The sequence below is a fragment of the Nocardioides sp. NBC_00850 genome (genome assembly GCF_045207335.1).
Taxonomy (GTDB): domain Bacteria; phylum Actinomycetota; class Actinomycetes; order Propionibacteriales; family Nocardioidaceae; genus Nocardioides.
The window spans coordinates 2,363,437-2,589,983 of record NZ_CP108845.1; the positions used below are offsets into that span (position 1 = coordinate 2,363,437).

Genomic DNA, 226,547 nt, shown 5'->3' on the forward strand with positions numbered 1-226,547 from the left:
GCCTTCGCCGCCTGGTCCAGTGCGGCGAAGACGGCGACGCCGTCCTTGACCGGCAGCAGGGCGCCGAGCCAGGTCATCGTGTCCGGTGCCGGCCGCAGGCTGACGCGGCGGTCTTTCACTGCGTTCGCGGCCCTGGCGACGACGGATGCCTGGTCGAGGGTGATGGCGAGTTTCTTGGCGGCGTTCTCGAGCTGCCGTAGCCCCATGGCCACCGCACGAGCCGGTTCGCCGTTCAAGCCGGTGGCGCAGAGCTCGTGGTCGATGACCCTGCGGTCCTCCACCGACAGGCAGGCGGTTTCGCGGGCGAGGATGGTGGCCTGCCATTGGGAGAACAGCCCGGCCTTCATCAGGGCGAAGGTGTGCGGCATCTCCGCGGTCAGGATCTTCGCCAGCCCGAGGAGCTTGGCGCCCTTCTCGGGTGAGACCCGCCGCGCCAGCGCGACCTGGGAGGCGACCCCTTCGCCGAGCCTGCGGGCAGGCACCCCAGCCTCTAATTGGCGGGCGCGGACGGCTTCGTCGAGACGTACCGCCGCTTCTGCCTGCACAGCCTCGGCGGTGCACTTCATCGCTTCGAGACCAGCGATCCAGTCCACCAGCTCAGCCTCGGACGCGCCCGGAGGCGGCCCAGCGAGGAGGTGGTCGACGGTCTCGTACATAGGCGTTATTATATGCGATCGGGCACCCTGCCGCGACCTATTTAAGCAGGTCAAACCCAAGTTACGCAGTCAGCGAACAAGCAACGTGAACTCCGCGCCACTCTCTCGCCGCCGCCCCGATACAGGCGAAATCTTTCTCGATCGGGTGCCGAGTCAAGGACCGCGAAGCGGCCGGCGAAGCCGGCGCCCGAAGGGCGTCCTTGACGCGGTGCGCGATCGAGAAACACTCAAAGACCGGGTCGGCGGCGAACCCTGAAACGAAGAACAGTCGCTATGCGAGGTTTCCCGAAGAAGAGAACCGTGTTGGTCTCGACACGCCTCCGCCTAGCGGCTCCGGCGGCTCGACCAGCGGGCGAAGGGCGGCTCGACCAGCGGGCGAAGGGCGGCTCGACCAGCGGGCGAAGGGCGGCTCGACCAGCGGGCGAAGGGCGGCTCGACCAGCGGGCGAAGGGCGGCTCGACCAGCGGGGGCTATGACAAGAGCCGCCGAAAGACCTCGACGATGCGATCCGCATCCGCCTCAGACGTACGCCAGTTGCTGAACGCCAACCGCAGCGCGGGAGTGCCGTGATGAACCGTAGGAGTCACGAAGGTCACGCCAGTATCGGCGACCCGGCGAGCGAGCAAGGCAGGATCGCCAGGAACCTTCAGACAGACGATGTTGAGCCGGACAGGCGCGAGAAGCTCCACCCCGTCGATCTCGTCAAGAAGTCTCCCGACCCGGCGCGCGAGAGCGATGGTGCGCTCGACGATCTCGCGATGGCCTTCGCGGCCGTAGGCGTACAGGGTGAACCAGGCAGGCAGGGCGCGCAGGCGCCGGGAGCTCTCCGGGGTGAGGTGTACGAAGTCGGGGGAAGAGCCGGGGAGGCCGATGTAGGCCGAGGCGTTGCTGAAGACCCGGGCCTGGAGGTCCTGATGGCGGCTGAGCTGGATCGCGGAGTCGTAGGGGACGTTGAGCCACTTGTGCAGGTCGACGCAGATCGAGTCGGCGCGGGAAAGACCGGCGACGAGGTGGGCGTGCGCGGGGGAGAGGGCAGCGAAGGCCCCGAAGGCGCCGTCGACGTGCAGCCAGAACGGGAACTCGTCGCGGAGGTCGGCGATGGCGTCCAGGTCGTCGAAGTCGCCGGTGTTCACGGTGCCGGCGTTGGCGACGACGATCACGGGCCTGCCGTCCTGTTCGCGCAGCGCGGTCCGCAACGCGTCGACGTCGACCGCATCCCGGCCGGGGAGGAGGGCGACAGGATGGAGGCTGTCGCGACCCAGCCCGAGCACGGAGAGCGCCTTGGAGACGGTGGAGTGGGCAGCGCCGGAGAGTACGACGACCCCACCGAGCGCCGCGACGCCCTCGGCCGAGACCGACACTCCGAGCCGGTCGCCGAGCCACTCGCGGGCCAGGGCCAGCCCGGTGAGGTTGGACATGGTCGCGCCGGTGACGAACGCTCCGCTGAAGTCGCCGGGAAGGTTCAGCAGGTCGAGGACCCAGCGCACCGTCTCGCGTTCCAGGTCGCTGGCGGCAGAGTCCTGGACTGTGATGGTGTTCTGGTCGAAGACCGAGGTGAGCCAGTCGCCGGCGACCGCGGCAGGGGTCGCCCCGCCGGTGACGAAGCCCAGGTAGCGGGGGCCGGCGCTCGCCGAGAGGCCCGGCGCCCAGCGGGTCTCGAAGTGGCGCAGAGCGGCCTGGCCGCCGACGCCCCGGGCCGGCAGCCGCTCGACGGAGGGCGGCCGGAACGGAGAGGTCACCGGCCTGCGGTCGAGTCCGGCGATGATCTCTTGTGCGTAGTCCTGGATCGCGCCGAGGAGATCGGTCATCCCGGCGAGGTCTGTGTCGAGCCGTGGGTCCATCCTTCGACGGTAGGCCCTCTCAGGGCTCGATGAGACCTGCTCTGATGGCATATCGCGTGACCTGGGTGCGATCGCGGAGGCCCAGCTTGGCGAGGATGTTCTCGCGGTGCCGCTCGACGGTCTTGTAGGAGATCGTCAGCTCGCGGGCGATCTCCCGGGTCGAATGGCCCTCGGCGATGAGCTTGAGCACCTCGTCCTCGCGCTCGGTCAGCACCGTGCGCGGGAGGCTCTCGCCACGGTTGAGGCGGTCCAGATAGTCGCGGACCAGGGCACTCATCGCCCCGGGATAGACGAAGGCTTGTCCCCGAATAGCGGTGCGGCACGCCTTGACCAGGTCCTCGTCGGCGACCGACTTGAGGACGTACCCGCTGGCGCCGACCTTGAGCGCCTCGAAGAAGTACTGCTCGTTGTCGTGCATCGAGAGCATCAGCATCTTCGGAGGCGTACGCATCCGGGCGATCGTGCGCGCGGCCTGCAGCCCGGTCATGCGGGGCATGGCGACGTCGAGGATCACCAGGTCGACCTCGACGTCGCGCAGCGCCGCGACGGCCTCGGCTCCGTCGGCGGCCTCGGCGACCACCTCGAGGTCCGGTTCGGCGTCGAGGATGAGGCGGACCCCGCGGCGTACGAGGGTGTGGTCGTCGGCCAGCAGGATCCGGATCTTCGCAGGCGTGGGAGTCACAGCGGCACCTCCAGGCGGACAGTCGTGCCGCGGCCGGGGGTGCTGGTCACGCTCAGGTCGGCACCCACGAGCAGCGCCCGCTCCCGCATGCCGCTGATCCCGGCGCCGGCCACGAGGGCGGCGCTGCCGCGGCCATCGTCGGAGACGGTGAGGACGACCTTGTCGCCGATCTTGCACAGGGAGAGTTCGGCGGTGGCGGCGTGGGCGTGGCGTACGACGTTGGTGAGCGCCTCCTGGGCGACCCGGTAGATCACCAGCTCGCGGTCCTGGGGCAGCTCGGGGAGCCCGCGGCCGATGGTGCGGCGTACGGTCGTGCGGCCCAGTGCGCCGACGTCGGTGGCCAGCGAGGCCAGGGCGGCGTGCAGGCCGAGGTCCTCGAGCACGCCCGGCCGCAGCTGGCGGGCCACGCGGCGTACGTCGTCGATGCCGGTGCGCGCGGACTCGCGGACGGCGGCGAGCTCGGGACGCACCTCCTCCGGCACCTGTCGCTCCAGCCCCTTGAGCCCCAGGAGTACGACGGTGAGCGACTGTCCCACCTCGTCGTGGAGCTCCTGGGCGATCCGGTGTCGCTCTGCCTCCTGAGCGGCGAGCGCCTTGGCGTTGCTGGTGCTCCGCTCGGTCTCCAGCCGGTCGAGCATCGCGTTGTAGCTGGCCACCAGACGGGCGCCGGCGCCGTTGCCGGGGGTCGACAGGCGCTGGTCGGGGGAGAGATGGTCGACCGAGTCCATCGTGCGGATCACCCGGTCGATCGGCGCCAGGCTGCGCAACAGCAGGAGCGCGTTGAGCGTCGCCATCACTACCAGCCCGACCGCCAGCACCACCGCCTCCGAGGCCAGGACGCGCTCGGAGACCCGGGCCGGGGACAGCGCCAGGACCAGGGTGCCGACGCAGAAGAGCGTGCCGTTGGTCAGGCAGACCCGCCAGTAGAGCGGTAGATGACTCATGCATTAACCCTGACATGTCCTCTGGTCAGGACTTATGGGTGGCAGCACCCATTCGGATCAGGTCTCCGGTAACGGAGGGTCGATGGCATGGAGCTCAACGCATGATCGTGTACGCAGCGGTGGCCGTCTTCATCGTCACCTACGGCCTCATCGCCACCGAGCGCGTCCACCGCGTCGCCGCCGCCCTGGGTGGCGTCGCCGCGATGGTCGCGCTCGGGATCATCAACGCCGAATCGGCCTTCTTCAGTCATGAGACCGGGGTCGACTGGGACGTCATCTTCCTGCTCTTCGGGATGATGGTGATCGTCGGTGTCCTCAAACAGACGGGCCTGTTCGAGTTCCTCGCGCTGTGGGCGGTCAAGCACTCCGGCGGCCGCCCGGCGCGCCTGGCGACGCTTCTCATCCTGGTCACCGCGGCGCTCTCGCCGATCCTCGACAACGTGACCACGGTGCTGCTCGTCACGCCGGTGACCCTGTCGGTCTGCGAGCGGCTGGGCCTGCGCCCGATGCCGTACCTGATCTCGCTCATCCTGGCCGCCAACGTCGGCGGCACTTCGACCCTGATCGCCGACCCGCCCAACATCATCGTGGCCAGCCGGGCCAACCTGACCTTCGACGACTTCCTGATCCACTCGCTGCCGCTGTGCCTGATCCTGCTGGTCGTCCTGATCGGGCTGGTCCGGCTGCTCTTCCGGCGTGACTTCCGTGGCCGGGTCGACCTGGACGGACTGATCGAGCCGCCCGCCTCGGCGATCCATGACCGCGGGCTGCTCTATCGCTGCCTGGCCGTCCTGGCCCTGGTGATGCTCGCCTTCGGGCTGCACACCGAGCTCCACCTGGACCCGTCGCTGGTCGCCATGCTCGGCGCCGGCGCGATGGTGGTCGTCTCCCAGACGCGGACGGAGGCGTTCCTGGAGGAGGTCGAGTGGTCGACCCTGGCCTTCTTCATGGCGCTGTTCGTGCTGGTCGGCGGGCTGGTCGAGGTCGGTGTGATCGGGTCCCTCGGGACGTACGCCGCCGAGCTGATGGGCGACAACGAGCTCGCCGGGGTGACCGGGCTGATGATCGGTTCGGCGATCGTCGGCGGGTTCGTCGACAACATCCCCTACACCGCCGCGATGGTGCCGATCGTGGAGGAGATGGTCGCCGCGACGCCGTCCTCGGGAGCCGACAGCCCGCTGTGGTGGGCCCTCGTCTTCGGCGCCGACCTCGGTGGCAACACGACCGCGGTCGCCGCCGGTGCCAACGTGGTGGTGCTCGGCCTCGCCGCCAAGGCCGGCCACCCGATCAGCTTCTGGAAGTTCACCAGGTACGGCATCGTGGTCACGATCGTGACCCTTGCCGTCGCCTGGGTCTACGTAGCCCTCCGCTACTTCGTGCTGGCCTGACGTTCGCGATAGGCGGCGACCGCGTTGCGGTTGGTGCAGGTCGGCGAGCAGTAGCGCTTGGAGCGGTTGCGGGAGAGGTCGACGACCACGCCGGCACAGCTCTCGTCGGCGCAGATCGAGAGCCGGGACAGCTCGCCGGCGCGGATGACGTCGACCATGGCCATCGCGGTCTCGACGGCGATCCGCGTGGCCAGCGGGGCGTCGGGCTCGGTGGCGTGGATGTGCCAGTCGTAGTTCGTGTGGCGGACCAGCTGAGGAGTCGCGCTGTGCTCGGCGAGCATCTCGTTGGTCAGCCGCACGGCCTCGTCGCGCTCGGCGGTGAGCAGGTCGCGCAGCCGGACGCGGAGGGCCCGGACCTCGTCGAGCTCGGCGCGGTCACGGTCGTGCCTCCCCGTGTAGTCGTACGTCACGAAGAACTCGTCGAGGGCCGCCACGGTCTCCAGCTCGTCGACCGAGCCGGGGGAGAGGGCGAGGGTGTTCGCCAGTGCCGCGGCTGCCTGGAGGCCTACGTCGGTGTCATGGGTGAAAACCATGTTGACACATTACCGCGTCGGTGGGATTGTCATGTGTCATGACGACTTTGACCAATGACGAGGCGGTGCCGCAGAGCACGCAGAAGACGCCGCTGGTGGCGGCCGGGCTGCTCATGGCGGTCGTCTCGGCGGTCACGTTCAGCCTCTCGGGCCCGCTGGGACGCGGCCTCTTCGACACCGGCTGGTCGACCGGCGGGGTGCTGGTCTTCCGCGTCGGCATCGGCGCGGTGGTGCTGGCCCCCTTCGCGCTTCGCGCGCTCGCCGGTCGGTGGCAGGGTGTCGCCGCGAGCTGGCGGGTCGTGGTGGCGTACGCACTGCTGGCCATCGTGGTGCCGCAGTTCGCCTTCTTCTCGGCGGTGCAGTGGATGGCCGTCGGGCCGGCGCTCCTGCTGGAGTACATGGGGGTGGTGCTCGTCGTCGCCTGGATGTGGCTGCGGCACGGCGAGCGGCCCTCGCGGCTGACGATGGTCGGCGCCCTGGTCGCGATCGTCGGGCTCGTGCTCGTCCTCGACCTGGTCAGCGGGGCGAACGTGCACCCGTTCGGCATCATGTGGGGCTCCGCGGCCGCCGTCGGTCTGGCCGGCTACTACGTGCTCAACGCTCACTCCAGCACCACGCTGCCGCCGCTCGCGCTGGCCTGGCTCGGCCTGACCGGCGCCACTGTCCTGCTCGCGCTGCTCTGCCTGGTCGGAGCCATCCCGTTCGCGATGGAGACCACGCCGGTGGTCCTGGCGGGCCTGGAGATGCCGTGGTGGGGCCCGCTGATCGGCCTCGGCGTGCTGACCTGCTCGGTTGCGTACGCCACCGGCATCGCCGCCACCCGCACCCTCGGTTCGCGGCTCTCGTCTTTCGTGGGGCTTCTCGAGGTCGTCTCGGCCGTCGTCGTCGCCTGGCTGCTGCTCGGCGAGGCCCCCGGGCTGATTCAGCTCGTCGGCGGGCTGGTCGTGCTGGCCGGCATCATCGCGGTCCAGCAGGGAGAGCAGAAGACGACCGCCGCCTGAGAAAGCGAAGCGCCGCACGCATCAGCTGCGTGCGGCGCTTCACAGGTGGTTGGGACTAGCGCTCGTCCTGGGCCCTGACGTAGACCTCACGGATCAGCATCAGGATGGCGGCGGCAGTCGGGATCGCCAGCAGGGCGCCGACGACACCGAGGAGCGAGGCACCGATGAGGGCCGCGATCACCGTGATGACGCCGGGGATGTCGACCGAGCGGGACATGACCCGCGGATAGACGACATAGTTCTCGAACTGCTGGTAGGCGATGTAGAAGATCACCGCGATGAGGCCCGTCTTCAGGTCGGTCGTCGCGAAGGTGATCGCGCAGACGATGATCGCGCCGATGGTGGCCCCGATCATCGGGATCACGTCGGTGATCATGACGACGAAGGCCAGAGCGACCGCGTATTCGCCCATCCCGATGACGAAGAGCAGCACCAGGGTGGACAGACCGGCGCACAGCGCGACGATGAACGCCCCGGAGACATAGCCCCCGATGCCCTCGAAGACCCGGTCACCGAGCTTGCCGACCCGCTCGCGGCGCGAGGCAGGGGCGAGGCGGTAGATCGCGTTCTTCGTCTGGTCGTAGGCGGCGATGAAGTAGAGCGTCAGGACGATGACGATGAAGCCCGTGACGAGCACGTTGATCACCGCCAGGCCCACGCCGAGCGCTCCGCCGAAGGCACTGCTGACGAAGTCGCCGCTGGCGACGTAGTCCTGCACCTTGTCGAGGATCTGGTAGTCCTCGTTGAACTGCTGGATGCGCTGGTTGCGCTGAAGCTCGTCGATCCAGTCGGGAACGTTGGCAGAGATCTTGGCGACCTGGTCGCTGATCACCGGCACCAGCGCCACGAAGAAGAGCGCCAGGGCGCCCAGCACGCCGAGGATGACGGACAGGACCGCCCACGGCCGCGGGAAGCCACGCCTCTGCAGGAACACCACCATCGGGTTGATCCCCGCGGCGATGAAGAGCGAGACCACCACCTGGAGGATCACGCTCCCCATCGTGGTGAGGAGGTTGCTCGCTGCGTAGGCCGTCAGCAGGCCGAGGCCGAGGAGAAGCCCGAACAGGTAGGGCGACCTCCTGTCGAACGGCGGCCCGGGCTTGCCGAACTTCTTGTCGCGCTCGCTCTCGTCAGGCTCCGGCTCCTCGACGTCGATCGCGGCCTCGCTGTCGACCGTCGCGTCGTCGGTGGAGTCGGTCTGGGCAGACGTCGTCTCCGGACCGTCCGCAGGACGGTCGGCAGCGGCCCCGCTCACCGGCTCTCGGTCGCAGTCTCGGGCTCGCGGATAGCGGTCTTCTCGGAGGGCTCGTCGTAGTCGTCGTAGTCGTCGGCGAGGTCGTCGTCCGAGTCGACCAGGGTGACGCTCTCATCGACCACCAGCTCGCCGTCGACGATGTCCTCGTCGTCGGTGATCGGCTTCGGTGCCTCCAGCTCAGCCGGGTCCTCGGTCTTGCCGAACCCGGAGACCAGGTCGGTGAGCGAGGAGAGCTGAGCGGCGATCGCGTCGCGACGCTTGGTGAGACGGTCGACCTCGGCCTTGATGATCGCGTGGCCCTTCTCGGCCTCGACGGTCGCGGTGGAGGCGAGGTGGTCGGCCTCGGCGCGGGCCTTGGACAGGATCGCCTCGGCGTCGCGGCGGGCGCGAGCGATGATCCCCTCGGACTCCTTGGCCAGCTCGGCGCGCTGGTCGGCGACGTGCTGGGCGGCGATCCGGGCCCGCTCCTCGGCGTCCGCGGCGCGGGTCTCGCCCTCGGTCACGATGCGAGTGGTCTCGGCCATCGCCTGGTCGTGGTGGTCGGCGGCCTCGCGGGCGAGACGCTCGCGCTCGACGGCGAGCATCCGCCGGGCCTCCTGGACCTCGCGGTCCGCGCCGGCGCGTGCCTTCTCGACCTCACGCTGGGTCGACGTACGCAGCTGGGTGACCTCCTGCTGCACGGCGAGACGGATCTGGTCGGCCTCGCGCTTGGCGGCGGCGAGCAGCTCGTCGCTCTCGGCCTGCACCATCTTGCGGGCCTGCTGGACCTCCGAGGTCACCTTCTCGCGGTGATCGTCGATCTCCTTGTAGTGCGTCGTACGCAGCGCCTCGATGTCGCGCTGGGCGGAAGCCTTGGTCGCGGCAGCCTCACGCTGGGCGGCCTCGCGGATGACCGCGGCCTCCTTCTCGGCGGACTCCTTGACCGCGGCCGCCTCCTCCTCGGCCAGCCGGAGCATCGCGCTCGCGCGACCACCCAGGGAGGCGTAGGAGGGGGCTTCGTTGCCCTGGGTGGCGGCGGCCTTGAGGTCGGTGACCTTGCGCTCGAGCTCGGCGATGCGTCGCTGGGCGTTGCGCAGCGCCGACTGACCCTGGCCGTTGGCCTGGAGCAGCTGCTGCACCCGCGCGTTCACCGTGCCGGGGTCGTATCCGCCACGCCGCACGACCGGGAAGGCTGGGAGTGAGCCTGGAGCCGGTGGAGCCGAGTTGTGGCCGGAGCTGGGCGATCCGGAAGCGCCAGGAACCCTAGGGAGAACCTGCGTCTCCGTCGAGTCCTGGTCGGGCTTCTTCCGAGGCTCGGAAGCCTCGTTGAAGATGGATAGTCCCTCATTCGTCATTTGTGGCGGATTCCTCACACTTTAGGGGGGTTTGTGTCTTGCCCTCTGCTCCCAAAAGGCAAGACTACGGCCGGTCACCCCTCGCGCAAGGGGAGACCGGCCGTGAATCCAGTCTCAAATGGGCTATTTACCCGGGCTCGACGTCTCAGATTCCGCGGAACAGGTTGATCTTGTCGATGTGAGCCGCGCGCTTCTCCTCGTCGAGGACGCCGAGGCCCTCCTCGGGAGCCAGGCAGAGCACGCCGACCTTGCCCTGGTGCTTGTTGTGGTGGACGTCGAGAGAGGCCTGGCCGACGTCTTCGAGGGTGTAGGTCCGCGACAGGGTCGGGTGGATCTTGCCCTGGGCGATGAGGCGGTTGGCCTCCCACGACTCGCGGTAGTTCGCGAAGTGGCTGGAGATGATCTTCTTGAGGTTCATCCACAGGTAGCGGTTGTCGTACTCGTGCATGTAGCCCGAGGTCGACGCGCAGGTGGTGATGGTGCCGCCCTTGCGGGTGACGAACACGCTCGCGCCGAAGGTCTCGCGGCCCGGGTGCTCGAAGACGATGTCGATGTCCTCGCCGCCGGTGAGGTCGCGGATGGCCTTGCCGAGGCGCTTCCACTCCTTCGGGTTCTGCTGGGTGCCGTCCTCGTTCCAGAACTTGAAGTCCATCTCGGAGCGGTTGATGACCATCTCGGCGCCCATGTTGCGCACGATCTTGGCCTTCTCCTCGTTGGAGACCACGCAGACAGGGTTGGCGCCGCCGTTGAGGGCGTACTGCGTCGCGAAGCCGCCGAGGCCGCCGGAGGCGCCCCAGATCAGGACGTTGTCGCCCTGCTTCATGTTGCCGCCGTTGGCGGAGACGAGCTGGCGGTAGGCGGTGCAGTTGACCAGGCCGGGGGAGGCGGCCTCCTCCCAGGTCAGGTGCTCGGGCTTCGGCATGAGCTGGTTGGCCTTGACCATCGCCACGTCGGCGAGACCACCGAAGTTGGTCTCGAAGCCCCAGATGCGCTGGGAGGGGTCCATCATCGTGTCGTTGTGGCCGTCGGGGGCCTCGAGCTCGACCGAGAGGCAGTGGGCCACGACGCGGTCGCCGGGCTTCCACTTGGTCACGCCGGCGCCCACGGCCAGCACGACGCCGGACAGGTCGGAGCCGACGACGTGGTAGTCGAGGTTGTGGCGGGCGCCGAGCTCGGACTCCTTGCCGTAGCGCTCCAGGAACCCGAAGGTGGAGACCGGCTCGAAGATCGAGGTCCACACGGTGTTGTAGTTGATCGCGGACGCCATGACGGCGACGAAGGCCTCGCCCGGACCGAGCTCAGGCAGGGCGACATCCTCGACGTGGAGGGACTTGCGCGGGTCCTTCTCCTTGGTCGCGACGCCCTCGAACATGTCGACCTCGTCCTTGTGGACGGTTGCGGCGCGGTAGTGGTCGGGGATCTCGAGGTTCGCAAACTCCTCGCCGGGCGTATCGCCGGCGAGAATCGCGTCGAGGATGTGTTGCATGGTCGGCTCCTGCGTCGTCGTAGGGGTCGCGGTTGACTCTAGTTCGCTGGACATTACTGGTGAGTAACCGCAATGGCCAGCCTGATGTGACACATGACTCTTGGATCGTTCACGTGCCGTGGTGGGTCCTCGGGATCAGTGGGCGGCGTCGGCGGCCGGCTCGACGAGCTCGACAAGGACGCCGCCGGCGTCCTTGGGGTGGATGAAGTTGATCCGGGAGTCGGCGGTGCCGCGTCGCGGTGCGTCGTAGAGAAGACGTACGCCGCGCTCCTTGAGGATCGCCGAGACCTGCTCCACGTCGGTGACCCGGTAGGCGAGCTGCTGCATGCCGGGGCCGTTGCGGTCGAGGAACTTGGCGATGGTGCTGTTCTCATTGAGCGGCGCGAGCAGCTGGAGCTTGTTGTCGGAGTCGCCGATCGCGATCATCGCCTCCTCGACACCCTGCTCTTCGTTGGTCTCGCGGTGGGCGAGCTTCATGCCGAAGGTCTTCTCGTAGAAGTCGATCGCCGCATCCAGGTCGGCGACGGCGAGACCGACGTGATCGATCTGGGTGAACAGGTGCGGTGGGATCTCTACCGATGTCATGGGCCTACTCTCCTTGAGGTCGGGGGTAACGGGCACAATGTGTGATGACAGCCACACCGGGCTGCGCTCAACACTCTTCCAACTGAGGTTACTAATTAGTAACCTCGGAGCAGATCAGCACCACCAACATTTGGAGGACCCATGTCCAACGTCATCGTCGCCGGGGCGCGCACGCCGATCGGCCGCCTGCTCGGCGGGCTCAAGAGCCTGTCCGCGGCCGATCTGGGCGGCATCGCCATCAAGGGCGCCCTGGAGAAGGCGGGCGTCTCGCCGGATCAGGTCGACTACCTGATCATGGGCCAGGTCATCCAGGCCGGTGCCGGCCAGAACCCGGCGCGCGCCGCGGGCATCGCCGGCGGGCTGCCGATGAACGTGCCCTCGATCACGATCAACAAGGTCTGCCTCTCCGGCCTCAACACCATCGCCACGGCCGACCAGCTGATCCGCGCCGGTGAGGCGGAGATCATCGTCGCCGGCGGCATGGAGTCGATGACCAACGCGCCGCACCTGCTGCCGAAGTCGCGCGAGGGCTTCAAGTACGGCGACACCACGCTGGTCGACTCGATGGCCTACGACGCGCTCTACGACCAGGCCACCCAGCAGGCGATGGGCGGGCTGACCGAGCAGATCAACTCCGAGGGCGTGAAGCTCACCCGCGAGGAGCAGGACGCATTCGCCGCCACCTCGCATCAGCGCGCCGCCGCGGCCCAGAAGAACGGCGTCTTCGACGACGAGATCGTCCCGGTCTCCATCCCGCAGCGCAAGGGCGACCCGATCGTGATCAGCGCCGACGAGGGCGTACGCGGCGACACCACCACCGAGTCGCTCGGCAAGCTCCGCCCGGCGTTCTCCAAGGAGGGCACCATCACCGCCGGCTCCGCCTCGCAGATCTCCGACGGCGCTGCCGCCGTCGTGGTCATGTCGAAGGAGAAGGCCGAGTCGCTCGGTCTGGAGTGGCTGGCCGAGATCGGCGCCCACGGCATGGTCGCCGGTCCTGACTCCTCGCTGCAGCTGCAGCCGGCCAACGCCACCGCCAAGGCCCTCGAGAAGGAGGGCATCACCGCCGCCGACCTCGACCTCGTCGAGTTCAACGAGGCGTTCGCGGCCGTCGGCATCGAGTCCACCAAGAAGCTCGGCCTCGACCCCGAGATCGTCAACGTCAACGGCGGCGCGATCGCCCTCGGTCACCCGGTCGGCATGTCTGGTACGCGAGTCGTGCTCCACCTGGCCCACGAGCTCAAGCGCCGCGGCGGTGGCACCGGTGCCGCCGCGCTGTGTGGCGGTGGCGGTCAGGGCGACGCCCTGATCGTGCGTGTCCCCAAGGCTTGAGCCATCGCTGATGTGAGCGACCTGGTCGCGCGCGCCCGGGGCGGTGAGCCCCGGGCGGTCGCGCGGCTGGTGTCGTACGTCGAGAACGCCCCGGTCGGCGGGGGAGAGCGGCTCCGCGAGGTGATGGCCGCGCTCGCGCCTCACGGCGGAAACGCCCACATCGTGGGGCTCACCGGCGCGCCCGGGGTCGGGAAGTCGACCACCACCTCCGCGCTGGTCCGCGAGCTGCGCTCCGCGGGCCGCACCGTGGCGGTGCTGGCCGTCGACCCGTCCTCGCCGTTCTCCGGCGGCGCGCTGCTGGGAGACCGGATCCGGATGACCGACCACGCCACCGATCCGGGTGTCTTCATCCGCTCGATGGCTTCCCGAGGGCACCTCGGTGGCCTGGCCTGGTCTGCGCCGCAGGCGATCCGGGTGCTGGACGCAGCCGGGTTCGACGTGGTGCTGGTCGAGACCGTCGGTGTCGGTCAGTCTGAGGTCGAGATCGCCGGGCTCGCCGACACCACCGTGGTCCTGCTAGCGCCCGGGATGGGTGACGGCATCCAGGCGGCGAAGGCCGGGATCCTGGAGATCGGCGACCTCTACGTCGTCAACAAGGCCGATCGAGACGGCGCGACCAAGGTCCAGCGCGACCTGCGCGGGATGCTGCGCCTGACCGACCGCACCGAGGGGGCCTGGACCCCGCCGGTGCTCACCGCCGTCGCTCAGTCCGGCAAGGGTCTGGCCGAGGTCGTCGGCGCGCTCGACCAGCACCGCGAGTGGCTGCGCTCCAGCGGGACGCTGGAGCTGCGGCGTACGCGCCGGGCCCGGGCCGAGGTCGAGGCCATCGCCGTCGAGACCCTGCGGGCGCGATGGTCGAGCGTGGGCTCGGACGGCGACCTCGACGCCCTGGCGGCAGATGTGGTCAAAGGCGCACGTGACCCCTACGCAGCGGCCGACACCCTCCTCGCCGAGAAGTCGGTCTCTGACGCCGAGTAGTCGATTTCCGGCGCCGAGAGGTCAATAACTGACCTTTCGCGGTCAGAAACCGACTTCTCGGGGGAGGTTGTCCCGGCGTACGGCTTGTTTGTCGACTTCCGCACTGTGAGATCACTATCGTTGGCTGCGTGAACCTCTTCGGTGTCGACATCTCCAAGCACCTCCTTCGCGACGAAGGGGAGGTCGTCGTCGACGAGGTCACCCATCACTGGGTCGCCTACCTCCGTCCGGTGGGCGAGGCGATCCTCGGGCTGGCGCTGATGATCGTCGCGGCGACGATCGACATGAACGTCGCCTGGATCATCGTGCTGCTCGCCTTCGCGCTGGTCGGGCACGCGTTCTGGCGGGCGCTGGTGGTCAGCCGGGACCGGTTCGTGGTCACCAACATGCGCATCTTCCGCGTCCACGGTGTGCTCTCGAGCGAGCTGGCGACCATGCCGCTTGCGCGAGTCCTCGACATCACCGTGAAGCAGTCGTTCACCGGCCAGATCTTCAACTACGGCCACTTCGTCTTCGAGTCGGCCGCCCAGGAGCAGGGCCTCAACAACATCTACTTCGTAGGCCGGCCGAACGAGCGAGATCTGACCATCCAGCGCGTCGTCCAGCGCGCCGGTCTCCGCGGCAGCGTGGGATAAACCAGCGTCGGGTGCCCGCCACGCTGGTGCCTGCTCCTAGGATTGACCACATGACGCAGCAGCCGTTCTCCCGTCCCGGAGCCGTCGACCTCTCCGGGCTCGCCAGCACCTCGCCCGCCCAGGACGCCCCCTTCGGCGGTCCGGCCGATGCGGCTCCCGCCCAGGGGCGGAGCGCCGGCTCCTACACCGTCGAGGTCGACGAGCAGATCTTCCAGTCGGTGCTCGAGGCGTCGATGACCGCTCCGGTCGTTCTGGTCTTCTACTCGGCCTCCCGCGCTCCCGAGAGCGTCACCTATGCGGGCGACGTGTCGACGGTCGTGGAGGAGTACGACGGCCGCTTCCTGGTCGGCCTGGTCGACATCGACAAGAACCCGCAGATCGCGCAGGCGCTGCAGGTGCCCCAGGTGCCGCTCCTCTACATCCTGCTCGACGGCCGGCCGGTCACCCAGCCGATCCCGGGCGCGCTCAACCTCGAGGAGCTGCGTACGGTCTTCCAGCAGCTCGGGCAGCAGCTCACCACCCAGGGGATCGGCGGGCGGCACAAGCCCAACGCCCTCGGCGGTGCCGTGGCGACCGAGGACGGGGACGAGCCGGCGATGGATCCGCGCTACGCCCCGGCCCAGGACGCCCTGGAGCGCGGCGACATCGATGCCGCCGTGGCCGAGTACGAGAAGCTGATCGCCTCCAACCCCGCCGACTCCGAGGCAGCGGCCGGGCTGGCGATGGCCAAGGTGCTGCAGCGTACGCAGGGGGTCGACCTCAACGCCGCCCGTGCCGCCGCCGCGGCCGCACCTGACGACGTCGAGGCGCAGACTCTCGTCGCCGACCTTGACCTGCTCGGCGGCCACGTCGAGGACTCCTTCATCCGGCTGGTCGAGCTCGTGCGGCGTACGTCGGGGGATGAGCGCAACAAGGCGCGCGAGCACCTGCTCGGGCTCTTCGCCGCGGTCGGCAACGACGACGAGCGGGTGCTCAAGGGCCGTCAGTCGCTGGCCTCAGCCCTGTTCTGAGCGGCCCTGTTCTGAGCCGCGAGGGCCGTCAGCACGGCGGTGACCGCCGGTGAGGCGGTCATCGTGCGCCGGTGCAGCGCGAGGATCTCGCGCGTGGGGACCGGGTCGACGACGCGTACGGCGACCAGGTCCTCACCCAGCGCCGCCCGCCCCATGCGGGGGATGAGCGCGATCCCGAGCCCGGCTCGCACCAGGGCCAGATGGCTGTCGAACTCCATCGAGACGTGCGCGATCCGCGGCAGATGGCCGGTGCCGGCGTACATCCGGTTCAGCCACTGCCGGCAGATCGTGCCCTCCGGCGTCGCGATCCAGTCCTCGGCGACGAGGTCGTGGGGGGTCACCTTGGCGAGCTGGGCCAGCGGGTGGTCGCGATGGGCGATCACGTCGGCGATGTCGCGGTGGAGCTCGGTGGTGACGAGATGGTCGGGGATGGAGAGCGGCACGTCGCCCCAGGAGTGCACGACGCCGATCTCGCTGTGACCGGTGGCGACCAGGTCGACGGTGTCCCACGGCTCGCGCTCGGAGAGGGTGAGGGCGAGCTCGGGATGGGCGACGCGGAGCTGGCCCGCGACCGGCGCGACCAGTCCGCGCATTGCCGTCGAGAAGGCGGTCAGCCGCAGCCGACCGGCCACGGTGGTCGCCTGCTCGTGCAGCCCGGACTCCAGCGACTCCATGTCGGCGAGCAGCCGCGACCCCTCCTCGACCAGGTGCCGGCCGGCGTGGGTGAGCATGACGCCGCGCCCGATCCGCTCCAGAAGAGGTACGCCGACCTGCCGCTCGAGCCGCTTGACCTGCTGTGACACGGCGCTGGGCGTGAAGCCCAGGGCGTCGGCGGCCGCCACCACCGAGCCGTGGGTGTCGACGGTGCGGAGCGCGACGAGCGAGGCGAGGTCGATCATGAAGAAATGCTACGTCATCGGATGAAGAATCATTCGCTGGTGCTTCATTGTCTTTGTTGTCATCGTTGATGATGTGAACCGCCGTGACTCGCTGCTCGCCGTCCTCGTCGCCGTCCTGTGGGGCTTCAACTTCGTCGTCATCGACTGGGGCCTCGAGGCGCGCGACGGGCATGCGGTGCCGCCGCTGCTCCTGCTCGCGGTGCGCTTCGTCCTGGTCGCCTTCCCGGCGGTGTTCCTGCTCCCCCGGCCGAAGGCTTCGTGGCGGGTGGTGGCGGCGGTCGGGATCTTCATGAGCCTGGGCCAGTTCGGGCTGCTCTACACGAGCATGGCCGCCGGGATGCCGCCTGGGCTCGCCGGGCTTGTGCTCCAGGCGCAGGTCGTGCTCACCATCGTCATCGCGGCCGGTGTCCTGCGCGAGCGGCCGACCCTCTTGCAGGTCGTCGGCGTCGCTGCCGGCGCCCTCGGACTGATCGTGGTGGCGCTCGGGCGAGGCGGTCACGTGCCCGTCGTCGCGCTGGTGCTCTGCCTGCTCGCCGCGCTGTCGTGGGCGATCGGCAACGTGATCTCCAGGGCGGCCAAGGTGCCCGGCGGGCTCTCACTGACGGTCTGGTCGGCCCTGGTGGTTCCGCTCCCGCTGCTGGCGCTCTCGCTGGTTCTCGACGGACCCGAGGGTGTCCGCGAGGGAGTGGCCGCCTTTGGCTGGGAGGCGCTCGTCTCCACGGCCTACACGGTGGTGCTGGCCTCGTTCGTCGGCTACGGGATCTTCAACTCGCTGCTCGCTCGGCACCCGGCGTCGTCGGTGGTGCCGTGGATCCTGCTGGTGCCCCCGGTCGCGATCGGCTCCGCGTGGCTGCTGCTCGGGGAGGTGCCGAGCGCCGGCGAGCTCGCCGGTGGCGCTCTCCTGGTGATCGGGGCGCTCGTCGCCCAGGGAGTCGTGCGCCTGCCCCGGTCCTCCGGGGTCGCTGGGTCGCTCCCGGATCTCGTCGAGACCGGGAAGGGCCGCTGAGCCCTCTCCTGACCTGAGTGACGGACTGGCCACATTCGGCCAGTCCGTCACTGAGCCTCCCGTCATACGTGTGACGTGCGCCATACTGAACCTCCGTTGGAGTTGAATCGTTTCAGGAGGTGCGATGAGAGCCCTGGTCACCCTTGCGTTGGTGGCGTCAGCCGTCGGTCTGATGCCGTCCGCGGCGGTCGCGAGCGACCCGTCCGGCGGGGTTGCCGCCCCGGCGCGACTCAGCGTCGGAGGGGTGAGCGACCCGATCGGCATCGACGACCTCACCCCCGATCTGCAGTGGCGCAACGGCGCCGGCGTCGCCCGGCAGACGGCCTACCAGGTCCGGGTCGCATCCATCCGGAGCCGGCTGGGCGCCCCCGACCTGTGGGACAGCGGCCGCGTCCGCTCGGCCGCGATGGCGACGTCCTACGCGGGCGACCGCCTCGGCTCCCGAGACAAGGCGTCGTGGCAGGTCCGGGTGTGGGATGCGGCCGGCCGGGCGAGCGAGTGGAGCAGACCGGCCTCCTTCGAGATGGGTCTGCTCGACGATTCCGACTGGCAGGGCCGGTGGATCACCGACGAGCGCTGGGCAGCCCCGCTCCACCAGGACGTCGCCATCGGCGCGCAGGAAGCCCGCTATGTACGGCTGACCGTGATCGACCTCGGCCGGCCCGGCGAGCCCCTGGACGACCCGGACTGGAAGCCGCGCCTCGAGCTCGGCGAGATCGAGGTCACCCACGGCACCGACGGGGCCAACCTGGCCGAGGGCGCCACGGTGACGGTCTCCGAGGAGAACTCCGAGCCGGGCGTGTGGGACCCCGCCTACCTGACCGACGGCAAGGTCACCACCGCGGACGACCCGCGTGGCTACCGCAGCGACTACCACCCCGAGACCGACGTCCAGGACCAGCCGATCGTGATCACGATCGACCTGGGGGAGCCGACGGCGATCGACACTGTCCGGCTCTACTCGCTGTGGGACGCGCCCAGCGACTACGGCACCACCCCGAACTTCCCCCGCGACTTCCAGGTCTCGGTCTCCGCGGACGACACGACGTTCACCAAGGTCGGGCCGCGGACCAAGGTCTCCGCGGTCTCCAACCTGCACACCTCTCCGGAGGGGCTGCCGGTGCTGGCCCGGGACTTCACCGCCGATGACGGCATCGCCTCCGCGCGGCTCTACGTCACCGGCGAGGGCGTCTACGACGCCTCGCTCAACGGCGAGCCGGTCTCGCCCGACCTGCTGCAGCCCGGAAACACCGAGCACAGCGTCCGCGTCCCCTACGCGACGTACGACGTGACGAGGCTGCTCCGCAGGGGCAGCAACACCTGGGGGATCGAGCTCGGCAACGGGATCTACAACGTCTTCAACACCCCCGAGATCCCCAAGCGCTACATGAAGGCGGCCGCCGGGCACGGCGCCCCGCGGGCGATGGGGCAGCTCGAGATCACCTACCGCAACGGCCGGCGCCGGACGGTCGCGACCGGCTCCTCGTTCGAGTCGACCCTCGGTGAGGTCACCTTCTCGAACTGGTACGGCGGCGAGGACCACGACGCCCGGCGCGACCTGGGCGCTTGGAACGAACCCGGCGCGGACCGCGACGGCTGGCTCGACGCGGTCGACATCGGCGCCCCGGCCGGCGACCCGGAGCTGGTGGCTCAGCAGAGCCCGCCGATCCGCGAGGTCGACACCTTGGAGACCGTCGCCGTCAAGGAGCCGAAGGCGGGGACGTACGTCTTCGATCTCGGCACCAACTTCGCCGGCTGGCAGCAGCTGACGACCAGCGGTCCGGCCGGGACCACGATCACGATGCGCCCGGCCGAGAAGCTCAAGGCCGACGGCACCGTCGACCAGGGCAGCGTCGGTGGCGACATCCGGGACCGGTTCACCCTGGCCGGCACCGGCGAGGAGATGTTCACGCCGAGGTTCGTCTACCACGGCTTCCGCTACCTCCAGGTCGAGGGCCTGACCACCGCGCCGACCGCCGCGACGGTGAAGGGGCTGGTGCTGCGCGCCACCGACCGGGCGGTCGGCTCGTTCACCACCTCCGACGCTCAGATGACCGGGATCCACCGGATCATCGACCGCTCGGTGCAGTCCAACATGTACTCCGTCTTCACCGACTGCCCGCACCGCGAGAAGCTCGGCTGGCTCGACCAGACCAACCTGGTCTTCGACACCCTCGCCTACGGCTACGACGTCCAGGCGCACTACCGCAAGATGCTGCAGGACGTCGTTGACGCCCAGCAGGACAACGGGCTGATCCCCACCACCGCACCGGAGGACGCCCTCTTCGCCGGGGCCTTCCGGCACGACGCCAACTGGGGCGCGACCCTCGCGGTGTCGTCCTGGCAGATCTACCAGTGGTACGGCGACGACAGCGCCATGCGCGCCCACTGGCCGCAGATGGTGGAGTACGCCGACTACCTGGCCTCGATCGCAACCGGCGGCATCGTCTCCGGTGGCCTCGGTGACTGGATCACCCCGGCCTCACCGGCCACACCTCCGGCGCTGACCCAGACCTGGGCCTACCACCGGATCCTCACCCACATGAGCAGGATCGCGGCCGCCCTCGGTCGCGACGCCGACGCCGCTGCATACGACCAGAAGGCGGCGGAGGTGGCCACGGCCTTCCACGCGACCTTCTACCACCCGGAGACCGGGCTCTACGGCAACGGCGACCAGGCCAGCCAGGCCCTGGCGCTCCAGGAGAACCTCGTCCCGACCGACCTGCGGGCCGGTGTCCTGGACAGGTTCGTCCAGCAGATCCGCGCCGCGGACGACCACATCGTCGTCGGCGAGGTGGGTCTGTACGCAGCCGTCGACCTGCTTTCTCGGGAACGGCTCGACGAGGTGCTCCACGACTGGGTGCAGCGCGACGACGGGGTCAGCTACGGCAAGTTCCTCGCCTCCGGCGCGACCTCGCTGCCGGAGAGCTGGACCAGCTCCGGCGCCTCGCAGAACCACTACATGCTCGGTGCGATCGACTCCTGGTTCACCGGTGGGGTCGCCGGCATCACCCAGGCCGAGGACTCGGTGGCCTGGAAGAAGGTCGTGATCGAGCCCGCGCTCGTCGGTGACGTCGAGTCGGCCGCGTCCTCCTACGAGTCGGTCCGGGGCACGATCTCCAGCTCGTGGGTCCGGACCGACGGACAGGTCCGGCTCACCGCCACGATCCCGCCGAACACCACCGCGACCGTCCGGGTGCCGGCAGCCGAGGGTGTCCGGGTCACCACCCCGACCGGCGCCCGCCGGGTGGCCTCGACGGTCCCCGGGTTCGCCGAGTTCGAGGTCGGGACCGGCACGTACACCTTCATCACCAGGTAGGGAGCAGAACATGATCCGACTCACCGGCCTTCTCGCCGGCACCGTGGCGCTGGCGACGTCGCTCGCGCTCGGCACCGTACCCACCGATCCTGCGGTGGCGACCCCGGCGACGGAGGCGTCGACCGAGGCACGCGGCTTCGATCCGGCGGCCTTCGCCGACCCGCCCCGCGACAGCCGCCCGGCTTTCTATTGGTACTGGACGGGCAACGTGACCCCGGACGTCGTCGACGCGCAGATGGCGGAGATGCGCGACAAGGGCGTCTACGAGGCGGTCCTCTTCCCCTACGGCGGCGACAAGATGCAGCCGGCGTTCTTCACGGAGGCATGGTTCGACATCGTCGAGCACGTCCTGCGGGAGGCGCAGCGCACCGGGATGCGGATCTGGCTGTTCAACGACAGCAACTTCCCCAGCGGCAAGGCGGGCGGCATCATCGCCAACGGCGGCACCGTCGGGGACAAGACGTACGAGCCGAGCCCGGAGCTGCGCCTCAAGGCGCTGCAGCGCTCGACGCGCGTCGTCGAGGGCCCGGCGACGATCGACCCGGCCGAGTCCAGCGGTCTCAGCGTCGAGGGCGGGCGGCTCGTCGTGGACGCGGCCATCCGCGAGGGCGCGCACCCGATCACCCCCGGTGCGACCTGGGGCGACTACACCGCGACCGGGAAGGTCACCCTGACCGCCTCCGGCGCGCAGCTCGTCGTACGCGCCTCCGAGGACGGCAGCCGCGGCTACCTCGTCGATGTCGATGTGAAGGGCAAGGCGAGCGTCTGGCGCCTCGACGGCGGCTCGCGGACCCGGCTGACCACCGGCGTGAACACCCCGGGCTTCTCGCCGCGGCGGGAGCAGACGATCAGCGTCACCGTCACCGGCGACCGGATCCAGCCGGTGATCAACAAGACCGTCCAGCCCGAGGCGGTCGACGCGACGTACGCCACGGGTGCTCCGGCGGTCAGCGCTGAGTTCGGCGGCGTGGGGATCGAGGACGCGGTCGAGGGCCTTCAGCGCGTGCAGTGGAACGACCTGACCGTGACCGACGCGGCCGGGGCTGCGCTGTGGTCGGAGACCTTCGACGACAGCGAGGCGATCGGCGACTTCGGCGGCCCGCTGGTCAAGCTGAAGGACACGGTCGCGGCCGCGGCTCGCCCGACGGGATCGACCGACGGTGGCGACCTGGTCGAGCTCACCCCGAACCTCGAGGACGGCTCCTGGAAGGTGCCGGCAGGGCACTGGCAGGTAGACACCTTCGCCCACACGACCCTGGTCGACGACACCAGCGGCTACCACCGCGGCTACCTCAACCTGCTCGACCCTGACGCGACCGACCGGCTGCTCGAGGTGGTGCAGGGCGAGTACCAGCGCCGTTTCGGCTGGGCGATGGGCTCGGTGGTGCCGGGCTTCTGGGACGACGAGCCCTTCATCTCCTCCGCCGAGCCGTGGCCCTTCAAGCGGCTCGCCTGGTCCGACGGTCTCGCGGACCTGATCGAGGACGCGGGCGGGTCCCCGGGGGTCGCGTTCACTTCCGCCTCCGATCAGCTCGGCCGCACCGGTGAGCAGTACGCCGGAACCTACTGGCGCGCGGTCAACGACGCGTTCGCGACCAACTACTACCAGCGCCAGGCCGCCTGGATGGGCGAGCACGGGCTGCAGCTGATCACCAACCCGCTCCTCGATGAGGAGGGCCCGCAGCAGCGGATGCACAGCACCGGCGACCTGGCCAAGAACAACCAGTACGCCCAGGTCCCGGGCACCGACATGATCACCACCGACTACACCGCGGGCAGGCAGACCACCCTGATGCGCAACGCCGCCTCGGCGGCCCACCAGAGCGGTGCCGAGCGCGCCCTGGTGGAGGTGTTCGGCAACTCCGGCTGGGGCGTCGCGCCGGAGTACATGCACGCCACGATCGGTGCCCTGGCCACCCGGGGAGCCAATTTCACCGCGCTGCACGCGATGTGGACCGACGAGAAGCAGGTCTACTTCGCGCCGCCGTTCGGGCCCGCCAGCACCTACTGGGACGCGATGGGCGACGTCGACGCCTGGATCGGCCGGGTCATGGAGCTCGGCCGGGGCGACTCGCTCGCCCGCACCGCCCTGGTCCAGCCGCAGCGGGCCGCGGAGCAGACCCGCACCACGGACGCCGAGCACCAGCTCGATGATCACCTCAGCGGGGCCGCCTTCGCCCTCGAACGCGGCCAGGTCGACTTCGACCTGCTCAGCGACGGTTCGCTGTCCGGCGATCCGGGCACTCGCTATCAGGCGCGCTCCGACGACGGCGTGCTGAAGGTCGGCGAGGCGAGCTACCGGATGCTCGTGCTGCCGACGACGCCGGTGCTGGACCTGGAGACGGCCCGGACCCTGAAGAAGTTCGTACGCGGCGGCGGGCGTGTGGCAGCCGTCGGGCCGTTGCCCGAGCTGGAGGCCGGCGGCCGGACCGCCGAGCTGGACCGGGAGCTGCGCTCGCTGTTCGGCGGCGCCTCGGCGGGTTGGACCCGGCACGGCGAGGGCCACGTCGCCGTCGTCGCGGACGCGGACGCTCTCGGTGGGCTCGCGGCTTCCGCCGGTGTCTCCGCCGCCGAGCTCAGCCCGGCCGCGCCTGCGGTGCGGGTGCTGCGTACCAGCCGGGACGGGGATGTCGCGTTCCTGGTCAACAACGAGAGCGACCAGGCCGTCATCACCTCGGCGACCCTTCCGGTCGACGGCGTGCCGGAGATCTGGGACCCGCGCGACGGCAGCACCGAGGTCGCCGCGACGTACGACGAGGGCGGGAGCAAGGAGACCACCGTGCCGCTGCGGCTCGATCCCTACGAGACGCTCGCGATCGTCTTCCAGAAGGGCGCCAGGCCAGGCGCGCACCTGGTCGGTGACCAGGTCGCCGAGTCGGTGATCCGGAGCGGGAAGGCACTCGAGGCGACCGTCCTGGTCGACGAGCCCGGGACGAGGACCCTCACCGGCAAGGACGGGCAGCGGACCTACCGCGGCGAGGCCACGACGACCGACCAGCTGCAGCCGATCGCGCTGGACGGGCCGTGGACGGTGAAGCTCGAGCGGGAGGGCGAGTCGGAGCAGACCCGGCCGCTGGGATCGTGGACGACCATCGACCCCCGCTTCTCCGGGAGCGCGACCTACCGCACCTCGGTCGACGTCACCGCCGCCGACCTGGCCGGCCGGCGGATGCTGCTCGACCTCGGCGAGGTGCGCGACATCGCGCAGGTCACGATCAACGGGGTCGTGCTGCCGCGGGCGCTGTGGCGTCCGTACGTCATCGACGCCACCGAGGCGCTACGTGCCGGCGCGAACACGATCGAGGTCCGCGTCACCAACACGCTGCTGAACCAGCGTGGCAAGGCCAACCAGGTCCCGCCGACCTCCGGTCTGCTCGGGCCGGTCAGCCTCCGTCCGCGGGCGGTGGTCGTCGCGGAGCTGACGCCGTCGCGGTGAGGTGGAGACGCGTCAGGGGCGGCCCGACTCGGTGTAGCCGGGGCCGCCCCGCAGCGCGGCGAGGGCGGCCTCGACCCGGCGCGCGGTGAAGTCGGCGGCCCGCTCGCGGACCTCGTCGCGGGTGCAGAACGCCACCGAGCGGATCTCGCGCGGCTGGAGAGTGGTCCGCTCGACGATCGAGGACGGGTGGACGCCGCCGTCGAAGACCAGGCAGACGGCGTCGTCCCAGCCGCCCCACGGCGGCAGCCAGTCGGTGAGCAGCAGGTTTCCGGCCGGGATGACGAGGGCGAGCTCCTCCTCGATCTCGCGGGTGGTGGCGAGCTTCGGCGACTCACCGACCTCCACGATGCCGCCGGGCAGGTCCCAGTCCTTCTTGTAGGTCAGCTGGCACATCAGGACGCGCTCCTCGGCGTCGCGCACCAGCATCTGCCCGATCGCGCGCTTGCGCGGAAGGAACGAGTTGAGCAGCGCCCGGAAGCCCTCGGGCGCCTCCACCGGGGCATCGCTCGCGACCCGGGCATAGATCATCCGGTCCTTGCCGCCCGCCACGCCGCGGAGCAGCCCCTCGCGATGGAGCCCTGACCAGGTCGCGGTGCGCTGTTCGGTCGGGTCCTCCGGGTCGACCAGCGCCTCCACCCGGTGATGGGTGAGCAGCGCGGCGGCCACCTCGCGGCGTACGACATCGACGGCCTCGCCCGCGGCCCACTCGATCCGGGCAACGCCCTCCGCCACCGTCGTCGTCTCTGGCTCGCTCACGGCGACAACCCTAGTGTCACAACCTGATGAGTGCCGGTGTCTGGATGGTGACGAGATGCTCCGCACGACACAGGAGGGCAACGATGCCCAGCACGTTCAGGATCCCGAAGGCAGATCTGACCGGCCTCTACGGCGCCGTGGTGCGGCGGGTGAGCAAGAAGATGTACGGCGAGGTCCCCGATGTCGGCTACGTCTACTTCCACCACAAGCCGCTGCTGCGCGCGGTGATGGGGTTCGAGACCAAGGTGGGGAAGTGGAAGGCGCTCGACCCGACGTACAAGTCGCTGGCCGAGATGGCCGCGGCGAGCACGATCGGGTGCAGCTGGTGCCTGGACTTCGGCTACTACCTCGCCCGCAACGAGGACCTCGACCTCGAGAAGATCAGCCAGGTGCAGGTGTGGCGGACCGCCGACGTCTTCGACGAGACCGAGCGGAAGGTCATCGAGTACGCCGAGGCGATGTCGTCCACGCCGATGACCGTCACCGACGAGATGGTCGCGGCCCTGCTCGCCGAGCTGGGCACCGAGGCGATGGTGGAGCTGACCCAGATGATCGCGCTGGAGAACATGCGCTCGAGGTTCAACTCGGCCGCCGGGCTGCAGAGTCAGGGCTACTCCGACGTCTGCGAGATCCCGCTCGCGCCGGCGGTAGGGTCGCACGCATGAGCCAGCCGACCGGCGACGATGCCGCGACGAAGGTCTTCGTCGCTCACCGCAACCTGCTCTTCACGGTGGCCTACGAGATGCTCGGCTCGGCCGCCGACGCCGAGGACGTGCTCCAGGAGACCTGGCTGCGCTGGGCCGAGGTGCGGCTGGAGGAGGTGCGTGACCACCGCGCCTACCTGGTGCGGATCACGACCAGGCTCGCGCTCAACCGCATCCGGACGCTGTCGCGCCGCAAGGAGACGTACGTCGGTCCGTGGCTGCCCGAGCCGCTGCTGACCGCGCAGGACGTCGCCGAGGACGCCGAGCTCGCCGACTCGCTCTCGACCGCGGTGCTGTTGGTGCTCGAGACGCTCTCGCCGACCGAGCGGGCCGTCTTCGTGCTGCGCGAGGTCTTCGCGCTGGGCTATGACGAGATCGCGGCGGCGGTCGACAAGTCGCCCGCCGCGGTGCGGCAGATCGCCCACCGGGCGCGCGATCACGTCGCCGAGCGGCGACCGCGCGAGTCGGTCTCGGCGGCCGAGGCGCGGCACGCCCTGGAGCGGTTCCGCGACGCCGCGACCGGCGGCGACCTGCAGTCGCTGCTGGACGTGCTCGCCCCCGACGTCGTGCTCTTCTCCGACGGCGGCGGTGTGGTGCAGGCGGCGCGCAAGCCGATCCACGGCGCCGAGAAGGTGCTGCGGTTCTTCGCGGGGCTGGCGACGAAGTACGGCATCCCCAGGTTCGAGCTGACCAGCGTCAACCAGGCCCCCGGGATGCTGATCTACTTCGGCGAGGAGGTCGACGGCGTCGTCACCCTGCACGTCGAGGACGGCATGGTCACCGGCCTCTACTACGTACGCAACCCCTCCAAGCTCAGCGGCGTCGTCGAGCAGGTCCATCTGGAACGCTGAGGCCGACGCCGGCCGTGAGGTGGCACGTGCGAGGGTGACGACCTACGTGCTGCTGCTTGGAGGTTGGCGATGGAGGAGCGGGTCGACGGCCGGCCACTGCTCGCGGTGCTGGTCACGCTCTGCGTGACCGTCACCGCGGCGTACGGCGTCCTCTACTACGCCTTCACCGTCCTGCAGCCGCAGATCGTCGACGCCACCGGGTGGTCGGCGGCCGCGATCACCACTGCCTTCTCCGCGGGCACGCTCGTGGGGGCCGTCGCGGGCATCCCCGTCGGACGGGTCATCCAGCGCTTCGGGCCGCGGTGGGTGATGGCCGGGGCCAGCCTGCTGGGGGCGCTGTCGTTGCTCGTGGTCGCTGCTGCGCCCTCTTACTGGGTGTTCGCGCTGGGCTGGCTGCTGGTCGGGCTCTCGACCGCGGGGACGTTCTACCCGCCGGCCTTCGCGGCGCTGACCCACTGGTTCGGTACGCGGCGGGTCGATGCCATCACGACGCTCACCCTCGCGGGCGGATTCGCCTCGACGATCTTCGCGCCGCTCACCGATGCGCTGGCGGGCTGGGTGGAGTGGCGATGGACGTACGTGATCCTGGCCGGCGCCTTCGTCGTGCTGACGTTCGTGCCGAGCATCGTCGTGCTCGATCTCGCCTGGGAGCCGACGGCCCCGAAGGAGGACGGTCGACCTGTGCGGGACCGGGACGTGCTGCGGAGCAGCCGGTTCGTGCTGCTCACGCTTGCGGGCACGCTGGTCTCGATGGCCGTGTTCGCCTCGATCGTCCACCTGGTGCCGTTCCTCGTCGAGCACGGGCTGAGCGCGACCACCGCCGCCTGGGCCCTCGGGCTCAGTGGCGCCGGCCAGGTCGCGGGGCGGGCGTTCTATCCGATGCTGGCGCGGAGATTCGGTGTCCGCGCCCGGATGATCGGGGGAGTGCTCTGGTTCGCCGCCTCCATCGCGCTGCTTCCGTTGCTGCCCGCGGTCGGCTGGGTGATGATCGTCGCCTCGGTGCTCACCGGGACTGCTCGCGGGCTCTACACGCTCATCGCTGCGACCGTCGTCAGCGACGTGTGGGGGCCGGAGAGGTACGCCGCGCTCAACGGTGTCTACTCGGCTCCTGCTGGGGTAGCTGGTGCGCTTGCTCCTGCTGTGGGGGCTGCGCTCGCTACCGTGCTGGGTGGGTATGACGCGCTCTACTGGGTGCTTGCTGGGATTGTGCTGGTTGCTGCTTTGCTTGCTGGGGTTGCGTTGGGGTCGTTTGGGCGGCGGTGATTCCGCCTCGCGTCTTTTCGGGGTTGGGGTGGGCCGCCGACCCTTCTTGGAGGGTCTTCTCGATCTGGACCGGCGTCAAGGACGCCCTTCGGGCGCCGGCTTCGCCGGCCGCTTCGCGGTCCTGGACTCCGGACCAGATCGAGAAAAGATTTGGCTGGCTATCGGGGCGGCGGCCCGGGTGTGGCGCAGCGGATTCTTGCCTGGGAAAGATGAGGTTGATGGGGCGTGAGGGTGGCCCTTCGGGCCACTTACCGTCCACAGAGACGATGTTGTTCGCTCACCGCGAAAATCGGGTTTGACCTGGGAAAATAGATGGCCAACGAAGGACCGGAGGCGTAGAATCAGACCCATCACAACACCTCTTTGAAGGGGAAGGATGGCGATGAGTCTCGGCCGCGAGATCAACCCGTGGGGCACCGACCCCGGCGACGCGATCGATGCTGCCTTGAAGGCCATCGAGACCGCCCTCCAAGAACTCCTCTCCACCGATCCCGCCTATTGGCGCACCGGGCAGAAGAAGGACCTGCTCGAGCGGTTGGAGAAGCTCCAGGCCCAACAGGCCGCGTTGAAGCTGCGGGTGCTCGCGACGGCTGGTGATATCGCTGAGGAGACTGGCGCGAAGGATGCGTCCGGGTGGATGCGGACCGAGCTGCTGGTCGACAAGGCCGTGGCGCGCTCGCAGGTGAAACTCGCCGCCGGGGTCGCGAAGTACGACCTGGTGGCCGCCGGCTTGGCTGAGGGTGTGGTGTCGCAGGACAAGGCAAGGGTGATCACCCAGGCCCTCGACGCCATCGAGACCGACCCCGCTGCCAGCGCCGAGGACCTGGTCCTGGCCGAGAAGCTCCTGGTCGATCACGCCAGCCGGTTGACGGCGAACGAGTTGAAGATCGTCGGGCGACGGATCCTGGCCGAGATCGACCCGGAGCGGTTCGAGCAAGTTGAGGCGAAGGCTTTGCAGCGGGAAGAGGAGCACGCCCAGCGACGTACCTTCTTTCAGTCCCGCGACAACGGCGATGGCACCATCGACATCCACGCCCGCGTCTCCCGCACTGTCGGGTTGCGGCTGCGGACCCTGCTGGACTCCCTGGCCCAGCCGCGGAAGCTCTCGGCCGAGAACCGCGGCCGCAAGGCGCCGTATGACCGGCTGCTGGGTCAGGCGTTCGCTCGGGTGGTCGAGACCTACGACGTCGACCAGTTGCCCCGCCACGGTGGCCACGGCACCACGGTGTTCGTCACGATGAGCGTGGACGACCTCCGCAAGGACCTCGGCACCGCCGCGTTGGGATTCGACGGCGAGCAGATCACCGCCGCCGAGGCCCGACGGATGGCCTGCAACGCCGACCTCGTCCCGGTCGTCCTCGGCACCGACTCCGAGATCCTCGACTTCGGTCGCACCGCAAGGTTGGCGTATCCGATCCAGCACCGCGCGCTCCGGCTACGCGACAAGTGCTGCCAAGCCGAAGACTGCGACGCACCGGCGGCCTGGACCGAGGCTCATCATTTGAAACCGTGGTCCGAGGGCGGTCGAACCGATCTGGCGAACATGGTCCTGCTCTGCTCGAGCGACCATCGCCGGATCCACGACCCCAACTACACCTATGAGCGACTACCCGACGGACGAATCAGGTTCGCTCGCCGCGCCTAGGCGTTCGAGAGTGGACTAGGGGACGACAACGGCGCGTCCGCGAAGCGTGCCTTCGTGAAGTCGCCGGTACGCCTCCGGTGCCTCGTCCAGGGAGAATCGCTCCGTCTCCACGTGCACGAGCCCGGCGCGGGCGAGGTCGAAGACCTCCATCAGCTCCGAGCGCGAGCCCCAGTACGGAGCCCGGATCACCGCGTCGTACGGCTTGGAGAGTGTGCCGACCTGGGCGCTGGCGGTGTTGACGCCGACGATGACCAGGTCGCTCTCCACACCGATCACGGACGCGGCCAGGTCGACGGTCGGCTGGGCGCCGACGAAGTCGAAGACGGCGGTGACGCCGCGGGCGCCGACCACCTTGCGGATGTTGTCGGCGGCCGTCTTGTCGGACAGGAAGGCGTGGTGGGCGCCGACGTCGGTGGCCAGGGCGAGCTTGTCCTCGCTGAGGTCGAGCGCGATCACGGTCGCGGGGGAGAGGGCCCGCAGCAGCTGGATCGCGACGTGGCCGAGGCCGCCCGCGCCGATCACGACGGCGGTCGAGCCGCCGACCAGCTTGGGCAGGGAGCCCTTGATGGCGTGGTAGGGCGTCAGGCCGGCGTCGGTGAGCGCCACGTTGGCGACAGGGTCGAGGTCACCGAGTGGCAGCAGGTGGCGGGCGTCCGGCACGAGGACGTACTCGGCCATGGTCCCGTCGGTGCCGAGCCCTGGTGGGCTGATGTGGAGCTCGGCGGCGCGCTCGCAGTAGTTCTCCTTGCCCTGCGCGCAGGGATAGCAGCGGCCGCAGCCCTGCGGCCCGTAGATCGCCACCGGCTCACCGGGCTCGATCCCGTGCGCTCCGTCGCCGAGGGCGTCGACGACCCCGACGCCCTCGTGGCCGAGCGTCATCGGCAGCGGGTAGCCGAACGAGTGCCAGGCATCCTCCGGCAGGCCCATCAGGAAGGAGTCGGAGTGGCAGGCGCCGGCCGCGGTGATCCTCACCCGCACCTGGCCCGGCGCCGGCTCCGGCACCGGAACCTCGCTGATCTCCGGCGCAGCGCCGATCGTGACGTACCTCAGAGCCTTCATCGTCGATCTCCAGACCGGCAGGACCCCCGCCCGCCGTTGCGTCCCGTTCTACCCTGGCGTCGGCGGGGACGCCAGGGTAGACGCGGGTCCGGCTACTGCCCGAAGACCTGCAGCTCGGCGGCGTGGACGATGGTGCCGCGGTCGGAGCCGGTCTTGCAGTCGGTCGTGGTGAGCGGGTCGGCATCCTGCTCGCCGGCGTAGCCTGCATAGCCCGTGCACTGGTTCTCCAACGCCACCAGACGGACCGCAGCTGCGGAGGTGTCGGGGACGTCGAAGGTGCGCAGGTTGAGGTTGGGCGCGACCGGCCTCGGGCGCTTTCCGGGGAAGGCGTCGTCGGGCGAGGTGTAGAAGCGCTTCCAGGTCGCGCCGGCCGTGTCGCACGCGGAGACGCACGCCTCCAGGGCGAACTTCCGGAGCGCGGTGAAGCGCGACCCCGAGTCGGCGTCCGTGTCGGTCGCCGGCGACAGGTAGGCGCTGACGTTGACCGTCTTCACCGTGCGGGTCCCGCCGGCCAGGTCCACGGCGATCGAGGGCGTGGTGGTGTCCACGTTGTCCGCGGTCACCCCGCCCCAGTTGGTGCCCTCGGTGCCGTCGATCAGGGCGCCCGGGTTGCGCGAGCCCTCGGTCGAGGTGAGCACCTTGGCGCCGTTGGCGGCTGCGGCCAGGTTGGTCCCGGTCGCGAACGAGACGGTCTTGGTGATCTCCGCGGGGGAGACCGTGACCGTCTTGCGCTGGGCGCCCCCGGTGGCGGAGACGTAGAGGAGCTCGTACGTCCCCGGCACGAAGTGAGCCACCGACCCGAGCGCGGTGTCGGAGAGGGTGTCGGCGATCGGGGTCGCCCGCGCCTCGAAGCGGCCGACGTAGACGTTCCCGGGTGCGGGCGCGGTGAAGGTGACCTTGACGTTGCGCGAGGCCGGCGAGGCGAAGCTCGGGGTCGGCTCGTCGCTGTCGGCGGTCGTGGTGGCGTACTGACCCATGCCGCGCCGGGCGAACGCATCGGCGATCACCTGGCGGTTTGCGCCGCCGAAGCGCATCTGGTCGGCGGCGATGAACGCGTCGCGGGCGTCCAGCATCGAGGTCGCACCCTGCTGGAGCAGGAACGAGTCGAAGACCAGCTGGATCCAGCGGCGGTTGCCGGGGCACTTGTCGGCGGCCAGCGGCGAGGCGGTCGTCGTCCCGACCGAGCAGCGCCGCTGCAGGGCCTTGTCGGCGTAGGGGAAGGCCGCGTCGTACTTGTCGACCAGAGCCTGCCGCACCGACCACATCGTGCCGTTCCAGATCTCGCCGTCGGCGTGGACCTCGGGCCCGGTGCTGTCGAAGCCGTAGTCGGAGAAGTTGAGCGGGTTCTTGTCGATCGCGAAGTCGCGGATCGCGACGTCGGTGTTGCCGGTGGCGTAGGAGCCGACGGCCCACGGGCTGCCGCCGTTGTAGAGGTCGTGGGCGAACATGTGCTCGGCCGCGGCCAGGTCGCTCCAGGACTCACCCATCGCGCCGCCCTGCTCGGAGGTCAGGCCGTCGTCGGGGCCACCGACCATCCGGTTGGAGATGGCGTGGGTGTACTCGTGGCCGACGATCCCGAAGTCCAGTGACCCGTCGGTGCAGGGCGCGTAGAAGGCGCCGGCGGCGGGCTGGAAGAGGTACTGGTTGGTGACGCCCGGAACGCCGTCCATCAGGGTGAGCTGGTTGGCGTTGTTGCGACCGGTCAGCAGCCCGGTCTGCTCGATGATCTGCGAGTCGAGCGCGGCGGCCTGCGCGTTGCCGACCTCGGCGTCGAGGCCACGGCCGCCACGGCCGAGGTTGTCGGTCTGCAGGTTGTAGTTCTCCTCGGTGAAGCCGAGGAAGTAGGACCAGTCGTGCATCCGGTTGTGGCTCGCGAACAGGTTGCCGACGACGTAGTTGACGTCGTTGCCGCCCGGCCCCAGGTTGGTCGGGGCGCACTTGGAGTTGTTCCAGGCGTCGGTGAACGTGCCGGTGTAGTCGCGCACCGGCGAGATCGGCGCCTGCTCGAGGCCACCGGCGGCCAGCGGCGAGAGCCAGCCCTCGTGGGTGTTGGCGTTGTTGCCGATCGTGGTCAGGCTCGGCACCCCGACTGCCGTGTTGAGCAGCGTGTCCCACGGGCCGGCGTTGGCCAGGCTCTTCAGTTCCGGCCCGGTGCACTCGGCCACCTTGGTCCAGCACGCGATCACGTCGTTGGCCGGGACCGCCTCACCGCCGGTCGAGGCGGCGTCGGGAGTGCCGGGGAAGTAGGACCAGCGCGGGTTGCTGCCCGGCAGGTCACCGGTCTCCGCGCCGGCATCGGAGGACGCGACGGTGACCGTGTAGCTGCCGATGAGGAGCGAGTCGTCGAAGGGGCACACCTGGACCGCGTACGTCCCGGGGTCGATCTTCTCGGCGGTGTAGGTCGCGGTCTCGGGGCTGGTGAGCAGGTCACCCTCCACGAGCAGCTTCCCGTCCGGCGCGAAGAGCTTCACGGTGAAGTCGTCGGTCGGCAGCCCGATCGCGACCGCGGCCAGGGTGCGGGTCTTGTCGTCGGAGATCTCGAAGGTGTGCTTCGGGCCGCAGGCCCCGAGCGCGGTGCCGGTGAACGGGCCTTCGACGTCGTTCTCGTGGTCGACGTTGTCGCGACGCAGGAGCACCTCGCCGGTGACCGCGTCGACCAGCACCGTCTGCCCCAGCAGGGTGGCGGCGGCGGAGTCGACGACGGTGGCCTGGAAGACGGGACGTACGCCCTCGCCGGGGACGGGGAGGGCCCGCAGCCGCACCAGCTGGTCGGTCGCCAGGCCGGGGACCGTCAGCTTGGTCCAGTCGGTCAGCTTCGCGGCCGCGTCGGTGACGATCTCGCCGACCTTCGACCCGGAGATCGGGCGCCCGGCCGCGGCCGCCGCCTTCAGCCACGCCTCGGTCGGGGTGAGCTCGGCCTTCGCCGGGGTGCCGGTCACCTTGGACAGCGAGGAGGAGACGTAGGTGATGGCGCCGTCGGCCACGCCCACGGTGACCATCCCCTCGGTGGCGGCGGACAGGCCGTCGTAGGTCTGCCGGAAGAGCACCGCATGACCGCCCCCGCCGGCCAGCTTCTGGTCGCTGACGAGCTCGAGGTCGCCAAGCTGCGCTGCGCTGAGCCCGAAGACCGGCGCGTTGTCGTCGAGGAAGCCCCGGGCAGCGGCGACCGGGTCCGAGGAGCCGGCTGTGGCCAGCACGCCGTCGGAGGAGATCAGCGAGGTCGGAGTCCCATGGGCGTTCCAGCGGATGTCGACGGCGTCCAGGGCCTTGGCCGCGGACTCCTGGGTCGAGGTGGGCAGCACGCGGTCGCGTACGTCCGGGCCGGCATCGGCCTCGTGACCGAGCAGCCCGCCGGAGCGGGCCGCCTCAGCCATGGTGTTGGCAGTGTCATCGGTAGTGGAGAGCGCGGCACCCGAGACCGGCGTCACCAGCACGAGTACGCCGAGGGCGATGCTCAGCGCGGCACCGAGGCTCACCCTGGCGCGGCTGGAACGAATATCGGTCATGTTATTGAAACGTCCCTTTACCGGCTGGGGTTACGCGATACACGCAACGCCTGTACCGCGAACCGGCACACCAGAGATGGAAGGCACCCGATAGTGTTCCGGACACATGTAACCGCCTTCACAGACAGGGGAGCGCCACGATGGGTGACTTCGTCAACCTCACCGTCGAGGACGGCATCGGCACGATCCGGCTCGACAGGCCGAAGATGAACGCGATCAGCTTCCAGGTGCAGGCCGAGCTGCTCGAGGTCGCGACCGAGGCGGCAGCCGACGATGACGTACGCGCGGTCGTGGTCTACGGGGGCGAGAGGCTGTTCGCCGCCGGGAACGACGTCAAGGAGATGGCCGGCCTCTCCTACTCCGAGATGGCCAAGCGGGTCGCGGGCGTGCAGGCCGCGGTGACGGCCGTCGCGGAGATCCCCAAGCCGGTGGTGGCCGCGGTGACCGGCTACGCGCTGGGTGGAGGCTGCGAGCTGGCGCTCGCCGCCGACTTCCGGATCGCCGCCGACGACGCGACCTTCGGTCAGCCGGAGGTCCTGCTCGGCATCATCCCTGGCGCCGGCGGCACCCAGCGGCTGGCACGGCTGGTCGGGCCGTCCAAGGCCAAGGATCTGATCTTCTCGGGCCGCTTCGTCAAGGCAGACGAGGCGCTTGCAATCGGCTTGGCCGACCGGCTCGTACCGGCGGCCTCGGTCTATGAGGAGGCGCTCGCGTGGGCGAGCCAGTTCAAGAAGGCGGCACCGTACGCTCTGGCGGCGGCGAAGAGGGCGATCGACAAGGGGCTCGGGGTGGACCTCGCCACCGGGCTGGCCATCGAGCAGCAGCAGTTCGCCGGCGTGTTCGCGACGAAGGACTCCCAGACCGGGATGGCATCGTTCCTGGAGAACGGCCCCGGCAAAGCCAACTTCGAAGGGAAGTGAATCTCGTGTCCGACACCAAGACGTCCACCGGCCCGGGCATGGTCCACACCATCCGGTCCTACGCCTCCAGGGTGGTCTGGGCGATCGCGCTGCTCGCCGCGCTGGCGCTGGCGATCGGAGCGCTGCTGATCGCGCTCAAGGCGAACCAGGACAACACCCTCGTGGCGTTCATCCTCCACCTCGCCGACATCGCCGATCTCGGCCTGTTCTCGCGGGAGAACGGCATCAAGCAGTTCAGCGGTGAGGACGCCGATATCAAGAACGCGCTCTTCAACTGGGGCATCGGTGCGCTGGCGTGGCTGATCGTCGGCCGCATCGTGGCCGGTGTGATCCGGCCCTGAGCCCATGTGACATTCTCAACGCGTAGGCACCTGTCATCCGTATGTGACTGACGGGTAACATCGCTGGCGAACTACGACCATTCCAGGAGGGGCCGGCAAGGCCGCACCATCATGAACATTGTTGTGCTTGTGAAGTACGTGCCGGACGCGACCGCGGACCGGCAGTTCGAGGACGACTTCACCGTCGACCGCGTGAACGTCGACGGTCTGCTCTCCGAGCTCGATGAGTACGCCGTCGAGCAGTCGTTGCAGATCAAGGAGAAGCGCGAGGGTGAGGAGATCACCGTCACCGCGCTGACCGTTGGTCCGGAGGCCGCCGAGGCCGCCGTGCGCAAGGCGCTGCAGATGGGTGCCGACAAGGGTGTCCACGTCGTCGACGACGCGATCGCCGGCTCGGACTCCATCGCCACCTCGCTGGTGCTGGCCAAGGCGATCGAGAAGCTCGGTCCGGTCGACCTCGTGGTCGGCGGTCTGGCCTCGACCGACGCCGGCATGAGTGTCGTCCCGGCGATGCTGGCCGAGCGCCTCGGTCTGCCGCAGGTCACCCTGGCCTCGGTCGTCGAGACCCAGGGCGACCAGATCCGCATCAAGCGTGACGGCGACGTGGCCACCGAGGTCATCGGCGGCACGCTGCCGCTGGTCCTCTCGGTCACCGACCAGTCCGGCGAGGCCCGCTACCCGTCGTTCAAGGGCATCATGGCGGCCAAGAAGAAGCCGCTGGAGACGTGGTCGCTGGCCGACCTCGGTGTCGACGCCGCCCAGGTCGGTCTGGCTGCCGCCTACACCGCGGTCGAGGAGACGGCGGCCCGCCCGCCGCGCACCGCCGGTGAGATCGTCACCGACGAGGACGGCTCGGGCGCCAAGGCGCTGGCCGAGTTCCTCGCGTCCAAGAAGTTCATCTGAGGCCGGGAAGGATTCTGAATCATGGCTGAAGTTCTCGTTCTCATCGACCACGTTGGTGGTCAGGTCAAGAAGCCGACCTACGAGCTGCTCACCCTGGCCGCCAAGCTCGGCGAGCCCTCCGCTGTCTACATCGGTGGCGCCGACGGCGCCGCTGGTGCCGCGGAGGCCGTGAAGGGCTACGGCGCCGAGAAGGTCTACGTCATCGACGACGCCCAGATCAAGGGCTACCTGGTGGCCCCGAAGGCCGAGGCGCTCGCGCAGCTGGCCGGCTCCGCCTCCCCGGCGGCGATCCTGCTGCCCTCCTCCGCGGAGAACAAGGAGGTCGCCGCCCGTCTGGCGATCAAGCTCGACTCCGGTCTGATCACCGACGCGGTCGACCTCGACGAGTCCGGTGTGGCGACCCAGTCGGTCTTCGCCGGCAACTTCACGGTCAAGGGCAAGGTCACCAAGGGCACCCCGATCATCACGGTCAAGCCCAACTCGGCCGCTCCGGTCGAGAAGGCCGGCGCCGCTGCGGTCACCCCGTTCGAGGTGACCATCTCCGACGCCGCCAAGACCGCCCAGATCGTGGCCTCCCAGCCGCGTAAGGCCTCCGGTCGCCCCGAGCTCACCGAGGCCGCGATCGTGGTCTCCGGTGGTCGTGGCACCGGCGGTGACTTCTCCGCCGTCGAGGGTCTCGCCGACGCGCTCGGTGCCGCTGTCGGTGCCTCGCGTGCCGCGGTCGACTCGGGCTGGATGCCGCACACCTTCCAGGTCGGCCAGACCGGTAAGACGGTCTCCCCGCAGCTCTACGTGGCCAACGGGATCTCCGGTGCGATCCAGCACCGTGCCGGTATGCAGACCTCGAAGACCATCGTCGCGGTCAACAAGGACGAGGAGGCGCCGATCTTCGAGCTCGTCGACTTCGGTGTGGTGGGCGACCTGCACACCGTTCTCCCTGCCGTCACCGAGGCTGTGAAGGCCTCTAAGGGCTGATCAAGGTGTGACGTACGTCCTGAAAACCCGCCTCCGAGCACGGCTCGGAGGCGGGTTTCTTTCGGTTTGGCATCTTGTTCTGGGAATTGTCGTTGCGGGCCATACGTCGCTGGGTATAGTCCGGCCGCATGTGGGTGAATGCGCTGAGGTCGAGGACGACCCGGAAGATCTCGATCGCTTCGGCTGTGGCTGGCTGCGTGGCTGCCCTGGTCGTGGCGACGATGTCCGTGGTTTCGGCGCCGGCGACCGCGGCGACCTGGTCGCCGCCGGCAGGGCCGTTCTTCAACAACCCGACCGGTGACTCGGGGCAGCGCAACTTCATCGTCCACCGGATCAACAACAGCATCCGCTACGCGGCCAAGGGCTCCTACATCCGGTTCGTCACCTACAACCTGGACCGCGCCGACACCGTCGATCACCTCATCGCCGCACACAAGCGTGGCGTACACGTGCAGATCCTGGTCAACCGGAAGATGTGGAGCAGCGGGGAGCGGAAGCTGGCCGGCCGTCTGGGCACCACGCGCTCCCGGCCGAGCTTCATCTACGGCTGCGCCGGCGCCTGCCGCGGCTATGACACGGGCAACCTGCACATCAAGATCCACTCGTTCACCCAGATCGGCACCAAGCGCAACGTCATCATCAACAGCTCCGGCAACCTCGGTGGCGGCGCGGCCGGTTCGCAGTGGAACGACGCCCAGACGATCTACGCCAACGACAGCCTGTGGAAGACCTGGCTGCGGATGTTCAACGAGCTCAAGGCCGACAAGAAGGCCACTCCGCGCTACGTGTCGTGGTCCGGTGGCGGCACCTCCGTCGGCTTCCAGCGTCAGCGGCCGGGCGCGACCAGCGACGAGATCTACGCCCGCGGCACCGGTGACCGGGTGATCGACCGGCTGCGGCTGATCGGCTGCAGCGCGCCGAGCGGATACGGCACCAAGGGCAAGACGATCCTGCGGATCCACATGTACGCGTGGTACGGCCGCCGTGGCGAGCGCATCGCCGACGAGGTCGTCCGGCTGAAGAAGCGCGGCTGTGTGGTCCGGGTGATCGGCTCGGTCACCAACAACGCGGTCTACCGCAAGCTGAGGGCGGTCGGCATCCCCGCGCGCGACGCCGCCTGGGACTGGGGCCAGAAGAAGTCGACCAGCGGCGACAACATCGTCTACGGCTCGCGCTGCTACTCCCACTACAAGTGGATGAGCGTCAACGGCCGCTACGCGGACAGGGGCACCTACAGTGTCTGGACCGGCTCGGAGAACTGGTCGCCGCCGTCGTTCAGCAACGACGAGGTCACCTTCCGGTTCACCTCGAAGAGCTACTACACCGCCTACACCTCCCGGTTCAACAAGATGTGGGACAGCCCGCGGGCCACGCACCGGATCTACCTGGAGCCGAAGACCCGCCCCTGCGCCTGACCGTCGGGCCGCTAACCTCGCCGGGTGAGCTTCGGTGAACTCGGTGGGGGCCTTCGGCCCCTCGACGGCGGCTGGTCGGGCGAGACGTTCCTGGCAGAGGCAGGCGGGGAGAGGTCGGTCGTGCGAGTCTTCGCCGACCCGCGCCACCACCCGCAGGCCGCGGAGGTCCACGAGGCCCTGCACCGTCTGGTGCGGGGCCTCGTCCCGGTCCCGGACGTCCTGGAGGTACGCCGCGCCGACCCGGCCACGGGCACGCCCGGGCTGCTGGTGACCGAGTTCGTCGAGGGCGTACGCGGCGACCTTCTGCTCCCCGACCTGGACGAGGCGCAGCAGGGCAGGCTCGGGCGTTGCCTCGGAGAGGTCGCGGGCACCCTGGCCGGGATGCCGTTCCTGACCGCCGGGACCTTCGCCGACAAGGACCTGCGGGTCGAGGCGTTCGCCCTGGACCTGACCGAGTGGGTCGAGTCGTACGCCGAGCGTCTCGACTGGTCACCGGCCGACCTGGAGGGTCTGCGGGACGTGGCCGCCGACGCCCAGGACCGGCTCGACACGGTCTCCCGGGTGAGCCTGGTGCACAGCGACCTCAACCCCAAGAACGTCATCGTGGACCCGGAGACGCTGAGCGTCCGCGCGGTGCTGGACTGGGAGTTCGCCCACGCCGGCTCACCGTTCGCCGACCTCGGCAACCTGCTGCGGTTCGATCGGGAGGCGGCGTACGTCTCCGGGGTACTGGAGGGCTACGTCGCGGTGCGCGGGGGCAGCGCCGCGGATGCTCTCGAGCTGGCCCGCGCCGCGGACCTGGTCGCACTGGTCGAGCTCGGCGCGCGGCGTACCGCCAATCCGGTGGCCGCCCGGGCGCACGACCTCCTGCTCGAGATCGCACGATCCGGGGATGTCCACACCGCCCCGGAAGGCTCCGATCGCGGCTAGGATCGGAGCGCGCCGGACGGTGCCGGCGCAACCTGGGGGATGGTTGTGGGAGTGAGTGAGTTCGACGGGGCTCGGGGCCCCGCCGGAGGTTGGTGGCGTGGCTGGACGCCCTGGATCTCGGCGCTAGTGCTGTCGGCGCTGTTCGCAGGTGCGACATCGGGGATCGCGTTCGTGCGGAAGTCCTATGAGCCGCCGGTGGACTATCCGGCTATGACCGAGTCCGAGCCGGCGGCGAGCACCTCGTCGTCCGCGCCGGCGAAGCAGGACCGGCGCGAGTCGCCCTCGACGGGACCGACGGGCGCGCCCGCCGACCCGACGCCGGTGAAGGCGCCGCGGAAGGTCCGGCCCTCGGCCTCCGGATCGGGGAGTGGCGAGCCGATGGCGACGCCGGAGCCGTCCGAGAGCCCGTACGACCCGCTCGGGGGTCTCGGCGTCCTGCTGGGGCTGGGCGAGGAGGAGTGACCCTTCGCCGTGCGGTCCGGTCCGTACGGCGAAAGGGGTGGTGGCTGCGTACGCCGGACGGCATAGGCTTTCTGGTATGAGCGCAGAGGCAGTGATCCGTGAGGTGGCGGCGAAGGCACGAGAGGCGAGCTACGAGCTCGCGGTCGCGCCGCGCAGCGTGAAGGACGCGGCGCTGCACGCGATGGCCGACGCGCTCCTGGCGCGGGCCGACGAGGTGCTGGAGGCCAACGCGGCCGACGTCGCCCGTGCCGAGGCCTCGGGCAGCCCGGCCAACATCATCGACCGCCTCACCCTGACCCCGGAGCGTCTCGACGGCATCGCCGCCGCCCTCCGCGAGCTCGCCGCGCTCCCGGACCCCGTAGGAGACGTCGTACGCGGCAGCACCCTCGCCAACGGCCTCGAGCTGCGCCAGGTGCGGGTGCCCTTCGGTGTCGTCGGGATGATCTACGAGGCTCGCCCCAACGTGACCGTGGACGCGGCCGGGATCTGCCTGAAGTCCGGCAACGCGGCGCTGCTGCGCGGCTCCTCCAACATCGCGTCCAGCAACGTGGCGATCGCCGCCGTGCTCCGCGACGCCGTCGTCTCCGTGGGCCTCCCTGCCGACGTGATCCAGGTCGTGCCCGGTGAGGGCCACGACTCGGTCAAGGCGCTGATGCGGGCCCGCGGCCTGGTCGACGTGCTCATCCCGCGCGGTGGCGCCGGGCTGATCCGCAGCGTCGTCGAGGAGTCGACGGTGCCGGTCATCGAGACCGGGGTGGGCAACGTACACGTCTACGTCGACAAGGCCGCCGACCTCGAGAAGGCGGTCTCGATCGTGGTCAACTCCAAGACCCAGCGCACCAGCGTGTGCAACTCCGCCGAGTCGCTGCTCGTGCACGCCGACATCGCCAAGGACTTCCTGCCCATGATCGTCCCCGCCCTGCAGGAGCGTGGGGTGCAGATCCACGGCGACGAGGCCTTCCAGGCGTACGACCTCGTCGAGCCGGCTACCGACGAGGACTACGCGGCCGAGTTCCTGGCGCTGAAGATCAGCGCCGCGGTCGTACCCGACCTCGCCGCCGCCATCGCCCACATCCGGCGCTGGTCGAGCGGTCACACCGAGGCGATCCTGACCGAGGACCTGGGCGCGGCCCGGCGGTTCACCGCCGCCGTCGACTCCGCGGCGGTCATGGTCAACGCCTCGACGCGGTTCACCGACGGCGGCGAGTTCGGCTTCGGCGCGGAGATCGGGATCTCGACCCAGAAGCTGCACGCCCGGGGCCCGATGGGGCTGCCCGAGATGACCTCGACGAAGTATGTGGTCACCGGGGACGGGCACGTGCGCTGACCTGGCACGGGGCAAGGTAATCTGTGCGCCATGTCGAACTCTGTTGTGTCGAGCATCATCACCTCCGCTGAGCACGGGGCCGAGCACGGCACCTCTGGCATCGAGTGGGTCATCGGCGGCGGCGCCCTGGCGATCCTGGTCTTCGCGCTCCTGGTCCTGGTCTGGTTCGCCGGTGGCCGTGAGCACTCCTGAGCGCTGATCAGATGGGCAGCGGGGGAGCGCCCGAGCCAGGTCTGGAGGGCCTGACCGGCAAGCGCCGCGTCGGGGTGATGGGTGGCACCTTCGATCCCATCCACCACGGCCACCTGGTGGCGGCCTCCGAGGTGCAGTCGTTCTTCGACCTCGACGAGGTCGTCTTCGTGCCCACCGGCGACCCGTGGCAGAAGGCCGACCGCGATGTGTCGCCAGCCGAGCACCGCTACCTGATGACGGTCATCGCGACCGCCGCCAACCCGCGCTTCACTGTCAGCCGGGTCGACATCGACAGGGCCGGCCGGACCTACACCATCGACACGCTGCGCGATCTCGCCAAGGCGCTGCCCGAGGCCGAGCTCTACTTCATCACCGGGGCCGACGCGCTCGCCGAGATCTTCACCTGGCGCGACACCGACGAGCTCTTCGAGCTCGCCCAGTTCGTGGGGTGCACGCGCCCGGGCTACAACATGGATCCCGAGGTCATCGCGAAGATCCCCTCCGACCGCATCACCATGCTCGAGATCCCCGCTCTGGCGATCTCCTCCTCCGACTGCCGCGAGCGGCGTCACCGTGGCGAGCCGGTCTGGTATCTCGTCCCCGACGGCGTGGTGCAGTACATCGGCAAGCACGACCTCTACCGGCCCACGGAAACCAGGGCCCCTCAATCCAAGACTCCCCGAAATAAGGACCGCGTATGACCGCGACCGAGCACGCCATCGAGCTCACCATCACCGCCGCCCGGGCGGCCTCGGACAAGAAGGCCGGGCACATCCTGGCCTTCGACGTCAGCGACCAGCTGGCCATCACCGACGCCTTCGTGCTGGCCTCCGCGCCCAACGAGCGGCAGGTGCAGTCGATCGTCGACGAGGTCGAGCTGAAGCTCCGCGACCTCGGCTCCAAGCCGCTGCGCCGTGAGGGGCACAAGGAGGGGCGCTGGGTGCTGCTCGACTACGGCGAGATCGTCGTGCACGTTCAGCACGAGGAGGAGCGCCAGTTCTACGCTCTCGAGCGGCTCTGGCGTGACTGCCCCTCGATCTCGCTGCCCGCCGACATCGTCTCCGAGGGCTGAGGTCCGGTGGTCGAGCCTGCGGAGATCCGTCGCCTCATCCTGCTCCGCCACGGAGTCACCGGCTGGAACGCCGACGGCCGCTACCAGGGCCAGACCGACATCGAGCTGGCCGAGACCGGCCACCAGCAGGCCAAGGCCGCCGCTCGCGCGCTCGGGACGACCTTCGCCGTCACCCGCCTCGTCTCCTCGGACCTGATGCGGGCCCGGCAGACCGCTGCGTACGTCGCCGAGGAGACCGGCCTGGAGGCCGCGTACGACCCACGGCTGCGGGAGGTCTGCGCGGGTGAGGCCGAGGGGATGAACCGCGCCGAGATCTTCGAGCGATTCGGGGAGATGCCGGCCAGCTGGGAGCCCTTCGGCGGCGAGTCCTGGCCCACGGTCGCGGCACGCTTCAGCGGCGCGCTCCACGACGTCGCCGAGACCGTCGCGCCCGGCGAGACCGTCGTGGTCGTCGCTCACGGCGGTGCCATCCGGCAGGGTCTCGCCGCCTTCCTCGGCTGGGATCCGTCCGTCGTCACCACCCTCGCCCCACTGACGAACTGTGCCTGGATCGAGCTCACCGTCCGGGAGTCCGCTCACGGACTCATCCCGTCGGCGCCCTGGCGACTCGCGACGTACGGAATGGGGACCCCGATTTCGTGATCGCGGGAGCATTCCGCTACTGTTCTTCTCGTTGCCCGGGTTGATCACCGGGACAACGCCAAGGGGGTGTGGCGCAGCTGGTAGCGCATCTGCATGGCATGCAGAGGGTCAGGGGTTCGAGTCCCCTCACCTCCACCGAAACACCTGATCAGAGCCGTGTTCTGAACCTTCACCGAAGGTTGAGAACACGGCTTGATCGCTTTTGAGGCACATCTGTTGTTCCGGTTTCGGAACGTCTTCCCGTCGCCATCTTCCGGGCTGGATCTCTGTCTCGAGACAGGTTCGCATCACGTGCTCATGAGCACACCGTCCCGTTGAGATCGCGCCGGTTCGAAGGCCTTACTCGGATAAGGATTTCTCCCGTATGACCGTGGTGATCGCCTTCCTATTCTGAGGCGACATCAGTTGGTCAGCGCCGACCGCTCAGCCGATTACGGGACTGGTGAACGTACGAGCTGGGCGCAAGCATGCCGCCGCCCGGACTCGCAACCTCGAAGGGTGGAACCATGACTGTTCGACGGCCGGGGAGCTCCGGGGGCACGCTGCGCGTGCTCGTCGGGATAGCGTCCCTTTTCGCACTCGGTCTCCAGATCGTCGGGGCAGCGCCCAGCGCTGCCAGCGCCGACACAGCCGCCGGCGGCGCTCGCTGCGAGGAGCTGAGCGAGCTCGCGGTACCTGACACCGAGATCACGGCGAGCGAGCTCGTTCCCGCCGGTGACTACGTGGACGCGGAGGGCACTGTCCATCGCGATCTGCCCGAGTTCTGCCGGGTGGCCGCGACAGTCGCTCCGAGCCTGAAGTTCGAGGTCTGGATCCCGACGGCCACGTGGAACGAGCGGTTCCTCGGAGTGGGTAACGGTGGCTTCGCCGGGAACATCAGCTACAGCGCGATGGCTCCGGCTCTTGCGGAGGGCTACGCGACCGCGTCCACCGACACGGGCCACTCCAGGTCCGACTCGACCAACTCCTGGATCAGCAACCCGACCCAGCTCGAGATGTGGGGACGTACCTCGATCCACCTGATGACGGTGCGTGCCAAGCAGATCCTGAGCGCCTACCACGGGATGGCCGCGAGGTACTCCTACTTCGAAGGCGGCTCCACCGGCGGTCGTCAGGCGATGGATCAGGCGGAGTTCTTCCCCGGCGACTACGACGGCATCGTCTCGCACAGCCCGGGGATGGACTACAGCCACGTCATGATGTCGGTCCTGTGGAACGCGCAGCGCACCGTCGAGAACCCGAACGGCGTGCTCCGAGCCAACGACCGCAAGCTGCTCAATGACGCCGTGCTGGCCGCCTGCGGTGGCCGGGACGGGGTCGCGGGCGACCCGTTCCTCAACGACCCACGAGACTGTCAGTACAACATCAAGCAGTTGGAGTGCCGCTCCGGGGCGAGCGAGAGGTGCCTGAGCGCCGAGCAGGTCAGGACGGTCGAGCACGTCTACGCCGCGGTCACCAACCAGCGCACCGGCGAGCACCTCTACCCGGGCTATGCCTACGGCAGCGAGGCCGAGTGGTCCTTGGCGGCGGAGCGGCCGGACCTCGCCTCCTACCCGCAGCCGCTGTTCGGCAGGGCCGTGTTCGACGACCCCGAGTGGGATTGGCGCAGCTTCGACTGGGACGAGGACGTGGCGCTGGTGGAGGAGAAGCTGAGCCCCAAGATCGATCCCACCAGGACCGACCTCTCCGGTTTCGCCGACCGGGGCGGCAAGCTGATCATGACTCAGGGATGGAACGACCCGATGCAGTCGGGAAGCCTCCCGATCGAGTACTACACGCGAGTCCTCCTCGAGCAGGACGGCTCGACCGTGCGCTCGGTTCTCCGAGACGTACAGGAGTTCTACCGGCTCTTCATGATCCCCGGCGGCGGACACGTCAGAGGTGGCGTGGGCCCCAATTCGTTCGACGCCCTGTCGGCTGTGCGGGCCTGGGTCGAGCAGGGGACCGCTCCGAAGCAGATGGTCGCCACCAAGTACGAGAACGACCGTCCGGAGAACCGGGTCGTGATGACGAGGCCGTTGTGCCCCTACCCCCAGATCGCCGGGTATGTCGGAGCCGGGCCCACCACGGAGGCGAGCAGCTTCCGGTGCGAGAACGACTGGGGCGACTTCGCCGAGGACGTGGCACGCGAGCGGCAGCGCATGCAGGTCCGGGAGCGGAGCAACTGATGGTCAGCGGCCGGTTCGTCGAGGACGGGACTCGAGTGCGGGAGGGATGATGGAAGCCTGGACGCCGCCGTCGATCAGGACGGCGGCGTCCGCTGCCTCGATCTCGACCTGGAGGGCATCGACGCCGTGGAGGTGGGATAGGGGATTGCCTCAGCAACCTGCGGTCATTGCCACTTGAGCGGCTCGGCGGGGCTTCCTAGCGTGGGAGTTCAGCCGCCACAGGCATGGACCCGAGGAGAAGCATGACCAGCACCCCCGACACCGACACGATCGCCGGCACGATCACGGCCCTGCTGCGCCGGGTGGAGGCCCTCGAGTCGGAGGCGGAGATCCGCCGGCTGGAGGCGCGCTACATGTTCCTCTGCGACACGCCCTGCCCGGAGTTCGGTGTCAGCGATGACGCCCAGCGGATCGACCTGATCATGGAGCTCTACACCGAGGACGCGGTCTGGGAGGGCGTCGGGGAGTACTACGACGGTCAGTTCGGGAAGGCCGAGGGAAAGGCCGCGATCCGCGCGCACTTCGAGAGGTTCTGGGGCGAGAAGCAGGACCCGGCCCTGCTGCTCAACGCCCACTACCTGACCTCCGAGCAGATCCACGTCGACGGTGACGAGGCCGAGGGCCAGTGGATCCACATGCAGCCCTGGCTCTTCTCCGACGGCACGGCGATGCTCCGCTCCAGCCGGCTGAACAACGCCTTCCGTCGGGTCGACGGAACCTGGCGGATCAGCCGGACCCGGACCGAGAACGTCTTCATCGCGCCGCTCTCGCCGACCTGGGCGGAGTCCTACCCATCGGCGTCGGTGCTGATGGCGCCCTGAGCAGAGCTCAGACGGTCACCTGGTAGAGGAGCACGTCGCGGACGAGGGTGCCGAGGCTGTCGGAGCAGGTCTTCGCCTTGATCCGGGCTCGGTGGACGTCGACCGTCTTGACGCTGGTGCCGAGCTCCCGGGCGATGTGCTGGCTGGGCAGGCCGTCGATGACCAGGCGCAGGACCTCTAGCTCGCGCGGGGTGAGCTGGTCGACCCGGGTCTGCACCTCGCGGCGTACGGCATCGGCGGCGAACCGCCTGCCCGCCTCGAGGAGCTGCTCCTGGACGACCTCCAGCATCTGCTGGGAGTCGTAGGGCTTCTCCAGGAAGTCGACGGCGCCGTGCTGCATCGCCCGCACCGACATGGGCACATCGCCGTGCGCGGAGCAGAAGATGACCGGGGCCGGGTAGTCCTGCTGGCGCAGCGTCTCCTGCAGCTGGAAGCCGCTGACCCCGGGCATCCGGACGTCGACGATGAGGACCGCCGGTTCGGTCGCGTCGTACTCGTCGAGGAACGTGGTGGCGTCGGGATAGGTCAGTGCCTCGATACCGACGGTCTCCAGCAGGAAGACCAGCGACTGTCGCAGGTCGTGGTCGTCGTCGACGATGTGGACGACCGGAGTGCGCGTGGCGGCGGCGGTGTCCGTCCGGGGGAGTTCAGTGATGCTCATCGGTGTCGCCTTGTTCGTGGGGATGGTCGTCGACGGTACGTCGTCGCTGTTACCCGGCCGTTTCGTCATCGCATTTCACTCATCCCTCGTGGTGTGACCCGGGCCATATGCCCAGGATCAGGACACCAGGCTTTGCTCGACGTTGCACGCTGCGGCCAGGAGGTGGTCCTCACCGAGGCGGTGGCCGACCACCTGGATGCCGAGCGGCATGCCCGCGCCATCCCGTAGCCCAGGGACGGTCACCACGGGGAGCCCGAGCGCCTGCCACGGCCGGCTCAGCACCGGGTCACCGGTCGCGCCGAGCCCTCGGGGAGCGGGGCCAGGGGCTGCGGCACCGACCACGACGTCGTACGCCCCGAGGAGCTCGGCGACCCGCTCGCCACCCCGTGCGATCACGTCGAGGGCCGCCTCGTAGTCGCTCCGGCTGGTCTCGGCACCCGTACGCAGCAGCCCGGCCAACGGCTCGGACAGCTGGTCGGCCGCGGCCAGCTCTGCGGAGCGCTCGCGCGCGGCCTCGTACGCCATGACCACTGGGTGCGCGGCGGCGAGGTCGGCGACCAGCTGCTCCTCCGGGAAGTCGCGAACGACGGCGCCGTTCGCCTCCAGCGCCGCCCGGGTGGTCTCCAGGGCGCCTTGCATCGCCGGGTCCAGAACATCGATCGCGGAGGCCGACCAGAGCAGCGCACGCAGCGGCTCGCCTCGCCCGGGAGTGCCAGGTCGGGCGACGTCGACCCCGCCGCTCAGCGCAGACCAGGCCAGCGCGAGATCACCGGCTGTGGCGGCGTACACGCCGTGGCTGTCGAGGCTCGGGCTCAGCCCGGTGACGCCGTCGACGGGGAAACGACCGTTGGTCATCACCAGGGCAGCGACCCCGCAGTACGCCGCCGGGCGGGTCACCGATCCGGCGGTCTGCGACCCCAGGGCGAGCGGCACCTGCCCGGCGCCGACAGCGGCTGCCGAGCCGCTGGAGGACCCGCCCGGCGTGTGGTCGGTCGCGGCCGGGTTGGCGGTGGGGCCGGGGGAGAAGAAGGCGAACTCGGTGGTCACGGTCTTGCCCACCGGCACAGCACCGGTCCGGCGCCACTCGGTGACGATCGCGGCATCCTTGTCGGCGGGCGGGATGTCCGCGCGGAGCCCGGAGCCGCATCTGGTCGGCAGGCCGGCGACGTCGATGATGTCTTTGACGCCCAGGGGCACACCTGCCAACGGCGCGACGCCGGCTCCGGGATCCGGCTCCTCGCGGACGACCCAGGCGTTGAGCTCGGGCTCGGTCACGGCGATCCGCTCCGCGGAGCGGGCCATCGCCTCGGCCGGCGTGGTGGCGCCTCGGGCGAGGTCGGTGACGAGATCACGCAGCGACCACGGCTGCCACAGCGACGTGCTCATGCCTCCTCCCAGCTGGCGTCGGCGGTCCAGTAGTCCATCCCGCTCGCGGAGACGGCATGGCGCCATTCGGAGGTGCGCCGCAGGGTCGGCTCGACCTCGGAGGTGGCCTCGTCGGCGATCTCGGGGCCGTCGCCGGGGACCTCCCAGTGCACCCAGTTGAGCTCGTGGCCCGAGGCGTCGTGGACGAAGAGGTCCACGTGCTGCCAGCCGTACCCGTGGGTGTCGGTGTAGCACATCAGCGTCATCCGAGCCCCCGCCTCCATCATCATCGCGCTCCTTCGGCTCATGCGGAGAGCTCGGTGGGGTGCAGGGTGTGGAAGCGGCGCTGGAAGTAGACGAGGCCGCCGGTGTCGTCGCGGCTGTTGACGGCGTCGACCTCGACGAAGAGCACCGTGTGCGAGCCGTGCGAACGGTGGTCCGCGACCCGCCCGATGACCGTCGCGACGGCATCGCGCAGCACGGGGACGCCGTGGCTGTCGTGCTCCCATTCCGGCCCGGCGAGCCTGTCACCCATCGAGACGTCGCTCGCCCCGGCGAAGCGCATCGCGATCGGCTCGTGCTCGGCGCCGAGCACGTTGATGGCGACCCGCTTGTTCTCGACGAAGAAGTCGTGGGTGTAGCTGGACCGATTGACACAGACGAGCATGGTCGGGGGACTGTCGGTGACCGAGCACGTCGCGCTCACGGTGATGCCGGCCGGCCCGCGCGGGCCGTCGGTGGTGACGATGTTGACCGCTGCCGACAGATTCGACATCGCGGCACGAAAGGCGCGCTGGGTCGGGGTCAGCTCGGGATGGGTCGTGGTGGACAACCTGGGCCTCCTACCGGGTCGGATACCTCGACCGTAGGCAGTGTCGCCCCGACGCGGAATCGAGAGTTCCTCGACGGAGGATGAGGATTTCCCCTACGCCGGCGCGGCTACGCGCGCGGCAGCGTGAACGCGAATCGGGTGCCGCCGCCCTCGCGTGACTCGGCCCAGATCATGCCGTGCTGCCGGGTGATGATCCGGTAGCTCAGGGCCAGCCCGATCCCGCTCCCGCGTTCCTTGGACGTGAACGACTCGGCGAACGGGTCCTGCGTCAGGCCGCGTCCTCGGTCCTCGACGGTCACCATGCCCGAGGTCTTCCCGTCGTATGTCGCAGTGCCGGTGCTGATCCGGAGCACCCGGCTGCCCGGTCCGCACTGGCTCAGCTCGTCGACGGCGTTGAAGCAGAGGTTGAGCACCACCTGTCCCGTCAGCACGCGTTCGCAGCGTACGGGGACCGGGTCCGAGCAGAGGTCGAGCTCGACCTCGATTCCGGCGGGGTCCGCCCGCAGCCCGACGAAGTAGAGGCACTCCTCGATCACGTCGTTGAGGTCCACGCGGCCCGAGACCTGCTCGAGATGGCCGACATAGGAGCGTACGGAGCTGACGATCGTCGCCGCCCGCTCGATCTGGCGCTCGGCGCCGTCCAGCCCGAAGGCGAGCATCTCGGTGGCGCCCGCTATCTCCGCGCAACCCTCGCGCGTCCGTGCCCGAGCGCGGACGCCGGCCAGGAAGTTGTTCGCCGCGGCCAGGGGCTGGCCCAGCTCGTGGGCGATCGCCATCGCCATGTCACCCATCGCGTTGTAGCGGGCCAGGTAGTTCTCCTGGTCGTACGCCTGCTCGGCTCGCACCCGCTCGGAGATGTCGTAGACGGTCAGCACGAACTCCACGACCCCGGGCTGGTGCATCCGCTCGAGCGTCCCGCCGAGCCAGGCGGACCGGGCGGGCCCGGGTCCGGTGCGGCGGCGCAGCCGCAGCCGGACGGTGGCGATCGGGTCGGCCGCGCCGACCGCCGCCGACCAGCCGGTGCGCTCGCGGTCGCCTCGCCGGTCGATCTGGACCGACGCGACGTCGTCCAGACGGTGCCCCGCCATGTCGGTGCGGGCGACCCCGAACTGGGCGAGCGCCTGGTCGGTCACGTGCTCGACGACGCCTTCCGGGCTCAGCACGACGACCCCTGCGGCGGTGTGCCGGCTCAGCGTCTCGACGTACGCCGTGGTCTGCCGCAGCTCGCGCTCGACCGCCTGCTCGCGCTCGATGTCGCGGAACTGCACCATCACCGCCGGGCCCTGGGCCAGCTCGACGCGGGTCGCGACCGCCTCGGTCGGGACCACCCGGCCGGTGCTCGAGCGGTAGTGCCACTCGATCCTGCTGCGGCCCTTCTCGACCGCCTCCTGCAACCAGGCCCTGCCGATCACGCGGTCGTACTCCTGGGCGGAGCTGCTCATCTCGTCCGCCTTGAGCGGCCGCAGCTCGGTGACGCTCCACTCGAGCAGCTCGCACGCTGCGGGGTTGGCCCAGATGATGTCCTGCGTCTCGGCGTCGTGGATCAGCACGCACAACGAGGTCGCGTTCATCATCGCGAGGAAGTCGGTATGGACCAGCTCGGGCGCCTGTGGGTCGACCTGCATCTGGTCAGGATAGGTCGCCGAATGAGGCGCGGGCGCTGAAGAAATCCCCTACGCGGGGCAGTGAGGCCCCCTCATCCGGGCCGGGCATTCCCAATTCCCGCCGCGCGGGCGGCCTCATAGCGTCGAACCCGGCGGTCGGCACCCGGCCGGTCCGACACATCCGACCCGATTCATCCGATCCAACCCAGAGGAGCCGACATGGCCCAGACCCAGGAGATCCAGCCGGAGACGGCCGCTGCGCCGCTCACCCTGGAGGACGTCCTGTCGGAGCTGACGGCCCGGCGGGGTGAGTTCCACGAGCAGAGCTACGTACCCCGTGACTTCATCGACCGGCTCAAGCAGGTCGGGGTCTACCGGAGCTCGGCCCCGCGGATGTTCGGAGGCGAGCCGATGGCCCCCGCCGACTTCCTCGAGGTCGTCGAGCGGATCTCGGCCGTCGACGGCTCGACCGGATGGGTCGCTGCCTTCGGTTCCGCACTCACCTACCTGGCGGCGCTCCCGCTCGAGACCCAGGCCGAGATCTATGCCGACGGCCCCGATGTCGTCTTCGCTGGCGGACTCTTCCCGGTCCAGCCGGTGACCCCCACCGAGCGGGGCTTCATCGTGGACGGGCGCTGGAAGTTCGCCAGCGGCTGCATGGGAGCCGACATCCTCGGGGTCGGCATCCCCAGCGACGACGCCTCCGGGGGCAAGCCGAGAACCGCTCTGCTGCGACCCGAGCAGGTCGAGATCGTGCAGGACTGGGACGTCGCCGGGATGCGTGCGTCGGGCTCGTTCGACCTGGTCGTCAAGGAGGTCGAGGTCGCCCGCGAGCGGACGTTCGTCCGAGGTGGGGAGCCGGCCGTCGACGAGGCGCTCTTCCGCTACCCCACGATCGGCTACCAGGCGCAGGTGCATGCCGCGGTTGGCCTCGGGGTCGCGCAGGCGGCGCTCGCGTTCGCGCAGGAGGCGGGTTCGCGCACGGGCGTGACCGGCGCACCGCCCCTGGCCGCCCGCGCCTACTACCGCACGTCCTACGCCGAGAGCTACGCCGCGCTGCGCTCGGCGCGCGCCTTCTACTACGAGGTGGCCGAGGAGGTCTGGAGCAGTGTCGTCGCCGGCGACGAGGTCAGCCCCGAGCAGCATGCCCGCATCCGGCTCTCCGCGACGCACCTGGCGTCCACCGCGGCCCGCATCGTCGCCGACCTCTGCACCATCTCGGGAACCGGCACCATCGCGAACCGGCACCCGCTGCAGCGGCTGCGCCGCGACGCCGAGGTCCCGCAGGTGCACGCCTTCCTCGGCCCCTCGATGTATGACGCCGCCGGTGCGGTGCTGCTCGGCCAGGAGCCGACCGTCCCCGGATTCATGTGAGCGGACCCACCAGCCGCCCGTCCCACGACCCCAAGGAGACCCGATGAGTGAGCCAACACCACTCCGCGTCCTGTTCTGCATCGGTATCAACCAGAACTTCTTCGACCTGCCCAGCGCCGGCGTCACCGTCGACGACGTCTGGCGGGCCTTCGTCGAGATGATGGACGGCATCAAGGCGCTGCCGGGCGTCGACTTCATCGGGGACATCGACGACGACGCGCACCTGGTCGGCCCCTCCGACTCCTGGCCGTGGACCTGCTATCTGCTGGCCGACGTCGACACCCAGGAGACCGTCAGGGCCGCCTGCAACCTCTTCCGCACCATCGCGGTGGGGGAGGGCGACTTCAAGCTCTGGAGATACGCCAAGGTCGAGGCGCGGATGGGCAGAGCCCTCACCCCGCGCTCCTACGAGCCCGTGGAGGCGAACTGAGATGACCACCGAGATCACCACCGAGATCACCGCAGCCAACGTGTACGACCTCGCTCCCGCCGACTTGGTCCAGGACGACCGGGTCGCGGGCCGGATGTACACCGACCCCGACATCTTCGAGCAGGAGGTGACCCGGATCTTCGAGCACACCTGGATCTGGGTCGCGCACGAGAGCGAGCTGCCCAAGCCCGGCAGCTTCAAGTCGACGTACGTCGGCCGGCAGCCGGTCATCGTCTCGCGAGACCGCAAGGGCGCGATCCACACCCTCGTCAACCGCTGTCGCCATCGCGGGGCGAGCCTGTGCGAGAAGCGGACCGGCGAGGCCAACGGGTTCACCTGCCCTTACCACGCCTGGTCCTACAGCCTCGACGGCAAGCTGCGCGGCATCCCTTACCCCGAGGGCTACGAGGGTGTCCTCGACAAGAGCGAGCTCTCGCTCAAGCGGCTGCGCACCGAATCGTACGGCGGCATGGTCTTCGCCACCCTCGACGAGGACATCGAGCCGCTCGAGGAGTTCCTCGGCGACGTGAAGGTGTGGATCGACCGGTTCATGAAGCAGGGTGGCGGCTACCCGGTCAAGGTGCTCGGCACCCACCAGTTCACCTTCGGAGGCAACTGGAAGATCCAGCTGGAGAACACCACCGATGGCTACCACTTCCCGATCGTGCACCGCTCCTGGATGGCGTCGGTCGACGCCGAGACCGCCGACATGATGTCGTTCATGACCGACCCCGAGGCGACCACCCACGACCTCGGCAACGGTCACAGCGTCATGCAGATGGTGCCCGAGCACTCCGACCTCGACGCCGACGACGGCACCGAGAAGCTCCAGGACCGGTTCGACGGGCTGATCGCCGACCTGCGTGCGGCCGGCCTGTCCGACTCGGCGATCCGCAAGGTGGTCCTGGCCATGCACGGCACCGGGTTCAACCTCAACCTCTTCCCGAACGTCTCCATGTCCGCCGCGTTCTTCCGGGTCCTGCGGCCCATCTCCGTCGACAAGACGGTCATCGAGCACGTCGCGATCGGCCCCGACGGCCCCGACGAGGTCGTCGGCCCGGTGAACCGCGCCCGGCTGCGGGTGCACGAGCACTTCCAGGGGCCGTTCGGCTTCGGAACCCCCGACGACGCGGAGGGATGGGACCGGGTCCAACGAGGCGCGCAGGGCGCACCCGAGATGCCGATCCTGGTCAACCGCGGTGCGGCTCGGGAGAAGCCGAGCCCCGAAGGCTGGCCGACCTCACATGTCACCGACGAGACCGGGATGCGCGCTGCGTACGCCCAGTGGAAGCAGATGATGAGCGATGACTGAGATCCTCCCCGACACCCGCACCGACACGGCTGCCACGTCGCTGGCGGACCCGCGCGTGCTGCGCGGGATCGAGCTGGCCTGGCGGGAGGCCGACCTGCTCGACCGCAAGGAGTACGACGCGTGGAACGCGCTCTACGCCGAGGACGGGCACTACGTCATCCCGATCGACCCGACCACGACCGACTTCGCCAACACGTTGAACATGGTCTACGACGACGCCCGGATGCGCGCGATGCGCGTCACCCGGATGACCGAGGGGTACGCCCTCGCCGCCGTCGACTCGGCGACGACCACTCGTACCGTCTCCCGGTTCGTACCCGTCGAGGTCTCCGACGCCGAGGTCGTGCTGCGCGCCTCCCAGGTGCTGGTCGCGTTCAAGCGCGGCCGGCATGACCTGTGGGCCGGCGACGTGGAGTACCGGATCCGGCTGGGCTCCGCCCCGGCCGAGGACCTGATCGTGCTCAAGGTCATCCGCCTGGTCGACAGCGAGGCCGCCGTCCCGGCGGCAGGGTTCCTGCTGTGACCTCGCGATCCGAGGACCGGCTGGTCGCGGTCGTCACCGGTGCCGGCAACGGCCTCGGGGCGGTGATCGCCGCTCACCTGCACCGCACCGGTCATCGCGTGGCCGTCGTGGACGTCGACGAAGCCGCGGCGAAGACGGTGGCCGGCGACCTGGACGGCACCGGCGAGACCGCCCGTGCGTACGGCGTCGACGTCACCGACAGGGAGGCGATCGAGGGCCTGCTGGCCGCACTGCTGGAGAGCTGGGGCGACGTACAGGTCCTAGTGAACAACGCTGCCCGGACCCAGTCGACCCCGCTGCTGGAGATCTCGGCCGAGGAACTCGCCTCGGTGATGGCGGTCAACATCGGCGGCACCTTCGCCGCCTGCCAGGTCTTCGGACGGCACATGGTCGCCGCCGGCTACGGCCGGATCGTGAACCTCGGATCCCTCGCCGGCCAGAACGGCGGCACCGCGACCGGCGGCCACTACGCGTCCTCCAAGGGCGCGGTGCTCGCGGCCACGAAGGTGTTCGCCCGTGAGCTCGCGAGCTCCGGAGTGACCGTCAACGCCGTCTCACCCGGGCCCCTCGACCTCCCGGTCGTACGCCGCATCGTCGGCGAGGACAACGTCGACCGGTTCGCCGAGACCATCCCCGTGGGCAGGCTCGGCAGCCCCGAGTTCATCGCCGAGATGGTCGCGCTGCTGGCCTCGCCGGGCGCGGCCTCGGTGACCGGAGCGTGCTGGGACGCCAACGGTGGCCTCTACGTGCGCTGATCACCACCGAGAGGAGCAGATCGATGACCGACATCAAGGTGCGTGTCACTCATATCGGGGTCGAGACCCCGCACATCCGTACGCTGCGGCTCGTCCGTGAGGACGGCCGGAGGTTCGAGCCCTACCGAGCCGGTGCCCACATCGACGTGGTCGGCCCGACCGGTGTGCTGCGCCAGTACTCGCTGTGCAGCCCGCCCGCCGAGAGCGACTCACAGCTGATCGCGGTCAAGCTCGAACCGGACTCGCGCGGCGGCAGCGCGGCGTTGCATCAGGTGGGCGAGGGCGACGTCCTCGCCATCGGGGAGCCACGCAACCTCGTCTCCGTCGTCGAGGGCGCCGACCAGCACCTGCTCGTCGCCGGAGGCGTCGGGATCACCCCGATGCTGAGCCTCGCCTACGAGCTGCACGAAGGTGGCGAGGAGTTCCGGTTGATCTACTTCGCCCGGTCCCGCGAGCATGCCGCCTTCCTGGACCTCCTCGCGAACGCCGACTTCGCTGCCCGCGTCGAGATCCACCTGGGCGTACCTCGTGGCGACCAGAGCACGTTGTTGCGCGACGCGCTCGAGACGATGACCGCGAGCAGCCACGTCTACACCTGCGGGCCGACCGGCTTCATGGAGCAGCTGACCGCGCTGGCAGTGCCCGTGGTCGGCGAGCGCAACGTGCACGTCGAGCACTTCGAGGCTGCCGAGATCGACACCTCGGAGGACGACTCGTTCACGGTCGAGCTCGACACCGGGGAGTCCTTCGAGATCCCGGCCGACCGCTCGATCCTGTCGGTGCTGACCGACAACGGGATCGAGGTGTTCAAGTCCTGCGAGGAGGGGATCTGCGGCTCGTGCGTCTCTGGAGTCCTCGAAGGCGTCCCCGACCATCGGGACAACTGCCTCTCCGCCGCCGACAAGGAAGCCGGCGACCAGATGGCGCTGTGCGTCTCCCGGGCGAAGAGCCCGAAGCTCGTCATCGAGCTGTACTGACGCCATCGCCGGTAGGGGAAACCCTCAACGGGCTGCGGTCAATGCCAATGGAGCCCGGGCGTCAACGTTCCTAGCGTGGAACCACCCCCTCGCGAGGGTCGGAGCACATCCGCAGTCGCACGATGCCGTGCGGTTGAGGGATGATCTGCTCCTCGCGCCTTACCGACAGGACAGTCATGACCACGACATCCCGCGTCGACACCGACGGATCGGATCTGACCTCCACCAAAGGCGGCGTCGCCCGCCTCGCCTTCGCCAGCGGCGTCGGAACCTCTCTGGAGTTCTACGACTTCGCGATCTACGGCACGGCGACCGCACTCGTCTTCACCGACACCTTCTTCCGGACCAACAACCCCTGGTTCAGCACCTTCATGGGCCTGGCGACCTTCGCCATCGGATTCCTGATGGCGCCGGTCGGTGCGGTGCTCTTCGGCTGGGTCGGCGACCGGTACGGCCGCAAGTCCGCGCTGCTGATGACGTTCATCGGTATGGGCGTCGCCACGATGGTCATGGGCATGCTGCCCACCTACGCCCAGATCGGCGTCGCCGCTCCGATCATGCTGGTGCTGCTCCGCATGGTGCACGGCTTGTGCCGGGGCGGGGAGACCGGCGGCGCTGCGGTGCTCGCGATCGAGCACGCCCCCGACGACAAGCGGGCCAGGTACGGCGTCTTCGTGGCGCTCGGGTCGCCGATCGGGTCGATCCTGGCCAACCTCGCCTTCGCGGCGGTGCTGCTCCTCCCCGCTGCCAGCGTGGAGAGCTGGGGCTGGCGGATCCCGTTCCTCATCGGTGGCGTCGTGCTGTTCCTCGGCATCTGGATCCGCCACGGCGTCTCGGAGAGCCCGGTCTTCCAGAAGATGATGCGCGAGGAGGGCGAGACGCTGAAGAAACAGCTCCCGGTCTTCGCCGTCCTCAAGACCAACTGGCGTCGCGTCATGCTGGCGGCCGGCGTCAACATCGGCCTGAACGCGAGCACCTTCGCCCTCGCCACCTTCATGCTCTCGTACGCCACCGCGGCCGCCCCCGAGGGCCTCGGTCTGCCGCGTCAGCCCATCGTCAACGCCAGCATCGCGGCCCTGGTGATGCACGCGGTCGCGAACGTACTGTCCGCGTGGGCCGCCGACCGGCTCGGTCGTCGGCCGGTGATGATGGCCGGCGCAGTCGGCTCGATCGCGTCGGCGTTGGTGATCTTCCACCTCGCCGAGGCGGGCAGCGTGGCCGGTGTGGCCGCCGCGATGATCATCGGCTTCACCACCACCGGGATCCTGTTCGGACCGATGTACACCTTCTTCACCGAGCTCTTCCCGCGCGACCAGCGCCAGTCGGGGATGGGCGTCTCCTTCCACGTCGGCGCGGTGCTGGGTGGCGGCATCTCGCCCCTGATCGCGAACCGGATCATCGCGGGCACCGGCGAGGCGACGTACGTCGGCTACTACCTGGCCGCCATGTGCGCTTTCTCGCTGCTCTGCCTCTGTCTGCTCCCCGAGACCGCACCCCGGGCCCTGGCCCGGGCCAAGCTCCGGACCCAGTTCAGCTGAACCTGATCGGCAACCGTCCGGGCTGTCATGGCGTCGCGATCCGCGTCGTCGTGACAGCCCGGTTTCGGCTCCGGCAAACCCGTGGCCGCGTCGCCGTAGTGGCAGGCCTCAGCTCGAGACGTACGAGCGCAGGTGCGCCATCGTGGCGTCGAGCAGGTCGGGGAGCGAGGCGTCCTCGTCGGCGAGCCAGGCCTGATACGAGGTCAGGGCGAGGGCCAGCGAGACCTGCCCGATGGTCTGGGGAAGAAGGTCGTCGGGACGCCCGTCGGTGCGCTCGGCGACGTACTCGGCGATGACCTCGCGCCAGCTGGCGTAGCGGAGCACCGAGTGGGCCTGGAGGGCCGGGGTGGTCAGGATCAGGCGCATCCGGTCGCGGTGGCTGGGGCTGGCGTCGGTGGGGAAGTCGTTGAAGGCGAGTACGCCGCGGTGGACCGCCTCGTGCAGCGGGAGGTCGGCGGGCATGGAGCGCAGGATCTCGCGGAAGCCGTCGAGGGTGCGGTCGAACTGTCCCCAGGGGATGTCGTTCTTGGAGGGGTAGTAGCGGGTGATGGTGCGCCTGCCGACCCCGATCGCCTCGCCGATGTCGTCGAGGGTGGTGGCCTCGAAGCCCCTGGACACGAAGAGCTGGAAGGCAGCCTGCTCGATCGCCGCGTGCGTGGTCGCGGCGGGGCGTCCGCGGAGCGAGCTGCGCCGCGTCGCGGGAGCGGGGCTGGTCGGCATTCGTCGGAATCTATCAGCCGTCTCAGGCGTGCCGAAGGCAAAAGAGTTCCTGGTTCGAGACAACCTCTATCTTTTTGACCTCCAGTGTCATTAACGTGTTGTGCGTCACTCGAGATGAAGGAGAGCTGTCATGAACCCTGAAGAGAACACCCAGGTCGTGGACGAGGCCCTGACCGAGGAGTCCTTGATCGAGGAGGTCTCGATCGACGGCATGTGCGGCGTCTACTGATGCGCGTCACGCTGGAGAGCGCGTGGGCTCTGTCGCCGTCGGTCGCGCTGCGGCCCGAGCCGTTCGGGGCGCTGGCCTACCACTTCGGGAACCGGAAGCTGACCTTCCTCAAGCGCCCCGAGCTGGTGGCGGTGGTGCGTGCTCTGGGGTCGTACCCGGACGTGCGCGGTGCGCTGGTGGCATCGGGAGTGCCGGAGGGGCAGCACGCTGCGTACGTCGCTGCGCTCTCCGGCCTGGCCCGGACCGACATGATCCGTCCCGTGACGTGAGGAGCCTGTGATGAAGCTGGTGGAGCACTTCGAGCTCGGCCTGGATGCGCCGATCTGCCTGACCTGGGAGCTGACGTATGCGTGCAACCTGGAGTGCGCGCACTGCCTGTCGAGCAGCGGCCGGCGCGACCCGCGCGAGCTGAGCACCGAGCAGTGCGAGGCGGTGATCGACGAGCTGCAGCGGATGCAGGTCTTCTACGTGAACATCGGCGGCGGCGAGCCGACCGTACGCCCTGACTTCTGGCACCTGGTCGAGTACGCCGTCGCCCACGACGTCGGGGTGAAGTTCTCGACCAACGGCGTCCGCCTCACCCCTGAGCGGGCGCGGTGGCTGGCCGCGAGCGACTACGTGGATGTCCAGATCTCGCTGGACGGGGCAACGGCCGAGGTCAACGACCGGGTGCGTGGGACGGGGTCGTACGACACCGCGATCACCGCGCTGCGCAACCTGCACGAGGCCGGATTCCGCGACGCCAAGCTCAGCGTGGTCTGCACCCGCGAGAACATCGGGCAGCTCGACGAGTTCAAGGCGATCGCCGACCGGTTCGGGGCGACGCTGCGGCTGACCCGGCTGCGTCCCTCCGGCCGCGGGGCGGATGTGTGGGACGAGCTCCATCCGCTTCCTGAGCAGCAGCGGGAGCTCTATAAGTGGCTCCTCGCCCACGGTGACGGGGTGCTCACCGGGGACTCCTTCTTCCACCTGGCCGCATTCGGGCCCGAGGACGGCAGCGGTGCGTTGCCTGGTCTGAACCTGTGCGGCGCCGGCCGAGTCGTGTGCCTGATCGACCCCGTCGGGGATGTCTATGCCTGTCCGTTCGCGATCCACGACCAGTTCCTCGCGGGCAACCTGCTCACCGACGGCGGCTTCGACAAGGTGTGGAAGACCTCGGCGCTCTTCCAGGAGCTGCGTGAGCCGCAGACCGGTGGTGCCTGCTCGGGCTGCGCCCACTACGACTCCTGCCGTGGCGGTTGCATGGCCGCGAAGTTCTTCACCGGCCTGCCGTTGGACGGGCCGGACCCGGAGTGTGTCCAGGGGTACGGCGAGACCGCGCTGGCCGGTGCCCGGACCATTCCCGCGGTCGGCCAGGACCACTCCCGAAGCGCCCCCAGCCGCAACGCGCCGGTGCTGCTGACGCTCTCCCGTCGGCGCCCGGACTCCGACCTTGCCGCGCCGGTGAGTGCCTGCGCCGAGTCGCCGCTGGCCGGCTTCGCACCCAACTGAACCCCTGTAGACAGAAGCGAGAACAGACATGGCCTGGAAGAACCCCTGGAAGCAGAACCCGTGGTTCGAGTCCGTCGCGGTGGCGCAGGAGCGTGCCCGCAAGCGGCTGCCGAAGCCGGTGTACGCAGCCTTGCTGGCCGGCTCGGAGCGCGGCCAGACGATCGCGGACAACCAGCAGGCGTTCGCCGACCTCGGGCTGGCGCCGCACGTGGCCGGCCATCACGACAAGCGCGAGCTGTCGACCACGGTCCTGGGCCAGGAGATCGGGTTCCCGGTGATCATCTCGCCCACCGGCGTACAGGCTGTTCATCCTGACGGGGAGGTCGCGGTCGCGCGGGCGGCGGCGGCTCGGGGCACGGTGATGGGGCTGTCCAACTTCGCCTCGAAGTCGGTCGAGGAGGTCGTGGCGGCCAACGCGGCGACGTTCTTCCAGATGTACTGGACCGGTGACCGCGACGTGATGATCCGCCGGATGCGCCGGGCCCACGCGGCCGGGGCGAAGGCGCTGATCGCCACCCTCGACTGGTCCTTCTCCATGGGCCGTGACTGGGGCAGCCCGGAGATCCCGGAGAAGGTCGACCTGTCCGCGATGCTCAGGTTCGCGCCCCAGGTGATGAGCCGGGGGAGTTGGCTGGCGGCGTACGCCCGCAGCGGCGGTATCCCGGACCTGACCGCCCCCAACCTGGCACCGATCGCCGACGACGGCAGCCTGGGGGAGCCGCCCACGTTCTTCGGTGCCTATTACGAGTGGATGACCACGCCGCCGCCGTCGTGGGACGACGTGGCCTGGATGGTGAGCACGTGGAAGGACCTGAGCGAAGGCAAGCCGTTCATGCTCAAGGGCGTGTGCCGGGTCGACGACGCGCTGCGCGCGGTCGACGCGGGCGTGGACGCGATCTCGGTCTCCAACCACGGCGGCAACAACCTCGACGGCACCCCGGCCACCATCCGGGTGCTGCCTCCGATCGCCACCGCGGTGGGCGACCAGATCGAGGTGCTCCTCGACGGTGGCGTACGCCGCGGCTCCGACGTCGCCAAGGCACTCGCCCTGGGCGCACGCGCGGTGATGGTCGGGCGTGCCTACCTGTGGGGTCTGGGTGCCAACGGCCAGGCCGGTGTCGAGAACGTCCTCGACATCCTCCGCAACGGCCTCGACTCCGCGGTCCTGGGCATGGGCAAGGCCTCCATCCACGACCTCACCCCGGCCGACCTGGTGATCCCCGACGGCTTCGAGCTCGCGCTCGGACAACCATCGGGCCGGCCGTGAGCCTGGTCGACCGTCCCTGGCCGGAGATCGTGCCGGGCGGCACGGTCCTGGTGCCGGTCGGGTCCACCGAGCAGCACGGCCCACACCTGCCCCTCGACGTCGACACGGTGATCGCGACCGCGGTGGCCGACGAGCTCGCCCCGCTCATCGGCGCCTCCGTATCTCCGGCGGTGCCGATCGGTGCCAGCGGGGAGCACCAGTCGTTTCCCGGGACGATCTCGATCGGGACCGCGGTGCTGACCTCGGTCCTCGTCGAGCTCGGCCGTTCGCTGACCACCTGGGCCTCCCGGGTTGTCCTGGTCAACGGTCACGGCGGCAACCTGGACGCGGTCACGGCCGCCGTCACGGTCCTTCGCGCCGAGGGGAGAGAGGTCTCCTGGGTGCCCTGTCAGATTCCGGACGCGGATCCGCACGCCGGCCACACCGAGACCTCGCTCATGCTCCATCTGGCCCCCGAACGGGTACGCCTGCGGCAGGCCGTCCCCGGCAACACCCACCCGATCGCCACACTGCTGCCGGTGATGCGGGCGGGCGGCGTCGAAGCCGTCTCGGCCAACGGGGTCCTCGGCGACCCCACCGGGGCGAGCGCTGAGCACGGCAAGCGCATCCTCGAGGCGATGGTCGTCGCTGCCTACGACCGGCTCCGGATCGGAGCGGCCGCACGATGAGTGCCGAGACGACACGGGTCGCGCTGGTGACCGGCGCCGCGCGCGGGATCGGCGCGGCGACGGTGCGTGGTCTGGTGGCCGAGGGCGTACGCGTCGTGGCGCTGGACTGGTGCGCGGGTGAGGACTCTCCGGCCGGCTATCCCCAGGCCACGAAGGCCGACCTGGACGCCCTGGTCGCCTCGCTCCCGGCCGGCTGGGTCGAGCCGGTGGTCGGTGACGTACGGGACCCGGCGGCGCTGACCGCCGCGGTCGATGTCGCGCAACAGGGGTGGGGCCGGCTCGACGTCGCCGTCGCCGGTGCGGCGGTGATCGCCGGCGGGCGCCCGTTGTGGGAGGACACCTCGCTCGACCTGCAGTGGCAGATCGACGTCGCCGGTGTCTGGAACACCGCTGCGGCCGCCGTCCCGGCGATGCTCGCCGGGCCCGATCCCAGCGGCTGCCGGTTCGTCGCGCTCGCCTCCGCCGCGGGCTCGCGCGGGCTGTTCCACCTCGCCGCCTACAACGCCGCGAAGCATGCCGTGGTCGGTCTGGTGAGGGGCCTGGCCGCCGACCTGGCCGGCACGGGCGTGACTGCCTGCGCCGTCTCGCCGGGTTCCACCGACACCGCGATGCTCGCGGCGACAGCCGACCTCTATGCGGTCGGTCCGGACGACCTCGCCGCACACCAGCTCCTGCGCCGCCCGCTCACACCCGACGAGGTCGCCGCCACCGTCGTGCACGCCTGCTCGCGTGCCGGGGCGGTGCTCAACGGCTCGGTCGTCGCCGCCGACGGAGGCTTCGGCGGATGAGGCTGCCGGATGGGTTCACGGTGCGGGTGCGCGATGACGTACGTCTCCTGCCCACGGCGGACGGTGGGTTGTCGCTGGTCGGCGGTTCCCCGTTGCGGTCCATGCGCCTGGCGTCCACGGCTGCCGACCGAGTGGCCGGCAGGCAGGTTCGGGTCCACGATGCCACCTCCGACGTCATCGCTCGCCGCCTGCTCGACGGCAACCTCGCCGATCCCGCGGACCTGACGCCCGCCAACCCTGCTGAGCTCACCATCGTCGTCCCGACCCACGACCGACCCGACCTCCTCGACCGCTGCCTGGCCGCCCTGAGCGGACTCGGTGTCATCGTCGTCGACGACGCCTCCCGCGACCCAGAGGCTGTCGCGGAGGTCGTACGCCGCCACGGCGCCACCCTCCTCGCGCTCACCGAAAACCTGGGGCCCGCCGGCGCCCGCAACGCCGGGCTGGCCCGGGCCGCCACGACCTACGTCGCCTTCGTCGACTCCGATGTCGCCGCCGCCCCGGCGATGCTCGCCCAGCTGGCCGGGCACCTCGCCGACCCTCGGGTCGCGCTGGTGGGGCCACTGGTGCGGGGGCACAGCGACAAGGCGCGGCCGGCGTGGTTCGAACGCCACGACATGGCCGCCTCCTCGCTCTCCCTGGGCACCAGAGCGTGCTCGGTACGTCCCGGCGCGGCGGTCGGCTGGCTGCCGTCGGCCTGCCTGGTCGCCCGCACCACGACCCTGCGAGAGATCGGTGGCTTCGCCGGCGACCTGCGCGTGGGCGAGGACGTCGACCTGGTCTGGCGACTGGTCGAGGCCGGACACGTGGTCCGCTACGCGCCCGACCTCGAGGCCCTGCACGAGGTCCGCGGCACCGTACGCGGCTGGCTCGGCCGCAAGCTCGTCTACGGCACCGGCGGCGCCGAGCTCGGGCGCCGTCACGGCTCGGCGGTCGCCCCGGCCGTACTCTCCCCGGCCATGGCCGCGGCCGGAGCCGTGATCCTCGCCGGCCGCTGGTGGTCGGCGCCCGCGGCGCTCGCCTCGCTGGTCTGGGGCAGCCGCGTCGTCTCGGAGGCTCTCCCCGACGTACCCGGACGCCGTGGCCTCGCCTCCCGCCTCGCCGTGAGAGGACTCGGCTGGTCGCTGCGCCAGGAGTCGGCGCTCCTGCTGCGCCACTGGTGGCCACTCACGCTGGTGGCCTGCCTGTTCAGCCGCACCGTACGCCGGATGGTGCTCGCCGCGCTCGTCGTCGACACCGCTGTCGCCTTCCACGAGACCGACGTCCGGCCCACGACCCTCATCGGCCGCCGCCTCGACGACCTCGCCTACGGCGCCGGACTCTGGCTCGGAGCCGCGAGATCCCGGTCCCTGCAATGCCTCACCCCGCGCCTCGTGCGCCGGGCAGCCCGCTAGTGCCCTGAACTTTCGAAAGAAACTTTCTCACTTTCGCATGGCGAGTTTGGACTATTGACGAGTGCTTCGCTGAAACCGTAAGTTGACGATCGCACAACGTGACACAGGTCACAGTTGCGGCTCACTTGGCTTCACCCTCCCGAAGGAGCACTGATGCGCAACCGTCCCACCCCTGCCGCGAACCACGAGGTTCCGGCTATCGCACGCAAGCTCGGGCTCAACCGTCGGCAGCTGCTGGCGGCCACCACAGGCATGGCCGCGGCGGGAATCGCCCTCGGCGGTATCCCTCTCGGCGGATCCGCCGCAGCCGACGCGCTGCTGATCCCGCGACCGCGGCGCGGAATCATCCTCTACACGGTGCGCGACGCGATCAGTCGCGACCCGGCCACCAGCCCGTACGCCTCGGGGTTCAAGGCGGTCTTCGAGGAGCTGTCGAAGATCGGCTACCGGCAGATCGAGTTCGCTGGCTTCAACCAGAGCGCCAACGCGCCCGGCGGCAACGTCAACAACATCGACGGTGCGCGCCTGCTGCGGACGTGGCTCGATGACAACGGTCTCGAGGCCGAGGGGAACCACGGGTCGGTCCCCTCGACGATCACCGATGCGTCTCTGGCCGCGTTCGACGCGGCGTGCGAGGTCGCGAACATCTTGGGGATGAGGCACATCGGGACCGGAAGCGATCCCACCGGGTCGGCCTACCTGGCCGACTGGCAGGCCGCAGCCGATCGCTGGAACATCCTCGGTGAGCGCGCTGCTCGACACGGGCTCAAGCTCTACACGCACAACCACGACGTCGCGTACAGCTTCCTCCTGGACAGCGGTCCCAGCGACGCGCTGGGCCGCCCGACCCGGTCGTCCGGCGTGCGCCGGCTGGAGTGGTTCCTGGCGAACACGGACCCTGCTCACGTGTGGCTGGAGATGGACATCTACTGGGCGCACGTCGCGCAGTACAAGCACCACACCTACACGGCCCCCGACGGCAGTCTCGTCGAGGACCGCTTCGACCCGCTCGAGGTCGTCAAGTCCGCGCCGATGCGCTTCCCGCTCTTCCACGCCAAGGACGGCAAGAAGGACGAGACGCAGGCCAACGGCTATGTGATGGCGCCGTTCGGGGAGGGCGACATCGACTACCAGGCCTTCTTCGGCGACATGCCGGCAAGGGGCTACCACAACCCGATGTGGGAGCAGGACACCGCTCCCGGCGGTGCGCTGAACCCTGGCCAGTCCCTGGCCTTCGCCAAGCTGAGCTACCAGAACATGGACGAGCTCCGCGGCTGACCGGCCGCCACCTTTCCCTTCGCGAACAGCCGGAGCGCGCCCTCACCGGGTCGCGCTCCGGCCACGGGCGTACTCGCACGCCCTCCTCCGGCTTCTTTCGCCCTCGCTCTCCAAGGAACCGTCATGCCCAAACACAGCTCAGGCGGTGGGGTACCCCGCCGTCGTGCCCGGCGATCACTCTTCGCGGTGACCTCCGGGCTCGCGCTCGCTCTCACCTCCGGGCTCGCACTCGCGACGCCCGCTGCCGCCCACGACGGTGTCGACCATGGCACCGAGCCCGGGGCCGGCCTCGCCCTGGACTGGTCCAACTACGAGAAGGTCACTCTCACCAAGGACACCGGCGAGCCGATCGACATGGCCGTCCTGCCGGACCGGCGCGTGCTCACCACCGCGCGCAACGGCGACATCCGGCTCGTCGACCCTGACGCCGGTACGACCCGCGTGGTCAACACGATCGCGACGTACAACAATTCTGAGGACGGCCTGCAGACGGTCACCCTCGCGCCGGACTTCGAGGAGTCGGGCTGGGTCTACCTCTACTACGCGCCGCGCACCATGACCGGTCCCTACCCGACGACCACGCCGTCCGGCTCGGCGCCCAACACGCTGCCCGCCGGTCAGACCGAGGCGTACTGGGACCAGTGGAAGGGCTACAACCAGCTCACCCGCGTGAAGTGGGACGAGGCCGCCGACAGGCTGGATCTCGCGACCGAGCAGGTGATCCTCAAGGTCGAGGTGCAGCGCGGTCAGTGCTGCCACGTCGCCGGGGACGTCGACTTCGACGACCAGGGCAACCTCTACCTGGCCACGGGTGACAACACCCCGGCAGGAACCCCGGGTGCGAACGGGTTCGCGCCCAACAACGACGCCCCCGGGTTCAACCCCGGCTTCGACTCCCGCCGCGGCGCGGGCAACACGAACGACCTGCGTGGCAAGATCCTGCGGATCGCGGTCCAGGAGGACGGCTCGTACACCATCCCGGAGGGCAACCTCTTCGCCCCTGGCACGGACGGGACGAGACCGGAGATCTTCGCGATGGGTCTGCGCAACCCGTTCCGGATCGATGTCGACGCCGCCACGGGCTCGGTGAGCTGGGGCGACTACGGCCCGGACGCCGGGGCGCCGAGCCCGGAGCGTGGCCCGATGGGGTACGTCGAGTGGCAGACGACCGCGATCGACGAGCCGATCAACGGCGGCTGGCCGTACTGCACCGGCGACCAGTTCAACTACAACGAGTGGGACTTCGAGACGGCGACGCCGGGGGACTTCTTCGACTGCGCCGCTGGTGCGGAGAACAACTCGCGGTGGAACACGGGGCTCTCGACCGTTCCGCCGGCCAAGGCTGCGACCCTCTACTACGGCGACAACAACACCCACCAGCCGTGGCCGGAGCTGACCGACTTCAGCCCGGCCGGCGGCCAGGGGCCCATGGGCGGCCCGGTGTACCACTACGACGCGGACAACCCCTCGCCGACGAAGTTCCCCGAGTACTGGGACGGCAAGGCGTTCTTCGCCGAGTTCTCGCAGGACTACCTGGCGGCGTTCACCGTCGACTGGCCCAGCGGCCCGGTCTCGCACATCGAGCAGTTCCTGCCCAACACCGATCTCGAGACGAACCGGCAGCCGATCACCGACAGCCCGATCGACATCGAGTTCGGGCCGGACGGGTCGCTCTACGTCCTCGACTACGGTGATGGCTTCTTCCGGGCCAACCCGGATGCCGGGCTCTATCGGATCGACTACAGCGTCGGCAACAAGGCACCGCGCGCGGACATCGTCGCCGACCCCATCTCCAGCAGCTCGGCACCGCTGACCGTCGAGTTCGACGGTTCGGGCTCGGTTGACCCGGAAGGCGGTGCGCTCACCTACGAGTGGGACCTGGACGGCGACGGCACCTTCGACGCGACCGGGGCGACCACGTCGCACACGTACGACGAGCTCGGCCGCTACACCGCCCGGCTGCGGGTCACCGACGCCGAGGGGCGTCGCGGTATCACCTCGACCTCGATCAGCGTGGGCAACGTCGCGCCGACGATCGAGGTGACCACGCCGGCCGAGGGAGGCTTCTTCGACTGGGGTCAGGCGGTGCCGTTCGAAGTGACGACCGACGACGCCGAGGACGGGAACGCGACGGTGTGCTCACGGGTGACCTGGACGTTCGGCCTCGGGCACGACGTCCACGCCCATCCGCTCAGCCAGGGGACCGGGTGCCGATTCGCGATCCCGACGCCCGCCGATGCCACCGAGCACGGCGAGACGGAGAACATCTACGGAGTCGTCGTCATCGGCTACACCGACAACGGCGCCAACGGTGTGCCGGCGGCCAGGTCCGAGGTGTCGATGATCCTCAACCCGAAGTCACAGGAGGCCGAGTGGGCCGACGCCTCCGAGGGCGTCGCGATCGCTCCGGACGACACGGCGAGCGGCCTGCGGAAGGTCACCTCGCTCGATGCGGGCGACTGGCTCTCCTGGAAGCCTGTGAACCTCGCCGGCATCACCTCGGCGAAGCTGCGTGCCAGCGGTACCGGCAGCGTGGAGCTGCGATGGGGGTCGGCCGACGCGACGCCGTTCGCCTCGTTCGACGTCGCCAGCGAGGACTGGTCCGAGACGACGTCTGACCTGACCGGAGCACCGTCGGGCAGCGGCGAGCTGTTCGTGACCGCCACCGGCGGCGTCACCCTGGATCGGATCAGGTTCGTCGGCGACGGCTTCGCCGACGTCACGCCTCCGACGGTCTCCGCGACGCTCGACCCGGCACAGCCGACCGGGCAGAACGGCTGGTGGACGGGGAACGTGTCCGTGGCGGTGGCGGCGACCGACAACGGCACCGTCGCCTCACGGCAGCGCTCGACCAACGGCGGTCAGACCTGGGAGAACGCGAACAACCCGCTCACGGTGTCCGCGGAAGGTGTCACGACCGTGCAGTACCGCGCGACCGACAACGGCGGCAACGTCTCCGAGGTCGGGCAGGTCGTGGTGCGGATCGACAAGACCGCTCCGCAGGTCGCGGTCGACGGTGTCATCGACGGCGCCACGGTCGGCAACTCCGGGGATGCATCATGGTCGGCCACCGACGCCACCTCCGGTGTCGGATCCGTGACCGCGACCCTGGACGGTGCCGCGGTCGCCGGTGACGCGCTCGCCCTGTGGCGACTCTCGCTCGGGTCACACACCCTCGCGGTCACCGCGACCGACAAGGCGGGACACGCGACGACGAGGACGGTGACGTTCACGACCGCCACCTCGCTGACCGAGCTCACCGCCCTGACCGAGCGGCTCGCCCGCTCGGGCGATGTCACGCCTGCGGGGGAGAGCGTCCTCGAAAAACGGCTCAAGCAGGCTGCCAAGCATGTCGCAGCCGGGCGCCGCGCCTCCGCGAGGTCGCAGCTGCAGGAGTACGCCGACCTGGCGGCCAGCTCGCTCAACGTCGCCGACCCCGACGCTCGTGCCGCGCTCCAGCGGGACGCCCGGGCGGTGATCAGCCAACTCTGAGGTGACTCTTCCGTGCGGGTCCAAGGGGCATGTCCCTTGGGCCCGCACGTCCGCACCGGTGCGGAGGTCAGTCGGTGAGGAAGTCGGTGGCGACCGGGGCGAACTTCTCGTGGAACTGGAAGATCCCGCCGTGACCGGAGTTGGGGTAGATGATCAGCTGGCTGCCCTTGATGCGGCGATGGAGGTCCTCGGAGAGAGCCGTGGGCACCATCCGGTCGTGGTCGCCGTTGGCGATCAGGGTCGGCATGGTGAGTGCCGACAGATCCGACGGGGCGGAGCGACCGTACTTCTGGATCGCCTTCAGCTGGGTACGCAGCGCCTTGATGCTGGCCGGCCGGTCGCGGTCGATGGTGCGCTCCTGGAGCCGCTTGACGAACGCCTTCGCGGCCGACTTCCCGGTCGCATCGCGGTTGAAGAAGAGGAACTCCTTGGGGTCCGACCTGGTCAGCGTCGCCCGGAGGATGTCCCGGTACGTGACGCCGGCGACCTTCTCGATGTCCTTGCCGCCCCGAGGGCCGGTGCCGGTCAGCACGAGCCTGCGGACCAGGCCGGGATGCTTCAGGATCAGGTCCTGGGCGATGAAGCCGCCCATCGAGAAGGAGAAGATGTCGATCTCCTCGAACCCGAGCGCCGCGATGAGCTCGTAGGCGTGATCGGCGGCTGCCTCGATGGTGTCGGGCACCTCCCCGGTCGAGGCGCCGACGCCGCGCTGGTCGAAGGTGATGACGTGTCGCTTCTCGGCGATGGGATCGACGATGCGCGGGTCCCAGTTGTCCAGTGTCGCGGCGAGGTGCACGAAGAAGACGACGGGTACGCCGCCCTTCGGGCCGAGCTCGCGGTAGGCGTACGTCACGTCGCCGACGGTGACGGAGCGGGTCGGGGCCTGCTCGTAGGAGGTGACGACAGGCTCGCCGGGGGAGGTCATCGGGTCACCACGATCTTGCCGTTGGACTTGCCCTGCTCGACGTACGCCATCGCGTCGATCGTCTCCGCGAAGGGGAAGGTGCGGTCGAGGACCGGCTGGAGGATGCCGTCGTCGTAGAGGGCGGCGAGGGTCTTCAGCTGGGTGCCGTTCGCCTCCATGAAGAGGAACGAGTAGCGCACGCCGAGCTTCATGGCGCGGGACCGGATCTTGCGGCTCAACAGGGCCATGACGGGCTTGAGGAGCGGCTTGCCAAGCTGGTCCGCCATGTGCGGGTCAGGTGGGCCGACCACGCTGATCGCCAGACCGCCCGGCTTCAGGACGGTCAGCGACTTCTCGAGGCTGGCGGTCCCCAGGGAGTCGAGCACGACGTCGTAGCCGGTCAGGACCTCGGCGAAGTCGGTGCTGGTGTAGTCGACGACCTCGTCGGCGCCGAGCGCGCGGACCTTCTCGACGTCCTTGCTGTGAGCGGTGGTCGCGACGTGGGCACCGAGGTGCTTGGCGACCTGGATGACGGTGGAGCCGAGGCCGCCGGCGCCGGCATGGACCAGGACCTTCTGGCCGGGCTTGACGCTGGCCAGGCCGACCAGGGCCTGCCACGCGGCGAGCGCGACCAGGGGTACGGCGGCGGCCTCCTCGAACGACAACGACGTCGGCTTGGGGGAGACGTCGTCTGAGTCGATGGCGATCTGCTCGGCGAAGGTGCCGATGCGCAGATCGCGGGGCCGGGCGTAGATCTCGTCGCCGATCTTGAAGTCGCGGACCTCCGAGCCGACCTGGGTGATCACGCCGGAGACGTCGTGGCCGAGGGTGAAGGGCGGCTTGTACTTCAGCAGCTGCTTGAACTCGCCGTTGCGGACCATCTTGTCGAGCGGGTTGATGCTCGCGGCGCGGACGTCGACGAGGACGTCGCGCGGTCCGACCGTCGGTGCCGGGACATCGGCTGCCTCGAGTCCGTCAGGACCGTAGCGGGTGACGACGAAGGCCTTCATGGTGATGACTCCTGGGTGGATGTTCCCGCGGAACCCGGACGGGCTCCCGCGACGGTCATGGCTTGGGTGTAGGCCGCAGCGAGGATGCGGTCCGAGAGCTCGGCGTCGGTGACGGCGCGAGCCAGCTGCAGGGAGCCGACCAGGAGCGTGAAGATGCCGATCGCACGCTCGTCGGTCTGCTGGGCATCGCCCTCGTCGAGGTGGCGCGAGATCGCCTCGATCATCGAGCGGGCGCCGTCGGTGTAGGCGTCTCGGGTCGTCGCGTCGCAGCGACCGATCTCGTCCAGAAGGGCGGCCGACGGACAGCCCTCGGCGGGATCGTCGCGATGCTCGGCGGAGAGGTACTCGCGGAGGAAGGCCTCGACGGATGCGAGGCCGGCGGGAAGCGCGTCGACGACGGCGACCTGGTCGGCGAGCTGCTGGGTCACGACCGAGGCGACCAGGTCCTCCTTCGAGGTGAAGTGACCGTAGAAGGCTCCGTTGGTCAGTCCGGCGTCGGCGACCAGCGTCGCGATGCCCGAGCCGTCGATGCCGTCGCTCTTGAGTCGGCGGCCGGCGGTCTCGATCATCCGGCGCCGCGTCGCTTCCTTGTGCTCCGGGCTGTATCTCGCCATGAGGTGAATCTCCTTCCAGGGGTTGTCAGTACCTTAGCATTATGACCATACTATTACGAACGTACTGCAATCCACGAACTGGAGCATCCATGGCCTCGCTTGCTGATCCGCTCGACCTTCCGTCCGGCGTACGCCTGCCCAACCGCATCGCCAAGGCAGCGCTGAGCGAGGCTCTGGGCGACGCGGACAACTCGCCCGACGAGCGCATCGTCACGCTCTACCGTCGCTGGGCGCAGGGCGGCTACGGCCTGCTGATCACCGGCAACGTCATGGTCGACCGCCGGCACCTGGGGGAGCCGGGCAACATCGTGATCGAGGACGACCGCGCCCTTCCGCAGCTGACCGCGTGGACCAAGGCCGCGCACGACGGCGGCGCCGCAATCTTCGCTCAGCTCAACCATCCCGGCCGTCAGTCCAACCTGATGGACCTCGGCCACCAGCCGGTCGCGCCGAGCGCCGTGCCACTCGCGCTTCCCGGTGCGGCCGTTCCTCGTGAGCTCACCGGCGCGGAGATCGAGGAGATCATCGAGCGCTTCGCCGTCGCGGCGAAGGTCTGTGAGGACGCCGGCTTCGACGGCGTACAGCTCCACGCGGCGCACGGCTACCTCGCCACCCAGTTCCTCTCGCCGCTGACCAACCTGCGCGAGGACGAGTGGGGCGGCGACGTCGAGCGGCGCATGCGCTTCCTGATCGAGGTCGTACGCCGCGTACGTGGCCGGGTGGGTGCCGGGTTCGCGGTGTCGGTCAAGCTCAACTCCGCCGACTTCCAGCGCGGCGGTTTCACCGAGGACGACTCGCGCGGCGTCGTCGAGGCCCTCGCGCTGGAGGACGTCGACCTGATCGAGGTCAGCGGCGGCAACTACGAGTCGCCGGCCATGTCGGGCACGGCCGCGTCCTCGACCCGGGCACGTGAGGCGTACTTCCTCGACTACGCACGGTCCGTGCGCGAGGCGGCCGGGGATGTGCCGCTGGCGGTGACCGGCGGCTTCCGTTCGCGCTCCGGGATGCAGGACGCGCTCACCGCGGGGGACTGCGACCTCGTCGGCATCGGCCGTCCGACGGTGACGACCACCGACTCCGCCGACGCGATCCTCCGAGGGCACGCAGCCGAGCTGACCACCCACGAGATCGGCGCCGGCATGCGCGGTCTGCTCGGCCGGGTCGCGGATCTGAAGGCGATCGACGGCGTTCTCAACCTCGCCTGGAACACCGACCAGATGCACCGGCTCGCCCGCGGGCAGGAGCCGGATCTCGACCGTGGTGTGCTGCGCACCGCGGTGGCCATGGTGCGCCGCAACGGTCGGGTGTCGTTCGCTCCGCGCCGGGGCCTGAAGTGAGCCGCCACACGTACGATCTCGCCGACAAGGTCGTCCTGGTCACCGGTGGCAGCGGCGGGATCGGTGCCGCCACGGTCCGCACCCTGCTCGAGCGGGGAGCCCGCGTGGCGGTCGCCGACATCGACCCGACGACGCCCGAGCGGGCCGGTGCGCTGCATGCGACCGACACCTTCGGATGCGTCGCCGACGTACGCGACCCCGCCTCGCTCGAGGCGGCGGTCACCCGGACCGTCGACCGGTACGGCCGCCTCGACGTCGTGATCGCCAACGCCGGTCTCCTCGCGAAAGCGGCCACGCTGCGCAACACGCCCACCGCGGACATCGAGGCCACCCTCGCGGTCAACGTGACCGGTGTCGCGAACACGGTCTCGGCCGCGCTGCCCCACGTGATCGCGCAGCGCGGCCAGGTCGTCCTGATCAGCTCCGTGTTCGCCTTCCTCAACGGCATGGGCACGATTCCGTACGCCATGAGCAAGGCAGCCGTCGAGCAGCTCGGGCGCGGACTCCGCGTCGAGCTCGCCGACCACGGAGTCTCGGTCCTGACGGCGTACTTCTCGCTCGTCCAGACCGACATGATCGCCCGCGGCGTCGACGAGGACCCGGTCGTCATGGAGCTGCTCGGCGCGCTGCCCAAGGCGATGCTGAAGCGGATCACACCGGCACAGGCCGCGGCCGGCATCGCCGACGGGCTCGAGGCCCGCGCGGCCCGCGTCGTCCTGCCGAACCTGTGGCGTCCGGTCTCCGCCTGGCGCGGCTTCCTCGGACCCACGCTCGACTCCCGCTTCGCCCGCGACCGCCGCATCCTCGACGTCCTCGCCCGTCTCGACGCCCGTCTTTCCACACCTCCCGTCGCCGTCCCGGCGGCACACTCACGAAGGAACAAGCCATGACCACCACCTGGAAGACCACCCCCAACAAGACGATCGACGTCGGCGGCACCTCGTTCGCCTACCGCGAGCTCGGCAAGCCCGGCGGCGTACCGGTGGTGTTCCTGCACCACTTCACCGCCGTCCTCGACGACTGGGACCCGCGCGTCCTCGACGGCGTCGCCTCCCAGCACCACGTGATCGCCTTCGACAACCGCGGCGTCGGCGCGACCGGCGGCCGGGTGCCGAACGACATCGAGCAGATGGGTGCCGACGCCATCGCCTTCATCCGGACGCTCGGGTATGAGCAGGTCGATCTGATCGGCTTCTCGCTCGGCGGTGCGGTCGCTCAGATGGTCGCCCTCCAGGCGCCCGACCTCGTACGCCGCATGGTGGTCGCCGGCAGCGGCCCGCGCGGTGGCGGCGGCATCTGGAAGATGCCGTTCATCGTCGGTGGTGCCTACACCAAGGCGTTCCTGGCCCGGAAGGACCCGCGCCACTTCCTGTTCTTCCAGCGCACTCCCGAGGGCAAGAAGGCGGCCAACGCCTACTTCGAGCGGCTCGCGGAGCGTACGACGGGTCGGGACAAGCCGATCTCCTCGCAGGCGGGCCTGGCTCAGCTGCGTGCGATCACCAGCGCCGGGATGCATCCCGCCGACGACCTGGAGCAGATCAAGATCCCGGTCTTCGTCGCCAACGGTGACAAGGACCTGATGGTCGCCAGCGAGCACTCCAAGGACATGGCGGCCCGGCTGCCCCACTCCCGCCTGCGGATCTACCCGGCCTCCGGTCACGGCGGCGTGTTCCAGTACCACCACGAGTTCGTCCCCGAGGTCCTGGACTTCCTCGGCCCGAAGACCGAGTCCGCGGCGTCCTGAGCGGGCAGCGATGAGCCGACCGGACTTCCTGACCGTTGACGCCTTCCACCGGCCGCCCGGCGGGCGGATCAGGTGGCGGCGCGACCTCAGGCACACGATCGACGCCGGCATCGACGGCCTCCGCGGCGTGACGGTGAACTACGCCAACAACGGCACGCATTCCCTCGCCCCAAGCATCGTGCCGGGAGGCTGTGCGCTCGTCGCCGCATGGGAGTCGGCGGAGGCGGCCGAGGCCGCCTTCGCCGGTCCGCTGCGGCGTGCCATCGACGGCCCCGGACGGTTCAGCCTCGACAGCGAGATCGTGCGGGTGAGGATCGACCCCGAGTCCGAACACGACCACTGGCACGGCTGGAAGCCCAGTGCCGACGGAGCCGAGCCGCTCGTCGACGGCGAGCCCATGGTTGCCATCGTCCACGGCATCCTCCGGCGTGGCCGGCTCGTCGAGTTCATGCGCAACAACCTGCACGCGGCGAGCCGCGCCGCCCACCACCCCGGGCACCGCGGCAGCATCGACATCTCGGCTCAGCTGCCGTACGAGCACACCTCGATCAGCCTCTGGAAGACCTACGCCCTGGCCCGCGACTTCGCCTACAAGAAGGGCGGCCATGCCAGCGCCATGAGCCATGCTCTGAAGCAGAAGACCCACCGCGTCGGCGTCTTCCTACAGGCCCGGCCGCTGGCCTGCACCGGGACGCTGGGCGTCGACCAGCCGCCCTACCCACAGCTTCCGGAGGCACGGCGCCCCGGCGCATGACCACACTCCAACCAAGGGGTACGCAGACTCGTTGCTGCGTACCCCTTGTGCATTTGCGATGCTGTGACTACTGTCACGGTACAAACGTTTCCTGATTTGTACCCACGTCGAGCCGCACGCCTCCGGGCGGTGCCATGGCGAGACGAGGGCGTCGCCGTTCCAAGGAGTAGTCGTGAGCAAGAATCTTGATGACCGGGTCGGAGAGATTCTCCGCGCATTCGCATCGCCGACCGCCAGTGCGCCCGAGCTGATGTGCGACCGCCATCCGCGCGATGCGGTCGCGTTCAGGTTCATCGATGCGGAGCTGGACGAGGTGTCGTTGACCTTTGGCGAGCTCGCCGACCGGTCGCGGCGGATCGCTTCGGTGCTGAGCGAGCACGGGGTGCGCGCCGGTGACCGGGTGGCGACGCTGATGGGCAAGGACGTCGACCTCCCCGCGGTGGTGTTGGGCATCTGGCGCCTGGGGGCGGTCTACATGCCGCTGTTCACGGCCTTCGCCGCATCAGCGGTCGCCGACCGTCTGGAACAGGGCGGCGTACGCGTGGTGGTCACCGACGGCGACCAGTTCGGCAAGCTGCCCGCGGACCGCGTCAGGCTGGTAGCCGCGCTCGATGCCGGTGCTGAGCCTCCTGCGGGTGGCGTCAACCTGGCGGCCGCGGTGGCGCCCGCACTGCTGTGGAGCGAGCCGGCACCTGCCGGACCCGAGGTGGAACTGACGCACATGTTCACCTCCGGCACGACGGGCAAGCCCAAGACGGTCATCCACCCGCTCGCGTACGTGGCTGGTTGGCAGGCCTATCTCGAGATCGGTCTCGGGGTCGAGGACGGCTCGGTCTACTGGAACGCCGCCGACCCGGGATGGGCCTACGGCCTGTACGCCGGGGTGGTCGCGCCGATGTGCGTGGGTGTTCCGAACATCGTGAGCACGGCGAAGTTCGACGCGGAGACCACCTGGCGGATCCTGGAGAGGTACGAGGTCACCGATCTGGCGGCGGCGCCGACGATCTTCCGGGGTCTGCGGGGAGCGAAGACGCAGCCAGAGCTTCCGGCGTTGAAGCGCCTCTCCAGCGCCGGAGAGCCGCTGACCCCGGATGTGTTCGCCTGGGCGCAGCAGCAGTGGGGCCTGGAGATCCACGACCACTTCGGCCAGACCGAGCTGGGCATGCCCGCCGGCTTCGCCCACCACCCCCACGCCGCTACCCAGGTCGAGCCGGCGGCGATGGGCCGCAGCTTCCCCGGGTGGTCCCTGACCGCGCTCAGGTTGGACGAGGACGTACCTGCCGGGCCTGGCGAGGTCGGGCGACTGGCGGTGCGTATCGCGGAGAGTCCGTTCTTCACCTTCACCGGGTATGGCCAGGATCGTGGTCATCGCGGTGACCGGTTCAGTGCCGATGGTGGGTTCTACCTCAGTGGTGACCTGATCACGATCGATCCCGGTGGTCTGATCCACTTCTCCTCCCGTGACGACGACGTGATCCTGATGGCCGGGTACCGGATCGGCCCGTTCGACGTCGAGAGCGCACTGGGCACGCACCCGGCCGTGGCGGAGTGCGCGGTCGTGGCCGCCCCAGACGAGATGCGCGGCGAGATCATCAAGGCGTACGTCGTCCTCAACCCGGCGGGGGTCGACGGCTCCGATGTGTTGGTGAAGGAGCTCCAGGACTGGGTGAAGAAGGAGTACGCCGCGCACGCCTACCCCCGCCAGATCGAGTTCGTGGCGGAGCTGCCCAAGACACCGAGCGGCAAGGTGCAGCGCGCGGTGCTGCGCAAGCAGCTCGCCGAGGTCGGGGGCGCCCGGTGACCGACGTCCTTCTGGCGAATCGGACCGGTGATGTCGAGACCTGGACGCTGAACCGGCCCGAGTCCCGCAACGCCCTGGACCCGTCGTTGGTGGGCGCGCTGAACCGGCAGCTCTCCCGCGCTGAGAACGACGGCGTCCGGGTCGTGATCCTCACCGGTGCGGGGGCGGGCTTCTGTGCGGGAGCCGACCTCGCGTACCTGCTCGAATGTGCCGAAAGCGGTGAGTCGCCTCGTCCGCATCTGCGCGAGATCTGCGATCTCACGCTCGCCATGGAGGCCAGCCCGATCGTCTTCATCGCCGCGCTCCACGGGTTCGCCGTCGCGGGTGGCCTCGAGATCGCGCTGGCGTGCGACCTGGTGATCGCCGCGGCCGGCACCCGGATCGGTGATGGGCATGTGAAGAACAACCTGATCGCCGGGGGAGGAGCCAGCGTGAGGATGCCCCCGAAGCTCGGTGCCGGCACGGCCGCGTGGCTTGCCCTGACGGGCGAGCTCGTGCCCGCAGAAGACCTCGCGCGCAGGACGGGGTGGCTGCACGAGGTGGTCGCGCCCGACGTACTGCTCGAGTCCGCCCACACCATGGCCACCGTCCTGACGAGCCGGCCCGCCGGCGCCCAGCACCGCTACAAGCGCCTCATCGTCAACGAGCCCACCGCGACCGCGGCGGCGCTGACGCGGGAGCTCGACATGTTCGAGGAGCACTGGAACGGCTCCGACGTGGCCGCTGACCTCATCCGTTTCCTCGGCCGCTCCACACCGCGGTCGACCTCCAAGAAGGAGCGAACCGTTGTCTGACCGGTTCACAGACCAGACCGTCCTCGTCACCGGCGGAGCCCAGGGGCTCGGCCTGGCGATGGTCCACCGATTCGCCGCCGAAGGCGCCCGGGTCCATCTCGCCGACGTCAACGCGGACGCCGTCGAGGAGGCAGCCGGAAAGGTCGCCACGGACGCGCCGATCCCACCGGTGCCGCACGTCGTGGACGTCACCGACCCGGCGGCCGTCACCGCCTGGATCGACGGTGTGGCCGAGGCCGATGGGCGCGTCGACGTCCTCGTCAACAATGCCGGGATCATCCGCGACAACCGCGTCGAGAAGATCTCGGTCGAGGACTGGCACGCGGTCATCGACGTGAGCCTGACCGGCTCCTTCCACTGCATCCAAGCCGCCATGCCGCACATGAAGGACCGGAACTACGGCCGGATCATCTCGTTCTCCTCCATGAGCTGGCGGGGCAACTTCGGCCAGGCCAACTACGTCGCGGCCAAGGCCGGCATCGTCGGACTCACCCGCACGATCGCCCTCGAAGGTGCCCGGCACGGGATCACCGCCAACGCGATCGCACCCGGCCTGATCCAGACCCCGATGCTCGCCTCGATGAACGGCCCCGCGCGTGAGCTGCTGATCGGCAAGGTCCCGGTCAAGCACGCGGGCGAGCCCGAGGACATCGCCGCGGCCGCTGCCTTCCTGGGATCGCCGGAGGCCCGCTACATCACCGGCGTCGTGCTCGACGTCGATGGCGGCATCGGGATCGGATCCTCGATCCGATGAACACTCCCCGAATGTCAACACAGCCGACAGTCATCGTCGCCGGGGCCCGTACGCCGATCGGGAAGCTCCTCGGTGGCCTGCGATCGCTCACCGCCACCGACCTCGGGGGTATCGCCATCAAGGGCGCCCTGGAGAAGGCAGGCGTCGCGCCGGAGCAGGTCGACTACCTGATCATGGGCCACGTCCTCCAGGCCGGTGCCGGCCAGAACCCGGCGCGAACCGCTGGGCTCGAGGCCGGCATCCCGGGCAACGTCCCCTCGATCACCATCAACAAGGTCTGCCTCTCCGGCCTCAACGCCATCGCGACCGCCGACCAGATGATCCGCGCCGGCGAGGCCGAGATCATCGTGGCCGGTGGCATGGAGTCGATGACCAACGCTCCGCGGCTGCTGCCGGGAAGCCGAGAAGTCAGGAAGTACGGCGAAATGACCCTCGTCGACCACATGGCCTACGACGGGCTCTACGACCAGGCCACCGCGCAGGCGATGGGCGCCCTGACCGAGGCCGTCAACGCCGATCGCGAGCTAGCTGTCACCCGCGAGGAACAGGACGCCTTCGCTGCCCGCTCCCATCAGCGCGCCGCGGTGGCACGGAAGAACGGCCTCTTCGACGACGAGATCGTCCCGCTCACGATCCCGCAGCGGACGGGCGACCCGATCCTCATGACCGCCGACGAGGGCGTACGCGAGGACACCACGGCCGAGACGCTCGCCAATCTGCGCCCGTCCTTCTCCAGCACCGGAACGATCACCGCGGGATCCGCCTCGCCGATCTCCGACGGCGCTGCCGCCGTCGTGGTGATGGCCAAGGGCAAGGCCGAGGAGCTGGGTCTGGAGTGGCTGGCCGAGATCGGCGCCCACGGCATGGTCGCCGGTCCTGACTCTTCGCTGCAGCTGCAGCCGGCCAACGCCACCGCCAAGGCCCTCGAGAAGGAGGGCATCACCGCCGCCGACCTCGACCTCGTCGAGTTCAACGAGGCCTTCGCTGCTGTCGGCATCGAGTCCATGCGCGCCCTCGGCCTGCATGAGGAGAAGGTCAACGTCAACGGCGGCGCGATCGCGATCGGCCATCCACTCGGCTGCTCGGGAACCCGCATCGTGCTCCACCTCGCCCTCGAGCTCCGACGCCGCGGCGGCGGCCTCGGAGCGGCCGCACTGTGCGGCGGCGGTGGCCAAGGAGACGCGCTGATCCTGCGGGTGCCTCGAAGGTCCTCGGGCGAATGAACCCCACATCCCGATCCCGAGGAGGCTCCCGTGCGAGCAGCAGTCATCACCGCCCTCAACGGCCCTGACGGTGTCGTGATCCATGACCAGCCCGAACCGGAACCGGCGGCCGGGCAGGTGCGGATCGACGTCCACTCCGCAGGCGTGGTCTTCCCCGACGTCCTGCAGACCCGCGGCGGATATCAGTTGCGTCCGGAGCTGCCGTTCACGCCGGGCTGGGAGGTCGCCGGCGTGGTCCGCGAGGACTCCGGCGGGTTCCGCGCCGGCGACAGGGTCGCTGCGATGCCGGTCATCGGAGGCTTCGCCGAGACCGTCGCGGTGAGCTCGGAGATGGTCTTCTCTCTGCCCGACGACATCGGGTTCGACAAGGGCGCGGCACTGCCGCTGAACTACCTGACCGGCCACTTCGCGCTCATGCGTCGTGCCCGCCTCCTCGCCGGCGAGACCGTCCTGGTGCAAGGAGCCGCCGGTGGCGTGGGTACGGCAGCGTGCCAGCTGGCCGCCGCGTACGGCGCCCGGGTGATCGCGGTCGTCTCGACGCCGGAAAAGGGGGAGGTCGCGCGTGCCGTAGGTGCGCACGAGGTGGTTCTTGCCGCGGGGTTTCGCGACGAGGTCTCACGGCTCACCGATGGCCGAGGCGTCGACGTCGTCGTCGATCCCGTGGGCGGAGACCGTTTCACCGACTCGCTGCGCACGCTCGCGCCCGAGGGACGTCTGATCGTGATCGGCTTCACCGGTCGCGAGATCCCGACCGTCAAGGTGAACCGGCTCCTGCTCACCAACACCACCGTCATGGGCGCGGCCTCCGAGGAGTTCTGGCACTTGAATCCGGGGTACGCCGCCCAGCAGTGGGACGAGCTGATGCCACTGATCCGGTCCGGCGCCATCGACCCGCCGATCGGCGAGGTCTTCAGCCTCGAGGAGACAGCCGCCGCGCTCCGCGCCATGGACGAACGCCGGGCGATCGGCCGACTGATCGTGCGCGTACGAGAACCCGGTCCATCCCTACCCCTCGGGTCACATCAAGTAGTTCGATGAAGTCTCAAAGGAGAGTCCGATGAAGCATGTCTACGAGCGCAACGTCCCCATGAAGACCCGGGACGGAGTGATCCTGAACGCCGACGTCTGGCGACCGCTGGAGGGGCAGGCCCCGACTCTCCTGATGCGTACGCCGTACGACAAGGGAGCCACCTTCCTCGGTGGTGGACCCAACAACCCGATCCCATCCTTGATCGCGTTCCTGAACGCCGGCTACGCGGTGGTCGTGCAGGACACCCGAGGCACCTACACCTCCGAGGGGGCCTTCACCCCCAAGGTGAACGAGATCGAGGACGGTCAGGACGCCGCCGCCTGGATCCTCGAGCAGGGCTGGAGCGACGGGACCATCGGCACCTACGGCGCCTCCTACATGGGCATGACCCAATGGGCCCTGGCCACCACCGACACCCCAGGCCTGAAGGCCATCGCGCCCACCGTGGCCTCGGCGAACTGGTATTCAGGACTCTGGTATTCCCAGGGCGGCGCCCTGTGCCTGAGCTTGGTGACCTGGTGGAACGCCCTCATGTACGCCGCCGATGAGCAGCGGGGGCTGCAACGAGGTGAGACGTCGGACCCCTCGGTGCTGATGCGGCTCGGCGCGGTGCTGATGGACACGCTGCCTCTCAACGACACCACGCCCGTCGCCGACCTGCCGGTGCACGGCAAGGGCCGCTGGTTCGACGACTGGCTCGCTCACCCCGACTTCGACCACTACTGGCAGTCCCAGGACTGGTCGCAGTCGATGTCGTCGGTCACCGTCCCCGTTCTCGCCTCGACAGGGTGGTACGACCTGAAGATGCATGAGCAGGTCGCCGACTTCGTCCGGGTCCGGACTCAGGGTGGCTCGGAGCCGGCCCGTGACGGATCCCGGCTGGTGATCGGCCCGTGGGACCACACCAACCTGACGGGGGAGTACCCCGACCGCTACTTCGGCCCGCTGGCCGTCGCCGACCTGAGCCCGTCGCACATCGAGTTCTTCGACCAGACACTCCGCGGCCGCGCTCCCGAAACCCCGGCGCCCCGCGTACGCCTGTTCGTCATGGGCATCGACCAGTGGCGCGACGAGCAGGACTTCCCGCTGCCCGACACCCAGTACGTCGACTACCACCTGACCAGCGACGGCTCGGCCAACACCAGCAACGGCAACGGCACCCTCACGCACGAGGCACCGACCGCCGAGGGGAGTGACGAGTTCCGATACGACCCGCGCAACCCGGTCCCCACGGCGGGCGGCGCCCTCCTGCCGTCCGTGCCCGGGTTCATCGGCCCGGTCGACCAGAGCGTGGTCGACGGACGCGACGACGTCCTCTGCTACGCCGGTCCCGTTCTGACCGAGCCGGTCGAGGTCACCGGGTTCGTCGAGCTCAAGGTGTTCGTCTCCTCCACCGCGGTCGACACCGACATCACCGCCAAGCTCGTCGACGTCTTCCCCGACGGCCGCGCCATCAACCTGTGCGACGGCATCCTGCGGCTGCGCTACCGCAACAGCCTCTCCCAGCCCGAGGTCATGGAGCCCGGCGAGGTCTACGAGGTGACCGTGCCGATGTCGGTGACCTCCAACGTGTTCCTCCCCGGCCACCGGATCCGACTGGACATCTCCAGCAGCAACTTCCCCCACTACGACCGCAACTCCAACACCGGGGGAGTGATCTCCTCCGAGGCGCTGGAGGACATGGTGGTCGCCGACAACACCGTCCACCACGGTGGCGCCCGCCCCAGCCGCCTGGTGCTGCCGATCATCGAGCGCTGATCTCGGCTCCTGTGCGCCTGCCGTGAGGCAGGCGCACAGGGCTACTCCGACTGGTACTGCAGTCCGTCCAGCAGGATGTCGCCGATCTCGGCGAACGCCTGGCCGGCAGTCAGACCGGTACGCCGCAGCAGACGTCCCGAGCGGACTCCGTCGATCGCGAGCACCACGAGCTCGGAGGCCAGAGCGGCGTCGACGGCGCGGAACTGGCCGGCGCGTACGCCGTCCTCGATCATCTCGTGCACGCGGCGTGCGGCGGCGGCCGAGTTCAAGGCGTAGATGTCGGCCGCCGCGCGGTAGGTGACCATGTCGTCGTAGAACGCGGCCGAGTGCCGCCCCATCTCCCGGCCGACGCCGTGGAGATAGACCTTGATCTTGCGACGGTGGTCGCTCTCGGCCGCGGTCTCCTCCTCGATCCGCGCCGTCGCGGACTCGAAGAACCGCTTGACCACCAACGAGACCAAGTCGTTCTTCGACCCGCCGACGCCGTACAGCGTCGACTTGGAGCAACGCAGCCGCGTGGCCAGCTCGTCCATGCTGAGCTTGGCGAAGCCCTCCTCGAGCAGAATCGCCTCGATCTGCGCCAAGAGATCAGAGCGACGCTGCTCGTCGACCTTGCGCCGACCAGCAGGACGCTCGAGGGCCTCGGGGGGCAGGTAGTCGTGGCTCACACCGCCATTGTGCCGTCAGCCGCGTGCCCAGTCGGGCACAGGCCCAGAAGTTTGGGAATACGATCGTCATCCCATGTGCTATTGTCGTATGAACGTAATCCCAAACGTCAGGAACCCATGATGACAACAACTCCGCAGGTCGCGCTCGTCACGGGCGCATCCTCAGGCATCGGCAAGGCCACCGCGATCGCGCTGGTCGCGGCGGGCTTCCAAGTGATCGGCACCAGCCGCAACACCGCGCGACTCACCGCGCCCGCGGGGGTGACCTACCTCGACCTCGACGTGACCAGCGACGAGTCGGTCGCCTCGGCGGTCGAGCAGGTCATCGAGCGGTTCGGGCGCATCGACGTCCTCGTCAACAACGCCGGAGTCGGGTCGACCGGTGCGGGCGAGGAGTTCTCGATCGGCCAGACGCAGGACATCTTCGACATCAACGTCTACGGCGTCATGCGGATGACCAAGGCGGTCCTGCCGCACATGCGGGCGCAGCGCAGCGGGCGCATCATCAACGTCTCCTCCCTCAGCGGATTCGTCCCCAGCCCGTTCATGACCGTCTACGTGGCGACCAAGCACGCGGTCGAGGGCTACTCCCAGTCGCTGGACCACGAGGTGCGTGAGTACGGCGTCCGGGTCCTGCTCGTCGAGCCCGGCCCGATCAACACCCCGTTCGCGGGCCACAGCGTCGAGGCGGACACCCCCATGCCGCTCTACGCGGCGGGACGGCGCAACTACGACGAGCTGATCACGAAGAACCTCAGCAGCGGCGACGACCCTGCCGTCGTCGCCAAGGTGATCGTCGGGGCGGCCACCGACCGCAACCCGAAGCTGCGGCGTACGGCCGGCTCGGCCGCCCGGACCATCAACGCGGTGCACCGCATCGCCCCGGCGCGCAGCTTCGACCGCGTCATCCGCAGGTACAACCGGATGCCGAGCTGAGACGATGGTGCGCTACACGGAAGAACACAAGCAGGAGACCCGGCAGCGGATCATCGCGACCGCCGGTCGACGGCTCAAGCGTGACGGCATCGACGGCTCCGGGGTCGCGACGCTGATGAAGGACGCGGGCCTGACCAACGGCGCGTTCTACCGCCACTTCGAGTCCAAGGACAGCCTCGTCGCGGAGGCGATCAGCGACCAGCTGCACACGCTGCACGCCAACATCGTCGAGCAGGCGGAGCCTGGCCGGGCCGGCTTGGAGCAGATCGTGCGCTGGTACCTGTCGGCCGAGCATCGGGACAACCCGGTCGACGGCTGCCCCAACGCCGCCCTCCTCGACGAGATCGCGCGCAGTGAGGAGGCGACCAGGCAGGCGTACACCGAAGGCGTGCTTGTCGTCATCGACGGCCTCGCGGCGCGGATGGCACCCGACGACCCGCCCTCGGCCCGCGTGAAGGCGCTCAGTCTCCTCGGCCTGATGGCCGGGACGCTCCAGCTCTCTCGCGCGCTGGCCGACCGGCAGCTCTCCGACGACCTCCTCGAGCAGGGCCTCCGCAATGCGTTGTCCCTGGTGGACGCCGAGGTCGGCCGATGACCCGCGAGCAGACCTTCCATCCGCAGCTGCGGGTCGCGCGGTTCCTTCCGCGCACGATCATCACGGCTCGTACGCTTCCCACGCTCCGTCTCCTCACCAAGGTCACCGCTCGTGCTCGGCGGACCGACGCGCAGGTCGTCGCCGTGGACGACAACGTGTCCGTGCACGTCTTCCGGCCGGCAACGGCTCGGCCCCGCACACCGGCGCTGCTCTGGATCCATGGCGGTGGAATGGTGCTCGGCGACGCGGGGCAGGACCGGGCTTTCTGCCGCCGTGTCGCCGACGAGCTGGGCATCGTGGTCGTCTCGGTCGAATACCGGCTCGCTCCCGAGCACCCGTTCCCGACGCCGTTGGAGGACTGCTACACCGCGCTGCAGTGGCTCGCCCGCCAGCCCGACATCGACCCGGCGCGCATCGCCATCGGCGGGCAGAGCGCCGGCGGCGGCCTGGCCGCCGCGCTGACGCTGCTGGCGCAGGAACGCGGCGAGATCCGTCCGGTCATGCAGCTGATGTCCTACCCGATGCTCGACGACAGGACGACGACCCGCACCGACATCGACCCGCGGCGCCTACGCATCTGGAGCCCGGCCAGCAACCGGTTCGGCTGGAGTGCCTACCTCGGCGCATCGGGCGGCGAGGTCTCCCCGCTGGCCGCGCCGGCCCGCTACGAGGACCTCTCCGGGCTGCCGCCCGCATGGATCGGCGTCGGCACCAACGATCTCTTCCACGACGAGGACGTCGCCTACGCCCGGCGCCTGAAGGAGGCCGGCGTCGACTGCACCCTTCACGTGGTCCCGGGTGCGTACCACAACTTCGACTCCACCGAAGCGAAGGCTCCCGTCTCCCGGGCCTTCGTCAAGGCCCAGATCGCAGCGCTGGACGAAGCGCTCAACGGAGGCTGACGGATCCTGCGGATCAGGGGCCTGGGTGCCAGGCTCGGCCGAGTGCGGTCTCGTGCGAGGCGAGGGCGGCGGCGGGATCGGCTCCGAGGCCGACGCAGAACGTGACGCCCATCGGGACCAGCACCTCGCGCACCGGGTCGGCGAACTCGACGAAGTGGTTGGCCAGGTCGAGGGTGATGTAGCCGTGGACGTAGCTCCACATCGCCCCGGCGGCGGCTCGCGGGTTGTCGATGGTGAGGTCGCCCGTGGTGCTCAGCCGCGTGGCCGCCTCGACCACGTGCGCGTACGCGGAGTTGAACGCGGGGGAGTGTCCGGCTCGCCGCTCGCCCTTGGTCGGGGTGGGCCGGTAGGTCGCCCGGGTGGAGAGGCCGAACATGGCGTCGTACAGGTGTGGGTTCGCCTGGGCGTAGGACAGCGTGGTCAGTGCCATCGTGAAGAGGTCGGCGATGGCGTCCTCGCTGGCACCGATCTGAGCGAACGCCTCGCCCAGCTGGTCGAAGCCGTGGTCCACCACGGCACCGAGCAGCTCCGGGACGCCACCGAAGTAGTTGTAGACGACCATGCTCGACATGCCGGCCTTCGCGGCGACCGTCCTGGCCTTGATGGCCGAGGGGCCCTCCTCGGCGAGCATCGTGACGGCGGCGGCGATGAGTCGCTCCGGGATCCCGTTGGAGGGGCCGTCCGTCACCGTGGAATTCCTCGACATGGCCGTCATCGTCCCAAACCGGCATCGGGGATGTGCGACATGGCGTGCTCGGCCAGAGCCGTGATCGTCAGCGCCGGGTTGACACCCGGGTTGGCCGGAAGGGCGGCGGCGTCGCAGACGACCATGTTCCGATAGCCGAACACCTGCAGTTCGGCGTCGACGACTCCGGTGGCCGGGCTCGTGCCGACCACGGCGCCACCGAGCACGTGGGCGGTCATCGGCCGGTTGCCGAACACCTCGAAGACGCTGCTCTGCGCGACGCCTCCGGTGCGCTGGGCCAGCCACTTCGCGACCCGGTGGCCTGCGTCGATGTACGTCGGCGCGGGCCGTTCGGTGTCGCGCCCGGTAGTGAGCCGATATCCCCTCCCCAGGAGTCGCCTCCGTGCGACGAACCGGATCGCGTTGTCTCGCGGCCGCATGACCAGCATCATCAAGGTGCGTGCCGACCAGCCCGATCGCATCGTCGAGAGCCAGCGGCGGGGGTGGCGCACCACGGTGCGGAGCCAGGCCGACAGGCGCCGTACGCCCCGGCCCTCGCCCACCAGGACCGTGAACATCAGGCGCATGAAGTCGCCTCGCGGCCCATAGGTGAGGAACTCGATCTGGGTGTCGCCGTCGAGGACCACCCGGCTGCTCGCGGTGACGTCGCGCCAGGTGCCGATGTCCTCGGGGAGCAGGACGGAGAGCACGGCCTCGCTGTTCGTACGCGCGAGGTGGCCGAGGCGGTCGCTGAGCGCGGGAAGTGTCCCACGGTGCTTGCAGTCCGCGAGGAGGGCGTTGGTGCCCACCGCGCCGGCGGCGAACACGACCCCGCGCGTGGTGATGCTCGTGCGGCGCCCGCCCCGGCCTCCGGAACCGCGGGTGGTGATCCGATAGCCGTCGCTCCCATCGGCCGCCCCGAGCGGAGTCACGTCGACCACCTCGCGCTCCGCAAAGACCTGGGCGCCGTGCTTCTCGGCGAACCAGAGGTAGTTCTTGGTGAGCCGGTTGGCGGCGCCGATACGGCACCCGGTCATGCACTGCCCACAGCGGGTGCAGCCGGTGCGGTGCGGGCCCTCGCCGCCGAAGTAGGGATCCGGCACGGTGACGCCCGGCTCGCCGAAGAAGACCCCGACCGGCGCCGCCGAGAAGCTGCCGCCGAACCGGTCGGCGACCTCGCGGGTCAGTCCGCTCGTCACCGACTCCCACGGCGTCGTGCTCGCGCCGAGCATCCGCTCCGCGGTGGCGTAATGAGGCTCGAGGACCTCCTTCCAACGGACCGGGCCGGGCCACTGGGAGTCGGCGAAGAAGTCCTCGTGCGGGCGGAACAGGACGCCGCCGTACACGAGGCTGCCGCCACCGACCCCGGTCTGGGTGGAGCTGAACACGTGGCGGAAGAGCACGTTGCGCATGATCCCGTGCAGCCCGACCTTCGGCGCCCAGACGAAGCGGCGGCTGTCGGATGCCGATGCGGGCAGCTCCTCGTCGGCGTACGCGCGGCCGCGCTCGAGGACCGCGACCCGGTGACCCTTCTCGGCCAGTCGCAGGGCGGCGACGCTGCCGCCGAAGCCCGACCCGACGACGACCCAGTCATGGTCCAGCGGGGGATGGGTGGTGCTGTTCAAGGTGGCTCCTCCGGGTTGTGACATCAGGATAACTTCGTTATTGTCGTGTGACAAGCGTCGCACGAACGCCCTCACCGCATCGCAACGGAGACCGGTCATGACAGAAGAAGTACGAGGCAACCTCGAGGTCGAGGACCGCGGCGCGGTACTGGTCGCCCGCATCGACGGCGGTCCGCTGGGGCTGTTCGGCAACGACATCGCCGAGCAGCTCGACACGCTCGTCGACCGCGCGGACGGTGATCCCGCGATCCAGGCCGTCGTGTTCACCGGCACCCACCCGGACCGCTTCGTCTCGCACGCCGAGGTGCGCTGGCTGCAGGAGGGCGGGGCCACGGTCCCGTCGGTCGGCGTCCGGGGCGCCTCTGCCCTCGCCCACACGGCCCGCGGGGTGAACCGGGCCGGCGGGCTGAAGACAGCGTTCGGCAGGACACCGCTGTGGCCGGCGGTCCAGCTGGAGCGGGTGCACCAGACGTTCCTGAAGATGAACCGCAGCGGCGTCGTCTTCGTCGCGGCCCTGAACGGGTCGGCGCTCGGTCTCGGAGCCGAGTTCAGCTGGGCCAACGACCTGCGAGTCATGGCTGAGGGGGACTACGTCATCGGTCAGCCGGAGGTCCTGCTCGGGATCATGCCCGGCGGCGGTGGCAGCCAGCGGCTTCCGCGCCTGGTGGGCAACCACAAGGCGCTGCTGGCGATCCTGTCCGGCGAGCCGTTCACTCCTGCGCAAGCGCTGGAGATCGGCGCGGTCGACGACGTCGTGGCGCCGGACCAGGTGCTCGACCGAGCGATCGAGCTGGCCGAGCACCTGGGTTCGCGACCGAAGACGTCGCGCGCGGCGATCAAGCGATCGGTCTACTTCGGCGGCTCGGCGAGCCTCGAGGAGGGGCTGCACATCGAACGCTCCGAGTTCCTCGCCACCGCGCTCTCCGACATCGGCCAGGAGCTGATGCTCGACTACATGGCCAACACGGAGGCGGCCGGTGAGCTGCCGCTGTACCAGCCCGGAGTCTTCGAGGAAGTGCTCCAGGCGGGCACCACCCGTGGTGCCGGTGCCACGAGTCAGGAGATCCGGCGATGAGCGGCCACACCGTCACCCGCCACGACGTCAGCTTCGACTCGGCCGGCGACACCTGCGCCGCCTGGCTCTTTCTCCCCGACGGCGTCAACAACCCTCCGGTGGTGATCCTCGGACACGGCCTGGGCGCCACCCGGGAGATGCGCCTGGACGCGTTCGCCGAGCGATTCGCCCAGGCCGGGATCGCGGCGCTGGCGTTCACCTATCGCCACTTCGGCGACTCCACCGGCCAGCCCCGTCAGCTGCTGTCGATCAAGCGGCAGCTGGCCGACTGGGACGCCGCCATCGCCCACGTCAAAGGGCGCTCCGACGTCGACGGCACTCGCGTCGCGGTCTGGGGAAGCTCGTTCGGCGGCGGTCATGCCATCGTCGTCGCCTCCCGCCACCCCGAGCTGCGCGCGGCGGTGTCCCAGTGCCCGTTCACCGACGGCCTCGCGTCGGCCCGCGCTCTCGGTCCGGTCGGCACGATGCGGCTGCTGCCCACCGTCGCTCGCGACCTCGTCGTCGCGACCCTGCGGCGGGACCCGGTGCTCATCACGCTCGCTGGGGCGCCGGGGGAGAAGGCGCTGATGACGGCCCCGGACGCCCTGCCCGGCTACCTCGCGCTCGTTCCGGAGGGCTCCGGCTTCGTCAACGAGGTCACCGCCCGCGTCGCCCCCACCATCACCCGGCACCGTCCGGGCAAGGTCGCCAAGGACGTACGGATGCCGATTCTCTTCTGCATCTGCGACCACGACTCCGTCACGCCGCCCGAAGAGACGCTCGCCTACGCGCGCACTGCGCCTCGCGGCGAGATCAAGCGGTACGACGCCGGCCACTTCGACATCTACCTCGGCGACGCGTTCGAGACCGTCGTCGCCGACCAGACCGAGTTCCTCACCCGTCACCTGAAGGCCTGACCCATGACGTTCTCCACCATCATCGACCGGCGCGCCACCGACAACCCGTCCGGTCCGGCCATCGCCGACTCGTCCCAGCGGCTCACCAACGCCGAGCTCCTCGACCTGGTCCGTGCCGGCGCGGCGCATCTCGCCGAGCTCGGCATCGGTGCCGGGGACGTCGTCGCGCTCAAGCTCACCAACCGCGTCGAGTTCGTCGTACTGCTCTTCGCCGCATGGCGACTCGGAGCGACCATCACACCGGTCAACCCGGCCCTGACCGACTCCGAGGTCGCCCGGCAGCTCGACGACTCCGGCGCGAAGCTGCACGTCATCGAAGACGGCGCTCACCCGATCGGCGACGTACCCGCCCTCGCGGTCTCAGACCTGCGCCGGGAGCCCATGCAGGAGGAGGCCGCGCCGCCGGTCGTTGACAGTGCGCTCCTGGCGCTGCTCATCTACACCTCGGGCACCACCGGCGTACCCAAGGGGGTGATGCTCGACCACGCCAACCTGGAGGCCATGACCGCCATGGGGCGCGATGCGCTCGAGGTCGGTCCCGAGGACCGCTGCCTGCTGATCCTGCCGCTCTTCCACGTCAACGGCATCGTCGTCAGCATCCTCACCCCGCTCCTCGTCGGCGCCAGCGTGGTCATCGCGGACCGGTTCAACCCGCACACGTTCTTCGAAACCGTCGAGAAGGAGCGCCCGACGTTCTTCTCCGCGGTGCCCACGATCTACAGCATGCTCGCCGCGCTGCCCGATGACGTACGGCCCGACACGAGCTCGGTCCGGTTCGCGGTCTGCGGTGCTGCCCCGGCGTCGGCCGACCTGCTCGCCCGGTTCGAGGACCGCTTCGGCTTCCCGCTCATCGAGGGCTACGGACTCTCCGAAGCCACCTGTGGCTCGACCATCAACCCGGTCGGCGGCCCGCGCAAGGCGGGAACCGTCGGGCTGCCGTTCCCCGGCCAGGAGCTGCGCATCCTGGGCGCGGACGGCAAGCCGGTGCCGCCCGGCGAGAACGGCGAGGTCAGCGTCCGCGGAGCCAACGTCATGCGCGGATACCTGGGCCGTCCGGACGACACCGCCGCCGTGATCAGCGACGGCTGGCTCTCCACCGGCGACCTCGGCCACGTCGACGAGGACGGCTACCTCACCATCGTCGGCCGGTCGAAGGAGATGATCATCCGAGGTGGCGAGAACATCTACCCGAAGGAGATCGAGGACGTCCTCGCCGGCGACCCGACCGTCCTCGAGGTCGCGGTGATCGGCCTCCCCGACGAGAAGTGGGGCGAGGTCGTGGTCGCCTTCGTCCAGGCCCGCCCGGGCGCGACGGTCGACGTCAGCGCCCTGATGGCGAGGTGCCGGGCGCAGCTCAGCGGCTACAAGCGACCCACCGCGATCCATGTGCTCGGCGCCCTGCCCAAGAACACGGTGGGCAAGCTCGACAAACGGGCCCTTCGCAACCAGCGAGGGAGGGGCGTGCCTGTAGATTCTTCCCTGTGAAGAGGCCTCGAAGTACTTACCGCTCACCTGGATTCATGTCGGATGGTGAGCGGGCCTGATGGACAGCCAGACGTTCCTCAGCCTCGGGCTGGTGCTGGTGTTCGTGCTGGTCGGCGGCGTCTTCGCCGCGACCGAGCTGGCGCTGGTGTCGCTGCGTGAGAGCCAGCTGACCGCGCTCGAGCGCAAGGGCGCACGTGGAGCACGGGTGGCGGAGGTGGCCCGCGACCCCAACCGCTTCCTGGCCGCGGTGCAGATCGGCGTGACCGTCGCCGGCTTCCTCTCCGCGGCCTACGGCGGGTCGGCGATCGCCCCCGACGTCGCGCCCTACCTCGAGCGACTCGGCCTGACCGAGGCGCTCGCCGAGACCACGGCGCTGATCGTGCTGACCCTGTTCATCGCCTATCTCTCCCTGGTGCTGGGCGAGCTGGTGCCCAAGCGACTGGCGCTGCAGAAGGCCGCCGGCATCTCGCTGGCCGTCGCGCCCGTGCTGGACCGGTTCGCCAGCGTGATGCGGCCGGTGATCTGGCTGCTCTCGGTCTCCACTGACGCGGTCGTACGGCTGCTCGGCGGTGACCCCAAGGCCTCGGCCGAGCAGGTCTCGGAGGAGGAGCTGCGCGAGATGGTCTCCACCAACCGGGACCTCGAGGAGGACGAGCGCCGGATCCTGCGTGACGTGTTCGCCACCACCGAGACGACGTTGCGGGAGGTGATGCGTCCGCGCGGCGACGTCACCTTCCTGCCCGCCTCCATGCCGCTTCCTGCGGCAGCCGAGACCGTGCGCGACCTGCCCTACTCCCGCTACCCGGTGACCGGAGAGGGCTTCGACGACATCCTCGGTTTCCTGCACGTACGCGACCTGCTCGGTGTCGTCGCGACGGACGAGCGCACGATCCGGGACATCTGCCGTCCGGTGCTCTCGCTGCCGGGGAGCAAGCGGGTGATCCCGTCGGTCGCCACGATGCGCGAGGGCGGCACCCACCTGGCGATGGTCGTGGACGAGTACGGCGGCACCGACGGCATCGTGACCCTCGAGGATCTCGTCGAGGAGATGATCGGCGACATCCGTGACGAGTACGACCACGGCGAGGCTCGCATCCGCGACCACGGTGACCTGTCCCGGATCGACGGCGCGATGACGATCGAGGACTTCGCCGACACCACCGGCATCGAGCTCGAGGACGGCGCCTACGAGACCGTCGCGGGCTATCTCATCGCGCGGCTGGGGCACATCCCACAGGTCGGGGAGGTGCTGGCCCTTCCGGACGGCACCTTGGAGGTGACCGCCCGGAACGGCAACCGCATCACCGAGATCGCGCTGCGCCCCGAGGAGCGACCTCCGGCACCGGAGTGAGCACGGCTCTGATTCAGTGACGGCCGACGATCGCCTCGAAGGAGTCGAGCAGGACGTCGATGCCGTCGAGGAAGACCTCGCGAGGGGTGAGCACGAGGAGCTCGGGGAGCACTGCGGCGAGCGACGGGTGTCGCACCGGGTCCACCGCTCGTAGGTCGCCCACCCAACTGGTGGGTGGGACGCCCGCCAGCTCCTGCAGTCGCTGTTCGGACAAGGTGGCGGCGGCCGCCAGCACGTAGCTGGAGTAGGCGGCGTAGCAGCGCACGACCTGCTGCTTGTCGAGCCCGGCGCGGGCCAGCTGGTCCAGGATCCAGTCGATCACCGCGAGCTCCCCGGGACCTCCGGTGGAGATGGCAGTGGCCTCGGCGCCGATCTGCGGGTGGGCGCTGAACGTGTCGATGGTGCACACGGCACCGTCGCGCAGCTGGTCGCGCCACGACGCGCCCCGGTCGACGCGGACCATGGATGCCGCGATCAGACCGTCGAGAAGCGCCGCCATCAGCTCGTCCTTGTCGCGGAAGCGTCGATAGATCGCCGTCGGGTCAGCGCCGAGGGCGGTGCCCAGGCTGCGGAACGTGATCGCCTCTCCGTTGGCGGCGAGCTCGGTCGCCGTCGCGAGGATCGCCTCGCGGTCCAGCGCGACGCGCTCCTTCGAGCGGCGGGTGACGGCACTCATCGTGACCTCCTCAAGTCTGGACGATCCTACCCAGTCACAGTGCTGTCAACACCGTTGACAACACTGTTGTCACGGATCTAGCGTACCGACTCGAGTGATCCTGACCACACCGAGGCAGGCCGCGCCCGCTGGAGGAACCCCTTGACGACGTACGCAGATCTTCTGTTCGCCGGTGGCCCCGTCCATCTCGGAAACACCGCCCGCAGCCGTGCGACCGCGGTCGCCGTACGGGGCGAGCGGATCGTCGGGGTCGGGCACGACGAGCTGAGCGAGCTCGTGGGTCCCGCCACCGAGGTCGTCGAACTCCGTGGCCGTATGCTCGTCCCGGGTTTCCAGGACGCCCACGTGCATCCCGTCGGTGCCGGCGTCGAGCTCGGGCAGTGCGACCTCACCGAGACGGTCGATGTCGAGGAGTACCGCAGTCGGATCGCGTCGTATGCCGCCGCGAACCCCGACCGGCCCTGGATCACCGGTGGCGGCTGGTCTATGGAGAGCTTCCCGGGCGGCGCCCCCGACCGAGCCTTCCTCGATGAGATCGTCCCCGACCGTCCGGTCTACCTGGCCAACCGCGACCACCACGGCGGCTTGGCCAACAGCCGTGCGCTCGAGCTCGCCGGCATCGACCCTCGTACCCCCGATCCGGTCGACGGCCGGATCGAGCGCGACGCAGACGGCGTCCCCACCGGCCTGCTGCAGGAGGGCGCGATGCATCTCGTTGCCGCCGTCGTTCCGGAGACCACCCGTGAGGAGAAGCTCGCCGGCCTGCTGCGTGCCCAAGGGGTGCTGCATTCGCTCGGCATCACCGCCTGGCAGGACGCGTTGATCGGCATCAATCCGGTCATCAGCGACACCTCGACGGCGTACGCCGACGCGCTCGACGCCGACCTGCTGACCGCCCGCGTCGTCGGCGCGCTCTGGTGGAGCCGGGACCGCGGTGCCGAGCAGATCGAGGATCTGCTGGCGGCTCGCGAGGCGATGACCCGCGGCGGTTTTCGGGCCACGAGCGTCAAGATCATGCAGGACGGCATCGCTGAGAACCACACGGCCGCGATGATCAGTCCGTACGGCTCGGGCTGCGGCTGCCGCGATGCGGGCGACCACCGCGGACTGTCGTTCGTCGACCCCGAGGCGCTCAAGGAGCACGTCACCGCGCTCGACGCGCACGGCTTCCAGGTCCACTTCCACGCGCTCGGCGACCGCGCTGTCCGCGAGGCGCTCGACGCCATCGAGGTGGCCCGCGACAAGAACGGCTTCACCGACGGCCGGCACCACCTGGCGCACCTGCAGATCGTGCATCCCGAGGATGTCGCCCGCTTTCGTAGGCTCGGCGTGACCGCCAACATCCAGGCGCTGTGGGCCGCCCATGAGCCGCAGATGGACGAGCTCACCATCCCGTTCCTGGGCCCGGAGCGCTCCGCGTGGCAGTACCCGTTCGGTTCGCTGCTGCGTAGTGGCGCCGTGCTCGCCGCCGGCAGCGACTGGCCCGTCAGCAGCGCCGACCCCATCCGCGGCATCCACGTCGCGGTGAACCGGGTCGAGCCCGACACTGACCACCCGGTCTTCTATGCCGAGGAGCGGATCGACCTCGGCAGCGCGTTGGCGGCGTACACCTCCGGCACGGCGTACGTGAACCACCTCGATGACACCGGCACCATCACCGTCGGCAACCTGGCCGACCTGGTAGTGCTCGACCGGGACCCGTTCGACGGTCCGGCCTCGGACATCTGGGACACCCATGTCGAGCAGACCTTCGTGGGTGGGGAGCGGGTGTACGCCCGATGACGGCGAGCCACGTCCGCGACGCTCTCGCGTCCGCGAAGCCGCTCCCATTCTGGCTCGACGACCCGGACCGACCGGCGGCCCGACCGCCACTGGCCGGCGACCAGAGCTGCGATCTGGCGGTCGTCGGTGGCGGCTACTCCGGTCTGTGGACGGCGCTTCGAGCCAAGGAGCGTGACCCCGGACGAGATGTCGTCCTGGTCGAGGCGGACCGGATCGGTGGCGCCGCGAGCGGTCGCAACGGAGGCTTCTGTGAGGCGAGCCTGACCCATGGTGAGGCCAACGGCCGCACCCGTTGGCCCGACCAGGCCGCCCGGCTCGAGGAGCTCGGCCTGGCCAACCTCGACGACATCGAGGTGACCTTGCGGCGCTACGGCATCGACTGCGACTTCCGCCGGACCGGGCAGCTCGCCGTCGCCACCCGACCGCACGAGGTCGAGGACCTCCGGGCCGAGGCCGAGGGCGAGAGCGCGGTCTTCCTCGACGGGGCCGCCGTCCGTGCGGAGGTCGACTCGCCGACGTACCTGGCCGGATTGTGGAGCAAGGACAGCTGCGCGACCGTCGATCCGGCCCGTCTGGTCTGGGGTCTGGCCGCCGCGGCCGAGCGGCTCGGTGTGCGTATCGTCGAAGGCACGCCGGTCGAGCGGATCCGCCGGGCCGGCGGGCAGATCGCAGTACACACCAACCACGGCACGATCCATGCGCAGCAGGTCGCGCTCGGCACCAACGCCTACCGCCCGCTGCTGCGCCGGCTCCGGCTGGCGACGGTCCCGGTCTACGACTACGTCCTCATGACCGAGCCGCTCACCGACGAGCAGCTCGCGTCGATCGGCTGGAGCAACCGGCAGGGCCTCTCCGACTGCGGCAACCAGTTCCACTACTACCGCCTGACCGCGGACAACCGGATCCTCTGGGGCGGCTACGACGCGATCTACCACTACGGGCGGCGGGTCCGGGCGTCGTACGACCAGCGACAGGAGACCTTCGACGTCCTCGCCCGGCAGTTCTTCGAGACCTTCCCCCAGTTGGCCGGCGTCCGCTTCAGCCACCGGTGGGGTGGGGCGATCGACACCTGCACGCGGTTCTGCGCCTTCTTCGGCACCGCGTTCGGCGGCCGCGTCGCCTACGCCCTCGGCTTCACCGGCCTCGGTGTCGGTGCCACCCGGTTCGGTGCCGACGTGATGCTCGACCTGCTGGCTGGGGAGGACACCGAGCGCACTCGGCTCGCCCTCGTTCGGAAGCGGCCGCTGCCGTTCCCGCCGGAGCCGATCGCGTGGATCGGCATCCAGCTGACCCGCTGGTCGCTCGCGCGCGCCGACGCGCGAGCCGGTCACCGCAATGCCTGGCTCCGCCTGCTCGACCGCCTCGGACTGGGGTTCGACTCATGAGCCCGATCTCGGACATCACCCATGCAGCCCCCGCTGACAGCACCGTCCCAAGGAGATCCTTGTGAACCGACGCAACCTCATGCGCATCACCGCGCTGCTCCTCACCTGCACTGCGATCGTCGGTTGTGGGCGATCGGCCGACAACTCGACGTCCTCGACGACCGCGAGCCACCTCCAACCGACGACGACCGCCGCGACCGCTGACGCCGACCCGATCACCTGGGCGGTCTACCGCGACGTCCAGACGATCGATCCCCTCTACGCCTTCGACTACCCGGACAACACCGCGCTCACCCTGATGTGTGAGTCGCTGCTCCGCACCGCGCCGGACGGCACGATCACCGACGGGCTCGCCTCGTTCTCGCGCACGGACGACAAGACGCTGGTCTTCGACATCAACCCGGACGCGAAGTTCTGGGACAACAGCCCGGTCACCGCCGAGGACGTCGTCTACAGCCTCGAGCGTCATCGCGACCCCGAGCTCGGCGGGTTCTACGCCGACTCCCTCGTCCGGGTCGACACGATCGAGGCGACCGGCGACCGCCAGGTCACCATCACGCTGACCCAGCCCGACTACTGGCTCGACGGCGAGCTCGCCTCGCTCCCCGGCATCATCGTGCAGAAGAAGTACGTCGAGGCCAAGGGCGCCGCCTACGGCACCACGACAGGTGGCGCGATGTGCACGGGCGCCTACGAGCTCGACTCCTGGTCGCCGGCGAGCGGGGTGGTCGCGGTACCCAACGACGACTACTGGGGTGAGGCCGATCCGCGGGTCGCGAAGATCACCCTCAAGGGTGTCGTCGACGAAGCGGCTCTTACGTCCTCGCTGATCGCGGGCGAGATCGGTGGGACGTACCCGCCGGCGATCTCGACGCTGCCGGTGCTGGAGGGCAACAAGGCCGTCACCGTCACGCAGGGTCCCGGCTACGCGACCGCCGCGCTGGTGATCAGCGACCTGGACGGCACGCTCGGTGACGTCAAGGTCCGCCAGGCGCTGTCACTTGCTCTCGACCGCAAGGGCATCGTCGAGAACGTGTTCCATGGTGCGGCCGAGGACGCGCGCTGGCTCGTCAACCCGGGCACCTTCGCCTCGGCGAGCGAGACCTACCAGGCGGCGTACAAGGACAGTCCGGTGCTCGAGCAGGACATCGACCAGGCGAAGAAGCTGATCGAGGAGGCCGGGGCGGCGGGCAAGACCGTCACGATCGGCATGTCCTCGGCGATCCCGGACATCGCCTACGAGGCCGGAGCCTTCAAGACGGCGGGCGAGAAGATCGGCCTCGAGGTGGAGTTCAAGTCGGTCTCGGCCGATGCATTCATCAACTTCTTCATCGACCCGAAGGCGCGCGAGGGGGTGGATGCGTTCCCGACGGTGACCTACGGCGACTATGCCGACCCCGCCGCGCTCTCCGCGACGGTCGTCCTGCCCGACGGTGCGCAGAACTACTCGGGCTTCGACGACCCGGAGATCACCTCGCTGATGGAGGAGGCGCGCGGCACCGAGGACGTGGAGGCCCGGGCGAAGCTCGTCATCGAGGCGCAGCAGCGCACCATGGAACTGCTGCCATGGATCCCGACCGCCCAGCCGAACTCGGTGCTCGTGACCAACAGCGAGCTGACCGGAGCAGTGTCGTCGTTCGCCTACATGTCGGCGCCCTGGGCCAACCACCTGGGAGCCCGATGACCATGCGGATCGGATACCTGATGCGCCGACTCGCGATGCTGGGGGTGACACTCCTGGTGGCCAGCTTCGCGATCTTCGCAGCGACGTACGTCGCGCCGGGCAACCCGCTCGCCGCGCTCTCCGGGGGCAAGTCGCTCTCCGCTGAAGCGCAGGCGGTGCTCGAGCGGCGATACCATCTCGACGAGCCGTTCCTCGCGCAGTATTGGCACTGGCTCTCCGGGGCTCTCCGGGGCGACCTGGGCGTGTCGATCCCGCTGCACCAGGACGTCTCCTCCCTCATCGCGGACCGCGCTTGGATCACGCTCAGCCTGGTGCTCTACGCCGCCGTCATCATCGTGGTCCTCGGCATCGGTCTCGGCCTGCTCGCCGGGCTTCGGCCGGGGTGGATCGACTCCTCGGTGCTGGTCATCTCCTCGATGGCCGCCGCCGTGCCGGCCTTCGTCGCGGCCATCGTGCTGATCGCGGTCTTCGCGGTGTCGCTCGGCTGGTTCCCGACGATCGGGGTCGGCGAGGGCTTCCTCGGCCACCTCGAGCACCTCACCCTGCCGGCGGTCGCGCTCGCGCTGTCATCAGTGGCGGTCGTGGCGCGAGTGACCCGCACCGCGATCCGCGAGGAGGTGGAGCGTGAGCACGTCCAGACGGCGATCAGCCGCGGAATCCCGCAGCACCTCGTCGTCACCCGCCACGTGCTGCGCAACGCCGCGATCCCGATCACCACGGTGACCGGCGTGACGATCGCGAGCCTCATCGCGATCTCGTCCGTGGTCGAGACATCCTTCGGCCTCAACGGCCTGGGGCAGTACCTCGTGAAGTCGGCCCAGGGTAAGGACATCGCCGTCGTGCAGGGCATCTCGCTCGTGCTCGTGGTGGCGTTCGTGATCGTCAACGTCGTGGTCGACGCGATGTACGCGGTGCTCGACCCCCGCGTCAAGCTCGGAGCGAGGGCCTCATGAGCGCCGTCGCCACCGCCACCGCCCCCGCCGCCGGCACGACGGCGACCCGTCGCCGTGCCCGTCTCGGCGCGACTGTGTGGGTCTGCGTCGTCGTGGTCGGGCTCGCCGCCATGATCGGCATCATCGGGCCGGTGCTCACGCCACACGACCCGAACCAGGCCGACCTGGCGCAGGCGTGGATCGGTCCGGGGGAGGGGCACCTGCTCGGTCTCGACGTCCAGGGCCGGGACGTGCTGTCCCGGGTCCTGGCCGGCGCGCGGTCCTCGCTGCTCGGGCCGCTGCTCATCGTGGTCCTCTGCATGCTGGTGGGTTCGGTGCTCGGTCTTGCCTCCGCGTGGCGCGGGGGAGCGGTCGACACGACGGTGTCGGCGGGCCTGGATATCCTGTTTGCGTTCCCCGGTGTGCTGCTGGCGGCGCTCACGGCGGCAGTCTTCGGTGCAGGCCTGTGGGCGGCGGTGCTCGCGATGGCGGTGGCGTACACGCCCTTCGTCGCGCGGTTGTTGCGCAGCGCGATGCTCAAGGAGCGCAGCCAGCCCTACATCACCGCCCTCGAGGTGCAAGGTCTGGGCGCGACCGCGATCTGCGTACGGCACCTGCTGCCCAACGTGTTCCCGTTCATGGTGGCGCAGGCGTCGATCCTGTTCGGCTATGCAGTCCTCGACCTGGCGGTCATCTCGTACCTCGGTATCGGCGTCCAGCCGCCGAACCCGGACTGGGGCGTGATGATCTCGGAGAACCAGTCGGGCATCCTTCTCGGCTACCCGATGCCCGCTCTCGTTGCGGGCGTCTGCATCGTCGTGGTCGTCGTGGCCATGAACCTGCTCGGCGAGCGGCTCCTCGAGCGGGCCGGGAAGGAGGGTGGCCGATGAGCGCGACCCATCATGGCCCGCTGTTGGAGGTCGACGGGCTGGGCCTGGACCTGCTCGTGGGAGGCGTCCACCGCTCGGTGCTGCGCGACGTGTCGTTCACGGTGGCTGCCGGGGAGGCGGTCGGCCTCGTGGGAGAGTCGGGCTCGGGCAAGTCGATGACCGTGCGGGCGATCGATCGGCTGTTGCCCGCGGGGGCACGCCGGCGTGGTTCGATCCGGTTCGCAGGCCAGGATGTGGAGGCCCTATCCGGTGCCGCCCTACGCGCCTACCGCGCCGAGGTCTCCGTCGTCTTCCAGGACCCGCGGGTGCACATCAACCCGGTGCGCCAGGTCGGCGACTTCATGACCGAGGTGCTGCGTACGAACCGCGGGGTCAAGCGGCGGGAGGCGGCTCGCCGAGCGGTCGCGATGCTCGCGAAGCTAGGGATCTCGGACGGGGAGAGACGTTTGGAGCAGTATCCGCACGAGCTGTCCGGCGGGCTGCTTCAGCGGGTGATGATCGCCAGCGCGCTGCTCACCGAACCCCGACTGCTGCTCGCCGACGAGCCGACCACTGCGCTGGACGTGACGACGCAGGCCGAGATCATGGGCTTGCTCGACGAGCTACGCCAGGACCTCGGTCTGTCGCTGCTGTTCATCACCCACGACCTGGATCTGGCCGCGGCGGTCTGCGACCGCACCGGGGTCATGTACGCCGGCGAGATCGTCGAGGTCCGCCAGTCGGGAAGGCTTCACGACGACCCGCTCCACCCCTACACCGCCGCCCTCGGCGCGGCGCGGCCGCTGCTGGACCGCGCGATGCTCCGGCTTACGGCGGTCCCGGGGCGTCCGCTGTCGGCGCTCCAGGCGCCGGCCGACGCGTGCGCCTTCGCCGGTCGCTGTCCGCACAAGCACGACGTCTGCGTCTCCTCCGCCCCGGCGTTGGTCGACCTAGACGGCGGTGCCGTGCGGTGCGCACGCGCAGAGGAGCTTCGTGGAGTCCTGGGAGGAAGCACCCATGTCTGAGGCGTACGAGACCACTGAGGCGGAACCGGCCCTGGCAGTCACCGGCCTGCGCAAGGTGTTCGGAGAGGTGGTCGCCGTCGAGGACGTCTCCTTCACGGTACGTCGGGGAGGATCGCTCGGGATCGTCGGCGAGTCCGGATCCGGGAAGACCACGGTCGCGAACATGATCACCGGCCAGGAGCGACCGTCGGCCGGCACGATCCGCGCCTGCGGTCGAGACCGTACGGCGCCGGCGCGCGGTGGCGCCGAGCGCCGCCGGCGCGGCGCCGAGGTGCAGATCGTCTTCCAGGACCCCTACTCCAGCCTGGACCCACGGCAACCGGTCGACCGCGCGATCGAGGAGGTGCTGCGCCTCCACCAGCGCGAGCGGACCTCGTCAGCGCGGGCTGCGCGCGTGGGCGAGCTGATAGAGATGGTGGGTCTCGACGAACGCCAAGGTCGTGCCCTGCCGCGAGTGCTCTCCGGCGGTCAGCGCCAACGGGTGGCGATCGCGCGGGCGCTCGCGGCAGAGCCGGACGTCCTGATCCTCGACGAGTCGGTCGCCGCGCTCGACGTGTCCATCCAGGCGCAGGTGCTCAATCTGCTCAGCGATCTGCGGGAGCGGCTGTCGATCACCTATGTGCTGATCAGCCACGACCTGGCCGTCGTGCGTCAGCTCACCGAGACCGTGGTGGTGATGCAGCACGGCGCCGTCGTCGAACGTGGGACGACGACCGATGTGCTGGATGCGCCGCAGCACGACTACACCCGCCGGCTGCGGGCGAGCGTCCCGACGCCCGGGTGGGACCTGACGGAGGTACGTCGCGCCTTCAGCCCCGCGACACCATGACCGTCAGTTCGACATCTCCGGCACCGGAGTGAGGACGGTGCCGTCGGCGAGCCAGCGGTCGAGGTTGTCGAGGGTCAACTGCTCCATGGCGGCACGCGTCTCGACGGTGCCGCTGGCCAGGTGCGGGAGGAGCACCACGTTGTCGAGGTCCATCAGCTCCGCGGGGACCGCGGGCTCCTCGGTGTAGACGTCGAGGCCGGCGCCGGCGATGCCACCCTCGAGGAGCAGCTCGACCAGCGCGTCCTGGTCGACCACGGAGCCACGCGCGATGTTGATCAGGTAGCCCTCGGGCCCGAGCGCCTCGAGCACCTTGCGGTCGACGAGGTGCTGCGTACCGCTGCCGCCGGAGGTGGCGAGGACCAGGATGTCGACGTCGGCGGCGAGCTGCGCGGGGGAGGCGGCGTAGGCGTACGGGGAGCCGTGGACCTCGCGGCGGGAGTGGTAGGAGATCGGGCAGCCGAACGCCTCGAACCGCGTCGCGATGGCCTGGCCGATCCGGCCCAGCCCCAGGATCCCGACCCGCTTGCCCGAGACCTTACGAGCCAGGGGGTAGGTGACCACCTCTGGCCAGTCGCCGCGGCGTACGAACCGGTCGGCCGCGCTGAGCTGGCGCAGGGTGTCGATGGCGAGGCCGATCGCGGTGTCGGCCACGCAGTCGGTCAGCACGTCGGGGGTGTTGGAGACCAGTACGCCACGTGCGGCCGCGGTCTCGACGTCGGTGGTGTCGTAGCCGACCCCGAAGTTGACGACGGCGCCGAGCGCGGGCAGCTGCGCCATCAGCTCGGCCGGTACGCCGGTGCGCCCGGTGGTCACCACGGCGCCGATCGAGGGCCCGTGCTCGGCGAGGAAGGCGGCGCGGCTGTCGTCGTCGGGCAGCACCAGGGCGTCGTAGCGGTCGGTGAGGGTGGCGGCCAGCGACGGCTTGAGCGGTCCTACCTGGAGGATTCGGCGGGTCACGGTTTCTCCTGTCGATCGGGTCGCCGTCAGATGACGGTCTTGACGAGGGCGGTCAGCTCGGCCAGCTCGTCCTCGGTGAGGTCGGTCAGCGGGGGACGTACGGGGCCGGCCGGACGGCCGGCGGCGGTGAGACCGGCCTTGACGATCGAGACGCCGTAGCCGGCTCCGCGGTCGCGGATCGCGATGTAGGGGACCACGAAGTCGCGGAGCCGGGCGAGCACCTCGTCGCGGTCGCGGTTGCGGACGGCGGTGTAGAACTCGACCGCCCACTGCGGCGCGAAGTTGAAGATCGCCGAGGAGTAGGTGCTGACGCCGAGCTCCAGATAGGGCAGGGCGTACGTCTCGGCGGTCGGCAGGCCCCCGACGTAGAGCAGGCGGTCGCCGAGGCGCGCGTTGAGCGTGGCGAGCAGGTCGATGTCGCAGACGCCGTCCTTGAAGCCGATGAGGTTCGGGAACTCCTCGGCGAGACGGACGATGGTGTCGGCGTCGTAGCGGGCGTTGGCGCGGTGGTAGACGATCACGCCGAGCGAGGTCTCGGAGCAGACGCGGGCGACGTGCTCGTACAGGCCACGACCCGGCAGCTCGGTGAGGTAGGGCGGCAGCAGCAGGATGCCGTCGGCGCCGTCCGCCTCGGCGCGCTGCGCCATCGCGACGGCCTGGGAGGTGCCGTAGCCGGCCGCGCCCATCACCGGGGTGCCGTTCCCGACCTCCTCGACGGTGGCCCGCAGGACCCGGGACACCTCGTCGTGGGTCAGCGAGAAGAACTCACCGGTGCCGCCGGCGGCGAAGAGGCCGGCGACGTCGAAGCCGTCGAGGTGCTGCAGATGGGCGCGGTAGCCGTCCTCGTCGAAGGCGTAGTCGGCGGTCGCATGCGTCACCGGGAACGACAGCAGGCCGGCGCCGAGGGCGTCACGGAGCTCGGTGGGGGAGTAGCGGCCCATGGGGTCTCCTCAAGGGGATCGATGACGTCGGAGATCCCGAGGCTAGGTAGCGGAGGCGATACGCGTCCAACATCGTGACGGCATCGTTCGATGCTCCATGGGCATTGGCCGACGTGCTTGACGTCACACAAAACTCGCTCGTACGGTTCATCCACGAATGACAACGACGTCCACATATGTAGATGTCGCCGATCGACTGGAGGAACAGTCGCATGAACTTTCGTCCCTCGCTGCGGTCCCGCTTCGGACTCGCAAGCGCCTCGCTCATGGCTGTCTCGCTCACCCTCTCGGCGTGTGGCGTCGCCAACTCCGACAGTGCCGGCGCCGCCGGTGACACGGTCCGGATCGTGCTCCCGCAGGAGCCGCCGACCCTCGAACCGTGCGATGCCAACCTGACCGCGACGGGCGTCGTGGTGCGCTCCAACATCACCGAGCCGCTGGTCGAGCGCGACCCCGCCTCCGGCGATCTACAGCCGCTGCTCGCCACGGAGTGGGAGCAGACCGAGCCGACCAAATGGACCTTCACGCTCCGCGAGGGTGTGAAGTTCTCCGACGGCTCCGCCTTCGACGCCGAGGCCGCCGCGCACTCCATCGACCGCGCGGTCAACGGCACCTTCGGCTGCAACGTCGAGGGCTACGTCTTCGGTGACGACGAGCTCCAGGCCAAGGCCGTCGACGCCACCCACCTCGAGGTGACCACCGCCGGGGCCGACCCGATCCTTCCCCTGCGCCTCTCCTTCATCGAGGTCGTGCCCGCCTCGACCAGCGACACCGCCAAGGTGCGCGAGCCGATCGGGACCGGCCCCTACAAGATCGAGGACTGGCAGAACGGCACCAAGCTGACCCTCGCGGTCAACGACACCTACTGGGGCGACGCCCCGGCGTTCAAGAAGGCGGAGTACCAGTGGCGTGAGGAGGGCAGCGTACGCGCCGCCATGATCACCAACAACGAGGCCGACATCGCCACCGGCCTCGCACCCGAGGACCTCTCCGGCGACGCCGCGGTCCGCTACCAGAACAACGAGACCACCGCGCTGCGGTCGACCGGGACCTACGCCCCGCTCGACGACATCCGGGTGCGGCAGGCGATCAACTACGCGATCGACCGCGAGTCCATCGTCGACAGCCTCTTCCAGGGGTACGCCGAGGTCGCCTCCCAGCTGGTGCCTGAGGGCGTCGTGGGCCACAACCCGGACCTCGAGGCGTGGCCGTACGACCAGGAGAAGGCCAAGTCCCTCATCGCCGAGGCGAAGGCCGACGGGGTGCCGACCGACACCAAGATCCGGCTGATCTCGCGCAACGGCATGTTCCCCAAGGTCCGCGAGACCGTCGAGGTCGTGCAGAAGGCGCTCGAGGACATCGGCCTCAACGTCTCCATCGAGATGATGGACACCGCCGCGTCGGTCGAGTATCAGTCCCGCCCGTACCCCGAGAACACCGGGCCGTACATCATGCTGATCCAGCACGGCAACCAGGCCGGTGACGCCCAGTTCTCCGTCGACCAGTACATGCTCAGCGACGGCCTCCAGTCGACGTTCGGTACGCCGGAGTTCGACGCCCAGATCGGGGCCGCCGACAAGGCCCAGGGCGATGACCGCCAGGCCGCGTTCGCGGGCATCTTCGCCGACGAGCCGGAGAAGGTCTCGCAGTTCGCCTACATCGCGCACATGACCGGGATCATCGGCGAGTCCGACAACGTCGAGTACGAGCCCAACTCGGCGACCGGCGACGAGATGCGCGTGACCGAGATGAAGCCGGCCAAGTGACCCCGGCCGCGACTCACCCAGGAGGTCATCGATGGTGACGTTCCTCCGCAAGCGAGCCCTCACCTCGCTGCTGCCGCTCGTCGTGGTGCTGCTCGGAGTGTTCTTCCTGGCCCGCCTCACCGGCGACCCGGCCAGCCTGTACCTGCCGGAGAACGCCACCGAGGCCCAGAAGGAGACCTTCCGCGCAGTCAACGGCCTCGACCTGCCGGTCTGGCAGCAGCTGGTCGACTACCTCCAGGGCATCCTTCGCCTCGACTTCGGCACCTCGCTGAGCACGGGTGAGTCCGCGGCCGCGATGGCGTTGCGGGCCTTCCCCGCGACGCTCCAGCTGGCGATCACCACGATGCTCATCGCGGTCGTCCTCGCCGTCGTGATCGGCTCGTGGGCGGCGTACCGTCCGAACTCGCTGGCCGACCGGTTCGCGTCGTTCCTGTCGATGACGGCGGCGAGCGTCCCCGACTTCTGGCTCGCCATCATGGGGGTCTGGGTCTTCGCGGTGATGCTCGGGGTGCTGCCGACCTCGGGTGTCGATGCCGGGCTGCTCTCCTGGGTCCTGCCGATCGCGACCCTGCTGCTGCGTCCCGTCGGCGTGCTCACCCAGGTGGTGCGGGGCGCGATGGTGGCGGCCCTGTCCGCGCCGTACGTCCGGCTGGCACGCAGCAAGGGTGCCGACAGCCGTCGGGTCGTCGCTCACCACGCCCTGCGCAACGCCGCCGCCCCGGCGCTGACCGTGGCCGGCGACCTGGCGGTCGGGCTGGTCAACGGTGCCGTGGTCGTGGAGTCGATCTTCGGCTGGCCCGGCATCGGCAAGCTGATGATCGACTCGATCACCGGCCGCGACTTCGCCATCTTGCAGGCGGCCGTGCTGCTCACCGCGGTCACGATCTTCCTGCTCAACATCGCCATCGACATCTGCTACGCCCTGCTCGACGCCCGTGTGCGCGACAAGGCGATGGTGTGAGAGAGGAGAACCGATGAGCTCCACCACCACCGACTCCGTTGAGGCCCCGAGCCGCTCCGGCAAGGTGAGCTACTGGCGGATGCTGCTGCGCGACAAGGTCGCGACCGTGGCCGCCGTGATCCTCTGCTTCATCCTGCTCGTGGCGGTCTTCGGGCCGGTCCTGCTCGGCAGCGAGGCCAACGCCCAGGACCTGACCCGAGGCAACAAGGCACCGCTCGAGCTCGACGGCTGGCTCTACGTACTGGGCACCGACTCGCTCGGGCGCAGCATCCTGGCCCGGATCATCGTCGCGACCCGGACGACCCTCGGTGTGGCCATCCCGGCGGTGCTGATCTCGCTGGTCGTGGGCTCGGTGATCGGCATGTGGGCCGGCTACCACCGCGGCTGGCGCGAGACCCTCGTGATGCGGATCGCCGATGTGATCCTGAGCTTCCCGTCGCTGCTGATGGCGGTCGTCGTCCTCTACGTCTACTCGCCCAGTCCGCGCAACATCGTCATCGTGCTGGCGATCACCCGCATCCCGATCTACCTGCGCACCGCGCGGGCGGAGTCGGCCGAGCTGCAGAGCCGGGTCTTCGTCGACGCAGCCCGTACGTTCGGGGCGGGCAGCTTCAGCATCATCCGCCGCCACGTCTTCCCGATCGTGCTGCCGACGCTGCTGACGGTCGCCACGCTCGACTTCTGCTACGTCATGCTCGCCGAGTCGTCGCTGAGCTTCCTCGGCATCGGCATCCAGGCACCCGACGTCAGCTGGGGCCTGATGGTCGCCCAGGGGCAGAACTACCTGCAGACCGCATGGTGGCTCTCGTTCTTCCCGGGCCTGGCCATCGTGATCGCGACGGTGTCCGCCGCCGTGCTCGCCGCCTGGGTGCGGCTGGCCACCGATCCCGCTCAGCGGTGGCGGCTCACCGTCCCGCGGCGGCAGCGTCGCCGCGCCACCCCGACCGTCGCCCAGACCGTCACTCAGACCGCTACGGAGGACGCCCAGTGACCAGCACTCTGACCGAGAAGGCCATCGCCCTCGACGTCGACGGCATGAGCGTCGACATCCGTACGCCCCATGGTGTCGTCCGAGCCGTCGACAAGGTGACCTTCCAGGCGCGCCGGGGCGAGACCCTCGCGCTGCTAGGGGAGTCGGGCTGCGGCAAGTCGATGACCGCCACCGCGGTCGTCGGCCTGCTGGAGCCGGTCGCCGACGTGACCGAGGGTTCCGTCCGCATCACCGGTGATGGTGGCACCACCGATCTGCGGACCGCCTCGGCGAGGCGCCGGCGCGACATCGCCGGCAAGGAGCTGGCGATCGTCTTCCAGGACGCCCTCACCGCGCTCAACCCCGTCTACACCGTGGGTACGCAGCTGGCCGAGCCGTTCCGGATCCACCGTGGCCTGTCCAAGAAGGCCGCCCGCAAGGAGGCCATCGAGCTGATGCGCCGGGTCGGCATCCCCGAGCCTGAGACTCGGATCGACTCCTACCCGCACCAGTTCTCGGGCGGAATGCGGCAGCGGCTGCTGATCGCGATCGGCGTCGCGCTGTCGCCGGCGGTGCTGCTCGCCGACGAGCCGACCACCGCACTCGACGTCACGGTCCAGGCCCAGATCATGAGCCTGCTCAAGGACCTGCGCGAGGAGCGCGACATGGCGGTCGTGCTGATCACGCACGACCTCGCCCTGGTCTTCGAGCAGGCCGACCGGGTCGTGGTGATGTACGCCGGCAACGTGGTCGAGCAGGGCCTGGTCGAGGAGGTCTTCGCCTCCCCGAAGCACCCCTACACCGCCGGCCTGCTGGAGTCGGTGCCCGTGCACGCCGAGCGCGGTGCGGAGCTCAAGTCGATCGGCGGTTCGCCGCCCGAGCTGGCCGCGATCCCGGCCGGCTGCGTCTACCAGGACCGCTGCCCGATCGCGCGTGACCGCTGCCGCGAGGAGCGGCCGGCGGCCCGTGAGGTCGCCCCCGGCCACCTTTCCGCCTGCCACTTCCCCGACGAGGTGAACCGATGACTGAAGCACCGCTTCTCGAGGTCCGCGACCTCACCAAGATCTTCCCGGTACGCCACGCCGGAAAGCGCAAGGAGCTGCGAGCTCTCGACGGCGTCACCCTCGACCTGCACCGCGGCGAGACGCTCGGCCTGGTGGGGGAGTCCGGCTGCGGCAAGTCCACGCTGGCCCGCACGCTGCTCATGCTGGAGACCCCCGACGGCGGCTCCGTACGTTTCGACGGGGTCGACCCGACGACGACCAGGGGCGCCGACCTGCTGACGTTCCGGCGCCGGGTGCAGATGGTGTTCCAGGACCCGTTCGCCTCGCTCAACGCCAGGATGTCGGCGGGCGACATCGTCAGCGAGCCGTGGCGTACCCACACCGGTCTGCACAAGACCTCGCGTGAGCGGGCGGCGCGGGTGCGCGAGCTGCTGGATCTCGTCGGGCTGCGGCCCGGCGACGCCGGGAAGTTTCCGCAGGAGTTCTCCGGCGGCCAGCGCCAGCGTCTCGGCATCGCCCGCGCGCTCGCGCTCAACCCCGACGTGATCGTCTGCGACGAGCCGGTCTCCGCGCTCGACCTGTCGGTGCAGGCGCAGGTGCTGAACCTGCTCAACGACCTGCAGCAGGAGCTCGGGGTGGCGTACCTGTTCATCTCGCACGACCTGTCGGTGGTGCGGCACGTCGCCGACCGGGTCGTGGTGATGTATCTGGGCCGGATCGTCGAGCAGGGCGAGACCGAGTCGACATTCGAGCGGCCCCAGCATCCCTACACCGGGGCGCTCCTGTCGGCTGCGCCCTCGCTCGACCACGAGCGCCGGCGCGAGCAGATCATCCTGTCCGGCGAGATCCCCTCGCCGCTCAACCCGCCGTCCGGCTGCCGGTTCCGGACCCGCTGCTGGAAGGCGACCGACGAGTGCGCCACCGCGCTCCCGCCGCTCGCCATCGACCCGGTCGACGGCGGTCACACCGCTGAGTGCTTCCATCCACTGGGGGCCGACGAACAGGAGCTGGCCGCGGCCCAGGCGGGCTGATGGGGCTCTCGATCGGATCATTCGCGCTCGTCGCCGTCGCCGTCGTCCTGGCCTCGGCGCTCCAGGCCTCCATCGGCTTCGGCATGGGCATGCTCGCCGCCCCGGTCGTCGCCCTGGTCGATCCGGGGCTGCTGCCCGGAACGCTGGTGATGCTCGCCTTCGTGGTCACGGTGATGGTCGTCGTCACCGAACGGCAGCACATCGACCTCGGCGGCACCGGGTGGGCGCTGTTCGGCCGGGTGCCCGGGACGATCGCGGGAGCGCTGCTCGTCGCCGCGCTGCCCGAACGGGGCCTCGCCCTGCTGCTGGCCGGCGTCGTGCTGGTCGGCGTCGCCCTCAACTCGCTGGGCTGGCAGCCGCGGCCGGTACGCCGCAACCTCGTCACCGCGGGCGCGGCCTCGGGGCTGCTCGGCACCGCCACCTCGATCGGCGGCCCGCCGATGGCGCTGGTCTGGCAGCAGAAGCACGGTGCGGTGCTGCGCAGCTCGATGAGCACGTTCTTCCTCGTCGGCTCGGTGCTGTCGTTCCTCGCGCTGGCCGCCACCGGGTCCGTCGACCAGCGCACCCTGCTGGTCACCGCGGCGCTCGTGCCGGCTCCGTTCGTCGGATGGGGGCTGTCGCTGCTGCTCAACCGGGTGATGTCGCCGGTGCGGCTGCGGCGTACGGCGATCGCGGTCTCGATCTTCGGCGCCGTCGTGCTGGTGGTCGACCAGCTCCTGGGCTAGGAACCGGCTTCTACCTGGTCACCGGGTTGCGCAGCGGCCGGCCGTCGGCGAGCGCGTCGACGTTGTCGGTGATGTCCTGCGCGCGGCCGGCGAACACCTCGGCGGTGTGCCCCGACTGGTGCGGGGTCAGCACGACGTTCGGCAGCTTCCTGAAGTCGAGGTGCGAGGGCGGCGGAGCGTCGGGGTCGCGGGGGTTGCGCCACCACACGTCGATGCCGGCCCCGGCGATCGTGCCGGCGGTGAGCGCGTCGTGGAGCGCCTGCTCGTCGACCACGGCGCCGCGGGCGACGTTGACCAGCACCGCGCTCGGGCGCATCGCGGCGAGGGCCGCTGCATCGATGAGCCCACGGGTCGCATCGCTCAACGGCACGGTCACGACGACCACGTCGGAGGCGGCCAGCAGGTCGTGCAGGGCCGAGTCGGGCCCGACCCAGTCCAGGGCAACGCCCTCAGGCAGCGGGGCGTCGGGGTTGCGGCGTACGGCTCGGACCTTCATCCCCATCGCGGACCCGAGCCGGGCGACACTGGAGCCGATCTCGCCGAAGCCGACGATGCCCAGGGTGCGGCCGGCCAGCACGCCGCCGAAGGGGTAGTCGCCGGAGACGATCGCGTTGTTCCACACGCCCTGGCGCATATCGGCCTCGGACCGCAGAACGCCGCGCAGCAGCATCATCGACACCATCATCACGTGCTCGGCGATGGAGCGGCCGTGGTGGTAGGTGTTGGCCAGACGTACGTCGCCGGGCAGCGCCGCGAGCGGGATCCGGTCCACGCCGGCACCGGTCACGTGCACCAGCCGGAGCCGGGGCATCGCGGCCAGCAGCTCCGGCGTCGTCGAGGAGCAGACCAGCACCTCGGCGGTCGCGGTGGCCTCGGCGAGCCGGGGGTCGTCTCCCCAGGCGAACGTCCACTCGTGCGGCGAGGCGCCCTTCCGGGTCAGCACGTCGGTGAACCGGGCCATGATCGGCTCGGTCACCAGCACGTTCAACGGCGTGGTGGGAGAGGTGGAGGGCACGTCCGCGATTGTGTCATGCGTCTACATCCGTGGACAAGGTTCGATATATGAGGTCAGGTCCAGGTGAGAGAGCTGCGGATCGGGCCGACCACACGGACGATCCGGTCCGCCGCCTGACGCAGGGCGGCGATGACCTCGGCCTCCCGTTCCGGGGTGAGCCGGGCGATCGGGATGGAGGCGCTGATGGCGTCGGTGACCGGCTCGTCGTAGTCCAGGGCGACGGCGATGCAGCGCAGTCCGAGGGTGTTCTCCTCGTTGTCGATCGCGTAGCCGCGCCGGCGGGTCGCCTCGAGGTCGGCGGCCAGCGCGCCGCGGTCGGTGAACGTGTGCGGCGTGAGCGGTGCGAGCTCGGCCGGCAGGTGGTCGGCGACCTCGTCCTCGGGCTGCGCGGCCAGGACCGCCTTGCCCAGCGAGGTGGAGTAGGCGGGGAGCCTGCGACCGACCCGGCTGTAGGGGCGGAGGTACTGCGACGACTCGCGGGTGGCGAGGTAGACCACGTCGGTGCCGTCGAGACGCCCGAAGTGGAACGTCTCGTCGAGCTGCTCGCGGAGCTCGACGAGGAACGGGGTCACCTGCGGGAGGTAGGGGTCGGTGTCGAGGTAGCTGGTGCCGGCCAGCAGGGCCCGGATGCCGATGCCGTAGAGCGTGCCGGTCGCGTCGCTGCGTACCCAGCCGTGCTTGGCGAGCGTACGGAGCAGGGCGTGCAGGCTACTGCGGGGAACCCCGAGCGCCTCGCTCAGCTCGCGCAGCCGCACCGGGCGGTTCTGGCGCGCGGCGAGGAACTCGAGGATCTCCACCGTGCGGGCGGCGGACTTCACCTCGCGCACCCCTCCGGCGGTGGCATCAGGCGCGGCAACGTCGTTCATGTCCGCAGAGTAGTGCGCGGGTCAGATGCCCGTCCACGTATGAAGATGGTCTCCCGGTTCGGGGCCGTTGCGCAGCCGCGTCTGCCAACCGTGTTGGTCCCATGTCGCCGCCTCGGTACCGCGGATGAACTGTTCGACCGACATCACGAAGCGCTCGGGGTCGGAGCGGAACGGGAAGTGGCCGGCGCCCTCGAACACCTCGAGCGTGGCCTGCGGCATCGCCGCCTGCGCCTGCGCGGCGTGGCGGAAGGGGATGACGCCGTCGCGGTCGCCCCAGATCATCAGCATCGGGATGTTCGAGGCCAGATAGCAGCGATCGAGCATCGTGACGACCTGGCCGTGCCAGTCGACGACCGCGCGCAGGGTCCGGGCGAACGCCTGGCGGGAGTGACTGTCGGGCGGTGTGTCGACGATCCTGGCCAGATCCAGAGCGTCTACGCCGAGGTCGTGATCGATGCGGCGCAGCAGACCGAGGCCGGCGGACAGCCAGGTCCGCGAGATCGGCAGCTGCAACAGCATGAGCAGCTCCGGCGCCAACGGCAGGGTCGCGAGTCGCAGCCAGGTCGAGACACCGCGCCCCGAGCCTCCGTTCGACACCAGCACGATCCGCTCGACCAGCTGTGGGTACTGGTAGGCCAGTTGCATCGCGATGCCGCCGCCGAGCGAATGGCCGACGAGGGTGACTCGCTCCACGTCCAGCACGGACAGGAGGTCGCGCATACCGTTGGCGAACCCACCGATCGAGTAGTCGGCGCGTGGCTTGTCGGAATCGCCGTGACCGAGGAGGTCGGGAGCGATGACCAGGTGATTCTCGGCGAACATGGGCAGGACGTCGTCCCAGGTCCGTGAGCTGTCGCCGATCCCGTGGATGAACATGATCGCGGAGCCGTCACCGCCGATGCGGTACGCGCGCTTGTACCCGTGGATCACCCGCGACTGCTGCTCGATCACCCGCGTCATGATTGCACGCTAGTCTCCGTGGATTTCGAGCATGTTGCGGCTCGGCCGTGACGGTTGCCTGCGCTCAGCATCTGAGGCTCGCGATGAGCGTCGAGAGCGGTTCGCGGAGCTCTGGGTGATCTCCTCCGTCGACGCGACCCAGGAGTCGGGCGGCAACGTGGAGCATTGCGAACCGGCCGGAGTCGGTGTCGAGGACATCGGCGAAGACGTCGTGGACTCGGCGGGCGACGTCGGGAACGAGAAGGCTGTACGCATACAGGGTGGCTGCGTCGGTGCCGACCGGTCCGCGGCCCCAGAGCTCCCAATCGACCACGCCGAAAGGCACCAGCAGGTTGCCCCAGTGCAGGTCGCCGTGGACCGTCTCCCAGGCAGGTGCCCGCGACTCGGCCTGGCTTCCATAGTGGTCATGCATCCGGGTCGCAAGGCGGGTCGGGCTGATGTTGACGCGGCTCGTTGGCGTGCCGGCGAGCGTCTGGACAGTCCGTCTCAACTGGTTCCACCACGTGTCTGGAAGGTTGAGCGTCGTGTGGAGTACGTCGGTCGGCGAGCACGCTCGGCCCGGAAGCCTGGTCATGAGGTCGGCGCGCTGGCGGCGCCACTCGTCCCACTCCCAGAAGTCGAGAACGCTGGGTTTGGGAAGACCGGTGATCTGGTTGGCGTCGAGGTTGCCCGTCCAGTGGTCTCCATCGGCCCACTGCTGGTCCTCGGAGACGACCCGCAGCCACAGGTCGCCCCCATTCGACGTGACGGGGGCGCTGATGGATCGCTCTCGCCAGCCGTGGTGAGGGTCGCCAACCACATCTACGCCGAAGTGGCCGGCGGCGAGGTGGAGGTTGTCGACCATCCACGCGCGGTACTCGGCGTCGGCTGCGGCGGTGTCATCGCTGGCGTCCATGCGATCGTCTCGTGGTTTCAGGAGTCAGTCGATGACATGTCGGAGGTAGGCCTGCGGGTCCCCGAGGAAGCGACGCCAGTGGAAGACCAGGTCGAGGTCACTCCACTGCGTACGTCGGAAGCCGTGGTCGCCTACTTCGATGATGTCCGCCCCTGGTGTGGCGGCCAGGATTGGCGAGTGGGTGGCACAGACGATCTGGGCGCCGGACTCGGCGAGTTCGTGCATGATCGCGATGAGCCGGACGCAGGAGGTGAAGGACAGTGCTGCCTCCGGCTCGTCCATCAGGTAGAAGCCGGGCTCGGAGAACATGTTGTCGAACACGGTGAGGAACCCCTCGCCGTGACTCATCTCGCTGGTGTCCTCGTCCCAGTAACCACGCATCCCCGAGACCGCGTTCATGAACCCGAAGGCGGTCTCGGCGCGTAGGAAGTAGCCCTTACGGCGCGTACGAGACCCGTGGCGGTGCTGGCCACCTGCTGCGGTGGTGTCGAAGTCGACCACCTCGCCCAGGGGGGTCTTGGGACGGTCATTGACGTACTTGCGGCCCGCCCGGCCGCCGCGGGCGTCGAGACCCCAAGCCTCAGCGAACCCCTCGACCAGCGTCGACTTCCCCGACCCGTTCTCGCCGACAAGGAAGGTGATCGGGGCGGTGAATGCCATGCCCTCCTTCGCGAGCTGTTCGACACAGGGGACATCGAAGGGCCACGGGATCTGGCCGCCGTGCGGCAGGTGGTGGTCCGGAATGTATGCGCGGGTCGCGAGCATGTGTAAGTGGTACCACGGCGTGTAAGTGCTACCTGGAGTGTCAGTGGTACCCCGGCACGCACGCCCCGACCGGACGGCAGTTGTTCGCGGGGCGGCAGGCCGGGCTGCACGAGGGTCCGCATTGGGGGTTGCACATCTTCGGCACGCACGGCATCTCGCGTGGCGAGAACTCCTCGGCGAGTCTCGACGAGGTCTCCCGCATCTCGTCTCCGTGGAGGATCTCGGCAAGGGGCTGCTGCAGGACATTGCCCACCGGCAGCCATCGGGAGAACACGCACGGCCACACAGCGCCGTCCGGTGCAACTGCGGCCACGCCTTCGCCGCAGTTCCCACACAGTTGATCAGTTGTGGGTCGGTCACGTCGGATGCCACGGCCGACCTGCCGCAGGTGGTCCAGGCCGATGTCGGTCACGCCGAGCTCTTCGAGGTCTGCGGTCGCGCCCTGGACATCTTGGTCGGCGTGGACGCCTATGATGCCCACGCGGACCGGGATGCCCCGCCGGGTGGCCTCGGCGAGGTTCGCGCGGGTGCGGGCATGAGTGTTGCGTCGGGTGATCCTGGCGTGCTCGGCGGGATCGGTGGAGTAGTAGGACGTCGCCAGTCGTACGCCGCAAACCTCGATGAGATCCCAGAGCCGTGGCGTGACGCGCACGAGGTTGCTGAATAGCTCGATCTCCAGCCCTGCGTCGAGGGCATGTTGGACCAGGTCGGGGAGATCTGGGTGCAGAGTCGGCTCACCGCCGATGAACTGGACCATGCGTACGCCCATGGCAGCAGCCTCCTCGATGACCCGATGCCAGTCGTTCGTCGTCATCGATCCCGAAGTTCCCTCAGGGCCGGACTCGGCGTAGCAGTGCACGCACTCCAGTTGGCACTTGCCAGTGATCTCCAGCCACATGAACCGCACCGGCGCGGTGCTCGGTGCTGGAGTTGCGGGGATCGCGGTCATCGCAAGGGTCCTCTCGATGTGATGGATTGAAGATCTTCGAAGTCACTACGTAGGTCCGCGGCCGAAACGGCGGCACGCGTGATCCGCTCGGTGCTGGCTCCGCAGATCCGGAGGCACGACCTGGCGATTCCTGCCGGGTCGATCGGAGTCCCGGTCTTCCGGAACACGATCACGGTCTCGACCAGTTCGAGCAGTAGATGCCCGAGACTGCGCGGAGAGGGCTCGCCTCCGGGATAGACGGCCTCGACCTCGCGCCCGAGACGTTCGTATCCGGCGGCCAGCTCCTGGCGGCTGGCGTCGTAGGCGAGGTACGCGTCCGACTTGACCACCTCAGGCAGGCGCGCCAGGAACGCAGTGTTGTGTGGACTGTCGAGCAAGATGTGGATGTCGAGCTCCACCAGCAGATACAGGATCGTGTCGGGTGAGGCAGACAGCTGCTCGAGCCTCGCGATCCTGTCGACAGTCGGACGCACCGTGCGCTCCAGAAGCTCCGCGATGATCCCCTCCTTCCCGGAGGGGAAGTGGTAATAGAGCGACGCCTGCCGAATGCCAACACGCTCGGCAATGTCACGAGTCGAGGTGGCAGCGAAGCCCCGGTCAACGAAGAGGCGACCGGCAACGGCCAGGATCTCTTCGCGTGGAGGAACCGTGGCGACTTGGTTGGTGTGTCGCGGGCGACCCACACGACCCCGGGTGGTTGTAGCGGCGTTCGGCATCCCGACTCCTAAATGATCTAGTGTCGATAGTAGATCATTTACTCCCTGGGTTGTCACGCCTTTCACTGCAGAGGGCCGAAAACGGAAGTGCGCCTGCCCTGTTGGGCAGGCGCACTTCGGTGTTGCGGGCCGCTCAATCCTCGTCGGGAGCGGTGACCCTGTCGAAGCCAGCGTAAGGCGAGGCGTTGTAGGCGGCGGCGTACGCCAGGTCTTCGGGATCCGGCTCCTCGCCAGCATCCTTGGCAGCCAGGATCCGTCGATGCACGGCCTGAGCCTGCTGCACGTTCTTGAGATGTACGGCCTGGATCTCTTCCCAGTCAGTCATGGTCGTGCTCCTCACTCCCACCGGTTGCCGGTGAGCCGTTCGTACAGGGTGATGTATCGGGCGCGGGTCTCCTCGACGACCTCGGCGGGGATCTCCGGGCCCGGCGGAGTCCGGTCCCAGCCGGTGATGGTCTTGGACCAGTCCCGGACGAACTGCTTGTCGAAAGACTTCTGCGGGCCACCCGGTTTCCAGTCCTCGCCACGCCAGTAACGCGAGGAGTCCGAGGTCAGCACCTCGTCGGCCAGCACGATCCGGCCATTGGGGGTGAGTCCGAACTCGAACTTGGTGTCGACCAGGATCACATCCGACTTCGCCGCGAGCTCGGCCGCGCGACCGTAGAGCCGCAGCGTCAGATCCTTGAGCGTGGCAGCGGTCTCGTCGCCAACCAGGGCGGCGACCTCCTCGTAGGTCATCGGCTCGTCATGGCCATCTTCGGGCGCGACCTTACTGGTCGGGGTGAACACTGGCTCAGGGAGCTTGTCCGCCTCGACCAGACCGGCGGGGAGCTCGACCCCGGAGATCGACCCCGTGGCCTGGTAGGACTCCAGGCCCAGCCCGGCCAGATAGCCTCGCGCGATGCACTCGACCTGGATGATGTCGACCCGCTGCACACGAACTGCGCGGCCCGCGAACTCCTCGGGCACGTCGTCGTAGGAGATGACGTGGTTGTCGACGATATCGGCCAGCTCTTCGAACCACCACCGCGACAGCTGGGTCAGGATCTTGCCCTTGCCCTCGACCGGCGTGGGCAGCACGACGTCGTAGACCGAGACTCGGTCGGTCGCCACCAGAACCAGCTCGTCGGGACCATCGGCGTAGACATCGCGGACCTTGCCGCGGTGGATCAGTTCCATGTCAGACATCCTCGCTCATTCCTGTGCCATCGATCCCCACCGGCCCGAAAGCCGGCCAGGCGTATACGACTCTCCGAACTCGATCGGGTCGCCTGCGGCGTCGACCAGCCAGATCCTGCTCGCCACCACCGGCGTACCTGGCTCGATCTGAAGCTGGGCGGCCACGCCCTCATCGGCGGCCATCGCCCACACCTGCTCCTCACCACCGGTGACCTCCCGGCCGGTCAGGCGTGCGACGTACGCAAACGTTCCGGCCCGGATCCGCTCGCGTTCGAGCAGCTTCGGCGCGACTTCGGCCAGCGAAGCCGGAAACCAGCTGACCGAAGCCGCCGACGGCCGGTCGTTCGCGGTGAAACGCACCCGCTTGCGGAAGATCACCTCGTCACCGGTCTCGAGCCCCAGTCCGGCCGCAACCAGTTCGGGGGCCCCGGTGATCCCGGTGTCGGTGATCGTCGCGTACTGACCCTCGGGATAGATCAGCCCGGTCCGCGTGGCTTTGTCGGCATGATCGGCCGCCGACAGCGACCGCTCCTCCTCCGAGGTGACGAAGTTCCCGCCCGACCGACCCGGGCGAGGCGTCAGGTAGCCCTCGGCCTGAAGCACCTTGATCGCGCGATGCGCAGTCGCGTACGCGACCTGGTAGGTCTCCATCACCGCACGCACTGTCGGTGCCTTGTCGCCCGGCTTGAGACGGCCATCGGTGATCTCCTGGCGGATGAACCTGGCCACCTGCCGCGACGGTGACTCCCTCTGGATCTCCGGTGCCATGCGTTGCCTCCCTGCAATGATCTAGCAGGTAGAACAATAACTGAGCGGGCCTCGGCTTGCTTGCGCGAGGCAGGAGTGCGCTCGGTTTCGAGCGCACTCGCGCACACGGTGGATCTGACGCCGCCGGGCTGAGCTCGCTCCTTAGCCCTTACCTGCCCGTTACCCGACCTCAACGGCTCGGTCATCACGGCCCCGGATCATGGACACCGAGGGCCTTCCCCCCACCTGTGCCCGACCATGTGAAGGAGCCGGAGATGACAGCTGAGGTGACACCTCCCGTGGGGGACGTCGACGTCCCGAACAGATTCCACCGTGAGAGCCGCATGGCCCGGTTCATCCGGTGGGCCGACGACTACACGTTGTGGGCGTTCAACCCGCCCGATGTGCTGGCGCCGGGCGGATCCCCGTCCCGCCGGGCCATTGCCGATCTGCCGGACGACCCGGCCGCGACGCTTCGTGATCTCGAGAACCAGCGCTGCCAGGTCGACAGGCATCTCGAGGATCTGCACGACGAGAGCGCGCGGGCCGTACGGCTGTTGCGGCGTCGCGGCTGGTCGTTCGGGCGGATCGCGGCGGAGACCGGGATCAGCAACCAGCGCGTCGCCCAGCTCGCACGTAGCTCGCTGGGCGCCGCCAGGTGACGATCCGGTGGTGACCGCGGCTCAGCGTGCCGCGGTCACCGTCGTGGACTCTTCGGCGCTCTCGGCCTCGGCGGCGCCCCGGCCGAGCAGCGCACGGGAGCACACCAGGGAGATCACGGTGGTCACGACCCCGAAGGCGACGGGCACGGCGATGCTGCCGGAGGTGTCGAGGAGCCACTGCAGGATCATCGGCGTGGTCCCGCACAGCGCACCGGAGAGGCCGTACGTGACCGAGATGCCGGTGTAGCGGACGCGGGCCGGGAAGGCCTGGGCGAGCATGCCCGCCATGACCGCGTAGAACATCACGTCGGGGATCGTGGCCATCACCGCGCCGATCATCGCGAGCGTCCAGTTCCCGGTGCCCATCAGCACGAACATCAGCGCGAGCGCGGGAATCTCGAGGGCGAGCAGGACGGTGACCAGGGTGCGCGGGTTCCAGCGGGTGGCGAGCACCGCGCCGAACGGCTGCACGAAGAACTGCACGACGCTGGCGATCAGGATGATGGTGAGGAAGGAGTCCTTCTCGAAGCCGAGGTGGGTGGTCGCCCAGGAGAGCGCGAAGGTGTCGCGGGCGTAGACGACCACGAAGACGCACAGGATGCCGAAGACGCCGAGGGTCAGCTCACGGGAGTTGCTGCGGAACAGCTCGACCACCGGGACCCGGACGACCTCGTTGCGCTCCTGGAGGTCCTTCATCGCCGGGGACTCCTCGAGGCTGAGCCTGATCACGAGTCCGACCACGACCAGCGCGGCCGACGCCAGGAACGGCAGTCGCCAGGCCCATTCGAGCAGCGCGTCGTCGGGGAGCAGGCCGGTCACGGCGAGGAAGCTGAGGGTGGCCAAGATCCGGCCGGCGGGGGAGCCCTGCTGGGCGAAGGCGCCGAACAGGAAGCCGCGGTCGGGGCGGGTGTGCTCGGTCGCGATCAGCACCGCGCCGCCCCACTCACCACCCACGGCGAGGCCCTGCAGCAGCCGGAGCACGATCAGCAGCACCGGTGCGGCGGCACCGATGGCAGCGTGCGTCGGCAGCAGGCCGACACCGACCGTGGTGACACCCATGAGTAGCAGCGTCAGGATCAAGGAGCGTTTGCGGCCGATCCGGTCACCGAGGTGGCCGAAGACCACGCCGCCGAGCGGCCGGGTCAGGAAGCCCACGGCGAACGTCGCGAAGGAGAGCAGGGTGGCGACCGCGGGCTCGGCGTTGCTGAAGAACAGTGGCCCGAAGACCAGAGCGGACGCGGTGCCGTAGATGTAGAAGTCGTACCACTCGATGGTGGTGCCGACGAACGCGGCGATGCCCGCCTTGCGGGCCATCCGTTCGTCGGGGACGCGCGTTGACTGGGTCATGGGACTTGCTCCTCCGGGGGTTGTGTGTCGTCACGCACCGGAATGCTGTGTGACCGCGTTCACACTAAGAACCCGCGCCATTGCACGTCCAACACCAAATCTAGATGGCATTGATATCACTCTTGAGCCCAATGTTGCTTCGGGCATGCCGAGGCCGCCGATCGTCGACACGGAGGATCGGCGGCACTCGTGCGGCGTCAGGGAAGGACCAGCGTGATGCTCTCCGCGACGCAGACCGGTCGCTCGGCGCCCTCCGCCTCGACCGCCCAGGCGACCAGCACCTGGGTCCCGGCCGGGACCGGCCGGACCTCCTTGATCCGCGGCGTGGCCCGGATCTTCGTGCCGACCTTGACCGGCGCGGGGAACCGCACCTTCTCGAGGCCGTAGTTGAGCCGAGCGGAGCCGGTATCGATGGTGTAGAGCTCGGCGGCGAAGGCCGGCAGCATCGACAGCGTGAGGTAGCCGTGCGCGATGGTGCCGCCGAAGGACGAGGCGGTGGCGCGCTCGACGTCGACGTGGATCCACTGCTGGTCGCCGCTGAGCTCCGCGAAGCGGTCCACGCGCTCCTGGGTGATCTGCACCCAGTCGGTCGTGCCGAGCTCCTCGCCGACAGCGGCCTCGATCGCCGCGATCGAGGTGAACGTACGCATCAGACCACCCGCTCGAAGACGGCGGCGAGGCCCTGGCCGCCGCCGATGCACATGGTCTCGAGGCCGTAGCGGGCCTCGCGGCGGTGCAGCTCGCGGGCGAGCGTGCCGAGCATCCGTACGCCGGTGGCGCCGACCGGGTGGCCGAGGGAGATGCCGGAGCCGTGGACGTTGGTGCGCTCGAGGTCCTCGTCGGTGAACTTCCACTCGCGCATCACCGCCAGCGCCTGGGCGGCGAAGGCCTCGTTGAGCTCGATGACGTCGATGTCGGCCAGAGTCAGGCCTGCCTTGGCGAGGGCCGTCTCCGTGGCGGGGACGGGGCCGATGCCCATCACGTCAGGACGTACGCCGGCGGCGGCCCAGGACACGAGCCGGACCAGCGGCCGCAGGCCGAGGCTCTCGGCGAGGTCGGCGGTCGTGACCAGGCACATGGCGGCGGCGTCGTTCTGGCCGCTGGCGTTGCCGGCAGTCACGGTCGCCTCGGGGTCCGAGGAGCCGAGGATCGGCCGCAGCCTCGCGAGCGACTCGAGCGTGGTGTCGGCGCGGGGGTGCTCGTCGGTGTCGACCACGACATCGCCCTTCCGCGACGGGACGGTGACCGGCACGATCTCCTCGGCGAAGACACCGCTCTGCTGGGCGGCGACGGCGCGCTGGTGGGAGCTGACGGCGAGCCGGTCCTGCTCCTCGCGGCCGATGGCGTACTCCCGGCGCAGGTTCTCCGCGGTCTCGAGCATGCCGCCGGGGACCGGGTAGTGGCGCCCGCCCGGGGTCTGCCGGCCGCGGGTGAGGCCGTCGTGGATCTGCACGCCGGTGCGCGCGCCGCCCCAGCGCATGTCGAGGGAGTAGAAGGCGACGTTGCTCATCGACTCGGCGCCGCCGGCCACCACGATCTCGCTGGCGCCGGAGGCCACCTGCATCACCGCGTTGGCGACGGCCTGGAGCCCGGAGCCGCAGCGACGGTCGACCTGCTGACCGCCGACGGTGACCGGGAGCCCGGCGTCGAGCCCGACCACCCGCCCGATCGCCGGTGCTTCGGCGTTGGGGTAGCAGTGGCCGAGGATGACGTCGTCGATCCGCTCCGGGTCGATGCCGGTGCGGGCGAGCAGCCCCTGCAGCGCGGTGACGCCGAGGTCGACCGGGCTCAGGTCCTTGAAGGCGCCGCCGTAGCGGCCGATCGGGGTGCGTACGGGTTCGCAGATGACCACGTCGCGGGCGGTGTCACTCATGGTTGGTGCCTTTCGGGGTGAGGGTGGCCAGCTCTGCGGTCAGGCCGGCCAGCACGGTGCCGTCGGGGCGCCGCAGCGCGACCTCGACAGAGTCGGGCGCTGTGTCGGGGTTGGGGCGGTCGACCCGGACCTGGGCAGGGTTGCCGCAGAACAGGGGAGCGGTGTTGCGATGCCGCAGGTGGCGTACGACGCGGTCGGGGTGGGCCAGCCGGAGGGCCTCGGCGAGCACCAGGGTCGAGAACGGTCCGTGCACGACGAGCCCGGGATAGCCCTCGACCCGGGTTGCGTAGGGCCAGTCGTAGTGGATCCGGTGCGGGTTGGCGCTCGCCGCGCTGAACCGCATGAGCAGCGTCGAGTCGGTGACGAACCGCCAGCCGTCGTCCTCGGCCACCAGCGGTGGGCCGGCCGGTGCGATCGCCGAGGCGGGCTCGGGGTCCGGGAACGACGTCGGCGCCGGCGCGGCATCGCGGTAGATCAGGTCCTGCCGCTCCTCCACGAGCAGGTCGTCCCGCTCTGCGTCGAGAAGCCGGGTGACCACCGTGACGATCGCCAAGCGGCCGCTGCGGCCCGACTTCTCCTCGACCGAGACGACCTCGGACTCGCGGACGATCTCGGTGCCGACCCGGAGGTCGCCGTGGAACGTTACCTCGCCACCGGCGAACATCCGCCGAGGCAGGTCGATCGGCGGCAGGAAGTCACCGCGGCGCGGGTGGCCGTCGACGCCGATGACCGACGAGGACGGCCAGCGTGGGAGCGCGACCCAGTGCCACAGCGGCGGGAGTACGTCCCCGGCCGAGGGCGCCGGGGCGCCGCTGTCGAGTAGGGCGCCGAGAGCGGCGACCGGACCCGCGTCGAGGGTCTCGACCGACGTCACCCGCCGCGGCCGCCAGCTCACATGAACCTTCCGCCGGTCACCTCGGCGACCGTGCCGGTCATGTAGGAGGAGAGCGAGGAGGCGTAGAAGAGCGCGACGTTGGCGATCTCGGCCGGCTCACCGGCACGACCCATCGGGATCTCGGCCATCTTCTCGTCCCAGATCCGCTGCGGCATCGCCTCGGTCATCGCCGACCGGATCAGCCCCGGCTGGATCGCGTTGACCCGGACCCCGTGGTGGGCCATCTCCTTGGCCGCGGCCTTGGTGAGGCCGACGATGCCGGCCTTCGCGGCCGAGTAGTTGGTCTGACCGACCATGCCGACCTTGCCGGAGATCGAGGAGATGTTCACGATCGCGCCGGACTTCTGCTCGCGCATCCGGGCGGCGGCGAGCCGGGTGCCGTGCCAGCAGCCCTTGAGGTGCACCGCGATGACCTGGTCGAACTGGTCCTCGGTCATCTTCCGCATCGTCGCGTCCCGGGTGATGCCGGCGTTGTTCACGACGATGTCGAGCGAGCCGTACGTCGCGACCGCGGTCTCCAGAGCGCGCTCCACGTCCTCGCCGTTCACCACGTCGCAGGCGACGCCGGTGGCCACGTCCGGGCCGAGCTCCAAGGCCTTGGCCTCGGCAGCGGCGCCGTCGAGATCGGCGAGCACCACCCGTGCCCCCTCCGCGACGAAGCGCTCGGCGACGGCGAGGCCGATGCCCTGCGCGCCCCCGGTGATGACCGCGGTCCGGTTCTCGAGAAGTGCCATGTCAGTTCTTTCCCTTCTGGTCGCGCGCCACCAGCTGGGCGGCGATCACGTTGCGCTGGATCTCGTTGGTGCCCTCGCCGACGATCATCAGTGGGGCGTCGCGGAAGTAGCGCTCCACGTCGTACTCCTTGGAGTAGCCGTAGCCGCCGTGCACCCGCACCGCGTCGAGGGCGACCTGCATGGCCGCCTCCGAGGCGAAGAGCTTGGCCATCCCGGCCTCCATGTCGGCGCGGTCGCCGGCGTCGAGCCGCTCGGCCGCGTCGATCGTCATCAGCCGGGCGGCGCGCATCTTGGTGCCCATCTCGGCGAGCAGGTTGCCGACCGACTGGTGCTTCCAGATCGGCTTACCGAAGCTCTCCCGGGTCTGGGCGTAGGAGAGCGCGTCGTCGAGCGCAGCCTGGCCGACGCCGACGGCGCGCGCCGCCACCTGGATCCGGCCGACCTCGAGGCCGCGCATCATGTGGCCCCAGCCGAGGTGGGGTGTGCCGCCGAGCACCGCGGTCGCGGGCACCCGCATCCTGTCGAACGTGAGCTCGCAGGCCTCGATGCCGCGGTAGCCGAGCTTGGGGATCTTGCCCGAGACCGTGAGCCCGTCGCCGGGCTCGACCAGCACCACGCTCATGCCCTGGTGCGCGGGCGAGGCGGAACGGTCGGTGACACAGAGCAGGCCGATCAGGCCGGCGTGCTGGGCGTTGGAGATCCAGGTCTTGGAGCCGGTGATGACCAGCTCGTCGCCGTCGATGTCGGCGAACGTACGCATGCCCTGCAGGTCGCTGCCGCCGGACGGCTCGGTCAGGGCCATCGTGGCGCGCAGGCTGCCGTCGGCCATCCGGGACAGGTAGGACTCCTGCTGCTCCGGGGTCCCGAAGTGGCGGACCAGATAGCTGATCACCGAGTGCCCGCCGATCGCGCCCGCCAGGCTCATCCAGCCACGGGCGAGCTCCTCGGTGACCCGCGCGAAGCAGGCCGTGCTCACGTCGACGCCGCCGTGCTCGGCGGGCACCAGGAGGCCGAAGAAGCCGAGCTTCTTCATCTCCTCGATGAGCTCCTCGGGGTAGATGTCGTCCGCCTCGAACTCGCGCACCCGGGGGCGTACGCGCTCGTCGACGAAGTCGGCGACGAGCCGGACCATGTCCTGCTCGTCGGGGGTCAGGCTGCTCATCTGGCTGCTCCTGGGGTGGGTCGGTTGAGGGAGACGATGCGGCGGGCGCGGGCGACGACGGGGGCGTCGACCATCCGGCCGTCGACGAGGGCGACGCCGTCCTCGGTCGCGGCGGCCAGGACGCGCTCGGCCCAGGCGACCTCGTCGGGGCTGGGCGCCAGGGCAGCGGCGGCAGGGGCCACCTGGCCGGGGTGGATGCAGAGCTTGCCGGCGAACCCGAGGGCGGCGGCCGCGGTGACGTCGGCGGTCAGCCGCTCGTGATCGCGTGCGTCGCCGGTGACGCCGTCGATCGGGCCGGCCAGGCCGCCGACGGCGGAGGCGAGCACCAGGTTGCCTCGCGCGGGCGCGAGGGCGGGTGCGTGGTCGGGATCGACGCCGAGCTCGGCGGCCAGGTCGTAGCTGCCGAAGGCCAGACGTACGACTCCGGGGGAGCGGGCCAGGTCGATGGCCCGCGCGACGCCGAGCGCGGTCTCGACCAGCGCCACGACGGCGGAGCCGTCGGGGAGCGCGGCCAGGACGGTCTCCACCGTCTCGGGGCTGTCTGCCTTCGGCAGCACCACCAGCGACGGCCCGCCGAGGGCGGCGAGCGCGGCGACGTCGGCGTCGTGCCAGGTGGTGCCGGCGGCGTTGATCCGCACTGCGACGGTGACGCCTGCTCGGGGGAGCCAGTCGATGACGTGGGCGCGGGCCGCGTCCTTGTGTGCCGGGGCGACGGCGTCCTCGAGGTCGACGACCACGATGTCGGGGCCGGCGGCGGCAGCCTTGGCGAACCGCTCCGGCCGGTCCCCGGGGACGAACAGCCAGGTGCGTGCCGCCCCGGCGATCTCGGCGGTGCTCATCGCGCGACCACCTCCCGGGTGCCGATGACACCGCGGGTGAGCAGGTCGTCGAGCCGCTCGGCGGCCAGCCCGAGGGCGCCGGCGAGCACGTCGCCGGTGTCCTGCCCGACGGCGGGTGCGGGCCGGGGCGTGCTTCGGCGGCCGTCGATGGTGATCGGCGCCCCCGGGGCGAGCAGCTCGCCGACGCCGGGCTGGGTGATCGTCGAGAACAGCGGGTGCTCGCGCAGCAGCCGGGCGTCGTCGGCGGCGAGGTCGCGGAAGCTGCGGTAGGGCGACCACAGGATCCGGGTCTTCGACAGTGCCCTCGTGACGTACGCCGCGTCGTGCTGTTCGAACCAGGCGGCGATCAGGCCGCCGAGCACGGTGCGGTGCCGGAACCGCGCGCCCTCGTCGGAGAAGTCGGCATCGAGCGCGCGGGCCAGCGCGGCCACCGCCTCGGCGAGGCCGGTGATGCCCAGCAGGTCCGACCACTGCCGCGGGGTGAGGGCGACCAGCATGAAGCGGTCGCCGTCCGCGGTGGTGAAGTCGCGGCCGAAGGTGCCGTAGACGTGGTTGCCGATCGAGCCGCGTTCGCCTGCCGGCCGCAGCTGCGCCTCGGCGAGATAGCCGAGGTTGCCGGCGGCCGCGAGGGCGACGTCCTCCAGCGCGACCCGCACCTCGGCGCCCTCGCCGGTGACCGCGCGCCGGCGCTCGGCGGCGAGCAGACCGGTCGCGAGGTGGAGCCCGGCCGCGAGGTCCCACGCCGGCACCACGCCGTTCACCGGCGCCGCATGCTCCTCCGGGCCGGTCACGAGCGGGAAGCCGGTGCCGGCCTGCACGGTGTAGTCGACGGCGGTCCCGCCGTCGTGACGGCCGGTGAGGAGCACGTGGATGACGTCGTCGCGGCGGGCGCGCAGCGCGGCGTACCCGAGCTCCGACCAGCGCTCGGCGTTGGTGACCACGATGCCGCCGGAGGGGCCGCCCGAGACGACCAGGTCCGCGACCAGCTGCCGCCCCTCCGGGTGGGTGCAGTCGACGGCGATGGCCTTCTTGCCAGGGTTGAGCCCGTTCCAGTAGAGGCTGGCGCCGTCGTCGCTGAGCGGCCATCGCGTCCGGTCGGGCGCACCCTCGAGCGGCTCGACGCGGATCACCTCCGCGCCGAGCTGCGCCAGGGTGGTGCCGCACAGCGGTGTGGCGACGAAGCTGGACACCTCGACCACCCGCAGGCCGGCGAGCGGTGCGGGAGCGGGGCCCGGAGTTGGGTCAGCGATGGTCATGGAACACCCTTTCTGTGGAGGGCTGTGAGGACGGGGCCGTGGGACCGGCCATCGCCCAGGTCAGGGCGACCGCGGCGACCGGCACGCCGTAGACGAGGGAGAGGTTTCCGGTCGGATAGGCGATCGCGACCCAGGAGTAGCCGACGGCGAGGCCGGTGAAGCGGAGCATGTTGTGGAGCCCGAGCGCGACACCGTCGGCGGCGGCTGGTGAGGTCATCAGACCGAGCGCGGACGTCGCCTGCGCGACGCCGATCGCCGCGCCCGTCAGCACGAGCGCGGCCACGGTGAGCGTGACGATCGTGCCGGGCCCGGAGGCGGTCGCGGCCAGGGGAAGGGCGAGCAGGCCGAGCGCGAGCAGGACCAGGCCGCCGCGCAGCGTGCGCCGGGCGGTGAACCGTTCGGTGACCCGGGAGGAGAGCGGCGCCGCGAGCGTCATCGCCAGGGCCAGCGCGAGCATGGTGATGCCGATGTGTCCCGGGCCCAGGCCGAGGTCGCGGCCCAGGTGCAGGGGTGTGGCGACGATCGCGACGCCGAGGCAGCCCATCACCGTACCGGCGGCCATCGTGCTCGCGACGAACCGCCGCTCGGTGAGGAGGCCGGGCGGGACGAAGGGTCCGGCGCTGGTGCGCCCGAGCTGGGTGTGCACGGCCAGGGCGAGCACACCTACTGCCGCCATCCCCGCGGCCACTGCGATCTCGCCGTGCTGCCCGAGCCAGCTGACGGCGCCGACGAGCGCGCCGATCCCGACCAGGAGCGTCGCCATCCCACTGACGTGGAGCGGAGCGTACGACGCAGGCACGTCGGGCACCACGGTCAGGCACAGCACCAGCAGCACGGCGCTGAGCGAGGCGTGGGTGAGGAACACCCAGCGCCAGCCGAGGGTGTCGGCGACCAGTCCGCCGAGGGGTGGACCGAGCGCCTGCCCGACGCCGATCGCGGCCGCCCAGGCGGCCATCACCCGGGCCCGGTTGCCGGCCCAGTGCCGGCCGAGCACCTGCTGGATCGCCGGCGGCACCGCCGAGCACGCGACCCCCTGCAGAGCACGCATCACGACCAGGAACCCGAGCCCCTGGCTGAACGCCGCGCCCGCCTGCGCGGCCACCATCAGCAGCAGCGACCCGGCGAGGACCCGCCGGGAGCCGAACCGCTGGCACATCCAGCCAGAGATCGGGGCGAAGACGACCATCGCCAGGGTGAAGGCGCTGACCGCGAAGACGATCCCTCGCGGCGAGGCCCCGATCGCGTGGGCGATCACGTTGATCGGCGCGCTGATGATGGTGCTCGACAGGGTGCCGAGCGTGGAGCACGCCAGCAGGGCGACGTACGCCGACCGGCGCGGTTCGTACGTGACGTTGGACGCGCTCATCGGAGGTAGAGCCGCACCGTGTCGATCTCGTCGCGGAGCAGCCGGACCTCCTCGACGGTCGGCCGTGCGGTCTCGCGTACGTCATCGGCGACGGCGATGTCCCAACCGGTCGCGGCGCGGACGTCGTCGACGGTGAGGCCGGGGTGGACCTCGCTGATCTCGAGCTCGCCGAGCTTGTCGGGGCGGCGCAGCACCGCCATCGGGGTGATCACGGTCGAGACCCCGTGGCCGCGAGGCACCATCCGGGGGTCCTCCTCGTACGCGCGCACCGGGCTGGGCGAGGTGCAGAAGTCGAGCTGCGCCGGAAGGGCGCCGGGGTCGTGGCGGCGCAGCACGACGATGCACTCGCCGGCGTTCGGCATGATCTCCGCGGCGCCGCCGGCACCGGGGAGCCGGACGACGGGCTTGTCCCAGTCGCCGATGACGCTGGTGTTGAGGCTGCCCCAGCGGTCGATCTGGGCGGCGCCGAGGAAGCCGACGTCGACATGGCCGCGCTGCAGCACGTAGCCGAAGAGTGCGGGCATGCTCAGCACCGCGGCGGCGCCGGAGACCAGCACCGAGTCGGCGATGCCCTCCGCCAGGCCCTCCGGCTGCGCGCCGCAGACACCGGACTCGTAGACCAGCTCGACGTCCGGGTTCACGGTGCGCCGCGCCAGGTCGACCGCGAGCGTCGGCAGCCCGACACCGGCGAAGACCCGGTGCTTGCCGACGAGCTGCCGGGCGGCGACCGCGGCGAGGAACTCGGTGCTGGACGGAGCCACGTCCGAGAGCGGGATGCTCATGAGACCTCCTGGGCGGCCACCCGGCGGCGGCCGAAGTCGACGGGCTGCGAGGGCCGAGGAGCGACACCGAGCCCGTCCCAGCGTTCCGCTCCGAGCTTGTCGAGGTACGCAGCGCGGTCGGGCACCTGGTGCACCCACTCCTCGAGCCAACCGAGCACCGCCTCGCGGTCGCGGCTGATCGGTGTCCACTCGCGGTAGAAGGCGTTGTCGCGGTCGTAGTGGCCCTGCGTGTATGACGGGTGCGCGCCGCCGGGAACCTCCACCACTGCGGTGACCGCGTGGGACGGCAGCACGGTGCGGTTCGGGTCGGAGCGGACGACGTCCTCCTCGACGATCTCCTCGACGGTCGCGATCACGGTCTCGGCCGCGTACGCCGCCTCCTGCTGGGCCCCGACGATGCCCCACATCTGGACGTTGCCGGAGCGGTCGGCGCGCTGGGCGTGGACGATCGTCACGTCCGGTCGCAGTGGCGGAACGACGTAGATGTCGGGTCCGCCGTAGGGATCGGAGACCTTGCGGATCAGCGGGTTGAGCTTCGGGAGGTCGCTGCCGGCGTAGGAGCGGAGCGGGAAGAACGGCAGCCCGGCGGCGCCGGCCTGGTAGCGGCAGACCATGCCGTAGTGGCTGTACTCCTCCACCTCGAGCGGTCTCGGGTCGGCGTGCTCGACCCGCCGCCGGACCTCGTGCAGGGAGCCGGCCGAACCGCTGGCGAAGAACGACGCCACGAGCTTGGAGACGCAGCCGGCGGCGATCATCTGGTCGGCCAGCAGATCGGGGGTCATCCGGCAGAACGTCAGGTCCCGACGGCCCTGGCGGATGATCTCGTGGCCCGCGGCGAACGGGATCAGGTGGCCGAAGCCCTCGAGCGCGACCGTCATGCCGTCCCGTACGTGGGCGGCCACCGCCGAGCTGAGATCGGTGACCTTGTCGGGCGCGGCCATGGGTGCTCCTCGGGGGCGGACGGGGATTGGTCAGTGGCCCCAGCCTGCCGCCAGCCGCATGCCGAACTCCAATACTTCTTCCGCTGCTCACTGTTGACGGATACGTATGAATAGTTCGAGACAGATATCGAAAGTGATGACAAACGACGGCACAATGAGCCGGGTGGACCCTGCCTCTCCTATCGCTGACGCCCGTGCTGCCGTGACCCTCGACGAGCTGCTCGAGCTGCTCGACCTGAGCTGTGCCGACGACCCGGCCGGCCGCGTCAGCCACTGGGTCGGGAAGCCGCAGAAGCATCCCGCCGGCAGGCTCTTCGGCGGCCTCCTCCTGGCTCAGGCGCTGGTCGCCGCCGGCCGTGGGATCGGGGCCGACCAGCGGATCATCAGCCTGCAGGCCGACTTCGTCGGCGGAGTGCCGACGGACCGGCCGCTGCACTGGGAGGTCACGGTCGTCTCCGACGCGCCGTCGCTGGCGACCCGGCGCAGCCGGTTGCTCGACGACACGGGGCAGGAGCTCTTCGGTGCGGTCACGCGGTGGGCGACGGTCCGTGCCGACCTGCCCTCCTACAGCTCAATCCGGCCGGCGCCGGCTCCCGACCCCGAGACGCTTCCGGACCTGGCCGACCGGTTCGGCTCCGACGAGCGGATCCCGCCCTGGTGGCGGCTCCGGCGACCGGTCCACTTCCGGCACGCGGTGGCCCCGCCGTACTTCACCGTCGCCGAGCCGAACGACCGGCAGACCACCTTCTTTCGGGCGACGGGCCCGCTGCCGGGCGACCCGGTCCTACGGGCGGCGCTGGTCGCCTATGTGAGCGACATGAGCATCCTCGAGGCGTCGTTCCTGGCGCTCGGATCAGCACGGCACAAGCCTGGCGCCCGGATCCTCAGCCTGACCCACGCGCTGACATTCCACGCCGCCTCCGACCTGACCGACTGGCACCAGTTCGACTGCCGGGTGGAGTCGATCGCGCATGGGCGAGCCCACGGCGTCGGGGAGCTGTTCGACGCGGCCGGTCGCCATGTCGCCACCGCTTCACAGGTCGGCCTGGTGAAGGTGGCGACCGACCGCTGACCGGTGGTCAGGCGGGCGGGGTCGACGGCAGCTCCGGTGTCGGCAGCGCCTCCTCCGAGGCGCGCAGCACCGCGTGCAGCGCCGGGCTCCGGTCCTCCTGCCGCCACGCGAGCTGCTGGAACGTGGGGCGGTCGCACTCGCTGATCCGGACCACCTCGATGCCGGTCTGCACCACGTTGGCGATCGCGGTGTCGAGCGTGAACGTGATGCCGACGCCGGCCGCGACCAGCGCGACCGCGGTCCAGCTGTCCGGCGCGGTCTGCACGATGTTGGGCACGAAACCGGCCTGGGACGCCGCCTCGATGAACGCGTCGCGCACGCTGGAGCCCGGGTCGGCGGGCAGCGCCACGAACGCCTCGTCCAGGCACTCCGCCATGCTGACCTCCCCGCGACCGGCGAGCCGGTGGCCGGCGGGTACGGCGAGCACGTAGTGCTCGACCGCGATCACGCGGTGCGCCAGACCCTGCGGCTCGATCCGCCACCGCGCGATGGCCAAGTCGAGCTCGCCGTCCTGCAGCGAGCGCAGCGCCTCGTAGTTGTACGTCGTGCTCTGCAGCATCAGCTCGATCCCGGGATGCTGCTCGCGGACGATCCGACCGAGCTGGCCGACGAGCACGTGGGAGGAAGGCCCCGCGAACCCGATCCGGACCCGGCCGGTCTCGCCGCGGCCGGCCGAGCGGACCGCTCGGCGCGCGGTGCGCAGGCCCTCGAGCACCTCTTGGGCGGGCCGGACCAGTGCCTCGCCGGCCGACGTCAGCCGGACGCTCCGAGTGGTGCGGTCGAACAGCTGGGCGCCGAGGTCGCGCTCGAGCTGCTTGATGGTGCGGCTCAGCGGAGGCTGGGCGATGTGCAGCCGCTCGGCCGCCCGGCCGAAGTGGAGCTCCTCGGCGACGGCCAGGAAGGCCTCGAGATGGTGCAGGTCCATAGGGACAACTCTTGCATCAGTGGGAACAATCCTCCAAGGATTAGGTATTGGACGCGCATAAGAAGTCGCGGGATGCTTTCTGCATGACCACCGACATGGCCATCGACCTGCTGCCGCTGGAGGGCATCACCGTGGTCGCCCTCGAGCAGGCCGTCGCGGCCCCGCTCGCCACCCGTCACCTCGCGGACCTCGGCGCCCGCGTGATCAAGCTGGAGCGCGTGGGCGAGGGTGACTTCGCCCGCAACTACGACCATGCGGTGCACGGCCTCGCGTCGCACTTCGTCTGGCTCAACCGCGGCAAGGAGTCGGTGGCGCTCGACCTCAAGTCGCCCGACGGCGCCGAGCTCGCGCGCCGGCTGGTCGCCCGCGCCGACGTGTTCCTGCAGAACGCCGCGCCCGGAGCCGCCGAGCGGCTCGGGCTCGGCGCCGACGAGCTGGCCGAACGGCACCCGAGGCTCGTCGTCGCCGGCATCTCCGGCTACGGCACCGGCGGCCCGCTGCGCGACCGTAAGGCGTACGACATGCTGATCCAGGCCGAGTCCGGGCTGATCTCGGTCACCGGCACCCCGGAGACGGCGACCAAGACCGGCGTCCCCAGCTCCGACATCGCCGCCGGCCTCTACACGAGCCAGGCGATCGTCGCGGCCCTGTTCCGACGCGAGCGCACCGGCAAGGGCGGCATCGTCGACGTGTCGATGTTCGACGCGACGGTCGAGTGGCTCGGGCACCCGATGTACATGCAGATGTACGGCGGCCGCCAGGTGCCCAGGATGGGGCTCAGCCACGCCTCGATCGCACCGTACGACGCCTACCCGACCGCCGACGGGGAGATCCTGATCGGCGTCCAGAACGACCGCGGCTGGCGGGCGCTGGTGACCGACGTCTTCGACCGGCCCGATCTCGTCGACCATCCCCGGCTGGCCACCAACCCGCTGCGGGTCGCCCACCGCGACGAGTGCGACGCGGTGGTCGCCGAGCACACCCGTGGCTTCGCCACCGCCGACCTCGACGCCCGGCTCGCCGCCGCCGGCGTTCCGGCTGCCCAGATCAACGACATGTCCGGCCTGGTCGAGCACCCGCAGCTCGCCGGCCGCGACCGGTGGCGCGAGGTCGCCACTCCCGCCGGGCCGGTCCGCGGCGTACTGCCTCCGATGACGTTCCGTGACGTCGAGCTGCCGATGGGCGCGATCCCCGAGCTCGGCGCCCACACCGATGCCGTGCTCGCGGAGCTCGGTCTCGACGCCGGCGCGATCGACCGGCTGGCCGCCGGTGGCGTGGTCGGCCGGCCCACCGACGTACCCGTCCCCACCCCTTGATCCCGCCTTGACCCCGCCTTGACCGTCCCGCACGAAGGAGCAGCACCCATGGAGCCCGACGAGTTCACGTCGATCCTCGACGCCGTCCGCGCGTTCGTCCGCAAGGAGGTCGTCACGGCCGAGGACGAGATCGAGGAGACCGACCAGATCCCCGACCGGCTCCGGCAGCAGGCCGCAGCCATGGGGCTGTTCGGCTATGCGATCCCCGAGGAGTACGGCGGTCTCGGCTTCACCATGTCCGAGGAGGTCCGGCTGGCGATGGAGCTCGGTTGGACCACGCCGTCGTTCCGCTCGATGTTCGGCACCAACAACGGCATCGCCGGTCAGGTGCTGGTCAACTGCGGCACCGAGCGGCAGAAGCAGCAGTACCTGCCCCGGCTGGCGAGCGGTGAGCTGGTGGCCTCGTTCGCGCTCACCGAGCCCGAGGCCGGCTCCGACCCGAGCGGCCTGCGCACGCGCGCGGTCCGCGAGGGCGACGAGTACGTCATCAACGGGCAGAAGCGCTTCATCACCAACGCGATCTGGGCCGATCTGCTGATGGTGTTCGCCCGCACCGGCGACCTCGACGAGGGCGCGAAGAACATCTCGGTGTTCGTGGTGCCGACCGACACCCCCGGCGTGACCATCGGTCCGAAGGACCACAAGATGGGTCAGCGCGGGGCGGTGACGTCGGAGATCTTCCTCGACGGCGTCCGGGTGCCCGCCGAGAACCTGGTGGGCGAGGTCGAGGGTGAGGGCTTCTCCGCGGCGATGCGATCGCTGGCCAAGGGCCGGCTGCACATCGCCGCGCTGACGGTCGGCCTCGCGGACCGACTGATCGAGGAGAGCCTGCGCCACGCCACGACCAACAGCCAAGGTGGCCAGAAGCTGGCCGAGTTCCAGCTGATCCAGGCGATGCTCGCCGAGAGCCGGACCGAGGCGTACGCCGGTCGCGCGATGGTCCTCGAGGCTGCCCGCAGCTGGGACGACGGCAGCGACCGGCGGACGGCGCCGTCGCTGTGCAAGCTGTTCTGCACCGAGGCGGTCGATCGGATCGCCGATCGCGCGGTCCAGATCCACGGCGGCCTCGGCTACATGCGTGAGGTGCCGGTCGAACGGTTCTACCGCGACGCGCGGCTGTTCCGGCTCTACGAGGGCACCAGCGAGATCCAGAAGCTGATCATCGCCAAGCAGATGGTGAAGGAGTTCCAGGGGTGAGCGAGGAGCTGCGGACCGGGGCGGTCAGGGTCGAGGACCGTGGTCACGTCCGGATCCTCATCCTCGACCGTCCCGAGCGTCGCAACGCGCTCGACCTCGCCGACCGGCTGGACCTGCTGACGGCGCTCCGGGCTGCCGACCTGGAGGCGCGCGCCGTCGTCCTGACCGGCGCGGGCTCGGTGTTCTCCGCGGGCGGCGACATCCGGTCGATGTCGCAGGACCGCGACGTCGCCCAGCAGCGGCTCGAGGTCGTCAACGCCGTCGTACGTCAGCTGGTCACCGGCGACCGGCCGGTCCTCGCCGCGGTCGAGGGCGGCGCGTACGGGCTCGGGCTCGCGCTGGCAGCCGCCTGCGACCTGGTGGTGGCCGGCCGCTCGGCGACCTTCTCGACGTCCTTCGGGAAGATCGGGCTCGGCCCGGACACCGGGCTCGCCTACACGCTGCCGCGGCGCGTCGGGCAGGGCAGGGCGCGCGAGCTGCTCCTGACCGTACGCACCTTCGACGCGGCCGAGGCCGAGCGGATCGGAGCGGTCGAGACAGTGGTCGACGACGGCACCGCCCTCGACCACGCGGTCGAGCTGGCCTCGCGGCTGGCCGAGCTCTCGGCGCCGATGGTCGCCGGCACCCGGCACATCCTCACCCAGCCCGACCAGAGCCTCGACGGCGTACTCGCGGCCGAGGCCGACCTCCAGGTCGAGCTGCTCGCGGGCCGGCAGTTCGCCGAGGGCCGGTCGGCCTTCCTCGAGCGCCGGAGGCCGGACTTCATCAGCGCCTGAGGCCGGACGGCATGCCGGTTGTACGTCCGGCCGATCCGCGCGAGGCTTCAGGTATGACGTCCCCGCTGGTCCGGGTCCACTCGCTGACGACGCGCGTCGAGGCGCCAGTGGAGGAGGTCTTCGGGTGGCATCGGCGCCCGGGGGCGATCCGCCGGCTGACGCCTCCGTGGACGCCGGGGAAGGTGCGGGTGGAGGCGACCGATCTCGCCGACGGGACGGCGGTTATCTCGCTCGGCCGCGGTGTGGACTGGGTGGCCCGTCATGATCCCGATGGCTACGACGCGCCGCACCTGTTCACCGACCGGCTCGCCTCACTGCGGCCGCTGACGTGGACCCACAGGCACGAGTTCGCCGCCGTCGGCGATGCCACGCTGGTCACCGACCGGGTCGAGACGAACGTGCTGGGGCGGATGGTGGACCGGATGCTCGGCTACCGCCACGATCAGCTGGTCGCCGACCTCGCCGCCCACCACAGGACGTACGCAGCGGGCAAGGCACTCACCATCGCGGTCACCGGCTCGAGCGGGACCGTCGGGCGGGCTCTGGTCCCGTTCCTCACCACCGGCGGCCATCGGGTGGTCCGGCTGGTCCGGCATGCACCTGCCGGTGAGGGCGAGCGCCTCTGGGATCCGTCGGCGCCCGGCCCGGACCTGCTCGACGGCGTGGACGCGGTCGTCCATCTGGCCGGGGCGTCCATCGCGGGCCGCTTCACCGCGGCGCACAAGACGGACATCCGCGACTCCCGGATCGAGCCGACCCGGCTGCTCGCCGAGGCGGCGGCACGCAGCGGCGTACGCACCTTCGTCAGCGCCTCCGCGATCGGGATCTATGGCGCCGACCGGGGCGCCGAGGTCCTCGCCGAGACCTCGGCGCGAGGCACGGGCTTCCTCGCCGACGTGGTCGCCGACTGGGAGGCGGCGAGCCGGGTGGACGGGCCGCGGGTGATCCAGGTGAGGACCGGGATCGTGCAGACGCCCGCCGGTGGAGCGCTGCGGCTTCAGCGACCGCTGTTCGCCGCCGGCCTGGGTGGCCGGCTCGGGAGCGGCGACCAGTGGCTGAGCTGGATCGGCATCGACGACCTGGTCGACGTCTACCACCGCGCCATCCTCGACGAGACGCTCGTCGGCCCGGTCAACGCGGTCGCCCCCGAGCCGGTCACCGGCCGGGTCTACGCGCAGACCCTCGCGCACGTGCTCCACCGGCCCGCGTTCCTGCCCACGCCGACCCTCGGCCCGCGGCTCCTGCTCGGCAAGGAGGGCGCCGAGGAGATGGCGCTGGCGAGCCAGCGCGTCGAACCGGCCGCTCTCGGGAGCCATCACCAGTTCCGTCACCCGACGCTGGAGGCGGCGCTGCGTCACGTACTCGGTCGTTGAGGGTCAGGCCTCGCCGCTGAGCAGCAGCTCCGCGGCCACGGCCGCCCCGTCGACCCGGGCCGCGGCAGCCATCGCGGTCGCCCGCGCTCGGACCTCCGGCGTCAACGCGGCGCCGAGAGCGGCGGTGAGCGATTCGACCGTCGGTGCGGCGCCGTCGTGGGCGACCCCGATGCCGAGCTCGGCCACCCGCCCGGCCCAGTAGGTCTGGTCGCCGGCCTGCGGCACCACCAGTTGCGGCGCGCCGGCCCGGTAGGCCGTCGTCATGGTGCCCGCACCGCCGTGGTGGACGACGGCGGCGACCGGGCCGAAGAGTCGCTGGTGGTTGACCTCGCCGACGACGAAGCAGTCGTCACGACCGTCGATGACGTCCAGCCCAGCCCATCCGCGCCCGATGACCACGCGTCGGCCGTGGGCGCGGATGGCCTCGACCGCGACCCGCACACCCTCCTCGCCGACTGTGCGCATGCTGCCGAACCCGACGTACACGGGCGACTGCCCGGCGTCGAGGAAGCCCAGCAGGTCGGCCGGGAGCGGCCGGTCGTCCTCGAGCATCCAGGCGCCGGTCTGCACGACGTCGAGGCTGGAGGTCCCGTGCCACGGGCCGAGGGTGGGATCGGCCGCGAGGAGGGGACGAGTGGTGAACATGAACTCGGTGACGTCGCTGACCGGCGGCAGCCCGATCGAGAGCCGATGGGCGTCGATCGGTTCCTTGAACAGCTCGTTGAAGCCGCGTCCGTCCAGGCCGTCGACGACGTCCGGGCAGAAGAGGACGTAGTGATAGGGGATCCCCCGCGCCTCGGCGACCGAGGGTGCGACGAACTGCGACATCGCGGTCGCCACGACCACGTCGCAGCCCGCAGCGGCCTCGGCCACCGTGTCGTACTGTGCCGAGATGAAGTCGGTCACCCGCTGGTGACGCTCCTCGGAGGTCGGCGGACGCTCCCAGGACCGCCACGGCTTGAGGAACGGCACGTGCGGCACACCCTCCCGCGCCAGCAGGTCGACGAACTCCTCGTCCGGCGGCGCGCACATTCGCACGTCAGCGCCTCTCCGCCGCAGCTGCACCGCGAGCGCCACCATCGGCTCGACGTCTCCCCGCGACCCGTACGTCGACAACAGCACGCGCATCCATGGCTCCGTTCATTGGACATCGGGCCGCGCCCGAGAACGACGGCAGCATAAGGCTCCCGCGCTGCCGGGTCAGGATGTCGGGAGCGCGGTCCGGGTGAGGCTCTCGGAGATCTCCCACAGCCGGGTGGCGTCCTCGGCGCTGACCAGCGGCGGGTAGAGCGCCTGCTCGGCGGGGGCGCCGCCGAGGTGGCCGGGCCCGCTCGGGCCGTACAGCCGACCACCGGACGCCTCGGGCGAGGTGGCGGCCAGCAGCGCGGGAAGGGCGGCGGTCTCGGGGGTGCCGAGGAGGATGCCGCGGGCCGAGAGCCAGCGGATCATGCGTACGGAGAAGGTGTCCGTCGTGCGGCCGATCTCGGGTCGTGCGGCCAGCAGGTTGGTCGGCGCGACGCCGGGGTGGGAGAGGTTGCTGGTGATGCCCCAGCCGTTGGCCCGGCTGCGCCGGTCCAGCTCGAGCCCGAAGAGACCGACGGCGATCTTGGACTGGCTATAGGCCTTCATGTCCTCATAGCTCTGCTCCCAGTTGGGGTCCTCCCAGTTGACCGCGCCGCGCCTCGCGGCGACGCTGACCTGGGACGTCACCCGGGCCTGTCCGGCTCGCAGCAGCGGGAGGATCCGGGCGACGAGGGCGAAGTGGCCGAGATGGTTGGTGCCGAACTGGAGCTCGAACCCGTCGGCGGTCGTCTGCCGCTCCGGCGGCGTCATCACGCCGGCGTTGTTGATCATCAGGTGGAACGGCTGGTCCTCGCCCAGCAGCGTCTCGGAGAGCGCCGCCACCGACGACAGCGAGGACAGGTCGAGGTCGCGCAGCGAGATCTTGGCCTCCGGCACGTGCCCGCGGATCGTGGCCAGCGCCTTCTCGCCCTTGCTGGCGTTGCGTACGGGCATCACGACCTCGGCGCCGGCCGCCGCCAGGCGGGTGGCCATCACCAGGCCCATGCCGTCGCTGGCCCCGGTGACCAGGGCTCGCTTGCCGGACAGGTCGGGGATCGTGATGTCGATGGGTCGACGTGGCATCGGTCTGCTCCTGGAGAGAGGCTCTTGGGTCGGATCCATCCTCGGTCGCCCACCAGGATCTATCCAGGGTCTGCCGATCCCAGCCTGCGACGGCAGCGCATGGGCCCGGCTCGCGGCGGGTACGTCGACAGGGTGAGCAAACGGGACCGCGACGTGGTGCGGCGTCTGCTGGACGCCGGCGGCACGACGTACGCCGAGGAGGCCGGCATCCGGCTCCGGGACAAGCCGTCTCCGCTCTATCGTCTCCTCGTTCTGGCGATGCTCTCCTCGACCCGGATCTCGACCGACATCGCGGTCGCCGCGGCGCGGGAGCTGTCGGCCGCCGGATGGCGTACGCCGCACCGGCTGCTCGACTCGACCTGGCAGCAGCGGGTGGACGCTCTCGGCCGGGCCCACTACCGCCGCTACGATGAGAGCACCGCGACCAAGCTCGAAGAGCAGGCGCAGTGGCTGCTGGAGACCTGCCGCGGCGACCTGCGCCGGCTCCGCCCGACCTCGCCCGACGGCGCCGACGCCCTGATCGACGCGCTCACCGACTCGCCCCGCATCGGCCCGGTGGGAGCCCGGATCTTCTGCCGCGAGGTGCAGGACGTGTGGCCCGAGCTGTCGCCCTTCCTCGACGGCCCGCTCCTCGACCAGGCTCGTGACCTCGGCCTGCCCGCGGACCCGGACGAGCTCGCGTCGCTGGTCCCCGGCGGCCGCTGTGCCGCGCTCGCGGCGGCGCTCACCCGAGCACGTCACGGACTTCCCGAGCTCGAGGAGACCTGAGGCAGTCCTGCTGTCCGCGGTGATGCCGCTTAGGATCACCGCATGGTCAACGGGGAGTCGAAGAACGCGCCGAGCATGGCAGATGTCGCGGCCCTGGCAGGGGTCTCGCACCAGACCGTGTCCCGCGTCGTCAACGGCTCCGACGCCGTACGCGGCGACACCCGCGACCGGGTGCTGGCGGCGATCGAGGAGCTGGGCTACCGGCGCAACAAGTCGGCGCGGGCTCTGGTGACGCGGAAGTCGGGGCGGCTGGGCCTGCTCTACACCCAGCCGCACCTCTACGGACCGGGCACGCTGGCCGCCTCGGTGCACCAGGCCGGCCAGCGGGCCGGCTACGACATCATCCTGAGCCCGGTGCCGCACCTGGAGGCGACCTCGGCGGAGCGGGCGATCGAGGCGCTCCTCGACGACGCGGTCGAGGCCGTGCTCCTCGGCGTCTCGCACCAGTCGTTCGAGGACCTCGTCGCCCAGCTCACGGAGACGGTCGAGGTCGTGATGATCCACAGCGATCCGCCGGCGGGAGTGCGCTCGGTGGGGATCGACCAGCACGCCGGAGCCGTGCTGGCCACGCAGTATCTGCTGGACATCGGCCACCGCAACATCGCCCACGTGGCCGGTCCGGTCGGCTGGATCGACGCCCGCCAACGCCGGGAGGGGTGGCTGGCCGCGCTCCGGGACAGTGGCGTGCAACCGGGGCCCGAGATCTTCGGTGACTGGTCGAGCAAGAGCGGTTACGAGGCCGGGGCCGAGATCGCCCGGGACCACTCGGTGACCGCGGTCTTCGCGGCCAACGACTCGATGGCGCTCGGGGTGATCCGGGCTCTGCACGAGGCCGGCCGCCGGGTCCCGCAGGACGTGAGCGTCGTCGGCTTCGACGACGTCCCGGACGCCGCGTACCTCTGGCCGCCGCTGACCACCGTTCGGCAGGACTTCGCGTCGCTGGGCGAGCTCGCGGTCGAGGTGGCCATCGAGGCCATCGCCGAGGGGAGCGTCGAGGTGCCGCCGCTGCTGCAGCCCGAGCTGGTCGTGCGGTCCTCGGCCGCGCCGCACCCGCGCCACTAGCACTTTCGCAACGGGCTCTGCGGGGAACACGCCGGTAACCCGCTCGTCATATGTTAGCGTTCACATCGCCTCGAACCCCACCCCGAAGCCGTCGGGCAGAAACGGAGCCGTGATGACGCAGCGAGCAGGCCATCTGCCTGACCTCGGAGAGACCGCGCTCGGCATCGAGCTGGGCTCCACCACCATCAAGGCGTGCCTGATCGGGCCCGACCACGCGACCGTCGCCACCGGGTCCCATCTGTGGGAGAACGAGCTCGTCGACGGCCTCTGGACCTACTCACTCGAGGCGGTCTGGGCGGGCGTACAGGGCGCCGTCGCCGCCCTCGGCGACGAGGTCGAGCGCCGCTACGGCACCCGTCCGGCCACGTTCGGGTCGATCGGGGTCTCGGCGATGATGCACGGCTACCTCGCCTTCGACGAGGCCGGCGAGCTGCTGGTGCCCTTCCGCACGTGGCGCAACACCAACACCGCCGTCGCCGCGGCCGAGCTGTCGGAGATCTTCGGGACCAACATCCCGCTGCGCTGGTCGGTCGCCCACCTCTACCAGGCGATCCTCGACGACGAGCCCCACCTGCCCAAGGTCGCCTTGCTCACCACGCTCGCCGGCTACGTCCACCGGGCGCTGACCGGCAACCACGTGCTCGGTGTCGGCGACGCCTCCGGCGTCTTCCCCATCGACCCGGCCACCGGGACCTACGACCAGCGGATGCTCGAGCAGCTCGATCACCTCGCCGCCGCCAAGCGTCCCGGTCTGCGGGTCGAGGGGCTGCTCCCGCAGGTCCTCCCGGCAGGCGCCGACGCCGGCCGGCTCACCCCCGACGGCGCCGCGCTGCTCGACCCCACCGGCACCCTCCAGCCGGGCATCCCGCTGTGTCCGCCCGAGGGCGACGCCGGCACCGGGATGGTCGCCACCAACTCCGTCGCCAAGCGCACCGGGAATGTCAGCGCCGGCACCTCGATCTTCGCGATGGTCGTCCTCGAGGCGCCGCTGGCCACCGTCCATCACGCCATCGACATCGTCACCACCCCGGCCGGTGACCCGGTCGCGATGGTGCACTGCAACAACGGCGCCAGCGAGCTCGACGCCTGGGCCGGGGTCTTCGGTGAGTTCGCCGCCGCGCTCGGTCACCCCTGTGAGCCCGACGCCGTCTTCGGCGCCCTGCTCACCGCGGCGCTGAAGGGCTCGCCCGACGGCGGCGGCCTGCTGGCCTACAACTACCTGGCAGGCGAGCCGATCACCGGCCTCGACGAGGGCCGTCCGCTGTTCGTACGCACCCCCGGCAGCCGACTCGATCTCGCCGGGTTCGCCCGCGCCCAGGTCTACGGCGTCTTCGGCACCCTCGCCCTCGGCATGCGCGTACTCGCCGACCAGGGTGTCCAGATCGACGCGATGTTCGCCCACGGCGGCCTGTTCCGCACCGCGGGCGTCGCGCAGCGGCTGCTCGCCGCGGCCATCGGCGCCCCGGTCGCGGTCGGCCGCACCGCCGGCGAGGGCGGTGCCTGGGGGATCGCGGTCCTGGCTGCGTACGCCCGGGCCGCCGAGGCCGAGGGCGACCTCAGCCTGAGTGCCTATCTCGCCGAGCGCGTCTTCGGCGACATCGACCTCGAGGTCGTCGAGCCGGACGCCGACGACCTCGCCGGGTTCCGGACCTACCTCGAACGCTACGAGGCCGGCCTGGACATCGAGCGCGCCGCCGTGGCCTCGCTCGCCCCCACCGCAGACACCGCAGACAGCGCACGAGACGCTGAAGAAGGAGACCAGTGATGACGGGCGTCCCCGCCGCTCTTCGCACCGCCGTCGACGCCGCCAAGGAGCGCGTCGCCGCGCTGCACGCCGAGCTGCCCCGCTGGGAGCTGGTCGTGTGGACCGCCGGCAACGTCTCCGAGCGCGTGCCGAACCCCGGCGGTGATGACCTGCTGGTCATCAAGCCCTCCGGGGTCGCCTACGAGGACATCACCGCCGAGGCGATGGTCGTGTGCGACCTGGCCGGCAACCTCGTCGAGGGCGAGCGGTCGCCGTCCTCGGACACGGCCGCCCATGCGTACGTCTATGCCAACATGCCCGAGGTCGGGGGAGTCGTCCACACCCACTCCACCTACGCCACCGCCTGGGCGGCCCGCGGGGAGGAGATCCCCTGCGTGCTCACGATGATGGCCGACGAGTTCGGCGGACCGGTCCCGGTCGGCCCGTTCGCGATCATCGGCGACGACTCGATCGGGCGCGGCATCGTCGAGACGCTGCGGGAGTCGCGCAGCCCGGCAGTGCTGATGCGGAACCACGGTCCCTTCACCATCGGCAAGGACGGCCGCTCTGCGGTCAAGGCCGCGGTGATGTGCGAGGAGGTCGCTCGCACCGTGCACATCGCGCGCCAGCTCGGCCAGCCCCTGCCGATCGACCAGAGCCACATCGACTCGCTCTACGACCGCTACCAGAACGTCTACGGCCAGCACTGAGCTGCCTGCACTGAGAGGAACCCCCACATGAGCAAGCCCTACGCAGACCGCGAGGTCTGGTTCTTCACCGGCAGCCAGGACCTGTACGGCGAGGAGACCCTTCGTCAGGTGGCCGAGCAGTCCCAGGAGGTCGCCCGCGCCCTCGACGGTTCCTCGGACGTACCGGCGAAGGTCGTGTGGAAGCCCGTCCTGAAGGACTCCGCGTCGATCCGCCGCGCGATGCTGGAGGCCAACTCCGACGACAACGTCCTCGGTGTCATCACCTGGATGCACACCTTCAGCCCGGCCAAGATGTGGATCTCCGGTCTGGACGCCCTCCAGAAGCCGCTCCTGCACCTGCACACCCAGGCCAACGTCGAGCTCCCCTGGTCAGAGATCGACATGGACTTCATGAACCTCAACCAGGCCGCCCACGGCGACCGTGAGTACGCCTACATCGCCACCCGCCTCGGCGTCGCCCGCACCACCGTCGTCGGCCACGTCTCGAACCCGGCGGTCACCCGCCGCGTCGGCACCTGGGTCCGCGGCGCCGCCGGCTGGGCTGCCACCCACGGGCTCAATCTGGTTCGCTTCGGCGACAACATGCGCAACGTCGCGGTCACCGAGGGCGACAAGACCGAGGCCGAGCTGCGCTTCGGCGTCTCGGTCAACACCTGGGGCGTCAACGACCTGGTGGCGGCCGTCGAGGCCGTCGACGAGGCCGCCGTGGACGCGCTCGTCGCCGAATACGAGGATCTCTACGACGTGGTCCCCGAGCTCCGCAAGGGCGGCGAGTGCCACGACTCGCTGCGCTACGCCGCTCGCCAGGAGATCGCCATGGAGGCGTTCCTGGTGGAGCGCGACGCGAAGGCGTTCACCACCAACTTCGAGGACCTCGGCGGCCTGCGCCAGCTCCCCGGCATCGCCGTGCAGCGGCTGATGAGCAAGGGCTACGGCTTCGGTGCCGAGGGCGACTGGAAGACCGCCGTGCTCGTGCGGGCCGCGAAGGTGATGGGGGAGGGGCTGCCCGGTGGTGCCTCCCTGATGGAGGACTACACCTATGACCTCACCCCCGGTGCGGAGGTCATCCTCGGTGCCCACATGCTCGAGGTCTGCCCCTCGCTGACCACCTCAACCCCGCGCGTCGAGATCCACCCGCTCGGGATCGGCGACCGCGAGGACCCGGTCCGGATGGTCTTCGACGCCGACCCTGGCGAGGGTGCCGTGGTCGTCTCGCTGGCCGACATGCGCGACCGCTTCCGGCTCACCGCCAACGTGGTCGACGTCGTCCCCCCGACGCAGGCGCTGCCCAACCTGCCGGTCGCGCGCGCCGTCTGGGCGCCGCGCCCCGACTTCGCGACCTCGGCCGAGGCCTGGCTGACCGCCGGCGGCGCGCACCACACGGTGATGTCGACCGCCGCCGGGATTGAGGCCTTCGAGGTCTTCGCCAACATCGCCCGCACCGAGCTGCTGGTCATCGATGAGTCCACCACCCGCCGCGGCTTCGCCGACCAGGTGCGCTGGAACCAGGTGTTCTACCGGGTCGCCCAGGGTCTCTGAGTCACAGCACCTTCCGGGGGTTCATGACCCCGTCGGGGTCGATCGCCTGCTTGACGGCTCGCAGGAGGTCGACCTCGACACCCGTCTTGTACGCAGCGGCCGCATCCCGCTTGAGCGCGCCGATCCCGTGCTCGGCGGAGATGCTGCCGCCGAGCGCCGTGACGGCGTCGTAGACGATCCGGGTCAAGGTGGGGGCGTCCCGCTTCAGCGCCGCGTCGTCGCCGACGGGCGCGGAGATGTTGTAGTGCAGGTTGCCGTCCCCGATGTGTCCGTACGTCACCAGCCGCAGCCCCGGCAGCGCCGCGAGCAGCGCCGGGCCGACCTCGGCGACGAACCGGGACAGGGAGGTGATCGGCAGGGTGACGTCGTGCTTGAGGGTCGCGCCCTCGCTCTTCTGCGCCTCCGAGACGCCTTCTCTCAGCGCCCACAGCGACTCGCGCTGAGTGGGGCTGCCGGCGACCACGGCGTCGAGGAGCAGCCCCTGCTCGGCGGCGGCCGCGAGGGCCTCCTCGAGCCGCTCGTCCACGTCGGCGGACGTGCCGGCGAGCTCGACGAGGCCGTACCACTCGTGCCGGTCCGCGAACGGGTCGCGTACGCCCGGCAGGTGGGCGAGGACCAGGTCGACGGCCTGGCGTCCGAGCAGCTCCCAGGTGGTCAGCTGCCCGCCGCCGTGCTCGCGGAGCAGGGGGAGGAGCGAGGTGGCCGCCTCCACCGACTCGAGCGCCACGAACGCCGTCGCCCGGCGCGGGGTCGCCGGCAGCAGCCGCAGCACCGCCGCGGTGACGACGCCGAGAGTGCCCTCGGAGCCGATGAACAGCTGCTTGAGGTCGTAGCCGGTGTTGTCCTTGCGCAGCGGCCGCAGCCCGTCCCAGACCCGGCCGTCGGGGAGCACGACCTCGAGGCCGAGCACCAGCTCGCGCATCATCCCGTAGCGCAGCACCGCGGTGCCGCCGGCGTTGGTCGCGATCGTGCCGCCGATGGTGCACGATCCCTCCGAGCCGAGGGAGAGCGGGAAGAGCCGCCCGGCGGCCGCGGCGGCCTCTTGGACGGTCGCCAGCGGGGTGCCGGCCTCGACGGTGAGGGTGTCGGCGACCGGGTCCACCTCCCGGACGCGGCGCATCCGGCCGAGCGAGAGCACCACCTGGTCGCCGCCGGAGTCAGGTACGCCGCCACCGACGAGGCCGGTGTTGCCGCCCTGCGGGACGACCCCGACGCCCGCCGCCGCGCACAGCCGGATCGCTGTCGCGACCTGCTCGGTCGAGGCCGGGCGCACCACCGCGAGGGCGGTGCCGGTGAAGCTGCCGGTCCAGTCGGTGACGTACGCCGCCATGTCGGCCGGATCGGTCAGCACGGCGCTCTCGCCGAGGGTGGTGCGCAGGTCGTGAACGAGGTTCATGCCGACCTCAGCCGGACGTGCTCGGGGCCGATCGAGGCGATGTCGGGAGTGCCGAGCAGGCACATCGCCCGCCGCAGCTCCTCGACCAGCAGCGACAGGGTGGCATCGACGCCCTGCTGCCCGGCGACCATCAGGCCGTAGAGGTAGGGCCGGCCGATCACCACGCCGCGGGCGCCGAGACCGAGCGCCGCCGCGATGTCGCCGCCGGAGCGGACGCCGGAGTCGACGTACACCTCGGTCCGGTCGCCGACCGCGTCGACCACCGCCGGCAGCAGCTCCAGCGGCACCGGCGCGCGGTCGAGCTGGCGGCCGCCGTGGTTGGAGAGCACCAGCGCGTCGGCGCCGGCGTCGACGGCGGCCACCGCGTCGGCGACCGAGAGCACGCCCTTGACCACCACCGGGCCGTCCCAGTGCTCCTTGAGCCAGCCGATGTCCGAGGGCCGGATCGCCTGCTCACGCAGCTCGTTGGACATGCCCCAGCGGCCGTGGTGCGACCCCTCGGGGAAGGTCGCGAACCGCAGCGGCTCGGTGGTCAGGATGTTGGCGACCCAGCCGGGATGGCGGGCCATGTCCGCGAACGTACGCAGGCTCAGCTGGGGCGGGATCGCGAACCCGTTGAGCTTGTCCTTGCGCTTCATGCCCGTCACTGTCGTGTCGATGGTCAGCATCAGCGCCTCATAACCCTGCGAGGCCGCCTCGGTGATGTGGTCCAGGGTCACCGCCCGGTCCTTCATCAGGTAGACCTGGAACCAGTTGCGCCCCTGCGGAGCCGCGTCGGCGACGTCGGTGATCGAGGTCGTCGCGTACGTCGAGAGCGTGTAGGGCAGCCCGGCCGCGGCGGCCGCCGCGGCGACCGCCCGCTCCCCGGTGTGGTGGCTGAGCCGGGTGTAGCCCGTCGGGGCCAGCACGATGGGTGCCGCCGCGGGCCGCCCGAGGATCGAGGTACGCACCTCCGGCTCACCCATCTGACCGAAGGCCGTGGGCCGCAGCTCCACGCGGTCGAAGGCCGCCCGGTTCCGGCGCATCGCGTGCTCGCCGTCCGAGCCGCCGTAGACGTAGTCCCAGACCGCCGTCGGCACCCGCCGGCGCGCGGCCCGCTCCAGGTCGTCGACGCTGAGGCAGCGGGCCAGCCGGCGGTCGGCCGCCCGCCAGCGGAACGGCCGCGGTCGCAGGAAGGGCGCGAGATCGCGCCATCGGGGGACCTGCCGGACGACTTGCCGGACAACCTGAGAATCGGCGGCCACGCTCTGGACTCCTCACCACTCATCGGATAAGTTCTGAACTTGTCATACAACTTAGCCCATCGAGGAGCATCCCGCCATGGCCGCCGACCGCATCACCTCACTGACCCTCTCCCACGTCGTCCTCCCGCTCGAGAACCCGGTCAGTGACGCCAAGGTGCTCACCGGGCGGCAGAAGCCGCTCACCGAGACCGTGCTGCTCTTCGTCGAGGTGACCACCGAGCAGGGCTTCGAGGGCATGGGCTTCAGCTACTCCAAGCGCGCCGGTGGCCCGGCGCAGTACGCCCACCTCAAGGAGATCGCCCAGGTAGCCATCGGCCAGGACCCCTCCGACATCGCCAAGATCTACGAGTCGCTGATGTGGGCCGGCGCCTCCGTCGGCCGCAGCGGTGTGGCGACCCAGGCCGTGGCCGCCCTCGACGTGGCGCTCTACGACCTCAAGGCGCGCCGCGCCGGCCTGCCCCTGGCCAAGCTGCTCGGCGCCCACCGTGACTCCTGCCGCGTCTACAACACCTCCGGCGGCTTCCTCCAGGCGAGCGTCGAGGAGATCAAGGAGAAGGCCACCGCCTCGCTCGAGGCCGGCATCGGCGGCATCAAGATCAAGGTCGGCCAGCCCGACTGGGCCGAGGACCTGCGCCGCGTCGCCGCCCTGCGCGAGCACCTGGGCGACACCCCGTTCATGGTCGACGCCAACCAGCAGTGGGACCGTGCCCGCGCCCGCCGGATGTGCCGTGAGCTCGAGCAGTTCGACCTGATCTGGATCGAAGAGCCGCTCGACGCCTGGGACGCGGTCGGCCACGCCGACCTGTCGCGTACGTTCGACACTCCGATCGCCACCGGGGAGATGCTGACCTCGGTGCCCGAGCACATGGCCCTCATCGACGCCGGCTACCGCGGTATCGTGCAGCCCGACGCGCCGCGCATCGGCGGGATCACCCCGTTCCTGAAGTTCGCCACCCTCGCCGCCCACGCCGGTCTGGCGCTCGCGCCGCACTACGCGATGGAGATCCACCTGCACCTGGCCGCGGCCTACCCGACCGAGCCGTGGGTCGAGCACTTCGAGTGGCTCAACCCGCTCTTCGAGGAGCGCATCGACATCCACGACGGCCAGATGTGGGTGCCGGACCGTCCGGGACTCGGCTTCACGCTCAGCGACCAGATGCGCAAGCTCACCGTGGAGAGCGCTAAGTTCTCGGCATGAGCGAGCGCCAGCGAGCGACAATCAGGGTCAGGCCGTCGCGTCCGTATCCTTGCCTCTGTCCAACGGAGGCGACGGCATGACGATAAGCGCCGGCCTCGCCGACCGTGTCGTGTCCGGGATCAAGGACCAGATCCTGGCCGGGGACCTCGCTCCGGGGGCGAAGCTGCCCTCGGAGTCCGACCTCGTCGCCACCTACGGGGTGTCGCGGACGGTGGCGCGCGAGGCGGTCACCCGCCTGCGTGCCGAGGGTCTGGTCGAGACCTTCCAGGGGCGCGGCTCCTTCGTCCTGGCGGTGCCGGAGCCCTCGCCGTTCGCGCTGGAGTCCTCCGCGATCCGTACGCAGCACGACGTGCTCGACATGGTCGACTTCCGGCTCGGCGTGGAGTGTGAGGCGGCGTCCCTGGCCGCCGCCCACCTCGACGAGCAGGGCTCGCGGGCCATCGAGGATGCGCTCGCCGCGCTGGCCACCGTGCATCCCGACGGAGCGGTGGAGGCCGACTTCGCCTTCCATCGCGCCGTCGCGGCCGCGACCGGCAACCGCTTCTACCTCGACCTGATGGACTCGCTGGGCCCGATGATGATCATGCTGCCCCGCACCCGGCTCGGCGACGCCTACTCGCCCAGCGACGCGCTCCACGTCGAGCGGGTGCAGCGCGAGCACGACAACATCGCGTCCGCGATCCTCGCCGGTGACGCCGACACCGCCCGAGCGGCGATGCGGGTGCATCTGGGCAGCACCCGTCGGCGCCTGCTGAGCAGCTGAGCTACCTCTGGTGCTCCCCGAGCGGAGTGAAGCAGAACTTCCCGCCCGCGAGCCGCTCCTCGGGCCCCTGCGGGCCGTCGTCGATCGCATCGCCGAGGAGCTCGGCGGCGTAGATCTCGGAGTCGTCCTGCGGGTGGTAGCCGATCGCCTCACCCTCGGCCAGCGACCACCAGCGCCGGGTGTTGCGGGAGATGCCCCACACCACCCGGAAGCCCGGCTCGGGAGTGGCCAGGCATGCCTCGAGGAGCCGGGCACCGTCGTCGGGCGACATCCACGTCCACAGCGAGCGGCGGTCCCAGGGCTTCTCGAAGCACGAGCCGATCCGCAGCGCGGTCACGTCGATGCCGTAGCGGTCGTGGAAGAGGCTGCCGAGCGCCTCCATCGCGACCTTGCTGACCCCGTAGTAGGTGTCCGGCCGCGGGAAGGCGTCGGCGGCCAGCCCCTCGGCGGGTGCGTCGTCGAGGTCGTAGAAGCCGGCCGCGTGGTTGCTCGAGGCGAGCACCACCCGCGCCACCCCGGCGTCCCGGGCGGCCTCCAGGACCACCCGGGTGCCGTCGATGTTGGCCGAGAGGATGTCGTTCCACGGGGCCTCGACGCTGATGCCGCCGAGATGGATGATCGCCTCCACGCCCTCGGAGGCGGCGCGCATCGCCGCCTCGTCGGTCACCGACGCCTCGATGACCTCGACGGCCTCGCCCTCGGCGGGGTCCTCGGGACGTACGACGTCGAGGAGGCGAAGCACCCGGCCCTCGCGGGCCAGGCGGGTGCGCATCAGCCGCCCCACGCCGCCGTTGGCTCCGGTGATCAGGACAGTCTGGGTCATGCGGTACGCAGCTCCTCGACGGCGGTGATGTACTCACCAAGGTCGGCGCCGTGCTTGTCGATGACGGACTTGGTGGCCTCGCGCCACGGGGCGAGGTCGCTGATCTCGTTGATCGTGACGCCCTCCCCGCGCAGCTTCTCCAGGTCGGCCTCGACCTGGGCGTCCCACTTCTCACGCTGGAACGGGGCGGCCTCGTCGGCGGCCTTCTGGAGCGCCTCCTGGTCCTTGGAGTCGAGCCCGTCCCAGGTGTCCTTGTTGATGAGGAGCACCTCGGCGACGCGCATGTGCCGGTCGAGGGTGTAGTTCTTCGCCACCTCGTAGTGGGAGGCGGAGTAGTAGGACGGCTCGTTGTTCTCGGCACCGTCGAGCAGCCCGCTCTGCAGCGAGCTGTAGACCTCGCCGTAGTCCATCGGGGTGGGGGAGCCGCCGAGAGCCTTGATGAAGTCGATCTGCACCTGCGACTCCTGGACCCGGATCTTGAGTCCCTTGACGTCCGCCGGCGCCTTGACCGGCTTCTTCGAGGTGTAGAAGCTGCGGGCGCCGGGGTCGAAGTAGCCCAGACCCTTGAAGCCGGCACCGTCGGCCTCGCCGAGCAGCTTCTTGCCGCTCTCGCTCTCGAGGAAGCGCCACAGGTGGTCGGCGTCGTCGAAGAGGTACGGCAGGCTGAACAGCCCCATCGCGGGCACGAACTCGCCCATGGGCGCCGAGCTGATCCGGGTCATCTCGATCGAGCCCATCTGTACCTGCTCGATCGCGTCGGACTCCTCGCCGAGCTGGGCGTTGGGGTAGACCTGGATCTTGATCCGGCCGTCGCTGTACTTCTCGGCCAGCTCGGCGAACTTCTTGTCGCCCAGCGTGGTCGGATAGTCGTCGGGATGGGTCTCGGCCAGCTTGAAGGTCAACGAGTCGCCGCCTCCGCCGCCGCTGCCGGCGAGAGACCCGCCGCCGCACGCGCTGAGGGCCAGGCCGCCGGCGACTGCTGCGGCACCGAAGGCGCCTGCCTTGAACAGGGAGCGCCGGGCGACCGGCTTGGGGGATGTGGTGTTCACGGGTAGTTCCTTTCGAGAGAGGGAATCACTGACCGAGCGCATCGGGGAGGGCGAGCGAGAAGAACGGGACGTACGTGATCAGCAGCAGGACGATGAGCATCGGGATGAGGAAGAGGCCGACCATCTTGATGACCTTCTCGATGGACGTACGTCCGATGGCACAGCCGACGAAGAGGACGTTGCCGACCGGCGGCGTGATCAGGCCGATGGCGAGGTTGAAGACGAGCATGATCCCGAACTGGACCGGGTCCATGCCGAGCCCGGTGGCGACCGGCAGCAGGATCGGCGTCATGATCACGATGAGCGGGGCCATGTCCATGATCGCGCCGAGCACGAGCAGCAGCAGGTTGATCAGCAGCAGGACCACGACGATGTTGTCGGAGATGCCGAGGAGGGCGTCGGTGGCCAGCGCCGGCACCTGCAGGAACGCCAGGAAGTAGCCGAAGGCACCCGCCGCCGCGATGATGAACAGCACCACGCCGAGCGTGCGCAGGGCGCTCTGCAGGATCGGGATCATCGCCTTGAGCGGCAGGTCGCGGTAGACGAAGAAGGTCAGGATGAAGGCGTACAGGCAGGCGATCGCCGCCGACTCGGTCGCGGTGAAGATGCCGCTGAGGATGCCGCCCAGGATGATCACCGGCATCAGCAGACTGAGCAGGCCCTCGGCGACGATCTTCGGTACGTCCTTGAGCGGGACCAGCTCCTCCTTCGGGTAGCCGCGCTTGACCGCCACGATGTAGGCCATCACCATCAACGACGCACCGAGCAGCAGGCCGGGGACGACGCCTGCGGTGAACAGGGCGCCGATCGAGACGCCGCCCGCGGCCATCGAGTAGATGATCAGGTTGTGGCTCGGCGGGATCATGACCGCCTGGGTGGCGCCGGAGACGGTGACGGCGACCGCGTAGTCGGTGTCGTAGCCGCGCTTCTTCATCATCGGGATCGTCACCGAACCGATCGCGGAGACGTCCGCGACCGAGGAGCCGGACAGGGCGCCGAAGAAGGTGCTGGCGCCGATGTTGACCATCCCGAGGCCGCCGCGGACCCAGCCGACGAGCAGCCCGGCCAGGGCGATCAGGCGGCGGGAGATGCCGCCCGTGCCCATGATCTCGCCGCCGAGGATGAAGAACGGGATGGCCAGCAGGGCGAAGGTGTCGAGACCGGCGACCATCCGCTGGCCGACGGTGGTCAGCGGGAGGCCGATGTAGAGGGCCTCGAAGATGGCGGCCAGGGCGAGCGCCAGGGCGACCGGGACACGGAGCAGGACGAGGACGGCGAAGCCGCCGAGCAGGATGGCGATGGCAAGCGGATCGATGGGCATGGGGGAGTCCTTCGACTTTCGGCGGCTCAGCCGAGCTCGGCTGCATCGTCAGGCTCGGCGTACCGCTGGGTACTGATGTCGAAGGCCTGGAGGACGGTGTAGAGGATGATCATGACGCCGGCGACCGGCATCATGAGGTAGAGGACGCTGCGGGGGAGCCCGGTGCCGGCCAGGGTCGCCGTCTGGGCGTCGATGACGAACTGGGTTCCCTGGACGGTCAGGAAGAGCCCGAACCCGAGCAGCAGCACCTGGACGAACCGGTCGATCACCGACTGGAGCGTCGCCGGGAACTTGTCCACCAGGAAGGTGACCGCGATGTGGGCGCCCTCGCGGAAGCCGATCGCGGCGCCGAGGAAGCCGATCCAGACCAGCAGGATGCGGGCCGTCTCCTCGCTCCAGCTGGGGGAGTTGTTCAGCAGCTCACGGCTGAACACCTGCCACAGCACGATGAGCAGCGTGGCGACCAGGCACAGGATGCAGAAGGCCTCGAAGACCGTGTCGACCGCGCGCCAGGCGCGTTTGAGCGTTCCGTTCTCGTTGCGGGTGTTCATACCGTCATTCCGTCCTCGTCGCGGCGGTGGTGGGGACCTTGGTCGCCTCGGCGAGCAGGTGCTGCCTGTCCGCACCCGCCAGACCGAGGTGGTAGAGGTGGATCTGGTCGATCCCGGCATCGACCAGCGCCCGCACATGGCCACCGAAGGCGTCCTCGGTGGTGGGCGGGAGAACGGTGACGTACGCAGCGGCCGCTGCCTTTCCGGAGACCGCCTCGACGAGTCGGCGCCCGGTCTCCACCGAGGCCTCGGTGGTCGGCCAGCAGAAGGAGACGACCAGGTCGACGTCGTCGGCCGTGGTCGGGGTCAGGCCCGGGCTGGCTCCGGTGGCCCACGGGTCGGGCTGGGCGTGCAGGGCGATCTCGACGACGTCGGGAGCGGCCTCGCGGACGGCTGCGATCACCCGGTGGCGGAGCTCGTCGGCCGCGGCGTGGCGAGAGGCGAGGATCGTGTCCAGGGTCGTCGCCTCCACCGTCGTGCCGGCAGCGTCGGCACCTGTCGCGGCGCGCAGGGCTGCCACCGTGGCCTCGGCGTCGAGCCCGCGGCCGGCCCAGTCCTCGCGGCAGCCCGCGCAGCAGCAGATCGAGAGCAGCTGCTGAGTGGCGGCGTCGTAGGCACCGTCGGTCTTCTCGTGGTGCCCGCCGTGGCCGAAGCCGAGCTGGCCGCACGCCTCCAGGATGGCCGTGCGGGTCGGGGTGTCGCGTACGGCCTCGGCGGCCAGGGTCTCCGCGTAGCGGCGGACGTCCTCGTGGCGGGCGCACAGGGCGTAGGGGTAGGGCTCGCCCCAGCAGTTGACGACGGCGAGGTCCGGGTTGGCCTCACCGAGGAGCGTGGAGTGGGTCAGCACGATCCAGGCGGCGACCTCGAACCCCGCCTCGGCGAGGATGGTGGCGGCTTCGCCGTAGGGGTCGTCCGCGGCAACCCAGGTCGCCGTGGGTGGCACCAGCCGGGCGCCGGCCCAGGCCTCGGCGCGCACCGGGCGGTAGAGCGCCGCGCTGCGAGCCTCGACGATCCGGTGCTCGGGGTGGAGCGGGGTCGCGGCGCGGGTGGTGTGGTAGGCCGCGGCGAGGGCGACCTTCGTGACTCCGAGGCTACGGGCGTGATCGGCGAACGCAGGATCGCCGATCACGTCCCAGGGGTAGGCATATCCGACGACCGGGACGGTGCCGGTCCTTCCCGAGTCGGTCTGTGTCACCGGTGTCTGCTCCTGCCAGCCGTGTCCGAGGGCGGAGCCGAGTGTGGCCCCGGTCACAGGAGACTGTCAGGATGCGCGATTCGTGTCCAAGCCACTTATCGCATCAGACGATACCCCGAAGGTATCGCCTGATCCGTCACCAGCGCGAGGTCACCAGCGCGAGGTGTTCGGCGTGAAGTCCGGCTCGAACGAACGCATGTAGACGGTGTCCTCCCGGCGGCGCACGCCGCAGCTGAGGTACTGCTCGTGCAGCTCACCGAGCAGGTCGCGATCGAGCTCCACGCCGAGGCCCGGACCCGTCGGCACCGTGATCGCGCCGTCGCTGAAGTCGAGCACTCCGGGGCGTACGACGTCCTGGGTCTTCCAGGGGTAATGGGTGTCGCAGGCGTAGGTCAGGTTGGGGGTCGCTGCGGCCAGGTGGACCATCGCGGCCAGGGAGACGCCCAGGTGGGAGTTGCTGTGCATCGACAGGCCCAGCCCGAAGGTGTCGGTGATGCCGCCCAGCAGCGCCGACTGGCGCAGCCCGCCCCACAGGTGATGGTCGGAGAGCACGATCTGGACCGCGTCGGCCGCGATCGCCGGCTTGAGGTGCTCGAAGGCGATCACGCACATGTTGGTGGCCAGAGGTACGTCGGTGCGGGCCGAGACCTGCGCCATCCCCTCGATCCCGGGAGTGGGGTCCTCGAGATACTCCACGACGCCGGCCAGCCGCTCGGCGACCTTGACCGAGGTCTCCGGCGTCCAAGCGCCGTTGGGGTCCAGGCGCAGCGGCAGGTCGGGGAAGGCCTCGCGCAGCGCCTCGATCGCGGCGCACTCCTCGTCGGGGTGGAAGACCCCGCCCTTCAGCTTCAGCGAGCCGAAGCCCCAGCCGTCGATCAGCCGCTTCGCCTGCGCGACGATCTGGTCGGGGTTCAGCGCCTCGCCCCACTCGTCGTCAGGCTGGCCGGGGTGACCGGCCCACTTGTAGAACATGTAGCCGCTGAACGGCACCCGGTCGCGCACCGCGCCGCCGAGCAGGTCGCTCACCGGACGGCCCGCCTCGCGGGCGACCAGGTCGAGGCAGGCGACCTCGAAGGGGGAGTAGACGGTGTCGACAGCGGAGGAGACGTCGAGCATGCCGCCGAAGGAGGCACCCGCCCCGCCGGTCTCCTTCCCGAGTACGTCGACGACGAGCCGTCGCAGGCCGTGGGTGTCGTAGGGGTCGGCGCCCGGGAGCGCCTGAGCGACGGCGTCGAGCCGGGCGAGATGGGTCTCGTCGGCGTACGTCTCGCCGAGGCCGACCAGGCCGGTGTCGGTGTGGAGCTCGACGATCGCGCGCAGCGCCCACGGCTGGTGCACGCCGACCACGTTGAGCAGCGGCGGGTCGGCGAACGCGACCGGGGTGACGACGACCTTCGAGATGCGGCTTGCGTTGGGGCCGGCGCTCATGCCGCCACCTCCGTAGGGCAATGCGAAGAATACGGACGTGGCGGCCTGAGGCTTGTCGTCGCTCGCTGGCGCTCGCTCATGCGGTCGGCTTCACAGCGAGAACAGGCACACCGGCGTCGAGCAGGATGCGCTGGGCGTCGCTGCCCAGCAGCGCCTTGCCGACCGGCGAGCGGCGGCGCAGCCCGATCACGATCAGCCGGGCGCCGGTCGAGGCGACCAGACCGTCGAAGGTCTCCACGACGTCGGCGCCGTGCGTGGTGTGGTCGACACGGGCGCTCACCCCGGCCTCGGCGGCGCGGGCGACGAGCTTCGCGGCCGCGGCCTCATCGACGAGGTCGGCGTCCACGGTGGCGCCGCGGCGCGGGCTGTTGACGATGACGACGTCGTCGCCGCGGGCAGCCGCCTCGGCCAGGCCGGCCTCGAGAGCCGCCTCACCTACCGGTGTGGGTACGTAGCCGATCAGGATGGTCATGGTGTGTGCCTCTCTCAGCGGGTCGGGGTGTCGGCGTCGTCACGCTCGGCCGGGGCCTCGGCGACGGTGGCGGCCTTGCGCCGGCCCAGGATCGCCTTGGCGGCGGGCCAGAGTGCGACCAAGAAGAAGGCGGCCAGGATGGTGCCCGAGATCGGGCGGGTGAAGAACCCGGTCGGGTCACCGTCGAAGATCAGCATCGAGCGGCGTACGCCGTCCTCCACGATCGAGCCGAGGACGAAGGCGAGCACCATCGGACCGGGCTCGAAGCCGACCTTCTTCATCAGGTAGCCGATCAGGCCGAAGACGATCATCACGAAGATGTCGAAGGTGGAGTTGTTGATCGTGTAGACGCCCAGGATCGTGATCAGTGCGGTGATCGGGGCAAGGATCGCCGGGCGCACCCGCAGGATGCGTACGAAGATGCCGACCAGCGGGATGCTCAGGACGAGCAGGATCAGGTTGCCGATGTACATCGAGTTGATGACGCCCCAGAACAGGTCGGGGCGCTCCTCGACCAGCTGCGGGCCCGGCGAGATGCCGAGGATGAGCAGGGCACCGAAGAGCATCGCCATCGACGCGTTGGCCGGGATGCCGAGGGTCAGCAGCGGGATGAACGAGGAGGTCGCGGCGGCGTTGTTGGCGCTCTCGGGAGCCGCGACGCCCTCGATGGCACCGCGCCCGAAGCGCTCGGGGTGCTTCGAGACCCGCTTCTCCGTGGCGTACGCGGCCAGGGAGGCCATCACCGCGCCGCCACCGGGCAGCACGCCCAGGACGAAGCCGATCACCGAGCCGCGGCCGATCGCGCCGGAGGACTGCTTGAGGTCCTTGCGGGAGGGCCAGATGTTGGCCACGGCGGCGGGTACGTGGGGCTTCCCGTGCCGCTCCTCGAGGTTGTAGAGGATCTCGCCGACGCCGAAGAGACCCATCGCGACGACCACGAAGTCGATGCCCTCGGTGAGCTGCAGGCTGCCGAAGGTGAAGCGCTCGGCGCCGCTGAAGCTGTCGCGGCCGATGGTGGCCAGCAGGAGGCCGAACGCGGCGGCGATCATGGCCTTGAGCTTGTTGCCGTTGCCGATGGTGGCGACCAGCAGGACGCCCAGCAGGGCCAGGGCCGCGTACTCCGGGTCGCCGAAGTTGAGCGCCCAGCCGGCGATCAGCGGGGCCACCAGGGTCAGGCCGAGGATGGAGACGGTCGCGCCGACGAAGGAGCCGATCGCGGCGATGCCGAGGGCGGTGCCGGCCTTTCCCTGCTTGGCGAGGGCGAAGCCGTCGAAGACGGTGACGACCGATGAGGCCTCACCCGGCAGCCGGAGCAGCACCGAGGTGATCGTGCCGCCGTACTGGGCGCCGTAGTAGATGCCCGCCAGCATGATGATCGCGGAGACCGGGTCGATGCTGTAGGTGATCGGCAGCAGGATGGCGATCGTGGCCGCCGGCCCGAGGCCGGGGAGTACGCCGATCAGCATGCCGATGAGCACGCCGATCAGGCAGTAGAGCAGGTTCTGCGGTTCGGTGACGAGCCCGAAGCCGTCGAGGAATGCGTTGACGTCCACTGGGGGCTCCGCTCAGAACAGGTGGGGCAGCGGGATGCGCAGCCCGTAGAGGAACAGGAAGTAGAACGCGGCGACCGTGGCGACCGAGGTGATGATCGTGCTGCGCCAGGACTCGCCGCCGAGGAACCTCAGCCAGACGACGCACAGCAGCAGCGAGGGGATCTCGAAGCCGATCACGGGCATCAGCAGGGCCAGCACGATGAAGGTGACCAGGCCGACCGCGGGGAGGATGCTGGAGCGGGTGAACTTCTCGCTGTCGGTCAGCTTGCGGCCGACGACGAGCAGCGCCACGGACATCAGGGTGATGGCGATGCTGACCACGAACGGCCACAGGCCGGGCCCGGGCTGGCGCAGCGAACCCAGGCCGTAGCCGTAGGAGAGGACCGCGCCGCCGATGCCGACGACGAGAGCGACGAGCGCACCCACCACCTGGTAGACCGGTCCGCCGGCCGGAGGTCGTTCCTCCTCCAGCTCATGGGCCACCTCGGCTTGGATCTCGGCCAGGATGTCCTGGTCAGGAGAGGGGGTACGTTCGTCGCTCATCGTCATGCCTTCGTCGTGTGGGGCGGGTCAGCTCGCGCCGAGGTTGAGACCGTACTGCTCGACCAGGTCGGCGTACCGCTTCTTGTCCTCCTCGAGCTGGGTCACCACCTCGTCGCCGGAGATCTCCATCGGGGTGAGGCTGTTCTGCTTGTTGAAGGCCTGGTACTCCTCGGTCTTGAACGTCGCCTGCATCGCCTCGGCGATGGCGTCCTTGACGTCGTCCGGGGTGCCCTTGGGGACGGTCATGAAGCGGTACTGCGCGACCTCGACGTCGAGACCCTGCTCCTTGGCGGTCGGGACGTCCGGCAGGTAGTCGACCCGCTCGGGACCGAAGACGCTCAGCGGGGTCAGCTTGCCGGACTCGATGTTCTCGATCGCCTCGCCGACCTGGATGCAGGCGGTGTCGACCTGGTTGCCGAGCACCGCGGTCAGGGCCGGCGCGCCGCCGTCGAACGGCACGGCCTCGGCGTCGACGCCGGCCGAGGCGTACGTCAGGCCGCAGGAGAGCTGCGCACCGGTGCCGACGCCGGTGGTGCCGTAGGTGACCTTCTTCTTCGCGGCCTTGATGTCGTCGAGCGTCTTGAAGCCGCTCTTCGGGCCGGTGACCATGACGTAGTCGTCGCGGGAGACGCCCTGGACGACGTCGAAGTCGCCGAGGTCGGTGACCTCGTCCTCGCTGACCGCCAGCGGCGTGATGGTGAAGAGCGACGCATTCTGGATGGCGATGGTCTGGCCGTCGGGCTCGGCCTTGGCGACCTTGTTGGCGGCGAGCGCGCCGTTGGCGCCCTCCAGGTTGATCACCGGGAAGGAGGCGTCGAGCTCGTCGGAGAGACCCTTGGAGACGGCCCGGCTGATCAGGTCGCTGGAGCCGCCGGCCGAGGCACCGACGTACATCTCGACGTTGCCGGCGGGATACTCCTCACCGTCTCCGTTACCTCCGGTGGTGTTCGAGACACCGCAGGCGGAGAGGGCCAGGGCCGCGACGCCGGCGGTCGCGGCGAGTAGGTGGGTGGTGGTACGCATCGTTGCTCCTAGGTCCTGGTGGCCGGGCTGGTTGGGGCAGGGGATGGCCCGACGTCGTGTGACCACCGACACTAAGAGTCTTAGCGATACCGGTCCAAGCCCGTTTCGGCATAGAGTGTTCCACTTGGTGCATCGTGGTCTACTCTGGCCAGATGATCACGCTCGACCAGGTGCGCTCTTTCGTGGCGGTCGCCGAGGAGCTTCACTTCGGCCGGGCTGCCGAACGGCTGCGGATGACGCAGCCCCCACTGTCGCGACAGATCCAGAAACTGGAGAAGGCCGTCGGCGCGCAGCTGCTCGAGCGGGACAACCGCCGGGTCGCTCTCACCGGTGCCGGAGCGGCCTTCCTCGACGAGGCATACCGGATGCTCAACCTGGTCGAGAGCGCCGGTGACCTGGCCCGTCGGGTGGACGCGGGCGCCGCCGGCGTGGTCCGGCTCGGCTTCACCGCGGTCTCCGCGATCTCGATCCTGGGACCCTTGCTGCGCCGCCTCACCGTCGAGCTCCCCGACGTCGAGGTGCGGCTCTCCGAGCGAGTCACCCTGGCCCAGGTCGACGGCATCCGCCACGGCGAGATCGACATCGGCCTGGCCCGTCCACCCTTCGACACCGAGCTGCTCTCCTCGAGGGTCATCTCCCGGGAGCCCTTGATGGCCGTACTCCCGCAGGGCCACCCGCTGGCCGAGCTCGACCGGCCGCTGACGCCGCAGGACTTCGAGGGCCAACCCGTCATCGGCTACCACCCGCAGCAGTCGCGCTACTTCCACGAGCTCTCCGTACGCTTCCTGGCCAACGCCCACCCCCGCATCGAGCAGCGTGTGCACCAGGTCCTCACCGCCATGCTCCTGGTCTCCGCCGAGCGTGGCGTCGGCTTCGTCCCGGTCTCGGCCAGCTCGCTGCACGTCGGAGGCGTCGTCTTCCGTCCCATCGAGCACGGCGGTGGCGACACCCGTCTCGACAAGGACCCCGAGCGTCCCGTCGAGCTCCATGCGATCTGGGCGCGAGGGTCTGTCAGTCCGGTCGTACGCCGGGTTCTCGATGCGATCATCGAGATGAGTCGGTAGGTCGTACGGGGCCGCGGGGTTTGGCGCGGATTCCTTTGGTTGAGTGCGGGTTTGGGAGTCCGGGCTGGTCGCTCGTGGCGGCGGAGGCTTCTGCTCGTGCTTTTACAAGACGATGACACCTTGTGAATGCTTCACAAGGTGTCATGTCGCATGCGTGTGTGGTCGGCTACCGGAGCAGCCTGCTCAGGTGCGCCGGGTGAACCGGATCCGCCCGCTCGGGAGCCGCTCATGCCCGTAGTTGGGGTCGTGGATCCGGCGATGATCGCTCGCGCAGAGAAGCACCATGTTCGCCAGATCGGTTCGACCGCCTTCGGACCACGGTTTCAGATGATGAGCCTCGGTCCACGCGGCTGGTGCGTCGCAGTCCTCGGCCTGGCAACACTTATCTCGCAACCGCAGCGCTCGGTGTTGGATCGGGTACGCCAACCGGGCGGTGCGGCCGAAGTCGAGGATCTCGGAGTCGGTGCCCAACACCACCGGGACGAGGTCGGCGTTGCAGGCCATCCGTCGGGCTTCGGCGGCGGTGATCTGCTCTCCGGCGAACCCGAGGGCTGCGGTGCCGAGGTCCTTGCGGAGGTCATCGACGCTCATCGTGACGAACACCGTGGTGCCGTGGCCACCGTGCCTGGGGAGCTGGTCGACGTCGTAGGTCTCGACCACCCGGGCGAAGGCCTGACCCAGCAGCCGGTCGTAGGGGGCCTTGCGGCCGCGGTTCTCGGCCGAGAGCTTCCTAGGCTGGGCCAGTGAGTCCAACTGGGTGCGGAGCCTCATCCCGACGGCACGGGATACGCGGGCGTGGATGTCGATGGTGCCGTCGCCGTTGTCGTGGGAGGAGAAGAAGGTGCGCCGTTGGGCGTGCTCTTCTTCTCGTTGGAGGGCTTTGGCTTCGGCGGCTTCGAATCGTTCGGGGTCGATCTCGGTCAGGATCCGTCGTCCGACGATCTTCAGTTCGTTCGCGGTGAGGCTGGTGGCGTAGTCGACCAGGAGCTTCTCGGCCAGGACCAGGTCTTCGTCGCTGGCGGCGGGGTCGTTCTCGATCTGGTCGAGGGCTTGGGTGATCACCCGTGCCTTGTCCTGGGACACGACACCCTCAGCGAGGCCGGCGGCGACGAGGTCGTACTTCGCGACACCGGTTGCGAGCTTGATCTGGGAGCGGGCAACTGCCTTGTCGACGAGGAGGTCGGTCCGCATCCACCCGGAGGCGTCCTTGGCACCGGTCTCCTCAGCGATGTCACCAGCAGACGCGAGCACCCGGAGTTTCAACGCGGCTTGTTGGGCCTGGAGCTTCTCCAACCGTTCCAGCAGGTCTTTCTTCTGCCCAGTGCGCCAGTAGGTGGGATCGGTGGCCAGGAGGTCTTGGAGGGCGGTCTCGATGGCCTCCAAGGCGGCGTCGATCGCGTCGCCGGGGTTGGTGCCCCAGTGGTCGATCGAGCGGCCGAGACTCATCGCCATCTTCCCCTTCAGAGGTGTGCTGTGATGAGTCTGATTCTACGCTTCCAGCCCGTCCTTGGCCATCTATTTTCCCAGGTCAACCATCGTTTTCGCGGTGAGCGAACGACCTAGCATCTGTGGATGGTAAGTGGCCCGAAGGGCCACCCTCACGCCCCTCAACGCCAACCTCAACGCGTACGAATCTCTCCGCGCCACACCCGGGCCGCCGCCCCGATAGCCAGCCAAATCTTTTCTCGATCTGGTCCGGAGTCCAGGACCGCGAAGCGGCCGGCGAAGCCGGCGCCCGAAGGGCGTCCTTGACGCCGGTCCAGATCGAGAAGACCCTCCAAGAACGGGTCGGCGGCCCGCCAGCCCCGAAGAACCCGTCTGTCTGCAATGCGTCTAAGGCATCAAGAGATTCAAATTCGGGCTTGGACAAGCATCATCGAACGTTCATAACGTGATGGTCACCACCTTCCCCCTCAGCAACCCAACATCTGAAGGACGTGACTCGTGACCGAGTACAGCCCGACCGACCTGGCCGCCCAGCTCAAGAGCGGGCTTCTCTCGTTCCCGGTCACCCACTTCACCGAGGACCTCCAGGTCGACGAGGAGGGCTACCGCAAGCACCTGAGCTGGCTGGCCGAGTACCCGGTGGCCGGGCTCTTCGCAGCGGGCGGCACGGGTGAGGGCTTCTCGCTGAATGCGGAGGAGACCGACCAGGTCGTGCGTGCCGCGGTCGAGGAGGTCGCGGGGGCCGTGCCGGTGCTGGCGCCGGCGACGGGCAGCACGGCGAACGCGGTCGCGCAGGCGAAGGCGGCCGAGGCCGCGGGCGCCGACGGGATCCTGCTGATGCCGCCGTACCTCACCGAGGCCGGGCAGGCAGGGCTCGTCGAGCATGCCAGCCGGGTCTGCGAGGCGACCGGGCTCGGCGTGATCGTCTACAGCCGCGCCAACGCGGTGCTGCGCGACGAGGCCGTCGACCAGCTCGCCGAGCGCAACCCGACCCTGATCGGCTTCAAGGACGGCATCGGCAACATCGAGCAGATGACTCGTACCTACGCCCGGGTCGGCGACCGGCTCATCTACATCGGTGGCCTGCCCACGGCGGAGACGTACGCACTGCCGCTGCTCCAGCTCGGCGTGAGCACGTACTCCTCGGCGCTGTTCAACTTCGCGCCGAAGTGGGCGGTCGAGTTCTACGAGGCCGTACGTGCCCAGGATCGTGACGAGGTCTACCGTCGTCTCAACGAGTTCGTGATCCCCTACCTCGACATCCGCGACCGCACGGCCGGCTACGCCGTGTCGATCGTCAAGGGCGGTCTGACCGCGATCGGCCGGCCCGCCGGCCCGGTCCGCCCGCCGCTGACCGACCTGCGCGAGGACGAGATCGACGAGCTGCGCGAACTGATCGCCCGGATCTCCTGACGCCGATCCGCCCCTGAGAGACCGACCCGATAGGAAGGGAACATGAGCTACCGCTCGATCATCGCCGGAGCCGACTCCGAGCAGCCCGACGTCACCGCCGCCACCAGCGCCGCGGCCGAGGCCTTCGCCGGCTACCGCGCCACATCCCCCGAGGCCCGGGCGGACTTCCTCGAAGCCGTCGCCGCCGAGATCGAGGCGGCCCGCGCCGAGATCGTCGAGGCCGCTGTCGCCGAGTCGCACCTGCCCGAGGGCCGGATCAGCGGCGAGGTCGGCCGCACCACCGGCCAGCTCCGGATGTTCGCCGGCGTCGTGCGGCGCGGTGACCACTTGGGCGTACGCATCGACCCGGCCATCCCGGACCGGACCCCGCTCCCGCGGGCCGACATCCGTCAGCGCCAGATCGCGCTGGGCCCGGTGGCGGTCTTCGGCGCCAGCAACTTCCCGCTCGCCTTCTCCACCGCCGGCGGCGACACCGCCTCGGCGCTGGCCGCGGGCTGCCCCGTGGTGGTCAAGGGCCACCCTGCCCACCCGCTCACCGGCTACCTGGTCGCCCAGGCCATCACCCGCGCGGTCGAGAAGGCCGGGCTGCACGCCGGCACCTTCTCCTTCCTCCTCGACACCGACTTCAAGGGCGGCATCGAGCTCGGCCAGGCCCTGGTGGTCGACCCGCGGATCAAGGCCGTCGGCTTCACCGGCTCCCGCGGCGGCGGGCTGGCGATCGTCGCGGCCGCGGCGGCCCGCCCCGAGCCGATCCCGGTCTACGCCGAGATGTCCTCGATCAACCCCGTCGTCGTCCTCCCCGGGGCGCTCGACGGTGACGTCGACGCGCTCGCCAAGGCGTACGTCGGCTCGCTGACCCTCGGCTCCGGCCAGTTCTGCACCAACCCCGGCCTGCTCTTCCTCCCGAAGAGCGAGGCGGGTGACACCTTCCTGGCCGCCGCCGGCCGGGCCACGGCCGAGGCCGTCGGCGCGACCATGCTGACCTCCGGCATCGCCGCCGCCTACGAGAAGGGCACCGCCGCCCTGCGTGCCACCGACGGTGTGACCGTCGTCGGTGAGGGCACCGCCGGTGACACCGACGCCCCCGCGCCCCAGATCGTCGAGGCCGCCCGTCTCGCCGGCGTGACCGACGAGGTCTTCGGCGCCTCCGGCGTCGTGGTCCGCTACGACACCGTCGAGGAGCTGCTGCCCAGCCTGGATTCCCTCGAGGGCCAGCTCACCGCGACGGTCCACGCCACCGACGCAGACAACGAGGCGGCCGCCCAGGTCGTCTCCGCGCTCGAGCTCAAGGCCGGCCGGATCCTCTTCAACGGCTGGCCCACGGGCGTCGAGGTCGGCCACGCGATGGTCCACGGTGGCCCGTACCCGGCCACCTCCGACTCCCGCACCACCTCGGTCGGCAGCCTCGCGATCGAGCGATTCCAGCGCCCGGTCGCCTACCAGGACGTACCTGCCGCCATCCTCCCGGAGGCCGTACGCGACGACAACCCGTGGCACCTCGCCCGCCGGATCGACGGCGAGCTGCAGCTGCCATGACCAACACGACCACTGTGTCCACCATTGGCAAGATCGAGGTCGTCCCCGTCGCGGGCCACGACTCGATGCTGCTCAACCTCAGCGGCGCGCACGCGCCGTTCTTCACCCGCAACATCGCGATCCTCACCGACTCCGAGGGTCGCGAGGGTGTCGGCGAGGTCCCCGGCGGCGAGCCGATCCGTCGCACCATCGAAGAGGCCGCCGAGCTGCTCGTCGGCCAGCCCGTCACCCGCTACCGCAGCCTGCTGAGGCAGGTCGCGGAGCGGTTCGCCGACCGCGACGCCGGCGGCCGCGGAGCCCAGACCTTCGACCTGCGTACGACCGTCCACGCCGTCACCGCGCTGGAGTCCGCGCTCCTCGATCTCGCAGGTCAGGAGCAGGGTGTGCCGGTCGCCGAGCTGCTCGGCGACGGGCAGCAGCGCGACTCGGTGCCGATGCTCGGCTACCTCTTCTACGTCGGTGACCCCGACAAGACCGACCTGCCCTACCTGCGCGAGTCGGATGCCACGGACGACTGGGATCGCGTCCGGCGAGAGGTGGCGCTGACCCCCGAGGCGGTCGTACGTCTCGCCGAGGCCGCCCAGGCCCGCTACGGCTTCGCCGACTTCAAGCTCAAGGGCGGCGTCCTCGCCGGTGAGGAGGAGGTCGCCGCGGTGACCGCCCTCCACGAGCGCTTCCCCGACGCCCGGATCACCCTGGACCCCAACGGCGGCTGGCTGCTCGCCGACGCGGTCCGGCTTCTCAAGGGCAAGGACGACGTGCTCGCGTACGCCGAGGACCCCTGTGGCGCCGAGGGCGGCTACTCGGGCCGCGAGATCATGGCCGAGTTCAAGCGCGCCACCGGGCTGCGTACCGCGACCAACATGATCGCCACCGACTGGCGCCAGATGTCCCACGCGATCCGCACCAACGCCGTCGACATCCCGCTGGCCGACCCGCACTTCTGGACCATGTCCGGCTCCGTCCGCGTCGCCCAGATGTGCCACGACTTCGGGCTGACCTGGGGCTCCCACTCCAACAACCACTTCGACGTCTCGCTGGCCATGTTCACCCATGTCGGTGCCGCCGCACCGGGGGAGATCACCGCGCTGGACACCCACTGGATCTGGCAGGACGGCCAGGGCCTGACCGAGTCGCCGCTGGAGATCCGCGACGGTGCCGTCGCGGTGCCGACCGCCCCGGGTCTCGGGATCCGGCTCGACCGCGACCGGGTCGCGGCAGCGCACGAGCTCTACCTCGAGCACGGGCTCGGCGTACGCGACGACGGCGTCGCCATGCAGTACCTGGTGCCGGGGTGGACCTTCGACCCCAAGCGCCCGTGCCTGGTCCGGTGAGCACGGAGGCTGCGCGAGTGTCGGCCCGGTGAGCGCCGAGCTCGCCTGGCTCCTGCTCGCCGGTGTCGGTGCGGGACTGACCGGCTCGGTGGCCGGTCTGGCCTCGCTGGTCAGCTACCCCTCCCTGCTGGCCGCGGGGCTGCCGCCGGTCGTCGCCAACGTCACCAACACGGTGGCCATGTTCGGTGTCACCGGCGGCACGGTCGCCGGCTCGCGGCGCGAGCTGCGCGGCCAAGGCAGAAGGATCGCCTGGCTGGCCCTGGCCTCATTCCTCGGCGGCGCGGTCGGCGCGGCCCTGCTGCTCACCACGCCTGCCGAGGCGTTCGAGACCGTGGTGCCCTGGCTCGTGGGCGGCGGGGCGGTGCTCCTGCTGCTCCGCGACCGGATCCGGTCCTGGGCAGCCGCCCGCGCCGCCGCGCGGCCGCCACGGCAGGCCTCGCCAGCAGATGCCGAGGAGCGACGGACCTTGGCCCGCGGGTTCGGCTGGGGCGTCATCGTGTTCGTGCTCGGCATCTACGGCGGCTACTTCGGCGCCGGCGTCGGGATCATCGCGCTGGCCGTCCTGGTGCTCGAGCGCACCGAGGCCCTGGCGATCACCAACGCGGTCAAGAACGTCGCCACCGGCGTCGCCAACGGCACCGCGGCGATCGCGTACGTCTTCTTCGCCCCCGTGGACTGGCCCGCCGCGATCGCCCTCGGAGCGGGAGCCGTGATCGGCGGCTTCCTGGGGCCCGCGATCGTCCGGGTCGCCCCCGAGCGCCCGCTGCGCTGGCTGGTCGGTCTGGCCGGCCTCGGGCTCGCGCTGCACCTGGCGACAACCTGAGACCTGACTCGGCCCGATAGGCTCCGGCCGCTGTCACGGGTCACAGGAGGACGAAGCGAACATGGGTTCGGAAGACATCTCGGTGCGCGGCCGGATCCGCGCGCTGGTCGACAACGACACCTTCCAGAAGATCATCATCGGGGTGATCATCCTCAACGCGGTGGTCCTCGGTGTGGAGACGATGGTCCCCGAACACCTCGCCCATGAGCTGGCGCTGCTCGACAGCATGCTCCTCGGGGTCTTCGTCGTCGAGCTGGTGCTGCGGCTGGTGGCGTACGGCCCGCAGTTCTTCCGCGACCCGTGGAACATCTTCGACACCGTGATCGTCGGGATCGCGCTGGTGCCGGCGACCGGACCGATGTCGGTGCTGCGGGCACTGCGGATCCTGCGCGTGCTGCGCCTGGTCAACTCGGTCCCGTCCATGCGTCGCGTCGTCGACGGCCTGATCGCGGCGATGCCGGGGATGGGCTCGGTCGCGGCGCTGCTGGTGCTGATGATGTACGTCGCGGTGGTCATCTCGACCAACCTCTACGGCTCGATCGCGCCGGAGTACTTCGGCGACCTCGGCACCAGCGCGTTCACGCTGTTCCAGACCATGACCGGGGAGGCCTGGCCCGACATCGCCCGCGAAGTGATGGCCGAGGACCCCTCCGCCTGGATCTTCTTCGTCGTCTTCATCCTGGTGATGACCTTCGCCGTCCTCAACCTCTTCCTCGCCGTGGTCGTCTCCGGCATGGAGAGCGTCGAGACCCTCGCCGAGCACGAGGAGGAGTCTGACGCCGAGATGATGGCCATCCTCACCTCGTTGCGGGAGGACCTCACCGCCGTACGCGAGGAGTTGGCCGCCACCCGGGCGGGCCTGCAGGCGGCAGGGAGCCTCGGAGACGACGCGGTGCCGATGTCGAGAATCGCCCGCTCAGACCACTAGCGTCGCGGGTCGACCAGCGTCATCCCAGCCGGGGAGGCCATGTCGAAGGTGGGCAGCACCGAGCCGACCTCCTCCAACGAGATGACGCGCTCGACCAGATCTTGAGGCCGCAGGGCGCCGGACTCGATGAACGCCATCATCTGCGGGTAGTCGGCGGCCGCCATGCCGTGGCTGCCGAGGAGGTCGAGCTCCCACCCGATGGCGCGGGCCATCGGGACGCGGGGATGACCGGCTACCGGGGGCAGCAGACCGATCTGTACGTGGCGACCCCTGCGCCGGAGCGAGAAGATCGCGTCCGCGCAGGTCTGCTCGCTGCCGACGGCGTCGAGGGCGACGTGGCTGCCGCCACCGGTCAGTTCGTGGACCTGTGCGGCGATGTCGGAGCCGTCGGCGACCAGGACGTGGTCGGCTCCGAGCCCGGTCGCGACCTCGAGCGCGCCGGCGTTGCGGTCGACGGCGATCACCGAGGCGCCCAGGGCCTTGGCGATCATCACCGCGCTCAGCCCGACGCCTCCGGCGCCGACGACGGTGACCCACTCGCCATCACGAACGCCCGCCCGGCCGGTCAGCGCGCGGTAGGAGGTCGCGAACCGGCAGCCGAGGCTTGCCGCGGCCTCGTACGAGACCGTGTCGGGGATCGCGACCAGGTTGGTGTCGGCGGCATGGAGTGCGGCGTACTCGGCGAACGAGCCCCAGTGGGTGAACCCAGGCTGCTCCTGGGCGGGGCAGACCTGGGCGTTGCCGGAGCGGCACCACTCGCACGCACCGCAGCCCTCGACGAACGGCACGGTGACCCGGTCGCCCACCTTCCAGCCGCGCACCCCGTGGCCGACGGCGTGGACGACACCGGCCAGCTCGTGGCCCGGGACGTGGGGGAGCTCGATGTCGTCGTGGCCGACCCACGCGTGCCAGTCGCTCCGGCAGATCCCGGTCGCAAGGACGCGTACGACCACGCCGCCGTCGGGAGCGGTCGGTTCGGGCACCTCCTGGACCTCGAGGGGGCCACCGATCTCGTCCATCACCAAGGCACGCACGCGCCGATCGTAGCCAGGCTGGCTGACCGTTCGCCGTCGATGCCAGGTAGTCTCGCCCTGCCAGTCGTACTCCATGCCTGATGGGGTCAGGGAACCCGGTGAAAGTCCGGGACTGACGCGCAGCGGTGAGGATGACGGGCGGGGCACGCACTCCTTCCGGGGAGGGCAGTCACTGGAGCCTGGCTCCGGGAAGGCGCTCCGCTCCGATCGATTCCGAGTCCGAAGACCTGCTGGCTCTGGCGGCGCCCGCCGCCAGGTCACCACGTGCCCCGCGCAAGGGCACATGACGCAGAGCAGGTGTCCTGATGTCGCGAGTCCGAACCGACCGGTGCCCCGGAGTCGGTCGTCCGTGGGCGGCCGAGGACGGCCTGCTGGTGCGGCTGCGCCTGATCGGCGGGTCCGTCTCGTCCGCCGCGCTGCTCTCGCTGATCTCCGTGGCGGAGACCTATGGCGACGGGCGGATCTATCTCACCGGTCGAGCCAACCTGCAGGTGCGCGGCCTGCCGAGTGTCGACGGCGGCCTTCCGGCCGAGGTGCTGACCGCGCTGGAGGCGACCGGTCTGGTGCCGGCGCAGACCCACGAGCTCGTACGCAACGTGATGGTCTCCCCGCAGACCGGGCTCGCCGGGGGCCGGGCCGACCTGCGCGGCGTCGCGGCGTCGCTGGACCGGCTGCTGTGCGGCTCGCCGCGGCTGGCCGCGCTGCCGGGGCGGTTCCTCTTCGTGCTCGACGACGGTCGCGGCGACCTGGTCTCGAGGGAGTGCGACCTCGGGCTGGTGGCGCTCTCCGCCGCCGAGGGTCAGCTCCGGGTCGGTGACTCCTGGGGGCCCGTCGTGCCGCTCACCGAGGCCGCGTCCCGGCTGGTCGCGCTCGCCTCGCGCTTCCTGGACGTACGCGGCGAGGGGCCGTCCGCGCCCTGGCACGTCGCCGAGCTCGACGCCCCGCTGGTCGAGCCGGTCGCTGCTGACGCTCGGGTGCCTGCCGAGGCCGAGGAGCTCGGCTACGGGCAGGTGCCCGGTGGCGAGCACGTCGCCGCGGTGGACGGAGCCCTAGACCGGGCCGCCGTCTCGGCGCTTGCGGAGCGGGCACCGGCGGTCGTGGTGACACCGTGGCGCGGCGTACTCGTGCCCTCGCCGCAAGTGCGCCCTGCCCGGCGCTACGACTACATCGACCAGGGGCCGGCGATCTACGTCGACTCCTTCGCCACCATCCGGCGCGAGGCCGACCTCTCCGCGGTGCCGGCCGACGCCGAGCGGCTCGCGGTGCGGATGATCCATGGCAGCGGGCAGGTCGATCTCGCCTCCGACCTGGTCATCCACCCCGGACTGGTGAAGGCCGCGCGGGGCGCGCTGGAGGCCGGGGCGCCGATCCTGTGCGACGCGACGATGGTCGCCACCGGGGTCACCCGCAGCCGGCTGCCGCGCGACAACGAGGTGCTCTGCATGCTCGGTGACGACCGGGTCCCGGCGCTCGCGCGCGAGTGGGTAACGACCCGCACCGCCGCGGCGCTGTCCCTGTGGGAGCCCTATCTCGAGGGCGCGGTGGTCGCCATCGGCAATGCCCCGACGGCGCTCTTCCACCTGCTCGAGATGATCCTCGACGGCGGTCCGCGACCGGCTGCGATCGTCGGCTGCCCGGTCGGCTTCATCGGCGCGGCCGAGTCCAAGGAGGCGCTCGCCTCGTTCGCCGCCGACCACGGGATCGACATCCCCTACGTCACCGTCCGGGGGCGCCGCGGCGGCTCCGCGATGACCTCCTCCGCCCTCAACGCACTCGCCCAGGAGCAGGAATGAGCACCCCCGGACGGTTCACCGTCGTCGGCATCGGTCCGGGCGATCCCGAGCTGATCACCCTCAAGGCCGCCCGGCTGATCGGCGCGGCCCCCGTGATCGCCTACCACGCCGGGGTGCGCAAGCAGTCGCACGCTCGCCGGATCGCGTCGTCCCTGATCCCCGTGGATGCGGTGGAGGAGGAACTGCGCTACCCGGTCACCACCGGGACCACCTCGCACCCGGGCGGCTATGTCGGTGCGATGGCCGAGTTCTACGAGTCCTGCGCGGTCCGGCTCTCCGCTCACCTCGACGCCGGTCGCGACGTGGTTCTGCTCGCCGAGGGCGACCCGCTCTTCTACGGCTCCTCGATGTATCTCCACGACCGGTTCAAGGAGATCTACGCGACCGAGGTGGTGCCGGGCGTCCCCGCCTTCGCGGCCGCCACCGCCGCGGTCTCCACCCCGCTGGTGCGCCAGACCGACGTGCTCACGGTCCTCCCGGGGACCCTGCCCGAGCCCGAGCTCGCCCGTCGCCTGGCCGACACCGAGGCGGCGATCATCATGAAGCTCGGCCGGACCTTCCCTGCGGTCCGTTCCGCGCTCGCGGCCGCCGGACGGCTGGACGGTGCCTGGTACGTCGAGCGTGCCTCGCAGCCCGAGGAGCGCTGGCTGCCGGTGGCCGACGTCGACCCGTCCTCCGTGCCGTACTTCTCGCTCATCGTGGTGCCCGGGGACTCGGCTCCAGGACCTGCCGCGGCGCGGCTGCGGCAAGAGCTCCCCGCGGTCGAGCCTGTCGAGGTGACGCGCGGGGGCGTCTCGACGGGCTCGACCTCCGGGGACACCGGGGAGGTACTCGTCGTCGGGCTCGGGCCGGGGCCGGACGGGTGGCTGACACCCGAGGTGAGCTTGGCGCTGGCCGAGGTCGGCCATGTCGTCGGCTACGCGCCGTACGTCAACCGGGTGCCGCAACGCGAAGGGCTGCGGCGGCACGCATCAGGCAACACGGTCGAGGTCGACCGGGCACGGCACGCCCTGGACCTGGCGCTCGCGGGGGAGCGGGTCGCTGTCGTCTCCGGCGGTGACGCCGGTGTCTTCGGGATGGCGTCAGCCGTCTTCGAGGCTGCCGAGGATCCGGCCTACGCAGGCGTACGCGTCCGGGTCCTGCCCGGGGTCAGCGCCGTCCAGGCGGTGGCCGCGCGGGCGGGCGCCCCGGTCGGGGCCGACTTCGCGGTGATGTCCCTCTCCGACCGGCTCAAGCCGTGGTCGGTCGTCGAGGACCGGCTGCGCGCGATCGCGGCCGCCGATCTCGTGCTGGCCATCTACAACCCGGCCTCGCGCTCGCGCACCGAGCAGATCGGTCTTGCTCGCGACGTACTCCTGGAGCAGCGCAAGCCGGACACCGTGGTCGTCGTCGGACGCGACGTCGGGCGGGCCGAGGAGTCGCTGACCGTGACCACTCTGGGTGACCTCGACCCAGCGACTATCGACATGAAGTGCCTGGTCATCGTGGGCGCGAGCTCGACGCGTGCGACCGCGGCCGGGCAGGTCTGGACGCCGAGGTACGTGCAGTGACCACCCAGCAGACCGTTCATTTCGTCGGCGCCGGCCCCGGCGCGGCCGACCTGCTGACCGTACGCGCGACGAGGCTGCTCGAGGCCGCCGACGTGGTGCTCTACCCCGGCACCTACCTGGCCCCCGAGGTGCTGGCGCACTGCAGCCCCGAGGCCGAGTTGGTCGACACCCAGAAGCTCGATCTGGACCAGATCGTCGGCGAGATCGTCGCTGCGCACCAGGGCGGCAAGCAGGTCGTACGCCTCGTCTCCGGCGACCCGTCGGTCTACTCGGCGGTCGCGGAGCAGACCCGGCGGCTCGATGCCGCCCAGGTGCCCTGGGACGTCACGCCGGGAGTGCCCGCGTACGCCGCGGCAGCCGCGCTCGTCGGCAGGGAGCTGACCGTGCCGCTGGTGGCGCAGTCGGTCGTGCTCACCCGGACGCAGGCCCGGTCGACCGCCATGCCGGAGGGGGAGTCGCTGGCCGCGTACGCCGCCACCGGGGCCACGCTCGTTCTCCACCTGGCGATCCGGCGCACCCGCGAGCTGATGGCCGAGCTGCTGCCCTACTACGGTCCGCAGTGCCCGGCCGTGGTCGTCTACCGCGCCAGCCAGCCCGACGAGCTGGTGCTGCGCGGGACCGTCTCGACGATCGCCGACGCGGTCGAGGACGCCGGCCTGCGACAGGCGGCCGTGATCCTCGCCGGGCCCGCGCTGGCCCGTGACGGAGGCGAGTCGTTCCTCTACGACGCAGCCAGGGAGCGTGCCTGATGGACCTCTACGACGCCATCAACCGCCGCCGGGACACGCGCGCGGAGTTCACCGGTGAGCCGGTCGCTCCCGAGGTGCTGGAGCGGGTGCTGTCGGCCGCGCACGCCGCCCCGAGCGTCGGGATGACCCAGCCCTGGGACTTCGTGCTGGTGCGCTCGCCCGAGAGGTTGTCGGCCTTCCGCGAGCACGTCGCCACCGAGCGAGAGGTCTTCGCGTCCTCACTGGCGGGGGAGCGGTCCGAGACCTTCTCGAAGATCAAGATCGAGGGCATCTGCGAGTCCGGGCTCGGCGTGGTCGTCGGCTACGACCCGACCCGCGGCGGGTCCCAGGTGCTCGGGCGCCACGCGATCGCCGACGCCGGCCTCTACTCGACTGTCCTCGCCATCCAGAACCTCTGGCTCGCCGCCACCGCCGAGGGCCTCGGCGTCGGCTGGGTCAGCTTCTACCGCGAGGAGTTCCTGCGCTCCTTGGTCGGCCTGCCCGACCACGTACGTCCCGTCGCCTGGCTCTGCGTCGGTCAGGTCGCTGGCGTACCCGAGGTCCCCGACCTGGAGCGCTTCGGCTGGCGCCACCGCTCCGCGCTCTCCTCGGTGATCCATGAGGAGAGGTACGCAGCGGCGGCACCTTGATCGGTCACTGACCCTCGCCGTCCGGCAGCGGCGGCATCGGCGGCACCTCCGGCCCGGGCAGTGGGCACACGGGGCGGGTCGGCGTTCCGCCGCACTTGCTGGGTTCTTCCAGAGGAATCCGGCCCCAGGCGATCAGACCGCCTTGGACTGCGCGCACCGGATTGTTCGGACCCGAAGCCATCGCGCTCACCAACGGACTGAGATCGTCGCCGCTGGTGCCACAGTTGGAGAAGGGCGGAATATCGATACCCGTGGACGCGGGGATGGTGCGACCGTTGTCTTGGAAGTAGTAGGGGTCGTTCAACGGGCCTCGTGACCCTGGATGCAGTCCGTCGAACGCTCCCAACTTGCCGCCGCTGCCGGGGGAGTAGCCACCAGAGGCAGCGTCACCTTCTCCCCAAAGTCTAAGATCGGCCGGCTGGTTCGTCCGGCAGTTGGGGCCGAGTTCGACCGGTACGCCATCGACCTCAAGGTCGCTGAGCTGGAGGGTGACCTTTCCCTCCACCAGCGTAGATGTCTTGGGAAGCTCGCTGGGCGGAGGCACACATCCCCGCACCTTGCGGGCCCACGCGTGGGTCATCAGCGGTTGGACCTTCCCGCTGACTCGCGGTACAGCGATCGTCAGCGTCGCGGTGGCCGGGATGGTCCCGAAGGCGATCAGATTGATCTGGTCCTCGGTGAGGATTCCCACCTCTGCGCCGCCGCCTTCGAGAGGTTTGAACGGATACAACGGCGTGCGAAAGTAGTTGGTCATCCATTGGGTCGCCGGGTCATCGGTTGCACACGACGGCTGATAGAAGGGGTCTGGTACGCAGCGAACTCTGGTCGTGCAGTTGGTCGTGTATTTTGTCGGGTTCTCGATCGGGTCGTTGAGTTCCCCGAAGTACAAGCCACCCCAGATCTGCTGCGAGGTGATGGACATCTTCGAGCGCCGTGCGACTGCGTGCTGCGAATTGGTGACGATGCCTTCGGTCTGGCTGATCGATCGGCTCGGGGGAAGGTCGTCGAACCCCGGCAGGCCCTCGGCCGGGTCGTCAGCGATCAACGCCTGCAGGTCCGGCGTCGGTGCTTTCACGCTGCTCTGAGAGGCGCTCGGAGGATCGACCTCGGGATCCCCGGTGGCCGGACCGGTGGGGAGGGCCAGGAACGTGGCGGCCAGCAGGAGGACGCCGACAGCAACTCGACCGGTGCGTGCTCCGGCACGGGGGCGAGGGATGGGCATGAAGAGTTCCTCAGGTGGTCGGGTCCTGCGAGGACCGTACGGGTGTCCGTCATCAGTTAAGACGGCCGATGTGGCGAGTGCCACAGGTCGGCTGATCGATGGTCTCGGCGCCGGCGAAACTTGTCACGCGGGTGACAAGTTCGCTCGACTGATCGCTCGGACGATTACGAAATGTCCTCCCGAGCGGCCATGGGAAGGGGTCCGTGTCGATGGCCGTCGGCCATCGACACAGACCCCTGGATGGATCGGTCAGCGTTGGTCGATCACGGGTTGGTGATCGTCAGACCGGCGGCGTTCCAGGAACCGGCCACGGTGATGTCCTGACCCTGTGCGAGGCCGAGGATCGGGCACAGGAAGCCCGACGGGACGTCGTCGATGATCAGCGTCGACCCCGAGGGCACGAAGTCCCCGGTGGAGTCGTTGTAGGTGCCGGTCACCTCGCCCGCGACGTTGAACGAGCAGCCGGCCGCCTCGACGAACGCGGTCACGTTGGTGAGCTTGGCGGGCGAGGCGGAGCCCGACTCGGCTCCGGTGATCGTCACGCCCCAGGTGCCGGTCGGGTCGACCGTGGTGTCACCTGCGGTCGGGTTGGTGCAGCCGCTGGACACGAGGTCGGTCAGCGAGCCGGCCTCCGTCCCGAACGCCCTGCTCACGCCGGGATTGGTGATGGTTCCGGTCAGGTCGAACTGCTCGCAGGTCAGCGTCTGGTCGGCCTCGACCGCGGTGAAGGACACGTCGCTGCCGGTGAAGGTGACGCCGGGTCCCCCGACCGGGGTGTAGTCGGCGGCGGCGGCCTGGGCGGGCGCTGACATGGCAGCGACGGTCCCGACAGCGAGCGCTCCGGCAGCGAGACCGGTGAACACGCGGCTGGTGAGGTTCTTCATGACATTTCTCCTTTGTGGTGGGTTGATCCCGAGCGGATCAGGCGGTGCCCGCGCGGGGGTTGGAGAGCTGCAGCTCGAGGGTGTTGTCGGTGCCCGGCACCAGGGTGTTGATCGGGATGGAGCCGAACCACGGGAAGAAGCCGGGGATGTCGAAGAAGTTCAGAACGGCACACCCGGTGAAGCTCCCGATCGTGTAGGTGGAGGTGACCCTGCCGCCGCCGTTGACGGTGAAGAACTCACCCTCAGGAGTGCTGGCGGTGATGGTGACCGGTTCGGCGGTGTGGCAGCGGCTGCCGACAGCCAATGGCCACCAGATGCCGAACACCTTGGCCTCGACGTCGCTCAGCTGGATGTCGTAGGCGACCGTCGAGGTGAGCGTCGACTTGCCCAGCTGGCTGGTGGGCACGATGGCTCCGGTCAGGGGCCCGACCTGGGTCATGGTGACCTTGGCCCGGGCCGGGATCCCGAAGATGTCGAAGCTCATCGTCTGTGTCGGGATATCGAGGGATCCCCCGACGATGTGGCCGTTGGTGACGTCGAGGGTCGACTCGAGCACTGAGGGCCCCAAGGCCATCGACGAGTCGACCTGCGCACCGATGTGCGTCGTACCGACGGCGTCGTAGTCGATCTCGAGGGTCGGGTTGGCGGCTTGGGCAGCGGGTGCCCCCGTGAGCAGCGCGGTGGCCACGAGCGCGGCGAATGCCGTGGCGACCCACGTGCGGTGACGGGGTGGAGGCTTGGTTCTCACGTTTTCCCCTTGCGGTCCGGGATGGATGACGCCACCCATTGACGTGGCCGCTGCCGAGGGCTGGCAACCGCGATGCCGCCGCGAGGTCGGGGATCCCGCCAAAACTGTCAGGTTGGTGACAACTTCGACCCAGCACGGAAAAGTTGTGAGGGTCGTCACAACTTTTCAGGGTTATCCGGGCGCGAGCCTCTGCGGCGCTGGACGCGGGGGCCGGCCGAGCCCTTCACTGCAGGGGATGTCGTCCTTCGCGCGGCTCCCCAGGTCGCAGCGCAGCGGGGGACGAGTGCGGAGGAGAGTTGCGTGACGACGAGGACACGACCGACTACGGATACGTTCACGGGCACGATCCCGAGAAGGCCCCGCCCGATGCTGCGAATCGACCTTTCGCCGCCGCCCGACGCGATCGCTCGGGAGATCGTGGTGGCATACCGGCCCCGGGCCCGTGACCTGTCTCGCCGCATCGCCGGACGCATCTGCCGCGAGGTGGCCGCGTTCAGCGATCCACGGGTGCACGACGTCATCGAGGAGGCACTCGGCGAGGCGGTCTCCCTGTTCGTCGACGCGATGGCCGGTGCACCCGTACGTGGGGCGACCGTGGCCCACATCTATCGACGTCTGGGCAGCCTGGAGGGAAGAGCCGGCCACAACCTCGATGCGATGCGAGCGGCACACCACATCGCGACGCAGGAGTTCTGGCAGGAGATGTCGAAGATCGCCGGCGAGCTGGAGCTGCCCCTGGCGTCGGTGAGCTACCTCGCCGAGGCACTCATGGACTATCAGCACCAGCTCCTCGAACACGCGATGCGAGGATTCGCCGAGCCTGCTCCGCCGATCGATCCCCGGCTGCCGCTCTTCGCGGCGCTCGTCGGCGACGTACGAGCGGGCGACCTACGTGCTCTGGCCGGCCGTGCCGGCTGGGCCATCACCGATCGGGTGGCCGTGGCGGTGATTCCGGGTGGACCGGTCTCCGCCCACCTCGGCGCGCCCGCGGCACGTCTGCTCGTCGGTTCGAGCGAAGGTGCCATAGTCGTGATCGGGGCCTCGGGCGAGGTGCACCTTCGGGCCAAGGCGGTCGTCGCTGAGACGAGCCGCCCGGTCGCGGTCACCTGGGAGGTACGACTCGACGACACCCACCACGCTGTTCGGTGGGGCATGCGGGCCCTAGCCCTGGTCGCCGAGCAGGTCATCCGCGCCCCTGCGGACGGCATCGTGTGGTGCGCCGCCCACCAGTCGGAGCTGTGCCTGCACGCCGACCCGATGCTGCGCCGCTTCGCAGACGAACAGCTGCTGGCGCCGCTCATGGAGGAGACCCCGAAACGGCGCCTGGCGCTCGCCGAGACCATGTTGGTCTGGCTACGTACCCGCCCCAGCGCCCCCGTCGTCGCCGAGCACCTCATGGTCCACGAGCAGACGGTGCGGCACCGGCTCAGGCGCATCAAAGAGATGTTCGGCGACCGCCTCAGCGACCCGTCAGAGACCGTCGGCCTGCTCGCGGCGCTTGAGTCGACGACCCCGCGCTGGCGGCGCGACCTCGCCAACTGATCGCGCCGGCGTACGCGCGGCTTGGACGATCAGGAAGGATCGGCGCGTGAAGAAGTACATCCTCTTCGACCACGACGGCGTCCTGGTGGACACAGAGCCCTGGTACTTCCAGGCCGGCAGGCGTGCGTTGGCGGACATCGGCGTGACCCTGGACAAGGACCGGTACCTCCAGGACATGAGCCAGGGGATGGGCACCTGGGTCCAGGCCCGGGAGGCCGGCATCGACGAGCGGGTCATCAGCCGGCAGCGTGAAGCGCGGGACGCCTACTACCAGGAGTATCTGCGGACCGAGGCGATCGAGATCGACGGAGTCCTCGAAGTTCTTGCCGAGCTGTCCCAGTACGTCCGGATGGCCATCGTGACGACCGCGAAGCGGGTGGACTTCGAGCTCATCCATGAGCATCGGCAGATCAGGAGCTTCATGGACTTCGTCCTCGTTCGCGAGGACTACGAGCGCTCCAAACCGCACCCGGAGCCGTACCTGACCGGGTTGAAACGGTTCGGTGCCACCGGGGAGGAGACCCTAGTCGTCGAGGACTCCTCCCGCGGTCTCGCCTCAGCGGTCGCCGCGGGAATCGACTGTGCGGTCGTTCGCAACGGCTTCACCGCGACTCAGGACTTCTCGAAGGCCACCTACCGGATCGACATCTTGGGTGAGCTGAAAGACATTGTTCTCAGGTACGACGAGCGCCCATATACCAACTTAGCTCAATAAAGTGGTGTAAGATGCGCCTGTGAACCACTCTCGCACAGAGTTCGCCGTCGAGATGGAGTCGCGCGATTGGCAAGGCGAGCCAGACCGTTCCGCATCCCGACGCCAGCGCATGTCAGCGCGCGGCCCATACGAGGCTGCCGTCCCCGCTCGGATCGAAGGCCTGGTACCAGCGGTCAGTACGGAGATCCAGGCTGAGGCTGAGGACGCTGTGCGCGAGATCACTCGCTTCGATGCTGAGGTCACCGCGCTGACCGAGCGACGCTCGCACGACGAAGGTCAGGACGCCGCGACAGAGCTGGCTCCGCTGGCCTCGGTGCTCCTGCGGACGGAGTCGGCGTCGTCGTCGCAGATCGAGGGCGTCACAGCCGGTGCCAGGGCCTTGGCGCTCGCTTCGATCGAGGCGAAGAGTGGTCCGAATGCTCAGCTCGTCACGGCGAACGTCGCCGCGATGCAGCGGGCGGTAGCACTCGCTGACGACATCAGCGTGGACTCGATCCTGGCAGCCCACGATGCGCTCCTCGCTGGACATGAGTACGCCGCGCCTGGTCGCTTCCGAACGGCTCAGGTATGGATCGGCAGCACCGCGGCGAGCCCGCATACTGCGTCCTTCGTTCCTCCCCACCACACTCGGGTAGCGGCGTGTATGGAGGACTTGATCGCCTTCGTACGGAGGGTCGATCTTCCGGTCCTGGTTCAGTGTGCGATCGCGCACGCCCAGTTCGAGACGATCCACCCTTTCAACGATGGCAACGGACGCGTCGGTCGGACCCTTGTCCATGCGATGCTGCGCCATGCCGATGTGACACGCCGCCTCACCGTGCCGGTGTCCGCTGGCCTGCTGACCGATACATCGGCGTACTTCCAGGCGTTGACCGACTATCGCAGCGGGGACGTCGAGCCGATCGTTCGGCAGTTCGTCAACGCCTCGTTCCGTGCAGTCAGCAACGGCCGCCACCTGGTTGATGATCTGGAGCGCGTGTACGACGGCTGGGGTGAGCGACTGCCATCCCGGCGAGGGTCGGCCGCACAGCGACTCCTTCCGTACTTGCTCAACCAGCCAGCCGTGAACATTGCCTACGTCGAGGCCGCGACAGGAACGGCGCTGTCTGCCGCTCAGCGGGCCGTCGAGCAGTTGGAGAATGCCAAGATCCTCACTCGCGTAGGCAGCGGCCAACGTAACCGTGTGTGGCTGGCCAATGAAGTCGTCGATGCGCTTGACGCCTTCGCTGAGCGAGTCGGTCGCCGCAGCTGAACTGTTACTCGGCGGGCCGGAAGGCCCACTGGACGACCGTGCGCTGGGGTGCCCAGCCCCGGAAGGTGCCGATCGAGTCGACGGACTCCACCGAGATCCGGGTCAGCTCGCCGCCTCGCTCCGCGTGCTGGCGCGCCAGGACCTGCTCGGTCTCCAGGGTGACGCCGTGGACCACGAGTCGGCCGCCGGGGCGGAGGGCGGCGAGGCAGGTGTCGAGTACGCCGGGGCGGGTCGCGCCGCCGCCGATGAAGATCGCGTCGGGGGCAGGGAGGTCGGCCAGGGCATCGGGGGCGCGGCCCTCGACGACGGTGAGGCCGGGTACGCCGAGGCGGGTCGCGTTGCGGGCGATCCTGGCCGCTCGGTCTGGGTTGGCCTCGATCGCCGTCGTGGTGCAGGTGGGGTGGGCGCGCATCCACTCGATGCCTACCGAGCCTGCGCCTGCGCCGACGTCCCAGAGGTGCTGGCCGGGGGTAGGGGCCAGGCGTGCCAAGGCCGAGGCGCGCAGGTCCCGCTTGGTCAGCTGTCCGTCGTGCTCGAAGGCGTCGTCGGGGAGGCCGGCAGCCCAGCCGAAGAGCGGTGCGCCTACGCACTCGATCGCCACGATGTTGAGCCGCGGCACCTCGCCGGCCCAGGCCGAGGCGGTCGCGGTCCGCGTGCTCTCGGTCTCCGCGCCGAGCTCGCCCAGGACGGTCATCGTCGTGGCCCCGAAACCGGCGGTGACCAGCAGGTCCGCAACCTGTCCAGGAGTGGATTCGTCCGAGGAGAGGGCCAGGATCCGGCGACCGGGGGCGAGCTCGCGTGCGACCAGCGAGACGTCGCGGCCGACGAGGCTGACGACCACGCACGACTCGGCTGCCCAGCCCATCCGGGAGCGGGCGAGGGCGACGGAGGAGACGGCCGGCTCGATGCGTACGTTCTCCCGGCCGAGAAGCGAGATCAGGGTGCTCCCGATGCCGGAGACCAATGGGTCACCCGAGGCCAGAGCCACGACGGGTGCGTCGCCCGGCAGCGACTCGAGGAGTGCCGGGAGGCCCTCGCGCAGCGGCGACGGCCAGGGCTCGCGGCGCTGGCCGGGGACGTCCGGGACGAGGTCGAGATGACGCTTGCCGCCGAGGAGGACGGCGGAGTCCCGGATCAGCTGCTGGTGACGTACGGGGATCTCATCCCAACCTCCGGCACCGATGCCCACCACGACGATCATGAGGCCAGACGCTACAGTGGCCGCTCAGGCGCGAGGTGCCCCGACTGCCCAGTCATCGGCTCTGTCACAGGAGCTGGTGAGGACGGTGGGAAGGGAGAATCTGGGAAGCCGGTGAGAATCCGGCACAGGCCCGCTGCGGTGAACGAGCCCCTTTCGTGGGGACTCGACAAGTCCGAAGACCGGCCCCGCGTCCATCCAGTCCAAGCGATAGGGAGCGGGAGCCTCTCCATGCCGGTTCATTACCCATTTTCTGCCGTCCTCGGCTGCCAGGCCGATGACCTCGACGACATGGGCCTCGCGCTCGTGCTCACCACCATCTCCCCGGAGATCGGCGGGGTGCTGGTCCGTGGCGAGAAGGGGACCGCGAAGTCGACGGCCGTACGCGGCCTGGCGGCCGTGCTGCCCTCGATCTCGGTCTACGCCGGGGATCGGTTCTCGATCGACCCGGCCGACCCGTCCGCGGAGTCGCCGGACGGGCCTTTCGGGTCCGCCGCAGTCGTGGAGAGTCGGCCGGTGCGGCTGGTCGAGCTCCCGGTCGGTGCCACCGAGGACCGGGTCGTCGGCTCGCTGCACCTGGAGAGCGCGCTGTCGCGCGGTGCGGTCGAGTTCGAGCCGGGGCTGCTGGCGCGGGCACACCGCGGCCTGCTCTACGTCGACGAGGTCAACCTGCTCCACGACCACCTCGTCGACCTGCTGCTGGATGCGGCGGCGATGGGGCGGGTCAGCGTCGAGCGGGACGGCGTCTCGGTCGAGCACGCCGCCCGGTTCGTACTGATCGGCACCATGAACCCCGAGGAGGGCGAGCTGCGCCCGCAGCTCCTGGACCGCTTCGGGCTCACCGTCGAGGTCGCCGCGCCCCGGGATCCGGCGCTGCGCGCCGAGGTCGTACGCCGCCGGATGGCCTTCGACCTGGACGCTCCCGCGTTCGTCGAGCGTTATGTGGCCGCCGAGCGCGACCTGACCGCACGGGTCTCCACCGCGCGCGCCCTCGTCGGGAAGGTCCGCCTCACCGCGCCCGGGCTGCTCAAGATCGCCGAGGTCTGCGCGGCGTTCGAGGTCGACGGGCTGCGCGCCGACATCGTGACCGCCCGCACCGCGGTCGCGCACGCGGCCTGGGCCGGGCGCTCCGAGGTAACCCGCGAGGACATCCGCCGGGCCGCCCTGCTGGCCCTCCCTCACCGCCGCCGTCGCAACCCCTTCGACGCTCCCGGGCTCGACGAGGACCTGCTCGACCGCATCCTCGGCGACGAAGAGCTGCCGCCCGAGCCTCCGGAGGGAGGGCCGGAGCACGACGACCCGCAAGACGGACCGCAGGACGGACCCGAGTCCGATCCGGAGGTCGGGCCGGCCGAGAGCTCCCACGGCGACTCCTCGGAGACCGAGCCCGTCGAGACGTCCAAGGAGGAGACCTCCACAACGGACGAGGCCCCGCCCAGCCCGTCCGCGGGGAACACCTCGACCACCGCCGCTGGGGCCGCGTACCGCCCCCGCCTCCTGACCGTGACCGGTCTGGGCACGGGCCGCACCGGCGGCCGGAGCAAGGCGATCGGCAGCAGCGGCCGCCGGATCGGCGCGAGCGTCAGCACCCGTGGCTCGCTCCACCTCGTCGAGACCCTCAAGGCGGCCGCGGGCAAGCAGGGCGCCCGGGACCGTACCTCGGCGAAGGTCGAGCTGCGGATCGAGGACCTCCGCACCGCGGTCCGTGAGGGCCGGGAGGCCAACCTGGTGCTCTTCTGCGTGGACGCCTCCGGGTCGATGGCCGCGCGCAAGCGGATGGCGCAGGTCAAGGCCGCTGTCCTCTCGCTGCTGCTCGACGCCTACCGGCGCCGCGACAAGGTCGGGATGATCACGTTCCGGGGCGAGGGCGCCGAGCTGGTGCTGCCGCCGACCGGGTCGGTCGACCTCGCCGCGGCACGTCTCGACGAGGTGCCCGCCGGAGGACGTACGCCGCTGGCCGAAGGCCTCCTCGAGGCCGCCCGCCTGCTCCAGCGCGAGCACCTGCGCGATCCCGATCTGCGGCCGCTGCTGGTGATCGTCACCGACGGTCGCGCTAATTCCAAGACCCACGGCAAGGACGCCGTCCGGCGCTCGCAGCAGGCCGCCGCGTACGTCGCCGGTCTGGGCGTCACCACGGTCGTCATCGACTCCGAGAGCGGGCCGATGCGGCTCGGGCTGGCCCGCCAGCTGGCCGAGCACCTGGGCGCCGAGCACGTGCCGGTCGCCGAGGTGAGCGCCGAGGCGCTGACCTCCGCCGTCCACGGGTTCACCGGATCCACCATGGGAAGGGGCGCTGCCTGATGCCGAAGGGACAGCCGCTGAACGTACCCGACGACGGGCTCACCACCCGCCAGCGTCGCAACCGGCCGCTGGTGATGGTCCACACCGGTCCCGGCAAGGGGAAGTCGACCGCCGCCTTCGGGCTCGCGCTGCGCGGCTGGAACCAGGGCTGGCGGATCGGGGTCTTCCAGTTCGTGAAGTCGGCCAAGTGGCGCATCGGCGAGCAGACCGTGCTCGAGCGCCTCGGGAAGCTGCACGAGGTGACCGGCGAGGGCGGGCCGGTCGACTGGCACAAGATGGGCTCCGGCTGGTCCTGGAGCCGCAAGCAGGGTGAGGCCGAGGACCACGCCGCGGACGCCGCCGAGGGCTGGGCCGAGATCAAGCGGTGCCTGGCCGCGGAGACGTACGACCTGCTCGTCCTCGACGAGTTCACCTACCCGATCAAGTGGGGCTGGGTCGACGCCGCCGAGGTCGCCGCCGTGCTCTCCGAGCGGCCGGGGCGCCAGCATGTCGTGATCACCGGTCGCGACGCCGACCCCGCCCTGCTCGAGGTCGCGGACCTGGTCACCGAGATGACCAAGATCAAGCACCCGATGGACGCCGGCCAGAAGGGCCAGCGGGGCATCGAATGGTGACCCTGCCCCGGCTGGTGGTCGCTGCTCCCTCGACCGGTTCGGGGAAGACGACGATCGCCACCGGGCTGATGGCGGCGCTCCGTTCCGCCGGGCACGAGGTCAGCGGTCACAAGGTCGGACCGGACTACATCGACCCGGGCTACCACGCGCTCGCCACCGGGCGTCCGGGACGCAACCTCGACCCGCACCTGGTCGGAGAGTCGCGGGTCGTACCGCTGCTCCTCCATGGTGCCGCCGGAGCGGACGTGGCCGTCATCGAGGGCGTCATGGGCCTCTACGACGGCCGCCTCGGCACCGACGGCTTCGCCTCCACCGCCCACGTCGCCGCGTTGACCTCCTCGCCGGTCGTCCTGGTCCTCGACGTCGCCCGGATGTCCCGCTCCGCTGCCGCGATCGCCGCCGGGATGGCGGCCTTCGACCCGTCCGTACGCATCGGGGGAGTCGTGCTCAACCGCTGCTCCCCGGGTCGCAACGCCGACGAGATCCGGCGGGCGCTGGAGCAGGTCGGGCTGCCCGTGCTCGGCATGCTCCCGCGCGACGAGTCGCTCGCGTCCCCGTCGCGCCACCTGGGCCTCGTCCCGGTCGCCGAGCGTGACGAGTCGGTCGCGCTGATCGAGCGGCTGGGGGAGCAGGTCGCCGCCCACTTGGACCTCGATGCGCTCCTCGACGTCGCACGCACAGCGCCCGCCTTCGAGGCGGACCCCTGGGATCCGGCCGAGGCTTTGGAATCGGTTGCGGCGGCTTCGCGGAGCCAGGTCCGTCCGGTGGTGGCCGTTGCCGGCGGACGCGCCTTCACGTTCCGCTACCCCGAGACCGAGGTGCTCCTGGCGGCGGCAGGCTGCGACGTACGCTCCTTCGACCCGCTCACCGACCCCGCGCTGCCCGAGGGCACGAAGGGGATCTACCTCGGCGGCGGCTTCCCGGAGATGTACGCCGCCGAGCTCGCCGCCAACACGAGCCTCCTCCGCGACCTCCGAGACGCGGTCGCGGCCGGAGTGCCGACAGTCGCCGAGTGCGCCGGGCTCCTCTATCTGGCCGAGTCCCTCGACGGCGTACCGATGGCCGGCGCCATCCCCGCCCACGCCGCCATGAGCGAGCGCCTGACCCTGCGCTACCCGGTCGCCACCGCCGCCTCCGACTCGCTACTCACCCGTGCCGGCGAGCAGGTCACCGGCCACGAGTTCCACCGCACCACGACGACCCCTCCCGCCGGGACCCAGGCCGCGTGGACCGTCGATGGCGCCGAGACGGGCTTCAGCAGCGACACGCTGCACGCTTCGTACCTCCACGTCCATTGGGCCGGCCATCCGCACCTGGCCCGCCGCTTCGCCGACGCGGCTCGGAGGTCCGCTGGTCGAACCGCCACATCCACCGTCGGTCGAGGGCCACTTCGTTCAGACCCTCGCGCCAGCGAGCGTGTCGAGACCAACACGGTCCCCTCGAGCGCGACAGCGGACCGTGTTGGTCTCGACACGCCTCCGCCCAGCGGCTCCGGCGGCTCGACCAGCGGGAGTGGCGGGTCGACCAGCGGGGGCGGGGTTGCCGATCCGCTGCGGCACCACGGGGATGTCGAGGTGGGGGAGGGGCTGCTCGACTTCGCGGTGAACGTCTACCCCGGCGAGCGGCCGGGGTGGCTGGACCAGGCGCTCCACGAATCGCTGGCGTCGGCGGCCTACCCCGACGAGGAGCCGGCGCGGGCGGCGCTGGCCAAGCACCACGGCCGCGAACGTGCCGACGTGCTCCCGACGGCGGGGGCGGCCGAGGCGTTCACGCTGGTCGCGCGGGCCAGGCCATGGCGGCGGCCGGTCGTCGTCCATCCGCAGTTCACCGAGCCCCACGCGGCGCTCGAGCAGGCCGGCCACACGGTCACCGAGGTACGCCTCCGGGCCGAGGACGGGTTCGCCCTCGACCCCGCGGCCGTGCCCGAGGACGCGGACCTGGTCGTCGTCGGCAATCCGACCAACCCCACCGGCGCGCTCCATCCCGCCGCCACCCTCCGCGCCCTCCTCCGTCCCGGCCGGCTGGTCGTGGTCGACGAGGCGTTCATGGACGCGGTGCCTGGGGAGCCCGAGACCCTCACCGGGCACCGCGAGGACGGCCTGCTGGTGATCCGGAGCCTGACGAAGCACTGGTCGATCCCCGGAGTACGCGCCGGCTACGTCGTCGGCGACGCCGCCGCGATCAGCGACCTGGAGGCGGTGCGTACCCCGTGGTCGGTCTCCGCCACCGCGGCTGCCGCGATGCTCGCCTGCGCCACCGAGCGCGCCAGCGCCGAGGCCCGCGAGCGCGCCGAGCGGATCGCCACCTGGCGCGACCATCTCGAGGCCGGCCTACGAGACCAGCAGATCGAGTACGTCCCCTCGGCCGCCTCCTTCGTCCTGGCCCGCCCGGGCGCCGGAGTCCGTGAGGCCCTGCGCGAGCAGGGCATCGCCGTACGCCGCGCCGACACCTTCCCCGGCCTGGGCCCGGACTGGGTGCGGATCGCGGTACGCCCCGAGGGCCCGACCGACCAGCTCCTGGCCGTGCTGAGCCAGACCCGGGCAGCGTCGTGAGCCCGCGGGCGGTCGGGCTCCTGGCCGGCTTCGCGCTGGACCGCCTGCTCGGGGACCCGCGGCGATACCACCCGGTCGCCGGCTTCGGCTCGGTCGCGATGAAGGCGGAGCGCGCCTGGTACGCGGACGACCGGGCCCGAGGCGTCCTCCACACCGCGACGCTGGTCGGCGGAGCGGTGGCCCTCGGCGCCGCCGCGGAGCGGCTCGCCCCAGGCCGGATCGGCACGACCCTGGTGACCGCGGCCGCGACCTGGGCAGTCTTGGGCGGCCGCTCGCTGGAGCGGGAGGCGCTCGCCGTCCACGCCCACCTCGACCGCGACGACCTCCCCGCCGCGCGGCAGCGGCTGACCCACCTCGTCGGCCGCGACACCGAGGAGCTCGACGCCTCCGAGGTCTCCCGGGCGGTGGTCGAGAGCGTCGCCGAGAACACCTCCGACGCCGTGGTCGCACCGCTGGTGTGGGGCGCCGTCGCGGGCGTACCCGGCCTGCTCGGCTACCGCGCCGCCAACACCCTGGACGCGATGGTCGGGCACCACAACGACCGCTACGAGCACTTCGGCTGGGCCAGCGCCCGCCTCGACGACCTGCTCAATCTGCCCGGCTCCCGCCTCTCCGGCCTGCTCACGCTGGTCGCCGCGCCGTCGCGGGCCAGGCAGGCGTGGGAGGCCTGGCGCCGCGACGCCGCGCGCCACCCGAGCCCGAACGCCGGCGTCGTCGAGGCGTCCTTCGCGGGCGCTCTCGACATCCGACTGGGCGGAACGAACCGCTACTACGGCAACCGGATCGAGCACCGCGCGGTGATGGGCGACGGCCGCGACGCCGCCCCCGCCGACGTCGTCAGTGCCACCACGCTGGCCCGCCGGGTCGGCATCGGCGCGGCCCTGGTCGCGGCGGCGTACGCGGTGGTCGTTCAGCGCTCCTGACGGAACGCCCGGGCCAGGACCGCGGGCGGTGCCTCAGCGATGCCCGGTCCGCCGGCGCGGGTCCACTGGGCCAGCGCGTCGGCCACCCTCGCCGAGCCGGCCCTGGCGACCCAGACCGGCCGCGCGCCGCGCTGCCGGCCCTCGGGTGAGGGGCCGACCACCACGACGTCGGCCCGCTCGCAGGGGCCGAGGCAGTCGGCGACACGTACGGTCGCCGACTCCCCGGCAGCTGCGTTCAGCGTGGTGAGCACGGCCGCATGGTCCACCCCGGGCGACTTCCGCTCCGTCCCGCAGCAGCATCCGCGGCAGACCGTGAGCGTCGGCCGCCCGGCCGCCTCGCTCATCCTTCGCAGGCCGCGCAGTCAGGGCCGTTCTCGATGGCGCAGACCTCGGCGTCGCTCCAGTCGTCCCAGGTCAGGTCGTCGATGGCGTCGGTGGTGGTCGGGGTCTCGTTCATGGTCATGCCTCTCCGTCGAAGGAATCAGGGGAATCAGTTGGTGCGGGTCTGCTTGCTGGCCTGGATGCCGGCCCGTGAGCGCAGGTAGTACAGGCTCTTGATGTTCGGGTCGAGCAGGGCGAGCTTGTGGATCTTGCTGATGTACTGCGGGGTCGCGTCGGCCTGGAAGAACAGGTTGAGCGACTGGGCCTGGTCGATGTAGACCTGCCGGTCCGAGGCGCGGGCGAGCAGGATCTCCTGGTCGATCTCGTAGCCCGTCTTGAAGACGTCCTTCTCGTGCTCGTCGAGCCAGTCGACGTGCTGGACCGAACCGCCGTGGTCGACGATGTCGTCGATGTGCGCCTGGTCGTAGACCCCGCGCTCCTCCATCACCTCGACGAGGTTCTGGTTGGCCCGCGGCATCTCGCCGGCCGAGGTGGTCTGGTTCCAGACGTTGGCGACGTACGGCTCGATGCCCTGGCTGGTGCCGCCGACGATCACCGCGGTGCTCATCGTCGGGGCGATCGCCATCAGGTGGGAGTTGCGCCGCCCGACGCACCACTCCGGGATGCCCGCGACCGAGCCCATCCACCGCGACGCGGCGTCGGCGTGCGACGAGATCCGCTCGAAGATGTCCTTGTTGAGCGCCGCGGCCTTGTCCGACTCGAACGGCACCCGCTGCTTCTGCAGGTAGTCGTGGTAGCCCATCACGCCCAGCCCCAGGCTGCGGGCCTTCTCGGTGTAGCGCACCGCCCGCTCCAGGCCGCGGATGGTGCGGGCCTTGCGCAGGAACGCCTCGGCGACCGCGTCGAGGAAGACGGTCGCGACGTACGCCGTGTCCTGGTCCTTCCACTCGTCGTAGGTCGAGAGGTTCAGCGAGGAGAGCACGCAGGTGTAGGAGTGGTCCTCGTCGCTGAACAGGGTGATCTCCGAGCACAGGTTGGAGGCCTTGTTGGCCAGCCCGTTGGCACGGTAGGACTCGGTCTGGGCGGCGTTGACGGTGTCGACCTTCCAGATGTAGCCCTTGCCCAGGACCACCCGGATCTTCAGCACTCGCTGGTAGCGCTCCAGGGCGTCCTTGTCGCCGGCCAGCATCCGGTCGATGAACGCCTGGCTGAAGATCCAGCCGATGTTCTTGTTGGCGGGCTCGCGGAAGATCAGGTCGGCGAGCTCGAAGAAGTCCGGGTGGTCCACCGGGAGGTAGCCCGCCCAGGAGCCACGGCGGGTGGCGCCCTGGCTGATCTGGTTGGTCATCTCCACGAAGTTGCAGAAGACCGGGACCACGCCGTTGGCCTTGCCGTTGTCGCTGAACTTCGCGCCACGGGGCCGGACGTCACCGAGGTACGCCGAGGTGCCGAACCCGTTCTGGGAGAGGATCGCCGCCTCCTTGAGGGTCTCGTAGAAGCCCCAGACAGAGTCCTCGACGTACGATCCCTCGCACGAGACGGGCAGACCCCGGTCGGTGCCGAGGTTGGACAGCACCGGTGTCGACGGGGAGAGCCAGCCGTTCCAGATGGCCTCGAAGAACCGCTCCGTCCAGGAGACGCCGTCCTCGCGGGGGTACATCTCGTCGGCGAGGTCGCCGGCGGTGCTGGCGATGGTCTCGTAGCGCTCCCGGACGCTCTGGTCGGCGACGGTGTACTTGGCCTTGAACATGGCGTAGCCCGCCGTGGTCATGAAGGCGGGCACGACGCCCTCGGCCTGCAGGGCCTTGCGCTCGGCGGAGAGCGCCTCCCAGTTGTTGTTGCTCATTAGAAGCTGAACTCCGTCTCGCCGATGTTGCGGTTGTATTCGTTGCCGGTGACCTGGAAGAAGTCGTGGAACTGGGTGCCGTTGATGCCGCTGTAGAACCATTCGGCGATCGGGTTGGCCTCGACGTTGAACAGCGGCTCCATCCGCATGTTCTCCAGGGTCATGTCGATGCGGGACCTCACGAAGGTCTCCAGGTCGGCCTGGTCGATGCCCGCGATCGGCCCGTGGTCGAAGAGCATCTCCACGATCCGGGCCTCGTGGGCGTAGAGGTGCTCGGCGACGCCACGGACCCTCGCGAAGAGGTCGTCGCGCTCGGCCTCGAACTTGTCGTCCGGGACGGTGGCGGCGTACTCGTCGAGAGTGGTGTTGAACAGCCAGGCGCCGCCGGTGGCGTGCAGGTTCTCGTCGCGGGCGGAGAAGTTGATGCCGCTGATCACGTTCTGCAGCAGGTTCTTCCCGCCGGACTGGAAGTGCTTGAGGAAGGCGAAGTTGGAGTAGAGGACGCAGTTCTCCATCAACGTGAAGACGCTCAGCGCGTAGAGCAGGTCCTCGTCGGCGATCGCGTCCCACACGAACTGGATCCGCTCGGCCAGCACCGGGTCGTTCTTGTAGGAGTCATAGAACTCCTCGGTGTCGATCATCAGCACCTTGTTGAGCTTCGCGTAGAACGGCGCGTGCATGTTCAGCTCGGCGAACGAGAAGGCGTTGGCCATCATCTGGACCTCCGGACGCGGGAACGCGTGGAAGATCCGGTCGCCCCACACCTCGCCGCCGAGGATCAGCTCGTAGATGGTGAACAGCTTCAGCGTCGTCTTGACCGCCGCCTGCTCGGCGTCGGTCATGTTGACCAGGAAGTCCTGCTTGTCGTTCTCGACCGGGATCTCCTCGGCGGTCCAGAAGATGCTCCGCTGCTTCTTGGCCAGGTCCTCGGCCATCGGATAGTCGAAGACGTACGCCGACTTCTCGGTGCGGATCGGTAGACCCTCGGTGTCGATCAAGCCCCATGCCCCTTGCTCACGCAGGCCCCCGGCCCGCTGGATGTCTCGTGCATCCGTGCCGGGGCAGGGAGGACGGCGGCAGCGCGCCGGGCGGACCCGGTCACGTGGTGCTCGCTCGATCCCCTGACCTTCCCTCGAGGTCGCGGACCCCACCATGAGGTGGGCACTGGCAGGTCTTCGGACTCGTGGGCGTCATCGTGCTCGGTCCTAGTGGCCGTCGCTTCCCAGGAGCCGGCTTGCTCCCAGTGCTTCGTGACGGCGGTCGTTCCCACTCACCGCTGCGGGGCAGTCCCGGACTCACACCGGGTTCCCTCTTGCCTCTCCCGCCCCGTCGCCGAGGTGGGAGAACCAGCTGCGAGGACCACTATATGCGGGAATTACACCAATGCAACTTCCTAGATCTTGTGTTCCGCCGTGTCGCCGGAAACTTCCCCGACACCGTCCCTGCGGCCCGTGCTAGCCTCTGCGCCGAGTCGAACGCATCCTGATGGATGCCAGGGAACTCCGGTGTGAATCCGGGACTGGCGCGCAGCGGTGAGGGCGACGGTGACGCTAGGCAGCCACTGGGGACCGGGTCCCTGGGAAGGCGGCGTCACCGGGTGAACCCGAGTCCGAAAACCTGTCGGCTCAGATGTACGTCACGGCCCTCGCGACCAGGGTCCAGAGGACCTGAGAGGCCGATCGCCGTGGAAACGCCGTCCCGCGAGACCCTGAGCCCGCGCGAGACCCTGAGCCCGCGCCGTGCCCGTGACCGGAGACGACGAGTCCCGTTCGTGCCGCTGGTGACTGCGCTGCTGCTCGCCTCGGCGCTCAGCGCCGTCGCGTCCCTGGCCTTCGGGTCCGAGCGGATACCGATCGGTGAGGTCATCGCGGCGGTCGGCGACCGGCTCCAGGGCGACGCCCCGGGGAAGTGGGACGTGATCGTGTGGGAGCTGCGCGTCCCCAGGGCGCTGATGGCGCTCGCCGTAGGCGCCGGCCTGGCCGTCGCCGGTGCGGGCATGCAGACCCTGGTCCGTAACCCGCTCGCCGACCCGTTCCTCCTCGGCATCAGCTCGGGCGCCTCGGTGGGAGCGACGGCGGCGATCACCACCGGGGCGCTGGGCGGCCTCGGCATCTATGCGGTCTCCGGCGGCGCGCTGCTCGGGGCGGTCGGCTCGGCCATGCTGGTGTGGCTGGTGGCCACCGCGCAGGGCGGGTTGACCCCGATCCGGTTGGTGCTCTCGGGTGTCGTGCTCTCCTCGGGGCTCTCCGCGATCGCCTCGTTCCTGGTCTTCATGAGCGATGATCCGCGCGCGGCGGACTCGGTGATGTTCTGGATGCTCGGCAGCGTCGGTGGCGCCAGCTGGGAGAAGCTGTGGCTGCCCGCGATCCTCAGTCTCGTCCTGGGGCTCGCAATGCTGGCGCTGCACCGTTGGCTGGACGCGCTGGCCGCCGGCCCCGAGACCGCCGCGGCGCTCGGCGTGGACGTCGCGGCGCTGCGTACGACTCTGTTCGTCGCGCTGGCCGTGCTGGTCGGGGTCCTGGTCGCGGTCAGCGGTGGGATCGGGTTCGTCGGGCTGATCGTGCCGCACGCGGCCCGGCTGCTCGTGGGCGCCCAGCACCGGGTGGTGCTCCCGGTCGCGGCCCTGGGCGGCGGGGTGTTCCTGCTGTGGGTCGACGTGCTCGCCCGGCTGGTGGCCCGGCCGCAGGAGATCCCGTTGGGCGTGGTCACCGGCGTCGTCGGCGCGCCGCTCTTCCTGCTGCTGCTCGGGCGCGGTCAGTACCGGTTCGGCGGTGACCGATGAGCGACTTCCAGCCCGCGCTGCGGCTGCGTGGGGTCGCCGCCAGGCTGGGCGAGCGCGAGGTGCTTCGCGATGTCGATCTGGACGTGCCGGTGGGCACCCGCCTCGGGATCGTCGGTGTGAACGGCGTGGGCAAGTCGACCCTGCTGCGCATCCTCGCCGGGGTGCTGCGGCCCAGCGCCGGGCACGCCTACCTCGCCGATGACTCCGCCGAACTCCGCGAGACCACCCGGATCGGCTCGCGTGAACGCGCCTGCCGGATGGCATACGTCCCCCAGGAGGAGGTCGTCTCTGCCGAGCTGCTCGTCGGTGAGATGGTGGCGCTGGGCCGGGTACCCCGCACCCGGCCCTGGTCCCGAGGCGGTCGGCAGGAGCGTGAGATCGTCCGGGCGGCTCTCCATGCCGTCGGCCTCGCCGACCGCATCGACGACCCGTGCGACCGGCTCTCCGGCGGCGAGCGGCGCCGGGCGGTGATGGCCCGGGGCCTCGCCCAGGAGTGCCCGGTGATGCTCCTGGACGAGCCCACCAACCATCTCGACGTCGCCTGGCAGCTGCGCCTGCTTCAAAGCGTCGCCGACCGGACCGAGACCCTGGTCGCGACCATCCACGACCTCGACCTGGCGCTGCGCTCCTTCGACCGGCTCGCGGTCCTCGGCCGCCCACAGGACGGCGATCCCGCCGGCGATCCACAGAGTGGCCCGGCGACCGTCGTGGCCTATGGCCCGCCTGCCGAGGTCCTCGACACCATCCGCGTCGAGCACCACTTCGGCGTCGGCTCGGTCCAGGTGCCGCATCCACATCTGGACCAGCCCCACCTTCTCATCCACCCTCGGAAGGACCGATCGGCATGACCCAGCGCATCACCAGCCCCGTACGCCCCGGCCTCGTCTGCCTCGCCGCGCTCGCGCTCGGCACCACGATCCTCACGGCCTGCGGCGCGGAGAAGGCGGCCGTCGACGAGGCGGGGGAGGGCGCGATCACCGTCGAGAACTGCGGTGAGGAGCTTACGGTCGACGAGCCGGTGACCGAGCTGTACGCGTACGACGGCGGGATCATCTCGATCGCCCTGGCGGTCGGCGCCCGCGAGGAGCTCGTCGCCGTCACCGGTCTGGCCCGCGACCAGCAGCTGCTTGAGCTCGCCTACCCCGAGGACCGGGTTGACGAGCTGGAGATCGTGGGTGAAGACCACCCGACGTTGGAGACGGTCCTGGCCCTCGACCCGCAGATGATGTTCGCGGGCTGGGGCTACGGGTTCAGCGAGTCGCGCAACCTGGTGCCCGAGATGGTGCAGGAGCGGGGCATCGACACCTACCTGCTCAGTGAGACCTGCCGCCAGGAGGACGGCGACCGCGGCACCATGGAGGCCTGGACGGCGCTGCGTACCGACCTGCTCAACATCGGCGCGCTGACCGGCCACGACGAGACCGCGAAGAAGGTCGTCGCCGACATCGAGGAGCGCCGCAAGGCCCTGGAGAGCGCGCCGAAGCCCGATGAGGCGCCGACCGCGTTCCTCTTCGACTCCGGCACCGACGCGATCTTCACCTCCGGCTCCTTCGGGGGCCCGCAAGCGATCTTCGACACGGCCGGGGTGAGGAGTGCGACCGCCGACGTCGAGGACACCTGGACCGAGGTCGGCTGGGAGCGCTTCGCCGCCGCAGAGCCCGACGTCATCTACTTCGTGGACTACCCGGGGCAGTCCTATGAGGAGAAGGTCAAGGTCCTCAAGGCCAACCCTGCCTCCCGCGACCTGCCGGCCGTCAAGGAGAACAGGTTCGTCAACCTGCCCTACGCGATGTGGGTCTCCGGCCCGCTCAACGTCGACGCCGCCGAGTGGGTCCGGCGCTCGCTGGAGCACTTCGGTCTCGCGCCCGATTCCGGGATCGATCCGACGCTCGACATCACCGATCTCACCAACCTCGACGGCAACGAGTGGCTCCGCTGAGATCCCGCTATAGTGCAACGCAACGGACATGAGGAAGCCGGTGGAACTCCGGCACAGTCGCGCTACTGTGACACCGCCTCGCGGCGGTGGAGTCAGACCCGAGTGTCCGTCCAACCCCAACGAACAGGGACGCAGGTATCCCTGAGGAGGACATATGTCGCAGCACGCTGTGGCGCCCGTCGCCGGCGCCGACCTTCCCACCATCCCGCTCCGTGAGCTGGCCCCCTGGGCGCTCTTCTTCGGTCTGCTCGGTCTCCTGGTGCTCTTCTTCATCAGCGCCGATCAGGGCGCCGTCTCGATCCCGTCCGGCACCCTCATCCACGAGTGGGTCCACGACGGTCGTCACCTGCTCGGTTACCCCTGCCACTGATGAGCCCGCGTGCATTTCTCGTACGCGGCCTCCTAGCTGGACTCCTCGCCGGCGTCGTCACCTTCCTGGTGGCGTACGCCGTCGGTGAGCCGCAGGTCGGTGCTGCCATCGCGCTGGAGGAGTCGGCCGGCGCCGACGGCCACTCGCACTCTCATGCCGCCGAAGGTGACGAGGCCGGTGAGGAGGCCGCCGAGGTCTCCCGCACCAACCAGAGCACCTGGGGGCTGCTGACCGGCACCCTGGCCGTCGGTGTCGCGCTCGGGGGCATCCTCGGGCTGGTCGCCGCTGTCGCTCTCGGGCGGATCGGGCGGCTCACGCCGGGCCAGTCGACGGCGCTCGTCACCCTGATCGGGTTCGTCGCGGTCGCACTGGTGCCGTTCCTCAAGTACCCGGCGACGCCACCGGCGGTCGGCAGCGGCGACACCATCGGCGTCCGCACCGCGGTCTACTTCGCCTTCCAGGCGCTCTCGGTCGTGGCGGCCGTGGTGGTGACGTACGCCGCCGTGCGGCTGCGCGGACGGTTCGGCACCTATCTCGCCGTGGTCGGTGCGATCGCGGCCTACCTGGTCGTGATGGTCGTCGCCGGGGAGCTCTTCACGACGGTCAACGAGGTCGGGGACTTCCCGGCCGACACATTGTGGTTCTTCCGGCGGGCCTCGCTGATCACGCTCGCCACGATGTGGGGTGTGATCGGAGTGGCACTGACTGGCCTGGTGATCAGGCTGCACGCGGCGGAGCGCGCCGTCGCGGAGCGAAAGGCCCTTGCCGCGAGCCTCTGATTTCAGCGCCGGGTGACCCAGGCGCTGAACCAGCGAGGAGTCCCGTCCGGGAAGCCTCGGACGCCCCGCTTCAGATCGGTGACCGGGATGCGGTTCTTCCTGGCACCGGTCCGGAGCGGGGCGAGGTTCGTGGTCACCAGATCCTCGGAATGGATCCACAGGTCGCAGAGGGCGTAGCCGTAGGTGAAGGTGTGGTCCGCCCACAGGGCGCGGCGCTGGGACGCGGTGCATCGGGCGAAGACCTCGGTGAGGTCATGCAGCGCCAGAGCGACCCGGGTGCGGGAGTGCTCCGCGACGTACGTCGGGTTGACCACCTGGCTGGACTGCCCGGGTGCGCGGAACTCTCGTGATCCGACCCACGCGGTGATCCTCGTGTCACGGACGACCAGCACCTCAGTGATCTCGTCCCAGCCGATCCTCAGCCCGCCACGGGTGATCACACCGGCCTCGGTGACGGCCAGGTCGATCGCGTCGGCACCGCGGCGGGTCAGCAGCGGGACAGCCAGCGCCGCAAGTGCGGTCCCCATCGTCAGGAACATGAACGAGATCGTAGGCACCAGCAGCTGGGCACCAAGGTGGTCGAGGTCGGAGAACCACGCACCGAACGCGCCGAAGCTCTCCGGTGCGCTCCAGTCCCACCCGGCGATGGGGTTGGGCCACCAGATCCACAGGCGATTCAGATAGGCAAGCGCGAAGTAGCCGACCAGGTACGCCGACGGCATTCCGAGCAGCAGGAACAGGCCGGTCCGCCAGAGCAGGTTCGCTTGGCCGCGAGGTGAGGAACGGAGGGCGTCGTCGGGCCCCTCGGAAGAGTCGTCGGGTCGGGCGGCCCGGAATCGGTCTGCTCCGCGGCGTACCCCGATCCGGGGGAGCCGGCGGAATCGGTTCGCCGGTCGCAACACCTCGGCGATCAGCTGGTTGAAGCCGAAGAGCCCGATCCATGCCGAGAGCGCCATGGGGACGAGGATGAACGGGCCGGCGATGAAGACGGCGGGTCCGCCTTCCTCCGCCATAATGGCGAGGATCCACACGCAGAGCCCCGCGAGCACCAGGATTGCCAGCTTTGCGACGACGAGGCCTACGGCCTCGGCGATGTAGAACCCCGAGCGTTCGGTCAGAAACTTTTTGAGAGTGGTTCGCCGTGAGCCCACGGTGCCGGGGTTGCTGGACACAGGCGCAGCCTATCTGTCGGTAAAGCGAGGGAGACGATGCGCCTCCACGGGTCGGCCACCGGCCAGGTGATCGCGCACGATCACCCGGGCGGCGGCCGCTTCGACCTTGCCGTACCAGACATCGTCGGGCTGCACGCTGAGCACCGGCGCCTGATTGCACGGAAACTGGCAGCCGGTGTGGGTGATCAGCAGGTCGTCGTCGCCGAGACCGGCCTCCATGGCGCCGAGGATCACGGCCCTTGCCGTCTCATCCGAGCCCTTCGCGGTGCAGCGCGGGCCGCGACAGATCAGGACCTGGCGTACGTGGCTCGGGACCTGCTCCCATGCCGGCGAGGTGAGGCCGGGCTCGGTGCCGGTGATAGGGCGCGTCTCTGCCGGGTTGTCGACCAGTGCCGCGGCCTCGTCGGGTGTGGTCGCCAGTCGGGTCGCGACCTGGATCTCGGGTCGACAGCCGGTGCGCTCGCGCCACCAGTGTGCGGCGATCCGGCGCAGCCAGGAGTGGCCCGGGGCCAGCGGGCCGAGGCTGATGCCGGTCAGTGTGATCGTCTGCGTGCCTGCGTCAGCCAGGCGGGTCAGCTCCTGGGAGAGGGACGGGTCGCCCATCTGCAGGAAGGCGACACTCGCGTCGTGGTCGCGCGCCCAGCCGACCAGCTCGTCGCGGCGGTCGACGTCGGTCGCGGACATACCCACGAGGATCCGCGCCTGTGACTGAGGGTCCAGCTTTGTGAAAGCGTTCACGAGGTCGGACCCTCTGTCATAGCGCTCGCCGACCCAGCACCCAGCTCGCCGCTTCGGCGACGTCGTCGACCGTCGCCACCTCGCCGGGTCCATCGGGCCGACGGACGACGACCACCTTCACGCCCAGCTCGGCCGCGGCGGCCATCTTCGGCCAGGTGTAGCTGCCGCCGGAGTCTTTGGTGATGAGTACGTCGGTGCCGTGCTCACGCATCAGCGTGAGCTCGCCGTCGAGGTCGTAGGGTCCGCGGCTGGTGAGCAGCGTCCACGGCTCGGGAAGGTCGAGCTCGGGCCGGTCGACCACACGGGCGAGCGCCTCGTGACCGGCGAGCGCCGGGACGAACCGAGCGAGCTCTTGGCGCCCGACCGTGATGAAGGGACGCTTCCCGAGGCCGGCGGCGAGCGTGGCAGCCTGGTCGTGGTTGTCGACGTAGACCCAAGATGGATCCGCCGGCCAGCCGGGTCGCTGCAGCCTGAGCAGCGGATGACCGGTCTGCGCACAGGCCGCGGCGGCGTTGGCCGATATTCCGCGCGCGAACGGATGGGTGGCGTCGACGACCGCGTCGAACTCTTCGAGAGCCGACTTCAGTCCCTCGACCCCACCGAACCCGCCGATCCGCACCGCTCCCACCGGCAGCCGCGGCCGCGCCACCCGCCCTGCCAATGAGGAGGTGACCTCCACACCCTCGTCTAGCAGTTGCGCCGCCAGGTCCCGAGCCTCCCCGGTCCCGCCCAGGATCAACAACCTCATCGCTCGACCTTCCCTCGGGCGAGGTCGAGCAACGCGTCGACGTCGAGGTGCTCCTCGACGAGGTCGCCGATGAGGTCCAGGCGCCGCTCGCGAGCGGCCGGGAAGGAGACCGTGGACGGCTCGCGGCCCAGCGTCGCGGCGAGGAAGGCGCCGCGCAGTGCGTCGCCCTCCAGGCTGCCGTGCCACATGGTGCCGAAGACGTTGCCGGCGCGCGCGCCTCCGAGGAACTCCGATACCCCGTCGCCGCGGGTGATCCGGCCGTGGTGGATCTCGTAGCCGCTCGCCTCGACCCCGAGCGCCGACCCGGTGGGCAGGCGGAGGTTCTTGGCGGGGGTGAAGTCGGTGCGTACGTCGAGCAGGCCCAGACCCTCGACCTCGGCGACCGAGCCCTCGACACCGTCGGGATCCGCGATCACGCCGCCGAGCATCTGGAAGCCGCCGCAGATCCCGAGGAGCGGGCGGCCGCGGCGTACGTGCTCGGTCAGGGCCACGTCGAGGCCACGCGAGCGGAGCCAGGCCAGGTCGCTGATCGTGGACCGGGTGCCGGGCAGGACGACCAGGTCGGCATCGGCGACGTCGGCCGGCGAGGAGGCGAAGACGACGTCGAGGTCCGGCTCCAGCCCGAGCGCGTCGACGTCGGTGAAGTTGGAGATGCGGGGGAGGCGTACGACCGCGACCTTGCGGGTGGCGCTGGCTTCCGCGCGCCTCCCCTCGAGGTCGAGCGCGTCCTCGGAGTCGAGCCACAACGACGGCTCCCAGGGCAGCACCCCGAAGACCGGGCGCCGGGTGAGCGACTCCAGCGAGTCGAGTCCGGGCTTGAGCAGCCCGGCGTCGCCACGGAACTTGTTGATCACAAAACCGCTGATCAGAGCCTGGTCTTCAGGCTCGAGGAGCGCCAGGGTGCCGTACATCGCCGCGAACACCCCGCCCCGGTCGATGTCGCCCACGACCACGGTCGGCAGCCCGGCATGCCGAGCCAGCCCCATGTTGACGTAGTCGCCGGCCCGCAGGTTGATCTCGGCCGGGCTCCCCGCTCCCTCGGCGACGATCACCTCGAAACGAGAGGCCAGATCGTCGTACGCCGCGTGGGCCGCGGTCGCCAGATGCCGGCGTCCCGCCTCCCAGTCGTGCGAGGAGACCTCGCCCGCGGGATGCCCCATCAGGACCACGTGGCTGCGGCGGTCGGAGCCGGGCTTGAGCAGGACCGGGTTCATCGACGGCTCGGGGGTGACCCGCGCCGCCAGCGCCTGCACCCACTGCGCCCGGCCGATCTCGGCGGTCGTCCCGTCCCCTCCTCCGGTGGTCGAGCCTGTCGAGACCACCATCGAGTTGTTGGACATGTTCTGGGCCTTGTAGGGCGCCACCTTGACGCCGCGGCGGGCGAACGCCCGGCACAGGCCGGTTGTCACGACCGACTTGCCCGCGTCGGAGGTGGTGCCGGCGACCAGCAGCCCGCTCATGCTTTCGGAGCCCGAAGGAGGTAGATGTCCATCACCCAGCCGGACGTCTCGCGCAGCCGGGTCCGCGCCTTGTCGATGGCCGGAAGGACCTCGCCGACGGTGCCGGCGACCAGCTCCTCCTCATGGGTGCCGAGGTTGCCGCCCCACCAGATCCGCCAGTCCTCGAGTCCGGGGAGGTCGACGACCCGGTTGAGCATCACCACGAGGTTGTCGTGGCCGGCCTCGACGGCCTCGAGCACGGCGCGGCCGGTGGTGACGTAGAGCGGCCGCCCGACGTCATGGAGGACGAGCCGGTGTCGGGCGGCGAGCAGCTGCACCGAGGAGATCCCGGGGATGACGTCGACCTCGATGTCGAGCTGCTCGGATATCTGGTCGACGACCCGGATCGTGGAGTCGTAGAAGGCGGGGTCGCCCCAGACCAGGAAGCCGACGTCGCCGGGATGCTCGGCCAGCACGGCGAGATATCGCTCGACCCGGGCCCGGTGCCAGTCGGCGACGGCGGTCCGGTACTCCGCGTCGGTCCCGGTGAACTCCTCACGCCGCTCGCGGGGTGCGTCGGCGACCTTGACCACCCGGGCGGGCTGATCGAGATGGCGGTCGAGCAGCTCCTCGCGGGCCCGGACCAGCGGGTCGGGCATGCCCTGCTTGACCGTGCCCGACTTGTCGGTGACCAGGAAGTAGTCGACCGACCGCATCGCGGCCACGGCCTCGAGGGTGACCTGGTCGGGGTCACCGGGGCCGACCCCGATGATCTTGATCCGACGCTTGCCAGAAGAACTCATTCCTCCTCCAGATCACCTTCGATGTCGAGATAGATCTCCTGCATCGCCGCGACGACCTCGGGGTCGGGAGACTCCCACAGCCCGCGCTCGGCGGCCTCGTGCAGTCGCTCGACGATGCCGCGCAGGGCCCACGGGTTCGAGGATCGCATGAACTCCTGGTTGGTCTCGTCCAGGACGTACTCGCGGGCGAGCTTCTCGTACATCCAGTCCTGCACCACACCGGCGGTCGCGTCGAAGCCGAAGAGGTAGTCGACGGTCGCGGCCAGCTCGAAGGCGCCCTTGTAGCCGTGGCGCTGCATCGCCGAGATCCAGCGCGGGTTGACCACCCGGGCCCGGAAGACGCGGTTGGTCTCCTCCTGCAGCGTGCGGGTCTTGATGGCGTCGGGGGAGGTGGAGTCGCCGACGTACGCCTTCGGCTCGCTGCCGGTCAGCGCGCGGACGGTCGCGACCATGCCGCCGTGGTACTGGAAGTAGTCGTCGGAGTCGGCGATGTCGTGCTCGGCGGAGTCGACGTTCTTGGCGGCGACCTTGATCCGGCGGTAGTTGGCGCGCATGTCGTCGGCCGCCGGGGCGCCGTCGAGGTCGCGGCCGTAGGCGAAGCCGCCCCATGCCGCATAGACGTCGGCGAGGTCCTGGTCGGAGCGCCAGTTGCCCGCCTCGATCACCTGCAGGATCCCGGCACCGTACGAACCCGGCTTGGAGCCGAAGATCCGGGACGTCGCGCGGCGCTGGTCGCCGTGATCGGCGAGGTCCTCGAGGGTGTGCGCGCGGACGAAGTTGTCGGTGTCCGGCTCGTCGAGGCCGGCCACCATCCGGACCGCGTCATCGAGCATCGAGACCACGTGCGGGAACGCGTCGCGGAAGAACCCGGAGATGCGTACGGTCACGTCGATCCGGGGCCTGCCCAGCTCTTCGAGCGAGATGACGGCGAGGTGCGTGATGCGGCGGGAGGCCTCGTCCCACTCGGGGCGCACCCCGAGCAGCGCGAGCACCTCGGCGACATCGTCTCCGGACGTACGCATCGCGGACGTGCCCCAGACGGATAGCCCGACCGATGTCGGGTAGTCGCCGGTCTCGTCAAGGTAGCGCTGCAGCAGCGAGTCGGCCATCGCCTGCCCGGTCTGCCACGCCAGCCGCGACGGCACCGCGCGCGGGTCGACGGTGTAGAAGTTGCGCCCGGTGGGAAGTACGTTGACGAGCCCCCGCAGCGGCGAGCCCGACGGCCCCGCGGGGACGAAGCCACCGTCCAGCGCGTGCAGGACGGCGGACAGCTCGTCGGTCGTCCCGTTCAGCCGCGGCACCACCTGCTCGGCGGCGAAGACGAGCACCTGCCGCACGGCGGGGTCGTCGTGGAGCGTCTCGGCGACCGCCGGATCCCAGCCGGCCGCGTCCATCCGCTGCACCAGATCCTTCGCCTGGGTCTCGATCTCGTCGACCGCCCGGGTGTCGGCGCCCTCCTTGAGCCCGAGCGCCGCCCGCAGCCCGGGCACGGCACCGCCGACGCCGCCCCACACCTGCGCCGCACGCAGGATCGAGAGCACCAGGTTGACCCGCGCCTCACCCTCGGGCGCGGCGCCCAGGATGTGCAGGCCGTCGCGGATCTGGGCGTCCTTGATCTCGCAGAGCCAGCCGTCGATGTGGAGCATGAAGTCGTCGAAGTCGTCGTCCTCGGGCCGCTCCTCCATGCCGAGGTCGCGGTGGAGCTCGGCGGCCTTCATCAGCTGCCAGATCTCGCCGCGGATGGCGGGCAGCTTGGCCGGGTCCATGGAGGAGATCCGGTCGTACTCCTCCATCAGCCCCTCCAGCCGCGCGATGTCGCCGTAGGACTCCGCTCGTGCCATCGGTGGCACCAGGTGGTCGATGATCGTGGCGTGCGCCCGGCGCTTCGCCTGGGCACCCTCGCCGGGGTCGTTGACCAGGAACGGGTAGATCAGCGGCATGTTGCCGATGGCCGCATCCGGTCCGCAGGACGCCGAGAGCGCGGCGTTCTTGCCGGGCAGCCACTCCATCGAGCCGTGCTTGCCGAGGTGCACGACGGCGTCGGCCCGGAAGCCGTGCTCGAGCCAGCGATAGGCACCGAGGTAGTGGTGCGACGGCGGCAGGTCCGGGTCGTGGTAGATCGCGACCGGGTTCTCGCCGAACCCGCGCGGCGGCTGGATCAGGATGACGATGTTGCCGGCCTGGAGCGTGGCCAGGACGAGCTCGTTGTTGTCGTTGACGAAGAGCTTGCCCGGCGTCGGTCCCCATGTCTCGACCATCTGTTCGCGCAGGTCAGCAGGGAGATCCGTGGTCCACTCGTCGTAGTCGGCCTTGGAGATGCGTACGTGGGCGTCGGTGAGCTGCGCGTTGGTCAGCCACTCCTCGTCCTGGCCGCCGGCCGCGATCAGTGCGTGGATCAGCGCATCGCCGGCCTCTGTGTCGTCGAGGCCATCGATGATGCGTACGACCTCGTTGTCCTGCCCCAGGTCGTAGCCCTCCTCGCGGAGCCGGCGCAGCATCCGGATCGCGGAGACCGGGGTGTCCAGGCCGACCGCGTTGCCGATCCGGGAGTGCTTGGTGGGGTAGGCGGAGAGCACCAGGGCGAGGCGCTTGTCCGGGTTGGGCGTGTGCCGCAGGCGCGCGTGATTGACCGCGATCCGGGCGACCCGCTCGGTGCGCTCGGGGTCGGCGACGTAGTGGGGGAGACCCTGCTCGTCGAGCTCCTTGAAGGAGAAGGGGGCGGTGATGATCCGCCCGTCGAACTCGGGGATCGCGATCTGGTTGGCCGAGTCGAGCGGCGTGACGCCGTCGTCGGAGGCCTCCCACTCCGCGCGCGAGCTGGTCAGGCACAGGCCCTGGAGCACCGGGATGTCCAGCGCCGCCATCCGCTCCACGTCCCAGGCCTCGTCCTCGCCACCGGCGCTGGCCGAGGCGGGCACCGAGCCGCCGGCCGCGAGCACGGTCACGATCAGTGCGTCGAGGGTGCCGAGCGCCTCGTAGAGGTCGTCGGGGGCCGAGCGCAGCGAACCCGCGAAGACGGGTACGCCGGTGGCCGCGCCGGTCGCGTCGATGGCGTCGGCCAGCGCGTGGGCGAACGCGGTGTTCCCGCTGGTCTCGTGGGCTCGGTAGTAGAGCACCCCGATGCGCGGGAGAGTCTCATCGGCCTGTCCGGGCCGCTCCGCGAAGCCCCAGGCGGGGACGGTCGCCGGAGGCTCGAACCCGAAGCCGGTCAGCAGGACCGTGTCGGAGAGGAACGCGTGCAGCTGGGCGAGGTTGCCCGGCCCACCCTCGGCGAGATAGCGGTGCGCCTCGGCGGCGACACCCATCGGGACGGTGGAGTGCTCCATCAGCTCGGCGCTCGGCTGCTGCTCACCACCGAGGACCACGACCGGGGTGCCGCGCTCCTTGACGGCGCTCAGACCGTCCCACAGATCGGTGGGCGAGCCGAGGAGCCGGAAGACGACCAGGTCGGCATCGGCCACGACCTGCTCGAGGTCGGTCGCCCGCGACGGGTTCGCCCAGGCGTAGTCGGCGCCGCTGGCACGGGCCGAGAGCAGGTCGGTGTCCGAGGTGGACAGAAGGGCGATGCGTACGCGTGCAGAGTCGGCCATGCCGAGTTCCTCCTAGGGGTTCTCGCCCCGTCGATCGGTCGGATAGCCCGCGGCCAGTGTCTGGCTGTGTCCGTGCCCAGAAGCTGTACGGACGTCACAGTGGCGGAACCGCCCCGGACTCTCACCGGGTTCCTGCGCCACGAGCGTGCTCGCAGCCTACCCCGCGCGGCGCGCGAGCCAGGTCTCGCGGGTGATCTCGTACTCGACCTCTCCGTCGGCGTGCCCGGCGAGCGGTTCCGCGAAGTCCTCGTGGAAGGAGCGTACGAAGCTCATCCCGACCGACACCATCGTCGCCCGGGAGGCCTCGTTGACCGCCATCGTCTGCGCGATCACCCGATCGATCCCGAGCTCCTCGAAACCGTGACGGAGCAGCTCGAGCGAGCCCTCCTTCGCGAACCCCTTGCGCCAGTGGCGCTGCGGGAGCCGGTAGCCGAGCTCGGCGGCATCGGTGCGCGGCGGGTTGTCGGGCGGCTCGAACATGTAGAGCCCGACGGCCTCACCGCCCGAGAATCCGATCCACTTGCCCAGCGCCTCCGTCTCCTTCGCCACCCGGATCCACTTGTGCATCCGCTCCTCGGTCTCCTCCGGCCTGAGCGCGCGGGTGAACAGATGGCGGAGCACCACCGGGTCCGAGTTGAGCTCGACCAGGAACGGCAGATGCTCCTCGCTCAACGGGACCAGGTCGAGGCGCTCGGTGCGCAGACGGGCTTGCGGCATGGGCCAGACGTTAGCCAGGACGTACGTCGCCGGCACCTGGTTTCCCCGTCGCGGCCAGGTGGCGGAGGGCGCGGTGGGCGGCGTGGTAGCCGCACATGCCGTGGACGCCGGCGCTCGGCGGGGTGGCCGCGGAGCAGAGGAACATCCCGGGGATGCCGGTGTCGTAGGTGGCGAGGGTGGGGCGGATGATGAGCTGGCGCAGGGTGTTGGCGCCGGTGCCGATGTCGCCGCCGACGTAGTTGAGGTTGTACGCCGCGTAGTCGGCCGGCGTGGTGACGTGGGTGTCGACGATCTGCGACCTGAAGCCGGGGGCGAAGCGCTCGATCTGGGCGAGGACAGCATCGGTCGCTTCGCCTTCGTAGGCGTGCGGGACCTGGGCGTAGGCCCAGACGGGGTTGAGGTCGCCGGCCGAGCGTGACGGGTCGGCGACGTACTGCTGTCCCAGCAGCACGAACGGCCGTTCCGGCATCCGGCCGGCCGCGATCTCCCGCTCGCTGGTCGCCACCTCGGCGAGGGTCCCGCCGAGATGGACGGTCCCCGCACGAGCGATATCCGGGTCGCGCCACGGGATCGGGCCGCGGACGGCCAGATCGAGCTTGTACGCCGCGGGGCCGTGCTTCCATCTCCGCATCGCCCGGCGCGGCCGTTCGGGGAGAGCGTCGCCGGCGATGTCGGCGAAGGCTCCGGGGCTGGTGTCGAACAAGGTGACATCGGACTCGGGCAGGTCGGCGAGGCCGCGGACCGTGGTGCCGGTGACGACCGTGCCGCCGAGCTCCTCGAGAAGCTGTGCCATCGCGAGGGTGATCGCATGCGAACCGCCCTCGGCGACCGGCCAGCCGAAGCGATGTCCGCTGACCAGGAGCATGGCGCCCACCGCGGCCGTGCCAGGGCGGTGCAGCGGCTGGAAAGCGTGCGCGGCGCAGCCGGCGAAGAGCGCCTTCGCACGCTCCTCACGAAAGACCCGGGCGAGCACCGTGGCCGGCGGCGCGGCCCGCATCCCGAAGGCGGCCATCCGGAACGGGTGTCGCGGGACGCGCAGCATCGGGCCGAGGACGTGGTCGGAGATCGAGTCGAAGTCGCGTACGACCGGGCCGAAAACCTGCTCCCAGCGCCGCCCGTCGACGCCCAGTCCGGCGGCCGTCTTCTCGATGGAGCGGTGCAGCAGCGCCGTCTCGCCCTCGTCGAGGGGATGGGCGAGTTCGATCTCGGGGTAACGCCAGGTCAGACCGTACTTATCCAGCTCGAGCTCACGCAGGAACGGTGACGCCACCCCGAGCGGATGGATCGCCGAGCAGATGTCGTGGCGCAGCCCGGGCAGGGTCAGCTCCGCGGTGCGCGTGCCACCGCCGACGGTCTCCGCGGCCTCGAGGACCGTGACGCTCACGCCCTGCTGTGCGAGCACGATCGCGGCCGCCAGCCCGTTGGGCCCGGCGCCAACGACGGCCGCGGAATGTGGCTTCATGGACCAATCCAACCAGCGGGGCCGGTCATTCGTTCAGGCTCCGTCGTTCAAGACCCGGTTGGCGACGGCGAAGGCGGTGTTGGCGGCGGGTACGCCGACGTAGATCGAGGTCTGCAGGAGCACCTCGATGATCTCCTCGCGGGTCAGCCCGTTGGTGAGCGCCGCGCGGAGGTGGAACTCGAGCTCCTCGAAGTGGCGCCCGGCGACCAGGGCGGTGAGCACGCCGATCGAACGGTCCCGGCGGGCGAGGCCGGGGCGGGTCCAGATCGTGCCCCAGGCGTAGCGCGTGATCAGGTCCTGATAGTCGCGGTTGACGTCGGTGATCGCGGCGGTGGCCCGGTCGACGTGGTCGTCACCGAGCACCTGGCGGCGTACGTTCATCCCGGCCGCGTAGGCCTGGTCCGAGGCCGTCACGTGGGAGGTGATCAGGCTGGCGACGGCGTGAGGTGCCTCGGCGGGAGCGAGGTGGCCGACGGCGTCGAGGGCGACGAGCCGCCCGTTGCGCACCCCGACGGCGATCTCCTCGAGCGAGGCCGGCGGGGTCGGGGCGTCGTCGACGCCCGCGATCGCCAGGACCGGTGCGGCGATCTCGGCGAGCCGGCCGCGGACGTCGTACGCCGCCAGCGCATCGCAGACCAGCGCATAGCTCTCCGCGTCGGCGTCGCGCAGCGAGTGGAGCAGGGCGCCGCCCCGGGCGGGCTCGCGCTCGAGGAAGCCGGGGGCGAACCAGCGCTGGGTGGAGCCGGCGATCTGCGAGGCGGTGCCGGCGGCGCGTACGGTCTTCGCGCGGTCGTTCCAGCCCTCGGGCTCGCCGATCTTGGCGCCGGTGTTGGTGAGCACCGCGGCGCTCACCCGGGAAGGTGCGTCGAGCAGGAGCTGGAGGCCGACGGCTCCGCCGACCGAGTCGCCGGCGTAGGCGAAGGTGCCGTGGCGCTCGCCGCGGTCGGTGAGGACCCGGTCGACGCAGGCGAGCACGCCCGCGGCGAGGTCGGCCATGGAGAACGCGCCGGTGGTGGGGGCGCCGTGACCGTGGCCCGGGAGCTCCCAGCCGATGACGTGGAAGCTGTCTGCGAGCAGCTCGGCGGTCGCGGCCCAGAGCGCGGTCACCGAGGTGCCGAGGGACGGGCCCACGACCAGGAGCGGCTTGCTCGGGTCTCCGGCCAGCTCGACAGGGGTGATCCTCGGCGTCATGAAAGGTCCTTCCAGATTTCGTGGGCACGGGCGACGGTCGTGTCGATGAGGGCGTCGGCGGCGCCAAGATAGTCGTCGAGCCCGGCGGCGGCCTCGGTCCCGGCAAGGATCTCGCCACCGACGAAACCGGTCAGCGACCGCTGCTCGGCCAGCAGGTCCGCACCGGCGGCTTCGGCGGTGGCACGCATCCGGGCCGCGTCGACGCGGAGCCCGGCGAGAAGCTCGGTGGTCTGCGAGGCGGCGACGGCGCTGCGGCGGGCGAGGGTCTGCAGGGTCTCCCACTCGACGTGCCAGGCGCCGTCGGGACGCTCGTCGACGTACGTCGCCGCAGCGGTGTGGAGCGTCGAGGCCAGCGGGGGAGCGGCGAGCGCGTGGCGGCGGATGAGGACCGAGAGCACCGGGTTGGACTTGTGCGGCATGGTCGAGGAACCACCGCGCCCCTCGCCGGCCGGCTCGGCGAGCTCGCCGATCTCCGGGCGGGTCAGCAGGGTGATGTCGGTGGCGATCCGGCCCCAGGTGTCGGCCGCGGTGACCAGCGCGTCGGCGGCCGCCGTCAGCGGGGCGCGGTTGGTGTGCCAGGGGGTCCGCGGGGTCAGCCCGAGCGTGGTCGCCGCGGTTTCGGCGGCCTCTTGGGCGGCGGAGACGGGATCGCCGAGACCGCGGAGCCGGGCCAGGCCGACGACCGCCGCCAGGGTTCCGGCCGCGCCACCGATCTGGGCGGGCAGTGACGTACGCGTCCGCCGGACGGCCTCGGCGGCATCGCTCAGCCCGGAGAGCCAGGTCGCGGCCTTGAGCCCGAAGGTGATCGGCACCGCGTGCTGGGTCAGAGTGCGGCCGGACATCACCGTGGCGCGATGATCCTGGGCGAGACCGATCAGCGAAGCGGCCTGCGCGGCGAGCTCGTCCTCGACCCGGTCGAGCACGTCGGCGAGACAGAGCACGAGCGCGGTGTCGACCACGTCCTGGCTGGTCAGGCCCTTGTGGAGCCACCGGGCGGCCTCACCGTCGAGCCGGCCACGCAGCAACTTCACCAGCCCGATGACCGGGTTGCCCCCGGCCTCAGCACCCTCGGCGAGCGCTGGGACGTCGTCGGCGGAGACCAGGCCGGCCAGCGGCGTACGTGCTTCCTCCGGGGCGATCCCTGAGGACGCGACAGCGGCCAGCCAGGCCTCCTCGACCCGCACCATCGCGGCGAGGTAGGCGGCCTCGGAGAAGAGATCCCCGGCGCGCTCCTCGCCTGGCCACAGCAGTGACATTCGGCTCCTCAGCGGTAGGTGAGAAAGGTGGTCTCGCGGTCGCCCTGGAGGTGGATGTCGAATCGCAAACCGGTTGCGTCCGCGGTTGCCACCAGCGTCGCACGCTCGTCCTCGGACAGCGACACCAGCAGGGGGTCGCCGGCGTTGGCGGGGTGCTCGGGCAGGTAGATCCGGGTGTGCAGCTTGTCGAGCAGGCCGCGGGCGAAGACGGTCAGTGCGAAGAACGGCGCCGAGCCCTCGGCGGACGCACCCGTGAGCACCGTCGAGAACGTGTAGTGGCCGTTCAGGTCGGTGTCGGCGCGGCCCCAACCGGTGAAGGTCCAACCGTCGCGGTGCAGCGACCCCTCGGCCTGCGGGACGTTGCCCTCGGCGTCTGTCTGCCAGATCTCGAGGAGCGCGTCGGGGATCGGGTTGCCGGCGCCGTCGTAGACCTTGCCGTGCAGCCGGATCGAGCCGGGGCTACCGGGCGGGACCAGGTCGGCGTCGCCCTCGTAGGGAAGCGCGTAGCCGAAGAAGGGGCCGATCGTCTGGCCTGGTGTGGCCGAAGCGGAGCCCGAGGCAGTCTGGTTGGGAAGTGGGGTGCTCACAGGTCGCCCTCCTCGGGCTCGGTCCAGGTGCGGCTCGGGCCGGTCAGGACGATGTCCCAGTTGTAGCCCATCGAGTACTCCGGGGTGGAGAGGTCGTGGTCGTACGTCGCCACCAGGGCATCACGAGCCTTCTGGTCCGTGATCGACTGGTAGATCGGGTCGAGCGCGAAGAGCGGGTCGCTGGGGAAGTACATCTGCGTGATCAGCCGCTGCGTGAACGCGCGGCCGAAGAGCGAGAAGTGGATGTGCGCCGGACGCCAGGCGTTGATGTGGTTGCCCCACGGGTAGGGGCCGGGCTTGATCGTCTGGAACCAGTAGCGCCCCTCGGAGTCGGTGATGCAGCGGCCGACGCCGGTGAAGTTGGGGTCGAGCGGCGCCGGGTGCTGCTCGCGCTTGTGGATGTAGCGGCCAGCGGAGTTGGCCTGCCAGATCTCGACGAGCTGGTTGCGCACGGGACGCCCCTCGCCATCGGTCACCCGGCCGCTGACCGTGATCCGCTCGCCGATCGGCTCGTTGCTGCCGGCGATGGTCAGGTCCGCCTCAAGCGGGTCCACATCGGAGTTCCCGAAGCACGGCGCCCACAGCTCGATGGTCTCGGGGTCGGCATGGCGCGGGTCCTTGGTGGGATGGCGCAGGATGCTGGACCGGTAGGGCGGGTAGTTCAGCAGCGGCTGACGTACGTTCTGGCCCGCGGAGTCGGCCTCGAGCTTCTCGATCTCGGCCGAGAGGTCGGCCTGAGTCTCGACTGGTTGTTTCTTGGTGGGCGCTGTCACGCTCCGAACGCTAGGTGGCGGAGGCGTACGATGAAAGCAGGGACTTCCGCTGAGCGAAAGGGCTGGGTGAGATGGCAGGAGGCAGCGGAGGCCGTACGGTCGCCTCGCGCGTCCTCGGTCTCATCGGCGCCTTCGACGCCGGCCATCGCCGGCTGACGCTGAGCGAGCTCGCCGCCCGCGCGGACATCTCCCTCCCGACCGCCCACCGCCTGGTCGCCGAGCTGGTCGAGTGGGGTGCCCTGGTGCGGGAGGAGGACGGAACGTACGCCGTCGGCCGCCGGCTCTGGGACGCCGGCCTGCTCGCGCCGGTGGCCACCGACCTGCGCTCGGTCGCGGCCCCGTTCCTCCACGACCTCTACGGCGCGACCCTTGAGACGGTCCATCTGGCCGTTCGCGAGGACGACCACGTGCTCTATCTCGAGACGCTCCGCGGCACCCGCAACGTACCCATCGTCTCCTCGGTCGGCTCGCGCCTGCCGATGTACTCCACCGGCGTCGGCAAGGTGCTCCTGGCCCATGCGCCCGAGGACGTACGCACCCGGGTGCTGGCCGGCACGCTCAAGCCGTTCACCCGCCACACCATCACCACCCCTGGCCTGCTGCGGCGCCAGCTCGACCGGGTGGTCACCGAGGGCTACGCGACCACCGCCGAGGAGATGACCCTCGGCGCCTGCTCGGTCGCAGTCCCGATCACCACCGGCTCCGGCGTCGTCGGCGCCCTCGGCATCGTCGTCTCCGACCTCCGCCGCAACCGCCTCCGCCTCGTCTCTGCACTCAAGGTCGCGGCCCAGGGCGTCTCCCGCGCCCTTCCGTAGCCGCCCCGCTGGTCGAGCCGTCGGAGCCGCTAGGCGGAGACGTGTCGAGACCAACACAGTCGACTCGAGCGCCGCCGGAACCGTGTTGGTTTCGACACGCTCGCTGGCGCTCGCGGCTCAACCAGCGGGATCGGACGGCGACCGCGTGGGGTACCTTGCGCGGGTGACGATCCAGACCCCGAACGACGACGTACGCCGTGCCGCCGCCGAGCGCCTCGGAGCCCTCGCGACCCCTCCGGGCGCATTGGGCCGCCTGGGAGAGCTGGCGGTCTGGGTGGCCGCGTGCCAGGGCGAGGTGCCGCCGCGCCCGGTCGAGAACGTACGACTGGTGATCTTCGCCGGTGACCACGGCGTCGCCCAGCACGGGGTCTCCGCGTTCCCGCCGGCGATCACGGGCGCGATGGTGCGTACGTTCCTGGGCGGCCGGGCCGGAGTCAGCGCGCTCGCGAAGACGCACGGCGTCCAGGTCCGGGTGCTCGACCTCGGCGTCGACGAGGAGTTCGAGGACCTCGACGCGACGACCCGGGAGGCGCTGACCCAGCACAAGATCCGGCGGGGGAGCGGCGCGATCCACCTCGAGGACGCGCTGAGCGCCGAGGAGACCCGGGCCGCGCTGGAGGCCGGCGCCGCGGTGGCCCGCGAAGAGATCGCCGCCGGTGCGCAGCTGCTGATCAGCGGCGACATGGGCATCGGCAACACCACGCCCGCGGCGGCGATGGTGGCCGCCGGGCTCGGGCTGCCCGCGAGCGAGGTCACCGGTCGTGGCACCGGCATCGGCGACGACGCGCTGCGGACGAAGACCGACGTCATCACCGCGGCGCTCGACCGTGCCGGTGAGCGCGCCGGCGACCCGGTCGAAACCCTCGCCGCGCTCGGCAGCGCCGACCTGGCGGCGACGACCGGCTACCTCCTCGAGGCCGCCCGTAGCGGCACCCCGGTCCTTCTCGACGGCCTGATGAGCGTCGCCTGTGCCCTCACCGCCGACCGGATCGAGCCGGGCGCCGCGACCTGGTACGCCGCCGGTCACCGCTCCACCGAGCCGGCCCAGTCGATGGCCCTGGAGAAGCTTGGGCTCGAGCCGCTGCTCGACCTCGACCTGCGACTCGGCGAAGGTTCCGGAGCCGTCGCCGCCGTGCCGGTCGTCCGCAGTGCCGTCGCCCTGCTGCGCGACGTCGCACTGCTCTCCGAGCTCGCTCCAGGAGACCCTGCCTGATGCTCGTGCGGGATGCCTGGCGTCTCGCGGTCGGCACGCTGACCGCGATGCCCGTGCCTCCTCCCGAGCACGTCGATCGCCGTCGCGCCGCGGTGGCGATGGTGGTCGCGCCGCTGGCGGCGTTGCCGCTCGCGCTGGGGGCCGCCGCTATCGCACTCCTGGGGCAGCTCGTCGGGCTACCGCACCTGGTCACCGCCCTGCTGGCGATCGGCGTCGTGGTCGCCGGCAACCGAGCGCTCCACCTCGACGGTCTCGCCGATACGGTCGATGGCATGGCCGCCTCCTACGACCGCGAGCGCTCGCTGGCGGTCATGAAGACCGGCACCTCCGGCCCGGCCGGCGTCACCGCGATCGTCCTCGTCCTCGGTCTCCAGGTGGCGGGAATGGCCTCCGTGCTGGGAGGTGAAGGCGGCGTACGTCTGGCACTTCTCGTCCTCGTCGCGATCTGCGCGTCGCGCGCTGCGCTGTCGCTGTGCTGCGTACGCGGCGTGCGACCCGCCCGCCAGGACGGTCTGGGGCGAACGTTCACCCAGACCGTCTCACCGTTCTTCGCCGCAGTTGTCTGGGGGGCGTCGGGCGCCGCGCTGGCGGCGGCCGCGTGGTGGGCTGACATCGCCTGGTGGCGGGGTGCAGCGGCCGCCGTGCTCGCGGCCCTGGTCGTCGCGGTCGTCCTGGTCCGGGCCGTCAAGCGGTTCGGGGGAGTGACGGGCGACGTCTTCGGTGCGGCCGTCGAGGCCGCTCTGGCGACCATCCTGGTCACCCTGAGCACTGGTTAGAGCTTCAGGACCCGTCCGGCGATGACGAGGTGTACCTCGTCGCACGCCGCGGCCAGCCGCTGGTTGACCAGCCCGAGCAGGTCGCGGAAGAGGCGCCCCGAGCGATGGGCCGGCACGACCCCGAGCCCGACCTCGTTGGTCACCAGCACCACGTCGCCGCCCTGCTGATCCAGCACCGCGGCCGCGTCTTCGACGAGCGCCGAGACCGCCGCGGTCGCCTCCTCCGACGTGGCCTCCCACAGTTGGCGGGAATCCATGACGGCCGTGAGCCAGGTACCCAAGCAGTCCACCATCACCGCGTCGCCGTTGGTCAACCCCTCGGCCAGGGCCCCCGCGAGATCCCGAGACTCGACCGTACGCCACCCCTCCGGCCGCCGAGCCCGATGCGAAGCCAGCCGCGCAGCCCAGTCAGGATCCGGCTCCTCCTCAACCGTCGGCCCCGGCGCGACGTACGCCACCGAAGGCGCGGCCACGAGCAGCGACTCAGCATGCCGCGACTTCCCCGACCGCACGCCGCCTGTCACCAAGATCCTCACCGGCACAGCCTAGGCGAGCTTGTTCCTCGGGGCTGATCGTCGTTCTCATGGTTGATGGCCGCCGACCCGTTACGGATGGTGTTCTCGACGGATCCCGGAGTCAAGGATCCGTCGAGAACTTTGGCTGGCTATCGGGTCGGCGGCGGGGTTTGGCGCAGCAGATTCAGTTGGGTACGGGCTTGGGAGCCGGGGTTGGCGGCTCCTGGATTAGAAGGCTTCCTCGTGCTTTTACAAGACGATGACACCTTGTGAACGCTTCACAAGCGGGGCCTCTTCGTCCGGCTTATCGGCGACAGGACACGGGTCACGAAGGGGAGGCAGCCGGTCGCCGATCGGTCCGGTCGCGCCGACCGCCATCGAACGCGCGCGGCAGTGGCGGCAACGCATTACGGCGTGCTGCGGCAGCTACGGGGCAGGGTGGAACGGCGAATTGGCGGAGCAGTCCGCTCAGGTACGCCGAGTGAACCGGATTCGCCCGCTCGGGAGTCGCTGATAGCCGTAGTTGGCGTCATGGATTCGGCGATGATCACTCGAACACAACAAGACCATGTTCACTAGGTCGGTTCGGCCGCCTTCGGACCAGGGTTTCAAGTGATGCGCTTCGGTCCAGGCTGCTGGTGCGTCGCAGTCTTCGGCTTGGCAGCACTTGTCTCGTAGCCGGAGCGCCTTGTGTTGGATCGGATACGCCAACCTGGCGGTGCGGCCGAGGTCGAGGATCTCGGAGTCGGTGCCCAACACCACCGGGACGAGGTCGGCGTTGCAGGCCATCCGTCGGGCTTCGGCGGCGGTGATCTGCTCACCGTCGAACCCGAGGGCGGCGGTGCCGAGGTCCTTGCGGAGGTCTTCCACACTCATCGTGATGAACACCGTGGTGCCGTGGCCACCGTGGCGGGGCAAGTTGTTGACGTCGTAGGTCTCGACCACCCGACCAAACGCCTGACCCAGGAGCCGGTCATAGGGGGCCTTGCGGCCCTTGTTCTCGGCCGAGAGCTTCCTCGGCTGCGCCAGCGAATCCAACTGGGTGCGGAGCCTCATCCCGGCCGCCCGGGATACGCGGGCGTGGATGTCGATGGTGCCGTCGCCGTTGTCGCGGGAGGAGAAGAAGGTGCGCCGTTGGGCGTGCTCCTCCTCCCGCTGCAGCGCTTCGGCTTCGGCGGCTTCGAATCGTTCGGGGTCGATCTCGGCGAGGATCCGTCGTCCGACGATCTTCAGTTCGTTCGCGGTGAGGCTGGTGGCGTAGTCGACCAGGAGCTTCTCGGCCAGGACCCGGTCTTCGTCGCTGGCGGCGGGGTCGTTCTCGATCTGGTCGAGGGCCTGGGTGATCACCCGTGCCTTGTCCTGCGACACGACCCCTTCAGCCAGGCCAGTGGCCACGAGTTCGTACTTGGTCACCGCCCTCGCGAGTTTCACCTGCGCGCGTCCGACCGCCTTGTCGACGAGGAGTTCGGTCCGCATCCACCCGGACACATCTTTCGCGCCGGTCTCTTCGGCGATGTCGCCAGCAGATGCGAGCACCCGGAGCTTCAATGCAGCTTGTTGAGCCTGAAGCTTCTCCAATCGCTCCAGCAGATCCTTCTTCTGCTCCGTGCGCCAGTAGGTGGGGTCAGGCGCGAGCAGTTCTTGAAGGGCGGTCTCGATGGCCTTCAAGGCAGCGTCGATCGCGTCGCCAGGGTTGGTGCCCCAGTGGTCGACGTCGCGGCCGAGACTCATCGATCCATCCCTTCAAACGGGTGTTGTGATGTGTCTGATTCTACGCCACCTGCACTCCAGTCTCCACCTATTTGCCCAGGTCAACGACTATTTTCGCGGTGAGCGAACGACCTCGCCTCTGTGGATGGTAAGTGGCCCGAAGGGCCACCCTTCCGCCCCATCAACATCACCCGTCTCAAGCAAGATCTCTTCGCGCCACACCCGGGTCGCCGCCCCGATAGCCAGCCAAATCTTTTCTCGATCTGGTCCGGAGTCCAGGACCGCGAAGCGGCCGGCGAAGCCGGCGGGCCGAAGGCCCGTCCTTGACGCCGGTCCAGATCGAGAAGACCCTCCAAGAACGGGTCGGCGGCCCACCCCAACCCCGAAAACACAGTCCATAAGAAGGACCCGAAAACCTCGACCACCCCAAAGCCAGCTCAATCATTTAACCTGCCGCCATGACCCCAGAGCGCATAGCGCTGATCTCGGACGTACACGGCAACCTCACCGCACTAGAAGCCGTCCTCGCAGACATCGAAGCAAGAGGAATCACCCGGATCTTCAACCTGGGCGACTACGTCGGCAAGGGCCCGAGAGGCCGAGAGGTAGCAGAGATCTGCCGAGAGCGATGCGAGGTCAACATCCTCGGCAACTGGGAGGATTTCCTCCTCGCCCCCGAGCCCGACTTCGGCCGCGAGTCGGTGGGGCTGATGTGGTGGCGGCTGCAGGCATGGGAGCAGGCGGAGTGGCTGCGTACGCTCCCGTTCTCCTACGACTTCACGATGAGCGGCCGTCGGATCAGGCTCTTCCATGCCTCCGAGGAGACGGTCCACCGCCGGGTCAGGTTCGACCATGACGAGCAGGAGTTCCTGGGCCTGTTCCGGAACACCGAGGCGACCGGCCTCGACGTCCCGGAGCCGGACATGGTCGGGTACGCCGACACCCATGACCCCTATTACGAGACCGACCGGGACCGGCGCACGGTCTTCAACACCGGCAGCGTCGGCAACTGCATGAGCGACCCGACCCCGGTCTACGTCATCCTCGAGGGCGTGATGGACAGCGATCAGGAGGCGCCGTTCGGCATCCAGTGGGTCCGGGTCCCCTACGACGCGGAGGCCGAGCTCGCGTACGCCGCCAGTGTCGGCATGCCCGAGCTCGACGAATACACCTACGAGCTGCGTACCGGCTTCTACCGCGGCAACCTCAGGAACGACGAGCAGCCGACCTACCACCGAAAGGGGTAGATCGGCTCTTCGCCGTCATTGCGGTGCTTGATGTGGTCGGGCTCAACTGATCTTGCGCCGGTAGACAGCCATGGCGGCGGCGTACGAGGCGACCAGGATGCCCACGCACCAGGCCAGCGCGACCCAGATGTCGTCACCGACCGGCTGCCCCGCGAAGAGCGCCTGGATGGTGTTGACGATCGAGGTGACCGGCTGGTTCTCGGCGAAGGCGCGCACCGGGCCGGGCATCGTCTCCGTCGGCGCGAACGCCGAGCTGATGAACGGCAGGAAGATCAGCGGGTAGGAGAACCCGGTGGCCCCCTCCATGGTCTGTGCCGCCAGCCCGGGGATGACCGCGAGCCAGGTCAGCGCCAGGGTGAGCAGTGCCAGGATCCCGGCGACCGCGAGCCAGGCGCCCAGGTCCGCCGAGGTACGGAACCCCATCACGAACGCGACGCCCAGGATGATCACCATGGTCAGCATGTTGGCCACCATCGAGGTCCCGACATGCGCCCAGAGCACCGCCGAGCGGGCGATCGGCATCGACTGAAACCGCTCGAAGATCCCGCTCTTCATGTCGGTGAAGAGTCGAAGTGCGGTGTACGCGATGCCCGAGGCGATCGCCATGACCATGATCCCGGGGAGCACATAGTTGACGTAGTTGTCAGTGCCGGTCCGGATCGCGCCGCCCAGCACGTAGACGAAGAGCAGCATCATCGCGATCGGGGTGAGCGCGGTGGTGATGATCGTGTCCGGGCTGCGGGTGATGTGTCGCAGCGAGCGCCCCAGCAGGGTGCCGGCATCGGCGAAAGCGTGCTTGGTCATGACTGTGCTCCTCGGTTGGTAGAGCCGGTGAGTGAAAGAAAGATCTCTTCGAGCGACGGCTGCTTCTCGACGTACTCGACCTTCGCCGGCGGCAGCATCGCCTTGAGCTCGGCGAGGGTGCCGTTGGCGATGATCGTCCCGCCGTGCAGGATGGCGATCCGGTCGGCGAGCTGCTCGGCCTCCTCCAGGTACTGCGTGGTGAGCAGGACGGTCGTGCCCTGCGCGGTCAGCTCGCGAACGACCCGCCACACCTCCAGGCGTGCCTCCGGGTCCAGCCCGGTGGTCGGCTCGTCGAGGAAGATCACCGACGGCGAGCCGATCAGCGACATGGCGATGTCCAGCCGCCGCCGCATGCCACCGGAGTACGTCGCGACCTTCCGGGCGCCCGCCTCGACCAGATCGAAGCGCTTCAGCAACCCGTCGGCGATGTCGCCGGGGGAGGGGAGGTGGCGCAGCTTCGCGACCAGGATCAGGTTCTCCCGCCCGGTCAGGATCTCGTCGACCGCCGCGAACTGGCCGGTCAGCGAGATCGCCTCCCGCACCCGCTGCGCCTCGTCGACGACCGATGCGCCCTCGACCAGCGCGGCGCCGGCATCAGGTTTCAGGAGCGTCGAGAGGATGCGTACGGCCGTGGTCTTTCCGGCCCCGTTGGACCCGAGCAGCGCGAAGATCGTGCCCCGCGCCACCTCGAAGTCCACGCCCCGCAGAACCTGGTTGTCTTTGTAGGACTTCTCCAGTCCCCGTACGGAGATGGCAGCTGTCGTGCTCATGACTCGTCCTCCTTGGTGATGTCTTCGATGGCCTCGTTGAGCCGGGCGCGCTCCTTCTTGATCCAGGCGCCCTCGGAGTAGTTCCTGGCGAACTCCTCGGCGAACTCGACCGGGTTGTCGCCGACGATCGCGCTGACCGGGGTGCCGTCGGCGGCGGCCTGCTCGAAGAGCTCGAGGAGGTCCTCGGCCATCGCCGTCACGATCGCGCCGTCGGCGATGCCGGCGGAGTGCATCAGGTAGCGCTCGACCGCGTCGTGCGCCTTGCGGTGGTTCTCGGGGAGCTGCTGCTTGCGGGCCTTGAGCTGCCGCCAGCGCTTCTTCAGCTCGAGCTCGCCGACGACGGCCTCGAACATCGATCGGATCGACATGCCTTACTTCCCTTCCGTACGGAGGTTCTCGAGCCGTTCGGCCAGGAACCCCCAGGTGGTCCAGAACTCTTCGAGGTACTTCTCGCCATCTGTGTTGAGCGAGTAGACCTTCCGCGGCGGCCCCTTCTCGGACGGCCGCTTCTCGACGTCCACCAGTCCGTTCTTCTCGATCCGGACCAGCAGCGCGTAGACCGTGCCCTCGGCGATCTCGGTGAACCCCTGGGTCCGCAGCCAGGTCGTGATCTCGTATCCGTACGCCGGGTTGCCGGTCAGGAACGCCAACACGATCCCCTCCAGCGTCCCCTTGAGCATCTCGGTCATCTGCTTGCCCATCGGGCACCTCCTTCCACTACTCAGTGTTGCTGACTACTGGTACATAGTAGTGCTGAGTAGTGGCGCTGGGTCAAGTCCTAATCGCAAGCAGAAATGCCAGCGGCGCTGGTACGACGGTTAGGCCGTCGCACCAGCGCCGCTGGTCTTGTGTTACTCGGTGTCTTGCTTGTCGTCGCCTTCGTTGTCCTCGGGAGAGCACCCGGCCGCCGTTGCGACCGCCTCGACCAGCGCGCGCCGCTGCTCCTCGGTCGCGTCCTCGCGGCCGAAGGAGCCGCCAGCGGTGGGAGTCGAGGACTCCGATGGTGCCGTGCAGGCCCACCGCCAGGTGGAGTGGTCCTCGCCAGAAAAACTCGTCGTTGCGACCCCGCGTTGCACCTCGAACTTCTCCGCAGAAGCGTTGATGGACTTGATCAGTTCGTCCGCGTCCACGCCGTTGGTCAGGGAGAACGTGAACGTCATCGACGGCGCATCCTCTGTCGTCCGTACGTCGCACTCCATCTTCGTGATACCCCCGTGCCCGCTATTGAGCGGGAGGTCGCCGCCGCGCGGTGCAGGTGAACTGTCGGCGGTCGATCGGGTGACTACCTCGTTCGCGGTGAACCTATTCGTCCCCATGACGCCTTCGACCGCATCCACTGCGACCCCGCAGACCGACTCCTTCGAGTAGGCCGGCGGCTCATCTTCGCCACCACATCCCGACAGAGCCTGCGCCGATCCGACGAGTACCAACGTGGCTACCGCGCGAATCATCCTCAACCGTGGTCCTCCAACTTCTTGCGGTTCTGGTAGTTGTCGTATCCGTTGTCGACCGCGCGCTTAACAGCGGAACCAATCCCGCTCTCGTCCTCCGGTCGCCTGAGCATCGCTTCCATCTCTGCGGGCGTGAGGGATCCGGGCGGCTTGAGGTTACCTTCCGAATCCCGCGGCCAGTCTTCAGTGATTCCGTTGTTGAACCGCAGACTTCCATCAGCCCCCTGGTCGACCTGCTCGGGGAGATTGTCCAGCCGTTGTGCTTGTCCCTCGGCTTGAGCCATGGCGTAAAGGCTTTGGAGTTCGGTGCTGCGGCGGGCACTCGCGTAGGCCTCGTCACCTTCGGCGGCGGCTACTCCTGCAGGGTCGCCGACATACCCGTTGATGATCTGATCCTTCACTTGATCGACCAGGTAGCCACCGACCGGACCGGTGCCATCTGTAGGGATTGCGTCGAGTGGGAGGGTGAACAACTCCGCGACCCTCTTACGATCTGCGGCCTCATCCTCACCATCGGCGACTGCGCCGTCGGCCAGGTTGTCTTCGAGGAAGCCACGGAGACCAGCCGCACGGTGCGTTGCGTTTACCAGCGGATCGTCTGACCCAACGTCGAATGAAGGGTCGCCGGTGCCAACGCCGTCGAGCGTGGCCTGAGCGCCACGATCCAACAGCAGCTGATTGAATTGAGCCGCGCTTGAGCCAACGACACTCGTCGCAGTCTCGTTTCCCCCGATATGCCGGAGTACCTTGCCGAGATCGTCTCTCGAGAAGTCTGCGTGGTGGTCGAGCAGCGGAGGTTTGATCGGAGCGGCGTCGTCCACCACCTCCGGATAGACATCTTCCATGTAGGTAGCGATGATCCCGCCGAGTTCTTCATCGTAATGGTCGTCCAGCTCGTTCTTAGCCGCGTAGTCGATGGTCCACGAAGCGATGTCGGCCGCCTTCTTGCCAACCTCACCTTCCTCAGCAGCGGCATCGACGGTGGCCACACGAACCACGCTGTCCATGTCCTCAGCGAGGTGGTTGGCGGTGAGGCGGTCGTGCATCAGGTAACTAGCCATGTTCTCGTCGCCCATGACAGCTTGCGCGGAGCCGATGCCGTTGTCGGCGACCTTGACGAACTGACGGAGGGGGTCGCCGTTCTCGTCCGTGAACGACTCTCCGCCGAAGGAGAGGCCATAGTTGATCTGGGAGTACCGAAGCGGGTCGCCGTTCTCGGTCTCCAGGAGTTGCGTGCCGAGCTTGTGCGTGAAGTCGGCACCGAGTTCGACGTTGCGCCCTTCGGCCGCGTGGAGAAGGATGGCGGCAGCCGTCGAATCCTGACCGATGGCCTCGGCGTAGTCCGCGTTGTCGATCCAGCCGCCACGGGATGCGGAACCGAGCAGAGCTGCGAGGTTGCCGGCGCCGTCGCGCTGGAGCTTCTGCAGTGCCATGGTTTCGTCGCCGATCGTGACAGGCGGGTTCTCGTAGTCGGGGTAGGTGATCTGATCCCTGGTCCAACCAGTCATCTGGTGGATGACGTTGTTAACACCTTCCGGGCCCAGACGATCGATGACGGCCTCACCGAAGTCACGGTCGTCGGAGTGCTTCCCCAGAATGCTGAACCACTTCTCAGCCTCCTTGCGCTCCGCGACGCTGTCGATGTCGTCGAGGTCCTCGAGCTTCTTGGCGGTGTAGTCACCGATCTGGGCCTGCACCTCGGGCGGGAGCACTTCCCAGCTGTCGTCCATGAGCTCGGGGTCGGCGAGAAGCTTCTTGGTGAGCTCGTCGTCCGAGAGTCCGCGGAGCTCGCTGGGCAGCGTCGCTTGTTCGATCGTCCCGGTGCCGCCGTCGTACACATTGGTCGTTGCACGGTTGAGGACCGCGACCAGGTCGTTCTCCGCGCGCTCCGCGTCGGTGAGCGCGTCCTGGATCGTCTGGGCCAGCTCCTTCATGGTGGCCTCGTCGCCGTCCTTGGTCTCAGTCTCTCCTGCCGTGATCGAGACGGGACTGCCCGTGCTGACCTTCCAACCCTTTTCTGTGGCGGTCTGGTGGGCGCCTTGGGCGGAGGTCTTCGCCTTCTTGATCGTGGCGCTGGCGTCGTCGAGGCTCATGATGACCTGCCCGAGCGGCGCAGCGATGTCGTTCAGACGCTCGACCAGACCTCGATGGCGGTTCTCGGCGCGGGTGGCGGCCTCACCGACCCACGTGTCGGGGACCTTGCCGGCATCCATCTCGTCCTGCTGGTCTAGCAGCTTCTTGCGAGCGGTGTTGAGGTCGTCGGCTGCGGTGTCGAGCTCTTCGGGCTTCCAGCCCTGCAGCTTTTCGTAGGTGACGGCCATCAGTCTCTTCCGATCATTGCTTCGCGGTAGCGCGCCTGTTGCGCCGTGATCGTGTCAGCCTCCACGATGGCGTCTGCGTCGGCGACGGTGGTCGTCTTGTGGTCGCGGGCGTCCTTGACCCACTTGTCCTTATCGCTCTTCCACTCGGCCTTGAGGCCATTCGCGGCGCCGACGACCGTGCTGTCGGGCATGGCAGCGGCGACCTTGCCCATCGGGCCTTCGAGATCTAGACCGGCGACGGCGTCGGCCGCGGTCCCGATGGAGTTGGCCGCGGTCTTCACCTGCGGCGCCACGATTTCGACGTTCACGAGAGGGTCCCCCAAGACGTTCGGAGCGATTGGTAACTCTCTCCTACCCCAAATTCCGGGTTTCAAACACAAATCGTCGAGAAATCTTGTACCGAGCAGGTCCCGCATCTCGACGCGCTCACCCGCGCGGATCTGCCCGTGGGTGCCAAACCTTTGGGATAACGTCTCGGGCCATACGAGGCCGTCCAGCACCGTTAGGGCGGGCGCGATCCAACTTGACGAAAAAGGGCGCGATGTCACAACCGAACGAGGCGGCAGGGACAGGACCGGTTTGGTCCGCGACGAGCGCTCCGGCACCTGCTGGCGGTCCGCGAAGCGGCGTAGGGCTCGGGCTTGCCGGGCTGGGTCTCGGGGCGGGAATGCTGGTGATCGTCGCCCTGGTGCGGGTGATCGTCGGCATCCCGAAGGTCAGTCAGAGCTACTACAACTCCTTCTACAACATGGAGGACCGCCCGGTCGTCTGGCTCATCCTGGGCCTCCTACTCATCGCCTCGATCGTCCCGATCGCCGTCGCGGTCGTCCTCGGTCATCTCGGCGTGAGCCGGGCGAAGGCAACCGGAACGAGCGCCGCGGCCGCAGGGATCGCACTCGGGATCGGCTACACGCTGGTGGTCTTCTGGGTCGTACGGCTCATCAACGCGATCACGAACGCGGCCCAGTTCAACGGCGGATTCAGGATGTTCATCGAGTACATCGGGCTCTGGGCGTAGCGCGACGCCGAGCACTTCTCGGGAGAACCTGTACACGCTCTTAGGAGTGATCGACAGCGACACGAACGAGCCGGCGCGGAACGGCAGTGATACCTAAGCCGGTTATCGAAGTCGTGTCACGGTCGGTCGACGCTAGTCACCTTTGTCAGCGATACACGTGGCGCTGGACGATGTCATCGTGACGAGAGGCCGGACCCACTTGTCAACTGTGGGTATGTCGCTTCGTATCGTGACGAGGTCACCGTCGGGCCGCGAAGCGATCGACATCGTTGCTAGTTGGTAAGCGACAAGGGATGAGATGTGATCCCGGTTGGTAAGCCTCCCTCGCTGGTCCCACTCCGACTCATCCTCGATGAGGGGTAGGAGATCTTGGCACTGCTCCTTTGCCCGCTTTTTCGCCTCGTGCTCGGGATCCGGTGGCCTCGCTGTCACTGTGATGGCTGGACCAGATCGGGTAGCCGAGGGATCGGTACGTTCCGTTGGTGGGGACACGGTGCCGCTGGGCTCGCTGAACGCGAAGATGGCGGCGAAGACGAGGAGGGCGATGCCGGTGACGGCTGCGCCGAAGCGGGTCACGCCGAGGTAGAGGTCGGAGGGCTCCGCGTCGCGGAACTTCCAGCCTTCTTCGAGGAAGAAGCCGACCTCCGGCCGTGCGGCGATGAAGAAGGACCAGGCGGCCCCGAGAACAAGGATGATCGCGAGCAGCATCACGAGATACGTATACCCCGAGCCGGAGGCGCTACGTACACGCGACGAACGAAAATTCGTTCGCCAGGACGACGCCTGCCGTGATCGGGTCGCAGCAGCGTACGGCCCTTAAAGTCTACGGCGTGGTCGGGGATGAGGATCTGGGGTCGCCGTGGATGGCGACGGTGCGCCGGGTTGCTTGGACGGTGACGGGGGTGTTCAACGCCCTGATCGGGCTGGCCATCGGTGTCGGGTCGGTGGTGGCCGACGGTGGTGCGTACGGGCCCTATCTGCTGGGGACCGGCTTCGGGATCCTGCTGTTCCTGACGGGTGCGCATGGACTGATCACCAAGGGCGTACGTCGGGCCGGGAGCGCCACACGCAGGATCAGGCGGCTGGGTGTGGTCGCCGGTGACGGGATCGTGATCCGGCTGAGGCGAGCGCCGGGCATCTGCGGAGAGCTGATGTTGGTGTGCTTCGTGGCGATGCTGTGCCTGGCGGCGGGGCTCGGCTTTCGGGCCGGCAATCCGTTCATCGGGCTGCCGTTCGCGCTCCTCGCGGTCTTCTTCGCCGTCGTCGTGGCCGAGCATGCGACGACGCTGGGACTGCGACGAGCGGTGCTGATCACGCCCGAGACGCTGATGGTGGAGCTCGGCCACGAGACGGTCTCGGCGGCGTGGGCGGACCTCCGCGTCGACCTGTTCGAGCAGGTCATGAGCCCGAACGGGATCACGGTGAGGAACCGCTTCCTCGAAATCACGGCGCGGGGCGATGCGCCGTCATGGACGGTGACGCGGCGTCATCGGATCCAGGTGATTCCGAAGCGGTGGCGCAAGGGCGTCGTCCGGGTCGGCTACCCGCTCCTCGACCGCCCGGAGCAGGTGCTCACGACGTTGAGGTCGCTGCAGCGGCGTACGGACGAAGGTCGCCGGGTGGTGCTGTCCAACGACACGACCCTGGCCTACCTGACCGGGGACCTCGAGATCTCGCCGTTGTCGGATACGACGGGACGTCTCGGTCGGTCTACCTGGTAGTGACCGACAAGAACGTCCCGTCGTACCCGACGCCTGCCTAGGCCGGCACGAGACCGGGGTTGCCAGCCTGGGTGAAGAAGCGACCGCCGACGGTCAGTGGCGCCCCGGGAGCGCTGACCTGGGCAACGTTCTTGTACGTGATCTCCGCGCCGGCAGCATTCAGGGAGACGGTCGTGTAGCCACGGAGGCCGTTGTAGAACTTCATGTGGGGGTTGCGCTCCAGGTAGGCAGCCCAGTTGGCGGGATGCTCTGCGCCGTTGCCGCCGGAGGTGATGGAGCTGGTGACGATCTCGGTGCCCATGATCCGCGAGGACGGGTCGTCGAAGTCGTCGTGGATGTTCAGCCCGTAGTGGACGTGTACGTCGCCGGTCAGCACCATCAGGTTCGACTGCTCGGACGCCTTCCAGCCGTCGAGGATCCGGCGCCGGGAGGCGGGGTAGCCGTCCCAGGAGTCCATCGACCGGGTGCCGTCGCCGGACGGGTTGTCGCGGCGGGAGAAGGTGACCTGCTGCGGGACGATGTTCCAGAGAGCCGAGGAGCGGCGCCAGCCGTCGATCAGCCACTGCTCCTGCTCGTTCCCGGGGAGCGTCATCGACTCGGCCTCGGACTCCGCCGACGGCACCTTCCAGCCGTCGCCGTTGGCCTGGTTGGTCCGGTACTGCCGGGTGTCGAGGATGTCGAACTGCGCCAGCCTGCCCCAGTGCAGACGCCGGTAGAGCCTCAGGTCGGAACCGGACGGCTGCTGCGGGAGCCGCAGCGGCTGGTTCTCCCAGTAGGCGCGGTAGGCGGCGGCGCGGCGCACCAGGAACTCCTCCGGCGGCACCGAGTTCTCCGGGGTGTCGGCGGCGTAGTTGTTCTCGGTCTCGTGGTCGTCCCAGGTGACGATGAACGGGTGCGCCAGGTGGGCGGCGATCTGGTCCGGGTCGGACTTGTAGAGCCCGTAGCGCGCCCGGTAGTCGTCCAGTGTCACGGTCTCGTGGTTGAGGTGTGCCGGCAGCGGCTCGGTGTAGCCGCGGGACCCGGCGGAGGCATTCACGGCGTACTCGTAGAGATAGTCGCCCAGGTGGAAGACCGCGTCCACGTCCTCGCCGGCGAGATGCTTGTACGCCGTGTAGTAGCCCTGGTCGTAGCGCTGGCAGGAGGCGAGGGCGAAGGTCAGCGACGACACCGCGGACCCCACGGCCGGGGCGGTCCGGGTCCGGCCGACCGGGCTGATCCACCGGCCGACCCGGAAGCGGTAGAAGTACTCGGTCGCCGCGTCCAGGCCGCGGACCTCGGCATGCACGGAGTGGTTGAACTCCGTGTGCGCGGCAGCGGTGCCGCGGCGTACGACGCGTCTGAAGGCGGCGTCGCGCGCCACCTCCCAGCCGACATCGAAGCGCGACGGCGGCATCCCGCCGGTGGGCTCGAGCGGGAGCGGCGCGAGCCGGGTCCACAGCAGCACCGAGTCGGGCAGCGGGTCGCCGGAGGCGACGGCGAGGGTGAACGGGTCCGAGGTGATGTCGGCAGGGGAGCCGGCCGGAGCGGCGAAGGCGCCCGTACGCGGCAGGCCGGTCGTGAAGGCCAGCGCGGTCGCGGCGGCCGAGACGGTCAGGAAGCGGCGGCGGTCGAGGCCCCGGAGGGCGCCACGGAGATCAGGGCGGAGATCAGGAGAGTTGCTGGGGGCAGGCATGGACGTGCTCCTGTCGATATGGGGGTTATCGACAACAGCGAAGCGGTGCCCGGTGAAGGCCGCGTGAAGTGCGGGGGAGGGGTGGGCTACGGCTTGGTGCCGGCGACAGGTTCAGAGACCGGCCGGTGCACCGGACAGCCCGGCGCGAAG

212 protein-coding genes, 1 tRNA gene, 1 pseudogene and 6 riboswitches (2 of these 220 only partly in view) are annotated in these 226,547 nt (G+C 69.9%); of the genes and pseudogenes, 116 read left to right on the forward strand and 98 right to left on the reverse strand.

Annotated elements, in window-relative coordinates; all coding sequences use genetic code 11:
* The 4 genes from OH802_RS11630 to OH802_RS11645 form a co-directional block, all read right to left on the reverse strand.
* Window positions 1-656: the 5' portion of a DUF222 domain-containing protein gene (locus OH802_RS11630; protein WP_406028011.1), read on the reverse strand. It extends 634 nt beyond the left edge of the window; 656 of the gene's 1,290 nt are visible here — the first part of the coding sequence; it begins with the start codon at window positions 654-656; the stop codon falls past the left edge of the window.
* Window positions 657-1,126: 470 nt separating this feature from the next.
* Window positions 1,127-2,497: a pyridoxal phosphate-dependent decarboxylase family protein gene (locus tag OH802_RS11635; protein ID WP_406028012.1), complete on the reverse strand. Its 1,371-nt coding sequence runs from the start codon at window positions 2,495-2,497 to the stop codon at window positions 1,127-1,129.
* A 19-nt stretch (window positions 2,498-2,516) separates the two neighbouring features.
* Window positions 2,517-3,179 carry a response regulator transcription factor gene (locus OH802_RS11640; protein ID WP_141803142.1) on the reverse strand — a complete coding sequence of 221 codons (663 nt, stop codon included), beginning with the start codon at window positions 3,177-3,179 and terminating at the stop codon, window positions 2,517-2,519.
* Entirely contained in the window at window positions 3,176-4,123 is a 948-nt protein-coding gene (locus OH802_RS11645) for a sensor histidine kinase (protein WP_406028015.1), read from the reverse strand. The genes OH802_RS11640 and OH802_RS11645 overlap by 4 nt, the downstream gene beginning before the upstream one ends.
* Window positions 4,124-4,224: 101 nt before the next feature.
* Between OH802_RS11645 and OH802_RS11650 the strand changes: the two genes are divergently transcribed.
* A complete protein-coding gene (locus tag OH802_RS11650; RefSeq protein ID WP_406028017.1) occupies window positions 4,225-5,511 on the forward strand; it encodes an SLC13 family permease in 1,287 nt (428 codons plus the stop codon).
* Here the strand turns inward: OH802_RS11650 and OH802_RS11655 are convergent.
* Window positions 5,493-6,044 (reverse strand): CGNR zinc finger domain-containing protein, encoded by a 552-nt coding sequence (locus tag OH802_RS11655; protein WP_406028019.1) that lies wholly within the window; start codon window positions 6,042-6,044, stop codon window positions 5,493-5,495. The two genes, OH802_RS11650 and OH802_RS11655, sit on opposite strands and share 19 nt — an antisense overlap.
* 38 nt (window positions 6,045-6,082) lie before the next feature.
* Between OH802_RS11655 and OH802_RS11660 the strand changes: the two genes are divergently transcribed.
* Window positions 6,083-7,045 carry an EamA family transporter gene (locus OH802_RS11660; RefSeq protein WP_406028021.1) on the forward strand — a complete coding sequence of 321 codons (963 nt, stop codon included), beginning with the start codon at window positions 6,083-6,085 and terminating at the stop codon, window positions 7,043-7,045.
* Between the two features lie 55 nt (window positions 7,046-7,100).
* Here the strand turns inward: OH802_RS11660 and OH802_RS11665 are convergent, their stop codons facing one another.
* The 4 genes from OH802_RS11665 to mce form a co-directional block, all read right to left on the reverse strand.
* Window positions 7,101-8,300 (reverse strand): AI-2E family transporter, encoded by a 1,200-nt coding sequence (locus tag OH802_RS11665; protein ID WP_406028023.1) that lies wholly within the window; start codon window positions 8,298-8,300, stop codon window positions 7,101-7,103.
* Complete coding sequence (locus OH802_RS11670; RefSeq protein WP_406028025.1) at window positions 8,297-9,460, reverse strand: hypothetical protein; 1,164 nt, start codon at window positions 9,458-9,460, stop codon at window positions 8,297-8,299. The genes OH802_RS11665 and OH802_RS11670 overlap by 4 nt, the downstream gene beginning before the upstream one ends.
* Window positions 9,461-9,779: 319 nt before the next feature.
* Complete coding sequence (ccrA, locus tag OH802_RS11675; protein WP_406028027.1) at window positions 9,780-11,120, reverse strand: crotonyl-CoA carboxylase/reductase; 1,341 nt, start codon at window positions 11,118-11,120, stop codon at window positions 9,780-9,782.
* Between the two features lie 135 nt (window positions 11,121-11,255).
* Window positions 11,256-11,705, reverse strand: coding sequence for a methylmalonyl-CoA epimerase (mce, locus tag OH802_RS11680; protein WP_350837934.1), 450 nt, complete (start codon window positions 11,703-11,705; stop codon window positions 11,256-11,258).
* Between the two features lie 141 nt (window positions 11,706-11,846).
* Here mce and OH802_RS11685 point away from each other — a divergent pair, with 141 nt between their 5' ends.
* The 4 genes from OH802_RS11685 (at window position 11,847) to OH802_RS11700 (ending at window position 15,657) form a co-directional block, all read left to right on the forward strand.
* Window positions 11,847-13,034 carry an acetyl-CoA C-acetyltransferase gene (locus tag OH802_RS11685; RefSeq protein WP_406028029.1) on the forward strand — a complete coding sequence of 396 codons (1,188 nt, stop codon included), beginning with the start codon at window positions 11,847-11,849 and terminating at the stop codon, window positions 13,032-13,034.
* A gap of 12 nt (window positions 13,035-13,046) precedes the next feature.
* On the forward strand, window positions 13,047-14,012 hold the full coding sequence (gene meaB / locus OH802_RS11690; protein ID WP_406028031.1) for a methylmalonyl Co-A mutase-associated GTPase MeaB: 966 nt from the start codon (window positions 13,047-13,049) through the stop codon (window positions 14,010-14,012).
* A 128-nt stretch (window positions 14,013-14,140) separates the two neighbouring features.
* Window positions 14,141-14,647: a PH domain-containing protein gene (locus OH802_RS11695; RefSeq protein WP_406028033.1), complete on the forward strand. Its 507-nt coding sequence runs from the start codon at window positions 14,141-14,143 to the stop codon at window positions 14,645-14,647.
* A 50-nt stretch (window positions 14,648-14,697) separates the two neighbouring features.
* On the forward strand, window positions 14,698-15,657 hold the full coding sequence (locus OH802_RS11700; RefSeq protein WP_406028035.1) for a co-chaperone YbbN: 960 nt from the start codon (window positions 14,698-14,700) through the stop codon (window positions 15,655-15,657).
* Here the strand turns inward: OH802_RS11700 and OH802_RS11705 are convergent.
* Window positions 15,630-16,556, reverse strand: coding sequence for a LysR family transcriptional regulator (locus OH802_RS11705; RefSeq protein ID WP_406028037.1), 927 nt, complete (start codon window positions 16,554-16,556; stop codon window positions 15,630-15,632). The genes OH802_RS11700 and OH802_RS11705 overlap by 28 nt on opposite strands.
* A gap of 73 nt (window positions 16,557-16,629) precedes the next feature.
* On the opposite strand from OH802_RS11705, the gene OH802_RS11710 reads away from it, so the two are divergent.
* The 3 genes from OH802_RS11710 (at window position 16,630) to OH802_RS11720 (ending at window position 24,317) form a co-directional block, all read left to right on the forward strand.
* Window positions 16,630-17,562, forward strand: a complete 933-nt coding sequence (locus tag OH802_RS11710) for an EamA family transporter (RefSeq protein WP_406028039.1) — start codon at window positions 16,630-16,632, stop codon at window positions 17,560-17,562.
* 124 nt (window positions 17,563-17,686) lie between these two features.
* Window positions 17,687-20,881: a family 78 glycoside hydrolase catalytic domain gene (locus OH802_RS11715; protein WP_406028041.1), complete on the forward strand. Its 3,195-nt coding sequence runs from the start codon at window positions 17,687-17,689 to the stop codon at window positions 20,879-20,881.
* Between the two features lie 10 nt (window positions 20,882-20,891).
* A complete protein-coding gene (locus OH802_RS11720) occupies window positions 20,892-24,317 on the forward strand; it encodes a glycosyl hydrolase (protein WP_406028043.1) in 3,426 nt (1,141 codons plus the stop codon).
* Between the two features lie 12 nt (window positions 24,318-24,329).
* On the opposite strand, the gene OH802_RS11725 is transcribed toward OH802_RS11720, so the two are convergent.
* Window positions 24,330-25,073, reverse strand: a complete 744-nt coding sequence (locus tag OH802_RS11725; protein ID WP_406028046.1) for an NUDIX domain-containing protein — start codon at window positions 25,071-25,073, stop codon at window positions 24,330-24,332.
* An 83-nt stretch (window positions 25,074-25,156) separates the two neighbouring features.
* Here OH802_RS11725 and OH802_RS11730 point away from each other — a divergent pair, with 83 nt between their 5' ends.
* From OH802_RS11730 to OH802_RS11745, 4 genes are all read left to right on the forward strand, one after another.
* On the forward strand, window positions 25,157-25,738 hold the full coding sequence (locus OH802_RS11730) for a carboxymuconolactone decarboxylase family protein (RefSeq protein WP_406028048.1): 582 nt from the start codon (window positions 25,157-25,159) through the stop codon (window positions 25,736-25,738).
* Window positions 25,735-26,628: an RNA polymerase sigma-70 factor gene (locus OH802_RS11735; RefSeq protein WP_406028050.1), complete on the forward strand. Its 894-nt coding sequence runs from the start codon at window positions 25,735-25,737 to the stop codon at window positions 26,626-26,628. Before OH802_RS11730 ends, OH802_RS11735 begins: the two co-directional genes overlap by 4 nt.
* A gap of 69 nt (window positions 26,629-26,697) precedes the next feature.
* On the forward strand, window positions 26,698-27,891 hold the full coding sequence (locus tag OH802_RS11740) for an MFS transporter (RefSeq protein WP_406028052.1): 1,194 nt from the start codon (window positions 26,698-26,700) through the stop codon (window positions 27,889-27,891).
* 382 nt (window positions 27,892-28,273) lie between these two features.
* Window positions 28,274-29,536, forward strand: a complete 1,263-nt coding sequence (locus OH802_RS11745; protein WP_406028054.1) for a DUF222 domain-containing protein — start codon at window positions 28,274-28,276, stop codon at window positions 29,534-29,536.
* A 15-nt stretch (window positions 29,537-29,551) separates the two neighbouring features.
* Here OH802_RS11745 and OH802_RS11750 read toward each other — a convergent pair whose 3' ends face one another.
* Together OH802_RS11750 and OH802_RS11755 are read right to left on the reverse strand one after the other, a co-directional pair.
* Entirely contained in the window at window positions 29,552-30,595 is a 1,044-nt protein-coding gene (locus tag OH802_RS11750; RefSeq protein ID WP_406028056.1) for an NAD(P)-dependent alcohol dehydrogenase, read from the reverse strand.
* 92 nt (window positions 30,596-30,687) lie between these two features.
* Window positions 30,688-34,101: a M36 family metallopeptidase gene (locus tag OH802_RS11755; RefSeq protein WP_406028058.1), complete on the reverse strand. Its 3,414-nt coding sequence runs from the start codon at window positions 34,099-34,101 to the stop codon at window positions 30,688-30,690.
* 140 nt (window positions 34,102-34,241) lie between these two features.
* Between OH802_RS11755 and OH802_RS11760 the strand changes: the two genes are divergently transcribed.
* From OH802_RS11760 to OH802_RS11830, 15 genes are all read left to right on the forward strand, one after another.
* Window positions 34,242-35,021, forward strand: coding sequence for an enoyl-CoA hydratase/isomerase family protein (locus OH802_RS11760; RefSeq protein ID WP_406028060.1), 780 nt, complete (start codon window positions 34,242-34,244; stop codon window positions 35,019-35,021).
* A gap of 5 nt (window positions 35,022-35,026) precedes the next feature.
* A complete protein-coding gene (locus tag OH802_RS11765) occupies window positions 35,027-35,362 on the forward strand; it encodes a hypothetical protein (RefSeq protein WP_406028062.1) in 336 nt (111 codons plus the stop codon).
* Window positions 35,363-35,473: 111 nt separating this feature from the next.
* Window positions 35,474-36,265 (forward strand): electron transfer flavoprotein subunit beta/FixA family protein, encoded by a 792-nt coding sequence (locus OH802_RS11770; protein ID WP_406028064.1) that lies wholly within the window; start codon window positions 35,474-35,476, stop codon window positions 36,263-36,265.
* 21 nt (window positions 36,266-36,286) lie between these two features.
* Window positions 36,287-37,240, forward strand: coding sequence for an electron transfer flavoprotein subunit alpha/FixB family protein (locus tag OH802_RS11775; protein WP_406028066.1), 954 nt, complete (start codon window positions 36,287-36,289; stop codon window positions 37,238-37,240).
* Window positions 37,241-37,437: 197 nt separating this feature from the next.
* The gene (locus OH802_RS11780; RefSeq protein WP_406028068.1) at window positions 37,438-38,655 is read left to right on the forward strand and encodes a phospholipase D-like domain-containing protein; all 1,218 of its coding nucleotides are present in this window, start codon (window positions 37,438-37,440) and stop codon (window positions 38,653-38,655) included.
* A 24-nt stretch (window positions 38,656-38,679) separates the two neighbouring features.
* Window positions 38,680-39,585 (forward strand): phosphotransferase family protein, encoded by a 906-nt coding sequence (locus OH802_RS11785; protein WP_406028070.1) that lies wholly within the window; start codon window positions 38,680-38,682, stop codon window positions 39,583-39,585.
* Window positions 39,586-39,636: 51 nt separating this feature from the next.
* Window positions 39,637-40,047, forward strand: coding sequence for a hypothetical protein (locus OH802_RS11790; RefSeq protein WP_406028071.1), 411 nt, complete (start codon window positions 39,637-39,639; stop codon window positions 40,045-40,047).
* Between the two features lie 76 nt (window positions 40,048-40,123).
* Window positions 40,124-41,374 carry a glutamate-5-semialdehyde dehydrogenase gene (locus OH802_RS11795; protein ID WP_406028072.1) on the forward strand — a complete coding sequence of 417 codons (1,251 nt, stop codon included), beginning with the start codon at window positions 40,124-40,126 and terminating at the stop codon, window positions 41,372-41,374.
* Between the two features lie 30 nt (window positions 41,375-41,404).
* Window positions 41,405-41,566 carry a hypothetical protein gene (locus OH802_RS11800; protein ID WP_160027856.1) on the forward strand — a complete coding sequence of 54 codons (162 nt, stop codon included), beginning with the start codon at window positions 41,405-41,407 and terminating at the stop codon, window positions 41,564-41,566.
* Between the two features lie 77 nt (window positions 41,567-41,643).
* Window positions 41,644-42,267 (forward strand): nicotinate-nucleotide adenylyltransferase, encoded by a 624-nt coding sequence (nadD, locus tag OH802_RS11805; protein ID WP_406029279.1) that lies wholly within the window; start codon window positions 41,644-41,646, stop codon window positions 42,265-42,267.
* Window positions 42,264-42,638, forward strand: coding sequence for a ribosome silencing factor (rsfS, locus tag OH802_RS11810; protein WP_091047921.1), 375 nt, complete (start codon window positions 42,264-42,266; stop codon window positions 42,636-42,638). Before nadD ends, rsfS begins: the two co-directional genes overlap by 4 nt.
* A gap of 6 nt (window positions 42,639-42,644) precedes the next feature.
* Window positions 42,645-43,280 carry a histidine phosphatase family protein gene (locus tag OH802_RS11815; protein WP_406028075.1) on the forward strand — a complete coding sequence of 212 codons (636 nt, stop codon included), beginning with the start codon at window positions 42,645-42,647 and terminating at the stop codon, window positions 43,278-43,280.
* Window positions 43,281-43,342: 62 nt separating this feature from the next.
* Window positions 43,343-43,415 (forward strand) — tRNA-Ala (locus OH802_RS11820).
* A 371-nt stretch (window positions 43,416-43,786) separates the two neighbouring features.
* A complete protein-coding gene (locus OH802_RS11825) occupies window positions 43,787-45,448 on the forward strand; it encodes a tannase/feruloyl esterase family alpha/beta hydrolase (protein ID WP_406028077.1) in 1,662 nt (553 codons plus the stop codon).
* A gap of 242 nt (window positions 45,449-45,690) precedes the next feature.
* A complete protein-coding gene (locus tag OH802_RS11830) occupies window positions 45,691-46,269 on the forward strand; it encodes a nuclear transport factor 2 family protein (RefSeq protein WP_406028079.1) in 579 nt (192 codons plus the stop codon).
* Window positions 46,270-46,276: 7 nt separating this feature from the next.
* On the opposite strand, the gene OH802_RS11835 is transcribed toward OH802_RS11830, so the two are convergent.
* From OH802_RS11835 to OH802_RS11855, 5 genes are all read right to left on the reverse strand, one after another.
* Window positions 46,277-46,930, reverse strand: coding sequence for a response regulator (locus OH802_RS11835; protein ID WP_355226176.1), 654 nt, complete (start codon window positions 46,928-46,930; stop codon window positions 46,277-46,279).
* 117 nt (window positions 46,931-47,047) lie between these two features.
* On the reverse strand, window positions 47,048-48,316 hold the full coding sequence (locus OH802_RS11840; protein ID WP_406028081.1) for an amidase: 1,269 nt from the start codon (window positions 48,314-48,316) through the stop codon (window positions 47,048-47,050).
* On the reverse strand, window positions 48,313-48,603 hold the full coding sequence (locus OH802_RS11845) for a hypothetical protein (RefSeq protein WP_406028083.1): 291 nt from the start codon (window positions 48,601-48,603) through the stop codon (window positions 48,313-48,315). Before OH802_RS11845 ends, OH802_RS11840 begins: the two co-directional genes overlap by 4 nt.
* Window positions 48,600-49,127 carry a flavin reductase gene (locus tag OH802_RS11850; RefSeq protein ID WP_406028085.1) on the reverse strand — a complete coding sequence of 176 codons (528 nt, stop codon included), beginning with the start codon at window positions 49,125-49,127 and terminating at the stop codon, window positions 48,600-48,602. Before OH802_RS11850 ends, OH802_RS11845 begins: the two co-directional genes overlap by 4 nt.
* A 107-nt stretch (window positions 49,128-49,234) precedes the next feature.
* Entirely contained in the window at window positions 49,235-50,752 is a 1,518-nt protein-coding gene (locus tag OH802_RS11855; RefSeq protein WP_406028087.1) for an ATP-binding protein, read from the reverse strand.
* Between the two features lie 198 nt (window positions 50,753-50,950).
* Here OH802_RS11855 and OH802_RS11860 point away from each other — a divergent pair, with 198 nt between their 5' ends.
* From OH802_RS11860 to OH802_RS11890, 7 genes are all read left to right on the forward strand, one after another.
* Window positions 50,951-52,105: an acyl-CoA dehydrogenase family protein gene (locus OH802_RS11860; RefSeq protein WP_406028089.1), complete on the forward strand. Its 1,155-nt coding sequence runs from the start codon at window positions 50,951-50,953 to the stop codon at window positions 52,103-52,105.
* A 43-nt stretch (window positions 52,106-52,148) separates the two neighbouring features.
* Window positions 52,149-52,535: a hypothetical protein gene (locus tag OH802_RS11865; protein WP_406028091.1), complete on the forward strand. Its 387-nt coding sequence runs from the start codon at window positions 52,149-52,151 to the stop codon at window positions 52,533-52,535.
* Window position 52,536: 1 nt separating this feature from the next.
* On the forward strand, window positions 52,537-53,847 hold the full coding sequence (locus tag OH802_RS11870) for a Rieske 2Fe-2S domain-containing protein (RefSeq protein WP_406028093.1): 1,311 nt from the start codon (window positions 52,537-52,539) through the stop codon (window positions 53,845-53,847).
* Entirely contained in the window at window positions 53,840-54,370 is a 531-nt protein-coding gene (locus OH802_RS11875) for an aromatic-ring-hydroxylating dioxygenase subunit beta (RefSeq protein WP_406028095.1), read from the forward strand. The genes OH802_RS11870 and OH802_RS11875 overlap by 8 nt, the downstream gene beginning before the upstream one ends.
* Window positions 54,367-55,125 (forward strand): SDR family NAD(P)-dependent oxidoreductase, encoded by a 759-nt coding sequence (locus OH802_RS11880; RefSeq protein WP_406028097.1) that lies wholly within the window; start codon window positions 54,367-54,369, stop codon window positions 55,123-55,125. Before OH802_RS11875 ends, OH802_RS11880 begins: the two co-directional genes overlap by 4 nt.
* Before the next feature lie 23 nt (window positions 55,126-55,148).
* Window positions 55,149-56,102, forward strand: coding sequence for a PDR/VanB family oxidoreductase (locus tag OH802_RS11885; RefSeq protein ID WP_406028099.1), 954 nt, complete (start codon window positions 55,149-55,151; stop codon window positions 56,100-56,102).
* A gap of 176 nt (window positions 56,103-56,278) precedes the next feature.
* On the forward strand, window positions 56,279-57,640 hold the full coding sequence (locus OH802_RS11890) for an MFS transporter (RefSeq protein ID WP_406028101.1): 1,362 nt from the start codon (window positions 56,279-56,281) through the stop codon (window positions 57,638-57,640).
* A gap of 108 nt (window positions 57,641-57,748) precedes the next feature.
* Here the strand turns inward: OH802_RS11890 and mftR are convergent, their stop codons facing one another.
* Window positions 57,749-58,360 (reverse strand): mycofactocin system transcriptional regulator, encoded by a 612-nt coding sequence (gene mftR, locus OH802_RS11895; RefSeq protein WP_406028103.1) that lies wholly within the window; start codon window positions 58,358-58,360, stop codon window positions 57,749-57,751.
* A 130-nt stretch (window positions 58,361-58,490) separates the two neighbouring features.
* Here mftR and mftA point away from each other — a divergent pair, with 130 nt between their 5' ends.
* The 9 genes from mftA (at window position 58,491) to OH802_RS11940 (ending at window position 68,967) form a co-directional block, all read left to right on the forward strand.
* Entirely contained in the window at window positions 58,491-58,589 is a 99-nt protein-coding gene (mftA, locus tag OH802_RS11900; RefSeq protein WP_179658722.1) for a mycofactocin precursor MftA, read from the forward strand.
* Window positions 58,589-58,858, forward strand: a complete 270-nt coding sequence (gene mftB / locus OH802_RS11905; protein ID WP_406028106.1) for a mycofactocin biosynthesis chaperone MftB — start codon at window positions 58,589-58,591, stop codon at window positions 58,856-58,858. The genes mftA and mftB overlap by 1 nt, the downstream gene beginning before the upstream one ends.
* A 10-nt stretch (window positions 58,859-58,868) precedes the next feature.
* On the forward strand, window positions 58,869-60,080 hold the full coding sequence (gene mftC / locus OH802_RS11910; protein WP_406028108.1) for a mycofactocin radical SAM maturase: 1,212 nt from the start codon (window positions 58,869-58,871) through the stop codon (window positions 60,078-60,080).
* 28 nt (window positions 60,081-60,108) lie between these two features.
* Window positions 60,109-61,347, forward strand: a complete 1,239-nt coding sequence (mftD, locus tag OH802_RS11915; protein ID WP_406028110.1) for a pre-mycofactocin synthase MftD — start codon at window positions 60,109-60,111, stop codon at window positions 61,345-61,347.
* Window positions 61,344-62,015: a mycofactocin biosynthesis peptidyl-dipeptidase MftE gene (gene mftE / locus OH802_RS11920; protein ID WP_406028112.1), complete on the forward strand. Its 672-nt coding sequence runs from the start codon at window positions 61,344-61,346 to the stop codon at window positions 62,013-62,015. The genes mftD and mftE overlap by 4 nt, the downstream gene beginning before the upstream one ends.
* On the forward strand, window positions 62,012-62,803 hold the full coding sequence (locus tag OH802_RS11925) for a mycofactocin-coupled SDR family oxidoreductase (protein ID WP_406028114.1): 792 nt from the start codon (window positions 62,012-62,014) through the stop codon (window positions 62,801-62,803). The genes mftE and OH802_RS11925 overlap by 4 nt, the downstream gene beginning before the upstream one ends.
* The gene (gene mftF, locus OH802_RS11930; protein ID WP_406028116.1) at window positions 62,800-64,197 is read left to right on the forward strand and encodes a mycofactocin biosynthesis glycosyltransferase MftF; all 1,398 of its coding nucleotides are present in this window, start codon (window positions 62,800-62,802) and stop codon (window positions 64,195-64,197) included. Before OH802_RS11925 ends, mftF begins: the two co-directional genes overlap by 4 nt.
* Window positions 64,198-64,350: 153 nt before the next feature.
* Window positions 64,351-65,475, forward strand: a complete 1,125-nt coding sequence (locus OH802_RS11935; RefSeq protein ID WP_406028118.1) for a sugar phosphate isomerase/epimerase family protein — start codon at window positions 64,351-64,353, stop codon at window positions 65,473-65,475.
* Between the two features lie 123 nt (window positions 65,476-65,598).
* Window positions 65,599-68,967: a PQQ-dependent sugar dehydrogenase gene (locus tag OH802_RS11940; RefSeq protein WP_406028120.1), complete on the forward strand. Its 3,369-nt coding sequence runs from the start codon at window positions 65,599-65,601 to the stop codon at window positions 68,965-68,967.
* A 67-nt stretch (window positions 68,968-69,034) separates the two neighbouring features.
* Here the strand turns inward: OH802_RS11940 and OH802_RS11945 are convergent, their stop codons facing one another.
* The 3 genes from OH802_RS11945 to OH802_RS11955 are packed head-to-tail and all read right to left on the reverse strand — an operon-like array spanning window position 69,035 to window position 71,495.
* Window positions 69,035-69,892, reverse strand: a complete 858-nt coding sequence (locus OH802_RS11945) for an alpha/beta fold hydrolase (protein WP_406028122.1) — start codon at window positions 69,890-69,892, stop codon at window positions 69,035-69,037.
* Window positions 69,889-70,881, reverse strand: coding sequence for an NADP-dependent oxidoreductase (locus tag OH802_RS11950; RefSeq protein WP_406028124.1), 993 nt, complete (start codon window positions 70,879-70,881; stop codon window positions 69,889-69,891). Before OH802_RS11950 ends, OH802_RS11945 begins: the two co-directional genes overlap by 4 nt.
* Window positions 70,878-71,495 (reverse strand): TetR/AcrR family transcriptional regulator, encoded by a 618-nt coding sequence (locus tag OH802_RS11955; RefSeq protein WP_406028126.1) that lies wholly within the window; start codon window positions 71,493-71,495, stop codon window positions 70,878-70,880. The genes OH802_RS11950 and OH802_RS11955 overlap by 4 nt, the downstream gene beginning before the upstream one ends.
* 89 nt (window positions 71,496-71,584) lie before the next feature.
* Between OH802_RS11955 and OH802_RS11960 the strand changes: the two genes are divergently transcribed.
* From OH802_RS11960 to OH802_RS12005, 10 genes are all read left to right on the forward strand, one after another.
* Window positions 71,585-72,832, forward strand: coding sequence for an NADH:flavin oxidoreductase/NADH oxidase family protein (locus OH802_RS11960; protein ID WP_406028128.1), 1,248 nt, complete (start codon window positions 71,585-71,587; stop codon window positions 72,830-72,832).
* On the forward strand, window positions 72,829-73,722 hold the full coding sequence (locus OH802_RS11965; RefSeq protein WP_406028130.1) for an SDR family NAD(P)-dependent oxidoreductase: 894 nt from the start codon (window positions 72,829-72,831) through the stop codon (window positions 73,720-73,722). The genes OH802_RS11960 and OH802_RS11965 overlap by 4 nt, the downstream gene beginning before the upstream one ends.
* Window positions 73,719-74,576 carry an alpha/beta fold hydrolase gene (locus tag OH802_RS11970; protein WP_406028132.1) on the forward strand — a complete coding sequence of 286 codons (858 nt, stop codon included), beginning with the start codon at window positions 73,719-73,721 and terminating at the stop codon, window positions 74,574-74,576. Before OH802_RS11965 ends, OH802_RS11970 begins: the two co-directional genes overlap by 4 nt.
* A 10-nt stretch (window positions 74,577-74,586) precedes the next feature.
* A complete protein-coding gene (locus tag OH802_RS11975) occupies window positions 74,587-75,330 on the forward strand; it encodes a hypothetical protein (RefSeq protein ID WP_406028134.1) in 744 nt (247 codons plus the stop codon).
* 172 nt (window positions 75,331-75,502) lie between these two features.
* Complete coding sequence (locus tag OH802_RS11980) at window positions 75,503-77,131, forward strand: AMP-binding protein (protein ID WP_406028136.1); 1,629 nt, start codon at window positions 75,503-75,505, stop codon at window positions 77,129-77,131.
* The gene (locus OH802_RS11985; RefSeq protein ID WP_406028138.1) at window positions 77,128-77,925 is read left to right on the forward strand and encodes an enoyl-CoA hydratase/isomerase family protein; all 798 of its coding nucleotides are present in this window, start codon (window positions 77,128-77,130) and stop codon (window positions 77,923-77,925) included. The genes OH802_RS11980 and OH802_RS11985 overlap by 4 nt, the downstream gene beginning before the upstream one ends.
* Entirely contained in the window at window positions 77,918-78,679 is a 762-nt protein-coding gene (locus OH802_RS11990) for an SDR family NAD(P)-dependent oxidoreductase (protein ID WP_406028140.1), read from the forward strand. Before OH802_RS11985 ends, OH802_RS11990 begins: the two co-directional genes overlap by 8 nt.
* Entirely contained in the window at window positions 78,676-79,902 is a 1,227-nt protein-coding gene (locus OH802_RS11995; RefSeq protein WP_406028142.1) for an acetyl-CoA C-acetyltransferase, read from the forward strand. Before OH802_RS11990 ends, OH802_RS11995 begins: the two co-directional genes overlap by 4 nt.
* A 30-nt stretch (window positions 79,903-79,932) precedes the next feature.
* Window positions 79,933-80,940: an NADPH:quinone oxidoreductase family protein gene (locus tag OH802_RS12000; RefSeq protein ID WP_406028144.1), complete on the forward strand. Its 1,008-nt coding sequence runs from the start codon at window positions 79,933-79,935 to the stop codon at window positions 80,938-80,940.
* Between the two features lie 19 nt (window positions 80,941-80,959).
* On the forward strand, window positions 80,960-82,690 hold the full coding sequence (locus OH802_RS12005) for a CocE/NonD family hydrolase (RefSeq protein ID WP_406028146.1): 1,731 nt from the start codon (window positions 80,960-80,962) through the stop codon (window positions 82,688-82,690).
* Between the two features lie 41 nt (window positions 82,691-82,731).
* Here the strand turns inward: OH802_RS12005 and OH802_RS12010 are convergent, their stop codons facing one another.
* Window positions 82,732-83,358 carry a TetR/AcrR family transcriptional regulator gene (locus OH802_RS12010; RefSeq protein WP_406028148.1) on the reverse strand — a complete coding sequence of 209 codons (627 nt, stop codon included), beginning with the start codon at window positions 83,356-83,358 and terminating at the stop codon, window positions 82,732-82,734.
* 120 nt (window positions 83,359-83,478) lie between these two features.
* Between OH802_RS12010 and OH802_RS12015 the strand changes: the two genes are divergently transcribed.
* From OH802_RS12015 to OH802_RS12025, 3 genes are read left to right on the forward strand one after another with little or no spacing between them, the layout of a single operon-like run.
* Complete coding sequence (locus tag OH802_RS12015) at window positions 83,479-84,294, forward strand: oxidoreductase (RefSeq protein ID WP_406028150.1); 816 nt, start codon at window positions 83,479-83,481, stop codon at window positions 84,292-84,294.
* A 4-nt stretch (window positions 84,295-84,298) separates the two neighbouring features.
* A complete protein-coding gene (locus OH802_RS12020) occupies window positions 84,299-84,889 on the forward strand; it encodes a TetR/AcrR family transcriptional regulator (protein WP_406028152.1) in 591 nt (196 codons plus the stop codon).
* A complete protein-coding gene (locus OH802_RS12025; RefSeq protein ID WP_406028154.1) occupies window positions 84,886-85,791 on the forward strand; it encodes an alpha/beta hydrolase in 906 nt (301 codons plus the stop codon). The genes OH802_RS12020 and OH802_RS12025 overlap by 4 nt, the downstream gene beginning before the upstream one ends.
* A 13-nt stretch (window positions 85,792-85,804) precedes the next feature.
* On the opposite strand, the gene OH802_RS12030 is transcribed toward OH802_RS12025, so the two are convergent.
* Entirely contained in the window at window positions 85,805-86,479 is a 675-nt protein-coding gene (locus tag OH802_RS12030) for a TetR/AcrR family transcriptional regulator (protein WP_406028156.1), read from the reverse strand.
* A gap of 23 nt (window positions 86,480-86,502) precedes the next feature.
* Complete coding sequence (locus OH802_RS12035; protein WP_406028158.1) at window positions 86,503-88,101, reverse strand: GMC oxidoreductase; 1,599 nt, start codon at window positions 88,099-88,101, stop codon at window positions 86,503-86,505.
* Between the two features lie 97 nt (window positions 88,102-88,198).
* On the opposite strand from OH802_RS12035, the gene OH802_RS12040 reads away from it, so the two are divergent.
* The 4 genes from OH802_RS12040 to OH802_RS12055 are packed head-to-tail and all read left to right on the forward strand — an operon-like array spanning window position 88,199 to window position 92,908.
* On the forward strand, window positions 88,199-89,176 hold the full coding sequence (locus OH802_RS12040) for an enoyl-CoA hydratase/isomerase family protein (protein WP_406028160.1): 978 nt from the start codon (window positions 88,199-88,201) through the stop codon (window positions 89,174-89,176).
* A complete protein-coding gene (locus OH802_RS12045) occupies window positions 89,173-90,072 on the forward strand; it encodes an alpha/beta hydrolase (protein WP_406028162.1) in 900 nt (299 codons plus the stop codon). The genes OH802_RS12040 and OH802_RS12045 overlap by 4 nt, the downstream gene beginning before the upstream one ends.
* A gap of 3 nt (window positions 90,073-90,075) precedes the next feature.
* Window positions 90,076-91,557 (forward strand): class I adenylate-forming enzyme family protein, encoded by a 1,482-nt coding sequence (locus tag OH802_RS12050; RefSeq protein ID WP_406028164.1) that lies wholly within the window; start codon window positions 90,076-90,078, stop codon window positions 91,555-91,557.
* Window positions 91,558-91,615: 58 nt separating this feature from the next.
* A complete protein-coding gene (locus OH802_RS12055) occupies window positions 91,616-92,908 on the forward strand; it encodes a hemolysin family protein (protein ID WP_406028166.1) in 1,293 nt (430 codons plus the stop codon).
* A gap of 13 nt (window positions 92,909-92,921) precedes the next feature.
* Here OH802_RS12055 and OH802_RS12060 read toward each other — a convergent pair whose 3' ends face one another.
* The gene (locus OH802_RS12060; protein WP_406028168.1) at window positions 92,922-93,584 is read right to left on the reverse strand and encodes a TetR/AcrR family transcriptional regulator; all 663 of its coding nucleotides are present in this window, start codon (window positions 93,582-93,584) and stop codon (window positions 92,922-92,924) included.
* 141 nt (window positions 93,585-93,725) lie between these two features.
* Here OH802_RS12060 and OH802_RS12065 point away from each other — a divergent pair, with 141 nt between their 5' ends.
* The 7 genes from OH802_RS12065 (at window position 93,726) to OH802_RS12095 (ending at window position 102,090) form a co-directional block, all read left to right on the forward strand.
* Window positions 93,726-95,366: an amidohydrolase gene (locus OH802_RS12065; protein ID WP_406028170.1), complete on the forward strand. Its 1,641-nt coding sequence runs from the start codon at window positions 93,726-93,728 to the stop codon at window positions 95,364-95,366.
* Complete coding sequence (locus tag OH802_RS12070; RefSeq protein ID WP_406028172.1) at window positions 95,363-96,751, forward strand: NAD(P)/FAD-dependent oxidoreductase; 1,389 nt, start codon at window positions 95,363-95,365, stop codon at window positions 96,749-96,751. Before OH802_RS12065 ends, OH802_RS12070 begins: the two co-directional genes overlap by 4 nt.
* A 61-nt stretch (window positions 96,752-96,812) precedes the next feature.
* Window positions 96,813-98,435, forward strand: coding sequence for an ABC transporter substrate-binding protein (locus tag OH802_RS12075; protein WP_406028174.1), 1,623 nt, complete (start codon window positions 96,813-96,815; stop codon window positions 98,433-98,435).
* The gene (locus OH802_RS12080) at window positions 98,432-99,388 is read left to right on the forward strand and encodes an ABC transporter permease (protein WP_406028176.1); all 957 of its coding nucleotides are present in this window, start codon (window positions 98,432-98,434) and stop codon (window positions 99,386-99,388) included. Before OH802_RS12075 ends, OH802_RS12080 begins: the two co-directional genes overlap by 4 nt.
* A complete protein-coding gene (locus OH802_RS12085; RefSeq protein ID WP_406028178.1) occupies window positions 99,385-100,257 on the forward strand; it encodes an ABC transporter permease in 873 nt (290 codons plus the stop codon). The genes OH802_RS12080 and OH802_RS12085 overlap by 4 nt, the downstream gene beginning before the upstream one ends.
* Window positions 100,254-101,261 (forward strand): ABC transporter ATP-binding protein, encoded by a 1,008-nt coding sequence (locus tag OH802_RS12090; protein WP_406028180.1) that lies wholly within the window; start codon window positions 100,254-100,256, stop codon window positions 101,259-101,261. Before OH802_RS12085 ends, OH802_RS12090 begins: the two co-directional genes overlap by 4 nt.
* Window positions 101,254-102,090 carry an ABC transporter ATP-binding protein gene (locus OH802_RS12095; RefSeq protein ID WP_406028182.1) on the forward strand — a complete coding sequence of 279 codons (837 nt, stop codon included), beginning with the start codon at window positions 101,254-101,256 and terminating at the stop codon, window positions 102,088-102,090. Before OH802_RS12090 ends, OH802_RS12095 begins: the two co-directional genes overlap by 8 nt.
* Window positions 102,091-102,093: 3 nt before the next feature.
* Here OH802_RS12095 and OH802_RS12100 read toward each other — a convergent pair whose 3' ends face one another.
* A complete protein-coding gene (locus OH802_RS12100) occupies window positions 102,094-103,047 on the reverse strand; it encodes a 2-hydroxyacid dehydrogenase (RefSeq protein WP_406028184.1) in 954 nt (317 codons plus the stop codon).
* 26 nt (window positions 103,048-103,073) lie between these two features.
* Entirely contained in the window at window positions 103,074-103,988 is a 915-nt protein-coding gene (kdgD, locus tag OH802_RS12105; protein WP_406028186.1) for a 5-dehydro-4-deoxyglucarate dehydratase, read from the reverse strand.
* A gap of 212 nt (window positions 103,989-104,200) precedes the next feature.
* Here kdgD (OH802_RS12105) and OH802_RS12110 point away from each other — a divergent pair, with 212 nt between their 5' ends.
* The 6 genes from OH802_RS12110 to OH802_RS12135 are packed head-to-tail and all read left to right on the forward strand — an operon-like array spanning window position 104,201 to window position 110,445.
* A complete protein-coding gene (locus tag OH802_RS12110; protein ID WP_406028188.1) occupies window positions 104,201-105,754 on the forward strand; it encodes an ABC transporter substrate-binding protein in 1,554 nt (517 codons plus the stop codon).
* Window positions 105,755-105,785: 31 nt separating this feature from the next.
* Window positions 105,786-106,715 carry an ABC transporter permease gene (locus OH802_RS12115; RefSeq protein WP_091048109.1) on the forward strand — a complete coding sequence of 310 codons (930 nt, stop codon included), beginning with the start codon at window positions 105,786-105,788 and terminating at the stop codon, window positions 106,713-106,715.
* 13 nt (window positions 106,716-106,728) lie between these two features.
* Window positions 106,729-107,706, forward strand: a complete 978-nt coding sequence (locus OH802_RS12120) for an ABC transporter permease (RefSeq protein ID WP_406028190.1) — start codon at window positions 106,729-106,731, stop codon at window positions 107,704-107,706.
* A gap of 44 nt (window positions 107,707-107,750) precedes the next feature.
* Complete coding sequence (locus OH802_RS12125) at window positions 107,751-108,710, forward strand: ABC transporter ATP-binding protein (RefSeq protein ID WP_406029281.1); 960 nt, start codon at window positions 107,751-107,753, stop codon at window positions 108,708-108,710.
* A complete protein-coding gene (locus OH802_RS12130) occupies window positions 108,707-109,720 on the forward strand; it encodes an ABC transporter ATP-binding protein (RefSeq protein ID WP_406028192.1) in 1,014 nt (337 codons plus the stop codon). The genes OH802_RS12125 and OH802_RS12130 overlap by 4 nt, the downstream gene beginning before the upstream one ends.
* A complete protein-coding gene (locus tag OH802_RS12135; RefSeq protein WP_406028194.1) occupies window positions 109,720-110,445 on the forward strand; it encodes a sulfite exporter TauE/SafE family protein in 726 nt (241 codons plus the stop codon). Before OH802_RS12130 ends, OH802_RS12135 begins: the two co-directional genes overlap by 1 nt.
* Window positions 110,446-110,455: 10 nt before the next feature.
* Here the strand turns inward: OH802_RS12135 and OH802_RS12140 are convergent, their stop codons facing one another.
* The 10 genes from OH802_RS12140 to OH802_RS12185 all read right to left on the reverse strand — a co-directional run bounded on the left by OH802_RS12140 (window position 110,456) and on the right by OH802_RS12185 (window position 118,558).
* Complete coding sequence (locus OH802_RS12140) at window positions 110,456-111,460, reverse strand: 2-hydroxyacid dehydrogenase (protein ID WP_406028196.1); 1,005 nt, start codon at window positions 111,458-111,460, stop codon at window positions 110,456-110,458.
* Window positions 111,461-111,513: 53 nt separating this feature from the next.
* Window positions 111,514-112,326 (reverse strand): IclR family transcriptional regulator, encoded by an 813-nt coding sequence (locus tag OH802_RS12145; RefSeq protein ID WP_406028198.1) that lies wholly within the window; start codon window positions 112,324-112,326, stop codon window positions 111,514-111,516.
* A gap of 21 nt (window positions 112,327-112,347) precedes the next feature.
* Window positions 112,348-113,286 carry an alpha/beta fold hydrolase gene (locus OH802_RS12150; RefSeq protein ID WP_406028200.1) on the reverse strand — a complete coding sequence of 313 codons (939 nt, stop codon included), beginning with the start codon at window positions 113,284-113,286 and terminating at the stop codon, window positions 112,348-112,350.
* Window positions 113,287-113,350: 64 nt separating this feature from the next.
* On the reverse strand, window positions 113,351-114,181 hold the full coding sequence (locus tag OH802_RS12155; protein WP_406028202.1) for a phosphotransferase: 831 nt from the start codon (window positions 114,179-114,181) through the stop codon (window positions 113,351-113,353).
* Between the two features lie 24 nt (window positions 114,182-114,205).
* Window positions 114,206-114,946, reverse strand: coding sequence for an ABC transporter (locus OH802_RS12160; protein WP_406028204.1), 741 nt, complete (start codon window positions 114,944-114,946; stop codon window positions 114,206-114,208).
* Window positions 114,947-114,986: 40 nt separating this feature from the next.
* Window positions 114,987-115,895, reverse strand: coding sequence for a radical SAM protein (locus tag OH802_RS12165; RefSeq protein WP_406028206.1), 909 nt, complete (start codon window positions 115,893-115,895; stop codon window positions 114,987-114,989).
* Entirely contained in the window at window positions 115,892-116,611 is a 720-nt protein-coding gene (locus OH802_RS12170; protein WP_406028208.1) for a TetR/AcrR family transcriptional regulator, read from the reverse strand. The genes OH802_RS12165 and OH802_RS12170 overlap by 4 nt, the downstream gene beginning before the upstream one ends.
* A 133-nt stretch (window positions 116,612-116,744) precedes the next feature.
* Window positions 116,745-116,936 (reverse strand): hypothetical protein, encoded by a 192-nt coding sequence (locus tag OH802_RS12175; protein WP_406028210.1) that lies wholly within the window; start codon window positions 116,934-116,936, stop codon window positions 116,745-116,747.
* Between the two features lie 11 nt (window positions 116,937-116,947).
* Window positions 116,948-117,790 (reverse strand): phosphoribosylaminoimidazolesuccinocarboxamide synthase, encoded by an 843-nt coding sequence (locus OH802_RS12180; protein WP_406028212.1) that lies wholly within the window; start codon window positions 117,788-117,790, stop codon window positions 116,948-116,950.
* Window positions 117,791-117,805: 15 nt separating this feature from the next.
* On the reverse strand, window positions 117,806-118,558 hold the full coding sequence (locus OH802_RS12185) for a GntR family transcriptional regulator (RefSeq protein ID WP_406028214.1): 753 nt from the start codon (window positions 118,556-118,558) through the stop codon (window positions 117,806-117,808).
* Window positions 118,559-118,812: 254 nt separating this feature from the next.
* Here OH802_RS12185 and OH802_RS12190 point away from each other — a divergent pair, with 254 nt between their 5' ends.
* On the forward strand, window positions 118,813-119,199 hold the full coding sequence (locus tag OH802_RS12190; protein WP_406028216.1) for a hypothetical protein: 387 nt from the start codon (window positions 118,813-118,815) through the stop codon (window positions 119,197-119,199).
* Window positions 119,200-119,220: 21 nt separating this feature from the next.
* Here the strand turns inward: OH802_RS12190 and OH802_RS12195 are convergent, their stop codons facing one another.
* The 11 genes from OH802_RS12195 to OH802_RS12245 all read right to left on the reverse strand — a co-directional run bounded on the left by OH802_RS12195 (window position 119,221) and on the right by OH802_RS12245 (window position 130,394).
* On the reverse strand, window positions 119,221-120,546 hold the full coding sequence (locus OH802_RS12195; protein ID WP_406028218.1) for an MFS transporter: 1,326 nt from the start codon (window positions 120,544-120,546) through the stop codon (window positions 119,221-119,223).
* 197 nt (window positions 120,547-120,743) lie between these two features.
* Window positions 120,744-121,196 carry a MaoC family dehydratase gene (locus OH802_RS12200; protein WP_406028220.1) on the reverse strand — a complete coding sequence of 151 codons (453 nt, stop codon included), beginning with the start codon at window positions 121,194-121,196 and terminating at the stop codon, window positions 120,744-120,746.
* A complete protein-coding gene (locus OH802_RS12205; RefSeq protein ID WP_406028222.1) occupies window positions 121,196-122,419 on the reverse strand; it encodes an acetyl-CoA C-acetyltransferase in 1,224 nt (407 codons plus the stop codon). The genes OH802_RS12200 and OH802_RS12205 overlap by 1 nt, the downstream gene beginning before the upstream one ends.
* Window positions 122,412-123,314, reverse strand: a complete 903-nt coding sequence (locus OH802_RS12210) for a MaoC family dehydratase N-terminal domain-containing protein (protein ID WP_406028224.1) — start codon at window positions 123,312-123,314, stop codon at window positions 122,412-122,414. The genes OH802_RS12205 and OH802_RS12210 overlap by 8 nt, the downstream gene beginning before the upstream one ends.
* Window positions 123,311-124,048, reverse strand: coding sequence for a 3-oxoacyl-ACP reductase FabG (fabG, locus tag OH802_RS12215; protein ID WP_406028226.1), 738 nt, complete (start codon window positions 124,046-124,048; stop codon window positions 123,311-123,313). The genes OH802_RS12210 and fabG overlap by 4 nt, the downstream gene beginning before the upstream one ends.
* A 1-nt stretch (window position 124,049) precedes the next feature.
* Complete coding sequence (locus tag OH802_RS12220; RefSeq protein WP_406028228.1) at window positions 124,050-125,210, reverse strand: acyl-CoA dehydrogenase family protein; 1,161 nt, start codon at window positions 125,208-125,210, stop codon at window positions 124,050-124,052.
* Complete coding sequence (locus OH802_RS12225) at window positions 125,207-126,049, reverse strand: HpcH/HpaI aldolase/citrate lyase family protein (RefSeq protein ID WP_406028230.1); 843 nt, start codon at window positions 126,047-126,049, stop codon at window positions 125,207-125,209. The genes OH802_RS12220 and OH802_RS12225 overlap by 4 nt, the downstream gene beginning before the upstream one ends.
* Complete coding sequence (locus OH802_RS12230) at window positions 126,046-127,305, reverse strand: CoA transferase (RefSeq protein ID WP_406028232.1); 1,260 nt, start codon at window positions 127,303-127,305, stop codon at window positions 126,046-126,048. The genes OH802_RS12225 and OH802_RS12230 overlap by 4 nt, the downstream gene beginning before the upstream one ends.
* A complete protein-coding gene (locus tag OH802_RS12235) occupies window positions 127,292-128,671 on the reverse strand; it encodes an MFS transporter (protein WP_406028234.1) in 1,380 nt (459 codons plus the stop codon). Before OH802_RS12235 ends, OH802_RS12230 begins: the two co-directional genes overlap by 14 nt.
* The gene (locus OH802_RS12240; protein ID WP_406028236.1) at window positions 128,668-129,453 is read right to left on the reverse strand and encodes a CoA-transferase subunit beta; all 786 of its coding nucleotides are present in this window, start codon (window positions 129,451-129,453) and stop codon (window positions 128,668-128,670) included. Before OH802_RS12240 ends, OH802_RS12235 begins: the two co-directional genes overlap by 4 nt.
* Window positions 129,450-130,394 carry a CoA transferase subunit A gene (locus tag OH802_RS12245; protein WP_406028238.1) on the reverse strand — a complete coding sequence of 315 codons (945 nt, stop codon included), beginning with the start codon at window positions 130,392-130,394 and terminating at the stop codon, window positions 129,450-129,452. The genes OH802_RS12240 and OH802_RS12245 overlap by 4 nt, the downstream gene beginning before the upstream one ends.
* Window positions 130,395-130,557: 163 nt before the next feature.
* On the opposite strand from OH802_RS12245, the gene OH802_RS12250 reads away from it, so the two are divergent.
* A complete protein-coding gene (locus OH802_RS12250; protein ID WP_406028240.1) occupies window positions 130,558-131,466 on the forward strand; it encodes an acyl-CoA thioesterase in 909 nt (302 codons plus the stop codon).
* Window positions 131,467-131,473: 7 nt separating this feature from the next.
* Here the strand turns inward: OH802_RS12250 and OH802_RS12255 are convergent, their stop codons facing one another.
* Window positions 131,474-132,391, reverse strand: coding sequence for a LysR family transcriptional regulator (locus OH802_RS12255; RefSeq protein WP_406028242.1), 918 nt, complete (start codon window positions 132,389-132,391; stop codon window positions 131,474-131,476).
* Window positions 132,392-132,474: 83 nt separating this feature from the next.
* Between OH802_RS12255 and OH802_RS12260 the strand changes: the two genes are divergently transcribed.
* From OH802_RS12260 to OH802_RS12275, 4 genes are read left to right on the forward strand one after another with little or no spacing between them, the layout of a single operon-like run.
* Entirely contained in the window at window positions 132,475-133,707 is a 1,233-nt protein-coding gene (locus OH802_RS12260) for a CaiB/BaiF CoA transferase family protein (RefSeq protein WP_406028244.1), read from the forward strand.
* Window positions 133,708-133,755: 48 nt separating this feature from the next.
* Window positions 133,756-134,904, forward strand: a complete 1,149-nt coding sequence (locus OH802_RS12265; protein WP_406028246.1) for an acyl-CoA dehydrogenase family protein — start codon at window positions 133,756-133,758, stop codon at window positions 134,902-134,904.
* Window positions 134,901-135,680: an enoyl-CoA hydratase/isomerase family protein gene (locus OH802_RS12270; RefSeq protein ID WP_406028248.1), complete on the forward strand. Its 780-nt coding sequence runs from the start codon at window positions 134,901-134,903 to the stop codon at window positions 135,678-135,680. The genes OH802_RS12265 and OH802_RS12270 overlap by 4 nt, the downstream gene beginning before the upstream one ends.
* A gap of 53 nt (window positions 135,681-135,733) precedes the next feature.
* The gene (locus tag OH802_RS12275; protein ID WP_406028250.1) at window positions 135,734-137,053 is read left to right on the forward strand and encodes a TIGR01777 family oxidoreductase; all 1,320 of its coding nucleotides are present in this window, start codon (window positions 135,734-135,736) and stop codon (window positions 137,051-137,053) included.
* Window positions 137,054-137,056: 3 nt separating this feature from the next.
* On the opposite strand, the gene OH802_RS12280 is transcribed toward OH802_RS12275, so the two are convergent.
* Window positions 137,057-138,181, reverse strand: a complete 1,125-nt coding sequence (locus tag OH802_RS12280) for a glycosyltransferase (protein ID WP_406028252.1) — start codon at window positions 138,179-138,181, stop codon at window positions 137,057-137,059.
* Window positions 138,182-138,253: 72 nt separating this feature from the next.
* Window positions 138,254-139,198: an SDR family oxidoreductase gene (locus OH802_RS12285; RefSeq protein ID WP_406028254.1), complete on the reverse strand. Its 945-nt coding sequence runs from the start codon at window positions 139,196-139,198 to the stop codon at window positions 138,254-138,256.
* 132 nt (window positions 139,199-139,330) lie between these two features.
* Between OH802_RS12285 and OH802_RS12290 the strand changes: the two genes are divergently transcribed.
* From OH802_RS12290 to araA, 5 genes are all read left to right on the forward strand, one after another.
* Window positions 139,331-139,966, forward strand: a complete 636-nt coding sequence (locus tag OH802_RS12290; protein WP_406028256.1) for an endonuclease — start codon at window positions 139,331-139,333, stop codon at window positions 139,964-139,966.
* 42 nt (window positions 139,967-140,008) lie between these two features.
* Window positions 140,009-141,028: a LacI family DNA-binding transcriptional regulator gene (locus tag OH802_RS12295; protein WP_406028258.1), complete on the forward strand. Its 1,020-nt coding sequence runs from the start codon at window positions 140,009-140,011 to the stop codon at window positions 141,026-141,028.
* Between the two features lie 112 nt (window positions 141,029-141,140).
* The gene (locus OH802_RS12300; protein ID WP_406028260.1) at window positions 141,141-142,793 is read left to right on the forward strand and encodes a xylulokinase; all 1,653 of its coding nucleotides are present in this window, start codon (window positions 141,141-141,143) and stop codon (window positions 142,791-142,793) included.
* Complete coding sequence (locus OH802_RS12305; RefSeq protein ID WP_406028262.1) at window positions 142,793-143,482, forward strand: L-ribulose-5-phosphate 4-epimerase; 690 nt, start codon at window positions 142,793-142,795, stop codon at window positions 143,480-143,482. Before OH802_RS12300 ends, OH802_RS12305 begins: the two co-directional genes overlap by 1 nt.
* Before the next feature lie 27 nt (window positions 143,483-143,509).
* Window positions 143,510-145,021, forward strand: coding sequence for an L-arabinose isomerase (araA, locus tag OH802_RS12310; RefSeq protein ID WP_406028264.1), 1,512 nt, complete (start codon window positions 143,510-143,512; stop codon window positions 145,019-145,021).
* A 1-nt stretch (window position 145,022) separates the two neighbouring features.
* Here araA and OH802_RS12315 read toward each other — a convergent pair whose 3' ends face one another.
* Window positions 145,023-146,417 (reverse strand): FAD-binding oxidoreductase, encoded by a 1,395-nt coding sequence (locus tag OH802_RS12315; RefSeq protein WP_406028266.1) that lies wholly within the window; start codon window positions 146,415-146,417, stop codon window positions 145,023-145,025.
* Entirely contained in the window at window positions 146,414-147,661 is a 1,248-nt protein-coding gene (locus OH802_RS12320; protein ID WP_406028268.1) for an alpha-hydroxy acid oxidase, read from the reverse strand. Before OH802_RS12320 ends, OH802_RS12315 begins: the two co-directional genes overlap by 4 nt.
* 76 nt (window positions 147,662-147,737) lie before the next feature.
* Here OH802_RS12320 and OH802_RS12325 point away from each other — a divergent pair, with 76 nt between their 5' ends.
* Entirely contained in the window at window positions 147,738-148,859 is a 1,122-nt protein-coding gene (locus tag OH802_RS12325; RefSeq protein ID WP_160028018.1) for an L-talarate/galactarate dehydratase, read from the forward strand.
* 76 nt (window positions 148,860-148,935) lie between these two features.
* Complete coding sequence (locus OH802_RS12330) at window positions 148,936-149,622, forward strand: FadR/GntR family transcriptional regulator (protein ID WP_406028270.1); 687 nt, start codon at window positions 148,936-148,938, stop codon at window positions 149,620-149,622.
* Between the two features lies 1 nt (window position 149,623).
* Here the strand turns inward: OH802_RS12330 and OH802_RS12335 are convergent, their stop codons facing one another.
* From OH802_RS12335 to OH802_RS12380, 10 genes are all read right to left on the reverse strand, one after another.
* Window positions 149,624-150,445 (reverse strand): NAD-dependent epimerase/dehydratase family protein, encoded by an 822-nt coding sequence (locus OH802_RS12335; protein WP_406028273.1) that lies wholly within the window; start codon window positions 150,443-150,445, stop codon window positions 149,624-149,626.
* The gene (locus tag OH802_RS12340) at window positions 150,442-151,494 is read right to left on the reverse strand and encodes a TRAP transporter substrate-binding protein (RefSeq protein WP_406028275.1); all 1,053 of its coding nucleotides are present in this window, start codon (window positions 151,492-151,494) and stop codon (window positions 150,442-150,444) included. Before OH802_RS12340 ends, OH802_RS12335 begins: the two co-directional genes overlap by 4 nt.
* A 25-nt stretch (window positions 151,495-151,519) precedes the next feature.
* A complete protein-coding gene (locus OH802_RS12345; RefSeq protein ID WP_406028277.1) occupies window positions 151,520-152,815 on the reverse strand; it encodes a TRAP transporter large permease in 1,296 nt (431 codons plus the stop codon).
* A 26-nt stretch (window positions 152,816-152,841) separates the two neighbouring features.
* A complete protein-coding gene (locus OH802_RS12350; protein WP_406028279.1) occupies window positions 152,842-153,366 on the reverse strand; it encodes a TRAP transporter small permease in 525 nt (174 codons plus the stop codon).
* A 4-nt stretch (window positions 153,367-153,370) separates the two neighbouring features.
* Window positions 153,371-154,561 carry a hypothetical protein gene (locus OH802_RS12355; protein WP_406028281.1) on the reverse strand — a complete coding sequence of 397 codons (1,191 nt, stop codon included), beginning with the start codon at window positions 154,559-154,561 and terminating at the stop codon, window positions 153,371-153,373.
* 150 nt (window positions 154,562-154,711) lie between these two features.
* Window positions 154,712-155,989, reverse strand: coding sequence for a glucarate dehydratase family protein (locus OH802_RS12360; RefSeq protein ID WP_406028283.1), 1,278 nt, complete (start codon window positions 155,987-155,989; stop codon window positions 154,712-154,714).
* Between the two features lie 76 nt (window positions 155,990-156,065).
* On the reverse strand, window positions 156,066-156,461 hold the full coding sequence (locus tag OH802_RS12365) for a universal stress protein (protein ID WP_160028030.1): 396 nt from the start codon (window positions 156,459-156,461) through the stop codon (window positions 156,066-156,068).
* Window positions 156,462-156,475: 14 nt separating this feature from the next.
* Window positions 156,476-158,014: a tripartite tricarboxylate transporter permease gene (locus OH802_RS12370; RefSeq protein WP_406028285.1), complete on the reverse strand. Its 1,539-nt coding sequence runs from the start codon at window positions 158,012-158,014 to the stop codon at window positions 156,476-156,478.
* 12 nt (window positions 158,015-158,026) lie between these two features.
* Entirely contained in the window at window positions 158,027-158,557 is a 531-nt protein-coding gene (locus OH802_RS12375) for a tripartite tricarboxylate transporter TctB family protein (protein ID WP_406028287.1), read from the reverse strand.
* 27 nt (window positions 158,558-158,584) lie between these two features.
* Window positions 158,585-159,580, reverse strand: coding sequence for a tripartite tricarboxylate transporter substrate binding protein (locus OH802_RS12380; protein ID WP_406028289.1), 996 nt, complete (start codon window positions 159,578-159,580; stop codon window positions 158,585-158,587).
* Between the two features lie 152 nt (window positions 159,581-159,732).
* On the opposite strand from OH802_RS12380, the gene OH802_RS12385 reads away from it, so the two are divergent.
* Window positions 159,733-160,644 (forward strand): LysR family transcriptional regulator, encoded by a 912-nt coding sequence (locus tag OH802_RS12385; protein WP_406028291.1) that lies wholly within the window; start codon window positions 159,733-159,735, stop codon window positions 160,642-160,644.
* Between the two features lie 183 nt (window positions 160,645-160,827).
* On the opposite strand, the gene OH802_RS12390 is transcribed toward OH802_RS12385, so the two are convergent.
* Complete coding sequence (locus OH802_RS12390) at window positions 160,828-162,090, reverse strand: DUF222 domain-containing protein (protein WP_406028293.1); 1,263 nt, start codon at window positions 162,088-162,090, stop codon at window positions 160,828-160,830.
* Between the two features lie 498 nt (window positions 162,091-162,588).
* Here OH802_RS12390 and kdgD (OH802_RS12395) point away from each other — a divergent pair, with 498 nt between their 5' ends.
* From kdgD (OH802_RS12395) to OH802_RS12415, 5 genes are all read left to right on the forward strand, one after another.
* Window positions 162,589-163,503, forward strand: a complete 915-nt coding sequence (gene kdgD, locus OH802_RS12395) for a 5-dehydro-4-deoxyglucarate dehydratase (RefSeq protein WP_406028295.1) — start codon at window positions 162,589-162,591, stop codon at window positions 163,501-163,503.
* Between the two features lie 42 nt (window positions 163,504-163,545).
* Window positions 163,546-165,039, forward strand: a complete 1,494-nt coding sequence (locus OH802_RS12400) for an aldehyde dehydrogenase (NADP(+)) (protein WP_406028296.1) — start codon at window positions 163,546-163,548, stop codon at window positions 165,037-165,039.
* The gene (locus OH802_RS12405) at window positions 165,036-166,373 is read left to right on the forward strand and encodes an enolase C-terminal domain-like protein (protein WP_406028298.1); all 1,338 of its coding nucleotides are present in this window, start codon (window positions 165,036-165,038) and stop codon (window positions 166,371-166,373) included. Before OH802_RS12400 ends, OH802_RS12405 begins: the two co-directional genes overlap by 4 nt.
* Before the next feature lie 28 nt (window positions 166,374-166,401).
* The gene (locus OH802_RS12410; RefSeq protein ID WP_406028300.1) at window positions 166,402-167,196 is read left to right on the forward strand and encodes a sulfite exporter TauE/SafE family protein; all 795 of its coding nucleotides are present in this window, start codon (window positions 166,402-166,404) and stop codon (window positions 167,194-167,196) included.
* 61 nt (window positions 167,197-167,257) lie between these two features.
* Window positions 167,258-168,124 (forward strand): ion transporter, encoded by an 867-nt coding sequence (locus tag OH802_RS12415; RefSeq protein WP_406028302.1) that lies wholly within the window; start codon window positions 167,258-167,260, stop codon window positions 168,122-168,124.
* Here OH802_RS12415 and OH802_RS12420 read toward each other — a convergent pair.
* The gene (locus OH802_RS12420; RefSeq protein ID WP_406028304.1) at window positions 168,121-169,158 is read right to left on the reverse strand and encodes a zinc-binding dehydrogenase; all 1,038 of its coding nucleotides are present in this window, start codon (window positions 169,156-169,158) and stop codon (window positions 168,121-168,123) included. The genes OH802_RS12415 and OH802_RS12420 overlap by 4 nt on opposite strands.
* A gap of 44 nt (window positions 169,159-169,202) precedes the next feature.
* Window positions 169,203-169,408, forward strand: a riboswitch (cobalamin riboswitch).
* 55 nt (window positions 169,409-169,463) lie between these two features.
* On the opposite strand from OH802_RS12420, the pseudogene OH802_RS12425 reads away from it, so the two are divergent.
* The 5 genes and pseudogenes from OH802_RS12425 to bluB form a co-directional block, all read left to right on the forward strand.
* A pseudogene (locus OH802_RS12425) lies at window positions 169,464-169,604 on the forward strand (nitrite reductase); the annotation flags it as partial.
* Between the two features lie 693 nt (window positions 169,605-170,297).
* Window positions 170,298-170,951 carry a precorrin-8X methylmutase gene (locus OH802_RS12430; protein WP_406029283.1) on the forward strand — a complete coding sequence of 218 codons (654 nt, stop codon included), beginning with the start codon at window positions 170,298-170,300 and terminating at the stop codon, window positions 170,949-170,951.
* Window positions 170,948-172,501 carry a precorrin-3B C(17)-methyltransferase gene (gene cobJ, locus OH802_RS12435; RefSeq protein ID WP_406028306.1) on the forward strand — a complete coding sequence of 518 codons (1,554 nt, stop codon included), beginning with the start codon at window positions 170,948-170,950 and terminating at the stop codon, window positions 172,499-172,501. The genes OH802_RS12430 and cobJ overlap by 4 nt, the downstream gene beginning before the upstream one ends.
* Window positions 172,498-173,250, forward strand: coding sequence for a precorrin-4 C(11)-methyltransferase (gene cobM, locus OH802_RS12440; RefSeq protein WP_406028308.1), 753 nt, complete (start codon window positions 172,498-172,500; stop codon window positions 173,248-173,250). Before cobJ ends, cobM begins: the two co-directional genes overlap by 4 nt.
* Entirely contained in the window at window positions 173,250-173,879 is a 630-nt protein-coding gene (gene bluB / locus OH802_RS12445; RefSeq protein ID WP_406028310.1) for a 5,6-dimethylbenzimidazole synthase, read from the forward strand. Before cobM ends, bluB begins: the two co-directional genes overlap by 1 nt.
* 4 nt (window positions 173,880-173,883) lie before the next feature.
* Here the strand turns inward: bluB and OH802_RS12450 are convergent, their stop codons facing one another.
* From OH802_RS12450 to OH802_RS12460, 3 genes are all read right to left on the reverse strand, one after another.
* A complete protein-coding gene (locus tag OH802_RS12450) occupies window positions 173,884-175,101 on the reverse strand; it encodes a hypothetical protein (RefSeq protein WP_406028312.1) in 1,218 nt (405 codons plus the stop codon).
* Window positions 175,102-175,364: 263 nt separating this feature from the next.
* Entirely contained in the window at window positions 175,365-175,985 is a 621-nt protein-coding gene (locus OH802_RS12455; RefSeq protein ID WP_406028314.1) for a hypothetical protein, read from the reverse strand.
* A 37-nt stretch (window positions 175,986-176,022) separates the two neighbouring features.
* Window positions 176,023-176,733, reverse strand: coding sequence for a hypothetical protein (locus tag OH802_RS12460; protein WP_406028316.1), 711 nt, complete (start codon window positions 176,731-176,733; stop codon window positions 176,023-176,025).
* A gap of 366 nt (window positions 176,734-177,099) precedes the next feature.
* Between OH802_RS12460 and OH802_RS12465 the strand changes: the two genes are divergently transcribed.
* From OH802_RS12465 to OH802_RS12475, 3 genes are all read left to right on the forward strand, one after another.
* Window positions 177,100-178,275 carry a helix-turn-helix domain-containing protein gene (locus OH802_RS12465; protein ID WP_406028318.1) on the forward strand — a complete coding sequence of 392 codons (1,176 nt, stop codon included), beginning with the start codon at window positions 177,100-177,102 and terminating at the stop codon, window positions 178,273-178,275.
* A gap of 46 nt (window positions 178,276-178,321) precedes the next feature.
* On the forward strand, window positions 178,322-178,990 hold the full coding sequence (locus OH802_RS12470) for an HAD family hydrolase (protein WP_406028320.1): 669 nt from the start codon (window positions 178,322-178,324) through the stop codon (window positions 178,988-178,990).
* 208 nt (window positions 178,991-179,198) lie between these two features.
* Window positions 179,199-180,242, forward strand: a complete 1,044-nt coding sequence (locus OH802_RS12475) for a Fic family protein (RefSeq protein WP_406028322.1) — start codon at window positions 179,199-179,201, stop codon at window positions 180,240-180,242.
* 4 nt (window positions 180,243-180,246) lie between these two features.
* Here OH802_RS12475 and cbiE read toward each other — a convergent pair whose 3' ends face one another.
* Complete coding sequence (gene cbiE, locus OH802_RS12480) at window positions 180,247-181,443, reverse strand: precorrin-6y C5,15-methyltransferase (decarboxylating) subunit CbiE (RefSeq protein WP_406028324.1); 1,197 nt, start codon at window positions 181,441-181,443, stop codon at window positions 180,247-180,249.
* Between the two features lie 62 nt (window positions 181,444-181,505).
* Window positions 181,506-181,646: riboswitch (cobalamin riboswitch) on the forward strand.
* Between the two features lie 25 nt (window positions 181,647-181,671).
* Between cbiE and OH802_RS12485 the strand changes: the two genes are divergently transcribed.
* Genes OH802_RS12485 through OH802_RS12500 form a run of 4 tightly spaced genes read left to right on the forward strand, consistent with a single transcriptional unit; the run spans window position 181,672 to window position 187,830 of the window.
* Entirely contained in the window at window positions 181,672-183,741 is a 2,070-nt protein-coding gene (locus OH802_RS12485) for a VWA domain-containing protein (protein ID WP_406028326.1), read from the forward strand.
* Window positions 183,741-184,355, forward strand: a complete 615-nt coding sequence (gene cobO, locus OH802_RS12490; RefSeq protein ID WP_406028328.1) for a cob(I)yrinic acid a,c-diamide adenosyltransferase — start codon at window positions 183,741-183,743, stop codon at window positions 184,353-184,355. Before OH802_RS12485 ends, cobO begins: the two co-directional genes overlap by 1 nt.
* Window positions 184,349-186,907, forward strand: a complete 2,559-nt coding sequence (locus OH802_RS12495; RefSeq protein ID WP_406028330.1) for a cobyrinate a,c-diamide synthase — start codon at window positions 184,349-184,351, stop codon at window positions 186,905-186,907. Before cobO ends, OH802_RS12495 begins: the two co-directional genes overlap by 7 nt.
* The gene (locus OH802_RS12500) at window positions 186,904-187,830 is read left to right on the forward strand and encodes a cobalamin biosynthesis protein (protein ID WP_406028332.1); all 927 of its coding nucleotides are present in this window, start codon (window positions 186,904-186,906) and stop codon (window positions 187,828-187,830) included. The genes OH802_RS12495 and OH802_RS12500 overlap by 4 nt, the downstream gene beginning before the upstream one ends.
* Here OH802_RS12500 and OH802_RS12505 read toward each other — a convergent pair.
* The 4 genes from OH802_RS12505 to OH802_RS12520 form a co-directional block, all read right to left on the reverse strand.
* Complete coding sequence (locus tag OH802_RS12505) at window positions 187,818-188,081, reverse strand: hypothetical protein (RefSeq protein ID WP_406028334.1); 264 nt, start codon at window positions 188,079-188,081, stop codon at window positions 187,818-187,820. The genes OH802_RS12500 and OH802_RS12505 overlap by 13 nt on opposite strands.
* A gap of 89 nt (window positions 188,082-188,170) precedes the next feature.
* Window positions 188,171-188,293, reverse strand: coding sequence for a hypothetical protein (locus OH802_RS12510; protein WP_350659885.1), 123 nt, complete (start codon window positions 188,291-188,293; stop codon window positions 188,171-188,173).
* A 27-nt stretch (window positions 188,294-188,320) separates the two neighbouring features.
* Window positions 188,321-190,018, reverse strand: a complete 1,698-nt coding sequence (locus OH802_RS12515) for a ribonucleotide reductase N-terminal alpha domain-containing protein (protein ID WP_406028336.1) — start codon at window positions 190,016-190,018, stop codon at window positions 188,321-188,323.
* Window positions 190,018-191,016 (reverse strand): ribonucleotide-diphosphate reductase subunit beta, encoded by a 999-nt coding sequence (locus OH802_RS12520; RefSeq protein WP_406028338.1) that lies wholly within the window; start codon window positions 191,014-191,016, stop codon window positions 190,018-190,020. The genes OH802_RS12515 and OH802_RS12520 overlap by 1 nt, the downstream gene beginning before the upstream one ends.
* A gap of 150 nt (window positions 191,017-191,166) precedes the next feature.
* A riboswitch (cobalamin riboswitch) is annotated at window positions 191,167-191,384 on the reverse strand.
* Between the two features lie 89 nt (window positions 191,385-191,473).
* A riboswitch (cobalamin riboswitch) is annotated at window positions 191,474-191,658 on the forward strand.
* Window positions 191,659-191,789: 131 nt separating this feature from the next.
* Between OH802_RS12520 and OH802_RS12525 the strand changes: the two genes are divergently transcribed.
* From OH802_RS12525 to OH802_RS12545, 5 genes are all read left to right on the forward strand, one after another.
* Complete coding sequence (locus OH802_RS12525; protein WP_406029285.1) at window positions 191,790-192,800, forward strand: FecCD family ABC transporter permease; 1,011 nt, start codon at window positions 191,790-191,792, stop codon at window positions 192,798-192,800.
* Window positions 192,797-193,648, forward strand: coding sequence for an ABC transporter ATP-binding protein (locus OH802_RS12530; RefSeq protein WP_406028340.1), 852 nt, complete (start codon window positions 192,797-192,799; stop codon window positions 193,646-193,648). The genes OH802_RS12525 and OH802_RS12530 overlap by 4 nt, the downstream gene beginning before the upstream one ends.
* Complete coding sequence (locus OH802_RS12535; protein WP_406028342.1) at window positions 193,645-194,739, forward strand: ABC transporter substrate-binding protein; 1,095 nt, start codon at window positions 193,645-193,647, stop codon at window positions 194,737-194,739. Before OH802_RS12530 ends, OH802_RS12535 begins: the two co-directional genes overlap by 4 nt.
* 32 nt (window positions 194,740-194,771) lie before the next feature.
* Window positions 194,772-194,837, forward strand: a riboswitch (cobalamin riboswitch).
* Window positions 194,838-194,893: 56 nt separating this feature from the next.
* Window positions 194,894-195,109 carry a CbtB-domain containing protein gene (locus OH802_RS12540; protein ID WP_160028078.1) on the forward strand — a complete coding sequence of 72 codons (216 nt, stop codon included), beginning with the start codon at window positions 194,894-194,896 and terminating at the stop codon, window positions 195,107-195,109.
* Window positions 195,109-195,888 (forward strand): CbtA family protein, encoded by a 780-nt coding sequence (locus OH802_RS12545; RefSeq protein WP_406028345.1) that lies wholly within the window; start codon window positions 195,109-195,111, stop codon window positions 195,886-195,888. Before OH802_RS12540 ends, OH802_RS12545 begins: the two co-directional genes overlap by 1 nt.
* 2 nt (window positions 195,889-195,890) lie before the next feature.
* Here the strand turns inward: OH802_RS12545 and OH802_RS12550 are convergent, their stop codons facing one another.
* The 12 genes from OH802_RS12550 to pcaH form a co-directional block, all read right to left on the reverse strand.
* Window positions 195,891-197,060 carry a hypothetical protein gene (locus OH802_RS12550; protein WP_406028347.1) on the reverse strand — a complete coding sequence of 390 codons (1,170 nt, stop codon included), beginning with the start codon at window positions 197,058-197,060 and terminating at the stop codon, window positions 195,891-195,893.
* Window positions 197,061-197,069: 9 nt separating this feature from the next.
* Entirely contained in the window at window positions 197,070-197,744 is a 675-nt protein-coding gene (locus OH802_RS12555; protein WP_406028349.1) for a (2Fe-2S) ferredoxin domain-containing protein, read from the reverse strand.
* A gap of 70 nt (window positions 197,745-197,814) precedes the next feature.
* The gene (locus OH802_RS12560; protein ID WP_406028351.1) at window positions 197,815-198,546 is read right to left on the reverse strand and encodes a cobalt-precorrin-6A reductase; all 732 of its coding nucleotides are present in this window, start codon (window positions 198,544-198,546) and stop codon (window positions 197,815-197,817) included.
* Window positions 198,543-200,006, reverse strand: coding sequence for a cobyric acid synthase (locus tag OH802_RS12565; RefSeq protein ID WP_406028353.1), 1,464 nt, complete (start codon window positions 200,004-200,006; stop codon window positions 198,543-198,545). The genes OH802_RS12560 and OH802_RS12565 overlap by 4 nt, the downstream gene beginning before the upstream one ends.
* Window positions 200,003-200,788, reverse strand: coding sequence for a precorrin-6A synthase (deacetylating) (gene cobF / locus OH802_RS12570; RefSeq protein WP_406028355.1), 786 nt, complete (start codon window positions 200,786-200,788; stop codon window positions 200,003-200,005). Before cobF ends, OH802_RS12565 begins: the two co-directional genes overlap by 4 nt.
* On the reverse strand, window positions 200,785-204,378 hold the full coding sequence (locus OH802_RS12575; protein ID WP_406028357.1) for a cobaltochelatase subunit CobN: 3,594 nt from the start codon (window positions 204,376-204,378) through the stop codon (window positions 200,785-200,787). The genes cobF and OH802_RS12575 overlap by 4 nt, the downstream gene beginning before the upstream one ends.
* Before the next feature lie 33 nt (window positions 204,379-204,411).
* A riboswitch (cobalamin riboswitch) is annotated at window positions 204,412-204,557 on the reverse strand.
* The gene (locus OH802_RS12580; protein ID WP_406028359.1) at window positions 204,535-205,095 is read right to left on the reverse strand and encodes a GNAT family N-acetyltransferase; all 561 of its coding nucleotides are present in this window, start codon (window positions 205,093-205,095) and stop codon (window positions 204,535-204,537) included. Its footprint overlaps the riboswitch before it by 23 nt.
* Window positions 205,096-205,105: 10 nt before the next feature.
* A complete protein-coding gene (locus tag OH802_RS12585) occupies window positions 205,106-206,557 on the reverse strand; it encodes a phytoene desaturase family protein (RefSeq protein WP_406028361.1) in 1,452 nt (483 codons plus the stop codon).
* Window positions 206,558-206,590: 33 nt separating this feature from the next.
* Window positions 206,591-207,748, reverse strand: coding sequence for an alpha/beta fold hydrolase (locus tag OH802_RS12590; RefSeq protein WP_406028363.1), 1,158 nt, complete (start codon window positions 207,746-207,748; stop codon window positions 206,591-206,593).
* Window positions 207,745-209,004 (reverse strand): lyase family protein, encoded by a 1,260-nt coding sequence (locus tag OH802_RS12595; RefSeq protein ID WP_406028365.1) that lies wholly within the window; start codon window positions 209,002-209,004, stop codon window positions 207,745-207,747. The genes OH802_RS12590 and OH802_RS12595 overlap by 4 nt, the downstream gene beginning before the upstream one ends.
* 8 nt (window positions 209,005-209,012) lie before the next feature.
* Complete coding sequence (gene pcaG, locus OH802_RS12600; protein WP_406028367.1) at window positions 209,013-209,591, reverse strand: protocatechuate 3,4-dioxygenase subunit alpha; 579 nt, start codon at window positions 209,589-209,591, stop codon at window positions 209,013-209,015.
* Window positions 209,588-210,364 carry a protocatechuate 3,4-dioxygenase subunit beta gene (pcaH, locus tag OH802_RS12605; RefSeq protein WP_406028369.1) on the reverse strand — a complete coding sequence of 259 codons (777 nt, stop codon included), beginning with the start codon at window positions 210,362-210,364 and terminating at the stop codon, window positions 209,588-209,590. Before pcaH ends, pcaG begins: the two co-directional genes overlap by 4 nt.
* Before the next feature lie 71 nt (window positions 210,365-210,435).
* Between pcaH and OH802_RS12610 the strand changes: the two genes are divergently transcribed.
* The 3 genes from OH802_RS12610 to OH802_RS12620 all read left to right on the forward strand — a co-directional run bounded on the left by OH802_RS12610 (window position 210,436) and on the right by OH802_RS12620 (window position 213,168).
* Entirely contained in the window at window positions 210,436-211,179 is a 744-nt protein-coding gene (locus OH802_RS12610; RefSeq protein WP_406028371.1) for an IclR family transcriptional regulator, read from the forward strand.
* Between the two features lie 163 nt (window positions 211,180-211,342).
* Window positions 211,343-212,392 carry a nicotinate-nucleotide--dimethylbenzimidazole phosphoribosyltransferase gene (gene cobT / locus OH802_RS12615; RefSeq protein WP_406028373.1) on the forward strand — a complete coding sequence of 350 codons (1,050 nt, stop codon included), beginning with the start codon at window positions 211,343-211,345 and terminating at the stop codon, window positions 212,390-212,392.
* On the forward strand, window positions 212,392-213,168 hold the full coding sequence (locus tag OH802_RS12620; RefSeq protein WP_406028375.1) for an adenosylcobinamide-GDP ribazoletransferase: 777 nt from the start codon (window positions 212,392-212,394) through the stop codon (window positions 213,166-213,168). Before cobT ends, OH802_RS12620 begins: the two co-directional genes overlap by 1 nt.
* Here OH802_RS12620 and cobU read toward each other — a convergent pair.
* On the reverse strand, window positions 213,165-213,704 hold the full coding sequence (cobU, locus tag OH802_RS12625; RefSeq protein WP_406028377.1) for a bifunctional adenosylcobinamide kinase/adenosylcobinamide-phosphate guanylyltransferase: 540 nt from the start codon (window positions 213,702-213,704) through the stop codon (window positions 213,165-213,167). The genes OH802_RS12620 and cobU overlap by 4 nt on opposite strands.
* Window positions 213,705-214,151: 447 nt before the next feature.
* Window positions 214,152-215,351, reverse strand: a complete 1,200-nt coding sequence (locus OH802_RS12630; RefSeq protein WP_406028379.1) for a DUF222 domain-containing protein — start codon at window positions 215,349-215,351, stop codon at window positions 214,152-214,154.
* A 500-nt stretch (window positions 215,352-215,851) separates the two neighbouring features.
* On the opposite strand from OH802_RS12630, the gene OH802_RS12635 reads away from it, so the two are divergent.
* Window positions 215,852-216,640 carry a metallophosphoesterase family protein gene (locus tag OH802_RS12635; RefSeq protein WP_406028381.1) on the forward strand — a complete coding sequence of 263 codons (789 nt, stop codon included), beginning with the start codon at window positions 215,852-215,854 and terminating at the stop codon, window positions 216,638-216,640.
* A 42-nt stretch (window positions 216,641-216,682) separates the two neighbouring features.
* On the opposite strand, the gene OH802_RS12640 is transcribed toward OH802_RS12635, so the two are convergent.
* The 7 genes from OH802_RS12640 to OH802_RS12670 form a co-directional block, all read right to left on the reverse strand.
* Entirely contained in the window at window positions 216,683-217,444 is a 762-nt protein-coding gene (locus OH802_RS12640; protein ID WP_406028383.1) for an ABC transporter permease, read from the reverse strand.
* The gene (locus tag OH802_RS12645) at window positions 217,441-218,214 is read right to left on the reverse strand and encodes an ATP-binding cassette domain-containing protein (RefSeq protein ID WP_357353057.1); all 774 of its coding nucleotides are present in this window, start codon (window positions 218,212-218,214) and stop codon (window positions 217,441-217,443) included. The genes OH802_RS12640 and OH802_RS12645 overlap by 4 nt, the downstream gene beginning before the upstream one ends.
* Window positions 218,211-218,582, reverse strand: a complete 372-nt coding sequence (locus OH802_RS12650; RefSeq protein WP_406028385.1) for a DUF1048 domain-containing protein — start codon at window positions 218,580-218,582, stop codon at window positions 218,211-218,213. The genes OH802_RS12645 and OH802_RS12650 overlap by 4 nt, the downstream gene beginning before the upstream one ends.
* A 3-nt stretch (window positions 218,583-218,585) precedes the next feature.
* Window positions 218,586-218,915 (reverse strand): PadR family transcriptional regulator, encoded by a 330-nt coding sequence (locus OH802_RS12655; RefSeq protein WP_406028387.1) that lies wholly within the window; start codon window positions 218,913-218,915, stop codon window positions 218,586-218,588.
* A gap of 150 nt (window positions 218,916-219,065) precedes the next feature.
* The gene (locus tag OH802_RS12660) at window positions 219,066-219,671 is read right to left on the reverse strand and encodes a hypothetical protein (RefSeq protein ID WP_406028389.1); all 606 of its coding nucleotides are present in this window, start codon (window positions 219,669-219,671) and stop codon (window positions 219,066-219,068) included.
* Complete coding sequence (locus OH802_RS12665) at window positions 219,668-221,986, reverse strand: hypothetical protein (protein WP_406028391.1); 2,319 nt, start codon at window positions 221,984-221,986, stop codon at window positions 219,668-219,670. Before OH802_RS12665 ends, OH802_RS12660 begins: the two co-directional genes overlap by 4 nt.
* The gene (locus OH802_RS12670; RefSeq protein ID WP_406028393.1) at window positions 221,986-222,294 is read right to left on the reverse strand and encodes a hypothetical protein; all 309 of its coding nucleotides are present in this window, start codon (window positions 222,292-222,294) and stop codon (window positions 221,986-221,988) included. The genes OH802_RS12665 and OH802_RS12670 overlap by 1 nt, the downstream gene beginning before the upstream one ends.
* Window positions 222,295-222,653: 359 nt before the next feature.
* Here OH802_RS12670 and OH802_RS12675 point away from each other — a divergent pair, with 359 nt between their 5' ends.
* Complete coding sequence (locus OH802_RS12675) at window positions 222,654-223,004, forward strand: hypothetical protein (protein WP_406028395.1); 351 nt, start codon at window positions 222,654-222,656, stop codon at window positions 223,002-223,004.
* Between the two features lie 132 nt (window positions 223,005-223,136).
* Here the strand turns inward: OH802_RS12675 and OH802_RS12680 are convergent, their stop codons facing one another.
* Entirely contained in the window at window positions 223,137-223,712 is a 576-nt protein-coding gene (locus OH802_RS12680; RefSeq protein ID WP_406028397.1) for a DUF6199 family natural product biosynthesis protein, read from the reverse strand.
* 122 nt (window positions 223,713-223,834) lie between these two features.
* Here OH802_RS12680 and OH802_RS12685 point away from each other — a divergent pair, with 122 nt between their 5' ends.
* A complete protein-coding gene (locus tag OH802_RS12685) occupies window positions 223,835-224,725 on the forward strand; it encodes a hypothetical protein (protein ID WP_406028399.1) in 891 nt (296 codons plus the stop codon).
* A 37-nt stretch (window positions 224,726-224,762) separates the two neighbouring features.
* On the opposite strand, the gene OH802_RS12690 is transcribed toward OH802_RS12685, so the two are convergent.
* Window positions 224,763-226,397 carry an alkaline phosphatase D family protein gene (locus OH802_RS12690; protein ID WP_406028401.1) on the reverse strand — a complete coding sequence of 545 codons (1,635 nt, stop codon included), beginning with the start codon at window positions 226,395-226,397 and terminating at the stop codon, window positions 224,763-224,765.
* 86 nt (window positions 226,398-226,483) lie between these two features.
* On the reverse strand, window positions 226,484-226,547 hold the 3' portion of the coding sequence (locus tag OH802_RS12695; RefSeq protein ID WP_406028403.1) for an oxygenase MpaB family protein. It continues 824 nt past the right edge of the window; 64 of the gene's 888 nt are visible here — the last part of the coding sequence; its start codon lies off the right edge, out of view — the gene reads right to left on this strand; its stop codon occupies window positions 226,484-226,486.

Excerpts from the sequence above, each read along its gene's own strand:
- OH802_RS12345 (WP_406028277.1), bottom strand. The coding sequence starts at position 152,815 with ATGCCCATCGATCCGCTTGCCATCGCCATCCTGCTCGGCGGCTTCGCC.
- OH802_RS11775 (WP_406028066.1), top strand. The coding sequence starts at position 36,287 with ATGGCTGAAGTTCTCGTTCTCATCGACCACGTTGGTGGTCAGGTCAAG.
- OH802_RS11715 (WP_406028041.1), top strand. The coding sequence starts at position 17,687 with ATGAGAGCCCTGGTCACCCTTGCGTTGGTGGCGTCAGCCGTCGGTCTG.
- OH802_RS12315 (WP_406028266.1), bottom strand. The coding sequence starts at position 146,417 with ATGAACCTCGTTCACGACCTGCGCACCACCCTCGGCGAGAGCGCCGTG.
- OH802_RS12260 (WP_406028244.1), top strand. The coding sequence starts at position 132,475 with ATGACCACCGACATGGCCATCGACCTGCTGCCGCTGGAGGGCATCACC.
- araA (WP_406028264.1), top strand. The coding sequence starts at position 143,510 with ATGAGCAAGCCCTACGCAGACCGCGAGGTCTGGTTCTTCACCGGCAGC.
- OH802_RS12165 (WP_406028206.1), bottom strand. The coding sequence starts at position 115,895 with ATGACCGCGATCCCCGCAACTCCAGCACCGAGCACCGCGCCGGTGCGG.
- OH802_RS12225 (WP_406028230.1), bottom strand. The coding sequence starts at position 126,049 with ATGAGCACCGCCGAGATCGCCGGGGCGGCACGCACCTGGCTGTTCGTC.
- OH802_RS11700 (WP_406028035.1), top strand. The coding sequence starts at position 14,698 with ATGACGCAGCAGCCGTTCTCCCGTCCCGGAGCCGTCGACCTCTCCGGG.
- OH802_RS11740 (WP_406028052.1), top strand. The coding sequence starts at position 26,698 with ATGGAGGAGCGGGTCGACGGCCGGCCACTGCTCGCGGTGCTGGTCACG.
- OH802_RS11755 (WP_406028058.1), bottom strand. The coding sequence starts at position 34,101 with ATGACCGATATTCGTTCCAGCCGCGCCAGGGTGAGCCTCGGTGCCGCG.
- OH802_RS12170 (WP_406028208.1), bottom strand. The coding sequence starts at position 116,611 with ATGCCGAACGCCGCTACAACCACCCGGGGTCGTGTGGGTCGCCCGCGA.
- OH802_RS12205 (WP_406028222.1), bottom strand. The coding sequence starts at position 122,419 with ATGAGTGACACCGCCCGCGACGTGGTCATCTGCGAACCCGTACGCACC.
- OH802_RS11750 (WP_406028056.1), bottom strand. The coding sequence starts at position 30,595 with ATGAAGGCTCTGAGGTACGTCACGATCGGCGCTGCGCCGGAGATCAGC.
- OH802_RS12540 (WP_160028078.1), top strand. The coding sequence starts at position 194,894 with ATGTCGCAGCACGCTGTGGCGCCCGTCGCCGGCGCCGACCTTCCCACC.
- mftA (WP_179658722.1), top strand. The coding sequence starts at position 58,491 with ATGAACCCTGAAGAGAACACCCAGGTCGTGGACGAGGCCCTGACCGAG.
- OH802_RS12400 (WP_406028296.1), top strand. The coding sequence starts at position 163,546 with ATGAGCTACCGCTCGATCATCGCCGGAGCCGACTCCGAGCAGCCCGAC.
- OH802_RS11650 (WP_406028017.1), top strand. The coding sequence starts at position 4,225 with ATGATCGTGTACGCAGCGGTGGCCGTCTTCATCGTCACCTACGGCCTC.
- OH802_RS12050 (WP_406028164.1), top strand. The coding sequence starts at position 90,076 with ATGACGTTCTCCACCATCATCGACCGGCGCGCCACCGACAACCCGTCC.
- OH802_RS12300 (WP_406028260.1), top strand. The coding sequence starts at position 141,141 with ATGACGCAGCGAGCAGGCCATCTGCCTGACCTCGGAGAGACCGCGCTC.
- OH802_RS12510 (WP_350659885.1), bottom strand. The coding sequence starts at position 188,293 with ATGACCATGAACGAGACCCCGACCACCACCGACGCCATCGACGACCTG.
- OH802_RS11720 (WP_406028043.1), top strand. The coding sequence starts at position 20,892 with ATGATCCGACTCACCGGCCTTCTCGCCGGCACCGTGGCGCTGGCGACG.
- OH802_RS12085 (WP_406028178.1), top strand. The coding sequence starts at position 99,385 with ATGAGCGCCGTCGCCACCGCCACCGCCCCCGCCGCCGGCACGACGGCG.
- OH802_RS12350 (WP_406028279.1), bottom strand. The coding sequence starts at position 153,366 with ATGAACACCCGCAACGAGAACGGAACGCTCAAACGCGCCTGGCGCGCG.
- OH802_RS12195 (WP_406028218.1), bottom strand. The coding sequence starts at position 120,546 with ATGACCCAGTCAACGCGCGTCCCCGACGAACGGATGGCCCGCAAGGCG.
- OH802_RS12190 (WP_406028216.1), top strand. The coding sequence starts at position 118,813 with ATGACAGCTGAGGTGACACCTCCCGTGGGGGACGTCGACGTCCCGAAC.
- OH802_RS12335 (WP_406028273.1), bottom strand. The coding sequence starts at position 150,445 with ATGACCCAGACTGTCCTGATCACCGGAGCCAACGGCGGCGTGGGGCGG.
- kdgD (WP_406028186.1), bottom strand. The coding sequence starts at position 103,988 with ATGGGCCGCTACTCCCCCACCGAGCTCCGTGACGCCCTCGGCGCCGGC.
- OH802_RS11840 (WP_406028081.1), bottom strand. The coding sequence starts at position 48,316 with ATGAGCACGTCGCTGTGGCAGCCGTGGTCGCTGCGTGATCTCGTCACC.
- OH802_RS11955 (WP_406028126.1), bottom strand. The coding sequence starts at position 71,495 with ATGGCGAGATACAGCCCGGAGCACAAGGAAGCGACGCGGCGCCGGATG.
- OH802_RS12575 (WP_406028357.1), bottom strand. The coding sequence starts at position 204,378 with ATGGCCGACTCTGCACGCGTACGCATCGCCCTTCTGTCCACCTCGGAC.
- OH802_RS12095 (WP_406028182.1), top strand. The coding sequence starts at position 101,254 with ATGTCTGAGGCGTACGAGACCACTGAGGCGGAACCGGCCCTGGCAGTC.
- OH802_RS12655 (WP_406028387.1), bottom strand. The coding sequence starts at position 218,915 with ATGGGCAAGCAGATGACCGAGATGCTCAAGGGGACGCTGGAGGGGATC.
- OH802_RS12565 (WP_406028353.1), bottom strand. The coding sequence starts at position 200,006 with ATGAGCGGGCTGCTGGTCGCCGGCACCACCTCCGACGCGGGCAAGTCG.
- OH802_RS12360 (WP_406028283.1), bottom strand. The coding sequence starts at position 155,989 with ATGAGCGCCGGCCCCAACGCAAGCCGCATCTCGAAGGTCGTCGTCACC.
- OH802_RS12595 (WP_406028365.1), bottom strand. The coding sequence starts at position 209,004 with ATGTCACTGCTGTGGCCAGGCGAGGAGCGCGCCGGGGATCTCTTCTCC.
- OH802_RS12235 (WP_406028234.1), bottom strand. The coding sequence starts at position 128,671 with ATGAGCGCGTCCAACGTCACGTACGAACCGCGCCGGTCGGCGTACGTC.
- OH802_RS11705 (WP_406028037.1), bottom strand. The coding sequence starts at position 16,556 with ATGATCGACCTCGCCTCGCTCGTCGCGCTCCGCACCGTCGACACCCAC.
- cobJ (WP_406028306.1), top strand. The coding sequence starts at position 170,948 with ATGAGCACCCCCGGACGGTTCACCGTCGTCGGCATCGGTCCGGGCGAT.
- OH802_RS12450 (WP_406028312.1), bottom strand. The coding sequence starts at position 175,101 with ATGCCCATCCCTCGCCCCCGTGCCGGAGCACGCACCGGTCGAGTTGCT.
- OH802_RS11975 (WP_406028134.1), top strand. The coding sequence starts at position 74,587 with ATGAGCCGACCGGACTTCCTGACCGTTGACGCCTTCCACCGGCCGCCC.
- OH802_RS12690 (WP_406028401.1), bottom strand. The coding sequence starts at position 226,397 with ATGCCTGCCCCCAGCAACTCTCCTGATCTCCGCCCTGATCTCCGTGGC.
- OH802_RS12130 (WP_406028192.1), top strand. The coding sequence starts at position 108,707 with ATGACTGAAGCACCGCTTCTCGAGGTCCGCGACCTCACCAAGATCTTC.
- OH802_RS12175 (WP_406028210.1), bottom strand. The coding sequence starts at position 116,936 with ATGACTGACTGGGAAGAGATCCAGGCCGTACATCTCAAGAACGTGCAG.
- OH802_RS12135 (WP_406028194.1), top strand. The coding sequence starts at position 109,720 with ATGGGGCTCTCGATCGGATCATTCGCGCTCGTCGCCGTCGCCGTCGTC.
- OH802_RS12325 (WP_160028018.1), top strand. The coding sequence starts at position 147,738 with ATGGCCGCCGACCGCATCACCTCACTGACCCTCTCCCACGTCGTCCTC.
- OH802_RS11960 (WP_406028128.1), top strand. The coding sequence starts at position 71,585 with ATGGCCTCGCTTGCTGATCCGCTCGACCTTCCGTCCGGCGTACGCCTG.
- OH802_RS11800 (WP_160027856.1), top strand. The coding sequence starts at position 41,405 with ATGTCGAACTCTGTTGTGTCGAGCATCATCACCTCCGCTGAGCACGGG.
- OH802_RS11890 (WP_406028101.1), top strand. The coding sequence starts at position 56,279 with ATGACCACGACATCCCGCGTCGACACCGACGGATCGGATCTGACCTCC.
- OH802_RS12080 (WP_406028176.1), top strand. The coding sequence starts at position 98,432 with ATGACCATGCGGATCGGATACCTGATGCGCCGACTCGCGATGCTGGGG.
- OH802_RS11635 (WP_406028012.1), bottom strand. The coding sequence starts at position 2,497 with ATGGACCCACGGCTCGACACAGACCTCGCCGGGATGACCGATCTCCTC.
- OH802_RS11860 (WP_406028089.1), top strand. The coding sequence starts at position 50,951 with ATGGCCCAGACCCAGGAGATCCAGCCGGAGACGGCCGCTGCGCCGCTC.
- OH802_RS12535 (WP_406028342.1), top strand. The coding sequence starts at position 193,645 with ATGACCCAGCGCATCACCAGCCCCGTACGCCCCGGCCTCGTCTGCCTC.
- OH802_RS12090 (WP_406028180.1), top strand. The coding sequence starts at position 100,254 with ATGAGCGCGACCCATCATGGCCCGCTGTTGGAGGTCGACGGGCTGGGC.
- OH802_RS11865 (WP_406028091.1), top strand. The coding sequence starts at position 52,149 with ATGAGTGAGCCAACACCACTCCGCGTCCTGTTCTGCATCGGTATCAAC.
- bluB (WP_406028310.1), top strand. The coding sequence starts at position 173,250 with ATGGACCTCTACGACGCCATCAACCGCCGCCGGGACACGCGCGCGGAG.
- mftC (WP_406028108.1), top strand. The coding sequence starts at position 58,869 with ATGAAGCTGGTGGAGCACTTCGAGCTCGGCCTGGATGCGCCGATCTGC.
- OH802_RS12150 (WP_406028200.1), bottom strand. The coding sequence starts at position 113,286 with ATGACGCGGGTGATCGAGCAGCAGTCGCGGGTGATCCACGGGTACAAG.
- OH802_RS11885 (WP_406028099.1), top strand. The coding sequence starts at position 55,149 with ATGACCGACATCAAGGTGCGTGTCACTCATATCGGGGTCGAGACCCCG.
- OH802_RS11760 (WP_406028060.1), top strand. The coding sequence starts at position 34,242 with ATGGGTGACTTCGTCAACCTCACCGTCGAGGACGGCATCGGCACGATC.
- OH802_RS12185 (WP_406028214.1), bottom strand. The coding sequence starts at position 118,558 with ATGGCACCGGAGATCCAGAGGGAGTCACCGTCGCGGCAGGTGGCCAGG.
- OH802_RS12155 (WP_406028202.1), bottom strand. The coding sequence starts at position 114,181 with ATGGACGCCAGCGATGACACCGCCGCAGCCGACGCCGAGTACCGCGCG.
- OH802_RS12160 (WP_406028204.1), bottom strand. The coding sequence starts at position 114,946 with ATGCTCGCGACCCGCGCATACATTCCGGACCACCACCTGCCGCACGGC.
- OH802_RS12560 (WP_406028351.1), bottom strand. The coding sequence starts at position 198,546 with ATGAGGTTGTTGATCCTGGGCGGGACCGGGGAGGCTCGGGACCTGGCG.
- OH802_RS12455 (WP_406028314.1), bottom strand. The coding sequence starts at position 175,985 with ATGAAGAACCTCACCAGCCGCGTGTTCACCGGTCTCGCTGCCGGAGCG.
- OH802_RS12640 (WP_406028383.1), bottom strand. The coding sequence starts at position 217,444 with ATGACCAAGCACGCTTTCGCCGATGCCGGCACCCTGCTGGGGCGCTCG.
- OH802_RS11745 (WP_406028054.1), top strand. The coding sequence starts at position 28,274 with ATGAGTCTCGGCCGCGAGATCAACCCGTGGGGCACCGACCCCGGCGAC.
- OH802_RS12380 (WP_406028289.1), bottom strand. The coding sequence starts at position 159,580 with ATGCGTACCACCACCCACCTACTCGCCGCGACCGCCGGCGTCGCGGCC.
- cbiE (WP_406028324.1), bottom strand. The coding sequence starts at position 181,443 with ATGATCGTCGTGGTGGGCATCGGTGCCGGAGGTTGGGATGAGATCCCC.
- OH802_RS12580 (WP_406028359.1), bottom strand. The coding sequence starts at position 205,095 with ATGCCGCAAGCCCGTCTGCGCACCGAGCGCCTCGACCTGGTCCCGTTG.
- OH802_RS11845 (WP_406028083.1), bottom strand. The coding sequence starts at position 48,603 with ATGAGCCGAAGGAGCGCGATGATGATGGAGGCGGGGGCTCGGATGACG.
- OH802_RS12465 (WP_406028318.1), top strand. The coding sequence starts at position 177,100 with ATGCTGCGAATCGACCTTTCGCCGCCGCCCGACGCGATCGCTCGGGAG.
- OH802_RS11995 (WP_406028142.1), top strand. The coding sequence starts at position 78,676 with ATGAACACTCCCCGAATGTCAACACAGCCGACAGTCATCGTCGCCGGG.
- OH802_RS12610 (WP_406028371.1), top strand. The coding sequence starts at position 210,436 with ATGGCAGGAGGCAGCGGAGGCCGTACGGTCGCCTCGCGCGTCCTCGGT.
- OH802_RS12025 (WP_406028154.1), top strand. The coding sequence starts at position 84,886 with ATGACCCGCGAGCAGACCTTCCATCCGCAGCTGCGGGTCGCGCGGTTC.
- OH802_RS11825 (WP_406028077.1), top strand. The coding sequence starts at position 43,787 with ATGACTGTTCGACGGCCGGGGAGCTCCGGGGGCACGCTGCGCGTGCTC.
- OH802_RS11830 (WP_406028079.1), top strand. The coding sequence starts at position 45,691 with ATGACCAGCACCCCCGACACCGACACGATCGCCGGCACGATCACGGCC.
- OH802_RS12280 (WP_406028252.1), bottom strand. The coding sequence starts at position 138,181 with ATGCGCGTGCTGTTGTCGACGTACGGGTCGCGGGGAGACGTCGAGCCG.
- OH802_RS12530 (WP_406028340.1), top strand. The coding sequence starts at position 192,797 with ATGAGCGACTTCCAGCCCGCGCTGCGGCTGCGTGGGGTCGCCGCCAGG.
- OH802_RS11685 (WP_406028029.1), top strand. The coding sequence starts at position 11,847 with ATGTCCAACGTCATCGTCGCCGGGGCGCGCACGCCGATCGGCCGCCTG.
- OH802_RS12375 (WP_406028287.1), bottom strand. The coding sequence starts at position 158,557 with ATGAGCGACGAACGTACCCCCTCTCCTGACCAGGACATCCTGGCCGAG.
- OH802_RS12120 (WP_406028190.1), top strand. The coding sequence starts at position 106,729 with ATGAGCTCCACCACCACCGACTCCGTTGAGGCCCCGAGCCGCTCCGGC.
- OH802_RS12045 (WP_406028162.1), top strand. The coding sequence starts at position 89,173 with ATGAGCGGCCACACCGTCACCCGCCACGACGTCAGCTTCGACTCGGCC.
- OH802_RS12415 (WP_406028302.1), top strand. The coding sequence starts at position 167,258 with ATGGGTTCGGAAGACATCTCGGTGCGCGGCCGGATCCGCGCGCTGGTC.
- OH802_RS11945 (WP_406028122.1), bottom strand. The coding sequence starts at position 69,892 with ATGACCTCCCCCGGCGAGCCTGTCGTCACCTCCTACGAGCAGGCCCCG.
- OH802_RS12365 (WP_160028030.1), bottom strand. The coding sequence starts at position 156,461 with ATGACCATCCTGATCGGCTACGTACCCACACCGGTAGGTGAGGCGGCT.
- OH802_RS11735 (WP_406028050.1), top strand. The coding sequence starts at position 25,735 with ATGAGCCAGCCGACCGGCGACGATGCCGCGACGAAGGTCTTCGTCGCT.
- OH802_RS12675 (WP_406028395.1), top strand. The coding sequence starts at position 222,654 with ATGCTGGTGATCGTCGCCCTGGTGCGGGTGATCGTCGGCATCCCGAAG.
- cobF (WP_406028355.1), bottom strand. The coding sequence starts at position 200,788 with ATGAGTTCTTCTGGCAAGCGTCGGATCAAGATCATCGGGGTCGGCCCC.
- OH802_RS11655 (WP_406028019.1), bottom strand. The coding sequence starts at position 6,044 with ATGGTTTTCACCCATGACACCGACGTAGGCCTCCAGGCAGCCGCGGCA.
- rsfS (WP_091047921.1), top strand. The coding sequence starts at position 42,264 with ATGACCGCGACCGAGCACGCCATCGAGCTCACCATCACCGCCGCCCGG.
- OH802_RS12495 (WP_406028330.1), top strand. The coding sequence starts at position 184,349 with ATGGTGACCCTGCCCCGGCTGGTGGTCGCTGCTCCCTCGACCGGTTCG.
- OH802_RS11645 (WP_406028015.1), bottom strand. The coding sequence starts at position 4,123 with ATGAGTCATCTACCGCTCTACTGGCGGGTCTGCCTGACCAACGGCACG.
- OH802_RS11935 (WP_406028118.1), top strand. The coding sequence starts at position 64,351 with ATGCGCAACCGTCCCACCCCTGCCGCGAACCACGAGGTTCCGGCTATC.
- mftR (WP_406028103.1), bottom strand. The coding sequence starts at position 58,360 with ATGCCGACCAGCCCCGCTCCCGCGACGCGGCGCAGCTCGCTCCGCGGA.
- OH802_RS12020 (WP_406028152.1), top strand. The coding sequence starts at position 84,299 with ATGGTGCGCTACACGGAAGAACACAAGCAGGAGACCCGGCAGCGGATC.
- OH802_RS11660 (WP_406028021.1), top strand. The coding sequence starts at position 6,083 with ATGACGACTTTGACCAATGACGAGGCGGTGCCGCAGAGCACGCAGAAG.
- OH802_RS11970 (WP_406028132.1), top strand. The coding sequence starts at position 73,719 with ATGACCACCACCTGGAAGACCACCCCCAACAAGACGATCGACGTCGGC.
- OH802_RS12015 (WP_406028150.1), top strand. The coding sequence starts at position 83,479 with ATGACAACAACTCCGCAGGTCGCGCTCGTCACGGGCGCATCCTCAGGC.
- OH802_RS11925 (WP_406028114.1), top strand. The coding sequence starts at position 62,012 with ATGAGTGCCGAGACGACACGGGTCGCGCTGGTGACCGGCGCCGCGCGC.
- OH802_RS12060 (WP_406028168.1), bottom strand. The coding sequence starts at position 93,584 with ATGAGTGCCGTCACCCGCCGCTCGAAGGAGCGCGTCGCGCTGGACCGC.
- OH802_RS12390 (WP_406028293.1), bottom strand. The coding sequence starts at position 162,090 with ATGAGTCTCGGCCGCTCGATCGACCACTGGGGCACCAACCCCGGCGAC.
- mftF (WP_406028116.1), top strand. The coding sequence starts at position 62,800 with ATGAGGCTGCCGGATGGGTTCACGGTGCGGGTGCGCGATGACGTACGT.
- OH802_RS11950 (WP_406028124.1), bottom strand. The coding sequence starts at position 70,881 with ATGAAGGCCTTCGTCGTCACCCGCTACGGTCCTGACGGACTCGAGGCA.
- OH802_RS12145 (WP_406028198.1), bottom strand. The coding sequence starts at position 112,326 with ATGAACGACGTTGCCGCGCCTGATGCCACCGCCGGAGGGGTGCGCGAG.
- OH802_RS12245 (WP_406028238.1), bottom strand. The coding sequence starts at position 130,394 with ATGGCCGCGCCCGACAAGGTCACCGATCTCAGCTCGGCGGTGGCCGCC.
- OH802_RS12285 (WP_406028254.1), bottom strand. The coding sequence starts at position 139,198 with ATGCCACGTCGACCCATCGACATCACGATCCCCGACCTGTCCGGCAAG.
- OH802_RS11795 (WP_406028072.1), top strand. The coding sequence starts at position 40,124 with ATGAGCGCAGAGGCAGTGATCCGTGAGGTGGCGGCGAAGGCACGAGAG.
- OH802_RS12555 (WP_406028349.1), bottom strand. The coding sequence starts at position 197,744 with ATGTCCGCGACCGACGTCGACCGCCGCGACGAGCTGGTCGGCTGGGCG.
- mce (WP_350837934.1), bottom strand. The coding sequence starts at position 11,705 with ATGACATCGGTAGAGATCCCACCGCACCTGTTCACCCAGATCGATCAC.
- OH802_RS11875 (WP_406028095.1), top strand. The coding sequence starts at position 53,840 with ATGACTGAGATCCTCCCCGACACCCGCACCGACACGGCTGCCACGTCG.
- cobO (WP_406028328.1), top strand. The coding sequence starts at position 183,741 with ATGCCGAAGGGACAGCCGCTGAACGTACCCGACGACGGGCTCACCACC.
- OH802_RS12590 (WP_406028363.1), bottom strand. The coding sequence starts at position 207,748 with ATGACGCCGAGGATCACCCCTGTCGAGCTGGCCGGAGACCCGAGCAAG.
- OH802_RS12305 (WP_406028262.1), top strand. The coding sequence starts at position 142,793 with ATGACGGGCGTCCCCGCCGCTCTTCGCACCGCCGTCGACGCCGCCAAG.
- OH802_RS12680 (WP_406028397.1), bottom strand. The coding sequence starts at position 223,712 with ATGCTGCTCGCGATCATCCTTGTTCTCGGGGCCGCCTGGTCCTTCTTC.
- nadD (WP_406029279.1), top strand. The coding sequence starts at position 41,644 with ATGGGTGGCACCTTCGATCCCATCCACCACGGCCACCTGGTGGCGGCC.
- OH802_RS12110 (WP_406028188.1), top strand. The coding sequence starts at position 104,201 with ATGAACTTTCGTCCCTCGCTGCGGTCCCGCTTCGGACTCGCAAGCGCC.
- OH802_RS12405 (WP_406028298.1), top strand. The coding sequence starts at position 165,036 with ATGACCAACACGACCACTGTGTCCACCATTGGCAAGATCGAGGTCGTC.
- OH802_RS11870 (WP_406028093.1), top strand. The coding sequence starts at position 52,537 with ATGACCACCGAGATCACCACCGAGATCACCGCAGCCAACGTGTACGAC.
- OH802_RS12515 (WP_406028336.1), bottom strand. The coding sequence starts at position 190,018 with ATGAGCAACAACAACTGGGAGGCGCTCTCCGCCGAGCGCAAGGCCCTG.
- OH802_RS12040 (WP_406028160.1), top strand. The coding sequence starts at position 88,199 with ATGACAGAAGAAGTACGAGGCAACCTCGAGGTCGAGGACCGCGGCGCG.
- OH802_RS12230 (WP_406028232.1), bottom strand. The coding sequence starts at position 127,305 with ATGACCATCGCTGACCCAACTCCGGGCCCCGCTCCCGCACCGCTCGCC.
- OH802_RS12485 (WP_406028326.1), top strand. The coding sequence starts at position 181,672 with ATGCCGGTTCATTACCCATTTTCTGCCGTCCTCGGCTGCCAGGCCGAT.
- ccrA (WP_406028027.1), bottom strand. The coding sequence starts at position 11,120 with ATGCAACACATCCTCGACGCGATTCTCGCCGGCGATACGCCCGGCGAG.
- fabG (WP_406028226.1), bottom strand. The coding sequence starts at position 124,048 with ATGGCACTTCTCGAGAACCGGACCGCGGTCATCACCGGGGGCGCGCAG.
- OH802_RS12200 (WP_406028220.1), bottom strand. The coding sequence starts at position 121,196 with ATGCGTACGTTCACCTCGATCGCGGCGATCGAGGCCGCTGTCGGCGAG.
- OH802_RS11835 (WP_355226176.1), bottom strand. The coding sequence starts at position 46,930 with ATGAGCATCACTGAACTCCCCCGGACGGACACCGCCGCCGCCACGCGC.
- OH802_RS12585 (WP_406028361.1), bottom strand. The coding sequence starts at position 206,557 with ATGAAGCCACATTCCGCGGCCGTCGTTGGCGCCGGGCCCAACGGGCTG.
- OH802_RS12545 (WP_406028345.1), top strand. The coding sequence starts at position 195,109 with ATGAGCCCGCGTGCATTTCTCGTACGCGGCCTCCTAGCTGGACTCCTC.
- OH802_RS11940 (WP_406028120.1), top strand. The coding sequence starts at position 65,599 with ATGCCCAAACACAGCTCAGGCGGTGGGGTACCCCGCCGTCGTGCCCGG.
- OH802_RS12070 (WP_406028172.1), top strand. The coding sequence starts at position 95,363 with ATGACGGCGAGCCACGTCCGCGACGCTCTCGCGTCCGCGAAGCCGCTC.
- mftD (WP_406028110.1), top strand. The coding sequence starts at position 60,109 with ATGGCCTGGAAGAACCCCTGGAAGCAGAACCCGTGGTTCGAGTCCGTC.
- OH802_RS11730 (WP_406028048.1), top strand. The coding sequence starts at position 25,157 with ATGCCCAGCACGTTCAGGATCCCGAAGGCAGATCTGACCGGCCTCTAC.
- OH802_RS12265 (WP_406028246.1), top strand. The coding sequence starts at position 133,756 with ATGGAGCCCGACGAGTTCACGTCGATCCTCGACGCCGTCCGCGCGTTC.
- OH802_RS12645 (WP_357353057.1), bottom strand. The coding sequence starts at position 218,214 with ATGAGCACGACAGCTGCCATCTCCGTACGGGGACTGGAGAAGTCCTAC.
- OH802_RS12255 (WP_406028242.1), bottom strand. The coding sequence starts at position 132,391 with ATGGACCTGCACCATCTCGAGGCCTTCCTGGCCGTCGCCGAGGAGCTC.
- OH802_RS12180 (WP_406028212.1), bottom strand. The coding sequence starts at position 117,790 with ATGGAACTGATCCACCGCGGCAAGGTCCGCGATGTCTACGCCGATGGT.
- OH802_RS12385 (WP_406028291.1), top strand. The coding sequence starts at position 159,733 with ATGATCACGCTCGACCAGGTGCGCTCTTTCGTGGCGGTCGCCGAGGAG.
- OH802_RS12055 (WP_406028166.1), top strand. The coding sequence starts at position 91,616 with ATGGACAGCCAGACGTTCCTCAGCCTCGGGCTGGTGCTGGTGTTCGTG.
- OH802_RS12665 (WP_406028391.1), bottom strand. The coding sequence starts at position 221,986 with ATGGCCGTCACCTACGAAAAGCTGCAGGGCTGGAAGCCCGAAGAGCTC.
- OH802_RS12295 (WP_406028258.1), top strand. The coding sequence starts at position 140,009 with ATGGTCAACGGGGAGTCGAAGAACGCGCCGAGCATGGCAGATGTCGCG.
- OH802_RS12125 (WP_406029281.1), top strand. The coding sequence starts at position 107,751 with ATGAGCGTCGACATCCGTACGCCCCATGGTGTCGTCCGAGCCGTCGAC.
- OH802_RS11855 (WP_406028087.1), bottom strand. The coding sequence starts at position 50,752 with ATGCAGGTCGACCCACAGGCGCCCGAGCTGGTCCATACCGACTTCCTC.
- OH802_RS12635 (WP_406028381.1), top strand. The coding sequence starts at position 215,852 with ATGACCCCAGAGCGCATAGCGCTGATCTCGGACGTACACGGCAACCTC.
- OH802_RS12220 (WP_406028228.1), bottom strand. The coding sequence starts at position 125,210 with ATGAGCAGCCTGACCCCCGACGAGCAGGACATGGTCCGGCTCGTCGCC.
- OH802_RS12005 (WP_406028146.1), top strand. The coding sequence starts at position 80,960 with ATGAAGCATGTCTACGAGCGCAACGTCCCCATGAAGACCCGGGACGGA.
- OH802_RS12275 (WP_406028250.1), top strand. The coding sequence starts at position 135,734 with ATGACGTCCCCGCTGGTCCGGGTCCACTCGCTGACGACGCGCGTCGAG.
- OH802_RS12115 (WP_091048109.1), top strand. The coding sequence starts at position 105,786 with ATGGTGACGTTCCTCCGCAAGCGAGCCCTCACCTCGCTGCTGCCGCTC.
- OH802_RS11770 (WP_406028064.1), top strand. The coding sequence starts at position 35,474 with ATGAACATTGTTGTGCTTGTGAAGTACGTGCCGGACGCGACCGCGGAC.
- OH802_RS12240 (WP_406028236.1), bottom strand. The coding sequence starts at position 129,453 with ATGAGCATCCCGCTCTCGGACGTGGCTCCGTCCAGCACCGAGTTCCTC.
- OH802_RS12650 (WP_406028385.1), bottom strand. The coding sequence starts at position 218,582 with ATGTCGATCCGATCGATGTTCGAGGCCGTCGTCGGCGAGCTCGAGCTG.
- mftB (WP_406028106.1), top strand. The coding sequence starts at position 58,589 with ATGCGCGTCACGCTGGAGAGCGCGTGGGCTCTGTCGCCGTCGGTCGCG.
- OH802_RS12330 (WP_406028270.1), top strand. The coding sequence starts at position 148,936 with ATGACGATAAGCGCCGGCCTCGCCGACCGTGTCGTGTCCGGGATCAAG.
- OH802_RS12620 (WP_406028375.1), top strand. The coding sequence starts at position 212,392 with ATGCTCGTGCGGGATGCCTGGCGTCTCGCGGTCGGCACGCTGACCGCG.